The following is a 223,173-nucleotide window of genomic DNA, read 5'->3' as shown; positions in this document are numbered from 1 at the left end:
CGCCCCCTTGGGCGCCACGCAAAAGGCCTTGGCCAAAGCGGGCTGGAATGCGGGCGATGTCGATCTGTGGGAAATCAACGAAGCCTTTGCCGTGGTGCCCATGGCGCTGATGACAGAGTTGGATCTGTCGCACGACAAGGTCAACGTCAACGGCGGTGCCTGCGCATTGGGCCACCCCATTGGTGCCAGTGGTGCGCGCATCATGGTGACGCTCATGTACGCACTGCAGGCGCGCGGCCTGAAGAAAGGCCTGGCCACGTTGTGCATCGGCGGTGGCGAAGCGACAGCCGTTGCGCTGGAACTGCTGTAAGTGATGGGTCTTGAATAAATTGATAGCTGCTCGCGCTTGATGGATGGGCGCTAGAGGCCAAAAACACTCAATATCAATGACGACACTCCTTGTCATGGGCGCATCGCGGGGCATCGGCCTCGAACTGGTGCGCCAGTACGCCGCCGAAGGCTGCCGCGTGATTGCCACCGTGCGTGACGACGCCGGGCGCGCGCGCGTGCAGGCGCTGGGCGCCGAGGCGTTGACCGTCGATGTTGCCAACCCTGCCAGCGTCAGCGGCCTGGCCTGGCAGCTCGACGGCGAGAAGCTTGACCTGGCGTTCTACGTGGCCGGCGTGATGCGCCGCCCCGGCGCCCACACACCACCCACGCAGCAGGACTTTGATGCGGTCATGCACACCAATGTGCTCGGCGCCATGCAGGCCATCCCGCAGGTGGCTCCGCTGGTGGAGGCTGCGGGCGGCGTGTTCGCTTTCCTGTCGTCGTCGATGTCGCAGATTGGCAGCGTGGGCGAGAGCAGCGCCTGGCTGTACCGCACCAGCAAGGCTGCGCTCAACATGGCCGTAGCCGCAGCGCAGCACGACTACCCCGGCGCCGCGCTGGTCACCATCGACCCTGGCTGGGTACAAACCGACATGGGCGGCGAGACAGCGCCCCTCACGGTCGAGACCAGCGTGCGCGGCATGCGCCAGACGCTGTCCCACCTCACGGCGGCCGACAAGGGCCAGCTGTTGCACCACGACGGGCGCCGCGCTGCGCATTGGTAAATATTTCTAAATCCCCAAACTGGAGACCCGCCCGATGTTGCTGACCCAAGACCAGGAAATGATCCGTGACGCGGTGCGCGATTTTGCACAAGAGCAGATCGCACCCCACGCCGCGCGTTGGGACAAGGAACACCATTTCCCCAAAGATGTGCACCAGGGACTGGCGGCGCTCGGTGCCTATGGCATCTGCGTGCCCGAAGAGTTTGGCGGCGCGCAGCTCGATTACCTCACACTCGCTCTGGTGCTCGAAGAAATCGCGGCGGGCGACGGCGGCACCAGCACCGCCATCAGTGTCACCAACTGCCCCGTCAACGCCATTCTCATGCGCTACGGCAACGCCCAGCAAAAGCGCGATTGGCTCACGCCGCTGGCGCAGGGCCAGATGCTGGGGGCGTTCTGCCTGACCGAGCCGCATGTGGGCTCAGACGCTTCGGCCCTGCGCACCACGGCGGTGAAGGACGGCGACGAATACGTCATCAACGGCGTCAAGCAATTCATCACCAGCGGCAAGAACGGCCATGTGGCCATCGTCATCGCCGTGACCGACAAGGGCGCGGGTAAAAAAGGCATGAGCGCCTTCCTCGTGCCCACCAGCAACCCCGGCTATGTGGTGGCGCGGATTGAAGACAAGCTCGGCCAGCATTCCAGCGACACGGCGCAGATCAACTTCGACCACTGCCGCGTCCCGGCGGAGAACCTGATCGGCGCCGAGGGCGAGGGCTACAAGATCGCACTGGGTGCCCTGGAGGGCGGACGCATCGGCATCGCCGCGCAAAGCGTGGGCATGGCGCGCAGTGCGTTCGACGCGGCGCTGGCGTATTCCAAGGAGCGGGAGAGTTTTGGCACGGCCATTTTCAATCACCAGGCCGTGGGTTTTCGCCTGGCCGACTGCGCCACGCAGATCGAGGCCGCGCGCCAGCTCATCTGGCATGCCGCCGCGCTGCGCGATGCAGGTAAGCCCTGCCTGAAGGAAGCTGCCATGGCCAAGCTCTTTGCCAGCGAGATGGCCGAGCGCGTGTGCAGCGCCGCCATCCAGTCGCTGGGCGGCTACGGCGTGGTGAGCGACTTCCCGGTCGAACGCATCTACCGCGACGTGCGTGTGTGCCAGATCTACGAAGGCACGAGCGACGTGCAGAAAATCATCATCCAGCGCGCGCTGGCCTGAAGATTGCTCCTGTATTTGTAGCTTCTTGCGCTTGATGGATAAGCGCTAGAGGCAAAAAATATCCGAATTTTTCCGGTATTCTACGAGGCCGCCTGACGCCCAGGTGACTCTGTTGGGCCCCTTGTGCGGGTCGCGCCCGTTGCGCGCGGGGGCGGGGTGTTCTTACGATCGGCGCTTGTTTATCGCTGTACAGGAGCACCGCATGCCTTTCGCGCACGTCAATGGCCAGAAGTTGTATTACGAAGACACGGGCGGAGACGGCCCGGTCATCGTTTTCTCCCACGGGCTGCTCATGGACAGCAGCATGTTTGCACCGCAAGTGCAGGCCTTGCGCGGCCAGTGGCGCTGCATCACTTGGGACGAGCGTGGCCATGGCCAGACGGCCAATCCGGCACACTGCGACCCCTTTACCTACTACGACTCGGCCAACGACCTGGCGGCGCTGCTGGCGCACCTGAGCGTGCACAAAGCCGTGCTGGCCGGCATGTCGCAGGGTGGCTATCTGTCGCTGCGCTGCGCGCTCACGCACCCCGAACTGGTGCGTGCGCTGGTGCTGATCGACACGCAGGCGCTGCAGGAAGATCCGCAAAAAATGGCAGGCCATGAGGTGCTGGTAAAGGCCTGGCTGGAGGGTGGGCTGTCTGACGAGATTGCGGCGGTGGTGGCGCACACCATCCTGGGCGACGGCTGGGCCGACGCGCCGCTGTGGCAAGCCAAGTGGAAGCAGGTGACCGTGCCCAACCTGCTGCAGTGCTTTACCACCCTGGGCAGCCGCGACGACATCAGCGAGCGCATCCGCGCCATTACCGTACCCGCGCTGGTGGTGCATGGCGCGCTCGACCATGCGATTGATCTGCAAAGAGCCCAGGCCATGGCCGACGCCTTGCCCCACGCGCAGATGGTGGTGGTGCCGGACGGCGGGCACGCCAGCAACCTCACACACCCCGAGCCCGTGAATGCCGCCTTGAAGGCGTTTTTGGGCCGCTTGTAAACACCGCTGCAGGTCGTCGTCGGCTGGGTCCATGCCCGCGCCGGTCGGCCTGCGCCCGGTTTATGACAGGCCGGGCGAAAGGGATGTGGGCCGCAGCACCACCGTGATTTGCCCGTTGACCTCGATCGTGGCGCGGGCCACCTCGTGCGCGTGCAGGCAGCCGCCCGCGCGCAAGGCGGCCGCCAGGTCGCTGGGGGAAATCCGTTCGCTCTGCATCAGTACTTCGTCCACCTTGCCGTCTTGCACCAGCACCCGCGGGCGTCCGTCAATCAGGCGTTCGAGCCGGCGAAAACGGTAAGTGAGGTGCGACAGCGCGACATGGCAACTGATCAGCGTGCTGGCCGAGATCAGCCCGCCGATCAGTGAGTCGTCTCCGGCATTCATCGAGTTCTGCACGGCGTTGGACAAAATCAGCAGCAGCACCAGATCGAACGGTGCGTACTGCCCGGTCTGCCGTTTGCCCGTCAGGCGCAGGAAAACCAGTAGAAACAGGTACACCACCACACCGCGCAGTACAAATTCCCACCATGGCACGCTCAGATTCCACATGAAGCATCTCCTTGCGGACCGGTGCCGCAGGGGCAGTTTAGAGCGTCAACACGCGCCAAAGCGACATCTGCAAGAATCGGGCAAGCCCCCCTGCAGCCCCATCGAAAGGATTTCTCCATGTTGCGCCGTACTTTCCACCAGGCTACTGCCAGCATTCTGTGCCTGGCCGCCCTGCGCCAGGCGCACGCACTGACGCTGGGCGACCTCTCCAGTGCCGACGCCAGCAGCGGGTTGAAGGCCGCGCTGGGCCAGGGCGCCAGTGCTGCCGTGGCCCTGCTGGGGCGCAGCGATGGCTTCTTGGGCAACCCTCTGGTGCGCATCCCGCTGCCGGGCGCCCTGGAAGATGCCGCCAAGCTGTTGCGCAAATTGGGCCAGGGCAAGCGTATTGATGAGTTGGTGACCACCATCAACCGGGCTGCCGAGGCGGCCGTGCCCATGGGCAAGGATTTGCTGGTGAGCGCCGTGCAGGACATGTCGGTGACCGATGCGCGCAAAATTCTCACCGGCGGAGACACCTCGGTCACCGAGTTTTTTGCGGAAAAAACGCGCCTGCCCCTTGGCGAGCGCTTTCTGCCTGTGGTCACGCAGGCCACCGAGCAGGTGGGCCTGACCCAGAAGTACAACGCCTTTGCCAGCAAGGCTTCCAGCTTTGGCTTGATGAGCAAGGAAGACGCCAATCTGTCCCAGTACGTCACAGGCAAGACGCTCGATGGCCTGTACCGGATGATTGGCGAGGAAGAAAAAAAGATTCGCCAGAACCCCCTGGGCAACGGCAGTGCCATCGTGCAGAAGGTGTTTGGCGCGCTGCGCTGATCGCGATGCCACCCGCATTGCCCAAAAAACCAGGGGTCTGCCCCTGTGGCCATCTGTCGTCACGGCATGTGCCGCTGGCCTTTGACGACTGCTGCGGGCGCTATATCGACCACTTTGAGACCTGCCCTGCGCCCGATGCCGAGTTGCTCATGCGTTCGCGCTACAGCGCCTTTGTGCGGGAGCGGGCCGACTACTTGCAGGCCACCTGGCATGCGCCCGAGCGCCCGGCGGTGCTGGACTTTGATCCCGGCGCACGCTGGCTGGGACTGGAAGTGCGCGCCCACCGTAGCACCGGGCCAGACCAGGCCGAGGTCGAATTCGTCGCCCGCTACCGTGTGGCGGGTAGCGCCGTGCGCCTGCATGAACGCAGCCGCTTTGTGCGCGAGGCCGGGCGCTGGTACTACGTGGATGGCTATCAATTTTGAAGAAAAACACCCTCCAGCGCTTTATGGATAAGCGCTAACAGCTATGAAATTTGAAGCAATCTTGTTCGACTGCGACGGCGTTCTGGTCGACAGCGAACCCATCACCAACGGCGTGCTGTGCGCCATGCTGGGCGAGGCGGGCTGGGCGCTCTCCAGTGAAGAGTGCATGCGCCTCTTCATTGGCAAAACCGTGCGCAGCGAGGCGGCCCGCATCGAGGCCCACACCGGCCAACCGCTCACCGATGCCTGGATGGCTGATTTTTACGCACGCCGCAATGCGCGGCTTGATGCCGAATTGTTGGCCATTGATGGCGCCGTGGCCGCCGTGCAGGCGGTGCACGCCGCATTGGGTGGGCGCATTGCCTGTGCCTCGGGGGCCGACCGGTTCAAGGTGGAAATGCAGCTGCAGAAGGTGGGCCTGGCGCCGTACTTTGCCGGGCGTATTTTCAGCGGCCACGAAATGCCGGCCACCAAGCCCGCACCCGACGTCTACCTGGCGGCCGCCGCCGCCCTGGGGGTGCCGCCTGCGCGCTGCCTGGTGGTGGAAGACACAGTGACCGGCGTGACCGCCGGAGTGGCCGCGGGCGCTACCGTGGTGGGCTACAGCCCGTCGCCCGTGGGGCATGGCACGCCCGAGGCCTTACGCGCCGCTGGGGCGGTGCAGGTCATGGCGCACATGAATGAGTTGCCGGGGCTGCTGGTCACAGGCTGAATGCCGCCGTCCAGGCGTGGTCGGGTTTCCAGTGCTGCACCCAGTGCGGCAGTTCGCTGGCGGGCATGGGGCGCGCAATGCCGTAGCCTTGTGCGCGTTCACAGCCCAGGGGCAGCAGCAGCGTGCCGTGGGCAATGGTCTCCACGCCTTCGGCTATCACTTCGCGGTGAAAGGCGTGGGCCAGGCCGATCACGCCCTGGACGATGGCCAGGTCGTCGGGGTCGGTCTGCATGTCGCGCACAAAACTCTGGTCGATCTTGATGACCTCGGCGCCCAGGCGTTTGAGGTAGGTGAGTGACGAGTAGCCTGTGCCAAAGTCGTCCAGCGCAAAGCGCACGCCCATCGCTTGGCAGCGGTGCATGATGGCGGACACTTCTGCGATGTCTTCCAGTGCGCTGGTCTCCAGGATTTCCAGTTCCAGGAGGCTGGGTGGTACCTGGGGCTGCTCGGCCAGCAAGGCTGCCAGGCGATGGCTGAAGCCTTCTTTTTGCAGATGCTGGGCGTCAATGTTCACGCTGACCGGCAGGCTCAGCCCCTGCGCCTGCCAGTCGGCCATCTGGCGCAGGGCTGTGGCAATCACCCAGTCGCCCACATCCTGGGTGATGGCGTGGTCTTGCATCGCCGGCAGAAAAGCGGCCGGTAGCAGCAGACCGCGTTCCGGGTGGCTCCAGCGGATCAGGGCCTCGGCCCCGATCACCTGGCCGGTGCGCATGTTGACTTTGGGCTGGTAGTGCAGCACGAATTCTTGCTCGGCCAACGCCCGGCGCAGGCGCGCGATTTCCTCGCGCTGCGTCTTCACGGCCGTGTCCTGCTCCACATCGAACAGGTGGTAACGGTTCTTGCCAGCCTGCTTGGCCTGGTACATGGCCTGGTCGGCATGGCGGATGAGAAGGTCTGGCGCCACGCCGTCGGCGGGAAACAGGGTGATGCCAATGCTGGCCGAAACCTGGAAGAGCTGGTCGCCCAGGCGCACCGGGTCGGCGGCGGCGCGCAGCATGCGCTCCAGCACGGGTTCGCAGTCACGCACGTGTTCCAGGTCGGAGAGCACAGCCACAAATTCGTCGCCACCCATGCGCGAAAGGGTGTCGCCTTCGCGCAAGGACGATTGCAGGCGCTGCGCCAGCGCGACGAGCAGATCATCGCCGCGCTCGTGGCCATGCAGGTCGTTGACGGCCTTGAAACCGTCCAGGTCGATGAAGGCCACGGCCAGCGAATGCCCCTTGCGCTGGCAACGTGCCATGGTTTGCTGCAGGCGGTCGGCCAGCAGCACCCGGTTGGGCAGGCCGGTCAGCGCGTCGTAGTGCGCAATGCGTTCGAGCTTGCGCTCGTTTTCCTTGATGGAGGTGATGTCGGTGAAGAGCGCCACATAGTGCGTTGTTGCACCCAGCGGGTTGCGTACGGCGCTGATGGTGATGATTTCGGCAAACAGTTCGCCGTTTTTCCGGCGGTTCCACACCTCGCCCGTCCAGTGCCCGTGTTCCGTCAGGCTTTGCCACATGGAGGCATAAAACTCGGGCCCCTGGCGGCCCGACTGCAGCATGCGCGGGTTGTTGCCAATGGCTTCTTCTCGGGAGTAGCCGGTGATGCGTGTGAACGTGTCGTTCACATCAATGATGGTGCCGCGCGTGTCGGTGATGGTGATGCCCTCGCGGGCGTGGGTGAACACGCTGGCGGCCAGTTGCAGGCGTTCATGCGCCTGTCGCTGCTCGGTGATGTCGTGGAACGAGCCCATCATCGCGATGCCCCGTCCCTGGGCGTCGCGCTCTGTGACGCGGCCACGCCACAGGCCCCAAAGCCAGTGGCCATCGTGGTGCCGAACGCGCTGTGCCACTTCAAACTGCTCCGTCTCACCTTTGAGGCAGGCGGCCAGGGGTGGGCCGAGGGCTGCCAGGTCTTCAGGGTGCGTGCGGCCGCGCCATTCTTCGATGGACATCGGCCGTTGCTCGGAGTCTTGGTCACCAAAAATCTGGACCAGTGTGTCGTCGCCCTGGACCATGCCGGTGCGCAAATCCCAGGTCCACAGGCCCATGCGTGCGATGTGCATGGCCAGGTCGAGCCGGTCCTTGGCTGCCTGGAGTTGCTGGCGCTGGGCTTGCAGCTGGGTTTCCGCTTGCAGCCGGTCGGCCACCATGGTGTTGAAGTCGCGGGCCAGGTCCGCCAGCTCGGTCGGGCCCTGGGGCTGTGCATAGGCTTGCCGGTCGCCCCGGCTGAAGGCGCGCGCCGCCTCGGCCAGGCTGCGCACCGGTTGCTCGATGCGGCGTGCCAGTGCGATGGCCAGCAGGCTCAGTGCCAGGACGATGAGCGCGCCCGCCGCAGCGGTGGTGATGGCCCGCTGGCGAACCTCGGCCGTGATAGTGGCGCTGGGCAGTCCGAAGTACGCCACCCAGCCCGTTTGCGGGATTTTCGTGGTGGCATAAAAGCGCACGGTGCCTTCCAGGCCCGGGCCTTCGAAAACGCCGTTCTTGGAGGCCGAGATGCGGCGCGCCATTTCCCAGTCGGGCTGCGTGCCAATGGCGGCCTCAGGGTCCTGGTTGCGCCAGAGCAAAACACCTTGGGCATCAAAGATGCCATAGCGGCTGTCTGCGGGCAGGTTCGGGGTCCAGAGGGCCATGTCCAGCGCCCGCAGTTCCATGGGCAAGTGCACCGCCCCGTCCACCACGCCCTGGGCATCGCGCACGGGCATGCTCAAAATCGAAACCCAGTGGCCGCTCACCGGGCTGGGGTGGGGTGGGCCGATGTGAAAGTTCTGTGTGCTCGTCAGGGTCTGGAGCCAGCCAGGATCGTCCGCAAGCGGCACCGGGCTGTGCGGTGTCGGTACGGCCGAGCAGACCAACCGGCCCTGCCGGTCGGTGAGCAGCAGGTTGGGAAAGTCCGGTGTCAGCGCATGCAGTTCGGCCAGGACGGAGTTGCACTGCGCAGCGTCCAGGCCGCGAATCCGGGGGCTGGAGGCCATGCTCAACAGGGTTGTGCGGGCATGTTCGATCTTGCGGCCCACATCGGCGGCAACGATGGCGGACAAGGATCGCTGTGCATTCAGCGCCTGGCTACGGGCCTCGGTCGTGTCACGGTAGGCGCCATAGCCCAGCAGCGCGGCCAGGGGCACCGTCAGTGCCAGAAGCGGCAGCAGCAAATGGGTGCGGAGCGGGGCTTGCATGGGGGTATGCGCGGAAAAGGTCGCGGGTGTTGCGCAGCGCAGGAGCCTGGTTCAACACGGGAGAGGTCGTAACGCAATTCCTTTGGCTCGGGGTCATAGGTTGCGCACCGCTCCCCTGGCAAACTTCTGGCGGGCCGTTACAGCATTCAGCGTAGGACGCGGCTGCGCAGGTGGGTACGGGCCATGCCGTAGATTCCAAGGGGGTTATGCGTATTCGTTCCAAAGTGTAAAGGGGAACGTCTTGGCGCGTGGGGCGGCAAAAAAGGCCGTTGCAAATCTGCACGCCGTGGTGGGGGGGGCAGGCCGCCGGGCCGGGCTCCACCGGCATCACGCCGGCATGCTGTTGTGCTGGCGCCATTCGGCCGGGGTGTGCCCGGTCCAGAGCCTGAAGGCCCGGATAAAGCTCTTCTCGTTCTGGAAGCCTGCGGCCTGCGCGACCTGTTTGATCGGGCGCTGTGTGCGCAGCAGCAACTCGGTGGCGCGCTGGCGCCGTACTTCGTTTTTCAGTGCCTGGAGCGAGGCGCCTTCCTCCTTCAACTGGCGGTGCAGGGTGCGCGCAGACAGGTGGAGCAGTGCTGACAGGCTTTCGGCGTTGTGTGCCTCCAGTGGCTGGTTGGCCAAGGCCTGGCGTACGCGCTGCACCAGCAGGCGGTCGCGCCGGTACTGCAGCACGGTCAGCGGCAGTGCGCGCTGCAGCATCACGCGCAAGGCGGCCTCGTCGCGCTGCAAGGGCAGCGCCAGGTAGCGCGCATCGAACATGAAGGCGGCGGGCCCCGTGTCAAAGCGCACCGGGCCCGGGAAAAGTACGCCATAGGCGCCATGGTGCGCAGGCCGTGCCAGCGGAAACTGCGAGCCTTGCAGCGGAATGCGCGAATCGATCAGCCAGCAGGCCAGCCCATGGGCGTTGCGCAGCACCGATACCAGGCAAAACTCGTGCAGTGGCTGAAGGTCGCGGTGCGTGACGAGCGATAGCGTGGCCGTGTCCCCCATGCTGTCCAGGCGCAGGGTGATGTCATCCTGCAGCAGCCCATGGTGCCTGCACCAGCGCTGCAGCGCCACGCCCAATGTGGGCGAGCTGATGGAGGCGCGCGCCAGCATGCCGTAACTGCCCCAGGGCAGGCGGCGGCTGAACCACCCCAGGGCTTCGTCGTCCAGCGCCTGCATGGCCAGGCCCGAGAGGCGCTCGAACTGCCAGGCGGTGACGCGGGCCTCGGGGTTTTCCACTTCCTGTGGCGTAATTTGTGCCTGCTGGAGCAAAGCTTCGGCCTCCACGCCGGCGCGCTGGCAGGCCAGCACAATGGCTTGCACAAAGGCCATTGGCGTAGCGGCAGGTCCCGAGGGCAGTGCGGGTTGGGCCAGGGCAAGAGGGCGGGAGGGGGGGGGCAGGTTCACGCCAGAGAGTTTGCCGCAAATGTGGCGTGATTTGCAACCACGCTGGCAACCCCTCTGCCAGTGGGCAGCGTATTCTCGGGGTAGACCTTCGTGGCACGCATGACGCTGTAGCGTCCGGCCCCACCTTCCCCGCACTCCGGAAAGACCCTCCATGCCCGTTTTGCAGACCCAACTGAACGCCCGTTCGTCCGATTTTCTGACCAACGCCGCCGCCATGCGCACGCTGGTCGAAGACCTGAACGCCCACATTGCCCGCACCTTCGAGGGCGGCGGCGAGGCCGCACGCGCCAAGCATGTGGCGCGCGGCAAGCTGCTGCCGCGCGAGCGCGTGCAGATGCTGCTCGACCCGGGCACGCCCTTCCTGGAGCTGGCGCCGCTGGCCGCGCTGAACATGTACAACAACGACGCCCCCGGCGCGGGCATCATCGCAGGCATCGGGCGTGTGAGCGGTGTCGATTGCATGATCGTCTGCAACGACGCCACCGTGAAAGGCGGCACCTACTACCCCCTCACCGTCAAGAAGCACCTGCGCGCCCAGGAAGTGGCGCAGCAGAACCATCTGCCCTGTATTTACCTGGTGGACTCGGGCGGCGCGAACCTGCCCAACCAGGATGAGGTGTTTCCCGACCGCGATCACTTCGGCCGCATCTTCTTCAACCAGGCGAACATGAGCGCGCAGGGCATCGCGCAGATCGCCGTGGTCATGGGCAGTTGCACGGCGGGCGGCGCCTACGTGCCCGCGATGAGCGACGAATCCATCATCGTGAAGAACCAGGGCACCATCTTCCTGGGCGGCCCGCCGCTGGTCAAAGCCGCCACGGGCGAGGTTGTGACAGCCGAAGACCTGGGCGGTGGCGACGTGCATACGCGCCTGTCCGGTGTGGCCGACCATCTGGCGCAAAACGACATGCATGCCCTCAAGCTGGCACGCATGGCGATCAAGAATTTGAATAAAAACAAGGCTCCAGCGCCCGCAGACAGTGCGCCAATAGCTCCTCAATTTGCAGCAGAAGAGCTGTATGGCGTGATCCCGGTGGATACGCGCAAGCCTTTTGATGTGCGCGAAATCATCGCCCGCATCGTCGATGGCAGCGAGTTCGACGAGTTCAAGGCGCGCTACGGCACCACGCTGGTGACCGGCTTTGCACGCATCGAAGGCATGCAGGTGGGCATCATCGCCAACAACGGCATCCTGTTTTCTGAAAGCGCGCTCAAGGCCACGCACTTCATCGAGTTGTGCTGCCAGCGCAAGATTCCGCTGGTGTTCCTGCAGAACATCACCGGCTTCATGGTGGGCCGCAAGTACGAGAACGAAGGCATCGCGCGCAACGGCGCCAAGATGGTCACGGCCGTGGCCACGGCGAGTGTTCCGAAGTTCACCATCATCATCGGCGGCAGCTTTGGCGCGGGCAATTACGGCATGTGCGGCCGCGCCTACTCGCCCCGCTTTCTCTGGATGTGGCCGAACGCACGCATCAGCGTGATGGGGGGTGACCAGGCCGCTGGCGTGCTCGCCACCGTCAAGCGCGACGGCATCGAGCTGAAAGGCGGCCAGTGGAGCATGGAGGAAGAAGAAGCCTTCAAGGCCCCCATCCGCCGCCAGTACGAAGACCAGGGCCACCCCTACTACGCCACCGCCCGCCTGTGGGACGACGGCGTGATCGACCCGGCCGACACCCGCCGCGTGCTGGCGCTGGGCCTGGCGGCCACGCGCAATGCGCCGATCGAAGACACCAAGTTCGGCCTGTTCCGCATGTAACCCCCACAGGGAGCTGCCATGGACGCTGTTGCCCATTTCACCCAGCTTGCACGCTACAACGTGTGGGCCACGGCGCGCCTGCTCGATGCCGTGCGGGCGCTGCCGGAAGAGGCCTATCGGCGCGATGTGGGCCTGTTCTTCAAAAGCATCCACGGAACGCTCAACCACCTGCTGGTGGGCGAGCACCACCTGTGGTTCGTGCGCTTTGCCGACGGCATCTCGCCCAAGGTGGCGCTGGACGCCGAGCTGGAGAGCGACCGTGCGCAGTTGGATGCCCGGCTGCGCGAGGGCGCGGCCCGCTGGACGCCGCTGATAGCCTCGTTCAAGCCGGACCGCTGGAGCGGCACGCTCGACTACACCACCATGCGCGGCACAGCGGCATCGCTACCGTTTGCGGCCACGCTGGCGCATGTGTTCAACCACGGCACGCACCACCGGGGCCAGATCACCGCCGCATTGACTGCGCTGGGCCAGCCTTGCCCCGAGCTGGACCTTGTCTACTTCCTGCAAAACCCGTCCAAGCCATGAGCAGCCAAAACCTTTCCATCACCCAGACCGGCACCGTGGCGCGCATCACGCTCACGCAGCCCGAGATTCGCAACGCGTTCAGTGATGAGGTCATCGCCGAAATCACCGCCGCCTTCACCGAGGTAGGCAGCCGCGCTGATGTGCGCGCTGTGGTTCTGGCGGCTGAAGGCCCGGCCTTCTGCGCCGGTGCCAACCTGAACTGGATGCGCCGCATGGCCGACTACACGCGCGATGAAAACATCCAGGATGCGGGCAAGCTGGCCGAGATGCTGCGCGTGATCTACGAATGCCCCAAGCCAACAATAGCCCGCGTGCAGGGCGACGTGTACGCGGGCGGCATGGGCCTGGTGGCCGCGTGCGACATGGCCGTGGCGGTGGACACGGCGGGTTTCTGCCTCAGCGAAGTGAAGCTGGGCCTGATTCCGGCCACCATCAGCCCGTATGTGATCCGTGCCATGGGCGCACGCGCCGCGCACCGCTATTTCCTCACTGCCGAGCGCTTTGGTGCGGCCGAAGCCTTGCGCATCGGCTTTGTGCATGAGGTGGTGACTGTCGACCAGCTCGACGCCAAGGTCGATGAGTTGCTCAAGCAGCTGACCAGCGCCAGCCCCAACGCCGTGCGCGCGTGCAAGAAGCTGGTGATGGAGGTGGCCGAGCGCGAGATCAACGCCAGCCTGATTGCTGCCACGGTGCAGGGCATTGCCGATATTCGCGCCAGCAACGAAGGCAAGGAGGGCGTGCAGTCCTTCCTGCAAAAGCGCAAACCCGCGTGGGTGGCATGAGACACCCCCCTGTGGCGCTGCGCGCCTTCCCCCCTCTCTCGCCTCGCTGCGCGACGCGGGAGGGGGGACGCCGCCAACGCGGCGGGGCGGCCCTTGCGCGGCGGCCGCTGGCCTCGGCAGTGCGTGGTGGCATGGCCACGAACGATGCGCAGCCCAGTGGATGACGACCATGGACCAACTCTGGCTCGCCATCGTCCAGTGGCTCCACACCGTGGGGCTGCATGTGGACGCGGGCGCGGCGCGCAGCGTGGCCGAGGGTGCGGCGCGTGCCACGGCGCAGCTGGACATGCCGGGCCTGCTGGCGCTGGCAGCCGCGCTGGGCTGGGCCAGTGGTTTCCGGCTTTATGCCGTGGTGTTTCTGGTGGGCGGCATGGGTGCGGCGGGCTGGCTGGTCTTGCCGTCCGGGCTGCATGTATTGCAGCACCCGGCGGTGCTGATCGTCAGCGGGTTCATGCTGCTGGTCGAATTCTTCGCCGACAAGGTGCCATGGCTCGACAGTGCCTGGGATGTCCTGCACGCCGTCATCCGCGTGCCCGCTGGGGCCCTGCTGGCCGCTGGCGTGTTCGGTGCCGACAACGCCACCATGGCCGTGGCCGCCGGCCTGCTCGGCGGCTCGCTCTCGGCCACGGCGCTGGCGACCAAGATGACCACGCGCGCAGCGGTCAACACCTCGCCCGAGCCGTTTTCCAACTGGGGGCTGTCCTTCCTGGAAGACGGCCTGGTGGTGGCCGTGGTCTGGCTCGCCACGCAGTACCCGCTGTGGTTTGGCGTGGCGCTGGTGCTCATGCTCATCGTGTCGGCACTGTTGCTGGTGCTGCTGTTTTCGTTTCTGCGTGCGGTGATCGGCCGCGTGTCCCGTTTCTTTTCTGGTTCTCCTGGAGTGGCCTAAATGTTTACCAAAATCCTGATTGCTAACCGCGGCGAAAACGGCTGCGTAGCGGCCGTTTCAACAAATTGCTTGGCACGCGCAGCGTGCGCAGGCGATTTCAACGCGGAGAACTGCCATGTTTAAAAAGATCCTGATCGCAAACCGCGGTGAAATCGCCTGCCGAGTGGCCGCTACAGCACGCCGCATGGGCGTCAAGACCGTTGCCGTCTATTCCGACGCCGACGCCAATGCCAAGCATGTCGCCGTGTGCGACGAGGCCGTGCACATCGGCGGCAGCGCCCCCAAGGACAGCTACCTGTGCTGGGAACGCATCCTGGAGGCGGCCAAGGCCACGGGCGCACAGGCCATCCACCCCGGTTACGGGTTCCTCTCCGAGAACGAAGAGTTCGCGCAGGCCTGCCAGGACGCGGGCCTGGTCTTCATCGGCCCGCCGCCCTCGGCCATCAAGGACATGGGCCTCAAGGCCGAATCCAAGCAGCTCATGGAAAAGGCCGGTGTGCCCCTGGTGCCCGGCTACCACGGCGCCGACCAGGACCCCGCTTTGCTGCAGCGTGAGGCCGACCGTATTGGCTACCCGGTGCTCATCAAGGCCAGCGCGGGCGGCGGCGGCAAAGGAATGCGCGCCGTGGACAAGTCAGAAGACTTTGCCGCAGCCCTCGCCAGCTGCAAGCGCGAAGCCATCAACAGCTTTGGCGACGATGCCGTGCTGATTGAAAAATACGTGCAGCGCCCACGCCATATCGAAATCCAGGTGTTTGGCGATACGCTGGGCAACTATGTGTACCTGTTCGAGCGTGATTGCTCGGTGCAGCGCCGCCACCAGAAGGTGCTGGAAGAAGCCCCGGCGCCCGGCATGACGTCCGAGCTGCGCGCGCGCATGGGTGAGGCCGCAGTGGCGGCAGCACGTGCGGTGAACTACGTGGGCGCAGGCACGGTGGAATTCATCGTCGAGCAGCCCGGTGGCTACGAGCACCCCGAGCAGATGAAGTTCTTCTTCATGGAAATGAACACCCGCCTGCAGGTCGAGCACCCTGTCACCGAAGCCATCACCGGCCAGGACCTGGTGGAGTGGCAACTGCGCGTGGCTTCGGGCGAGCCGCTGCCGTGCCTGCAAGACCAGCTCAAGATCACCGGCCACGCCATCGAGGCGCGCATCTGCGCGGAGAACCCCGACAACAACTTCCTGCCCGCCACGGGCACGCTCCATGTCTATGGCTTGCCCGACTGCGTGACCTTCGAGCGCGGCGCAGTGCGTGTCGATTCCGGCGTGCGGCGCGGCGACGCCATCAGCCCGTTCTACGACTCCATGGTGGCCAAGCTCATCGTGCATGGCGACACGCGCGAACAGGCGCTGGCGCGGCTCGACGAGGCGCTGGCGCAGACCCATATCGTGGGCCTGGCCACCAACGTGCAGTTTTTGCGCCGTGTGGCGCGCACCGATTCGTTTGCCAAGGCCCAGCTTGATACTGGCCTGATTCCGCGCGAAGAGGCGGTGCTGTTCCATCAGGAACCCATTGGTCTGGCGCTGGCGGTGGCCTCAGCGGTGGCGCAAACGCTGCTGACCGAAGCGGCCCAGTCGGGCGCCGACCCCTTCAGCCGCCGCGATGGCTGGCGCTCGCACGGCCTGGTGCAGCGCCGCTTTGCGTTTGACTTCCATGGCGAACCTGCCCAGGCGCTACTGACCTACCAGCACGATGGCGCGCTGCATCTGGCCGTGGGCGAGGGTGCGGACCAGGTGGCGGGGTCATTGGCGTTTAAGGCGCAGGGCGCCGAGTGCATCGACCTGCAGTTTGCCGACCAACGCCGTACCGTCAGCGTCTACGCCCAGGGCGAGACGGAGCACATCTTTGCGGCGCACGGGGCGACCGAAATCATCGAAATTGACCTGCTCGCCCATGCCGGAGAAACCCAGCAGGAGGGCGGCCGCCTGACCGCGCCCATGCCGGGCAAGGTGGTGTCGTTTGCCGTGCAGGCGGGCGACAAGGTCACCAAGGGCCAGGCCCTGGCCGTGATGGAGGCCATGAAAATGGAGCACACCATCGCCGCACCGCAGGATGGTGTCGTGGCCGAGCTGCTCTACGCCCCGGGCGACCAGGTGACAGAAGGGTCCGAGCTGCTCAAGCTGGCCGCCGCATAAATGCACGGTGGCAGCGGGCGCGGTAGGCTCTTGGCATGAACATTACCTTCTGCTGTACCGGGATTGCGCCGCAGCCCTGGTTGCAGGGCCTGCAGGCCGCGCTGCCGGGCGCGGCCATCAGCCTCTGGCAGCCCGGTGCGCCCTGCGCCGATTACGCAGTGGTCTGGGCGCCGCCCCAGCCGTTTCTGGACGAACAACGGGGCCTCAAGGCCTTGTTCAATATCGGTGCGGGAGTGGACGCGCTGCTCAAGCTGCGTTTGCCGCCGAACGCCCTGGTGGTGCGGCTGGACGATGCGGGCATGGCCGTGCAGATGGCCGAGTACGTCTGTCATGCCGTCATTCGCCATTTTCGTGAATTCGATGCCTACGAAGCTGCCATGCACGCGGGCCAATGGGCCTTTCGCAAGCCGCGCCTGCGCCAGGATTTCCCCATCGGCGTGATGGGCCTGGGCGTGCTGGGCGAGCGGGTGGCCAAAGCGCTCGCACACTTCGATTTTCCGGTCAACGGCTGGAGCCGAAGCCCCAGGGCCATCGACGGCGTGCGCACCTTTGGTGGCGCCGCAGGCATGAACGATTTTCTGTCCGCCAGCCGCGTGCTGGTGAACCTGCTGCCGCTCACGCCCGAGACGGAAAACATCCTGAACCAGGGCACCCTGTCGCGTCTGCAGGCCGGTGGCTATGTCATCAACGTGGCGCGCGGCGCGCACCTGGTGGACGACGACTTGCTGGCGCTGCTGGACAGCGGCCATCTCGCTGGCGCCACGCTGGATGTGTTCCGCACCGAGCCGCTGCCTGCTCACCACCCGTTCTGGGGCCACCCCCGCATCACGCTGACGCCGCACACCTCGGCACGCACCCTGCGCGGCGAGAGCATCGCGCAGATTGTGGGCAAGATCGGCGCGTTGGAGCGTGGTGAATCCATTGGCGGTATCGTGGACCCTGTGCGTGGCTATTGAGCCGCCTGATTTTTTATCTTGAGAGTCTTGTGATGAATATTCCCTCCCGCGTCAAACTCATCGATGTCGGTCCGCGCGACGGCCTGCAGAACGAGAAATCCCCCGTACCGGCCGAAGTCAAGATCGAGCTGGTGCACCGCCTGCAAGCAGCCGGCCTGCAAGAGATCGAGGTCACCAGCTACGTCTCGCCCAAGTGGGTGCCGCAGATGGCCGACAACCACGCGGTCATGCAGGGCGTGCAGCGCCAGAGCGGCGTGCGCTACTCGGTGCTCACGCCCAATCTCCAAGGTTTTGAAGCCGCGCTGCGGGACCAGCCCGACGAAATCGTCGTCTTCGGCTCGGCCAGCGAGGCCTTCAGCCAGAAAAACATCAACTGCAGCATTGCCGAGAGCATCGAGCGCTTTGCGCCGGTGGTTGAGGCCGCGCTGGCCGCAGGCATTGCAGTGCGCGGCGCCATGAGCTGCACTGTGGGTTGCCCGTACGAAGGCGACATTGCCCCCGAGCGCGTGGCGTATCTGGCGGGGCTGCTCAAAGGCATTGGTGTTCAGCGCGTGGATGTGGCCGACACCATTGGTGTGGGCACGCCGCGCAAGGTGCAGCGCGCCATCGAGGCGGCGCTGGCGCACTTTGCCATCGATGAGGTATCGGGCCACTTCCACGACACCTACGGCCAGGCGCTGTCGAACACGCTGGCGGCGCTGGAGCTGGGCGTCTGGAACTTCCAGTCCTCCGTGGCGGGCCTGGGCGGCTGTCCCTATGCCAAGGGCGCCACGGGCAATGTGGCCACCGAGGACGTGGTGTACATGCTGCATGGCATGGGCATTGAGACGGGTATTGATCTGGACAAGCTCATCGACGCCGGGGCTTACATCAGCGGCTTTTTGGGCCGTAAACCCCACTCGCGTGCGGCAACGGCGCTGCTGAACAAGCGCGCAGGTTGACCGGCATGTGTGGATCTGAATTGAAAAACCTGCCCGAAGGCGTGCAGCGCGTTGCGATGGCGCTGCAGGCGGCAGGGCACCCACATGCGCCCCGCATGCTGGACGATGCCTGCCGCACGGCGCAGCAGGCGGCCGATGTGTTGGGCATCCTGGTGGGCCAGGTGGCCAAGAGCATCATCTTTCGCCGCAAGAGTGACGATGCGGCGGTGCTGGTGATCGCTTCGGGCGACCGGCGCGTGGACGAGAAAAAGGTCGAGGCCCAGGTGGGCAAGATCGGCCGGGCCGATGCCGAATTTGTAAAAACGCGCACGGGGTTCTCGATCGGTGGTGTTTCACCCGTCGCGCACGCCACGCCGCCTGTCACGCTGATCGACCGGGACCTGTTGCGCTTTGATGTGGTGTGGGCGGCAGCCGGGCACCCGCATGGCGTGTTCCCGCTGTACCCCGGCGATCTGCAGCGGCTGACGGGCGCGCCAGTGATGGATGTGGTGCAGGAGCCGGTCAGATCATGAATGCTACAGAAGCAATAGCTGCTCGCGCTCGCCTGTTGGGCGCTGCAGGCTATTTTGATCAAAATTCTGATGAGGTGGTGCCTTCGCCTTGCATCTCGGTGTGCCGCATGGCGCCAGATGGGGGCCTCTGTGAAGGGTGCTTTCGCACGGTGGCAGAAATCCGCGCATGGTCGCTGGCGGATGGCGACCAGCGCATGGCGATCTGGGCGCGGCTTGCGCAGCGCGCAGGGATGCCTTTCCCTCCGTGCAATGACGCAATCCCCTGAGGCGCCAGCGCAGCGGGGCGGCCCTTGCGCGGTGGCCGCTGGCCTGGGCCGTGCCGGTTTCATACGCAGTGCGCGGGAAGCCAACGCCATGAAAAATTGACACGAGGAGTGACCCATGAAGCACATCGTTTTCCACCTGGACTTTGTCTCGCCCTACGCCTGGCTCGCCTTTGAGCGCCTGCCCGATGTCCTGGAAGGCCTGAGCTACAGCGTCGAATACCGCCCGGTGCTGCTCGGCGCCTTGCTGCAGAAACATGGCAATCCTGGGCCTGCAGGCATTGCCCCCAAGCGCGACTGGACCTACCGCCACGCGATGTGGCTGGGCCATTCGCTGGGGGTGGATACGCACATGCCCGCGCGCCATCCGTTCAACCCGCTCCCCCTGCTGCGCCAGGCGCTGGCCTGCAGCCGGGACGGCAGCATCAACCGCTTTGTGGCGGGTACGGTGCTGCGCCATGTCTGGCAGGGCGGGCACGATGCGCTGGATGCGCAGCGCCTGACGCAGCTCGCCGCCGAGCTGGCGCCCCAGTTGCAGCCCGACGATAGCGACGGCGCACGGGCCAAGGCGCTGCTGCGCAGCAATACCGATGCCGCCGCTGCGTGCGGTGTGTTCGGCGTGCCCGCGTTGGAGGTCGATGGCAAAGTCTTCTGGGGCTACGACAGTCTGCCCATGCTGCGCGCCTACCTGGAGGGTGACACCTGGTTCGACACCCACTGGGACGCGGCTGCAAGCGTGGCGCAAGGCCTGCCGGGTTGAATGGCAGGGCCGCAGTGCTCTGTGGCGCCGCCCGTGACTGCCTGCCATGCCCAATGCTTTTCACTTTTCAGCCTCGCCCTTTGACTGCCTGACCGCGGACGAGCAGCGCCTGGTGCGCGCCAGCGTGGACATTGCCTATTTCCCTGAAGGTGCCGTGGTGCTGGAGGTGGGGGCGGTGCCCACCCATCTGTTCATCCTCATCAAGGGCTATGTCACGCAGACCGAGGGGGACGAAGTGCTGGCCACCTATGGCCCCGACGACAGCTTTGACGGGCGCGGCCTGGTTGCAGGGCGCGCCAGCAGTCGTTTCGTGGCCACCGGGGAGGTGGTCGCCTACCAGCTTGCGCGCGAGGCGGTCAACGAGCTGATCGCGCGCAACACCACCTTTGGCGCGCTGCTTTTTTCCGATATCGGGCACAAGCTCAGCGTGCTCGCACAGCGGCCAGACCAGCACCAGCGCCAGTCGCTCACCCTGGCCCGCGTGGACGAAGCCTATTTGCGCCCGGCGCATACGGTGGGCGCAGACTGCGACATCGTCACGGTGGTACAGCTGTTTCAGGCGCAGCGCACCACCAGCGTGCTGGTCACCGGGCTGGCGGGCGGGCTGGGCATTTTCACCAACACCACGCTGCAGCGCGCCATTCTGGATGGGCGTCCGCTGACCGAACTGGCCGTGGGCGAACTCGCCAGCAGCCCGGTGGTTACCGTGCGCGCGTCCGACACGCTGGGTGACGCCATGGCGCTGTTGCTGCGTGTGCGCGTACACCGCCTCGTGGTGCTGGGCGAGGGCGCGCAGGTGCTGGGCATTCTGGAGGCGCTGGACCTGTTCAGTTTCCTGGCCAACCACTCGCACCTGATCACGGTGCAGATCGAGCAAGCCCCGGATCTGGAAACCCTGGCCCAGGCGGCCGGGCAGATCACGCGGCTGATCGGGGCGCTGTACCGCAGCGGGACGCGCATCGGCCTCATGGCCAAACTGGTGCAGCAGCTCAATGCCCGCCTGTTCGAACGTGCCTGGGCCATGGTCGCACCAGCCGAACTGGTGGTCCACAGCTGCCTGCTGGTGATGGGCAGCGAGGGCCGTGGTGAGCAATTGCTCAAGACCGACCAGGACAACGGTCTCCTGCTGCGCGACGGTTACAGCCCGCCGCCCGATCTGCAGGCGATCTGCCAGCGCTATTCCGATGTACTGGCGCGCTTTGGCTACCCCGAATGTCCTGGGCACATCATGCTCAACAACCCCGCCTGGCGCGGCACGGCCAGCGAATTCACACAGCGCGCCCGCCAGTGGCTGCTGCTGCCCGAGGCCGACAGTCTGATGAACCTGGCCATCTTTCTGGACGCGCATGCCGTGGCCGGTGACGGCACTTTGCTGGATCAGGTGCGCCGCGGCCTGATGGCGGTGGCCACGGACAACGACGCCCTGGTCGCGCGTTTTGCGTCTGCCGTGGAGCAGTTTGGCGGTGCCGCTGGCTGGTGGACCCGCCTTCTGGGCCTGGGCCACGAGGCCCGCCAGATCAACTTGAAGAAGGCGGGCATCTTCCCCATCGTGCATGGCGTGCGCAGCCTGGCATTGGTGCGGCAGGTGGCCGCCACCGGAACCGCCGAGCGGGTGGCCGCCCTCGTGGCCGATGGAACGCTGGACGCCGCGCTGGGTCAGGAGCTGATGCAGAGCCTGCACTTCCTGATGGGGCTGCGCCTGCAGGCGGGGCTGGCTGAAATCGACACCCACCGCACTGTCACAGGCAACGTAGACCCGCAGCTTCTGAGCAGCCTGGAGCGTGATCTGCTCAAGGATGCGCTAGCCGTGGTCAAGCGCTTCAAGGCGTTGCTGCACCAGCGTTTGCGGCTGGACTTGCTGTGATTCCATTTCTAAACCATCCGTGTCGTTGTTGCTTCGCCTTGCCGTGCCACAGCACTGATCGTAGGCTTCGCGCCTAGGAGTCTGTCGGGCTTGGAGCGTCGAAAGCGAGAATCGGCCCCAGCGAGGACAGTTTTTGCCGGATTTGCAGCCCCATAGCCCGGCTATGGGGTAAAAAGACGGTGAAAAATGGACCGCTGCGGTCGATTCGCAGCCGACGATTGCCAAGTCCGACAGACTCCTAGACACGAATGATTTAGAAACAGAATGAGCTGGCTGGCGCAGCCAGAAGGGTCGCGAGCGGCGCAGGCTTTGATGTCGGAAAAATTTGCTTCAAGAGCTTATTGGGTAAGCGCTAATAGCTATAAAAATAAGAGCAAAAAAACCGGGTGCAAGGCCCGGTCGTGGTGGGCGCAGCGGCCAGGCCGCCACGCCAAGGGCTTGCGCCCCATCGTCTGTCAGTGGCCCGATGCGCCGGAGGCGCCCAGGCCGGTTTCCGAGCGCACTTGCTGTGCCGGGAAGGCGGCGCGTTCGCGCGCTGCGTTGGCGCTCTTGTCGGTGATCGAGAAGAGCCAGATGCCGACGAAACCGATGGTCATCGAGAACAGCGCGGGCGAGGTGTACGGGAACCAGGCCGAACCGGCGGGGTTCCCCAGCGTGCCTTCCCACACCGAGGGCGAGACGATGGTCAGGCCCACCGACGAGATCAGGCCAAGGAAGCCGCCAATCACCGCGCCGCGCGTGGTGCAGTTCTTCCACAGCACCGAGAGGAACAGCACAGGAAAGTTGGCCGAAGCCGCGACGGCGAACGCCAGCGACACCATGAAGGCGATGTTCTGCTTTTCAAAGGCAATGCCCAGAACCACCGCCACCACACCCAGGCACAGGGTGGTGATACGCGAAACCTTCAACTCCGAGGCGCTGTCGGCCTTGCCCTTTTTGATCAGCGTGGCGTAGATGTCGTGCGACACGGCCGAGGCGCCCGAAAGCGTCAGGCCTGCCACCACGGCCAGGATGGTGGCAAACGCCACGGCAGAGATAAAACCGTAGAACACGTTGCCGCCGACCGACTTGGCCACCAGCACTGCCGCCATGTTGGCCGTACCCGCGCCGCCGTGGATGACACCCTTGACGACGTCTGCCATCTCGGGGTTGGTCAGCACCATGGTGATGGCGCCAAAGCCGATGATGAAGATCAGCACGTAGAAGTAACCAATCCAGGTCGTGGCCCACAGCACCGACTTGCGCGCCTGCTTGGCATCGGGCACGGTGAAGAAGCGCATCAGGATGTGCGGCAAACCTGCCGTGCCGAACATCAGCGCCATGCCGAACGAGATGGCCGAGATGGGGTCCTTGATGAAGCCCCCTGGGCCCATGATGGACAGACCCGCCTTGGCCGCTTCTTCCGGCGTCTTGCCGGTGTTGGCGGCAATGGCCGTGCGTACTTTGACGCCATCGGCAAACAAGGCCTCGGGGCTGAAGCCGTAGTGGGACAGCACCATGAAGGCCATGAAGGTCACGCCCGCCAGCAGCAGGCAGGCCTTGATGATCTGCACCCAGGTGGTGGCGGTCATGCCGCCGAACAGCACGTAGACCATCATCAGTGCGCCGACGATGACCACCGCCATCCAGTATTCCAAGCCAAACAGCAGCTTGATGAGCTGGCCCGCGCCGACCATTTGTGCGATCAGGTAAAAGGCCACAACCACCAGCGTGCCTGACGCCGCAAACGCGCGGATGGGGCCCTGCTGGAAGCGGTAACCCGCCACGTCGGCAAAGGTGAACTTGCCCAGGTTGCGCAGGCGCTCGGCCATCAGGAAGGTGATGATGGGCCAGCCCACCAGGAAGCCGATGGAATAGATCAGCCCGTCATAGCCCGAGGCCATGACCGCTGCGGAAATGCCCAGGAACGAAGCGGCCGACATGTAGTCGCCCGCAATGGCCAGGCCGTTCTGGAATCCGGTGATGCCGCCGCCCGCCGTGTAGAAGTCGGACGCTGACTTGGTTTTTGCAGCGGCCCACTTGGTGATCCAGAGCGTGCCGGCGACAAAGGCGCCAAACATGCCGATGGCTGTCCAGTTGGTGGCCTGTTTGGCCGCTTGGCCCAGGTCGGCCCCGGCGGCATGTGCGGCACCCGTGGCCAGCAAGGCCAGCAGCACCAGCAAGCTGGCCCGGTGTGTGTGAAGGGTGTTCATTTGCTTGCGTCTTTCAGGATGTCTTTGGTCAGAGCATCAAATTCGCCGTTGGCACGGCGCACATAGATCCCGGTGATCACGATGGTGAAAACGATCACGCCCATGCCAATGGGAATGCCCAGCGAGGTCACACCCGCCCCGATGGGTTGCGCAAGAAACTGTTTGTCAAATGCGATCAGCGCGATGTAGCCGTAGTACACGAGCAGCATCAGCAGTGTGAGAAAAATGCCCAAGCGGTTGCGTTTGGTGCGCAACTCCAGGTACTTGGGGTGGTTTTGGACTTTGGTGACCACAGGATCGTTCATGGTTGTCTTTCTGAGGGAATCGATGCGGAGCTGCTGAAAAATCAGAAGACGCGCTGCGCACCGGTTCTGATTCTGCAAACGGTGCTGACCAAGTGCTTACGCGGTGCCGCACATGCCCGCCTGGAGAGCCTTTGCAGGCCATTGGCTGATCGGTTTTTGCGCGCCTTCCATGACCGATCCAGGGCTCGAATTTCCGCATGGAGAAACTGCAATAACGGGTTACTACCTAGCTTGTAAGTACCGCGGCAGTTTGCTGTCAAGTTCTGCAAGAACCGTGTAAGTGCGGCGTTAGCACTGGAGTCGATAGTGCGTGCATAAAAATATTTTTCACTTGCCAGTGATTACAAAAAATTGCAGGAGACAAGAGCATGGCAAGTACGCATCAGGGGCCTGAACCGATGACACGCGATGAGGCACGCGTCATCTTCGCCTCGTCGCTGGGCACCGTGTTCGAGTGGTACGACTTCTACCTCTACGGCGCGCTGGCCACCATCCTGGCCCGCCAGTACTTCAGCGCACTCGATAGCGGGTCTGCTTTTCTGTTTGCGTTGCTGGCGTTTGCGGCGGGGTTCGTTGTGCGGCCTTTTGGCGCCCTGCTGTTTGGCCGCCTGGGCGATTTGATCGGGCGTAAATACACCTTTCTGGTCACGATCCTCATCATGGGTCTGGCCACCTTCGCCGTGGGGCTGCTGCCTTCCTACGACAGCATTGGTGTGGCGGCGCCGGTGGTGCTGATCGGGCTGCGCCTGCTGCAGGGCCTGGCACTGGGGGGTGAATACGGCGGCGCCGCCGTGTACGTGGCCGAGCACGCACCGCAGGGCCGTCGAGGCACCTACACCGCCTGGATACAGACCACCGCCACGCTGGGCCTGCTGATGGCTTTGCTGGTGGTGATGGGCACGCGCACGGTGTTGGGCGAGCACGATTTTTCGGACTGGGGCTGGCGCATTCCGTTCCTGGTCTCCATCGTGCTGTTGGGCATTTCGGTATGGATTCGGCTGGCGCTGGCTGAAACACCGGCCTTCCAGCGCATGAAGGCGCGCGGGCGCGGTTCGCGCGCACCGGTAGCCGAATCGTTTGGCCAGTGGAAGAACCTGAAGCTGGCCTTGCTGGCGCTGGGTGGGCTGACGGCGGGGCAGGCGGTGGTCTGGTACACGGGGCAGTTTTATGCGCTGTTCTTCCTGACCCAGCAGCTGCAGGTAGATGCCACTGCTGCGCAGCTCATGCTGGCGGTGGCGCTGCTGCTGGGTACACCGTTCTTCATCGTGTTTGGCGCGCTGTCAGACCGCGTGGGCCGCAAGCCCGTCATTCTGCTGGGCTGCGCTTTGGCTGCGGCCACGTATTTCCCTGTTTTCCAGGCGCTGTCGGTGGCGGCCAACCCGGCGCTGGCCGCCGCCCAGGAGCGCAGCCAGGTCGTGGTGGTGGCCGACCCGGCCGACTGCTCCTTCCAGTTCAACCCCACCGGCGCTGCGCGTTTCACCAGCCCGTGCGACAGGGCCAAGCAGGTGCTGGCGACGCATTCGGTGCACTATGCGAACGAGGCGCAGTCGGTCGATGGCAGCGCCCTGGTACGGATTGGCCCCATGGAAATCGTCCTGCAATCCAGCGCGGGCCAGAGCGCTGCCGAAACGCGCAAGCGCGACAGGGCCTTCCACGAGGCCGTGGCCGCTGCCCTGGCCGCGCAGGGCTACCCTCGCCAGGCCGACCCCGAGGCCATGAATCGGCCCATGGTGGTGGCCCTTCTTTTCTACCTGATGCTGCTGGTGACCATGGTCTACGGTCCCATTGCCGCGGCGCTGGCCGAGATGTTCCCCACACGCATCCGCTACACCTCGATGAGCCTGCCGTACCACATCGGCAACGGCTGGTTTGGCGGGCTGCTGCCGCCCATGGCGTTTGCCATCGTGGCGCAGACGGGAGACATTTACAGCGGGCTGTGGTACCCGGTGCTGATCGCCGGGGCCACGGTGGTGATCGGTGCGCTCGGCCTGCGTGAAACGCGCGGGATAGACATGTATGCCGACGATTGACGGCGACCCAGGCCATCAGCGGCGGAAGTGTCCGTCCGGTCCAATGATCGACAGGTCGGAAAAATCCAGGCCCGAATGGTCGTCTGCGGTGTAGCTCAGCGAGAGGCCGCCCAGGTCGAACTTGCGGAACGACTCCAGCGCATCGTGCAGGCGGGCGCGTGTGGGGTTGGGGCCGGCGCGGCGCAGCGCTTCAACCAGTACCTTGGCGTTGGTAAAGCCTTCCAGCATGGCGGGCGTGAGGTCGATCTTGGCCTCACGCGCCAGTGTGGCGGCCTCCCGCACCAGCGGGTAGGTGACGGAGCGCTCTGAGGGGAACACCTGCGTCACCACCACGCCGCGTGAGTGCTCGCCCAGGGCCTTGACGAAGCCGCCCGAGGCGTTGTTCGACAGCGTGACGATCTGTCCCGTCACACCTGCGGCGCGCAGCGCCTTGATGCCGTCCACTACCGCCGACCCGGTGCCGATGAAAATCACCGCCTGCGGGTTCTGCTGGGCGACCTGGGGCGCCATGGCGCTGAAGTCGGGCTTGGCGCGGTCAAACTTCTCGACAAACAGGGCCTTCTGCTGGTTCTCCTGAAAGCCGGCCAATGCACCGGCCAGGGCGTCGGCGCCAAAGGTGTCGTCCACGTGGACGACGCCAATGCGCTGCACCCCCAGCGTGGCCAGGTGGCCAATGGCCTTTTTCACCTCGCGTTGGTAGGGGGCGCGTACGTTGAAGATGTATTTCTGCACCGGCCGGTGCAGCACCATGGCCCCGGTGGAGGGACCGATCAGCGGTACCCCCGATTCGTCCAGCAGCCCGATGATCCCCTGGGTGTGCGGTGTGCCGCGCGTCATGAACAGTGCCAGCACATTCTTGTCCGTGATCAGCGTGCGCGCATTGGCCAGCGTGAGCTTGGGGTCGAACTGGTCGTCGAGCGTCAGGATTTCGACCTTCTGCCCACCCACCCCGCCTTTTGCATTGACGTGGTTGATATAGAGCGCCGCACCCCCCATGGATTCCTTCACGGTAGCGGCGGCCGAACCGGTCACGCCCACGGTCTGTCCAATCAGCAACTGGGCATGGCTGGTGGTGCACAGGCCCAGCACCAGAAGGGCGCCTGCCCACAATGTTGACCAGGGTTTCATGGCAAATCCTCGCGTGTGAAGAGTAAGCCCCGAGTCTAAGCCGGTGCCCGGCAGAACCTGACCGCACTTTGCATGGGTAATCCAGATACGGCAGCAGGACTGTTGCTTGCTCCCTAGAATGTTTGGCCTCACCCCCGAAAGACCGCTCCATGACCCAGGGACAGATCCGCATCCGCGGCGCGCGACAGCACAACCTCAAGGATCTGGATCTGGATATCCGGACCGGCGAACTCACGGTGGTTACCGGCCCCAGTGGCTCGGGCAAGTCCAGCCTGGTGTTCGACACCTTGTACGCCGAGGGCCAGCGCCGCTATGTGGAAACCTTCAGCGCCTATGCGCGGCAGTTTCTCGACCGCATGGACAAGCCCGCCGTGGACAAGGTGGAAGGCGTGCCTCCGGCCATCGCCATCGACCAGACCAACCCGGTGCGCAGTTCGCGCTCTACCGTGGGCACGATGACGGAGCTGAACGACCACCTCAAGCTGTTGTTTGCGCGGGCCGCCCAGCTGTTTGACCGCCAGACCGCCCAGCCCGTACGGCACGACTCTCCCGAGACCATCTACGCCGAGCTCCAGAGGCGCGCGCAAGCGGACGATCCCCGCCTAGTGGTGACGTTTCCGGTTGAACTTCCCGCCAACACCAGCGCCGAGCAACTGGCGCAGTGGTTGTCGGCCAGTGGCTTTACCAAAATCCAGGCAGAGCGTGACGTCGAGGGTGTGACGAGCGAAGCGTCGGGCCGCCCCAAGCAAGCGAGCGCCCCCTCGGGGGGCAGTGAACCCCACGCAGTGGGGAGCGTGGGGGCCGTCAAGATTCTCGACGTCGTGGCGGACCGCTTTCGTATCGGCACGGTGGAGAGTGCGCGCGCCATTGAGGCGATTGAAGTCGCCCTCAAGCGCGGCAGTGGGCGCATGAACGTGTACCGGCTCAGGGATGAAGACGCCCCCGAGGTGTGGAAATTCTCCACCGGCCTGCACTGCCCCGACAGCGATCTGCGCTACAGCGAACCGCTGCCGTCCATGTTCTCTTTCAATTCAGCGGCAGGGGCCTGCGACACCTGCCGGGGTTTTGGCCGCGTGATCGGGGTGGACTACGGCCTAGTCATTCCGGACGAGAAGAAGACGCTGCGCACGGGCGCGATCAAGGCCATCCAGACGCCGGCATGGAAAGAATGCCAGGATGACCTGATGCGCCATGCAGAAACCGCGGGCATCCCGCGCGATACCTCGTGGCACCGGCTGACCCCCGAGCAAAAGCACTGGGTGATCGAAGGCTCGCCCCACTGGAACGGCAAGTGGAACCAGCAGTGGTACGGTATCAAGCGTTTCTTTGAGTACCTGGAGACCAAGGCCTACAAGATGCACATCCGTGTGCTGCTGTCCAAGTACCGCAGCTACACGCCGTGCCCGGTGTGCGCAGGCGCGCGCCTCAAGACCGATAGCCTGCTCTGGCGCATCGGCAGCAAAGAGAACGCCGACACCGTGCTCGACCCCGCGAAACGCTTCATGCCCCAGGGCGTGCAGTGGACACGCGCGCAGCTCGAAGCCCTGCCAGGCCTGTGCCTGCACGACCTGATGCTGCTGCCCATCGACCGTTTGCGCCAGTTCTTCGAGCGTATGGCCGCGAGTGCGGACATGTTGAATGCTCCTGAAAAAATAGCTGGTGACGCTCTTTCTATGAGCGTTGCAGGCCATTTTGATAGAAAAGATACCGCCGCCACGGGAGAGGTCCAGGCGCTCAAGCTCCTGCACGGGGAAATCGGCACGCGCCTGAAATACCTCAGCGATGTGGGTATCGGCTACCTCACGCTGGACCGGCAAAGCCGCACGCTCTCGGGCGGCGAGGTGCAGCGCATCAACCTCACCACGGCGCTGGGCACTTCGCTGGTCAACACCTTGTTTGTGCTGGACGAGCCTAGCATCGGCCTGCACCCGCGCGACATGCACCGCATCACCCAGGCCATGCTGCGCCTGCGCGATGCGGGCAACACCCTGGTGGTGGTCGAGCACGACCCGGCCGTCATGCTGGCGGCCGACCGCGTGCTCGACTTTGGCCCCGGCCCCGGCGAGCGCGGCGGGTATATCGTGTTCGATGGCACGCCCGACGCGCTGCGCAGCGCCGACACCCTTACCGGCCAGTACCTGGGCGGGCGCAAACACGTGGGCCAGCCCTTTGCGCGCCGCGTGACGGATTCCACGCCACGCCTGATCCTCGAAGGCGCGCGCGAGCACAACCTGCAGAACGTGTCGGTCGAATTCCCGCTGCAGCGCCTCGTCACCGTGACGGGTGTCAGCGGCTCGGGCAAGTCCAGCCTGATCCAGGACGTGCTGGCCCCGGCGCTCATGCGCCACTTTGGCAAGGCCACCGACACCCCGGGCGCACACGACCGCCTGCTGGGCGCCGACCACCTGAGCGACGTGGTGTTTGTCGACCAGTCGCCCATTGGCAAGACGGCGCGCTCCAACCCCGTCAGCTACGTGGGCGCGTGGGATGCCGTGCGGGAATTGTTCGCCTTGGCGCCGCTGGCCCGCCAGCGCGGCTACACCCAGACCAAGTTCAGCTTCAACAACGGCGACGGGCGTTGCCCCACCTGCGGCGGCTCGGGCTTCGAGCATGTGGAGATGCAGTTCCTCAGCGACGTCTACCTGCGCTGCCTCGACTGCGACGGCAAGCGCTACCGCCCCGAGATCCTTGAAGTGACCATCGAGCGCGGCGTGCGCCGTCTGAACGTGGCCGATGTGCTCGACCTCACGGTGAGCGAGGCCATCGCCCTGTTTGCGGGTGACCGCGATGTGCTGCGTGCGCTGCAGCCGATTGCCGAAGTGGGGCTGGAATACGTCAAGCTGGGCCAGCCCGTGCCCACGTTGTCGGGCGGCGAGGCCCAGCGCCTCAAGCTGGCCGGTTTTCTGGCCGAGGCGGCGCGCTCGCAGGCCAAGTCGCGCCAGATGCTGGCGCGCAAGGGCACGCTGTTTTTATTCGACGAGCCCACCACCGGCCTGCACTTTGACGACATCGCCAAACTGATGCGCGCCTTTGGGCGGCTGCTCGATGCCGGGCATTCGCTCATCGTCATCGAGCACAACCTGGACGTGATTGGCGCCAGTGACTGGCTGATCGACCTGGGCCCCGAGGGCGGTGAAGCCGGGGGCTGGGTGGTGGCCCAGGGGTCGCCCGCCGATGTGCGCGAGCACCCCCACTCGCACACGGGCGCAGCCCTGCGCGATTACGCCCAGGCCATTGGCGCGGCAGGTGCCCCGGGCCATGCGGTGCACGAGAAAACGTCGCTGCTATTGAAAGAAGAGCTGGCGGCGCGCTCCCTGAAAGCGCGAAAGGCCAAAAACAGCATAGAAATCATCAACGCCCGCGAACACAACCTGCGCTCTTTGAGCGTGGAGATCCCGCGCGGCCAATTCAACGTCATCACCGGCGTCAGCGGTTCGGGCAAGTCCACGCTGGCGTTCGACATTCTGTTCAACGAAGGCCAGCGCCGCTACCTCGAATCCCTCAACGCCTATGCGCGCTCCATCGTGCAACCCGCAGGGCGGCCCGAGGTGGATGCCGTCTACGGCATTCCGCCCACGGTGGCCATCGAGCAGCGCCTGAGCCGGGGCGGGCGCAAGAGCACCGTGGGCACCACCACCGAGGTCTGGCACTACCTGCGGCTGCTCTACGTCAAGCTGGGGGTGCAGCACTGCACGCGCGATGGTGCGGCGGTGCAGCCGCAAACGCCCGACGGCATTGCCGCGCAGTTGCTGAAGAACTTCCGGGGCCAGCACATCGGCCTGCTCGCACCCCTGGTGGTGGCGCGCAAGGGCGTCTACACCGAGCTGGCCGACTGGGCGCGCCCGCGCGGCCACACCCACCTGCGGGTGGATGGCGAGTTTCTGCCCACCAGCGGTTTCCCGCGCCTGGACCGTTTCAAGGAGCACTCCATCGAGCTGCCCGTGATGAGCCTGGACGTCTCGCCCGCCAACGAGCCGCTGCTGCGCACGGCGCTGGCGCAGGCGCTCACGCACGGCAAGGGCGTGGTGCAGGTGCTCTCGCACCTGAACAGCCTGCGCGAAGCCATGGCGGCGGGCAGCTCTACCGCAGGCATCGGGCGTGTGCAGACGTTCTCGGCCAAACGCGCCTGCCCGGTGTGCAGTACCAGTTATGCCGAGCTGGACCCGCGCCTGTTCTCCTACAACAGCAAGCACGGCTGGTGCCCCGACTGCGTGGGCACGGGCGTCAAACTGACCAAGGAGCAGCGCAAGGTGTTCGACGACTCGGTGCTGGCCGACGACCAGAAAGGCCGTGAGCAAACCTTTGCCGAACCCGAGGTGGACGACGTGCAGGATGCCGCCTGCCCCACCTGCGAAGGCACGCGCCTCAATGCCACGGCACGCGCCGTGCGTTTTGGCGCCGATGCGGCCACGGGCCACCCGGGCTGGGCCATCACGGATATTGCACGCCTGTCGGTCAGCGACATCCGTGCCTGGGTGCAGCAGCTGGCGCTGAGCGGGCGCGAGGCGGACATCGCACGCGACCTCATCCCCGAGATCAAGGGCCGCCTCGAATTTCTGGAAGAAGTGGGCCTGGGCTACCTCACCCTCGACCGGGGCGCGCCCACGCTCAGCGGTGGCGAGGCCCAGCGCATCCGCCTGGCCGCGCAGCTGGGCAGCAACCTGCAAGGCGTGTGCTACGTGCTCGACGAGCCCACGATTGGCCTGCATGCGCGCGACAACCAGATTTTGCTGCGTGCCCTGCACCAGCTCAGCAGCAAGGGCAACACCCTGGTGGTGGTGGAGCACGACGAAGACACCATCCGCGCGGCCGACCATGTGATCGACATCGGCCCCGGCGCCGGCAAGCGCGGTGGCACGCTGGTGGCGCAAGGCACGGTGCAGGACGTGACCGCTGCCGAGCATTCACAAACGGGCCGCTACCTGCTGCACGCCATGCGCCATCCGCTGCAATTGCGCCGTAGCATGGAAGTGAATGCTCCTAAATTAATAGCTAACAGCGCTTTGCCAGAAAGCGCTGGAGGCCAAAAAGACCTTCAGTCCATCGGGCCCGCCCACTGGCTGGTTGTGCAGGGCGCGTACCTGCACAACCTGCACCAGGTGACGGCCCGCGTGCCGCTGCAGCGCCTGGTGGCGGTGACGGGCGTCAGCGGCTCGGGCAAATCCACGCTGGCGCGCGACGTGCTGCTGGCCAACGTGCAGGCCTGGGTGCAGCAGCGCAGTACCAAGGCCGGGCGCGATGCCATGGATGCGGGCAAGGCTCCTGCGCTGGTGGGTTGCTTGGGTTTATCGGGCTTCGAAACCATCGACCGCGTGCTCGAAGTGGACCAGACGCCGATTGGCAAAACGCCGCGCAGCTGCCCCGCCACCTATATCGGCTTCTGGGACACGGTGCGCAAGCTGTTCGCCGAAACCCTGGAGGCCAAGGCGCGCGGCTATGCCGCAGGGCGCTTCTCCTTCAACACCGGCACGGGCCGCTGCGCCACCTGTGAGGGCCAGGGCATCCGCACCATCGCCATGAGCTTTCTGCCCGACGTGAAAGTGCCCTGCGAAGCCTGCCACGGCGCGCGCTTCAACCCCGAGACCCTGGCCGTCACCTGGCGCGGCAAGAGCATTGGCGACGTGCTGCAGATGGAGGTGGACGAGGCCGTCGCGTTCTTCGCCAGCATGCCCGCCATAGCGCACCCGCTGCAACTGCTCAAGGACGTGGGCCTGGGCTACCTCACGCTGGGCCAGCCCAGCCCCACACTGAGCGGCGGCGAGGCGCAGCGTATCAAGCTCGTGACCGAACTCACCAAGGTGCGCGACGAAATAGGGCGGCGCGGCCAGAAGGCGCCACACACCTTCTATGTGCTGGATGAACCCACCGTGGGCCTGCACATGGCCGACGTGGACAAGCTCATCCGCGTGCTGCACCGGCTGGTCGATGGCGGGCACAGCGTGGTGGTGATCGAGCACGACCTTGATGTCATCGCCGAGGCCGACTGGGTCATCGACCTGGGCCCCGAAGGCGGGCGAGAAGGAGGACGCATCGTGGCCGCGACCACCCCCGAAGCCTTGGTGAGCCTGGGAACGCATACCGGCGTGGCGCTGGCTCCGGTGCTGGCGCGCTGAGCGGGCTGCTCCATCGCGTTTTTTTTATGGGTGGCCGAGCAACGTCAACTTTTTGGCGGAGTGATGTGCTTTTGGGGTGTCAAAAATAATAGCTGCTGACGCTTGACCAATAAGTGTTAGAGGCCTATTTTTCTTGAAATTTCTCGCCCCCAAAAAGCGAGGGCTTTTCAGTCCGCCTGTGGTGCAAAGCGCCGCTGAAAATCGGCGATCAGCCCATTGAGGACAAAGGGATCGGTGCAGCTGTGGTGCATCCGCACCGCCAGCGGAATCAGCGTGCGCCCACCTTCGGCGTAACGCTGGCCAAAATAGAAACTGCTCTGCCCCAGCGACTGGTCAGCCCGCCAATGCAGCGTCAGGCCGGAAAACCGCAAATGGGGCAAATTACCCATGAAATGCGCGAGGCAATAAGTTTCACTGGCGCAGGGCGGCAAGCCTGCGGGCGAGCGCGCCAGGGCGAGCATGTTGTGGTAGTTCTCCAGGAACGTCGGCAAATCCTGCTGGTAGGCGTTTTCCAGAACCAGATCTCGAAACCGTGCGTCGCCGCCCACGGCCACGGGGATGAAAATCGGCGGATTGTGCAAGACATACCAGTCGCCATTGACGCGGCGCAGGTTGAACGAGGGGTGTTGCGCCAGGGTCTGTGCGAGATGCCAGACCAAAAAGGCAAAAAAAGACGCCTGCTCGCTGTCCTGCGATAGCCCCTGGTACTGTGCAAAAGCGTTGCTGACATCCAGCTGCAAGGTCAGATCGATATGCGGGTTTTGCAGCACCGGTTCGCTGAAAAACGGCAGCGACCAGCCCAGCCATCCTGGCAATGAAGCGGGATCAATGGGTTGCGGAAGATACGACTCTGGGATGGGGGGCATGGTGGCAAGGCGTGCTGCGTAAGAAACGGGTTCTCACTGTATTGCCAACCTGCTGGCCCATGGCCCTGCCTACAGTACTGCGAACAGCTTTTCGCGCAACTCGGGCAGGCGTTTCTTGCCCGTGTTGTTGGTCTCCAGGGCGTGCGCCCAGGCAGGGTACACCTTGCGCAGCGCTTCGCTGCTCTGGCAGGCGAAGATGGCTTCGAGCAGCGAGATGCGGTTGTGGTGCCCAAAAATGTTGTTGACCGTGTTGGTCATGAAGTTGCGCGCCATGTCCAGATCTTTGGTGCTGCGGGTTTCTGCGGCCGGTAGGCGGTTCAACTCGTCTTCGAATGGATCATGGGGGTGGCCTGCTGCGGCCGGCGCGGATGCAGATGCGGGTGCTGCTGCCCTACCTACGGCGGCAATGCACTCGCGTGTCAACAACTCGGTAAGGTGCACCTCGATGTCGTTGCCCGGCACAAAAGCCGCCAGGTCCTTGCCGCTGCGGTGCCCGTCCACCAGCACCAGCACACGCCTCGCCAGCGGCGTCAAACCCATCGCGCGCGCTTGAATTTCTTGTTGGCCTTCGGCGGTCTTGGCGTAGATACGGGAGAGCAGGGAAGCAGATAAATCGGGCATGGGGTTCGCAGACGCTTTCTTTCAGCTGGGGGCGCCAGATGTCACATAGTGTTTCTGCATCGCTTGATCTTGCTATTGGGGATTTCACTGAGGCGCCTCGTAATGCGCACAGCACCCAAAACTAGTGTTTTCCCTTGAGTTGCCACATCCCTGACTTGTTTGGGTGATTTCATCAGTTCACTGTAAGGAAGCGTGAACACAGTCGCTAACGCAAACCGACGGCACTGCCTGCGGGATGCGCGGGGGCAGTGCTTTTTTGCGCTGTGGATCTGTTCTCAAAAAAGAGGGGGTTTCATGAAGGAAGACAAAAGTAGTCACGCCTACTGGAAAGCCACGCTAAGCTTGCTAACCAGGATTCTGATCATCTGGTTTGTGGTGTCGTTTGGCGCGGGGATTCTGTTTGCCGATCTGCTCAATAGCATCAAGTTGGGCGGTTATCCATTGGGGTTCTGGTTTGCACAACAGGGCTCTATCTACATCTTCATTGCGCTGATTTTCTATTACGCCAAGAAGATGGGCGACATTGACCGCCAGTTCGACGTACACGAAGACTGAGGACTGAAATATGGAACTCCAAACCACCATTTATATTTTCGTCGGGTTGAGCTTTGCGCTCTACCTCGGCATCGCCGTATGGGCGCGTGCCGGATCGACGAGCGAGTTCTATGCAGCTGGCGGCAGCGTGCACCCCGTCACCAACGGTATGGCGACGGCCGCCGACTGGATGAGTGCTGCTTCGTTCATCTCCATGGCCGGCCTGATCTCCAACATGGGCTACGGCGGCGCGCTGTTCCTCATGGGCTGGACGGGCGGTTACGTGCTGCTGGCCATGCTGCTGGCACCTTACCTGCGCAAGTTCGGCAAGTTCACGGTACCCCAGTTCATTGGTGATCGCTTTTACTCCAAGGGCGCCAGCACCATTGCTGTGATGTGCCTGCTGGTCGCCTCGCTGACCTACATCATTGGCCAGATGACAGGCGTTGGCATTGCATTTGCGCGATTCTTGGGCGTGTCCAGCGATACCGGCATTTACGTGGGCATGGCCATTGTGTTTGCCTACGCCGTGTTTGGCGGCATGAAGGGCATCACCTACACCCAGGTGGCGCAATACATCGTGCTGATCCTGGCCTATACCGTGCCTGCCGTGTTCATCTCGTTGCAGCTCACGGGCAACCCCATTCCCCAGCTGGGCTTGGGTTCCAACCTGGTGGACCATAACGTGTCTTTGCTGGCCACGCTCGACAAGGTCGTGACCGATCTGGGCTTTGGCAAGTACACGACGCAACTGCCCGGCAGCATGCTGAACATGTTCATGTACACACTGTCGCTGATGATTGGTACCGCTGGTTTGCCGCACGTCATCATGCGATTCTTTACCGTTCCTTCGGTGAAGGATGCACGTAGCTCGGCCGGTTGGGCGCTGATCTTCATTGCCATTCTGTACACCACGGCTCCTGCTGTGGCGGCCATGGCCAAGACCAACCTGATCCGCACGATCACGCCCGGCGTGGTGATGAACGATGCCGATCCGTTTGGCCCCGAAGCCAGCATCAAGTACGAAGCCCGTCCTGACTGGATGAAGCGCTGGGAGAAGACCGGTCTGCTGAAGTTTGCTGACAAAAACGGTGACGGCCGCATCCAGTACTACAACGACAAGACCAAGAACGCCGCCGTGCTCGACAAGGCTGCAGCTGCAGGCTGGAAAGGCAACGAATTGACCGTGAACGACGACATCATTGTGTTGGCCAATCCGGAAATCGCGCTGCTGCCTAACTGGGTGATCGCTTTGGTAGCTGCGGGTGGTTTGGCTGCGGCGCTGTCGACGGCTGCAGGTCTGCTGATGGCCATTTCCTCGGCCGTGTCGCATGACCTGATCAAGGGCGTGTTCAACCCCAGCATCAGCGAGAAGAACGAGCTGCTGGCGGGTAAGGTGTCCATGGCCGTAGCCATTGTGGTGGCTGGCTATCTGGGCCTGAATCCGCCCGGCTTTGCGGCCGGTACCGTGGCCCTGGCCTTTGGTATTGCAGCCAGCTCGCTGTTCCCCGCCATCATGATGGGTATTTTCAGCAAGAAGATGAACAAGGAAGGCGCCATGGCCGGCATGCTGGCGGGCCTGTTCTTCACCTTGTTCTATGTGTTCGCACACAAGGGCGTGTTCTTCATCAAGGGCACGGAATACCTCGGCCTGATTGGTGGCGCCAACAGCTTCTTCGGTATCACGCCAGAAGCCATTGGTGCGGTTGGTGCCGGGGTGAACTTCCTGGTTGCCTTCCTGGTGGACAAGGTGACGGCACCGCCACCAGCGCATATCCAGGCCATGGTGGAGGCCGTGCGCATTCCCCGCGGCTCCAAGACGGTGTCGGGTGCGCACTAAGGCCTAGGCTGCGTGCAAGACCAGACTGCCGCCGCGCCTGCGCAGCGGCAGTCACAATAGGGGGCCCTGTCGGCTGTGCTGGCAGGGCTTTTTTTCTGAATACCGGGGTGGCACTGCAAGGCAGAGTGTCACCGCATCTGGGAGCCCTGCATGGTTTTTGATGTCAATGTCGCCTTGACGTGGATTCTGTATCTGGCGCTGTTCCCCATGGCGTATTTCTGGTTGCGCCGGGCCTGGCGCATCGTGGTGCGGCGTGATTTTTCCGAAGTGGCGCTCAAGCGTGGCGAATCACCGCCCAATCCCGAAAAATATGCGCCCTATGTCGTGGCAATCAACCTCGTTGCAGGGGGGGTGGCGTCCGTGGTGATCGTGACCGTGGCCATGGGCCTGTTTGACTACAACACCTGGTCTGCCATGGCCGGCAGCACCATCTGGTGCAAGTTTTTTCTGGATTTCGCCCTGTCACGCCAGGCGCACAACACCTTTTCCAAGGGTAAAGCCAAGGCTGAATCCAAGGTGCAACCCAAGGCTTGAATCCCGACCGCGCTGCCCGGTGCGTAAGACCTTGGTAAGTGCGGGGCGCACAATGGCAGCAGGAGGCGCTTAGACCTTCTTGCCAGGAGACCGTCGTGCTCAAAGGACTCGGCTCCCAACGCCTGGTTGCCCTGTTCACCGGCGGCTGGTTGCTTTTCAATTTTCCGCTGCTGGGCCTGTGGGACCGCGATGTGGTTCTGTGGGGAGTGCCGCTTTTCCCGCTGGCCCTGCTTGTGCTGTGGGCCGGCATCATTGCAGCGCTGGCCTGGTTGATGGAGCGCCCACAGGACCGCTTCGACGAGCGGCCTGAGGAGCGCGCGGGCATACCCCCGCCGCCAGAAGACCAGGGCTAGCCATGCTTTCGCCCTTTCTGGTTATCACGGCGTCCTTTGCCTACCTGTTGCTGTTGTTTGCAGTGGCCTACTGGGCCGATCGCCGTGCGCAGCAAGGCCGTTCTGTCATTGCCAATCCCTGGGTTTATGCGCTTTCGCTGGCGGTGTATTGCACGGCCTGGACCTACTTTGGCAGTGTGGGGCGCGCAGCGTCTGGGGGGGTCTGGTTTTTGCCGATCTACCTGGGTCCTACGCTGGTCATGGTGCTGGGCTGGATTGTGCTGCGCAAGATGGTGCGTATCGCCAAAACGTACCGCATCACGTCCATCGCCGACTTTATTGCCAGCCGCTATGGCAAAAGCCCGTTGTTGGCGGGTCTGGTGACCCTGATTGCCGTGGTGGGCATCGTGCCGTACATCGCCTTGCAGCTCAAGGCCGTTTCGGCCGGGTACACCTTGCTCACGGCCACCGACGGCGCCACGGCGATGCTGCCCTTGCACTGGAGCCAGGACAGTGCCTTCTATGTGGCGCTGGTGTTGGCCGGTTTTGCCATGGTGTTTGGTGCGCGGCACCTCGATACCACGGAGCGGCACGAGGGCATGGTGGCGGCCATTGCCTTTGAGTCGGTGGTCAAGCTGGTGGCGTTCCTGTCGGTGGGTTTTTTTGTGGTTTACAGCCTGTTCGATGGCCTGGAAGACCTGTTCGCCCGCGCGCAGGCGATTCCGGAACTGCAGCAACTGCTGCGCCTGGAGCAAGGTGGGCAGTTTGCCTGGGCGCAGTGGTTCGGTCTGACGGTGCTGTCGATGTTCTCGGTGGTGTTTCTGCCCAGACAGTTCCAGGTCATGGTGGTGGAGAACGTGCGCGAGACCCACCTGCGCCGCGCCGTCTGGGTGTTTCCGCTGTATCTGCTGCTGATCAATCTGTTTGTGCTGCCCATTGCCTTGGGCGGTCTGTTGTACTTTGGCCCGGGCCAGGCCAATGCGGAGAACTTTGTGCTGTCGCTGCCCCTGGCCGCCGGACAGAATGCGCTGGCGCTGTTCGCTTTTGTGGGGGGGCTTTCTGCCGCTACCGGCATGGTCATTGTGGAGACCGTGGCCGTGTCCATCATGGTCAGCAATGAACTGGTGCTGCCCTTGCTGCTGCGCTGGCGGCACCTGCGCAGCAGCGAAGGACAAGACCTGTCGCGCGTGCTTTTGGGGATACGGCGGGCATCCATTCTGGGTGTGCTGGTGCTGGGCTATGTTTACTTTCATCTGGCAGGTGAAGCCTATGCGCTGGTGAGTATCGGGCTCATCAGTTTTGCCGCCGTGGCGCAGTTTGCGCCGGTGGTGCTGGGCGGCATGTACTGGAAGGGCGGCACACGGCAGGGCGCCCTGGCAGGCCTGTTGGCGGGTTTTTTGATGTGGGCCTATACCCTGATGCTGCCCTCGATTGCGAAGTCCGGTTGGCTCGATACCGGTTTCATTGCGCAGGGCCCTTGGGGGCTGGCGTGGCTGCGGCCTGAACAGTTGTTGGGCCTGCAGGGGTTTGACGGCCTGACACACTCGCTGTTCTGGAGCATGCTGGTCAATGGTGTGGTCTATGTGGGTGTCTCGCTGTGGCGCGTGCCTTCAGGCCGTGAAGCCAGTCAGGCCTTGTTGTTCGTCGATGTGTTCCAGCGCACAGCGGCCTCCAGCCCCGTGTTCTGGCGCGGGCGGGCCAATACGCAAGATCTGCTGCGCCTGTGCGAGCGTTTTCTGGGGGGAGCCAAGGCGCGGCCGCTTTTCGAGGCCTATGCGCTGCGCATGGGCGCAGGCTCGGTGCAAGCCCTGCGGCCCGACGCACGCCTGGTGCAGTTTGTTGAAACCCAGTTGGCCGGCGCCGTGGGCAGTGCATCGGCCCGCGCGCTGGTGGCTTCGGTGGCCGAGGAGGAAACCCTCTCACCCAGCGATGTACTGCGCATCCTGGATGAAGCTTCCCAGATACGCGCCTACTCGCGTGCGCTGGAGGGCAAGTCGCGCTCACTGGAACGTGCCACCGAAGATCTGCGCGCTGCCAATGAGCAGCTGCAAAGCCTGGACCGGCTCAAGGACGATTTCATGTCCTCGGTCACGCACGAATTGCGCACGCCTCTGACGTCCATCCGTGCATTGGCCGAGTTGATGCAGGACGACGTTGATATGTCGGCCACCCAGCGCCAGCAGTTTGTGGGCATCATCGTGGCCGAGACAGAGCGCCTGACGCGCCTGGTCAACCAGGTGCTGGACATGGCCAAAATCGAATCGGGCCATGCGGAATGGCATGTAGCCCAGGTCGATATGCGCGCTCTCGTGGAGCGTGCAGTGGCCACCACGGCCGAGGTGTTCCGGGAGCGCTCTGCCCATGTCCAGCTAGAGCTGGCAGATCAGGCGCCTTCACTCCATGCGGATCCCGACCGCATTCTCCAGGTGCTGCTCAATCTTCTCTCGAATGCCGCAAAGTTTGTGCCGCCCATCGACGGGCAGGTGCAGGTACGGCTGGTGCACGATGACCAGGGCGTTACCGTGTGCGTGCAGGACAATGGTCCGGGGGTGGAGCCAGGCCATGAGGCCATGATTTTTGACCGTTTTCACCAGACCGATATCGGTGTCCAGGTGGCGCACGGAACAGGCCTGGGCCTGCCGATCAGTCGCCACATTGCAGAACATTTTGGCGGCCGGTTATGGCTGGAGCCCACAGGCCTTGCAGGTGCGTGCTTCTGCTTCTGGCTGCCCCTGGACGCCCCCACCTGCGGAGACAAAAAACCATGACATACAAGATACTGATTGCCGACGATGAGCCCAACATCGTGATCTCGCTGGAATATTTGCTGCAGCGCGAAGGCTACACCGTGGTGGTGGCCCGGGATGGGCAGGAAGCGCTCGACACCATCGTGCGGGAGCGGCCCGCGCTGGTGCTGCTCGATGTGATGATGCCGCACAAGTCGGGTTTTGAGGTGTGCCAGGCCGTGCGTGCCGACGAGAGTCTGCAGGCCACCAAGATATTGATGCTGACGGCCAAGGGCCGCGAGACCGATCTTGCCAAGGGGCTGGCCCTGGGTGCCAATGCCTACATGACCAAACCCTTCTCTACCCGCGAACTGGTTCAGAAGGTGGCCGAGCTGTTGGGGGATGCGCCGGCATGAGAAAAGTAGACCCCCGCCTGGTGTGGGCCATCGTGGCTTCTGGCTTGGTCATGGCCCTGTGGTTGGTGTTGATGTCGGTCATCGTCTGGTCTACGCTGTCGCCGGACGAGCGTATGGCCGTGGGCGACGTGCTGGCGCAGCGCACCGCCCTGGTGGCGGTGGGCTGGCTGATCGGGCTGGGCCTGGTGGCGGGCGTTTTGCGTGTTTTGCACCGCCGCTACGTGGGGGCTCCTTACCAACTTCTGGAAGAGACCCGGGTGGTGCTGGCCGCTACGACGCCCCAGAAGCTCAAGCCCCGGGGCACGGCAGAAATGCAGGCCTTGGCCAGCGCCGTGAATGAGCTGGCCGCACAGCGCGACCAATTGCGCGGCGACATGACCGAACAGGTGGCGCAGGCGAGTGTGCGTGTGCAGCAGGAAAAAGACCGCCTGGCCGCCTTGATGGCCGAGTTGAACCAGAGCGTGGTGGTGTGCAACCGCGATGGGCGCATCCTGCTCTACAACCAGCGCGCACGCCAGCAGTTTCGCGCCCTGTCACAAGAGCCCGGCCTGGCCGATGGCACGGAACTGGTGGGTATTGGCCGCTCCATCTACGCCGTATTTGACCGGCAGTTGCTGGCCCATGCACTGGAGCGCATCCACCAAAGCATGGTGCGGGGCGTGGCCAGCCCGTCGGCCCAGTTTGTCACCACCACGCAGGGCGGGCAATTGCTGCGCGTGCAGGTGGCGCCGGTGCGTTCCGGCGGCAGCGATGCTGGGGCAGGCGACGCGGCGCAGGCCGTCGTCAGCGGCTTTGTGCTGATGCTCAACAACGTCACCGCCAGCGTCGAGGAAGAAGCCGCACGCGACCAACTGCTGCACGGGCTGACCGAAGGCAGCCGCGCTTCGCTGGCCAACATCCAGGCCGCCGTGGACATGCTGGGCTACTCCGATCTGGAGCCCGCCATGCGTGAGCGCTTTCTGGGCGTGGTGCGTGACGAGGTGGGCGCTATGGGGCGACGCATCACCGACCTGGCGCAGCGCGCCACGCAGCGGCTCAAGACCCGCTGGCCCATGGAGGACATGCTGGGCGCCGACCTGGCCGCTGCTGCCCAGCGCCAGATTGCAGCCCACTGCACTTGCCCCGTCACCCTGGATGCGGTGGATACCAGCCTGTGGCTCAAGGTGGACAGCTATACCCTGCTGCAGGCCTTGACCTACCTGGCCCACCGGCTGGTGGATGAATTCGAGGTGCGCTTTCTGCAGCTGCGGCTGCAGGCGGCAGGTGCACACGCCCAGCTCGATCTGGTCTGGAGCGGCCAGGCCATGAGCAATGAGACCGTGATGAGCTGGGAAATGGACTCGATGTACTTCGGCAACGAACGCAGTCCGCTCACCGTGCGCGATGTGATCGAGCGGCACGGCGGCGAGATGTGGTTCGAGCGCGAGCGGGTGCGCCACCAGGCCTTTTTCCGTTTCATGCTGCCCCTGGCCAGCGTGCAAGGCGTGGTCGATGCGGAGTTGGGCGAGAGCGATTGCAGCCGTCCAGAGTACTACGACTTCGACCTGTTCCAGATGGCTGAACAGGGCAGTGCGCTGGACGACCGGCCCCTGTCCGAGCTGGCCTACACCGTGTTCGACACGGAAACCACGGGGCTCAACCCCTCCGAGGGCGACGCCATCATCCAGATCGGGGCTGCGCGTATCGTCAATGGCAAGCTGCTGCGGCAAGAGTGCTTCGAGCAACTGGTCAACCCCGGGCGTGGTATCCCTGCGGCGTCCATTCCCATTCATGGCATTACCGAAGACATGGTCGTGGGCAAGCCGCGCATTGGCGAGGTGTTGCCGGTGTTCCATGCGTTCGCGCAGGACACTGTGCTGGTGGCGCACAACGCGGCCTTTGACATGCGTTTTCTGCAGTTGCAAGAAGAGGCCACGGGCATTGCTTTTCACCAGCCGGTGCTGGACACGCTGCTGCTATCGGCAGTGGTGCATCCGCACCAGGATTCCCACCGCCTGGAAGCCATCGCCGAGCGATTCAATGTGACCGTGCTGGGGCGCCACACGGCGCTGGGCGATGCGCTGGTGACGGCAGAGATCTGGTTGCGACTGATTCCGCTGCTGCAGGCGCAGGGCATACATACCCTGCGACAGGCGCGTGAGGCGGCGCAGAAGACGTATTACGCGCGGTTGAAATATTGAGTGTTTTTCGGCTATAGCGCTTATAGGTTAAGCGCAGGTAGCTATTGTTTTGATAGTTTTCGAGGTGCTTTTTTGGAGGGCGGAGGCCGGGATTCGCCCCGGCGGGCGACCTCCTTTCTTGTGCGCGACAAGAAAGGAGGCAAAGAAACGCGCCCCACAGCCTGCGGCCCCTGCGGGGCACACCTGCGGCGGGGTGCTTGCGGGGTACGCCGCATAACTCACTACGCTGCTGCGCAGCTGCGTTCAGACAAATGCGGCGAGTCAGATCACGAAGCGGGCGTGTCCTGCGACACACCCGCCACCCCGCAAGCACCCCGCCGCAGGCGCAGCCAGAAGGGGGTTGGAAGCCTGACACGGGCCGTCGCTGCGCTCGGCCTGGCATGCGCAGCGCATAGCGCCTGCGGCCCCTTGGTGCCGAGCGCAGCGATGGCCCGTAGGGATGTTGGACTCCCACCCCTTTTGTATGCGCCTGCGGCGCGCAGGGGATGGCGGATCAGGGCTCGCGATTGTTTGAGCGCCGCAGGCGCGAGTTCGAGCGAGACCCCGCCATCACCGAGGTTCTATGTTTTTCGTCAAGCGGTTTTTGGCATCAACCGTGTCGGATCAAAGATCTCGCTCCCCTTCCAGACAGCAGGGTCGCCTTCTCTTTGGTGACTTTCTCTTGGCGAAGCAAGAGAAAGTTACTACGCCGCCGGGCGCACACCCCGGCCTCCGCCCGCTGCAAAGGCATGCCAGTAACTATTAAAACAATAGCTGCTAACGCTTGCCCCATAAGCGCTAGATCCCAAAAATACTCAATACCTCCCCGTCTGATACCGCTGCCCCAGCACCCCCTGCAGCGTTTGCACTACCGAGAAGGCTTCCTTGAGGTGGCTGCGCTCGAAGTTGGACAGCTCCTCCAGCGCCAGAAAATTGTCGGGCTCCTGCCCCTGGGTGATCTGCCGTGCCTGGTGGTCGATGCGCAGCTTGGATAGAAACTCCAGCGCATCGCGCAGGTCGCGTGCGCTCTGCGGGCTGACTTCGCCGGCCTGGGCCACCTGCTCCAGGCGGTCGTGGGTGTTCACCGCGGCCACGCCACCGGCCAGTGCATAGACGCGCGCCAGGTCCACGATGGGCACGATGCCGCTGTGTTTGAGATCGATGGTGCCGGCATTCTCGCCACCGCGGATGCGCGAGATGGTGCCAAACAGCCCCAGTGGCGGGCGGTGCTTGAGTGCGTTGCCGACCATGTGCGCCAGAAACAGGCTTTTGCCCCGGGTGCGGTGCAGCACCTCCTGGCGCAAGGAGTCGAGCAGCTCCGTCTTTCCGTGGATGGCACGCAGGTCAAAGAACACGCAGGTCAGCATCAGCGCCATGGGCTCGGGGGTGTCCACCCACTGCTGGAAATACTGCGCCCAGCGCGCGCGCGGCTGGCGCCATTTGTCGGTCATGGCCATTATTTCGCCGGGGCAGTGGATGTAGCCGCATTCGGCCAGCCCGTCGCAGACAAAGCGTGAAAAGGCGCGAAAGTACTCGCCGTGCGCTGCCTCATCATAGCGGTCGTCCAGCACCAGGCAGTTGTCCTGGTCGGATTTGGCGGTTTGCTCGCTGCGCGCCTGTGAACCGGCCGCTACCCACACATAGTCCACGGGGGCTGGCCCCAACTGGGCTTGTGCCAGATGGATCAGGCGCGTAGTGATGGCGTCGGTGATGGTGGTGATGATGTGGCCCGTGCTGTAGGCGCTGGCATCGGCGGCGGCCAAGTGCTGTTGCAGGGGGCGTATCTTGGTGCTGGTGCGCGCGAGTCCTTCGACGCTCGTCTGCTTGTACACGTCGCCCGCAAGATAGACCGGTGAAGTGCTGTGCTGCTCGGCCAGATCAGTGGCTGTGATCATGCCGACGATGCGTGTGCCGTCCATCACGGGCATGTGGTGGATATTGTGCCGTGCCATCAGCAGCAGGGCCTCGAATGCCGGGCTTGGTGCCTGCATGGTCAAGGGGGCCAGCGTGGCGATGTCGGAGACCGGGCGATCAATGTCCAGGCCCTGTGCCACCACGCGGTTGCGCAGGTCACGATCGGTCACCAGGCCGAAAAGGTGGCCTTGTTGTACCAGCAGCACGGACGAGACCCGCAGTTCGCACATCTGCTGCGCTGCTGCGCGAATGGAGGTTTCCGGCGCGAGGGTGATGGGCTCACGTTTGATGAGCGCGCGCACCGAGGTGGCCAGCAGGTTCAGGTGTACGCCCGCGTCGGGCGACGGCACAGCACTGGCTTGCCCTGCGACAGGCAGAGAGGGGAAAAAATAGGCCAATGCACCGTGCTCGCGGCACAGGGCGGCCACGGTTTCTGCGTCCAGCCACGCAATGCGGCAATCGGATGCAGCGGTGGCCTGCCAGGTAGACAGGTGTTGTTCCGGTGTGGCGCCAAAGCCAAACATGTCGCCCGGCTGCAGGTGCACAGCGATGTCCAGATCGGGATCGTGCAGATCCACCATGCCGTCCAGGATGAGCCCGGTGCGGTTGTGCAGTTGGCCCTGCGGCCGCAGGGACGTGCCTACGTTGGCTTCTGTCTGCTCCCACTGGGGCGCCAGCGTGGCCAGCACGGCCGGTTCAAGCTGGCTCCAGATGCGGTGCCGGGCCAGTGCCTGCAGGACGGTGGCCGGGGCGGAAGACGATTCTGGGTTCATGGCAATGCAGCACCAGTGGGGATGGATGCACCCATTGTTGCAGCAGTGGGCAGGCTCCACCCATGGGGTTGATCCTGCCCTGTGCCTAACCGGGAATGACCGTGACGGCAGGCAGTGTGTGGGGGTCGATGGCCTCTTGTAGCGTGCCCCCCGTGTGGATGGGTTCTGCCGGGCGCTGCAGCAGTTCCCGCACGAAGTTGGGTTGTGCCAGCAGCGCATGGTGCATAGCACCGTTGTAAAGCTGCAAATCCTTCAGTCCATGCGCGGCGATGCGGGCATCCACTTCGGCTGCGCTCAGCGCGGCAGGATCCGTGTCGCAGGAGGCCATTGCCATGCACCACAGCGTGCCGTACAGAGGCACATATTGAAGATAGGGCTGCACGATGGGAAAGGCCGTGCGCAGCGACGCAGCGATGCGCGCCATCGACTCTGGGAGATGGATGGGCGAGCCCAGGTGCAGTGACAGCACACCGCCCGGATTCAGGGCACGACGGCAGGCGGCATAGAACTCGACGGTGTAGAGATCGAGTGCCGGGCCGATCGGGTCGGTCAGGTCAAGCACGATCTGATCAAAGCGTTCGGTGCACGATTCGATCAACGCGCGCGCATCACCCAGGCGGACTTCCAAGCGCGGGTCATCCAGTGCACCATGGTGGATATTGCCCAGCCATTCGCGAGCCATGTGCACGACATCTGCGTCCAGTTCGGCGAGCAGGACGCGCTCCATGCTCGGGTACTTGAGCAATTCCTCGGCAGCGCCACCATCGCCACCGCCCACCACCAGCGCGCTGCGCGGCGCGCCATGGGCGATGGCCGGCAAATGCACCATGGGCTCGTGGTAGAAAAATTCGTCGCGCTCGGAGGTCATGAAGCAGCCGTCGATGCGCATCACGCGACCAAACAGCGCGTTGTCGAACACCTCGATGTGTTGCCAGGGGGACTGCTTTTGCGCCACCCGGGTGCTCTCGCGCAGGTAGAAACCGAAATCGGGCGTCAGGCGCTCGGCCATGTAGCGGAGTTCGGGCATGTCAGCGTTCCTTTCTGCCGTGCACGTCGTATACAGCCCATGCAAACGGCGCGGCCCCAGGCGAGGGACGCCGAGCAAGGGCCGCTCCGCAGCAAGGGCGTCGTCCCCCTGGAGGGGGAAGGCGCCGAAGGCGGCTCAGCGGGTGTTCCATTTCAGGCGCGCTCGACACGGTGCAGATGGGGGTCGGCCGGGTTGAAGGCCGCCTGGATGTCGTTGAACAGTTTTTGCGCCTTGGGGCGGTTGTCGGTGGAGTAGTTGCAGACGTAGACATCGACGGTCACGTAGCCCGATTCGGGCCAGGTGTGGATCGACAGGTGCGATTCGGCCAGCACCACCACGCCGGTCACGCCGCCGCCCTCGCCAAAGCTGTGGAACAGACTGCCCACCGAAGTCAGGTCTGCTGCTGCAACGCGGGCTTTGCAAAAATCTTCCAGATACTCTGCATCGTGCATCAGGCGGCTGTCACACAGGCAGCCATAGAGGTCGCCGATCAGGTGCAGGCCCGTGGCATTGCGTGCTTTGGGTGATGCGACGACAGGGGCGAGCGTGGGTGGCACGGGGCATAGCGTTTTCATGGGTGCGGTTTCTCCCTTTTTGCGAGGTGGGCAAAAATCGGCAGACCATGGAATGCAAGCCACGTCTGCCGCCCGGTGTGTTGCAGGCGGTGGGCACGTGGGGGAATGGGAGAAGCGTCGCCGGCCATCTTGCCGCGCCCTCGTTCCGTTGTACGTGTATGACGCCAATGCAACGCTGACAGCAATCCGCCCGGCCGGGCGAGCGGTTTTTCTGAACCCTAAATTATAGCCTTATCGGTGTGGTGTGCTTTGGGTGATGCCAAGGTCGGCCAAAACGTTGTGCCGCGCTCCGTGTTTGCACGGGTAAAAAAAGGGTCTACAGGCCCATAGGGCAATCCCTTATATGATCGTACGCCTTTGGCGCCTGCGTTTTCGCCCATGTCCCTCACCTCCCCACACTGTCCCGATCCCTTGGTCGAGCTGCGCAATGTCCATTTTGCTTATGGCGCGCAGCCGGTTTTGCGTGGGCTGTCGCTGGCGGTGCCGCGGGGCAAGGTCACGGCCATCATGGGCGCTTCGGGCGGAGGCAAGACGACGGTGTTGCGCCTGATTGGCGGTCAGCAGCGCGCCCAGCAGGGCGAGGTGCTGTTCGACGGCAAGGATGTCGGGCGCATGGATAGGGCGCAGCTTTATGCCGCACGGCGGCGCATGGGCATGCTGTTCCAGTTTGGCGCGCTGTTTACTGACATGAGTGTGTTCGAGAACGTCGCTTTTCCACTGCGTGAGCACACCGATCTGTCCGAAGCGCTGGTGCGCGACATTGTGCTCATGAAGCTGCACGCTGTGGGCCTGCGCGGAGCACGCGATCTCATGCCCGCCCAGATCTCTGGTGGCATGGCGCGTCGCGTGGCGTTGGCGCGGGCCATCGCGCTGGACCCGGAGCTGGTGATGTACGACGAGCCTTTTGCCGGGCTGGATCCGATCTCGCTGGGCACGGCGGCGCAACTCATCCGCCAGCTCAATGACGCCATGGGGCTCACCACTGTGCTTGTCTCGCATGACCTGGAAGCCACTTTCAAGCTGGCCGATCATGTGGTCATCCTGGGGCCGGGCGTCATTGCGGCGCAGGGCACTCCCGATGAGGTGCGCCACAGTAGCGACCCTTTGGTGCACCAGTTTGTCAATGCGCTGCCCGTGGGGCCCGTGCCCTTCCATTACCCGGGGCCCGATGTGGCGCAGGATTTCGGCCCGTTGGACGGGGGGGCGACATGAGCTGGTACCGCCCCTCCGATCTGGGTTTTGCCGTGCGCTGCAAGCTGGCTGATATCGGCCTGGGCGCGCGCCTGTTCGGGCGATTGTTGAAATTGTTTTCGGCGGTGTGGCAACGCCCGGGCCTGGTGCGCGACCAGGTGCATTTCTTGGGCAATTATTCACTGGCCATCATCACTGTGTCGGGCCTCTTTGTCGGGTTCGTGCTGGCCCTGCAGGGTTATTACACCTTGCAGGACTTTGGTTCGACCGAAGCGCTCGGGCAACTGGTGGCGCTGAGCTTGCTACGGGAACTCGGGCCGGTGATCACTGCGCTGCTGTTTGCCGGGCGTGCCGGTACCTCGCTCACCGCGGAGATCGGCCTGATGCGCGCGGGCGAGCAGCTCAGCGCCATGGAGATGATGGCGGTCGACCCCGAGCGCCGCATTCTCGCGCCGCGCTTCTGGGCTGGCATTGTGGCCATGCCGGTGCTGGCGGCGGTGTTCAGTGCCGTGGGCGTGGTCGGTGGCTGGGTGGTGGCGGTCGGCATGATCGGCATTGACAGCGGCTCTTTCTGGAGCCAGATGCAGGGTGGCGTGGATGTTTTTAGTGACGTGGGCAATGGCGTCGTCAAGAGCGTCGTGTTTGGTTTCACGGTGACCTTTGTGGCGCTGCTGCAGGGTTACACGGCCCGGCCCACGCCTGAAGGCGTGTCGCGGGCGACCACGCGGACCGTGGTGGTGGCGTCGCTGGCGGTGTTGGGTCTGGATTTCATCCTCACGGCCCTGATGTTCAGTATCTGAAGGAAAAGGGAAGAACGATGCAGCAGTCCAAGAACGATGTCTGGGTCGGCCTGTTCGTCATGCTCGGCGTGGTGGCGCTGGTTTTTCTGGCATTGCAGTCGGCCAACCTGCTGACGCTGAACTTCCAGACGGGCTACCGCGTGACGGCGCGTTTTGACAATATCGGGGGTCTCAAGCCCCAGGCGGCTGTGCGCAGCGCGGGCGTGGTGGTAGGGCGTGTGGAATCGATCACGTTTGATGACAAGACTTACCAGGCCCGCGTCACCCTGCAATTGCAGGATCGCTATGCTTTCCCGAAAGACAGCTCGCTCAAGATTCTCACCAGTGGTTTGCTCGGTGAGCAGTACATTGGTATCGAGGCAGGAGCCGACGAGCACAATCTGGCGGCAGGAGATGCGGTGTCCGCAACGCAATCTGCCATCGTGCTGGAAAATCTCATCAGCCAGTTTCTTTTTAACAAGGCCGCCGAAGGCGTGCCCGCAGCAGACAGCAGCAAATGACCACCGCGATGACCAAGGGCGCGCAGCGTCCTGAAAAAAAACATGCCACGGGCGCCAGCCGGGCCGCCGCCCTGGTCCTGGGCGCTCTGTTGCTGGCGGGCTGCGCCAGCGGCCCTCAGGCCCATCCGGACGACCCGCTGGAACCCTACAACCGCAGCATGACGCGCTTCAACGATGCGGTGGATGCGGCTGTCCTCAAACCAGTGGCCACGGCCTACCAGCAGGCCACGCCTGCGCCGGTGCGCACCGGAGTCAGCAACTTCTTCTCCAATCTGGGTGATGCGTGGTCGTTTGTGAACAATACGCTGCAGTTGCGGGCCGAGGGCGCGTTGTCCAGTTTCTTCCGTGTGGGCATCAACACCCTCATGGGTCTGGGCGGCGTGCTGGACGTGGCCAGCGAGATGGGGCTGGAACGGCACAAGCAGGACTTTGGGTTGACATTGGGGCGCTGGGGCATGCCGCCCGGTCCGTATCTGGTGCTGCCCATCTTGGGGCCATCCACCGTGCGCGACACACTGGCGTTGCCTGTGGATATGCGGGGCAACCCCGTGCGCCAGGTCGATCCCGTGTCGGCCCGCAACAGCCTGTATGCCCTGCGTGTGGTGGATACCCGCGCAAACCTGCTGCGCGCCGGCGAGGTGCTGGATGGTGCTGCACTGGACAAATACAGCTTTACGCGCGACGTGTTCCTGCAAGTGCGCAGCCAGCGTGCTGCTGAAGCCGCTGGACGTGATGCTGCGCCCGGCAGTGATGATGGCCGACTGCCCCCCGAGCCGCAAGAGTGAATCCGGGCACGTGTTGAAGTGAGGAAAGAATGATCAAACGACGTTATTTGGGGCGCTTGGCAGCCAGTCTGGTTGCCGTGTGGGCTTTGGCCGGGGCCGGCGTGGTGCACGCCGCCGACGAGGCGCCCGATGTGATGGTGCAGCGGCTGTCTACCGAAGTGCTGGATGCGCTGCGTGCCGACAAATCCATCAAGGCGGGCGAGCTCGACAAAGTCATTGCGCTGGTGGACAAAACCATCATGCCGAACGTGAACTTCCGCCGTATGACCGCAGCCGCTGTCGGCCCAGGCTGGCGCAAAGCCAGCCCCGAGCAGCAAAAGCGCTTGCAGGACGAGTTCAAGACCCTGTTGGTGCGCACCTACGCCGGGGCGTTGGCGCAGGTGAGCGACCAGACCATCCACGTCAAGCCGCTGCGGGCCAGCCCGCAGGACAAGGACGTGCTGGTGCGCACCGAGGTGCGGGGCCGGGGGGATCCGGTGCAACTCGATTATTGGCTGGAGAAAACCCCCGGCGAGGGCACGGGCTGGAAAATCTACAACCTCAATGTGCTGGGAGCCTGGTTGGTGGAAACCTACCGTAGCCAGTTTGCCCGGGAGATCAATGCGAAGGGCATCGACGGCCTGATCGACGTCCTGACCGCGCGCAACCAAAGCAACGCCAAGGGCTGAAGGCATGGACACGGTGCTGGCCTTGCCGGTTGAACTGACGCACCGCCAAGCCAGCGGCGTGCTCGAGCCGCTGCTGCAGGGGTTGCGTGCGGGCCCGGCATTGCACTGGGTCATCGATGCCGGTGCGCTGCGGGTGTTCGACAGTTCGGCGCTGGCCGTGTTGCTCGAATGCCGCCGCGAGGCGCTGGCGTGCCACAAAACCCTGGCCATCAAGGATTTGCCCCCGGCACTGGCGGGAATGGCTGCGTTGTACGGCGTGGAGTCTTTGCTCCCCGCGCAGGCCGCTGGGGCGTGATGCCCCCATGGCCCGTGGCGGTGCATGGCAGCCTTGGACAGCCCCTTAGGGCCAAGGCCGTAAAATCGCTGTCTCACATGCCTGCAGTCTCCTTCCAATCCGTCTCCAAGACCTATTCCACGCCCCGGGGCTCTTTTCATGCGCTCAGCGGCGTGAGCCTGGACATCGAGGAAGGCGAGTTTTTCGGCCTGCTGGGTCCCAACGGTGCGGGTAAAACCACCCTGATCAGCATTTTGGCGGGCCTGGTGCGTGCCAGCACTGGCCGCGTGCTGGTGCAAGGCAGCGATGTTCAGCAGGACTATGCCCAGGCCCGGCGCAAGCTGGGCGTAGTGCCGCAGGAATTGGTGTTTGACCCCTTTTTTAGTGTGCGCGAGGCGCTGCGCTTTCAGTCGGGCTATTTCGGCGTGCGCCACAACGACGACTGGATCGATGAACTGCTCGCCAACCTGGGTCTGACCGACAAGGCCCAGGCCAATATGCGCCAGCTCTCGGGCGGCATGAAGCGCCGTGTGCTGGTGGCCCAGGCGCTGGTGCACAAGCCGCCCATCATCGTGTTGGACGAGCCCACGGCCGGGGTCGATGTGGAATTGCGCCAGACGCTCTGGCACTTCATTGCCAAGCTGAACAAGCAAGGCCATACCGTCTTGCTGACCACGCACTACCTGGAAGAAGCCGAGGCCTTGTGCGGGCGCATTGCCATGCTCAAGAACGGGCGCGTGGTGGCGCTCGACCGTACCAGCGAACTGCTCAAGGCGGCCTCGGGCAATGTGCTGGTCTTCAAAACCGACAGCGCTTTGCCTGACGCGCTGGCCGCACAGGCCCGTGTGACGGGGCGGGTGGTGCAATTGGCGGCCAACGATGCGCAGGACATTGAGCACTATCTGGCCACGCTGCGTGAGGCCGGTGTCGAGGTGCAGGACATCGAGATCCGCCGTTCCGACCTGGAGGATGTGTTTCTCAACGTCATGGCCGCCGCAGCGGCCGCCGAGGAAGTTGCTGGCGCATCCCTGCAGCCACTGGAGCACGCATGACCGGTTGGCAGATGCTTTTCTACAAGGAGGTGCTGCGCTTTTGGAAGGTCAGCTTCCAGACGGTCGGCGCCCCCGTGCTGACCGCCGTGCTCTACCTGCTGATCTTTGGCCACGTGCTGCAAGACCATGTGAAGGTGTACGACCGCATCGACTACGTCTCCTTCCTGGTGCCCGGCCTGGTGATGATGAGCGTGTTGCAAAACGCCTTTGCCAACAGCTCATCCAGCCTGGTGCAGAGCAAGATCATGGGCAGCCTGGTGTTCCAGCTGCTCACGCCCATGTCGCACCGCGCGTGGTTTGTGGCCTATGTGGGTTCGTCCATGCTGCGCGGTCTGGTGGTGGGGCTGGGGGTTTTTCTGGTGACGCTGGTTTTTGCACTGCCCGAGCTGGCGGCGCCGCTGTGGATCATTGTGTTTGCCTTGCTGGGGGCGGCGCTGCTGGCCACGCTGGGCATCATTGCCGGGCTTTGGGCCGACAAGTTCGACCAGATGGCGGCCTTCCAGAACTTCATCATCGTGCCCATGACGTTTCTCTCGGGCGTTTTCTATTCCATCAGCTCACTGCCACCGTTCTGGCAGGCAGTGAGCCACCTGAACCCGTTTTTCTACATGATCGATGGTTTCAGGTACGGCTTTTTTGGCCAGAGCGATGCCTCGCCCTGGCTCAGCCTGGGCATCGTCGGCACGGCCTGGCTGTGCGTGAGTGCCCTGGCCCTGCAGTTGCTGCGCACCGGGTACAAGATTCGCTCATGACCCGTGTGCTGTACTCCATGGGCGGCCCGGTGCCGCTGTTTTTTGCCTGCAGGCCGATAGGGCGCAGGCTGTTTTTCCTGGGAACCTGACATGACCGCCGACGAGATCCGCAACCTCATCAGCACGGGCCTGGCCTGTGAATACATCACGCTCGAAGGCGATGGGCGCCACTGGTATGCCACCATTGTTTCGCCTGAATTCGAAGGCAAACGCGCCATTGCGCGCCACCAGTGCGTGTACGCCACGCTGGGCGGCAAGATGCAGACCGACGAAGTGCATGCCCTGTCCATGAAAACCTTCACCCCCGCCGAATGGGCGGCCCAGGCAGAGCGTTGAGCGACTTGTGTGCTATTGAAAATATAGCTTGCAGCGCTTGATAGGTAGGCTCTAGGGCCTGTTTTTACTCATATTTTGAATTGCTGACCATGGACAAGCTCCTCATCCGCGGTGGCCGCCCCTTGCAGGGCGAGGTGCCGGTCTCGGGCGCCAAGAATGCGGCCCTGCCCGAGCTGTGTGCCGCGCTGCTAACGGCCGGGCCGGTGGTGCTGCGCAACGTGCCTCGGCTGCAGGATGTGAACACCATGCTCAAGCTCATCCGCAACATGGGCGTGGTAGCCGAGCGCGGCGACGATGGCAGCGTGCGCATTGATGCCAGTGGCCTGAATACGCCCGAAGCGCCGTACGAGCTGGTCAAGACCATGCGCGCCTCGGTGCTGGCCCTCGGCCCGCTGCTGGCGCGCTTTGGCGAGGCCACGGTATCGCTGCCGGGCGGCTGCGCCATTGGCTCGCGCCCGGTGGACCAGCACATCAAAGGCCTTACCGCCATGGGCGCCGATATTGTGGTCGAACACGGCTACATGATTGCCCGCCTGCCCGAGGGCCGCACGCGCCTGCAGGGCGCACGCATCACCACCGACATGGTCACCGTGACCGGCACCGAGAACTTCCTCATGGCCGCCAGTCTGGCCGAGGGCGAGACGGTGCTGGAAAACGCCGCACAGGAGCCTGAGATCTCCGATCTGGCCGAAATGCTGATCGCCATGGGCGCGCAGATCGAAGGCCATGGCACCAGCCGCATCCGCATCCAGGGCGTCGAACAGTTGCACGGCTGCGAGCATGCGGTGGTGGCCGACCGCATCGAGGCCGGTACCTTTCTGTGCGCTGTGGCGGCCACCGGGGGTGACGCCTTTTTGCGCCATGCCCGTGCGGACCACCTTGATGCCGTGATCGAAAAGTTGCGCGAAGCTGGTGCCACCGTTGAGGCCGCGCAGGGCGGCATCCATGTGCGCAGCCCAGGTGCTGCGGCCTTGCGTGCGCAGGGTTTTCGCACCACCGAATACCCAGGCTTTCCCACCGACATGCAAGCCCAGTTCATGGCGCTGAACTGCGTGGCACAGGGCACGGCCACGGTCACCGAAACTATTTTTGAAAACCGCTTCATGCATGTGAACGAGCTGGTGCGGCTGGGTGCGCGCATCCAGGTCGATGGTCGCTTGGCGGTGTCCGAGGGCGTGCCCCGCCTCTCGGGCGCAACGGTCATGGCCACCGACCTGCGGGCCTCGGCCAGTCTGGTGATCGCCGGGCTGGTGGCCGAGGGCGAGACCGTGGTGGACCGCATCTACCACCTCGACCGCGGCTACGACTGCATGGAAGCCAAACTGCGCGGCCTGGGCGCAGACATTGAAAGAATCTGATGATTACGCTTGCTCTCTCCAAAGGCCGCATCTTCGACGAGATCATGCCGCTGCTGGCCGCTGCTGGTATCGAGGTGCTGGAAGACCCTGAAAAATCGCGCAAGCTGATTCTGGCGACCAACCAGCCTGATGTGCGCGTGGTGCTGGTGCGTGCCTCGGACGTGCCTACCTATGTGCAGTATGGCGGCGCCGACATGGGCGTGTGTGGCAAGGACACGCTGATCGAGCACAGCGCCGAATGGGGCGGTGCCGCGCGCTCGGGCCTGTTTTTGCCGCTGGACCTGCGCATTGCGCGCTGCCGCGTGAGTGTGGCCGTGCGTTCCGACTTCGACTACGAAAACGCCGTGCGCCAGGGCGCCCGCCTGCGGGTGGCTAGCAAGTACACCGCCATCGCCCGCGATTTTTTTGCCACCAAGGGCGTGCATGTGGACATGATCAAGCTCTACGGCAGCATGGAACTGGCGCCCCTCACTGGCCTGGCCGATGCCATCGTCGATCTGGTGTCCACCGGCAACACCCTCAAGGCCAACCACCTGGTGGAGGTCGAGCGCATCATGGACATCAGCTCGCACCTGGTGGTCAACCAGGCGGCGCTCAAGCTCAAGCAGGCACCGCTGCGCCGCATCATTGATGCGTTTGCCTCCGCCATTCGTCCTGAACCTTGAACCCTGAGAACCGCTTGAGCAAGGGCGTTCAGTAAATTATTCGCCACCCCCAGCTGGGCCGACTGATCTCCCTACGACAATGCGCTTGCCTCAGGCAAATTCGTGTCTGAATGCAACAGTGAATTCAAAAACTTCAGGGATCGTATGTTCAAGAAAATTGCTTTGATCGGTGTATTGGCTGTGACCGGTGTTGCCGGTGCTGCAGATGCAGACTTCACGCTTGTCAACCGCACGGGTTATGCACTCAATGAAGTTTATATCTCGCCCACGAAAATGGACAAGTGGGGCAAAGACCGTTTGGGCGACAACCAGTTGCTCAATAGCCAGGCGCGCAAGTTCAAGTTCGGTGATACCAAGCATTGCGTACAGGACATCAAAGTCGTGTTCACGGACGACGAATCTGAGGTCGAATGGGAGGGCTTCAATCTGTGTGAGCTGGACAAGATCACGCTGCGTTACAACCGCAAGACAGGCGACGTATCGGCCGATACCGAATAATCCTCCGCCTTTAATTTTCGATAGAGAGCCATGAAAGCCACACCCGTTCGTTTGCGCACCGAGAGTGCCGATTTTGAAAATGCTTTTCAGAGCCGGTTGCATTGGTCGGCCGACCAGGATGCCGCCATCGAGCAGCGGGTGGCCGACATCCTGGCCGACGTGCGCAAGCGTGGCGATGCCGCCGTGCTCGAATACACCGCCCGGTTCGACGCGCTGCAAGCCCCCACGCTGCAGGCGCTGGAGCTGACGCAGGCCGAACTCAAGGCCGCTTTTGACGCCATTCCCACCGCCCAGCGCGATGCTCTGCGGGCCGCCGCCGCACGGGTGCGCAGCTACCACGAGGCCCAAAAGAAGGCCTGCGGCGAGAGCTGGAGTTACCGCGATGCGGACGGCAGCCTGCTGGGCCAGAAAGTGACGCCGCTGGACCGCGTGGGCATCTACGTGCCCGGCGGCAAAGCGGCTTACCCGAGCAGCGTACTGATGAACGCCATTCCGGCGCACGTTGCCGGTGTGGGCGAAATCATCATGGTCGTGCCCACACCCAAAGGCGAGAAAAACCCGCTGGTGCTGGCCGCCGCGTACGTGGCCGGCGTCACGCGCGCCTTCACCATCGGCGGTGCGCAGGCCGTGGCCGCGCTGGCCTACGGCACGCAGACCGTGCCCAAGGTAGACAAAATCACCGGCCCTGGTAACGCCTACGTGGCCAGCGCCAAGAAGCATGTGTTTGGCACCGTGGGCATCGACATGATCGCGGGCCCCAGCGAAATCCTCGTGCTGGCCGACGGCAGCACGCCCGCCGACTGGGTGGCCATGGACCTTTTCAGCCAGGCCGAACACGATGAGCTGGCGCAGAGCATCCTGCTGTGCCCGGATGCGGCCTACATCGACGCCGTGCAGCGCGAAATCGACCGCCTGCTGCCCACCATGCCGCGCGCCGAGATCATTGCCAAGAGCCTGACCGGCCGGGGGGCGCTGATCCATACGCGCAGCATGGAAGAGGCGTGCGACATTTCCAACCGCATCGCGCCCGAGCACCTCGAAATCTCCAGCCACGAACCGCACCGCTGGGAGCCGCTGCTCAAGCACGCGGGCGCCATCTTCCTGGGGGCCTATACCAGCGAGAGCCTGGGCGACTACTGCGCCGGCCCCAACCATGTGCTGCCCACCAGCGGTACGGCGCGTTTTTCCTCGCCGCTGGGTGTGTACGACTTCCAAAAGCGCAGCAGCCTCATCGAAGTGAGCAAGGCCGGTGCGCAAGTGCTGGGCCCGATCGCTGCCACCCTGGCCTATGGCGAGGGCCTGCAGGCGCATGCGCAGGCCGCGGAGATGCGGTTGAGCCGGGACCCGTCATAGATTCATGTGCATCGTGAGTTTTCACGAAAATTGCCACGAGGGCATGCACAGCATGCGCAATGTGCTTCTCTTTTGATAGTGCACATGCTGGATGCCCTGGTCTTTGTGCGCCGCATCTGGGCTGGGCTGTGCCTGCTGGCATGCACAGCCCTTGCGACCCAGGCCGCCTCGGCCATGCCTTGTGACGGCGCGCAGCGCATCCGTTTGCGCGTGCCCGTGGAACTGAGCGCACAGGAGCGCGCCCAATTGCGCGCTTTGCCGCCCCTGCGCATCTTTGCCGTGAACGCTCCGCCGATGGCGCAGTATGAAAAAGACCGAGATACCTACACCGGTATCAGCCCGGATGTGTTGTGCTTCATGGCGCAGCAGACCGGTTTGCGTTACGAATTCATCACCCGCCAGGAACTGACGGTTGCCGAGAAAATCCGGCAGGTGCAGGAGGGTCGTGCCGATGTGTTCGTCCCCCTGAGCCACCAGCCTGAGCGCGCGCGCAAGGGCATTTTCACGAAGTCTTATTACGCAAGCCAATATGCCGCCATCGCCCGCAAGGGGCGGCGTCTGTCTGTGGGCGCCAGCACCGATCTGGCGCAGTACCGCGTGGGCTTCATCGGTGGTGTGGCGCTCGAACCCATTTTGCGGGACATCGTGCCTGCATCCCAGTTGCACAGCTTTGATACATCGGTGGTCGGCAAGGGCCTTTTTCAGGCACTGCGCAGTGACGCGATCGATGTGGCCGTTTTCAACACTGATTTCTTTTCGCAAGAGCGTTACCGGCATGATCTCTTTGATCTGGAAATCATCCAGACCCTGAGTGAATTCCCGCGCGCCTACAGTTTCTATTTCAGTCGTACACCAGAGCATGAACGCGTCGTTGCGGTGTTGGACCGCTATCTGGCGGTCATGGACATTTCTGCATCCCTGGAGGCGCACGAAGTGGGCGAGCGCCTGTTGATGGAGCGCTATGTGGCGCAGCGCAGCCAGCGCACTTTGCTGCTGGCGGCCAGCCTTGCTGCGGTATTGCTGGCCCTGGCGTCGTATGTAGCGCTGCGCAAGCACCGCAACCTGTCCCTGCGCTTGGCCGCCAGCCATGCACAAATTTTGGCGCAGCAACAGGCACTGCAGGCCGCCAATGAGGAGCTGGAGCGATTGAGCCAGACCGATGGCCTCACCCGCTTGGCCAACCGGCGCCACTTTGACCTGGTGCTGGCACGCGAACATGCAAACCATCGGCGCACAGGAGCTCCCTTGAGCTTGCTGCTGATCGACGTGGACCACTTCAAGCGCGTGAACGACCACTTCGGCCATGCCGTGGGCGACGACTACTTGCGTGCCGTCGCCCGCACGCTCGAACGCGGTGTCGCCCGTGCCACAGATCTGGTGGCACGCTATGGCGGAGAGGAGTTCGCCTGCCTGCTGCCCGACACTGACCCTGAAAACGCCCGTGCGGTGGCTGAGCGCATTCGTGCCGGCGTGGCGGAACTTGATCTGCCCAACCCCCAAGCCGATATTCCATACCTGACGGTGAGTATTGGCCTTGCCAGCCTGCAAGGCGGTGAATACGGTGCGCCGGACTTGTTGGCCAGTGCCGACGCCCAGCTTTACGCCGCCAAACAGGCGGGGCGCAATAACGTGCGTTCGACGGTACTCTCTTCTACGCCCGTGACGCTGTAGACACGAATTTCGCGATACACGAAATTCGTGTGACACGAATTTCGTGTAGAATAATTATTATGAAGAATCTCACCATCACCGTCGATGACAACGTGCTGGAATGGGCGCGCATCGAAGCTGCGCGACGCGGCAGCAGTGTTTCGCGCATGGTGGGAGATTTTTTGGGCGAAATGCAGCGCCGCGAGGACGCTTATGAGCGTGCCTACCTTGCCTGGCGCACCGACGAGCGTACTTGGCGCTCGACGGGTGACGACGCACAGGTCACCGCTATGTCCCCCGAGGCGCCACGCAGCGTCAGCTTGGCCCGCAGCAACGCAGCCACGGTGCCGAACCAGCCATCGCCAGCGTTGGCCACCGACGCGCTGGTGTTTGTAGATACCTCGGTGCTGGTCGCAGCCGAAGACACCTCAGCGGGCGTTCTCTATACGCAGGTGCTGAACAGGCTTGACCACCTCTGGCGCGAGCGCACTGGCCGTGTCAGCACGCAAGGTCTGACTGAATTCTATGAATCTGTCACAGGCCGCGCCCAGCATCCCCTGCCACAGGGCGATGCGCGGGCGGCCATCCGCCGCTACAACAGCTGGACACCCTGGCAGAACGACGCCGCCACGCTGGAGACTGCGTGGGCGCTGCAGGCACGCCACACCCTGGCCTGGGGTGACTGCCTGGCGCTGGCGGCTGCGCAGCACAGCGGCTGCGCAGCATTGCTGTCGCTGCACTTGCCCGAAGGTGAGCAGTACGGCGGCGTGCAGGTAGCCCACCCGTGCAGCGTGCACTTTGCCGCAGCTTGATGCTTGGCCGCATTTTGGACATTCGCCTTTGTTTTGACGGAGTGACCGACTGATGACATCCGACACATCCCTTTCCCCGGCGTTGCAGCGCATCCGTCCCGATGTGCGCGCCATGCACGCCTATGTGGTGCAAAGCTCTGATGGTCTGCTGAAGATGGACGCCATGGAAAACCCCTTCGGCCTGCCTGCTCCATTGCAGGCCGCGCTGGGCCAGCGCCTGGGCGCATTGCCGCTCAACCGTTACCCCGGCGACGGCGTGGCACGACTGCAGCACGCGCTGGCGCGCCATGTAGGCATGCCTGCCGACTGCTCTCTGGTGCTGGGCAATGGCTCGGACGAACTTATCACCCTGCTGGCGCTGGCCTGCGCCCAGCCGGGCGCCAAAGTGCTGGCCCCGGTGCCGGGCTTTGTTATGTACGCCATGAGCGCGCAGTTGCAGGGGCTGGGTTTTGTCGGCGTGCCGCTTACGCCTGATTTTGAGCTAGACGAAGCGGCCATGCTGGCTGCCATTGCCGAGCACCGCCCGGCCATCACCTACATCGCCTACCCCAACAACCCCACGGCCACGCTGTGGGACGAGGCGGTGGTGCAGCGCATCGTGGATGCCGTGGGCGCATGCGGCGGTATCGTCGCCATGGACGAGGCCTACCAGCCTTTCGCCAGCCGCACTTGGCTCGATCGCATCCGCGCAGAACCTGCGCGCAACGGCCATGTGCTGTTGATGCGCACGCTCAGCAAGTTTGGCCTGGCCGGTGTGCGCCTGGGTTACCTGATCGGCCCGGCGGTGCTGGTGGGCGAGATCGACAAGGTGCGCCCCCCTTACAACGTGAGCGTGCTCAACTGCGAGGCAGCGCTGTTTGCGCTGGAACACGCCGAAGTTTTTGCTGAACAGGCGCGCGAACTGCGCGCGCAGCGCGAAGTGTTGCTGGCCGCCTTGCGCAGCATGCCCAGCATTCTGAAATGCTGGGACAGCGAAGCCAACATGGTGCTGGTGCGCGTCCAGGACGCCGCCCGCACCTTTACTGCCATGCGCGAGCGCAAGGTCCTCGTCAAGAACGTTTCTACAATGCATCCCATGCTGGCAAATTGCCTGCGCCTGACAGTCGGCTCTGCCGACGACAATGCGCGCATGTTGCAAGCACTCCAGGCCTCACTATGACCTCTTCCGCACTCGTACCCTCCGCCACCACCGACCGCACGGCCGAAGTCAGCCGCAATACCGCCGAGACGCGCATCACCGTGCGCCTGAATCTCGACGGCACGGGCCAGTCCAGCCTGCACACCGGTATTGGTTTTTTTGACCACATGCTCGAGCAGATCGCACGCCATGGCCTGATCGACCTGGAAGTGCACGCCGAGGGCGATTTGCACATCGACGGCCACCACACGGTCGAAGACGTGGGTATCACCATTGGCCAGGCGTTCGCGCGTGCCGTGGGCGATAAAAAGGGCATCCGCCGCTATGGCCATGCCTATGTGCCGCTGGACGAAGCGCTCTCGCGCGTGGTCATCGACCTCTCGGGGCGCCCCGGCCTGGCGCTGAACATTCCGTTCACCAGCGGCATGATCGGCGCGTTTGACACCCAGCTCACGCACGAGTTTTTCCAGGGCTTCGTCAACCACGCGGGCGCCACGCTGCACATTGACAACCTGCGCGGCGTGAACGCACACCACCAGTGCGAAACCGCCTTCAAGGCCTTTGCGCGGGCCTTGCGCGCCGCCGTCGAGCGCGATCCGCGCAGTGCCGGCACTATTCCATCGACCAAAGGGTCGCTCTGAAAACTTTGGATAAAATAAGGCTCAACCGCTTATCTGGTGTGCGCTAGCAGCTATGAATTCAGTAGTAAAAATGGTGGCGGTCGTGGACTATGGCATGGGCAACCTGCGCTCGGTGTCGCAGGCCGTGCAGGCCGCCGCCGAGGGCAGTGGCTGGCAGGTGGTCGTCACCTCGCGCCCCGAGGAAGTGCGCGCTGCCCAGCGCCTCGTGCTGCCAGGGCAAGGCGCCATGCCCGATTGCATGCGCGAGCTGCACGAATCGGGGTTGCGCGATTCGGTACTGGAGGCCGCCGCTACCAAGCCATTGTTTGGCGTGTGTGTGGGCATGCAGATGCTGCTGGACCACAGTGCCGAGGGTGACACGCCGGGCTTGGGCTTGATCCACGGTGAGGTGCTCAAATTTGACCTGGCAGGCCGCATCCAGCCCGATGGCAGCCGCTACAAGGTGCCGCAGATGGGCTGGAACCAGGTGCGCCAGCTGGCCCATGGCGGTGCAGTCCACCCGGTCTGGGCTGGGGTGCCTGACAACAGCTACTTCTACTTTGTGCACAGCTTTTATGCCCGGCCACTGGAGGCGATCCACTGTGCGGGCGAGGCCGACTACGGTGGCGCCTTTGCCGCAGCGATCGCACGCGATAATATTTTCGCCACGCAATTCCACCCGGAAAAAAGCGCTGAGCATGGCTTGCAGCTGTACCGCAATTTCCTGCACTGGAATCCGTGATCGCTTGCATTCATCGCCCGCTGCCGTTACAAGTTCGTTTCCCCGTCCTTTATCTCCGTTTGGGCTGAACCTGTCGAAGCCCCATTTTTCCCGAACCCACCATGCTTCTCATCCCCGCCATTGACCTCAAAGACGGCCACTGCGTTCGCCTCAAGCAAGGCGATATGGACCAATCCACCACCTTTGGCGAAGACCCCGCCGCCATGGCCCGCAAATGGGTGGATGCGGGTGCGCGCCGCCTGCATCTGGTGGACCTCAATGGTGCGTTCGCGGGAAAACCCAAAAATTACACCGCCATCAAGGCCATCCTGCGCGAAGTGGGAAACGACATTCCGGTGCAGTTGGGCGGCGGAATCCGTGACCTGGACACCATCGAAAAATACATCGACGGGGGGCTGCGCTACGTCATCATCGGCACCGCGGCGGTGAAAAACCCTGGCTTCCTCAAGGACGCATGCACGGCCTTTGGCGGCCACATCATCGTCGGCCTCGACGCCAAGGACGGCAAGGTCGCCACCGACGGCTGGAGCAAGCTCACCGGCCACGAAGTGGTGGACATGGCCAAGAAGTTCGAGGACTGGGGCGTTGAATCCATCATCTACACCGACATTGGGCGCGACGGCATGCTCTCGGGCATCAACATCGAGGCGACGGTGAAGCTGGCCCAGGCGCTCACCATCCCGGTCATTGCATCAGGCGGGCTCAGCAATATGTGCGACATCGAGCAACTTTGCGCCGTCGAGAGCGAAGGTGTCGAGGGCGTGATCTGCGGGCGCGCCATCTATTCGGGTGATCTCGACTTTGCTGCAGCCCAGGCGCGCGCCGACGAATTGCGCGGCTAGGCCGATTGGCTTCCAAAGGGCGCAGATTGCGCCCGCTTCAACACCGGGGCAGGCTCGCGCCGGTGTTCACGGCGTCCACGGTCTGCACCAGGGCTTCCCAGTACACCGGCAACGCCGCCCAAGGGTTGCCCACGCCCGTCGTGTAGTTGAACTCGCGCTCGGTGGCATACACCAGTCCTGCGTTGTTGCGGGCCGAGGCGGCGGCCTGTACGGCCGTCTGCATGGCGGAGCAGCTTGCGGTGTTGTGGATAAGCATGGCCTGCGCCTTGTTGGCGTAGGTGTAAAGCCAGGCGTTTTGCGTGCGCGGGTCGTACTTTTGGTACTCGGCTGCCGTGCCCTCGAAGCTGACCAGGGTGTCGGCCACACCCGCAAACTCGGCCGCAGGGACCATGCCCGGATTGCCCACCACGCGCAGGTTCGGGTCGATGGCCTTGATATAGCGGTAGATCTCTCGGTAAAAGTCGAGCTTTGAGGCCTCACTCGCCATTTCATCGAGAAAGAAGCCGCTGATACGCTCCCGCCCATAGAACTGCAGGTACTTGTCGATGTTCGCCTTGATGTCGGTGGTCGAGCGGCTGCCTTTGCCATAGCGGGTGTAGACATAACCCAGTACCGTGCCGCCTGCATCGACAAACTGCGTGGTCGCGCGGGAGAAATTGGCGTCGGCGCTGTTGAAGATGCCGTTGTTGGGGTTCATGATCGCCGTGATGGCCACCGAGGGATGGGCAGCGGCGCTGGCGGCCAGCGCATTCCAGGCAGAGCCTGTGGAGGGGTAGAAATAGGCCGGCACCAGTATTTCCATGCGCGCGGGCTGGGGGCGCTGAAAGATGGTTTGTGTGGCCGATCCGCTCTGGCCTGCCTCGGTGACCGTTGCGCTGATCTGCTGCCGTCCGGTCGCACTGCTGGTCAGCGTGCTCGAAGCAGCCCCCGCGCGGCTGGTGGGTGCGGCGGGGGTGAATACGCCCGAAGGCACCGAGAAGCGCACCACCGTGCCATCGGCCACCGCAGTGCCATTGACCGTGGCGCTGGCACGCACCGCAATCGGCGTGCCGACCGTAAACACATTGTCGGTTGTGCTGGGCGTCGTGATCTGCACGGCAATGACGGAAGGCGGGGCCTCGCCCGAATCGCCGCCACCACAGGAGGCCAGGAGTGCGGTCAAGGGCAGGGCGCACAGGCGCAAAAGGGTGTGGGCTTGGTGCATGGTGTGTGATGGCGGTGGTGTCTTTGGCGGGATTGTGCCCGGCTTCATCGCCAGTGCGGTCTGGTGCAGCGGGTTTACTGCAGCATGAAGGTTCGGTATTCCAGCTGGTTGAGACTGCGGGTGAGCAGGGCCAGGCCCGTGGACAGTGTGACCAGGGTGGCCAGTGCAAAGCCATAACCGTAGAGTGCAGCGCCAAAGGCCAGCGTCAGGCCGGTCAGCACCACGTTGAGCACCACGAATTGAATGCACAGCAGCAGCACGGTGCGGCGCTGATCCAGATAGAAGAAAACATTCAGGATGGCCATCAGCCCCACCTGGAGCCCTGCGCCAATGACCTGGACATGGAGCAGTGGCAAATACAGCCGCGAAATACCCAAGCCGTCAAGAACGGCGGGCCCCGCCACGAAGGTGATGAGCACCGCCAGCGTCTGGATTTTGGCAATTTCACTCAGACCTTGCTGGATCGAGTAGACCATTTCATCGCGCATGGACTCGATGTATTCAAGCGAACCGCCGCTGCGCACGGCGTCGTAGAACTTGTCGTAGAACTCGACAAAATCGGTTTCTATGCGCACCAGGAAAACCGCCATGCCCGGAATGATGGACAGGTAGGACAGGAACACCGGCATGTCGTAGATCAGCGACGCCCGCAGCCCGCCAATGATGGCCTGCGACGTGGGCGGGAAGTACCAGAACATGAACTTGTCCGCCCAAATGCCCAGGTTGTAGAGCAGGCCAATCGCCATGAGCGATGGGTAGAGCATGCTGCGCCGGGCGAAATCAAAGGCCACGAGGCGGCCCGTGGGGTTGAATTCCCGCACCACCAGCAGCCACATGCCAGCGAGCAGCACGTAATTGCCCAGCACAAAGCCACCGAGCAGGCCTTCTAGCCCATAGGGACGCAGCAGCAGGGCGCTGGCCACAATCAGCAGATAGGACAGACCGAACAGCGTGACGATGACCTTGTAGCGTTTCATGCCCGACAGCAAGATGGTGAGCACCCAGACCCCGCACATCAGCGTGAAACCGGCCAGCATGAGCAAGCGGTACAGCAAACCCTGGCCGGGTAGCACCACGAACAGTGCCAGGCTGCCCAGGACGCCAGCCACCAGCAGCACGACCAGCAGCAGACCGTGCAGGTTGGGCAGCACCAGGTCTTTCTGTTTTTCAAACAGGCGGTCGGAGATAAAGCGTGTGAACGCCAGCTGCACCAGCCCGGTCAGAATCAGGCTGCTGGCAACCAGATAGGTCACCGAGGTCTGAAACTGCGTCACCAGGAACGAGGGCACCACCATGCCAACGCTCAAGATACCGATCAGCAGAATGCCCACGATGGAGAACACCCAGGGCCCGGAGCCGATCACGCCCGCATAGGCGTAGGCCTGCACCAGGCTGAGCAGTGTGTTCTTGCGCAGCATGTGGCGCAACTCAAAGCCAATGCCCGCCATCAGTGCGCTCCCCGGGCCCGAAGAAAGGCCTTTTCATAGACCGCGCGGTAGCGGTCGAACATCATCGTGTCGGTGTAGTAGCGCTCGACGCGCGCGATCGCCGCATTGCTGGCGGCTTGCCATGCCGCAGGGTCGCTTAAAAGTGACAGCGCAGCGTCTGCCAGCTGCTGTGGATCGGCAATGGGAACGATCTTGCCCGATGGGCCGAGGGCCTGGTCCGCCGCATCCAGTCCCTCCACCAGCTGTCGGCACGAGCCGACATCGGTGGATACTGCGGGTACCCCGGCGGCGTAGCCCTCCAGCAGCACCAGCGGAAGCGCCTCGCTGATGGACGAAAGCACCACCAAGCCAATGCGTGGCATCAGGTCTTCGACCTTCTGGAAGCCCAGGAAACGGATGTTTTTTTCCAACCCCAGGCTGCGCACCAGGCTCTGGCATTCCTCCGCATAGGCGGGGTCTTCGTCGGCGGGGCCGGCAATCCAGCCTTCGGCGCCGGGCAGCTCGTTGGCCACACGCCGCATGGCGCGCACAAAGGTTTTAATGTCCTTGATGGGTACCACACGCCCGATCAGGCACAGCACCGGTGGCGGCGTGGCTGGGCGCTGCGCACGCAGCGGTGCAAAGCGTGCCAGCTCGATGCCATTGGGGATGTTGAAGGTGCGCTCGGGGGCAGCGCCATCGGCCACCTGGCGCAAACGATTGGCTTCGTAGAGAGCAATGATGGGGTTGGCCGAGGCATAGCAGTAGCGGCCTATCCATTCAAAAAAGTGGATCCACATCTGGCGGAAGTACGACAGCTCGGTCGGGTCGCGCTGGAAGATGTTGCGGTTGTCGCGGATCCACTCGCTCTTGAATAGGTCGATCTTGCGCTCCTTGGTGTAGATGCCATGCTCTGAAAGCACCAGTGGCGTACCCCGCGTCTGCTCCAGCAGACCGCCGAGAAAGCCCGCGTAACCTGTGGACGCGCAGTGCACTACGCGCACGGGAATCAATGCAGTTGCCACGCGCGCCAGCAGCCACAGGGGCTGGAACATGATGCGTACGGTCCAGAAAAAATCGACAAACGAAGGGTCGCTGCAGTGGTCCCGGTAGACGTTGCAGATGATCTCCCAGGCACGCTGGCTGTAGAGAAAATCTTCCATTTGCAGCCTGCCGCCCGGTCGCATCTGTAGTGCCACCTGGCGGAATACCTCCATGGTCTGGGGGCTGTCGGGCCCCTGGTGCAGGGCGTCGATCAACTGGTCGATCAGGGCGAATGCTTCGCGGTCGCCGCTGCGCTTGGCGGGCTGGTGGTGCGCGTTCAGGTTGGCGTACAGGTAGTGCTCTTCGAAGTGCACTACGTTGTCGGGGAGCTGGTATTTGAATTCCTGGTAGTCCTCTCGGCGGCTGCCCAGAAATACGATGGCAAAACGGATTTCGGGATAGGCGCGGATGATCTGGTTGATCCAGCTGGAGACCCCCCCGCTCACGTAGGGAAACGTGCCTTCCAGCACCAGTGCCACGTCGGCGCTTTCGGCCTTGCGTGTGTTCATCGTCCGCTCCAGTAGTCCACCACCGGGTGCAGACGCGGCAGGGCGCTCCACTGCCCCAGTTCCTGCATCAGCGCACGGGCCTGCGCAAAATCCTTGCGGTCAAAGCACAGCTCGGCCTGGTAAGGCAGCACGCGGGTGGCAGGCAGGCCCAGTTCACGCGCTTGCGCATAGGCCTGCGCGGCTTCGTCGGGGCGCTTTTGTTCGTGCAACAGGCGGCCGCGCCGCAAGCACAGCTGCGCGTTGTCCGCTTGCTCGTTCAGCACCCAGTCACAGTAGCGCAACGACTCCTGGATCGCATGCTTGCGCAGGTCGCCCTGGACGAGGTCCTGGTAAATCAACTCCCAGTACAGGTCAGACAAGCGCTGTGCGGATTCCAGGGTGCGGGTACCAAACTTTCCACTCTCCGCCTGCGCGGTGCGCAGCGTACCCATCTCGGCATCAATGTTGCTGTTGATGCGCTTTTCCAGTGTGTCCAACATGCCGTAGGCGAGCAGACGCAGGTCTTCGCTGGGGTCACTCAGCACCGTGCGCAGCAGCGGTGAGGCCGTGCGTCCTGAAACATATTGCAAAGCCACCATGGCGCGCAGGCGCGCTTGGAGGGGTGCATGGGTGTTGCCCAAGAAAGAACGCAGGCCTGCATGGCGAAAGTGGCCCTGGCGGCGCTGGTGCTGGTCGAATTCCGGCATCTGCAGCGATTCGAAATCCACATGCGTTGCGGGGGCGCGGTACAGCCGCAACACCAGCGCCGCCGCCAGCACGCCGAGAAAGCCCGCAATGGGAACGGCATAGCTGCAGACCATCATCAGCAAGACAATGCCCAGCCGGGGACGGGCTTGCCGGGTGGAGAGCAACGGAAACAGAAACAGCGACAGCATCACGCAGGCCAGTGCATGCACCAGCAGATAGCTGGCCAATGCACTGTCCGTGTGCCCGCCCAGCAGCAGCGGGCCGCTCCAGGCGCCCAACTCCAGCAGTATTGCGGCGATGCCGAGCTTGAGGTTAACCATGGGCCAGGCCGTGGATGCGTTGCAGCACCGCCAGAGGGTTGTCGGCGGTCAGCGGCAGCACATGCGGGAACACCCCGGCTGCCGCCAGCGGCTGGGCGCCTTTTTGCTGCGACCAGGTTTCCAGGCGTTGGATATAGCCCTCGGCCGTGGCGGTATCGCCCAGCGGCATCAGCACAGCCAGAATCTGGCGCTCAGGAGTGGCAATCAGCCAGCATTCGTCCAGCTCGCGCTTGAGGCGCTGGATTTGCTGCGGCAGGTCGCGTCCAATGGCGCGTGGCAGAAATTCCAGCGCCACGATGATGCTGGGCACCTTGGTGTTGGCGCGGATGTGCGAGAGCCGCTGGGCCTCGAAGGCAAACGGGGCCGGGCAATCGGGCAGTTCCTGCAGGATGGGGCGCGCCAGGGCCTGCATGGACAGCCCGTCGGTGTAGTACCCCAAGAGCAGGTTGATGGTCTGCAGGTTTTCTGCCTGCAGCGAGAAAAAGGGCATCTCCTCCACCAGCAGCAGACCGTACAACTCACCGCCCAGATCCAGCAGCGGAGCAGCCACCAGGTAGCGGCTTTGCTGCTGCGCTGACAATGCCTGGTTGATATGGCACAGCTTGCGGGTTTCGATGGCCTGCTGTACCAAGGGGTCGTTCTCCAGCACCTGCCGGGGCGTGCCCAGGTTGGCCAGTGGCGTGGTGCCCAGCGCGTCGTCCACCACGGGGCACAGTGCAGCGGTTTCCAGCTGGCAGTACTGGGCGAGTAGCCGCAGCAATGTCTCGGGTCCCTGTGCATTGCTGCCCACGTCCTGCAGCGTGGACAGGGCATCGCGCATGGACATGGGACGGCCAATGAGCTCCTGTTCCAGGCGATCGTGCGACAGGCGCAGCAAGTAGTACTGGCGCACCAGGTGCTCCAGGCGCTGGTCCAAATACAGTTGCAAGGTTTCTGCGCGCCTGGTGCGCGCCTGCCACAGGCTGGAAAACTCGCCCACCAGCATGACCAGGATCAGCCCGCCAAGAAAGAACAACTGCGGAAAAGTGTCGTAGTGGCCCACGTTGAAGGCCAGCCAACCCACCAATAGCACGCCGGCGCCGCCCAGCCCTGCCAGGGGACCATACCGCAGGGCCAAAATGACCGGAGCCAGCCAGGACCAGGGGAAGTCCGCCGTACTCCAGAGGGGGTCCAGCGGGTTCCATGCAAAACCGAGCGTGAGCGCGATCAAGGGCAGCAGCAGCGTCTCGCCCAGCATGGCCCAGGGCCGGATCTCGGTGGCGGCCAGCTTTCCCAGCAGGGTGGTGGGCCAATGCGCCGGTCTGTGCGTCAGGGGTGCGGACGATTCGGAGCCTGCCAGCTGGCGGCGCGGTGTGGGGCTTTCGGAGGGACGGGTCATGGGCAGAGAAAACAGGCGTCAGCGGGCGCCGGCCAAGCCTGACTGCAGCAGGTCGCGGATCAGCTTTTGCGCGACCGCCGAGAGGGCTTCACGGCTCCAGCCACTTTTACCGCCGGTGCCACTCCACAGAATGTCACCGGAAGCCACGTCGATGATTTGCAGCGTCACGCCGACAGCGGGCTCACCGTCCACACCGACCTTGTAGCGCCACTCATCCACCGCACCGGTCAGCGCATAGCGCGCCTGGCGCTCGCGGGCCCATTCCAGGGCTTCCTGCTGGCGCTTGCCGTCACCGGCATCGAACAAGGCTTCCTGTTGTGGGCCGGTTTCGTAGCGCTGCACCTTGCCCACGCCTTGGGCGTGCAGAAGGGCCAACGCAATGGCTTCGGCGCGGTTGCCTGCCAGCGGGGTTTCGGTGTGGTTGGCAAAGGGCAGTACCACCCAGTGGGCCTGGCGTTCCAGCGCAGGGGCAGCACCTCGGTCCAGGGTGGAGCAGGCGCAGAGCAGCAGCAGGGCTGCGCCCATGAACAGAGTGTGCAGGCGTCGCAGGGTGGTGGTGTGGTGGTGCATGGGGTACCTCATGAAGCTTAAAAATGAAGACGGTAGGTCAATTGCAGGTCGCGGGTTGTGCCCTGGTTCTGGATGCCCGATTTGGACTGGCCCCAGCTCAGGCTTAGGTGGTCGGCCCCCCACACGTTGCCCGCCATGCCCAGGCGCACGCCATAGCCCGGGCCCAACCGGCTGTGCCAGGTGCGACTGATGCTGGCGAAGGGACGCAGTGCGCGTGTGTAGTCCTGGGCGTAGCGCGTGTTGGTGGACAGTTCGATGCCGTAAAAGCGGAAGTTGCCGGGCAAGAAGAAATCCGGTCCCAGCCCATTGGTGCCCGGCGGCAGAAAGCCCTGTACGCCAAAAAGGGCCGGATCCATGTCCACCAGGTCTCTGCGCCGGTACGCATGGGTGGACCAGAAGGCACTCCATTCGAGCGACGGCGCATCCTGTCGGTAGGTGTGGGTGTACTGGAGGGTGCTGTGCCGGCCGTTGCCCACCTCCATTCCTGTCTGGAGTTCGTAGCGCTCACCAGTGTGCGTGAGCGAGAACTGGTCCTGGCGCGTGGCCTGGTAGCGCAGGCTGGCGGCTGCACGGCTTTTCATGCCGGCCACGCGCAGTGCCAGGCTTTCTTCGCTGGGCAGGCGTACACCGATCTCCGTGTGCAGGCTCAGACGGTTGTCCAGGCGCTGCTCATGGGTGATTTGTACAGGTGTCGTGTTCAGAAAACCTTGTCGGCGCGCGACGTGCAGCACTGTCTCGCCGTCCAGGTGCCGCCAGTGCAGGCGCGTCTCCAGTAGTTTTTCGCCGGGCGGGAGGCGTATGACGAGGGGGTCGGTGGACTGGCGGCGGATGCTGGCAAAGTTCAGGTCGAGTGCCAGTCGGGGGCTTAGCGCGAGGTGCAGAACGGCTTCGGTGCGCTGCTCGTCCATGCCGCCCAGCTGCGCCGCCGTCACCCGGGTGCCCGCATGGTCGCTGAAGGCCAGCAGGTTTTCCGTCAGTTGCAGGTGCAGGGGTGCATCGTCGTGCTGGTCATTCTGGGCTTCGAAAGCAGCCGTTTGGGCCAGGCGCACGTCCTGGGCCGCAGCCGCGGCGTTGATGCGGTCGTAGCGCGGCAGGCGCTCGTCGAAGGTCTCCAGCAGTTGCCCGCTGGCAGCCCTGTCGTTTTCGGCCAGGGCGACGGTGATCTCGGCCCACAGCGGGCGGTGGGCGCGCAGGCTGTGGCTGCGCGCGTATTGGTGCCATAAAAAACCGCGCTCGGCGGTGTATTCGCCAGCGTCCTGCAGCCAGCCAATGGCTGTTTCGGCGGCGGCGTTGGAGAAATTGCCGCGGGCATCACGGTCCAGCCGCAGCAATTCACGCAGCACATCGATGGCGGCGTCGCCAGGGCGCTGCGTCAGCATCAGGCGTGTGCGGGCAATGCGCCGTGTCTGGTCCAGGCCTGCATCGGTCAACCACAGTTGGCGCGCCTGCGCACGTGTCAGGCGCGTGCCGCCTTGGCCCGTGCGCGCAGCCTGCCATTCGCGTGAAAGCAGATGGCGCCGCAGGCGCCAGGCGCGGTCGGTCTGCTGGTTCTGGTCCAGCGCGTCGGCATAGTTCATGAGCCACAGAAAATCGTTCTCATGGGCTTTGAAGCGGGGCGTCAGGTAGCGGTCGAGTGCCGTCTGCGGCAGTGACAGTGCCTGGTAGGCCGATGCCAGCGCGTCGTGCACTTCTTCGGATCGGCTCCATTGCTGTTCGTGCATGGCCAGCAGTGCGCGCAGCGACACCGTGTCATTGCCATCGATGAACAGCCACAGCAGGGCTTGCTGCATGTCGGTGGATTGGGGGCTCGCGCGCAGGCCTGCTTCATACAGGCGGCGCGCTTGGGCCGCGCGGCCCTGGTTCTGGTGCCAGGTGCCGGTCAGGCGCAGAAATTCTGGGCTTTTCCATAGAACGGCCAGCGTCTCCCGGTTGGCCTGCGAACCTGGTTCCAGGGGTTTGAGCAGGCTGGCAAAAGCATCCCACTGGCCGCGACCGGAATAGAGCGTCAGCGCTTGCAGCAGGTGGCGTGGCTGGTGGAAGCGTTCCCAGGCAAGGGCCGCGACCTGCGCCGCTTCCAGGGGGTAGTCCAGCAGCAGCATGCGGATCAGTCCGTCAAAGTCTCCCACGTCGATGTCTGGGGTCTCCAGCAGCTTGCGGTAGGCGGCGATGGCCAGCGGAGCGCGCTGCCGACTTTCGGCCAACTGCCCGGTCATGCGCCAGAAATCGGTCGCTGTCTGCGGTGAGGGGGGCTGGTGCTGCTGCGCGGCCTCCAGCCACGCCAGGCCCTCGTCAGGCCGGTCATGGGCGAGCGCCAGCACAGCCGCGCGCATGGCCCGCTCGGGGGTGGCCTGGCCAGGTTCCTTCAGCAGGCGGCGCCAGCTTTGCAGCGCAATGTCGGGTTGCCCGGCCCGCTCGGCCAGTTGCGCCAGAATTTCCAGGGTGGCAGGGGTGTGGGCGTGCTGCTGCAGGTAGTCCAGCGCGGGTTGCGGCTCGCCCAGGCGCTCGTAGGTTTGCACCAGGGCCTGGAGGAGTGGCAGGTCGTCCGGCTGGCTGCGCAATTGGTTGCGCAGCGCCTGCACCAGCGCCGCATCGTCGAACTGGCCCGGGGCCAGGCGCAGCACAGCCTGCCAGGCCTCTTTTTTCTGGGTCTGGCGGGCAACGACCAGCCAGTTTTCCAGCGCCACGTCCAGGCGCAACGTCCATTCCGAAACCTGGGCCAGTCGTTCGCGCCAGACCAGGTTGCTGGGACTCTGTTGCACGGCGGCTTGGGCGATGGCCCAGGCATCTTCCAGCTTGCGGTTTTCCAGGAAAACCTGGTAGCCCAGGGAGTAGGTCTTGTCGTCGAAGGGCAGGCCGGGTGTGGGGGGCGCCGCACGCGCGCCATTGCCTGCCATGCGCACCAAGACGGGGGCTGTGTGGGGGTGATCGCCGACCTCTGTCCTGGCAGATGCCAGCCAATGTGCTCCGTCGTCATAGCTATTCGAGACTGCGGCGGTAGGCTGGCGGCTTGCGCGCCATGCCGCCGGGTGCAGTCCGGCGAAAGGGCTTGCGCCGACTGCAGTCTGAGCGGCGGCCCATGCCGTGGGGTCTTGCCATTGGCGCAGCAGCGCCATGCGCAAGAGGCGGCGAACGTAGCGATCGGCCACCTCCGGCTTGCCTGCTGCGCGGGCCAGTTCGGTCAGGAAAAACAGAATGTCCCGGTCGTCGATCAGCGCGCCCACTTCGCGTTCGGCCAGTTCCAGCGCGGCCAAGGGCTGGTTGCCCGACTGCAGTGCACGCACGGCGGCCAGGTACAGCCGTTTGCTCTCCTTGGGCTCTGCTGCGGCTTGGCGCGCCAGCATGTAGAGCGCGGCGCTGCTGGCGTAGTCCGATGTGGCCAGTGCTTCGCGCGCTGCGCGCTCATAGAACTGGGCGGCTTCGCGGGGGCTGGTTTGCGCGGTGGCCAGCGTACTGTTGATTGCAATGCCCAACGCCGGTTCGTTGAACTGTGCAGCCAAGGCGGCCAGGCGACGCTGCCGGTCTTCAGGCCAGGTTTCGCGCGCCAGGGCATGGAGCTGTTCGCGCAGCGCTTGTCGCAGGGTGTCGCGGCGGGCGCTGTCCTTTTCCGGGGTGCGTTGGAACTCGGTGTACGTCAGCTCCCACAGCACCCACAGTGCGTCGCGGTGGATGTCCGGATGGCTGGAATCGAGTGCCGGTTGCAGTGTGGCCCGTGCATCCGCGGCCTTTCCATGCACCATCTGGCGCTGTGCCAACAACAGGCGCAGGCGGGGATTTTCCGGGTCGCTGCGCAGCAGGTTATTCAGGTAGGAGAGCGAGAGATCCGATTCGGTGGTTTCGGACAGGCGCCGCTCCAGATCCTGGCGCGGATACAGCAACCACAGGGCGACGCACACCATTGCCGCCATCAGAGCGATCAGCCAGCCGGGCGCCAGGACGGGGCGCTCAGCGTGCAGGGCAGAGGAGCTGGATTTGAGCACGGGCATCTTGGAGCCGGAAAGACTGCACCCCCGGCTGGGCCGAGGGCCCTGCCGGGAGGGGAGAAAGAGCGCGCTGGTTGGCGCGGACCTGGCAACGGCTGGCCGCTGCCAGCGCAAATTCGAGCGGCGCATGCGCCTGCAACTCCAGTTCCAGGCGTTGCCCCTGGTCCGACCAGGCCCAGTGGCCCAGGCGGCCGTTGGCTTCGAACAGGTAAGGTGCGCGCGGTGCTTCTGGCGTGCTGGCGGCCTGCGTTTGAAGCCAGGCGCGGGGGCCGGTGAGGGAGACATACAGCCCCTCTGTGCCCGGGCGGTAACCGGCCACGCCGGTACTGGCCTGCAGGTCGGGCGTGCCCAGGGCGGCAGGCAGGCGCAGCGTGCGCAGGTTGCCGTTGCCGCGCACGCGCCAGCCCGTGCCTTCGCGGGCGATGGCAACGCTATCGAAATCCTGCACCTTGGCGATGAATTCCGAGGTGAAGACCGGGTGCAGCGGGTGCGCCAGCGCCCAGCCGTACACCTTGTGCAGCGCCTTCAAGCCGGCCTGCTTGCTGGCGGAATAGACGTGGTAATAAATGCCCACGGGCTTGATGCGCCGGGGCTTGTCTGTCATTTCAAAGGTCTCTATGGCGCGCTCGTATCCATAAAAAGGCCCAAGCCACAGGTTGGTATAGATGTTTTCGTTGGTGATGGGGGCATACACCTGCAGGAAACCGTTCTTGCGAATGCCCAAAGCGCCCACGGCGGTGAGTGACGGGTTGGCGCGCGTGATGGAGGTATCACCCCCATTGATGTTGAGCAGCCCCGCGCGCTCGGTGATCTCCAAGGCCTCGGCGTTGGGCGCAGTGTCGCCCGTCCACTGCAGAATTTTGACTGGCTTGCCCGTGGGGGCCAGCCGTTCGCGGATGTAGGCGGTGGAGCCGACGATTTCGCGACTCAAATCCATGGTGTAACCGGGGATATTGAGGTTGTAGGCAGCCTCTGCGTTGTCTTTGAACAGACCGTGCAGCGTGCTGTGATCCCACAGAAAAGGGTGGGAATAGGTGTGATTGCCAATCTCGACATGCGGCAGCTTGAACATCTGCCGTGCAATGCCCTCCAGGCGCGGACTCAGGTCGGGGTGCAGACCATGGGGGGCGATTTCTGCCTCGATGACCGACATGGTTTGGGGAATGCGGTACCGCTCCAGCACATCCTTGAGCAGGATCTGTGCTGCCGGTGGGCTGCCGGGCAGTTCAGCCAGTGAGGCAAAGCCGTCGCCATCGACATGGGCCAGTAGCAGACGGCGGCCGTTCTCCGTAGTGGTGTCGGGTACGGGTATGGGGGACAGGCGCAAGGCCTGGATCAGGAAGGCAAACGGATCCACCACCCAGCGAGAAAAGTCGGTGCCGGGGAGTTCGATCAAGGCATAGGGGTCCAGGATGAACCCGCCCCAGGGCGTGAGCGCCCCGCCCACGAAAGCACGCTGGCGCTCATCGCGAAACTCTACCAACGCTTGGGCCTGTGTGGCCATGGCTTCGGTCAACTGCACGGGCTCGTAGCTGCGCGTAACCAGCGGCATGGCGGTCTCAAAAGCCAGCATCGGATGTTGTGATGCCAGACGCAAGGCGCCGGTGGGTTCCAGCGGGCCGGTGCGCAGTCCGAGTTTGCGCGCCCACTGGCGATCGGGAGACTGGCCGATGTCGCCGACGATCGCCAAGGGCATACCCTCGTCCATGCGATCTTGCAACCATTGGCCTACGGCCTTGCGTCGGCCTTCGGGGAGATAGCCAGCGAACCAGGTTGCTATCCCTGCATACCGGTCGCGCAAGATGTTGTCGGGCAAGGGCTGGAGTGCGTCCGCATACTCTGCGATGTAACCCATGTGGTTGATCGGCATCTGCAGGTAGCGGTGGGCGTTGGAATAGTTCAGCGACGGCGATTCTGCGCTGTTGTAAACGATGAGAATGCGCCGCGGCACCGCTTCAATGCTGCCGATGCCCATGGTCTCCAGCGCGCTGTCGGTCACCCAGGGAATGAAGCCCTCGGCCTGGATGCGGGCCGCCGTGGCGCGGGTGAGGGTGCGATCCTGGGGGGAGACATAGTCGATGACGAGCACCGGCAGGCGCTCCTGGTCCCGGATGGCGCGCAGCTGGTCCAGCAGCCAGGCCCGGTTGGCTTCGCTCACTTCTTCGTAACGTTGGGTGCTGGCGTTCCAGCCCTGGTACAGCGATTCAGCTGCCACCATCTGGATCTTGTCGCGTACCTGCGGCACGATCTCAAAACCCCGGTTGAGCACCAGCTTGATGCCGGGAAAGCGCTGGTGCAGGGTTTCGATGACGCGCACCAGCCCCCGCTGCTGGGCCTTCTCGTCAAAGCGGGTGGCCAGGCGGTAGGAGTCGAGCGTGTCCAGGAAGAAACCCCGGTAACCGCGCTCCCATAAAGGCGCAATCACGCGGCGGGCAAAAAAATCAGCCCACTCGGGGGGCGTCTGGTCGATGACGTCTGATTTCCAGTGGCCGTTGCGCGCCAGCTTCCATTGCGCTGGAATATCCGCGTAATAGGGGCGCGACGCCTGTACCTCTGCGACCGATACGTAGGCGTACAGGTCCGTGCCGGGCAACCGTGGCGGGGTTTTTTCGTGGTCGGGCTCGACCACCAGCATGTCGAATGCCCGAAAGTCCGTCAGCGGCGTGCTGTGGCCGTAGTACAGCGCCACCGCCGGCGTTGCCCGGGATGCCAGCGGCCACAGACACGCCGCAAGGCACAGCGCGCACCAGAGGGCAAGTTTTGAGGCAGTGGTCATCCGTCGCGCGAACATGGCGTTGTGAAATCAATGGGAACAGAAAAATTCGGACCACCAACGCTGCTGCAAGGAGAGGGCAGCGAAACGGGGATTCCCAAACGCAGCGCGACATAGAGCGTGGATGGTGCCAGCATGCGTGGCAGTATCAAAATGTCACAGTGGATTTTAGGAAAGAGTTGATAGCTACACTATTAAATCGTATTTAAATTAGTAGTCAAAAATTATGAAAAAAATACCCGTTCCCGCACCCGTATTGCAGTCGCTGCGCCAAGGAGCCCGCCCATGATTCTGGTGACTGGGGGCGCTGGCTATATCGGATCGCACACCTGCGTGGCACTGGCTGCGGCCGCAGAGAAGTATCTGGTGCTCGACAACTTCAGCAACAGCCGCCCATCGGTGCTGGAGCGCGTCGAACGCATCACTGGGATCGCTCCTCAGTATGTCGAAGGGGATGTGCGCGATGGCGCGCTGCTGGAGAAAGTGTTCGCCCAGCACCCCGTGACGGCGGTGGTGCACTTCGCGGGGCTCAAGGCCGTGGGTGAGTCGGTGCGTGAGCCACTGCGCTATTACGACAACAACGTGGCAGGCACGTTGACACTGCTGCGTGCCATGCAGGCCGCGCAGGTGCGCAGCCTGGTGTTTTCGTCATCGGCCACGGTGTATGGCGAACCGGCCAGCCTGCCGATCCGTGAAGACTTTCCGCTCTCGGCTACCAATCCCTATGGCTGGAGCAAGCTCATGATGGAGCAAATGCTGGCCGATGTGGACGCTGCCCAGCCCGGTCAATGGCGCATCGCGCGGCTGCGCTACTTCAACCCCGTGGGCGCACATGAGAGCGGCCTGATCGGCGAAGACCCGCAGGACGTGCCCAACAACCTGCTGCCCTACGTGGCGCAAGTGGCCGCTGGGCAGCGCGCGTGCTTGAGCGTCTATGGCAATGACTACCCCACCCCCGACGGCACCGGTGTGCGTGATTACATCCACGTCTGCGACCTGGCAGACGGCCATGTGGCCGCGCTGCGCTACCTGCGCCAGCACCCGGGCCTGCTGACGGTGAACCTGGGAACGGGCCGGCCCGTGTCGGTGCTGGAGATGGTGCGCGGCTTCGAGCAGGCCAGCGGCCGCCCGGTGCCCTACCAGGTGGTGGCGCGCCGCCCTGGGGATGTGGCTGCATGTTGGGCCGACCCCTCGCTGGCCGAGCGCCTGCTGGGCTGGAAAGCGCGCCTTGGCACAGAGCGCATGTGCCAGGACGCCTGGCGATGGCAGGACGGTGTGGCGCGCAGCCTGCAGATGTCTTGATGCTATCTTAATAATAGCTTGTGGCGCTTGATGGTATTGAGTTTCAATATGAAAATAATTTGAAAATCAATATCAACAAGCGCAAGCAGCTCACTTATTCATAGTGCTCCGTGCGCATTGCGCGGGCCATGGTATCTTGCGGGCCTTGTCTTCAACACCCGGATTTCCAGCGCCATGCTTGCCAAACGCATCATTCCCTGCCTTGACGTGACCGGTGGCCGCGTCGTCAAGGGCGTCAACTTTGTCGAACTGCGCGATGCCGGCGACCCGGTGGAGATCGCCGCGCGCTACAACGCCCAGGGGGCGGATGAGCTGACCTTTCTCGACATCACCGCCACCAGCGACGGGCGCGACCTGATCCTGCACATCATCGAGGCCGTGGCCAGCCAGGTCTTCATCCCGCTGACCGTGGGCGGGGGCGTGCGCACCGTGGACGATGTGCGCCGCCTGCTCAACGCCGGGGCCGACAAGACCAGCTTCAACTCGGCCGCCATTGCCAACCCCGAGGTCATCAACGCGGCATCGAGCAAATACGGCGCGCAGTGCATCGTGGTGGCCATCGACGCCAAGCGCCGCAGCGTTGAGGAGCAGGCCCGCCTGGGCCTTGATGGCCAGCCCGTGGGCGCTGGTTGGGATGTGTTCAGCCACGGTGGGCGCAAGAACACTGGGCTGGACGCCGTGCAGTGGGCCATGGAGATGGCGCGGCGCGGCGCGGGCGAGATTTTGCTCACCAGCATGGACCGCGACGGCACCAAGGCCGGCTTTGACCTGGCGCTGACACGCGCCGTGAGCGACGCGGTGGATGTGCCCGTGATCGCCTCGGGCGGCGTGGGCGACCTGGACCACCTGGCCGACGGCATCCAGATCGGCGGCGCCGACGCGGTGCTGGCCGCCAGCATTTTCCACTACGGCGAGTACACGGTGGAGCAGGCCAAGCGGCATATGCGGGAGCGGGGGATTCCGGTGCGATTGTGATGTGTCTCTGTTGCCTCTGTTTTCTTGTTTGAGGTCGGAGGCCGGGACTCGCCCCGGCGGGCGACCTCCTTTCTTGTGCGCGACAAGAAAGGAGGCAAAGAAACGCGCCCCACAGCCTGCGGCCCCTGCGGGGCACACCTGCGCCGGGGTGCTTGCGGGGTGCGCCGCATAACTCACTACGCTGCTGCGCAGCTGCGTTCAGACAAATGCGGCGAGTCAGATCACGAAGCGGGTGTGTCCTGCGGCACACCCGCCACCCCGCAAGCACCCCGCCGCAGGCGTAGCCAGAAGGGGGTTGGAAGCCCCAAACGGGCCATTGCTGCGCTCGGCCTGACTTGCGCGGCGCGTAGCGCCGCTACCCTCTCGGGGCCGAGCGCAGCAATGGCCCGGGTGGATGCCCGATCCCAGGGTTCCCTTCAGGAGACCCCGCTGGACGCAGGTTGCCCGTAGCGAAGCGCAGGGACGCAGCCTGCAGGGGCGCCCTTTCTTTGGTGACTTTTTTCGGCGACGCGAAAGAAAGTTACTCGCACGCCGGGCGACTCCCGGCCTCCGCCCGCTGCAAAGGCATGTCGGTAGCTATAAAAACAATAGCTATTAGCGCTTAATCTATAAGCGTCAGAGCCCAAAAACACTAAAAGCTCAATCCCGCGTGACCCGCAACACTTCCTCGCGGCTGGTGATGCCTTCGCGGATCAGGCGTTCGCCATCGTCTCGCATCAACTGCATGCCATCGGCCTGGGCGGCTGCGCGGATATCGGCCTCGGAGGCCTTGTTGTGGATCTGGGCGCGGATGGCGTCGGTGGTCGTCAGCAACTCGAAAACGCCCGTGCGCCCCGCATAGCCGGTGAGTCCGCAGACCTCGCAGCCTGCGCCCTGGCAGGCCTTGCAGGTCTTGCGCACCAGGCGCTGCGCCAGCACCCCCAGCAGCGAGCTTGACAGCAGGAACGGCTCCACGCCCATGTCGGTCAGGCGCGTGACGGCGCTGGCGGCGTCGTTGGTGTGCAGGGTGGCCAGTACCAGGTGGCCGGTCAGGCTGGCCTGGATGGCGATTTGCGCGGTCTCGAAGTCGCGGATTTCGCCGATCATGATCACATCCGGGTCCTGGCGCAGGATGGCGCGCAGGGCCTTGGCAAAGGTGAGGTCGATCTTGCTGTTGACCTGCGTCTGGCCCACGCCGGGCAGCTCGTACTCGATCGGGTCTTCCACCGTCATGATGTTGTTGCGCATCGCATCCAGCCGGGTGAGCGCGGCGTACAGCGTGGTGGTCTTGCCCGAGCCCGTGGGGCCGGTGACGAGCACGATGCCGTGGGGCTGGCCGATCAGGCCCGTAAAGCGCCGCAGTGTGTCGCCCTGCATGCCCACAGCCTCCAGGCTCAGCTTGGCTTCGCTCTTGTCCAGCAGGCGCAGCACGGCCCGCTCGCCGTGGGCGCTGGGCAGGGTAGAGACGCGCACGTCGATCGCGCGTGTACCCAGGCGCAGGCTGATGCGGCCGTCCTGCGGCAGGCGTTTTTCTGAAATGTCGAGGTCCGCCATGATCTTCAGGCGGCTGATCAGGGCGGCGTGCAGCGCACGGTTGGGCTGCACCACCTCGCGCAGCGTGCCATCAACGCGAAAACGCACGCTCGAATGCCGCTCGTAGGGCTCGATGTGGATGTCGCTCGCGCCGTCGCGTGCGGCCTGCGTGAGCAGGGCGTTGAGCATGCGGATGATGGGGGCATCGTCAGCGGCTTCCAGCAGGTCTTCCACGGCGGGAAGCTCCTGCATCATGCGCGAGAGGTCGGCGTCAGACTCGACCTCGCTCACTACCGTGGCCGCGCTCGATTCGCCCTGCGCATAGGCCGCACTGATGCGCTGGGCGAGCGCGTGCGCATCGAGCGGCTGCAATTGCCGCACGGCGTGCTTGCGCAGCACCTCGCTGAGAGCGGCCGCGTCCGGCGTGGGGCCATGCCAGAGCACGAGCTGCTGGCCGTCGTCCTCCAGCAGCAACTGGGCGCTGCGGGCGAAGGCGTAGGGCAGGGGGTGGCGCATCGGCAGGGTCTCAGTTGGCGTTGGCAGGGAAGACCTGCGCATCGGGCGCCGCTGGGCGCAGGGCGGGTAGCACGGGCGCACCGGAGATGGAGTTCATCACCGCACTGGGGGTGGGCTGCACCACCTGCTGCAGTGCGCGGATGGATTCGTAGCGGTCGAGCATCAGTGCATCGCTGGTGGCCGCATCACGTACCACCACGGGGCGCAGGAACACCATCAGGTTGGTCTTCTTGCGCGAGCGGTTCTCGCTGCGGAACAGGGCGCCCAGCAGCGGAATGTCGCCCATCACCGGCACCTTGTCCTCGGCCTGCGAATAGCTGTCTTCCAGCAGGCCGCCGAGCACGATGATGCTGCCGTCTTCCACCAGTACATTCGACTCGATGGCGCGCTTGCTGGTGGTGGGGCCGTTCACGTCGCTAAGGGTGTTGCCGTCGATCTTGGAGACCTCCTGGTAGATCGCCAGTTTGACGGTGCCGTTCTCGTTGATCTGCGGGCGCACGCGCAGCATCAGGCCGACGTCCTTGCGTTCCACGGTGGTGAAGGGGTTGACCGCGCCGCTGTTGCCGCCTGTGTTCGCATACGAACCGGTGACAAAGGGGACGTTGTTGCCAATGATGATGCGTGCCTCTTCGTTGTCCAGCGTCATCAGGTTGGGGGTGGAAAGCACGTTGGCGTCGCCGCTGTTTTGCAGGAAGTTGGCCAGCGCGCCCAGGTAGTACTGACCGGCTATGCGCGGGGCCAGTGCCAGGTTCAGCCCGCCCCCCAGTTTGCCCACAGCGCTGCCCACGGCCGTGGCGTTGCCCGAGGCCAGCGCTGTGGTCAGGCCCAGGATGTTGGCGCCGGCAGCGCCTGAATTGGTGCCGATGACCCCTACGGTGCCATCGCCTTGCTTGCCCATCACGCTTTGCCACTGGATGCCGAACTCGGTCAGCTTGTTGGCGTTGACCTCGACGATCAGGCTCTCGACCAGCACCTGCGCACGGCGGCCATCGAGCTTGTCGATGACCGTGCGCAGCTGGCGGTATTGCGGCTCGGGTGCGGTGATGATGAGCGAGTTGGTGGTGGGGTCGGCCTGGATCTGCCCGCCGGTGGAGGGCTGGTTGCTGCTGGTGCTGGAGGACGATGCCCCCGCGCCCAGGCCACTGCCTGCGGCCGCGCTGGAACTGCCGCTGGTGGTGCCGCTGCCCATGGCGCTCAGACCGCCCGTGGACGTGCTGCTGGCGGGTGCCACGCTGCTGCCTGCGCTGGCCTGTGCATTGCCCGTGCCGGCCGATAGGGCGGCGCGCAGCGTGGCCGCGAGCTTGGTGGCGTCGGCGTTCTTCAGGTACACCACATGGATGTTGCCGCTGGCGGCGCTGCTGCCGGGTGCGGGCGGCTGGTCGAGTTTTTCTACCAGGGCCCGCACTTGCACCAGGCGGGCCGGGTTGGCGGCGCGCAGGATGAGGGCGTTGCTGTGCGGCTCGGCCAGCAGTGTGGTCTTGAAGGAGGTGTCGGCCTGCCCCGGTGCGGCGGCGGCGGTGGGCGTGGCGCCCGCATCGATCAGGCGCGCCACCAGCGGCGCCAGGTCGGTGGCAATGGCGTGCTTGAGCGGGATGATCTCCACATCGCTGGCATTGGAGACATCCATGGCCGCGATGATTTTGCCCAGGCGCTGCAGGTTGTCGGCATAGTCGGTGATGACCAGCGCATTCGTTCCCGGATTGGCGTTGATGGTGTTGTTCGGGCTGATGAGCGGGCGCAGCACCGGCACCAGGTTGCTGGCGCTTTCGTAGTTGAGCCGGAAAATCTGCGTGACGATCTGCCCGCCCGCAGGGCCTGCGCTGCCCGCCTTGGCCACGCTCACACTGCCACCCTGCAGCTTGGCGTCGGCCTCAGGCACGACCTTGTACAGCCCGGCCGCCTCGACCACCGTAAAGCCTTGCAGGCGCAGCGCTGCCAAAAATTGCTGGAAGGCGGCAGCCGGGAGCACGGCGCGTTCGGTCACCAGGTTGATCTGTCCGCGCACACGCGGGTCCACCACCACATTGCGCCCGGTGATGGTGGCCATGGTGCGTGCCACGGCTTCGATCTCGGCGTTGGCAAAGTTCAGCGTCACGGGCTCGCCGGGGCGCACGCTGGCGGTGCTGGTGTCCAGCGCCGTTTGAGCATAAATTGTGCCGCTGGCGCTTGCCAGCAAAGCGCTTGCAGCTATTGTTGTAATAGCAAAATGCAGGCGGTGCTTGGTCAGGGGTGTCATACGGTATCCAGGGTTAACCGAGCGTAATGAGGGAGCGTGCGCCGTTGCGCCGCCCGATGATGTTGAGCAGGTTGGACAGTGCGCCTTCGCGTTCCGGCACGGCGCTGGCCTCGCCCGTGAAGCGCAGGCGCTGGCCCACCCATTGCCCGCTGCCCGAGAGCTGCAAGGCGCCCTGCAGGGTCTGCAGGCCCAGCGTGGGCGTTGCCCCGCCTTGTAGCGTGAGGCGGTAGCTGCCCATGGGGCGCAGCGTGGACAGGCGGGACGACATGGACAGCGCGTCGAGTTGCGCCTGCCCCTCCAGCACCATCCGCCCGGCGGCCCAGTCCACTTGCAGGCCCCGGGTTTCCAGCGCGAGCTGGCCTTGGGGCTGCAGCGTGTTCCAGGGCGTTCCCAGACCCGCCAGCATGGCCGCAGGCCAATGGCTCTGGCCATCGGCCACCGTGATGCGCGCGCCATTCCAGCCGGCCTGGGCCTGTAGCTGCAAGGGCGCAGGGGTGCAGCAGGCGGCGTCGATGTGCGCACGCAGGCCGCCCCAGGCAGGGCGCAGGCGCCAGCTGATCCGGCCGGGCAAGGTGGCTTGGTCCTGGCTGGCGTGGCCGCCGGTCAGCACCAGTTGGCCCGAACCCGTCCAGACGGTGCCGCGCACCCCGGCCAGCAACACGCGCTGGCCGCTGGCCTGGGCGATGCCGTCGGCAAGCCACTGCGCCGGCGCAAACACCGCCAGCGTGGGCAGTGCGCCCACCAGAATGCCGCCCAGCGCCCATGCCCAGGGCGAGCGTGTGGCACTACCGGTGGGGCGTGCGGGGCGGCGGAGGGTAGGCATCGCGACAGGCAAGGAGTGATCAGGGGGAATCAGCGTGGCGGCAGGGCCAGCACGATGCTGCCATCCCAGCGCACGGGCGGTGTGCCAGTGTTGGCCGTTGTGGCGGTGCGCGATTCTGGCGCCGGGCTGCGCACCAGGCGAACTTCCTGGGGAACGGCCCGTGCATTGCTGCGTGCCTGGGCCAACCAGCCCGCCAGTGCGTCGGCCGGTGTGCCTTTGAGGGTGAGGGTGGCGCGGTCGCCACTTTGCACCAGGCGCGCACTGGCGCCCAAGGCGGCAGACACGGAGGCCTGCAGCGCGCGCTGTGCGTCGTCGGCGTTGGCGCGGGGCTGGGCTTGCAGTTGCAAGGCCTCGGCCTGCAGGGCCTGCATCTGCTGGAGCTGTTTGTCCAGGCTGGCGTGGCGGGCCGGGGCGCTGCGCAAGGTGTGCAGCGCGGGGGCCAGTGCCAGCCACCACAGCAGCGCCACGGCCACCACGGCGCTGGCGGCCAGCAGCAGGCTTTGTTCGCGCGGGGCCAGGGCCTGCCAGCGGGCATGCAGGGCGCTGGCGGATGGGGAGGATGGGGTCATGCTGCGGCTCATGGCGTGGTGTCGGGGCGTACCAGCAGGCTGTCGCCGTCGGCGCGCAGGCTGTAGCCGCTGGCGCGTGCGGTGTTCGCGGCGTCGGTCAGCTCTTGTGGCGTGAGTGTGGTGCCGCGCAGGCGCAGTTCACCGGCGCTGTAGTCGATGGCTGTGGGCTGCTGTGCGGGGGGCAGGGCCAGGGCGGCGGCAGACAGCAGCGGCTCCAGGTCGCGGGCCGAGGTGCTGCCCGCCGCCTGGCGCAGCAGGGCCAGTTCGCGCTCCATTTGTACCGGGGCATCGACCACGACCTTGACCTGCGGGAAGGTCTGCGTCAGCGCATTGCGCACGCCTGCCTGCTTGGCGGCCAGTGATTTTTGCTCCTGCCAGGCCCAAGCGTTAAGGCCCGCCAGGTGCGCCACGGCCAGCAGCGCGGCGCCCCAGCGTGCGGCGCGCCATTGCGGTGCCCGCAGCAGGGCGCCAGCCAGGCCGCCCGCCTTGCGCAGTGCGCGGGTGCGGCCGCTGCTGGCCAGGTCAAACTGGGCCAGGTCCCAGGGGGTGCGCGCAGCGCGCAATGCGTTGTCGCTGTCGGTATACAACTGCACCGGGCGGCCCAGCACCTGCTCGGCCAGTGTGGCCACGGCGGGGGCGGCCAGCACGGGGGGCGGCTCTTGCGTGGTGTCGGTGCCGACCAGGGCCATGGCGGCGCTCGAGAGCGGCAGGACGGTCACGCCCAGGGCCGTGCCGTGGCCCGTCAGGGCCAGCCAGGCGTCCTCGGGGGTGCCCAGTGCGTACAGCTCGCACTGGCCGCTGGCGGTGGGGCCAGGAGTGAATTCGGGCACGACGCGCGCCACGGGGCGGCCTGCGGCTTCCAGCTCTTGCAGCGCGCTGCGCAGCCAGGCGCGGTCGCAAATGGCCACCCAGGCGGGGGCGCCGGGCTTGGCGCCGGGCTCCAGGGCAAAGTGCAGTTGCGCGGGGTCATCGAGCAGGCGTTCTTCCAGCAGGCCGTCGAGCACAGCGCGCAGGCGCGGGGCCTGCAGGCCAATGCCGGGCGGCAGGGACACGCGCTGCCAGGACAGGGCCTGCGCAGGCACCACGGCCACGACCTCGCTGGCGCGGCCCATGGCGGGCAGCAGGCTGGCGCGTGCATTGGCGTGGCGGCTGGCGCTGTGGCCGTCAGGACTCAGCGTGTAGCGGTATTCGGTGGCGGTGCCGGAGCGCGCCAGGGGCAGGGTAAGGATGAGGGTGCTCATGGGCGGTTTTCGCGGGCCATTGTAGGGTTCGAGCGCAGGGCTGCGCCGCGTTCGCGCCAGACGGTCGTGACCTCCAGGCCCAGGCGGCGCACCATGGAACGTTCCTGCACCGTCACGTCGTCCAGGCGCAAGCGGCCATGCACCTCGAAATACGAGGACGACACCGCATGGTCGTTGCTGCTGACCCGGGTGACTTGCCCCAGCAGGGCGTTCACGTCCTCCAGCGTTTTGAAATGCTGCATCTCCCGTACGGCCACGATTTTGTTGGCGCCCGCCATGTCCAGGCCCTCGATGCTGGCAAGCAGCACCTCGACCCCGGCGGTGTTCAGGTTCACCTGTCTGCGCTCGGGCAGCAGCGCGGCATGCGGGGCCAGCACGGCCACCGTGGCGGGCGAGACTCCCAGCCAGGTCAGCTGGCCCAGGGTTTGCGGCATCAGGGGCGCCTGGCTGCCGCTTTCGGCGGGTGCCTGGGCGGCGCGCAGCCCTTGCACCAGGGTGGCCAGCTCGGACGCGGGCAGGCCCAACTGGTTGAACAGACGGCCAAACTGGGCCAGTGCCGATTCATTCACCGTACCGCCCTGGACCAGGTTGGTCAGGTTCAGGCGTGACTGCAGGTCGATGATCTGGCCGGACAGAAAAGCGTCCCGGGTGTCGGTGCTGGCGTCGGTTTGCTGGGCCACGTTGCGGTCGGCGGCCAAAAAGGTGGACAGGCGGGCTTCTTCCAGCGGCACCGCCCAGGGTTCGGCCAGGTGGTCGGCGCCCCCGGCGCGGCCATCCTCGATGAGGATCAGGCGCGACCAGTCGAGCGCGCCCAGCAAAATCCAGGCCGATTGCACGCGCGCGCGTTCGGCGGTCTCCACCTCGATGGAGCGCCACTGCTGCCACAGGGCAGCGGCGGCAAAGGTGGCGACCAGCGTCACGGTCAGCATGGCTGCCAGCAGGGCCGCGCCGCGTTGTCTGGTGCTCATGTCTTGCCGCCTCCCTTGAGGGGGCTGACCCAGTCGCGTGTGATCTGCCCGGCCAGCCCCTGGCCGGGGGGCAGGTCGAGCTGCAGGCGCACGCCATCGGGAATCAGCACACTGGCCGTGGCGGCATCGGCGGCCGGTGGGCCGCTGCTGGACATGGGGTTGGTCCAGGCGTCGCTGCGGAAATAGAAAACTTTCCAGTCGGCCAGCGGCAGCAGGGCGACTTCGGCGCGCCGGTCGGCTTCGCCCGGGTTACGCGCCCACTGGGCGGCCTGTTGCCAGGCCTGCTCCCAGGCGCCGCGCGTGCGCAGCGGCGGCGACTGCCAGCGCAACCACTGGCTGGTGCCGCCCACGTCGCGGCGGGCCCAGGCCACCACCAGGGCGCCCTCGTCGGGCATCGCAGTGCTGCGCCGGGTGATGCGCAGCACCTGGCCGTCCCAGTCGAGCGGCGTGGTGTGCGGCAAGGGCAGCAGCGCGTCCAGGTCGGTGCCCCACTGCGTGAGCGCGGCCTGCAACACCAGCAACTGGTCGCTGCGCTGGCGGGTTTGTTCTTGTGCGCGCACCATGCCATCTATGCCGCGCCAGCTGAGCAGGGCCATCAGCGCCAGGATGGCCAGGGCCACCAGCAATTCGACCAGCGTGAACCCCCGTGCCGGGCGGGATGGATGGACGGGTGGGAATGCCATGGTCAGCGGCGCCCGACGATGGTAGACAGGCGCAGCACCGGGTACGTGCCATCGAGCACCTGCGCATCCACGCGCCGGAAGCTCGGGTTGGGGGTGGGGCGCACGACGAGGCTCACATCAAAACGGCGCCCGGCCTGCTCGCAGGACTGCAGGTCGTCGCCAATGGCGGGCATTTGCCGCGACAGGCGTATTTTGACGAGTTCGTTCTCGGCGCACAGGTGTGCCAGCAGTACATCGGACTGGCGCTGCGCGTTGCGCGTAAGGGCCGAGGTGGCCTGTGTGCCGGCCGTGAGCGCAATGGCCACGATGCCCAGCGCCACCAGCACCTCCACCAGCGTGAATCCGCCTTGCTGGCTGCCGGATGTCATTGCGGCGGCTCCACGGCAAAGGGGCGCAGGCCATCGGTGCCCACGCGCAAGGTGTGTTCGGGGTGGTCCTGCCGAGACAGCACCACCTGCTGGCGCCCGATCAGCGGCTCAGGCCCCAGGGCCAGATGGGACGGGCCTCGCACCAGCGTGGCAGGGTCAAGCCACTGGCTGGGCAGTTTTTCGGGCGGAAGTCCTTCAAAACGGAAGCCGCCCGGGGCCGTGCGCCAGTACACCGGCATGCCGCTGGCGCGGGACTGGGCGCGCCCGGCCTCCAGCAGCACGGCCAGCCGTTCGGCCTCGCGTTCGAGTTGCGTTTGCCCGCTGTCGCGCATCGCCAGCCCGACACCGGCCGTGCCCAGCGCCATGATGCTGACAACCACCAGCAGTTCAAGAAGAGTGAACCCCCTCTGGGCTGCTGCGCGGCTTCCCCCAAGAGTGCCAATGCCAATGCCGGTGGCCTGGCCAAGCCCGTTCCAATGCACCCCTGGCCTGGGGTGCGTTGGCTTAGGGCGGTTACTGCCAGCTGCCAATGTCGGCATCCTTGCCTTCGCCACCCGACTGGCCGTCGGCCCCGAACGACATCACATCAATCTCGCCTTTCACGCCGGGGCTCAGGTACTGGTAGGGGCGGCCCCAGGGGTCGTTGGGCAGCTTCTCGAGGTAGGGCTTCCAGTTCAGCGGCTGTGGGCCGGTCGTGGGCTTGGCAATCAACGCCTGCAGGCCCTGCTCAGAGGTGGGGTAGCGCTGGTTGTCCAGGCGGTAGAGCTTGAGCGCCTGCATGAGGTTGGTCACATCGGTGCGCGCGGCCGTGGTGCGGGCGTCGTCGGCGCGATCGAGCACGTTGGGCACGATCAGCGCGGCCAGCACGCCGATGATGACCAGCACCACCATCAGCTCAATCAGGGTGAAGCCCCGGGCCAGGCGTTGGCGTGCGTGGCAGGCGGAAAAAACGGGGTGGATCATGTTCATAGGCAATCGGTTGGGTGCAACGGGCCATCCCGTGCAGCGAGTGAATGATAATCGTGTGATGGTGACCAATTCACACAGTCTCTGGGGCGTGCGCCTGACCACCCTGGCCATATGGGCCCTGGCGGCCGCCAGCGCGGCCTATTGGGGCCTGCGCCTGTCGGCCGGTGCCCCTGGTTTGGCTGCGCCTGCCGTGCCATTGGCCGCAGCAGCGCCCGACGTGCAGGCCATGGCCCGATTGCTGGGAGCCGTGGCGGCCCCCGCGCCTGTGGCCGCCGCATCCAGCCGCTTTACGCTGGTGGGCGTGCTGGCAGGGCGCAACAGTGGCGGCGGCGCTGCGCTGATCGCCGTGGACGGCAAACCGGCAAAGCCCTACCGCGTGGGCGCCGCGATCGATACGGGCCTGGTTCTGCAGTCGCTGGGGCCACGCCAGGCACATTTGGGCGCCTCGGCCGCAGGTCCGGCCTCGCTCACGCTGGAAATGCCGCTGCGCAAATAGCGCGCTCGCCCCTCGGGGGTGTTTCCATGGCAGCACAGCTGGGTGCGTGCCACTCAGTAACTCCGCCCGCCCTTGTACATCGCATGCTGGCGCCGCTGCAAGGTGGCCACTTCGCCCAGGCGCGCCATGGCCGCGCCTGCGTGCGCGTGCGTGATGGCCATGCCTAGTGCGTCGGCGGCGTCGGTTCCGGGCAGGCCGGGCAGTTGGAGCAGGCGGCGCACCATTTCCTGCACCTGGCTTTTGGCGGCGCGGCCGTGGCCGACCACGGCTTTCTTCATCTGCAGTGCGGTGTATTCGGCCACGGGCAGGTCGCGTGCCACCAGGGCTGTAATGCAGGCGCCGCGCGCCTGGCCCAGCAACAGGGTGGATTGGGGGTTGACGTTGACGAACACGATCTCCACCGTGGCCACGTCGGGCTCGTAGCGGGCTGCTACTTCGCCAATGCCGTCGAACAGCACTTTCAGACGAGCGGGCAGGTCGCCCAGCGCGAGTTGGGTGGTGCGGATGGTGCCGCTGGCGACATAGCTGAGCTTGTGGCCGTCCACGTCCACCACGCCAAAACCGGTGGTCTGCAGGCCGGGGTCGATGCCAAGGATTCTCATGTACTATTGAAATGATAGCTGTTTGCGCTTGATTTATAAGCGTTAGAGGCAGTTTTTGCTTATAAACCGAAATACCAGCGTACTGAATGGAAAAACACCGGTGCAGCAAAGCACAGTGCGTCCACGCGGTCGAGCAGGCCACCAGCGCCCGTGACGGACTGGCCCTGCATGCCCCAGTTGGTGATGCCGCGATCGCGCTTGAGGGCCTTCATCACCAGGTGCCCCAGGCTGCCCGCCACGCAGGCCAGCAGGGCCATGCCCAGCGCCTGCCCCGGCTTGAAGGGTGTGATGAACGACAGCAGACCGCCCAACACCCCACCCACGCCCACACCGGCCAGCCAGCTGGCCCACTGAAAGCTCTGGCTGACCTGCGGTGCCACGGGCCGGTGGGGCAGGCGGCGGCCCACCAGGTGCTGCACCACCATGCAGGTCTGCACGACCAGCACCAGGAAGAAGACCAGGAAAGCACCCTTGCCCTCGTATTGCGGAAAGTCCAGCAGCAGCAGCGCCGGCACATGGCTCATGCCATAGACGCAGACCATGATGCCCCACTGCAGCTTGGCGCTGCGCTCCAGAAAGCGCTCGGGGTCGTTGGCCAGCGCGCTCACCACGGGCAGTGCCAGGAACACATAAACCGGGATGAACACCGTGAACAGATCGAAGGACCGTGATCCCACAATGATGAACTGCAGCGGCAGCACGACGAAAAAGGCCAGCACCAGGCTGCGGTGATCGCCGCGCCTTGTGGGTGAGAGCGTGATGAACTCGCGCAGTGTCAGGAACGAAACCAGGGCGAACAGCACCGTGGCCATGGTGTCGCCCAGTGCCCAGCTCACCCAGAAAACCGTGGCCATGGCCCAGGAGGTCTGCAGCAGAGCGCGCAGCTGCCGCGCTGCCACCTTGTGTGCCTGGCCTTCGGGGCCGTCGTGGTGCGCTTCGCGCAGGCCGCGCAGAATGGCCCAGAGCGTGATGAGCGTGAGCACGCCAAAGACCACCAGAAACAGCGCTCCGATCTGCTCGGTCGTGGAGAGGCTGCGCAGGAAGTTGTTCATTTACACCTCCCGCAACGCCATCACAGCGTGGCGTGCCCGGTCCAGGAAGGGGCGGCGCGCTTCGCCATCGGCCAGCGCGACGGGCGCGCCAAAGGTCACCGAGCACAGAATGGGCACCGGTACCACCTCGCCCTTGGGGATGACGCGCTGCACGTTGTTGATCCACGCGGGCACCAGCACCACCTGCGGAAACATCTGGGCCAGCCGGAACAGGCCCGATTTGAAGGGTTGCGGGTCGTCGCCATGGCCGCGCGTGCCTTCGGGGAAAATGATGATCGAGTCGCCACTCTCGAGCGCCCGCACCAGCGGCGCCAGCGGGTCGTTATCGGGCAGGGCGGCGCGCAGCGCCTCGGGGCTGGGCGCGGGTTCGGGCGTTGGCGGGGCAGGGTCTGGCCCACCCGCCGTGCCGTCGGCGGTGTCGTGGGCAGGTGCTGCAGGGGCAGGCGGTGGGGTGGCGGCCTGGCGCTCGACGTAGATGGCGTTGAACACAGCGGTGGTGATCCATTGCCGGAACGGTGTTTTGGTCCAGTAATCCCGCGCGGCAATCGGCCGGGTGATGCTGCGCAGCTCTTCGGGCAGGGCGGCCCAGATCAGCACCAGGTCGGCGTGGCTCTGGTGGTTGGCGAAGTAGATGCGCTGCTCCGCCTTGGGCGGGCAGCCATACCAGCGCGCCTGCGACCCGGTGAGCAGACGCACCAGGCCCAGCAGGAAGAAACCCATCAACTTGGCAAGCATGGGCCATGATACGGTGCTGTAGAGGGGGTAAGACGGGGCGAGAGCCGGTGTACGGAGTTTTTGCGCATTCCCCAAGTGCACAGAGTAAGCTATAAGCGTTGTAGCAACATTGCGTTTGTGGAAAAGCGGCCGAGAGTTTTTGCCGTCAAGAATTCCAGGCAGCGGTCCACGCTGCAGCAATGCAATCACAGCCATGGCACCTGCTTGAAGGGAGGCGATCGACTATGGATTTTGTCGGTATGGCGCTGAGCGAGTCTGATGGCAGCATCCTGCTTCACGTGCAGCCTGCACAAGGGCGGGGCGATATCGATGCTGCGGCGCTGCACGATTGGCTGGTGCGCGAGGGTTATGGCGACTGCCTGCTGCACCACGAGGCGTTGGAGCGTGCCGCCCAGGACGCCAAGAGCGCGCCTGCTCCCTTCTCGCTACCCGTTGCAAAGCGCTGTAACGCCCTCGTGCGCATCCATGTTGCCACGGATGCCATGTCTGCCAGTCTGGATATAACACCCGCACAAGGCGGGGTGTCGGCCACGGTCCAGGACGTGCACCAGGGCCTCATTCTTGCAGGGGTAGTGGCTGAAGTCGACGCGCAGGCCATCGCCCAGGCGGTCGCCGCCGGAGCCTGCGAAGCCGTGGTCGTGGCGCGCGGTGTGCCGGCGCAGGATGGGCACGATGCGGAGTTTGAGGAGCTGATTCCTGCGGCGCCCGACCGAACGCCCAGGGTGGATGAGAACGGTTTCATTGACTACCGCGAGCATGGGGAAATCGTCATGGTGCATACCGGCGCCTTGCTGATGCGCCGCCGACCGGCCACGCTGGGTGTTGCGGGCGTTACCGTGCGCGGCGAGCCCCTGTTGGCCCAACCCGGACTGGACGAGCCCTTCGCTGCGCAGCTGACGGGTGCCAAGGTGTCCGACGAAGACCCCAACCTGCTCCAGGCCAGCCAGACCGGCCACCCCGTTCGGGTGCGCGGCGGCGTGATGATCGAGCCTGTCCTGCGTCTTGCAGAGGTCAATATGGAGACTGGCAACATCCATTACGACGGAACGGTGCAGGTCGATGGCGACATCGGCCAAGGCATGCAAGTGCACGCAAGCGGTGATGTCATTGTCGGCGGCATGGTGGACGGCGGTATTGTCCAGGCCGGTGGTGCCATCAAGGTCACGGGCGGCGTCATTGCCCACGCCAGGCTGCGCGCCGCAGGCGCCATCAGCGCGCGCTTTGCCGAGGCTGCGCAGTTGTATGCCGGCACCTCCATCGACATTGGCGACACCGTAATGGAGTGTGAACTGCAATCGCTCAACCAGATCATGATTGGTGCCAGTGCACCGCAACGCGGGCGGCTGATCGGTGGCCGCGCCACCGCCATGATGCTGATCCAGGTGCCGTTGCTGGGTTCATCCAGCGCAGGTGTGACCAGGCTGGTGCTTGGCGCCAACCCTGAACTCGAAGCCCGCTACCTTGCCTTGCAGCAGCAGATGGAAAAAGAATTGGCGGCGCAGGACAGCTTGCTCAAATTGATCGCCCATCTGACTGCCGCAGGCGACCCTAAGGACATGCTCGGGCGCGCACAGGCTTCGTTGAAAAATGCGCAGAACGTGCATGCCCAGTCCCAGTTGGCGGTGGAAGACCTCGAGCAGCAACTGGCAAAGACACGCCATGCGGCGGTCAACGTTGGTATGGCAGTGGCTGGCGCCGTGGACATCGCCTTTGGTCGCGTGCAGGCGCGCCTGCGCCGTGAGTACCGGACGGGCAGCTTTCGGCTCGATAGCGAGGGCGTTGTCGTATTTACCGACCGCAGTGGCTACGCAGTGCCTGCGGTGTAGCGGTGGCGTATCCTTGCCCGGACAGATGGTGCTGTGGACGTATGGCGAGTGCAGACCGCAAGCAATGCGCCAGGTGCGATCCTGGTGAAGGCCCATGGATGGTGTGCAACAGGCCCATGGAGCGTGCGTGAGTCAGCAGGCTGCAGTCCATCAGGCATTCCATCGACGTTGCCTTCCAAAAGAACTTTGAAGCCTATGGATGGGGTGTAAATGGCTACCAGTGAGATAGCAAAAAGCCCGTAGGTGTTGTTGCCTACGGGCTTTTTGCGTATGAGGCGGGCGCCTCAGGACAGGGCCGAGCCCTGCCCGGTGGGCATTACATGCCCATGCCGCCCATGCCGCCCATGCCACCCATATCAGGCATGCCGCCGCCAGCGCCGGCTTCATCCTTCGGCGATTCGGCGACCATGCACTCGGTCGTCAGCATCAGCGAGGAGACAGAAGCAGCGTTCTGCAGCGCAGTGCGCGTGACCTTGGTGGGGTCCAGAATGCCCATTTCGATCATGTCGCCATAGGTGTCGTTGGCGGCGTTGAAGCCGTAGTTGCCCTTGCCACCCAGAATGGCGTTGACCACCACCGATGGCTCGCCACCGGCGTTGGCCACGATTTCGCGCAGGGGCGCTTCGATGGCCTTGAGCACCAGCTTGATACCGGCGTCCTGGTCAGCGTTGTCACCCTTGATCTCGCCAGCCGCTTGGCGTGCGCGCAGCAGGGCCACGCCACCGCCGGCCACGATGCCTTCTTCCACGGCAGCGCGGGTTGCGTGCAGGGCGTCTTCCACGCGCGCCTTCTTTTCCTTCATCTCGACTTCGGTGGCAGCGCCGACCTTGATCACGGCCACACCGCCGGCCAGCTTGGCCACGCGCTCTTGCAGCTTTTCGCGGTCGTAGTCGGAGGTGGCTTCTTCGATCTGCACACGCACTTGCTTGACGCGCGCTTCGATGTCAGCGGCCTGGCCTTCACCGTCGATGATGATGGTGTTTTCCTTGCCCACTTCAATGCGCTTGGCCGAACCCAGGTCGGCCAGGGTCACTTTTTCCAGCGTCAGGCCGACTTCTTCAGCGATGACCTTGCCGCCCGTCAGGATGGCGATGTCTTCCAGCATGGCCTTGCGGCGGTCGCCAAAGCCAGGGGCCTTGACAGCGACGACCTTCAGGATGCCGCGGATAGTGTTGACCACCAGCGTGGCCAGGGCTTCGCCTTCGATATCTTCTGCAATGATCAACAGAGGACGGCCGGCCTTGGCGACTTGCTCCAGCGTGGGCAGCAGGTCGCGGATGTTGCTGATCTTCTTGTCGAACAGCAGCACGAAGGGGTTGTCCAGAATCGCGGATTGCTTGTCGGGGTTGTTGATGAAGTAGGGCGAGAGGTAGCCGCGGTCGAACTGCATGCCTTCGACGACTTCGAGTTCGGATTCCAGCGATTTGCCGTCTTCGACGGTGATCACGCCTTCTTTGCCGACCTTGTCCATCGCATCGGCAATGATCTTGCCAATGGTTTCGTCCGAGTTGGCCGAAATGGAGCCGACCTGGGCGATTTCCTTGGAGGTGGTGGTGGCCTTGGAGGCTTTCTTCAGCTCAGCGACCAGGGCTGTGACAGCCTTGTCGATGCCGCGCTTCAGATCCATCGGGTTCATGCCGGCGGCCACGTACTTCATGCCTTCGCGCACGATGGCCTGGGCCAGCACGGTGGCGGTGGTGGTGCCGTCACCAGCGATGTCGGAGGTCTTGGAAGCGACTTCCTTGACCATCTGCGCGCCCATGTTCTGCAGCTTGTCCTTGAGCTCGATCTCCTTGGCGACGGACACACCGTCCTTGGTCACGGTGGGGGCGCCGAACGAGCGCTCGAGCACCACGTTGCGGCCTTTAGGGCCCAGGGTGGTCTTGACGGCGTTGGCCAGAATGTTTACACCTTCGACCATGCGTGCGCGGGCTTCGCCGCCGAAAACTACGTCTTTTGCTGCCATTTTGGAGCTCCTGAATATGGGTTAAATACGGTTCCAGCGCCCGTCTGTCAAGCGCTGTAAGCTATCAATAAAGTAGCTTGCGAATTACTTCTCAACGACGGCAAAAAGGTCGTCTTCCTTCATGACCAGCAGCTCGTCGCCATCGACCTTGACGGTCTGGCCGCTGTACTTGCCAAACAGAACGCGGTCACCGACCTTGACGCTCATGGCGATGCGCTCGCCGTCTTCGTCGTGCTTGCCCGGGCCCACGGCCAGCACTTCACCCTGGTCGGGCTTCTCGGCGGCGTTGTCGGGGATGAAGATGCCGGAGGCGGTCTTGGTTTCGCTTTCGATGCGCTTGACGATCACACGGTCGTTCAGGGGGCGAAGTTTCATTGCATATCTCCTGGATTCAAAAAACACTTGCGATGCAAAGCGCCTGATAGGCAGGCGCTCAGTAATTTCAGCTCGATATGGGGTGCTGCTAGCACTCACGTCGGGCGAGTGCTAATGATAAGGGCATTTGGCGGCGTTTCAAGAGGAGGGCCTTTGCCACCATGGCAAAAGCCACCATTTCTGGTGGCCGATGCGGTGGCGCGGCGCACCAGGGTACGGGGCCCAAGCGGGGGGAAGTCGCGTCTAGCTTTGAGCCTCGGCAGGCGCCAGCAGGCCCAGAAAGCTGTCGAGGATATGAAAATGGTCCTCGAAGTATTCGTCTTCCAGCCCCGCAAGTGCGTCGATGGCCACCCATTCGGCCTGTGCGGCGTCGTCATCGGCAAGCACGTGCGGTGGTGGTCGATCGCCCAGGTCGAAGTAGTGCGCATGGGTGATGGTGCGCCCGCGTTGGCTGCGCGCCGGATGGTCGAAAACGCGTACCGCCTGGAACGCCTGCGCCAGCGCATCCGGTGGCAGGTCGCAATGGGTTTCCTCCGCCAGTTCGCGCAGGCAGCTTTGCCACAGGGTTTCGTTGGATTCAATAAACCCACCGGGCAGTGCCAGCAGGCCGCGCCCTGGTGCATGGGCGCGCCGGATCAGCAGCACCTGGTTGCGGCAGCGCAGCAGTGCATCGACGGTGACAAAAACAGGCGGATAGGGCGCTGCAGACCACGCTTGGCGGGCCGCCTGCAGTGCGTGCCACTCGCCCTGCAGTGCGCTGTAGGCGGGGTGCAGGGCAAATTGGCGCAGAAAATCGAGACTGGAATCGGGCAACTCGTCCTGTATCTGGGCCAAGGCTGCTTGGGCGTGGCCCGGTGCGGCCGAAAAATAGGCGGCGCGCAAGGGCGTGGCATCGGTGTCGGTCTGCCGAGCCAGGGCGCGCAACTCCCAATGGGGAAAGCTGCGCAAATAACCGCTGGTGGCATCCTTGAAGTGCCCGATCAGGCAGATTTTGGTCCGCTCCGGCGATGATTCGCCCTGCTGCACAAGGCAATCGTGCACGCTCGCCTGCACTGCGTGCGCCCACCGGGCTTCGTCGAAGTAGTCGCGTATCGGAAGCATGTGCACCCGTGCCTGGTCGGACTCGGGTAGCGCACCGTGCAGCAAGGCGGCACGTTCTTGCCAGGTGAAAGGGTTGCGCGGCGAACGCGCGGCATGGGCAGAGCCCAGCACGACAATGACCTGGCGCGCTGCGGCAAGTGCATCGCGCAGCAGTGCCAGGTGGCCGTTGTGTACGGGCTGGAAGCGCCCAATGAGGATGGCGGTGTCGTACATGCTTTGAAAAAATGAACTGCTGGCGCTGGTGTATGCAGCGCAGGTGTTGATTTTCAGTCAAATGGGTCGAACACGCCTACCAGGAAGCCACGGCGTGTGGTGGGCATACGGCCCGATAGACCACAGGGGATAAATCTGGCGCAAACGCACACTTTGTGCCGGGCTTGTCGCTGTGGGCCAGATCAGCGCGCACGGCGCAGTCAAAACAAATAAAAGAGATCCATGTCTTTGTGGCTTAAATTCAATCTGGTGCTGCCGGGGGTGCCGCCATGGTCATGGCCGTGCGGGCGCAACCGCGTGGTGCAGGCGCAGGAGACCGTCTGAATCAGCGCCCAGTCCTGCTCAGGCAGGGCTGGGCTTTTTTCGTTTACCTCAGCGCCTTGCGGGCAGCCCCAACGCCCAGCACTGCCAGGATGACGAACAGCACGGCAATTGCCAGGAAGATGAAGAACAGGATCTTGGCAATACCGGCCGCGCCGGCTGCGATGCCGGTAAAACCGAGCGCGCCGGCGATCAGCGAGACGATGGCGAAGATGATGGCGTACTTGAGCATGTCGTTCCCCTTGAAGGACCCCGCGCGCTGGATGGCGCGGCTTGTCTGCAAAGGTAGCGGGGCGACCCGTCGTACGCCGTAGGAAGGGGGGCGAAGCGTTTGTAGGACGAACCGGGCATGTAGGCCCGGTCCATCCTGGTGCCGTAGTTGACGTCCCGCGACACTGCGCTTGGGTGCGGCGCGCCCTACAGCCCGGCTGCTCGCAGCGCTGGGGCTTTGTGGCTTCAGCCCGGCCCTGCGGGCCTTCACTTCGCTGCGCGAAATGAGCCTGCGCCGCAAGGCTGCCGAACCCGCTGCGCGGGTTGCCGGGCTTACAGCCCAGCCGCTGCACGCAGCGCGGCAGCCTTGTCCGTTCTCTCCCAGGTGAACTCGGGTTCGTCGCGGCCGAAGTGGCCGTAAGCGGCGGTCTTTTCGTAGATGGGGCGCAGCAGATCCAGCATCTGGATGATGCCCTTGGGGCGCAGGTCGAACTGCGCGGCCACCAGCTTGGCGATCTCGGAGTCGGGGATCACGCCCGTGCCCTCGGTGTAGACCGTGATGTTCATCGGGTGTGCCACGCCGATGGCGTAGGCCACCTGGATCTGGCACTGGCGCGCCAGCCCAGCGGCCACGACGTTCTTGGCCACGTAGCGTGCGGCGTAGGCTGCGCTGCGGTCTACCTTGGTCGGGTCTTTGCCGCTGAAGGCGCCGCCGCCGTGCGGGCAGGCACCACCGTAGGTATCGACAATGATCTTGCGGCCCGTGAGGCCGCAGTCACCCTGCGGACCACCGACGACGAAACGGCCTGTGGGATTGATCAGGTACTTGGTGTCCTGCAGCCACTCTTTGGGCAGCACGGGCTTGATGATTTCCTCGATCACGGCCTCGATGAAGCTGGCCTTCATCTTCGTTTGCGTCTCGCTCTGGTCGGGGCTGTGCTGCGTCGAGAGCACCACGGTGTCGATGCTGTGGGGCTTGCCGTCCACATAGCGCATGGTCACTTGGCTTTTGGCATCGGGGCGCAGGAAGGGCAGGCGTCCGTCCTTGCGCACCTGGGCCTGGCGCTCCATCAAGCGATGGGCGTAATAGATGGGTGCGGGCATCAGGTCTGGCGTTTCGTCGCAGGCGTAGCCAAACATCAGGCCCTGGTCACCGGCACCGGTGTTGAGGTGGTCGTCTGACGCATGGTCCACGCCCTGGGCGATATCGTTGCTCTGCTTGTCGTAGGCGACGAGCACGGCGCACCCTTTGTAATCGATGCCGTAGTCGGTGTTGTCGTAGCCGATACGTTTGATGGTGTCGCGCGCCACCTGGATGTAGTCCACATGCGCGTTGGTGGTGATCTCGCCGGCCAGCACGACCAGGCCCGTGTTGGTCAAGGTTTCGGCTGCAACGCGGGAGAGAGGGTCCTGTGTGAAGATCGCGTCAAGGATCGCATCGGAGATCTGGTCCGCCACCTTGTCAGGGTGGCCTTCCGAGACAGATTCGGATGTGAAAAGAAAGTCGTTCGCCATTTGAATAAACTCCTGTGTTCCGGCATCGTTGGGCGTTGCCCGAAGCCTTGGGAGCTCTGGCGAACGCTTTAGCAGATTTATTTAGTGTCGCCCTGCAAGTTGCTCATTTAACTCAGCGACCCCGTCATTTTAATGCCTTTTGTATTCCGGTTTTTTTCCTTGCTGCCTTTGTGGCTGCTGCACGCCCTGGGTGCGCTCATGGGGTGGACGGCGTTTCTGGCCTCGGCCACGTACCGGCGGCGGTTTCTGCACAACGCCGCGCTGGCAGGCTACGGCTTCACGCAAGTGCGCGCTGCGGTAGCCCATGCCGGGCGCATGGCGGCCGAGTTGCCACGGCTGTGGCTGGGGGCCGCGCCGCCTTGTCGCATCGTGGGCGCCGAGCATCTGCTGCAAGCCCATGCGGCAGGGCGGGGCATTGTGTTTCTCACCCCACACTTGGGGTGTTTTGAGATGTCGGCCCAGGCCGTGGCCCAGCGCTGGGGCGCTGCGCACGGCCCCATCACCGTGCTGTACCGCCCGGCGCGCCAGCCTTGGCTGGCCCGGGTGATGGAGACCGCGCGCAACCGCCCGGGCATGCAGGCCGTACCCACCACGTTGGCGGGTGTGCGCCAGATGATCAAGGCGCTGCGCCGGGGTGAGGCCGTGGGTCTGCTGCCCGACCAGGTGCCGCCCGAGGGGCAGGGCCTGTGGGCGCCATTCTTTGGGCGTGACGCCTATACCATGACCCTGGCCGTGCGCCTGGCCCAGCAGACCGGGGCCACCGTGCTGCTGGCGCGCTGCGAGCGCCAGCCCTGGGGGCGGGGTTTTTTGCTGGTGATCGAGCCGCTGCCTGCGGTGCTCGATGATTCTCTGGAGGCCGCTGTGCTGCAAATCAACCGCGCCATGGAGCACATCATTCGCCAGTGCCCGGACCAGTACCTGTGGGGCTATGCCCGCTACAAGCAGCCGCGCGCCGAGGCATCCGCCGGAGGTGCTGCATGAGCGGCCGCCTTGGGGTGTGGTTCATGGGCATGCTGGCGTATCTGCCGCTGCCGGTATTGCGCGCCATCGGCTGGCTGATCGGGCAGGTGCTGTACGTGCTGGCGGCGCCGCGCCGCCGTGTGGCACTGCGCAATCTGGAATTGTGCTTTCCGCAGGCCACGCTGGCGCAGCGCAAGGCCTGGGCGCGCGAGACTTTCGTGGTGTTTTGCCAGACCTGGCTGGACCGCAGCTGGCTGTGGTCTGCGCCGCGCGATGTGGTGCTGCAGCGCGTGAAGCTGCAGGGCGCTGTGCACGAGCTGGAAGGCGATGCGCCCACCATCATCTTTGCGCCGCATTTCTACGGCATGGATGCGGGGGGGCTGGCCTTGCCCCTGCGCACCCAGCGCGCGTTCACGTCCATTTTCTCGACGCACCCCAATCCCGCGGTGGATGCTTGGTTCATGGCGGGGCGCCAGCGCTTTGGAGATGTGCGCATGCTCAACCGCGCCGACGGGGTGAAGCCCATCATTTCCAGCCTGCGCAAAGGCGGGCTGCTGTATCTGTTGTCTGACATGGATTTTGGTCCGGGCGAGTCGATCTTCGTGCCGTTCTACGGCGTGCCCACGGCCACGGTGCCTTCGCTGTCACGCTTTGCCCGGCTGGGCCGCGCCAAGGTACTGGGCATGTACACGCGCCTGACGCCCACGGGCTATGTGGCCGAGCTGTCTCCCGCCTGGGAGCATTTCCCCACCGACGATGCAGAGGCCGACACAGCGCGCATGAACCGTGAGTTGCAGGGTTACATCGACACCATGCCGGGCCAGTACTACTGGGTACACAAGCGTTTCAAGACCCGGCCCGAGGGTGAGCCAGGTGTTTACTGAGTGCCTCTGAGACGCCTGTGGCCAGGGTTTGGAAGGGTGGATTTATGCCCAATTGGCTCGCAGCCCTTATGCAGAGAGCGCAAGCAGCTATTCTTTTGATTGCAAAAAATCCGCGAGCCTTTGGCGCACCAGTTCGGGCTGTTCATGCACCAGCCAGTGCGAGGCTCCGGCGATCTGTTGGAGTTGCAATTGCGGCACCCAGCCTGGCAGGCCGTCCAGCAGGCCGGGCAGCAGCGCCGGGTCGTCCATGCCCCAGAGCACCAGCGTAGGCATCGCCACTGTCAGCATGGACGCAGGCATGCTGACAGTGGCGGCCCCGGCGTCGCCCTCGCGGGGCGGGCGCAGCGGGCTGGCGCGGTAATAGTTGCAGGCGCCCGTCAATCCTTGCTGCCACAGTGCACGGTACTGCGCCCGCACGGCGTCGGTCAGCCAGGCGGGCGCGCGGCCGTCGGGGGCATTGAAGAAAGCGAACAGGCGACGGAAGTCGTCCTCGGCCAATAACGCCTCGGCATCGGGGCGGCACAGGAAATGCATGTACTGGCTGGCCGCCTGCTGGGCGGGGCTGTGCTGCAACTCGCGCAAAAAGGCGCCGGGGTGCGGTGAATTCACAATGGCCAGGCGGCGCAGGCGTTGCGGCCACTGGTTGGCCAGGTTCCAGGCGACGGCGCCGCCCCAGTCGTGCGCCACCAGGCATTCAAGGGGCGCTCCGTCGGCGCATTCCACCGCGATCAGCGCTGCCAGGTCCTGCACCAGGTATTTGGCGCGGTAGGCCTCGGCTTCTGGTGGGCTGCTGGAGCGCCCAAAGCCCCGCATGTAAGGCGCTATGCAGCGGTAGCCGCCGTGGGCAGGTTGCGAAAAGTGCGCCAGCAGGTCGTCCCAGATGAAGGCGCCTTCTGGAAAGCCATGCAGAAACATGAGCACCGGGCGGCCCCGCTCACCGCTCACATGGCAGTGCAGGGTCGTGCCGTGGGGCAGGGGAATGTCGATACGGGTGATCATTTTGCTATTTAAAAGAGAGCTTTCTGCGCTTTATTTATAAGCGCTAGAGGCCATTTTTACTGAAAATGAAACCGCTGCCGCCCTGCACCGGGTGTCAGCCTTGGGGCGCTGCCGGGGTGACTGGCTCGGCGGCTCCATCCGGGTGGGCCCACTGCCACAGGAGTTGTGCGGTCTCGTCCACGCCCTGTTTCTTGAGCGCAGAGAACATCTTCACCTCGCCCCCGCCGGCCTGCAGTCGCCCAATCGACAGCGCCTTGGTCTGCTCGGCGCGGGTCAGCTTGTCGGCCTTGGTGAGCAGTACCAGAAACTTCAGGCCTTCCTCGACGCGCGGGCGCACGACTTCGAGCAGAGCCTCGTCCAGTTCGGTCAGGCCCAGGCGCGGATCGCACAGCAGCACGATGCCCGTCAGGCTGGTGCGGCTGACCAGGTAGTTCACCATCACCTGCTGCCAACGCTTCTTGTCGGTGCGCGACACCGCTGCATAGCCGTAGCCGGGCAGGTCGGCCAGTACTGCGTCGGTGATGCCCTGGCGGCCCAGTGAAAACAGATTGATGTGCTGCGTGCGCCCCGGTTTCTTGGAGGCAAAGGCCAACTGCTTTTGCTGAGCCAGGGTGTTAATGCACGAGGACTTTCCCGCGTTGGAGCGCCCGACGAAGGCGATCTCCGGCACATCCACGGGCGGCAACTGGTGCAGTTGCGCGGCGGTGGTGAGGAAGCGCGCCGTGTGCATCCAGCCCATGGCGGTCCGGGCATCGGGTGCGGGCGAAACAGGGCCAGCAGTTGGCGCAGGAACAGAGAGTGTCATGGATCAATTGGATGCGGTGGAGCCTCATTGTAGAATCGCGTGGTTTAGCGCCACCACAACGAAGTCCCTCGATATGAAGTTGCTCGCCTCCTTGCTCATGGCTGCCGTGCTGGCAGCTCCCGCTCTTCCTGCTTTTGCTGCGGACGCCGCCCCGGTACCCGCCAAGCCCGACCTTGCGAAGGGCGAAGCCAGTTATTCCACCGTTTGCGTGGCTTGCCACGCGGCCGACGGCAATTCGAGCATTGCTGAAAATCCCAAGCTGGCGCAACAGCACCCCGCCTATTTGGTCAAGCAGCTGGAAGAATTCAAATCGGGCAAGCGCGCCAGCGCCATCATGCAAGGCTTTGCCTCCATGCTGTCGGACGAGGACATGAAGAACGTGGCTGCCTGGCTGGCTTCCAAGCCCGCTGCCGAGAATGCTGCCAAGGACAAAAACCTGGTGGTGATGGGCGAGCGCATCTACCGCGGCGGTATCCCAGATCGCCAGATCGCCGCCTGCGCTGCCTGCCACAGCCCCAATGGCGCTGGTATTCCCGCGCAGTACCCCCGTCTTTCGGGCCAGCACGCGGTCTACACCGAGGCCCAGCTCAAGGCTTTCCGTGACGGCGTGCGCAACAACAATATCCACATGACCGGTGTGGCCGCCAAGCTGAACGACCGCGAAATCGCTGCAGTATCGGACTACATCGCCGGGCTGCGTTGATCGCTGCGCGCTGTCCGGGGCGGTTTTGCCGCCACTGTACGGAACCAATCGCGCACGACTAACCCCAATGCGGGCGGGCCCATCTTTGGATGGCCCGCCCTTTTTCTTTCTGCGCTGCATACTCTCCACCCATGTCTGACACCACCCACGGCGTGCGCATCCGCACGGGCTCGCACGCGATGCGCGCCGGTATCGAGCTGTTGTCCTCGATGCGCTTCGCCATTGCGCTGCTGACGATCATTTGTATCGCCTCGGTGATTGGCACGGTGCTCAAGCAGCACGAACCTGCTATCAACTACGTCAACCAGTTTGGCCCCTTCTGGGCGGAGCTGTTTGCGGCCGTGCAGCTCAACACGGTATACAGCGCCTGGTGGTTTTTGCTGATCTTGGCGTTTCTGGTCACCAGCACCTCGCTGTGCATTGCGCGCAATACCCCGAAAATCATTGCCGATCTCAAGACCTACAAAGAGAACATCCGCGAGCAAAATCTGCGCGCTTTCCATCACAAGGCCGAGGCCGCTCTGGAACAAAGCACCGAAACCGAAGCCCGGCGCATTGGCCAGATGCTGGTGGGCGGCGGTTGGAAGGTGCGTTTGCAGCAGCGTGACACCGCTGCAGGCCCGGGTACGGGCTGGATGGTGGCCGCCAAGGCTGGCGCAGCCAACAAAATTGGCTACATCGCGGCGCACAGTGCCATCGTGCTGGTGTGTCTGGGCGGCTTGCTCGATGGCGATCTGATCGTGCGTGCGCAGATGTGGGTGGGCGGCAAAACGCCGTTTGCCGGTGGCGGCATGATTGCCGACGTACGCCCTGAGCACCGTTTGAGTGAACGCAACCCCACGTTCCGCGGCAATCTGGTGGTCAGCGAAGGTGCGCAGGCGAGCACAGCCATCCTCAGCCAGTCTGATGGTGTGCTGCTGCAGGAGCTGCCTTTCGCGGTGGAGCTTAAAAAATTCATCGTCGAGTACTACTCCACGGGAATGCCCAAGCTGTTTGCCAGTGAGGTCATCATCCACGACAAGGCCACGGGCGAGACCGTTCCGGCGCGCATTGAGGTCAACCATCCGGCCAGCTACAAGGGGGTCGAGATTTACCAGTCGAGCTTTGACGACGGCGGATCTACGGTGTCTTTGCACGCGCTGCCGTTGGCAGCGAATGCGGCGGCGTTCGATGTGCAGGGCACCATTGGCACCAGCTCCCGCCTGGCCCAAGGCGTGGGGGGGGAGCCGATGTCGCTGGAATTCACCTCGCTGCGCACCATCAACGTAGAAAATTTTGGCAATAACGAAGACGCTACCGGCACCGACGTTCGCAAGGTGGATTTGCGCCACTCCATCGACGCCCGCATGGGCGCGGCCAACAAGACCGAGAGCAAAACGGATTTGCGCAATGTCGGCCCCAGCATCGGTTACAAGCTGCGCGATGCGGCAGGCCAGGCGCGCGAGTTCCACAACTACATGCTGCCTGTGGACATGGGCGACGGCTCGCCTGCGGTTTTCTTGTTCGGCGTGCGCGAAAAACCATCCGATCCTTTCCGTTACTTGCGCCTGCCGGTCGATGCGCAGGGCGGGATCAACGGTTTCATGCGCCTGCATGCGGCGCTGTCCAGTCCCGCCGACCGTGCGGAGGCTGTGCGCCGCTATGTGGCCCAGGCCGTCGATCCGGGCCGTAAAGAGCTGTCGGCACAACTGGCCGAATCGACTTCGCGGGCGCTGACGCTTTTTGCCGGGCGCACGGATGAAGCGGGCAAACGCCATGGCGGGTTGGCGGCTATCTCCGAGTTTATGGAAGCCAATGTTCCCGAGGCAGAACGCTCGCGTGCTGGCGAGGTGCTGATCCGGATTTTGAATGGCGCGTTATACGAACTGGCGCAGATCACCCAAGAGCGCGCCGGGCTTGCGCCGCTTCAACCGGGTAACCAGACACTGGGGTTCATGACACAGTCGGTGATGGCGCTGAGCGATGTCCAGTTCTATCCGGCGCCTGTGCTGTTCGAACTCAAGGATTTCAAACAGGTGCAGGCCAGTGTCTTCCAGGTAGCGCGTGCGCCGGGTAAAAACGTGGTGTATCTGGGCTGCGCCTTGCTGATTCTGGGGGTGTTTTCCATGCTCTATATTCGTGAGCGCCGTGTCTGGGTCTGGCTGGCCCCCCGCGATGGGCGTACCCATGCCACCATGGCACTTTCGACCAATCGCAAGACAATGGATGGCGACCGCGAGTTTGCCCAACTGACCGAAAAACTCATTGGGGCGGCACCTTCGAGCCGCCATGGAGGCTCCACATGAATACTGCTAGCACCATCACGGTGACCCTCAATGAGGGCTTCTTCTCCCGCCGAAACTGGCTGGACTGGCTCTTTGCTGCCATTGTGGTGGTGGGGGGGCTGTATGCGTTGCAGCGTTACGGCGCCTACATGGACATCTATGAAAAAGGCATTTTGCTTGCCGCCATCCCCAGCCTGGTGTGGCTGGGCTGGTTCTGGCGGCCCCTGCGCTCCTTGATGCTGGCGGTGGCTGCACTCTCGTTGATGGCCATCGGTCTGTACCAGATCGATGGTGCAGGCAGCCTGGGGCGCGCCGAAACAGTGTTCGGCCTCAAGTATTTTCTGTCCAGCCAGTCGGCCATCCTGTGGATGAGCATGCTGTTCTTCATGGCAACGCTGTTCTACTGGATCGGCATGTTCTCGCGCGGCGAGGGCGATGTGATGTCTCTCATCGGCTCACGCCTCGTTTGGGTCGCCGTGGGCATGGCCTTGATCGGCACCATGGTGCGCTGGTATGAAAGCTACTTGCTTGGCCCTGACATCGGCCATATTCCGGTGAGCAACCTCTATGAGGTGTTTGTCATGTTCTGCTGGATGACCGCGCTGTTCTACCTGTACTACGAAGAGCAGTACGGCACGCGCGCCCTGGGCGGTTTTGTCATGCTGGTGGTTAGCGCAGCGGTGGGTTTTCTGTTGTGGTACACGGTGGTGCGCGACGCGCATGAAATCCAGCCTCTGGTACCTGCTCTCAAAAGCTGGTGGATGAAGCTGCATGTACCCGCCAACTTCATTGGTTACGGTACCTTTGCGTTGTCGGCCATGGTGGCTTTTGCCTACCTGATCAAGCAGCAGGCGACCGAGACGCGCTGGTACAAGCTGGCACCGCTATGGCTGCTGGGCGTGGTGCTGTGCTTTGAGCCCCTGGTCTTCCGCCAGGGCTCCACCGCCGCGGGCAGCAGCTACTGGATGGTGTATTTCGGCGTATCCGCGCTCATCGTTGCCAGCATTTTGCTGGGCCGTAAGCGTATTGGTGAGCGCCTGCCCTCGTTCGAGGTGCTCGATGACCTGATGTACAAGTCCATCGCGGTGGGTTTTGCGTTTTTCACCATTGCCACCGTGCTGGGCGCACTCTGGGCCGCCGAGGCCTGGGGCGGCTACTGGAGCTGGGACCCCAAGGAAACCTGGGCGTTGATCGTCTGGCTCAATTACGCTGCCTGGCTGCACATGCGCCTGATGAAGGGTTTGCGCGGTACGGTGTCCGCCTGGTGGGCGCTGGTGGGCTTGGTGGTCACCACCTTTGCCTTCCTCGGGGTCAACATGTTCCTGAGCGGTCTGCACAGCTACGGCACACTGTAGTAGATGGGTAAGCGGGGCCCGGTCGGCGGGTTTTTGGTGAGCGTTGTAATCTGAACAATGAATGGAACGAATTGGTTTTCATTTCGCTCTATCTGTCACAGCAACCAAAAACCCCACTGGAGCAATTCGATGGCCCATTTTTCCCGCGATACGGGATTCCAGCACCCTGTCGCTTCTGAAATTACCCCCCGTGGGGTGTACGAAGAGCGCCGCCAGCTGCTGCGCCAATGTGCTGCGGGCCTGGCAGGTGCCACGTTGGCCGCCTGGGCGGGTCGCGAGGCGCTGGCCCAGGTGCAGGCACCAGGCAAGTTGACCGCATTGCCCGGCATCAAGTCGGCCGTGGCAGGTGCAGTCACGATGGAAAAACCCACCAGCTACCAGGACGCTAGCAGCTACAACAATTTCTACGAGTTCGGGACCGACAAGGCCGACCCGGCCCGCAACGCCCATACGCTGAAAACGACGCCCTGGACGATAGAGATCGAAGGGCTGGTGAAGAAACCCGGTCGCTACGGTCTCGAAGACTTGCTCAAGCTCAGTGCCATGGAAGAGCGCATCTACCGCATGCGCTGCGTGGAAGGTTGGTCAATGGTGATTCCTTGGGTAGGTTATTCGCTGGCCGACCTGATTCGGCGTGTCGAGCCCCTGGGAAGTGCCAAATATGTGGAGTTTCTGACGCTGGCCGACAAGGCCACCATGCCCGGTGTGGGTTCGCGCGTGCTGGACTGGCCTTATACCGAGGGCCTGCGGCTGGACGAAGCCATGCACCCGCTGACCCTGCTGACTTTTGGCATGTACGGCGAGGTGCTACCGAAACAAAATGGTGCGCCGGTGCGCATTGTGGTGCCGTGGAAATATGGCTTCAAGAGCGCCAAGAGCATTGTCAAGATTCGCTTCACCGACAAAGAGCCTCCCACTGCCTGGAACAAGGCCGCCATCCAGGAGTACGGGTTTTATTCCAACGTGAATCCCCAGGTGGACCACCCGCGCTGGAGCCAAGCCACTGAGCGCCGTATTGGCGAAGATGGTCTTTTCGCCCGCAAGCGCAAGACTCTGATGTTCAATGGATACGAGGCACAAGTGGGGCAGCTGTATGCCGGCATGGACCTCAAAAAGTTCTATTGACGACCTGCCGTTCTGAGCAGACGGTGCTGCTGCGTGCCGCTATTTCCATGAAAAAATTGTTGATGCACCCCGCTGCCAAACCCCTGGTCTTTGGGCTGGCGCTGCTGCCCCTGGCCTGGCTGGTCTTTGCCGCCGCCACGGACGCGCTGGGTGCCAACCCGGCCGAGGCCTTGATTCGCGCGCTGGGCGATTGGACGTTACGCATGCTGTGCCTGGTGCTGGCGGTAACGCCTTTGCGGGTGATGACCGCAACGCCTGCGCTGGCGCGTTTTCGCCGCATGCTGGGTCTATTTGTCTTTTTTTACGCGGCAATGCACCTGTTGGCGTATGCCTGGTTTGACATGGGTCTGGACGGTGCCGAGATTGTGCGCGATGTCATCAAGCGTCCCTTCATCCTCGTCGGCATGTTGGCGGGGGTGTTGTTGACGCTGCTAGCGGCAACCTCGTTCAACCGTGCTATCCGATGGCTCGGCGGCGCCCGTTGGCGGGCGCTGCACCGCGCGGTGTACGCCGTGGCGGGGCTGGCGATTCTGCATTTCTACTGGATGCGGGCCGGCAAGAACAACTTTGCCGAGGTCTGGTTGTACGGCGCCATTCTGGCTGTTCTGCTGGGCTGGCGGCTCTGGCGCCGCGTATGCCAGCGCGAAAAATCCACGCGCATTGGCGGAGCCGTTGCAGCGGATTGATGCTATTTAAAATATAGCTGTTAACGCTTGATGGTAAAGCGTTAGAGCCTTATTTTAGTAGTATTTCATTGCGGAAGGTGTCGGCCGCGGTCTCACGCTGCCGGATCAGTTGGGCCTGGTCGCCGTCCACCAGCACCTCGGCCGCACGCCCCCGGGTGTTGTAGTTGCTGGACATGGACATGCAGTACGCCCCTGCCGACAGCACAGCCAGCCGATCACCCGCCTGCACGGCCAGGCTGCGGTCGCGGCCGATCCAGTCGCCGCTCTCGCAGACCGGCCCCACTACGTCGTAGATCTGCTCGGCATCGCTGGAAGCTTGTACCGGTACGATGGCGTGGAAAGCCTGGTACATGGCCGGGCGGGGCAGATCGTTCATGGCGGCATCAACGATGCAGAAGTTCTTTTCTTCGCCAGGTTTGAGGTACAGCACTTCGGTGACGCATATACCTGCATTGCCGACCAGCGAGCGACCGGGTTCGATCATGAACTGGCGGTCACCAAAGCCGCGCGCGTCGATTCGGGAGAACAACTGCTGCCACAGCGCATCGGCAGCAGGAGGTGTGTCGCCGTTGTAGTTGATCCCCAGTCCGCCGCCAAAATCAATGTGGTGGATGGGAATGCCTGCCGCCTCGATCTGCTCCACCAGATCGAGCATGCGCTCGGTGGCATCGAGGTAAGGTGTGACTTCTGTGATCTGCGAGCCGATATGGAAATCAATGCCCACCACGCGCAGGCCCGGCAGGGCCGCCGCGCGCTGGTACGTGGCGAGGGTGCGTTCATGGGCCACGCCAAATTTGTTGCCCTTGAGGCCGGTGGAAATATAGGGGTGCGTTTTGGGATCGACATTCGGATTCACGCGGATGCTGACCGGTGCCGTCGTGCCCGCCGCCACGGCCACTTCGCTCAGCACTTCCAGCTCGGCTTCGCTCTCCACGTTGAAGCACAGAATACCGGCCTGCAGGGCCTGCCGCATCTCGTGCCGCGTTTTGCCCACGCCAGAGAAAATCACCTTGCCGGGGTCTCCGCCTGCAGCGATGACCCGTTCCAGTTCACCGCCCGAGACGATGTCGAATCCGCAGCCCTGGCGAGCAAAAAACTGCAGCAGCGCCAACGAAGAGTTGGCCTTCATCGCATAGCAAATATGCAGCTTGCGTCCGGCAAAGCCGCGCTGGTAGGCCGATAGTGCATCACGCATCGAAGCGGTTGAATAGATGAACAGCGGTGTGCCGTACTGCGCAGCAAGCTCGCTGGCGCGCAGCCCCTCGACGCACAGTGCGTTGTCACGGTAGGCAATATGGGGAGCGCCGGGCAGGGCCTTGGAAGTCATGGTGTGGCAGTCGAAGCAGGGGTGGAAGGGTGTGGTGCAGCGGGGTCGGCAGAGCTGGGTGCCAGTGTTTGCGGCAGGGTGGCGCGCTGGCGTGCTGCTGCGTCGGTCGGCAGAAACAGCGGACCACGCTGACCACAGGCACTCAGGCTTGCCACGCTGGCAGCAAGGATTAAGGCACTGACTAGAATTTGTATCGCTCTCAACATATTGAAATTGTAATGACCGACCTTGAATTCATGGACTGTGCCGAGCTTTTATTGCAGGCGGTAGAGCAATGCTGCGACCGGATCAACGATGAGACGGACGCCGATATCGACAACCAGCGCTCTGGCGGCATGATCACTCTGATGTTCAGCAACCGCAGCCAAATCATCATCAATCTGCAAAGGCCCTTGCACGAAGTCTGGATGGCCGCGCAGTCCGGGGGCTACCACTACCGTTTTGACGGCAGCGCATGGCGGGACACCAAGGGAGGCAATGAGTTCTTTGCCCAGCTGCGCAGCGATGCTGCGGCGCAATCAGGGTTGCAACTGGACTTCAGAGGGTAATGCGCCAGGCGCATTCAGGCGCACTACGTTCTCCTGATATTGGATTCAATTGCGAAACAGGTCGAGGATGCGACTGCGCTCCTCCGGAGCAGGGCCCTCGGGTCGCGGTGCCGCACTGGCGCTTTCCATTCCTAGGCTGGAAACGCCCGCGTTGCGCGCATATTCCTCATAAAACCACTCCCCACCGACGTTAACGACGCCAGCCGGCACTGTGGGCTCCATCACAGGAACGCCCTTGAGCGCTTTTTCCATGAAGCTGATCCATACCGGTAGACTGAGTCCGCCGCCGGTTTCACGGCTGCCCAGGTTGCGGGGTGTGTCGTAACCAATCCAGGTGACGGCGGCGATCGTGGGCTGGAACCCTGCAAACCAGGCATCCCAGGAATCGTTGGTTGTGCCGGTTTTGCCATACAAATCGGGCCGCTTGAGCGTGGCCTGCGCGCGGGCCGCAGTACCGGAGCGGGCCACTTCCTGTAGCAGGCTGTCCATGATGAAAGCATTGCGCGGTTCAATCGCGCGAACTTGGTCTTGCGTCGCGGGTGGCTCGATCTCCGAGAGAACCCTGCCTTTGTGATCGGTGACGCGTGAGATCAGCCAGGGATTGACGCGATATCCGCCATTGGCAAAAACCGAGTAACCCACGACAAGCTGCATCGGGGTGACCGAGCCCGCTCCCAGTGCCATCGTGAGATAGGCGGGATGCTTTTCGACATCAAAGCCAAATTTTGTGATCCATTCTTGGGCATTGCGGGCCCCTACGGCCTGGAGCACGCGGATCGAGACCATGTTTTTCGACCGGGCCAGTGCAGACCGCATGGTCATGGGACCTTCAAACTTGCCGTCATAGTTCTTTGGCTCCCAAGGCTTTCCGCCAGTGACCCCGGCATCAAAAAAGAGAGGGCCGTCGTTGATGACGGTGGCCGGCGTAAAGCCCTTTTCCAACGCAGCCGAATAGATAAAAGGCTTGAAGCTCGAGCCAGGTTGGCGCCATGCCTGGGTGACATGGTTGAATTTGTTTTTGTCAAAATCAAAGCCGCCCACCAACGCCTTGAGTGCGCCTGTGCGGGGATCGATGGCGACAAAAGCGCCTTCGACTTCGGGTAATTGTGTGGCTTCCCAGGTGTCCTTGGGAGTTTTGACCACCCGAATGACAGCGCCACGGCGTATCTTGATGTTGGGTGGTGCTTTGTCGCTCAACCCGGATTGCACGGGTTTGAGGCCCTCCCCCGTGATTTCGATGGTGTCGCCGTTGGGGCGCATGGCAACAATTTTGCGTGCTCCAGCTTCCAGCACCATGGCCGACAGGACGTCGCCGTTGTCTGGATGGTCGGCCAGAATGTCGTCGATGGTTTCTTCCAGCTCTTGCGGGGTGCTGGGAAGCGTGACGAATTTTTCGGGGCCGCGGTAGTGCTGTCGGCGCTCGTAGTTCATGATGCCTTGGCGCAAGGCACGATAGGCGACCTCCTGTTCACCCGCGTTCAGGGTGGTATAGACGTTGAGGCCGCGCGTGTAGGCCTCATTACCATATTGCGCAAAAATCAGCTGGCGCGCCATTTCAGCCACAAACTCGGCATGGACACGGGTGCTGTCCGAGCCCGTGCGGATCTTGACGTGCTCGGTGCGCGCGGCGGATGCCTCTTCAGGGGTGATGAAGCGGTTTTCCTCCATGCGGTCGATGATGTGGAGCTGTCGTGCCCGGGCCCGCTTCGGATTACTGATGGGGTTGTAGGCTGATGGGGCTTTGGGCAACCCGGCCAGCATGGCTGCTTCTGCAATTGTTACAGCTTTGAGTGGCTTGCCAAAATAGGTTTCTGATGCAGCCGCAAAGCCGTAGGCCCGATTTCCCAGAAAAATCTGATTCATATAAATCTCAAGAATCTGATCCTTGGTCAGGAAATGCTCTAATTTAAAAGTTAGTAATATTTCGTAAATTTTTCGAGTAAATGTTTTTTCCGAAGAAAGATACACGTTGCGCGCCACCTGCATGGTGATGGTGGATGCGCCCTGGCTTTTCATCTTTCCCAGATTGGCCAAGCCTGCGCGCAGCATGCCTTTGTAATCTACGCCGCCATGCTGAAAGAAGCGCGTGTCTTCAATGGCAAGAACGGCGTCCTTCATCACCTTGGGGATTTCGCCGATGGGCGTCAGGTTGCGCCGCTCTTCACCAAACTCACCCAGCAAGGCGCCTTCTGCGGAGTAGACCCTCAAAGGGAGCTTCGGCCGGTAGTCTGCCAGGTCGGAGATGTCGGGTAGATTGGGGTAGGCCATGGCCAGCGCCACGGCAATCACAAAGGCAAGGGACAGTGCGCCAGCGGCTGCCAGGCCCAGCATCCAGAGCGTCAAGCGGATCATCCATCGGAGCCATACCGGTCGCTTTGAGGATGTTGAAGGAGTCGCAGTGTTTGCGGATTTTATCGTGGCGGGGGGCGGCATATCGCTCCGGATTGAAATGACAGGCCATTATAAAAATGCGCTGTGGCATTTTTTGGGGGATGACAAAAAGCAGTCCCCAAATGGGTGTGCACTGGGCGTGCTGATGGGCCCCGAGGGGTTGTAGTGTGGCGTCAAACGTCTGCTTTTGACAACGGTTCAAATGTGCAACGGCCGGAAAACTCTTTGCTGGAGAAGTATCTTACTGATAGCATTCATGTGAAATGTTAAGTTATGTTGTGTCTGATTGACAATTTTTAGGGGGCCATCTTGATCTCTGCGGGATCTCTGTTCAGTCGCCAGTCCGCGCCACTGCTGGGCATCGACATCAGCTCCTCCAGCGTCAAGCTGGTGGAGTTAGGGCGTGACAAGGCGGGTGGCCTGGTCCTGGAACGGTGCGCCATCGAGCCACTGGAGCGTGGTTGGATTACGGATGGCAACATCGAGAAATTCGATGAAGTCGCCGAAGCCCTGCGCAGGGTGGTGAAGAAAAGCGGCACACGCACGAAAAATGTGGCGCTGGCCTTGCCGCCTTCTGCCGTGATTACCAAAAAAATCACATTGCCCGCAGGCATGTCCGACCAAGAGTTGGAGGTGCAGGTGGAATCCGAAGCCAACCAGTACATCCCCTTTTCCCTGGATGAGGTGAGTCTGGATTTCTGTGTGATTGGCCCCAGCAAGAACGCGCCTGGAGACGTTGAGGTCCTGATCGCTGCATCACGCCGCGAAAAAGTACAGGATCGACAGGGCTTGGCTGAAGCGGCTGGGCTCAAAGCTGCAATCATCGATATTGAATCCCATGCGTCACGTCTGGCGGCGAGCCGACTGATGGAGGCCTTCCCCAACAAGGGTGTGGACACGATGGTGGCCTTGTTCGAAGTCGGGGCGCTGACGACCAGCATGCAGGTCATTCGCAACGACGAAGTCCTGTACGACCGAGACCAGGCTTTTGGTGGTGCGCAGTTGTCCCAGCTCATCGTGCGGCAGTACGGTTTTTCAGCGGAAGAGGCAGAAAGCAAAAAACGCAGTGGAGATTTGCCTGACGATTACTCGTCAGCAGTGTTGCGCCCCTTTGTGGAGAGCCTGTCCCAGGAAATTGGCCGTGCATTGCAGTTTTTCTTCACAAGTACTCCCCACAACCGGGTAGATCACATCATGCTTGCCGGTGGATCGGCTCCCTTGCCAGGGCTGACTGATGCGGTTACGCAACACACGGGGTTCCCGTGCAGCATCGTCAATCCCTTTGATGGCATGGAAATCGGAAGTTCAGTCCGCATGAAAAAAATGGTACGTGAGGCGCCTTCCTACCTCACCTCATGCGGACTTGCGATGCGGAGGTTCCTGCAGTGATTCTTATCAACCTGCTCCCCCATCGGGAGGCTGCACGCAAGCGCCGTCGGGAAAATTTCCAAGCGACGATGCTGGCATCGGCCTTGATCGGTCTCGTGATTGCCGGGGCCATTTATTGGTGGTTCCAGATGCAAATCGAGGAACAACAAGGTAAAAACCAGTTTCTTCAAAGTGAAATCAAGCTTCTGGAAGGCCAGATTAAGGAAATCGCGACCATTGAAGAAGAAATTGCCGCGCTTCGTGCTCGCCAAAAGGCGGTAGAAGATCTGCAATCTGATCGCAACCTGCCTGTGCACTTGCTCAGCGAGTTGGTTCAGCAACTGCCCGATGGCGTGTACATCACGGCACTCAAGCAGACGAACCAGTCGGTGGCGTTGCAAGGGATGGCGCAGTCAAACGAGCGTGTCTCTGAGATGCTGCGCAATCTTTCCAACAATACGCCTTGGCTTTCCAAGCCAGAGCTCGTGGAAATTGTGGCCGCCAATGTGGCATTGACGCCGCGCGACCAGCGCCGCGTATCCGCCTTTAATCTGCGCTTTCAGTTAATGCGTTCCAGTGAGGCGCAAAAGGCCATGGAAGCCGCGAGTGTGGCGGGGAAATAAGCTATGGCAAAGAAACAAGCTTCTAATATCGATATGGCGCAGTTGCAGGAGCAATTGGCGCGCCAGTTCAAGAATCTGGATACCAAAGATCCCTCGCTCTGGCCACCTTTGCCGCGCTATTTGCTGTGCTTTTTCTTGGCGGTAGGCGTAGCAGTCGCATTATGGTTCGTCAAACTCACAGACTATGAGGTGGAACTGGAGAGTGAGCGTGCGACTGAGCAGACATTGCGGCAGGACTACCAAAAGAAGCTGCAGAAAGCGGTCAGTCTTGATCTCTTGAAGAAGCAGCGTGAGCAGGTGCAGCAGTACGTGATCCAACTGGAAAAACAACTGCCCAGCAAAGCTGAAATGGCAGCACTGCTGTCTGATATCAACCAGGCTGGTCTGGGGCGCAGCTTACAGTTTGAGCTGTTTCGGCCCGGGCAGATCGTGGTGCGGGAGTATTACGCTGAATTGCCGATTGCCGTGCGAGTCACTGGCAAATACCACGATATGGGGGCATTTGCAGCCGATATTGCCAATTTGTCGCGCATTGTGACCTTGAATGATATTTCTATTGGCGTATCGGTAAAGGACAAGTTGAGTGGGAACCTGACCATGGATGCGACAGCGCGCACTTTCCGTTATCTTGATCCGGAAGAAGTGCAGGCACAACGGGATGGAAAAAAAGCAGGAGCGAAAAAATGAAATTCCTGCCGATTGCATTCATCGCGCTGTGTGTGAGTTCGTTATTGGGTTGTAGTTCATCAGGTGAAGATGAGCTTCGTCAATGGATGTCCGACGAACGGGCGCAGGCGAAGCCGCGCGTCACGCCGATCGCAGAACCCAAGCAATTCAATCCACAGCCCTATACCGCCGATGCGGGAATGGAGCCGTTCAATTCGCTTAAATTGACCCAGGCTTTGCGGCGCGAATCTTCGCAGGTGGCATCGAATGCAGCGCTGATCGCGCCTGAAATGGCACGCCGAAAAGAACCGCTGGAAGCCTTTCCGCTCGATGTCATGGCCATGGTGGGCAGTTTGAACAAGACGAGCAAGCCGACGGCTTTGTTGAAGGTGGACAATCTTTTGTACCAAGTGCAGGTGGGCAACTATCTTGGACAGAACTATGGGCGGATCACTGCCATTACGGAAACGGCCATCCAGATTCGCGAAATTGTGCAGGACGCTACGGGTGACTGGATAGAGCGCGCCACATCGCTGGAACTGCAGGAGGAGGCGAAGAAATGAAGCAAAAGACCATGAAAATTATTAATCGTGCAGCAGTTGTGGCCGTTGCCACATGTCTGGCGTCATTCGCCTGGGCTGAGGGGGCTATCGAATCTGTTACAGGCAGCATGCAGGCGGGTGCCGAAGTCGTCCGGATTGAGATGTCCGAGCCGTTAGGTGCCGTTCCCACCGGTTTTACTACGCAGTCGCCGGCACGGATCGCGCTCGATTTTCCCGGTGCCAGTAACGCCATGGGCCGTTCCATGGTGGAGGTCAACCAGGGTAATTTGAAGTCGGTCAATGTGGTGCAGGCAGGAGGGCGGTCGCGTGTGGTGCTCAACCTCAAGCAGGCGACTTCTTATCGGGCCGAACTCCAGGGCAAAGCGCTGCTGATTCAGCTGGACCCGGTTGCGTCGGGTGCCAGTCAGCCAAAACCGTCCACTGTCTTTGCGGAAGCTGGTACCAACGATATCCTTCCTATCAAGGATGTCGATTTTCGCCGTGGTCCAGATGGTTCTGGCCGAATTGTCATAGGCTTGGCCAGCAGCCAGGTGGGGGTCGATTTGCGACAGGTAGGCAAAGGATTGACGGTTGATTTCACCCGTTCTTCGCTACCAGAAGGTTTGCGCCGCCGCCTGGATGTTGCTGATTTCGGGACTCCAGTGCAGATGGTGACGACCACTGAACAAGGCGACCATGTCCGCATGGTCATTGAGCCTGTTGGTGACTGGGAGCACAGTGCGTACCAGAGCGATAACCAATTTGTGATCGAAGTCCGTCAGAAGAAGGTGGATCTCAACAAGTTGAGCCAAGGGCCTGGCTATAGCAATGAAAAACTTTCATTAAATTTTCAGAGTATCGAGCTTCGCTCTCTTTTGGCTGTTTTTGCAGACTTTACCAATATCAATATCGTCACCTCCGATACCGTGACGGGTGCCATGACGCTGCGTCTGCAGGATGTGCCGTGGGATCAGGCACTGCAAATCATCATGGAGGCCAAGGGGCTGGGGATGCGTAAGACGGGCAATGTGCTCTGGATTGCGCCCAAGGACGAGATTGATGATCGTACAAAGAAGGATTTCGAAGCGGCGGCTGCCATTCAGAAATTAGAGCCTTTGCGTACGCAGGCGTTCCAGATGAACTATGCCAAAGCGGTAGATATGGTTGTTCAGCTAACTACCAGTGCAGGTGGAGCGACCAGTGGTGGCACCTCTAACCGATTCTTGTCCGAACGAGGCAGTGCCATCGCCGAGCCGCGTACCAATCAACTGTTTGTGACCGACACTGCAACCAAGCTTGAAGAGGTGCGCCAACTACTCGCCAAACTGGATGTGGCGGTTCGGCAGGTCATGATTGAGGCGCGCATCGTGGAGGCGTCTGATACCTTCGGCCGGTCCCTCGGGGTTCGGTTGGGCGCAACTGATTTGCGGGCCAACCGTGGTGGTGATGGCGGATACAACCTCGGTGGAGGAAACCGAGTGGCAGTCGGCACGAGTTACAGCAATGCTGTCGCGTCGACCAGCGCAGGTGGAGCGGTGAATACTTTGGGTAATTTTGTCAACCTGCCTGCACAAGCCCAAGGTGGATACGATCCGACGAGTTTTGCTATTTCGATCTTCAACTCGGCTGCGAACCGCTTCCTGAATCTGGAAATTTCTGCCATGGAGGCAGATGGAAAAGGCAAGATTGTGTCCAGCCCCCGGGTTGTCACTGCCGATCAGACCAAGGCATCTATTGAGCAAGGTACTGAGTTTCCATACCCTGTCACTGCACCCAATGGTGGCACGATCATCGCATTCAAGAAGGCCGTTTTGAAACTGGAAGTTTTGCCTCAGATTACCCCAGAGGGAAATATCATCTTGGATCTGGATGTAAATAAAGACAGTCCAGGTGAGGTTTTGAATAACGTTCGTGCAATCAATACGAAAAGAATTAAGACGCAGGTGTTGGTTGAAAATGGTGGTACCGTTGTGATTGGTGGAATTTTTGAATTGTTCGAAGATGAAACTGAAGCGAAAGTTCCTTTCTTGGGCGATATTCCAGGTGTAGGAAATCTCTTTAAAACGCGCACAAAACAGGCAAACAAGCAAGAAATGCTGATCTTCATCACCCCCAAGGTGATCACAGATAAATCAGCTTCTCGATAAATTGATATAGAAGAGGACAGAAAATGCAAAAGATTTTCAAATTTATAGCGACGGCATCGGTTGCCGTGCTGACGGCCTGCGGGGGCGGTGGCGGTAGCCCCGGGGACAGCAGTTTGCCTTATTCGATTTCAGTGAAGGCGGCCAAAACTCAATTGCCTCTGAATATTGCGAATGAAAGAGCTGGTATTGGAGCGTATTCGCCCTTCACGACCACGCTCTACGTCGAGGCACGTGAAGGCAGTGCTCCAATTCCCGGAGGGAAGGAAATTTTTGGCTGCAATGTCGCTGGTGGCCTGGAGTCTGGTGCTTTGTATTATCTTGATGGTAAAGATGAGCACATGGTTGAAGTCGACGATGGAATGGGCGGAAAAATTAAAGTCCCAGGCGCTTATCGCAACATCGTGCTTGATTCCAACTCGGGCGGAAATTCGTTCCATTTCCATGCAGGAGATAAGGCAGGGACTGCCCGCATTGTCTGCACGGTCACTAACCCAGCAGATAAGCTGGTTTCCAGCGCGAGTGTCGATATTGTGGTGGGTGCGGCAACCGGCAAGCCAGCCAGCGTGACTGGAACAGCCCAGGCTCCTGGCTATCTGGGTACGAGTACCAATACATTTAACCTGCCTAAAAGCGTCGCCATAAGTGCAAAGGTGATGGATGATGCGAATCAACCGGCTCCTGATCCAGTTGCTGCCAATCTGCAGGTCAGCATTCGCCCATTCGGCGCATCTGCGGGATCGCGCCTGTTGCAGGGAGGCCAGTCGGGAAGCACGATTCAGGTCAAGACCATTGGGGGCGAGGGACTGTTCGCGATCTCCAGCGGGCCAAGCGCAGGCGTCATTCTGCTGGAACTGACTTCGGATCGTTTCGACAACGACGTAAGCAACGGTATCCAGGATCCCGTGATGCAACTCATGGCCATCGGTGTGCACAAGGCCATCAGAACGGTTCCGCTGGCGATTACGGACACAGAAATAACGGTCACCAATGGCATGGCGTTCTCGTATGCATTGACCGCACAGGGCGGCGTGCCACCCTACATGTGGACAAGCAGCGGGTTGCCCACGGGCCTCAATTTGAGCGCTGACGGCGTGATCACCGGCACACCCACTGCACCGAAGGGGACTTACAACGTGGTGGTGACCGTGACCGATTACACCGATGTCCCGTTGACCAAGAACGTGAAGATCAAGGTAGAAGGTGATCTTGCTATTGACGGCTGCGATAGCGACGTCAGCAAGCCCTGCGCCTTGCCTGGAGGAAAATTGGGCGAACAATATTCACACACCCTCTCGTTCTCGATTGGCGACCCAGCGATTCCGGTAGTATGGACGGTCACGGGGAACTTGCCTCCCGGACTGGCACTGGCTGCCGACGGTACTATCTCAGGCACGCCGACCGCTAAGGGCACCTTCACTTTCATCGTCACCGCCACGCGGGGCAGTCTGGTCGTGAGGCGCCAAGTCACCATCGTTGTCGGTTGATTTGGTCTTCACAGATCATAGGCACTCTGTCCGGGCAGCACAGGGTATTGAGAAATACAATTCCTGTCTGTCCTGAGTCTTGAGAAAAAGCCCCTTGGATGCATCCAAGGGGCTTTTTTTTGGTACCGTTGTTTTGTGACCCGCACCCATATTTATCACCATCGATGCAAGAAACCGAGAATAAATACGAAATGCCTGAATCTCTTTCAGACCGAGGGACGCGCAAGCTGGAAATCGATCTGGGGGATCGCAGCTATGAAATCCAGATCGCTGCGTCTTGCCTTTCAACGCTGTACCAGCATTCGGCGCTACCCCGCGCACCGTGTGCACTGGTTGTCACCAACACGACCGTGTGGCCATTGCATGGTGCGGCGCTCGTACAGTCCCTCAAGCAGTGTTACTCCGTTGTCCATGTCGTTCAACTCCCCGACGGTGAAGAACACAAAACCTGGCAAACCCTGAACTTGATCTTTGACGCACTACTGGAGAACGGTTGCGATCGCAAAACAGTGCTCTTTGCGCTGGGCGGAGGTGTTGTGGGTGACATGACTGGATTTGCTGCAGCGTGCTACATGCGCGGCGTGCCCTTTGTCCAGGTACCTACAACTTTGCTGGCGCAGGTGGATTCCTCTGTGGGAGGGAAGACGGCCATTAACCACCCGCTGGGCAAGAACATGATTGGTGCTTTCTACCAACCTCTACTGGTGGTTTGCGATCTCTCCACCCTCGACACGTTGCCGCAGCGCGAACTGTCCGCCGGGTTGGCTGAAGTCATCAAATATGGGCCGATTGCCGACATGGCTTTCATGGAGTGGCTCGAATCGTCCATGGATGCCTTGCTGGCCCGTGACCGTGATGCGCTTGCGCATGCGGTGCGCCGCAGCTGCGAGATCAAGGCCTGGGTCGTGGGGCAGGATGAGCGGGAGGCGGGTCTACGGGCGATTTTGAATTTTGGCCACACTTTTGGCCATGCCATTGAAGCCGGCATGGGATACGGAGCATGGCTGCATGGTGAGGGTGTTGGGGCCGGCATGGTGATGGCCATTGAGCTGTCCCATCGGCTGGGTTTGGTGGATGCCGCCTACGTGCAGCGGTTGCGCGCATTGGTGCAACGGGCTGGTCTGCCGCTGCGCGGCCCGGTCCTGGATGCCGCCGACAATGCGGGGCGTTACCTGGAGCTCATGCGGGTCGATAAAAAGGCCGAAGCCGGGGAAATTCGTTTTGTGTTGATCGAAGGCCCAGGGCGCGCCGTAGTACGCGCAGCGCCCGATGCGCTGGTGCGCGAAGTCATCGATGCCTGCTGTCTTTGATGCACAATCAAATTGATAGCTGGTGGCGCTTATAGAATAAGCGTCAGGTGCCAATTTGACTACATTTTCTTCATTGCAAGTTTATGCGTGCGATCCAGCCCGTACGCGGGGACGGCGCTACGCTGAAGTGCCTGCTCTCACGCGCACCGAATACCAACGCGACCGGGACCGTATCGTGCACTCGACGGCTTTCCGCCGCTTGGTTTACAAGACGCAGGTCTTCCTGAACCATGAAGGGGATCTGTTCCGTACGCGGTTAACACATTCGCTGGAGGTGGCGCAGCTTGGGCGGTCCATAGCGCGATCGTTGGGCATCAATGAAGATCTGGTGGAAGCCATCTCGCTGGCACACGACCTGGGGCATACGCCGTTTGGGCATGCCGGGCAGGATGCGCTCAATGCCTGCATGGCCGACTACGGGGGGTTTGAGCACAACCTGCAGAGTCTGCGTGTTGTCGATTTGCTGGAGCGGCGCTATCCACAGTTTGATGGGCTCAATCTCAGCTTTGAAACGCGAGAGGGCATTCTCAAGCATTGCTCGCGCGCGAATGCCCAAGCGCTGGAGACGGCAGAGCCCGGCGGAGTGGGGCAGCGGTTCCTGGTACGCCAGCAGCCCAGCCTTGAAGCGCAGCTGTGCAACCTGGCAGACGAAATTGCCTACAACGCCCATGATATCGATGATGGTGTGCGCTCCGGTTTGTTGACGATGGAGCAACTGCGTGACGTCCCCTTGTTTGACCGATACCGCGCTGAGGCCTTGTCCGAATACCCTGGGTTAGATGCACCCTCGGGCCAACGGCGCTTGCTCTACGACGCCATCCGGCGCATGCTCAGTGCCCAGGTCTACGATGTGATCAACACCACACAAGCCGCATTGGCGCAGTCCGTCCCCTCCAGTGTCGAGGTGGTGCGCACCATGCCTACGATCGTGGGTTTTGGCGACAGCATGCGGGTGCTGTCGCAAGAACTCAAAAGCTTTCTGCTCAGCCGTCTTTACCGCCATGAACAGGTGGTTCAGACCATGGGCAACGCCAGCCAGATTGTTCGCGACCTCTTCAGGACTTACATGGCGTCCCCGCCGGAGATGAAACCGTCTTTTGCTGAGTGGGCTAACGGTGCAGCAGAGCCTTCTGTCCGAGCGCGGGTGGTGGCCGACTTTATCGCCGGCATGACCGACCGCTATGCGGCCCGGGAGCACGAGCGCTTGACAGGACAGCGTTTGCTCGATTGAGCGCGCCTGCGCGGCGTACCGCCTGGAGCCATCGGCAGAGTCTGCTATCGTGCTCCAACGCTCGCTTACCTTTCCTGTCCCCGCAACGCCATGACTGCATCACCCCACATGTTTTCAGAGTCTCCTTTGCCCGATGCGGCGATCGTGTGGCAGGACACCGTGCGCTGGTTGGAGCGCGCTGTGATCGGCCTGAACCTGTGTCCCTTTGCCAAGGGTGTGCATGGCAAAGGGCAGATCCATTATGTTGTCAGTAGCGCCACGGAGGGGGCGCAGTTGCTACAAGAGCTTGGCGATGAACTGAAGGCCCTTGCCGAGATTTCACCCGAAGAGCGCGACACCACGCTACTCATAGCGCCAGCCTGCTTTCCTGATTTTCTCGACTTCAACGATTTTCTGGAGTTGGCCGACCAACTGCTGAACGCACTGGACCTGGAGGGCATCTTGCAGATTGCATCGTTCCATCCCGCGTTCCAGTTTGGAGGCACAACCGTGGACGACGTGACCAACTGCACCAATCGAGCACCTTACCCCACCTTGCACCTGCTGCGCGAAGACAGCATCGACCGGGCTGTGGCGGCGTTTCCAGAGGCCGAAACCATCTACGAGCGCAACATGAAGGTGCTGGAGGAAATGGGCGCAGAGGGCTGGCAGGCGCTGGATGTAGGGGCGCGCTGCCCCGTGGCACACGCCGAATTGCCACAGAAAGGCAATACATGAAGCCGCTGCGTGGAAAAGACCGTGCTCCCGTCTCAGTCGCTGCCGTGGAGATCCCAGAACTGCGCCCTGGCCAGTCGGTGGAACTGCTCAAAGAGCTGCATATCCTCACGCGCGATGGCCGCCTGAACCAGGATTCACGCCGCAAGCTCAAGCAGGTCTCGCACCTTTTCCAGTTCATCGAACCGTTGCTGGAAGAGTTCAGCGCCCAGGGCCATGCCCCCCTGCTTGCCGACCATGGGGCCGGCAAGTCTTACCTGGGCTTCATTCTGTACGACCTGTACTTCAAGGCGCTGGGGCGCGGCCACATCTACGGCATCGAAACCCGCGCCGATCTGGTGGAAAAATCCCGCGCCTTGGCCGACCGGCTGGGTTTTGGTCGCATGTCTTTTCTGAATCTGTCGGTGGCCGAATCGACCGACGCGACCGAGTTGCCCGATCGCATCGACATCGTGACCGCGCTCCACGCCTGTGACACAGCGACCGACGACGCCATTGCATTTGGACTTCAAAAGAGGGCCCGTGCCATGGTCATCGTGCCGTGTTGCCAGGCCGAAGTGGCCTCATTTTTGCGCAAGGACAAGGCCTTGCAATTGGGCCGTACGCCGTTGGCTGAATTGTGGCGCCATCCATTGCACACCCGGGAGCTGGGGAGCCAGATCACCAATGTGCTGCGCTGCCTGTACCTGGAGGCCAGCGGCTACCAGGTCACGGTGACAGAACTGGTGGGCTGGGAGCACAGCATGAAGAACGAACTCATCATCGCAAAATACAACGGGCAGAAAAAACGCAGTGCTGCCGAGCGCTTGCGGTCCATCTTGCGAGAGTTCGGACTGGAACAGGCGATGGGAGCGCGCTTCGGACTGGAGCCGCTGCTGGAGGTTCCCGCAGGTGATCTGCCTACCGGAGCGTCATCAGGTTCTTGACTTTGCGCACACCCGGTGTGCGCTGGGCAATCGCCTGGGCTCGCGCTCGCTCTTGGGTGTTGCGCGCTTCGCCCAGCAATTCGGCTTCGCCCTCCTTTACGTTCACAGTCACCGTCTGGCGTAAAGCGATTTGCTTATCGGCCAGGATCATGTGCCGCACGCGCGCTGCGGTGTCTGCATCCATGGCAGCGATGCGGTTGCGCTGATGGTTTGTATAAGCGTAATTCCCGTTGCTGGTACAAGCCGCCAAACTCGCAACGGAAAGAAAGATAGCCAAACTGGTGGTTCGTCGTGCGTTCATGGTGCTGCCTCTCAGAGTTACATGGATTGGATCACACACTTTGAAGCGCTTCGCAGAATAAAATTGGGGTCAGACTCTGAAATAGCGCTGGTTTCAGGCCCACTCCATGCTGTTGCGCCGTCCTTGGTCGTCCTTGTCTTCTACCTACCCTGCTGAGTGATTTCGTTTATGGCCCGTCTTCCTCGCCTGACCCTCCCTGGCTACCCCCACCACATCATCCAGCGCGGCAACAACCGCCAGGTGATTTTTGTCGATGCGCAGGATTTCGAAGCCATGCTGCGGCTGCTGGCAGAGAGTGCAAAAAAGTTCGGTGTCGCGGTGCACGCCTATGTGCTCATGGACAACCATTTCCACCTTCTTGCCACGCCAGCCACTGCGGAGGCGCTGCCTTTGATGATGCAGGCGGTGGGCCGCAGTTATGTGCGCTACTTCAATCAACGCCATGGCCGCAGCGGCACCCTGTGGGAAGGGCGCTACCGCTCTACGTTGATCGAGACAGAGCGCTACCTCCTGGCCTGCATGGTCTACATCGACCTGAACCCGGTGCGCGCCGGCAGGGTGCTGCAGCCGACCGATTGGCGCTGGTCCAGCCATGCGCACCACCTGGGTTTGCGCCCCGATAGCCTGGTCACGCCGCATGCGCTGTACTGGGCGCTGGGCAATACACCGTTTGCGCGTGAAGCGGCCTACGCTGAACTCGTACAGGCCGGCATCAGCGCGGGCCAGCAAGCGCAGTTGACCGATGCAGCGTTGCGTGGCTGGGCATTGGGCGAGCCGGATTTTGTGGGCGAGATACAAAAAAAATCGACCCGCCGCGTGACGAAATCGAAACCAGGGCGGCCACCCACGGGAAAAAAACAATGAAGAAAAACTGAATTAAAGCCCGCGCACAAAGCGTTATAAGCTATTGTTTTTGATAAGTCCCCAATTTAGTATTTTTGAATAATTGAACTGATTAATTAGAATCTGACCCCATTTATTCTTCTTGCGTGCAGATGCTGCAATGCACTAATCTTCACTTCCCTGCGCAATGAATGAGGAAAGTGCCATGACCACGGCCGCCGAGATAGAGCATCTGAAGCAACACGGTTTGTATTCGACCGCCAACGAGCACGACGCCTGCGGCCTCGGCTTTGTGGCGCACATCAAGGGCGTCAAGCGGCACGACATCGTGACGCAGGCGCTCAAGATCCTGGAAAACATCGATCACCGCGGCGCCGTAGGCGCCGACAAGCTCATGGGCGATGGGGCAGGCATCCTGATCCAGATCCCGGATGCCCTGTACCGTGAAGAGATGGCCGCGCAGGGCGTGGCACTGCCCCCCGCTGGCGAATACGGCGTGGGCATGATCTTCTTGCCCAAGGAGCACGCCAGCCGCCTGGCCTGCCAGCAGGAGATGGAGCGCGCCATCAAGGCCGAAGGCCAGGTGCTGCTCGGCTGGCGCGATGTGCCGGTCAACCGCGACATGCCCATGTCACCCACCGTGCGCGCCAAGGAGCCCATCCTGCGCCAGGTGTTCATCGGCCGGGGCAGCGACGTGATCGTGCAGGACGCGCTCGAGCGCAAGCTCTACGTGATCCGCAAGACGGCCAGTGCTGCCATCCAGGCGCTCAAGCTCAAGCACAGCAAAGAGTATTACGTGCCCAGCATGAGCAGCCGCACCGTGGTCTACAAGGGCCTGCTGCTGGCCGACCAGGTGGGTGTGTATTTCAAGGACCTGGAAGATGAGCGCTGTGTGTCGGCCATTGGCCTGGTGCACCAGCGCTTTTCCACCAACACCTTCCCCGAGTGGCCGCTGGCCCACCCCTACCGCTATGTGGCGCATAACGGCGAGATCAACACCGTCAAAGGCAACTACAACTGGATGAAGGCGCGCGAAGGCGTCATGTCGTCCCCCGTGCTGGCGGCCGACCTGCAAAAGCTCTATCCGATCAGCTTTGCCGACCAGTCCGACACGGCCACCTTCGACAACTGCCTTGAATTGCTGACCATGGCCGGCTACCCCATCAGCCAGGCCGTGATGATGATGATTCCCGAACCCTGGGAGCAGCACACCACCATGGACGAACGCCGCCGCGCTTTCTATGAATACCATGCCGCTATGTTGGAGCCCTGGGACGGGCCTGCTTCCATCGTCTTCACCGACGGTCGCCAGATCGGCGCCACGCTCGACCGCAATGGCCTGCGTCCCTCGCGTTACTGTGTCACCGATGATGATCTGGTGATCCTGGCGTCCGAGTCGGGCGTGCTGCCCGTGCCCGAAAACCGCATCGTGCGCAAATGGCGCCTGCAGCCGGGCAAGATGCTGCTCATCGACCTGGAACAGGGCCGCATGATCGACGACCAGGAGTTGAAGGCCAACATCGTCAACACCAAGCCCTACAAGCAGTGGATCGAGAACCTGCGCATCAAGCTCGACAACATTGACGCGGGTCCCCAGGTGGCGACCACTCAGGCAGCCGAACTGCCGCTGCTCGACCGCCAACAGGCCTTTGGCTATACGCAAGAAGACATCAAGTTCCTGATGGCGCCCATGGCCCGCAATGGCGAGGAAGGCATTGGCTCCATGGGCAACGACAGCCCACTGGCCGTGCTCTCGGGCCGCAACAAGCCGCTCTACAACTATTTCAAACAGCTTTTTGCCCAGGTGACCAACCCGCCGATCGACCCGATCCGCGAGGCCATCGTGATGTCGCTCAACAGCTTCATCGGCCCCAAGCCCAACCTGCTGGACATCAACCAGGTGAACCCGCCCATGCGGCTGGAAGTGAGCCAGCCGGTGCTCAACTTTGCCGACATCGCCAAGCTGCGCGATATCGCAAAACACACCCAGGGCAAGTTCCGCAGCGCCACCATCGACATCACCTACCCGCTGTCCTGGGGCCGCGAAGGTGTCGAGGCCAAGCTCGCCTCGCTGTGCGCGCAGGCGGTCGATGAAATCCGTGGCGGTGCCAATATTCTCATCATCAGCGACCGCGGAGTAGGTGCCACGCAGGTGGCCATTCCTGCGCTGCTGGCGCTCTCCAGCATCCACCAGCACCTGGTGCGCGAAGGGCTGCGCACTACGGCGGGCCTGGTGGTCGAAACGGGTACTGCGCGCGAGGTGCACCACTTTGCCGTGCTCGCCGGCTACGGCGCCGAGGCCGTGCACCCCTATCTGGCCATGGAAACCCTGGCCGATATGCACAAGGACCTGGGCGGCGATCTGTCCGCCGACAAGGCCATCACCAACTACGTCAAAGCCGTCGGCAAAGGGCTGTCCAAAATCATGTCCAAAATGGGCGTGAGCACTTACATGAGCTACTGCGGCGCCCAGCTGTTCGAGGCCATCGGCCTGAGCAGCGACACCGTCGGCAAGTACTTCACCGGCACCGCCAGCCGGGTCGAAGGCATTGGCGTGTTTGAAATCGCCGAAGAAGCGATCCGCATGCACAAGGACGCCTTTGGCGGTGACCCGGTGCTGGCCCACATGCTCGATACCGGCGGGGAGTACGCCTGGCGCACACGCGGTGAGGAGCACATGTGGACGCCCGACACCATCGCCAAGCTGCAACATGCCACGCGCGCCAACAACTGGAGCACCTACAAGGAATACGCCCAGCTGGTCAACGACCAAAGCAAGCGCCACATGACCCTGCGTGGCCTGTTCGAGTTCCAGTTCGATCCCGCCAAGGCTGTCCCGCTGGACGAGGTCGAACCCGCCAAGGACATCGTCAAGCGCTTTGCCACGGGCGCCATGTCGCTGGGCTCGATTTCTACCGAAGCCCATGCCACCCTGGCCGTGGCCATGAACCGCATCGGCGGCAAGAGCAATACGGGCGAGGGCGGTGAAGATGCCGCGCGCTACCGCAATGAACTCAAGGGCATCCCGATCAAGCAGGGCGACAGCCTCAAGAGCGTGATCGGTCCCGAGAACGTCGAGGTCGACCTGCCTTTGCTGGACGGTGACTCGCTGCGCAGCCGCATCAAGCAAGTCGCCTCGGGGCGTTTTGGCGTCACGGCCGAATACCTCAGCAGCGCCGACCAGATCCAGATCAAGATGGCCCAGGGCGCCAAGCCGGGCGAGGGCGGCCAGCTGCCCGGCGGCAAGGTGTCCAACTACATCGGCAAGCTGCGCCACAGCGTGCCTGGCGTGGGCTTGATCTCGCCCCCGCCGCACCATGACATTTATTCCATTGAAGACTTGGCGCAGCTCATCCACGACCTGAAAAACGTCGCGCCGCACGCCAGCATCAGCGTCAAGCTGGTGTCCGAAGTGGGTGTGGGCACCATTGCGGCGGGCGTGGCCAAGTGCAAGAGCGACCACGTCGTGATCGCCGGCCACGATGGCGGCACGGGCGCATCGCCCTGGTCGTCCATCAAGCACGCCGGCGGTCCGTGGGAAATCGGCCTGGCCGAAACCCAGCAGACCCTGGTGCTCAACCGCCTGCGCGGGCGCATCCGTGTGCAGGCCGACGGGCAGATGAAAACCGGCCGCGATGTGGCGATTGGTGCGCTGCTCGGTGCCGACGAGTTCGGCTTTGCCACGGCGCCGCTGGTGGTCGAGGGCTGCATCATGATGCGCAAATGCCACCTCAACACCTGCCCCGTGGGCGTGGCCACGCAAGACCCGGTGCTGCGCGCCAAGTTCTCGGGCAAGCCTGAGCATGTCGTCAACTACTTCTTCTTCGTGGCCGAAGAAGTGCGCCAAATCATGGCGCAACTGGGCGTGCGCAAGTTTGACGACCTGATTGGCCGCACCGACCTGCTCGATATGCGCAAGGGCCTGGAGCACTGGAAGGCCCGTGGCCTCGATTTCGGCCGCCTGTTCGCCCAACCCATCGTGCCCGCCGACGTACCGCGCTTCCATGTTCAAGTCCAAGACCACGACATTGAGCACACGCTGGACCGCAAGCTCATCGAGCGCAGCCAGCCCGCCATCGAAAAGGGCGAGCGTGTGCAGTTCATCGAAGTGGTGCGCAACGTGAATCGCTCGGTCGGCGCCATGCTCTCGGGTGCAGTCACCCGCCTGCACCCTGAGGGCTTGCCCGACGACAACATCCGCATCCAGCTCGAAGGCACGGGCGGCCAGTCGTTTGGCGCTTTCTTGTGCCGTGGCATCACGCTGTACCTGATTGGCGACGCCAACGACTACACGGGCAAGGGCCTGTCGGGCGGCCGCGTGATCGTGCGCCCGAGCATCGACTTTCGGGGCGATGCTGCGCGCAACACCATCGTGGGCAACACCGTCATGTACGGCGCCACCAGCGGCGAGGCCTATTTCAGCGGCGTGGCCGGCGAGCGCTTTGCTGTGCGCCTGTCGGGAGCCACTGCGGTGGTGGAAGGCACGGGCGACCATGGCTGCGAATACATGACCGGCGGCACCGTGGTGGTGCTGGGCCAGACCGGCCGCAACTTCGCGGCGGGCATGAGCGGCGGCGTGGCCTATGTGTACGACGAGGACGGCCAGTTCGACACCCGTTGCAACCTGTCTATGGTCACGCTCGAACGCATCCTGCCCAGTGACGAGCAAATGGCCACCACGCCGCGTGCCACCTGGCACCGCGACCAGACCGACGAAGCCCAGCTCAAGAAAATGCTGGAAGACCACAACCGCTGGACCGGCAGCAAGCGTGCGCGCGAACTGCTCGACCACTGGGCCGCATCGCGCAGCAAATTCGTCAAGGTGTTCCCCACCGAATACAAGCGCGCCCTGTCTGAAATATATGAAAGAAAAGTGCTTGAAGAGTCCGCTACACCAGCGGTAGAAGCTACAGAAACAGTAGCAAAAGTGGCCCCTTGAGGCCGCTCGCTGCCAGCACATCATTCACAAGGACACAGACATGGGAAAGACCACAGGCTTCATGGAATACGGGCGCATCGAAGAGGGCTACAAAGGTGTGCCCGAGCGCCTCAAGAACTACCGCGAATTTGTCATTGGCTTGGACGACGCCCAGGCCCGCGTGCAGGCTGCGCGCTGCATGGACTGCGGCACGCCGTTCTGCAGCAATGGCTGCCCGGTGAACAACATCATTCCGGACTTCAACGACCTGGTGTACCAGGCCGACTGGAAGAGCGCGTTCGCCGTACTCAATTCGACCAACAACTTCCCCGAGTTCACCGGCCGCATCTGCCCCGCACCCTGTGAGGCGGCCTGCGTGCTCAACGTGAACGACGATGCCGTGGGCATCAAGAGCATCGAGCACGCCATCATCGACCGCGCCTGGGAGCATGGCTGGGTGCAGCCGCAGGTGCCCAAGCACAAGACGGGCCGCAAAGTGGCCGTGGTGGGCTCTGGTCCTGCCGGCATGGCCGCGGCCCAGCAGCTGGCGCGCGCCGGGCATGACGTCACGCTGTTTGAGAAGAACGACCGCGTGGGTGGCCTGCTGCGCTATGGCATTCCCGACTTCAAGATGGAGAAGACGCACATCGACCGGCGCGTCCAGCAGATGCAGGCCGAGGGCGTCACGGTGCGCACGGGCGTTTTTGTGGGCGCCGCCAAGGATGGCCTGGGCAAAGGCTCCAAGGTGACCAACTGGGCCAAGGAGACCATCAGCCCCGAGCAGTTGAAGCAAGACTTTGACGCCGTGCTGCTGACCGGCGGCGCAGAGCAAAGCCGCGACCTGCCCGTGCCGGGCCGCGACCTCGACGGCATCCACTTCGCCATGGAGTTTTTGCCGCAGCAGAACAAGGTCAACGCGGGCGACAAGCTCAAGGGCCAGATCCGAGCCGATGGCAAACACGTCATCGTGATCGGCGGCGGCGACACCGGCAGCGACTGCGTGGGCACCAGCAACCGCCACGGTGCGGCCAGCGTGACCCAGTTCGAAGTCATGCCCATGCCTCCTGAGGTAGAGAACCGCCCACTCACCTGGCCCTACTGGCCGCTCAAGCTGCGCACCAGCTCCAGCCACCAGGAAGGCTGCGTGCGTGAATTCGCCATCTCCACCAAGGAGTTCACGGGCGAAAAGGGCAAGGTCAAGGGATTGACCACCGTGCAGGTCGAGTTCAAGGATGGCAAGCTGGTCGAAATTGCGGGCACAGAAAAGCATTACCAGGCCGACCTGGTGCTGCTGGCCATGGGCTTTGTCAGCCCTGTGGCGCCCGTGCTCGATGCGTTCGGCATTGAGAAGGATGCCCGTGGCAATGCGCGCGCCAGCACCGACGAAGGCGGCTACGCCACCAACGTGCCCGGAGTATTTGCTGCGGGAGACATCCGCCGGGGCCAATCGCTGGTGGTGTGGGCGATCCGGGAAGGCCGACAAGCGGCGCGCTCGGTAGACCAGTTCTTGATGGGATCGAGCGAATTGCCGCGTTGAAACGTTCCGGGTTCGGCCTTCCCGGTCGCCCAGGGCGGGAAGGAATGAACGCGCACTGCGCGCGCGGCGCGAAGGCCGACAAGCGGCGCGCTCGGTAGACCAGTTCTTGATGGGATCAAGCGAACTGCCGCGTTGAAACGTTCCGGGTTCGGCCTTCCCGGTCGCCCAGGGCGGGAAGGAATGAACGCGCACTGCGCGCGCGGCGCGAAGGCCGTCAAGCGGCGCGCTCGGTGGACCAGTTTCTGATGGGATCGAGCGAACTGCCGCGCTGATGCCCCTCGGGAGGAGGGCTTCGCACATCGTGCCAGCCCCCGCTGCTATGCTGCGGCGCCATGTTCCACCGCCTGCTGCGCCTGATCTCTATTGACCGACCCACGGGTCTCCGTCCTCGGTGGGAGCTGGTGGCGCCCTGGCGCTGTGCGTGGTGGGTGGGTCTGGCGCTGGGGCCCTCCCTGGCCTGGGCCCTGCCCACGTTTGACGAAGTGCGCCAGGATTTCCAGTCGTCTGAAACCGTACTGCTGTCGCGCGAGGGTGAGGTGCTGCAGCGTGTGCGCACCGATGCCCAGGTGCGGCGCGGGGCGTGGGTGCCGCTGGCCGATGTGTCGCCCGCGCTGCGCACCGCCATGGTGCTGTCGGAAGACAAGCGCTTTTATGCGCACAGCGGTGTGGACTGGCGCGCCGCCACAGCCGCCGCCTGGGGTAATTTGTGGAACCAGCGCACGCGCGGCGCCAGCACCCTGACCATGCAACTGGCGGGCCTGCTTGACAGCCCCGACATGGCCGACCTGCGCCAGCGGCCCGGCGGGCGCAGCGTGGTGCAAAAGCTCGGCCAGACCGTGGCCGCGCAGGTGCTGGACCGGCGCTGGCGCAAAGACCAGATTTTGGAGGCCTACCTCAACCTCGTGCCGTTTCGGGGCGAGCTGGTGGGTATTGATGCACTCAGCCGCACCCTGTTTGGCAAAGCCGCGCACGGGCTGGACGACCGCGAGGCCGCCGTGGCCGCCGCGCTGGTGCGCGGCCCCAATGCCGCGCCGGCCGTCGTCACCCAACGCGCCTGCGGTATGCTGCGCGACATGCAGGGCAAGGCGCCAGGGCCGCGGGTCGATTGCGATGCGCTTGACCTGTTTGTCAGCGCCGCCCTGCAGCGGCGCGGCTGGGCCGCCAGCGAAGGCGTGGCGCCGCATTTTGCGCGGCGGGCGCTGGCGCAGGCAGAGGGCGGGGCGGCGCCGCCAGCGCGCATCACCACCACGCTGCGCGCGCCCTTGCAGCGCTTTGCCGTGCAAACGCTGGAACAGCACCTGCGCGAGTTGCAGGGCCGCCAGGTGGAAGACGGCGCCATTGTGGTGCTCGACAACGCCACGGGCGAGGTGCTGGCCTGGGTGGGTTCGTCGGGCCTGCTCAGCCAGGCCGCCGAGGTCGATGGCGTGCTGGCGCTGCGCCAGCCGGGCTCCACCCTCAAGCCTTTTTTGTATGCACAGGCGATTGATCAGCGGCGGCTGACCGCCGCCTCGCTCATCGAGGACTCTTCTGCCCACATTGCCACGGCGGGGGGGCTCTACATTCCGCAAAACTACGACCGCCAGTTCAAGGGCTGGGTGTCGGTGCGCACGGCGCTGGCGTCCTCGCTCAATGTGCCGGCGGTGCGCACCCTGGTCATGGTCTCGCCCGATGCGTTCTTTCGGCAACTGGTGGCGCTGGGCCTGCCGCTGCGCGAGAGCGGGGGCTATTTTGGCTACAGCCTTGCCCTGGGCAGCAGCGAGGTGCCCCTGCTGCACCTGGCCAACGCCTACCGCGCCCTGGCCAATGGGGGGCGCTACAGTCCGGTGGCTCCGCCGGTGCTGCCCGTGCGCAAGGTGGTACCCGCCTTGCGGCCGGTGCTGGGCGCCCAGGCGGCGTTCATCGTGGGCGACATCCTGTCCGACGGCAACGCCCGGGCGCGCACCTTCGGCACCGACAGCGTGCTGGCCACGCGCTTCTGGAGCGCCGTCAAAACCGGCACCAGCAAGGACATGCGCGACAACTGGGCCGTGGGCTGGTCTGCACGCTACACCGTGGGCGTGTGGGTGGGCAACGCCAGCGGCGCGGCCATGCACGATGTGAGCGGCAGCAGCGGCGCGGCCCCGGTCTGGGCGGCCGTGATGGCCTACCTGCACGCGCACACGCCCAGCCGCGCGCCCGCACCGCCGCGCACCCTGGTGCGCACCGCCGTGCGCTTTGGGCCCGCCCCTGGCAGCCCCCTGCCGCTGGAGGCGGCGCGCAGCGAATGGTTCGTACCGGGCACGCAGCAAGGCATTTTTGCTATGGATATCGTAGCTGGTGGCGCTTTATCTACGGTCGTTAAAGGCCAAAAACACTTAAAAAACAGGGGGCAGCCCGCAACCACTGCAGGCGGGGCGGCCCCTCTTTCTGCGGTGCACATTGCCACACCGGTGTCGGGCACCATCATCGCGCTCGACCCCGATATTCCCCCGCTGCGCCAGCGCCTGCAGTTCGAGGCGGGCGGCCCTGCGGCGGGCATGCCGCTGCGCTGGCGCATGGATGGCAAGCCCGTAGGCCGGGGCGTGCAATGGGCCTGGCTGCCGTGGCCGGGCCGCCATGTGGTGCAGCTGACCGATGCGCGGGGCACGGTGCTCGATGAGGTGCGCATCGAGGTGCGTGGCGCGGGGGTCGCAAGGCGCTGACGCCGCCCGCACGCCTGTTCATTGGTAATCAAATGTTTGCTTGCACCTACAATGCACAAGCAGCCCTCCATGAAGTCCATGCGCCATTTTTTTTCCCAACGCCTGATCTGGCTGGCACTGTTGCTGAGCATGGGCATTGGCGCCATGGTGGCGCGCACGATCTGGACGATGCGGTCGGATGAATGGGATTTTGCCGCGCGCACCAACAGCAATCTGGTGACAGCGCTGGAGCAATCCATTGGCTGGACGCTGCGCGTGATGGACCAATCATTGCTGGATGTGACATCCAAGCTGGAGCAGCCCGGCATCATGGAGCTGCCGCACGAACTGCGCCACCAGTTGCTGTTTGACCGTCCGTTGCGTGTTGTAGGCCTGATGGATGTCTATGTCATCGACAGCCGGGGGGACATCATCATGGATTCAAGCTCGTTGCAGGCCCGAAAGGCCAACTACGCCGACCGTGATTACTTTCTGACACTCATGGCGGGCACAAAGAAGGGCCTTGTCATCGGCCGTCCCGTCATGGGCCGCGTCACGCAATCCTGGATGCTGCCAATGGCGCGGTCCTACCGGGGGGACGACGGGCAGGTGGCCGGGGTGGTGGTCAGCTCCATCAGTCTGAGCTATTTCAACGAGCTCTTTTCCTCTTTGAACCTGGGGCCCAGCAGCGGCGTCAACCTCATTCTCGACAACGGCATCATCGTGAGCCGCTACCCCTATGGCGATGCCGACGTAGGAAAGTCCTTGGCGGGCACGGAGAATATGCGCCGTATTCTGGCGGGCCGTACGGGCAGTTTTATGGGAGTGGCAAGCCTTGACAAGGTTGAGCGCTTTTATAGTTTCCAGCATGTGGGGCCGTACCCCCTGGTGGTCAATGTCGCCCAGTCGACCCAGGCCATGCTGGCCCACTGGCGGACGAATGCCCTGCAGTTGGCTGTGTTTGCCCTGGTGCTCATGGCCAGTTGCGTGGGCTTGGCCATTCTGTTTACCCGCGAACTGGCCCAGCGCCAGCAAGTGGCCGGCCGCCTGCAGCAGGCCGAGCATTACCTGCACACCATTCTGGACAACCTGCCTTCCATGGTCAGCTACTGGGACGTCGATCAACGCAACCGCTTTGTCAACAAAACCAGCAGCGCCCTGTATGGCCGCACGCCCGAGGAACTGCGTGGCCTCACGGCCCGGGAAGTGCTGGGAGAGAAGGACTATGCCTTCGTGAGACCTTATGTAGAGCAGGCATTGCAAGGCCATCCGCAGTTGTTTGAACGGACCGTTACCGACGCCTCGGGACAGTTGCGGCACACCGTCATTTCCCATACCCCCGACCGCGATGGCGACCACGGCCCGGTGCGTGGCATTTTTGTGCAGATGACCGACATCACCGAGCGCAAACGCATGGAAGACGAACTGTTCCAGGAAAAGGAACTGATGCGCCTGACGCTGCACTCCATTGGCGATGCCGTGATCTGCACCGATGCCCAGGGCCTTGTCACCTACCTCAACCCGGTGGCGCGGCGCATGACGGGTTGGCAGGCCTTTGATGCCGCCGGGCGCGATGTGGACGAGGTCGCCCCCTTGTACCTGTCCAACGGCCAGCAAACCCAGCCCAGCCCCTTGCGTGTGGCGCTGGCCACACAAGCCGCCTGCGGTCCCACGCGCGGCGTGGTGCTGCGCCGCAAGGATGGCCAGCGCTTTGAGGTGGAAGAGTCGGCCAGCCCCATCATCGACCGCCAACGCCAGCTGACCGGTGCGGTGATGGTGCTGCACGACGTGACTGAAACCATGGCCATGGCCGAGCGCATGGCACGTCTGGCGCAGTACGACCCCCTGACCGATCTGCCCAACCGTGTGCTGTTGCAGGACCGCGCCCAGCACGCCCTGGCCGTGGCCCGCCGCGACGGCAAGGGTCTGGCGGTGATGTACCTGGACCTGGACGGCTTCAAGCAGGTCAACGACACCCTGGGCCACGACGCTGGCGACCAGTTGCTGGTGGAGTTTGCCTGCCGCCTGACGGCCGCCATGCGCCAGTCCGATACCGTGTGCCGCCAGGGGGGCGATGAATTTGTGGTGCTGCTGCCTGCCCTGGCCACCCCGGCGCAGATCCGCACGGTAGTGCGCAAGGTGCTGGCGGTTGCGCAGCAACCGTTTGTGTTGCAGGGGCAAGAGCTGCACATCGGCGTGAGCGGGGGCCTGGCCCTGTTTCCCCAGCATGGCGACAGCTACGATGTGCTGGCGCGCCACGCCGACACCGCCATGTACGCCGCCAAGCGCGCGGGGCGCATGCAGGTGCGCTGCTACGCGGGGCAGGGCGCCGAGCCCGAGTATGTGGACCCGGACGATGTGCAGGACAGCGTGCCATCAGACCTTTGATTGCTATTGAAAATAGAGCTGTTAGCGCTTGATGGATAAGCGTTAGAGGCTATTTTTATCCTGTGTTTTGCCATCCACTCCAGGGGCGCAGCCGAGCCGGTTTTGAATTTGTTGCATGGCCACGCAAATTATTTTGATGGCCGCAGCCGGGCGCTGTGGCTAACATCCCGGCACACTTTCCCCCGAAACCCTCCGAGGAGCGCCGCGTGTCCGACCTGTCCACCATCACCTGCATCGAAGACCTGCACCGCGTCTACCAGCGCCGCGTGCCACGCATGTTCTATGACTACTGCGACTCGGGCTCGTGGACAGAAAGCACCTACCGCGCCAACGAAGACGACTTCCAAAAAATCAAGCTGCGCCAGCGCGTGGCCGTGAACATGACGGGCCGCACCACGCGCACCACCATGGTGGGCCAGGACGTGGCCATGCCCGTGGCGCTCGCGCCCACGGGCCTGACCGGCATGCAGCATGCCGACGGCGAAATCTTGGCCGCGCGTGCGGCGCGTGATTTTGGCGTGCCCTTCACACTCTCGACCATGAGCATCTGCTCCATCGAAGACGTGGCCGAGCATGCCGGCCCGGGTTTCTGGTTCCAGCTGTATGTGATGCGCGACCGCGATTACATCGAGCGCCTGATCGACCGCGCCAAGGCCGCCGGCTGCTCGGCGCTGCAGCTCACGCTCGATCTGCAAATCCTCGGCCAGCGCCACAAAGACATCAAGAACGGCCTGTCGTCGCCCCCCAAGCCCACGTTGTCCAACCTCATCAACCTGGCGACCAAGCCGCGCTGGTGCCTGGGCATGCTGGGCACCAAACGCCGCAGCTTCGGCAACATCGTCGGCCATGCCAAGGGCGTGGGCGACATGTCTTCGCTGGCGTCGTGGACGGCCGAGCAGTTTGACCCCGAGCTGAACTGGGGCGATGTGGAGTGGATCAAAAAGCGCTGGGGCGGCAAGCTGATCATCAAGGGCATCATGGACGCCGAAGACGCCCGCCTGGCTGCCAACAGTGGGGCTGATGCGCTGATCGTCAGCAACCACGGCGGGCGCCAGCTCGACGGCGCACCCTCGTCGATTACTGCGCTGCCTTCCATCGCGCAGGCGGTGGGCAAGGACATCGAGGTGTGGATGGACGGCGGCATCCGCAGCGGCCAGGACGTGCTCAAGGCCCGCGCCCTGGGTGCGCAGGGCACCCTGATCGGCCGTGCCTTCCTCTATGGCCTGGGGGCTTACGGGGAGCTGGGCGTGACGCGGGCGCTGGAGATCATCCGCAAGGAACTCGACCTCACCATGGCGTTTTGCGGCCGCACCGACATCAACACCGTGGACGAGAGCATCCTGCTGCCGGGCACCTACCCGCGGTAGCCTCGGCCTGGCCTGCCATCGGGGCCATCTGCACCCGGCAGGGTGCGCCAGGGGCTGCATCGCCCTTCATCAGCAGCCTTGGCATTCCTTCGACACAATGCAGGGAGCGTTCGGCCCCGCGCTGGCAGATCCGCCTGTGCAGGGCATCCCCCCCAACGCATGCGTGCCGCAAATAACAAGGAAACCCCCGATGAACCGCACACCTCTTTTTCTGCTGGCGGCCCTGGCCCTGGCCAGTCCGCTGGCGCAGGCCGACACCGGCAAACTGCTGCTCACGGGTGGCGTCAGCAGCATCACGGGCACGGCCGGGGGCGGCATCACGCCCTGGGCCGTGATCGGCAGCAACGCCACCGAGGGCGAGTGGGGCGCCAGCGCCTTCACCACCCGTGCCGTCACGCAGGACTACGCGCTGACCAGCTATGGCGCGGCGCTGGCCTGGAACGAGCGCGTCGAGCTGTCGGTGGCGCGGCAGGACTTTAATGCCGGGGCGGCCGTGGCCCTCAACAGCATTGCCCCGTTTGGCGTGCAGCCCGGCCAGCACATCCGCATGGACGTGCTCGGTGTCAAGCTGCGCGTGGCGGGCGACGCCGTGCTCGACGCAGACACCTGGATGCCCCAGATTGCCGTGGGCCTGGAGCACAAGCGCGTGCGGCCGGGCTCGCTGCAGTCGGTGTTTGATTTTGTGGGGGCCGACACGCAATCCACGGATTTTTACGTCAGCGCCACCAAGCTGGTGCTGGACAAAGGCCTGTTGCTGAATGCCACGCTGCGCTCCACGCGCGCCAACCAGAATGGCCTGCTGGGTTTTGGGGCGGGGGCGCCAGGGCGCAACAGCCGCAGCCTGCAACCCGAGTTTTCGGTGGCCTGGCTGCTGCGGCGCGACCTGGCCATTGGGGCCGAAGTGCGCTTCAAGCCCGACAACCTGCAGGCCACGGGCCGCGCGGCCGGTTTGGGTTCCGCACTGCGCGAAGACGCCTGGAAAGACATTTTCATCGCCTGGGCGCCCACCAAGAACCTCTCGCTCACCCTCGCCTGGGCAGACTTGGGCCGTGTGGTGCCGGGTATCACCAACGGACGCCGCCAGAGCGGTGCCTACCTCTCAGCCCAGGTCGCTTTCTGAACCCGCTGCAGAACATTGCCATGAAAAACACCACTGCCCTGTCTTGCGCCCTGTTGCTGGCGAGTGCCAGCCTGACGGGCGTGCACGCCCAAACCCCTGCTGCGGCGTCCCCGTCGATTGCCGCTGCGCCCCTGGCCCCAGCCCCAGCCGGTCTGTATGCCGCGCTGGGCGAGAAGGCCGGCATCGTGCGCCTGGTCGATGATTTTGTCGAACGTCTGGTGCGCCACCCACGCATTGGCAGCCAGTTCAAAGACACCAAGCCCGCTGCGCTCAAGGAAAGCCTGGTGAACCAGTTCTGCCAACTCAGTGGCGGGCCCTGCGTGTACGACGGCCCCGAGATGGGCGAACTGCATGCCGATATGGACATCAACAAGGGAGACTTCAACGCCCTGGTCGAAACCCTGCAACGTGCCATGGATGCCCAAGGCATTGCCTTCACCCAGCAAAACCGCCTGCTGGCGCTGCTGGCGCCCATGCACCGCGACATCATCACGGTGCACTGACATGCTGCGCAAAACTCTGTTTTTGATAGCTGCTTGCGCAATGGTAGCAAGCGTTACCGCCGGAAATGTGCAAGTCCAGGTGCTGGACAAAGAAGGCCGCCCGGTGCCTGATGCCGTGGTGGTGGTCTATCCCAGCACCCCGGCAGCACCGGTGGCCAGCAATGCCACCATCGGGCAGCAGCGCATGCGTTTCGTTCCCCTGGTCACCGTGGTGGCCCCTGGGAGCCGGGTACGTTTCACCAACCTCGATCGCTGGGACCACCATATCCGGGGAACGGCGGCGGTGAACAATGTCCCTGGCGCGCCTTTAGGCACGAACTTCGAGATGCGCCTGGCCGGTGCCACAGCCGACGCCACGGGTGGTGAGGCCGATGTGGTCGTACAGGAGCCAGGCGCCGTGCTGCTGGGCTGCCACTTGCATGGTTCGATGCGCGGCCATTTGTTCGTCACCGATTCGGCCTATACCCTCAAGACCGATGCCGACGGGATTGCCCGCTTCGACCAGATTCCCGAAGGAGCTGCGCAACTGCGCGTCTGGCATCCTGAGCAACTGGTGGACTTGCCGCGCCGTGCGCTGCAGATCGGCGCTGCACCGGTGCTTGAAAGCGTGCCGCTGAGCGTGGTGCCCCGGCGGCGCCGGTCCTGACCGCGCGGGGCAAGCACCACGCACATTGGCCGACAATGGCAGGGTGCCCCTTCCCGCTGTATCGCCCTCTTCTGAAAACCCCGGGCAGCCTCTGCGCCGCATCGCCCACCTCGACATGGATGCATTTTTTGCATCTGTCGAGTTGCTGCGCTATCCGCAACTCAAGGGCTTGCCGGTGGTGATCGGCGGCGGGCGGCGCGCGGTCGACGAGTTGCTGCTGCAAAGCCCGGACGGCGCCGGTCTGCGCGAGCCGCATTTCATCCCGGTGGCTGATTTCCCGCGACTCAAAGACTATGTGGGCCGGGGCGTCATCACCACAGCGACCTATGCGGCGCGCCAGTTTGGCGTGGGCTCGGCCATGGGCATGATGAAAGCCGCCCGGCTGTGCCCGCAGGCCATCGTGCTGCCGGTGGATTTTGACGAAATACGCAAATATTCGCGGCTTTTCAAGAGCACTATCACCGAGATCGCCCCCGTCATGCAGGACCGGGGGGTGGACGAGGTGTACATCGACTTTACCGATGTGCCCGGTGGCCAGCGCGAAGGCGGGCGCGTTCTGGCCCGCCTCATCCAGAAGGGCATTTTTGAACGCACCGGGCTGACCTGCTCCATCGGCGTGGCGCCCAACCGCCTGCTGGCCAAGATGGCCAGCGAGTTCAACAAGCCCAACGGCATTTCCATCGTTTACGAGACCGACCTGCAGACGCTGATCTGGCCGCTCAACGTGCGCAAGGTCAACGGCATTGGCCCCAAGGCGGGTGCAAAGCTGGCGGCACTGGGCGTGCAGACCATTGGCGATCTGGCCGCGCAGAACCCGCAGTGGTTGATTGCGCAGTTTGGCAAATCTACCGGGGCGTGGCTGCACCGCGCGGCCTGGGGCCAGGACGACAGCCCCGTGGTGACCGAGAGTGAGCCCGTGAGCATGAGCCGCGAGACGACCTTCGAGCGCGACCTGCACGCCGTACGCGACCGCGCTGAGCTGGGGCGCATCTTCACCGACCTGTGCCAGCGCGTGGCGGCCGATCTGCAGCGCAAGGGGTATGCAGGAAAAACCATTGGCATCAAGCTACGCTACGACGACTTTCGCAGCGTGACCCGCGACCAGACTATTGCCGAACCCACGCAGGACGCCGTCACCATTCGCCGCACGGCGGGTTTGTGCCTCAAGCGTGTACCGCTGGAGCGGCGCTTGCGGCTGCTGGGCGTGCGGGTGGGAGGGCTGGTGCGACTGGACGAGGAAGTTGCCACAAACCCTGCAGAGGTCTCCACGTCGCCGGGCCCCAGGACGGCAGATTTGTTCTAGGTCAAGAAAATGTGTTGCATGACGCCAGTCAAGTGGTACTGATAACGCAATATTCTGCGGAATATGTGACCATCTGTTTCCTCTGCTTGCAGATAAAAAGAGCGTAGCAATACACGGTGCGGGTGCGTTGGAGGGGTGCCTCCGGAGTGGCTGGTGCTGGTGTCTTTCATTTTTTCACGAGTCTTGAATCTATGCGCGTCAACCTGCCCGTCACCTCCCACGAATACGACTACCCAGGCGAAGAGCTTCTGATGTCGACGACTGACGCCAAGGGTGTGATGACGCACTGCAATGCCGCCTTTGCGCGTGTCAGCGGTTACTCCATGGAGGAGTTGATGGGCCAGCCGCACAGCCTGATCCGCCACCCCGACATGCCGCCCGAGGCCTACAAGGATCTGTGGGCCACCATCGGCCGGGGCCGCAACTGGACCGGCATCGTGAAGAACCGGCGCAAGAACGGCGACTTCTACTGGGTGCGCGCCAATGTCACCCCCATGATGGTGGCCGGCAAGCCGCGCAGCTACATGTCGGTGCGTGTCAAGCCCACGCGCGACGAGGTGCGCGCCGCCGAGGCCTTGTACGCCCAGATCCGCGAGGAACGGGAGCGCGGGGCCAGCAGTTTCTGGCTGCATGCCGGGCGCGTGCGCCGTCCCGGCTTGCGCAACCAACTGGGAAAGCTGCAGCGTTTCGGCCTCACGCAGCGCCTCGTTGCGCTGCTGCTTCCCATTCTGGTGGCCGCGCTCGCGCCGGGCCTGTTGGGTTGGGCGGGCCCCGAGGTGATGATCGGCCAGGCCGTGGTGCTGCTGGCGCTGTCCGCGTTCATGCTGTGGCGGTTTCAGTGCATTGTTGCCGCGCCGCTGGCCGACGCCGAGCAGTTGATGACCGAGATCGCCGGGTGTGATCTGGCCCAGCCACAAAGCCCCGTGGAAGGCAACAGCCCCGTGGAGCGGCTGCTGGAGCGCCTGCAGCGCATCCACCTCAATTTGCGCGCCGTGGTGGGCGATGCGCGCCAGGAAATCAGGGCCTTCGGCTCCATTTCGTCTGGCATTGCGCAGGGCGCGCAAGACCTGTCCGAGCGCACCGAATCGCAGGCCAGCAGCCTGGAGGAAACAGCGGCCTCGATGGAAGAATTGTCCAGCACGGTGCGCCAATCGGCGGAAACCACGCAGCAGGTGCAAAAAGAAAGTGAGCGCAGTGCCGAGCTGGCGCGCAGTGGCGGCGAAGCCGTAGCCCAGGTGGGTACGGTGGTGCAGGCCATTGCGCAGTCGTCGGGCAAGATGGGCCAGATCATTTCTACCATCGAGGGCATCGCCTTCCAGACCAACATTCTCGCGCTCAATGCCGCCGTCGAAGCTGCACGTGCTGGCGAGCAGGGCCGGGGTTTCGCCGTGGTGGCCAGCGAAGTGCGGGCGCTGGCGCAGCGCAGCGCCACCGCGGCCGGTGAAATCCGTGGGCTGATTGGCGAATCCAGCGCGCACATCGAGCGGGGCGCCGGGCAGATGCAGTCGGCCGGCAAAACCATTGCCAAGGTGGTGCAGTCGGTGGCCTATGTCAATACCCTGATGGGCCAGATCAGCATTGCCACGCGCGAGCAGGCCCAGGGTATTGCGCAGGTGAACGAGGCCGTGATCGAGCTGGACCGTGTCACGCAGCAAAACGCTGCGCTGGTCGAAGAATCCGCCGCTTCGGCCCGCGCCATGAGCGACAACGCCGGTGTGCTGGGCCGCACGCTCGACGTGTTCAAGGTGTAGCTGGCGGTTGGACTATTGCCGCGCCGTGCGCACGTTGGGCGGCGGCGCCATGGGATGGCTGGTGCGCCAGGGGTTGATGTCCAGCCCGCCCCGGCGGGTGTAGCGCGCATACACCTCCAGCTTGATGGGTTTGCAGCGCGTCCAGAGGTCCATGAAGATGCGCTCCACGCATTGTTCGTGGAACTCGTTGTGGTTGCGAAAGCTCACGATGTACTGCAGCAGCCCTTCCTGCTCGATTTGCGGGCCGGTGTAGGCAATGCGCACGCTGCCCCAGTCGGGCTGGCCGGTGACCAGGCAGTTGCTCTTGAGCAGGTGGCTGACCAGCACCTCGCTCACGGGCGCCTCGTCGAAAGCGGCGCGCAGCAGTTGCGGTGCCGGCTGGTAGTGCTTGCATTCCAGGTCGAGGCGGTCCAGGTTCAGGCCATCGAGTTCGTGGACCGGCTCACGGTCAAACAATTCGGGCAGCAGGACCCGCACGCCCAGGCTGGCCGACTGCGGTGCGCCGCGCCACGCGGCCTCGGTGAGGTCGGCGCGCAGGCGTGCCTGCACGGCCTCAACGCCGGAAAAGCGGGTGTTGTTGAAACTGTTGAGGTACAGCTTGAACGATTTGCTCTCGATGATGTTCGGCGTTTCGCAGGGCACGGTAATGTGTGCCAGCGCCACCTGGGGCTTGCCGCGTTCGTTGAGCCATGACAGCTCAAACGCGGTCCACAGGTCGGCACCCATGAAAGGCGGGTTGCCCGTGATACCGATCTCGGCCCGCTTGCCTGCGCGCGGCAGGGGGAACAGCAGCGAGGCGTCGTACTGGTCGATATAGGCGGACGCCTTGCCCAGGGGAGATTGGTCTGCAGAGGACATGTGTACTATCAAAAAAATAGCTAGTAGCGCTTTACTGGTAAGCGTTTGAGCCGTATTTTAGTCAAATTTTCTTTCGCGCAGCCATTGCGTGGCCACCCATTTTTCACCTGTGACCACAGGCGCGCCACCATGCAAGGTGCGGCTGCTGGGGTGGGGCTGGTCGTAGCGGAAGAATACGGCATGGCCGCGCAGCGGGGCCACCTCCAGGCCAAGGTCGGGGAAGGTGGTGGCGCCGCCCTCGTCGGGCGTGTTCAGGTAGATCAACAGCGTGGCCAGGCGCTGGCCGCCGCGCTGCAACAGGGTGCTGGTGCCGGGTTCGGCCGGATCGAAGTAGTCGTAATGCGGCCGGTACTCGGCGCCCGGGCCGTAGCGCAGCACTTGCAGGCCTTCGCAGTTCCCGGCGGGCCAGCCCAGCAGGCGCGACAGGCGCTCCTCGATGTGCTGCACCAGCGGGGTTTCGGCCCGCTGGAAGAACATGCCGTCGCTGGTGCGGTGGGCGTTGCGCTCTTCGCCGCCGGTGTGCTGCTGCACCGTGAGCGAGCGCGCCATGTGGGGGCGCGCGGCGTCGATCAGGGCGGTGCATTCGCTCGCGCTGAGCAGGTTTGCCAGCACCACCAACGGCGGTTTGTCGATCGCCAGCAAGCGCTGCACGCTGTGCCCGTTCAGGTCGATGCGATGCGGGCCGCTGTGCAGCCCTTGGCCTGGCAGGGGGCGGGTTTCGGGAAAGGACAATGAGGTCGGCGTAACAGCTGGGACCATAGCGCTTTCTAACCCCACTCAGACCCGTCGGCGGAACACCAGACGATCGGGGCTGGACGCGCCGATGTCATGGGCGTAGCCCTCGGCGGCAAAGTCTTCGAGCTGGCGGGGGGTGGCGGCGCGCTGCGTAATGGCATGGCGTGCCATCAGGCCGCGCGCACGCTTGGCGTGGAAGCTGATGATTTTCCAGGTGCCGTTTTTCCAGTCCTCGAACACGCATTCGACCACCCGGGCGCGCAGCTGCTTGCGGTCCACCGACTTGAAATATTCTTGTGATGCCAGGTTGAGCACCACGGGTGCCTCTTCGTCCTGCTGGCAGGCGTTGAGATACAGGGCAATGCGCGGCCCCCAGAATTGGTAGAGCGTCTGGCCTGCCGGGGTGGCCAGTCGTGTGCCCATTTCCAGCCGGTAGGGCTGCATCCAGTCGAGCGGACGCAGCACGCCATACAGGCCACTGAGAATGGCCAGGTGCTGCTGCGCCCAGGCCAGGTCTTCAGCGGCCAGCGTGCGCGCATCCAAACCTTCGTACACATCGCCATTGAAGGCCAGCAGCGCCTGGCGCGCATTGCGGGCGCTGAACCGGCTCGACCAGGCTTGGTAGCGCGCCACGTTCAGCGCGGCCAGCGGGTCGCTGATCTTCATCAACGAGGCAATGTCTTGTGGGGATTTCTGTCGCAGTATCTCGATGAGCTGCTGGGATTGCGCAACGAACTGCGGCCGCGTGTGCGGCAGGTCGGCGGGGACGGGGGTGTCATAGTCGAGCGATTTGGCGGGGGACAGCAAAATCATCATGGCGTGCGGGTCTCCAAAAAGCCACTGGCCCCAAGCGGGGCCAGTGGTCCATCAATCGGCACAGTCGCTGGTGGGCGTCCGTGCCGGTCCTCAGGCGCTTGGCGGCTGATCGAACGGCAGCTGCATGTCGCGCAGGTCGCGGCGGGTTTCCACCAGCACCAGCGGGCCGTCGTCTAGCACCACGGCCGGTGGACGCACGCGGGGCACGTGGATGGGGCGTGGTTCGGCGGCAATGGCGGCCTGGATGGCGGCGACCTTGTCAGCGTCCGACTGCACCCACTGCAGGCCGGAGCCCTGGGCCACTTGCTGCATTTCATCGATCGGCAGCACGAAGGGCGCGACGACCGGCAGGGCGCCATTGCTGGCGGCCACTGGTGCTGCAGCCGGTGCTGCGACCGGTGCCGCAGGAGGAGCCACGGGTGCTGGCACGGGTGCTGCCATCGCGGGGGCTGGTGCTGGCATGGCCGGTGCAGGTGCTGCCACCGCAGGGGCTGCGGCCACTGGTGCCGGTGCCTGGGTTGGTGCTGGCTCAGCGGCCTGGGGTGCTGTGGCTGCGGGTGCAAAGTAACTGCGGCGGCTGTTGTCCGAGGGAGCTGCTTGAACCGGCTGGCCGGGCAACTCGAAGTCCATCATGCCTTCCGCTGCGGGTGCTGGCGGCGCTTCCTGTCCATCGCGGCGCGGCTCGCCACGTTCGCCACGCTGACGGTCACGGCCATAACGGTCGCGCGAGCGGCGGGTGCGGGTCTCGCCAGTGTCGGCCTGCGCCGCTGCGGAGGGCATGTCATTGCCTGTCAGGTCCAGGTCGGGCAGCAGTGCCAGTGGAGCGGTATCGGCAAAATCCGCCGGTGCGTTGCTGGGCTGGCTTTCCTGGGCGCGGGGCTGGCGTTCACGGCCTTCACTGCGGGGCTGGCGCTCGCGGCCTTCACCACGGGGCTGGCGCTCGCGGCCACCATTGCCGTTGCGGGGCGCGCGATCACCGCGTGCCTCGTTGCGGTTTTCGCTGTCTGCCGCGTCCGGGCCTTGGGGGGCTGTCTGCGTTGGAGCGTCGGCTGCGGGGCGTGCTTCGGCACCGTCGCGGCGGCCACGGCCACCTTCGCGGTTGCCGTCGCGGGGCGGACGACCACCACCCTCGGTGGAGCGTGCTTCCGATGGGCGCTCGCTGCGTTCACCGCGGCGGCCACGGCCGTCGGCAGCGCCATCACGGCCACTGGCTTCGCGGTTGCCATCGCGGCCATTCACGTCGCGGTTGCCATCACGGCTGCCGTTGCGTTCGCCACGGCGGCCTCGGCTATCACCGCCACGTCCATCACGGCGCGGCTCGCGGGCTGGGGTTTCTGCAGCGGGTGCTGGGGTCGGTGCGGGGGCTGCGGCAGGGGGGTCGCCCATACCGAACAAGCCCTTGAGCCAGGCAAAGAAGCCCTGCTCCTGGGGGGCCACCGGGGCACGTGCCGGAGCCGGCTGGGGTGCAGCAGCGGCTTGCCGCTGGGGAGCGCGCGGAGCGCGGGCCTCGGCCTGTGCTTCGGTGCGGGGCGCGGCCTGTGGTGCCGGGGCGTCGGGCAGCACGCCCTTGATCACCGGGGTTTGCTTGTTGGTCGGCTCCTGCGAGCGGCGTGTCACGGCGGTGGGGTCTTCCACTTCTTCGGCGAGCGTGTAGCTGGCCTGCACATGGTCCAGGCGTGGGTCGTCGTGCTTGAGGCGTTCGAGCTTGTAGTTGGGTGTTTCCAGTGCCTTGTTGGGTACCATCAGCACGGCCACGCGCTGCTTGAGCTCGATCTTGGCGATCTCGGTGCGCTTTTCGTTCAGCAGGAACGAAGCCACTTCCACCGGCACCTGGCAGTGCACGGCGGCGGTGTTGTCCTTCATCGATTCTTCTTGAATGATGCGCAGGATCTGCAGCGCCGACGATTCGGTGTCGCGGATATGGCCCGAGCCACCGCAGCGCGGGCAGGGGATGGAGGAACCTTCGCTCAATGCGGGCTTGAGGCGCTGGCGGCTCATTTCCATGAGGCCGAACTTGCTGATGGTGCCGAACTGCACGCGGGCGCGGTCCTGGCGCAGGGCGTCGCGCAGGCGGCTCTCCACCTCGCGGCGGTTCTTGCTCTCCTCCATGTCGATGAAGTCGATCACGATCAGGCCGCCCAGGTCGCGCAGGCGCATCTGGCGGGCCACTTCGTCGGCGGCTTCCAGGTTGGTGCGGGTGGCGGTTTCCTCGATGTCGCCGCCCTTGATGGCGCGGGCCGAGTTTACGTCCACGCTGACCAGCGCTTCGGTGTGGTCGATGACGATGGCGCCGCCCGAGGGCAGTTGCACGGTGCGGGCGTATGCCGACTCGATCTGGTGCTCGATCTGGAAGCGCGAGAACAGGGCGGCGTCGTCGCGGTAGCGCTTGACGCGGGCGGCATGCTCGGGCATGACGTGCGCCATGAACTGCTGCGCCTGTTCGTAGATGTCGTCGGTATCTATGAGGATGTCACCGATGTCGTTGTTGAAGTAGTCGCGGATGGCGCGGATGACGAGGCTCGATTCCTGGTAAATCAGGAAAGCGCCTTTGCCGCCCTGGGCAGCGCCGTCGATGGCGTTCCACAATTTCAGCAGGTAGTTCAGGTCCCACTGCAGCTCGGGCGCGCTGCGGCCGATACCGGCGGTGCGCGCAATGATGGACATGCCGTTGGGGTATTCGAGCTGGTCCATCGCCTCCTTGAGTTCGGCGCGGTCCTCACCCTCGATGCGGCGGCTTACGCCACCGCCACGCGGGTTGTTGGGCATCAGCACCACATAGCGGCCGGCCAGGCTCACGAAGGTGGTGAGGGCGGCGCCCTTGTTGCCACGTTCTTCTTTTTCCACCTGGACCAGCAGTTCCTGGCCTTCCTTGATGACGTCGTTGATGCGTGCCTGGTTGGGCGAGACGCCGGCGGCGAAATACTGGCGGGCAATTTCCTTGAACGGCAAGAAACCGTGGCGGTCTTCACCGTAGTCGACAAAGCAGGCCTCCAGCGAAGGCTCGACGCGCGTGACAACGGCCTTGTAGATGTTGCCCTTGCGCTGCTCGCGCCCTTCGATTTCGATTTCGTAGTCGAGGAGTTTTTGTCCATCGACGATGGCCAGGCGCCGTTCTTCAGGCTGCGTGGCGTTGATCAGCATCCGCTTCATGATGCATTTCCTTTTGTGTGTGCCGGGCGCCGACGGTCTGGCAGCAAACATGCTGCGCGGGCTGTCGGCGCGCGTGATTCCATACTGACAACAGGCCCTCAAGGGGCCAACAATGCCTGGACTGACGCTTTGGAACGAAGGGAATTGCCGGGAATGCTGCAACGCCCCGCACAGCTGCTAGCTCTGCGGGGGCGGCAAGGGCGCGTGGATGGGGGCGAGCCTGGAATAGTGCAGGTTTGCTATAAATTGAATAGCTAGTTGCGCAGGCAGGGTGGGCTCTGGGGTGTAATTTTTTGCCCACAGCAGCGGCAGACGCCACCGCCAGAGGGACAAAAATCGCATGACCAGTACCAACATGTTCGCTTCGATCCTCTGGCACGCTGGGCCCGGGTGGGGCAGCCTGCCAGACAGGGGATTCCGTATCAGTGTTCCAATGTGTCAGCCTCCCGTGCGGTGCACCGGCCATGTCAGGCAACTGGCCTGTCATCTGCATGTGCAACGCCCGCTGGCATCGACCTGCCTGCGCGGGGTGAGCGGCCGTGTGGACTAAACTCCAGACGAATCAACTACTTACAAAACACTGCGCAGGTGAAACACATTATAGAGGCCAAACCGGCTTCGCACCGTCCCAAGGCGCCAGAGCCCCTGCCCGCGCGCATGGCACCCGCCGTTCGCATGCTGGACGTGGACGCTGACTCCGCGGGCCAGCGGCTGGATAATTTTTTGATGCGCCACCTCAAGGGCGTGCCCAAGACGCATGTCTACCGCATCATTCGCAGCGGCGAGGTGCGCATCAACAAGGGGCGCGCCACGGCCGATACGCGTGTGCAGGCAGGAGACCAGGTGCGCCTGCCGCCCGTGCGCGTGTCTGAAAAAATGGCCGAGAAGGCTGAACGCCCCGCGCCAGCGCGGGAGTTTCCTTTGTTGCTCGAAGATGAGCACCTCATCGCCCTCGACAAACCCGCCGGCACAGCGGTGCACGGTGGCAGCGGCGTGAGTTTTGGTGTGATCGAACAAATGCGCCAGGCGCGGCCCCAGGCCAAGTTTCTGGAGCTGGTGCACCGGCTCGACCGCGAAACCTCGGGCATCCTGCTGGTGGCCAAGAAACGCAGCGCACTCACGCACCTGCAGGACCAGTTCCGCGAGCGGGAGACCGGTAAGACCTACCTGGCGCTGGTGATCGGCACGTGGCCCGCGAACAAGAAGGTGATCGATACGCCGCTGCACAAATACCTGCAGCCCGATGGCGAGCGGCGTGTGCGCACCACCACGGTGGATGATCCCGATGGCATGCGTTCCATCACGCTGGTGAAGCTGCGCACCAGCCTGCCCGCACGGCCTGACCAGGATTTGCCCACGTTTTCGCTGCTGGAGGTCACCATCAAGACCGGGCGCACCCACCAGATTCGCGTGCACCTGGCCAGCCAGGGCCATCCGATTGCCGGGGACGAGAAATATGGCGACTTCGATCTCAACCGCCGTTTGCCCCGCCACGGCCTCAAGCGCATGTTTCTGCATGCCTGGAGGCTGCAGTTCACCCACCCTGCCAGCGGCGAGCGCATCGAACTGCTGGCGCCCCTGCCACCCGACCTGGCCTGTTTTGTTCCCTCTATCCCATGAGCCCTATTGCCCGTCCGCGCCGTTTTGACCTGATCGCCTTCGATTGGGATGGCACCTTGTTCGACTCCACCGCCATCATCGTGCGCAGCATCCAGTCTGCCGTGCGCGATGTCGGGGGCACCGTACCCAGCGACAGTGACGCCGCCTATGTGATTGGCATGGCATTGAACCAGGCCCTGGCCCATGCCGCACCCGATGTGCCGCCCGAAAAATACGGCGATCTCAATCTGCGCTACCGCTACCACTACGCCCGCCACCAGGACGACCTGAGCCTGTTCCATGGCGTGTTGCCTTTGCTGGGTGCGCTGCGCGAACGCGGGCACCTGCTGACCGTCGCCACGGGCAAGAGCCGCCGCGGCCTGGACGAGGCCTTGCACAGCGTGCAGCTTCGCGGGGTGTTCGATGGCTCTCGCACGGCCGACGAAACGGCGGGCAAGCCCCATCCGCTGATGCTGCATGAACTGATGGGTGAGTTCGACGTGGCGCCCGAGCGCGTGCTCATGATTGGCGACACCACGCACGACTTGCAGATGGCGCGCAACGCCGGGTGTGCCAGCCTGGGCGTGAGCTACGGCGCGCATGCGCCCGACGCCTTTGGCGCGCTGGGCCCCCTGTACATCGCACAATCGGTGGCCGACCTGCACGACTGGTTGGCCCGTGAGGGCTGATTTCGACAGTTGACAATGCCATGATGCCGAACATTTCCGACACCATTCCCCTGTGCCCCAGTGCCGATCTGCAGGACGGCGGCATGGCCGTGTCCTTCGATGTGGTGTACGCAGGCGAAACCTGCCGCGCCTTTGCTGTCCGATTCCAGGGGGCTGTTCATGCCTACCTGAACCGCTGCGCACATGTGCCCATGGAAATGGACTACCAGGAAAACCGGTTTTTCGACGACAGTGGTCGCTGGCTGTTGTGCGCCACCCATGGCGCAACCTACGCCCCCGACACGGGCACCTGCGTTGCAGGTCCCTGTCGCGGTGGGCTGGTGAAGATCGCCCTCACCGAAAGCGATGGCATGGTGCACTGGCATACTGCGAGCCACATCCAGCCCATCAAGTTCTGATATGACCGAGTCCCACCAGCTTCCTCCGAATGGATCTGAGCAAAAAAACGCTGCAACGCCCGATCTGTGGGCGCAGGCAGCTACTGATACAGGAGCAAAAAATGCAGACGCTCAGGCGCCGGGCTGGGAGCGCTCCGTCTTGGAGAAGCTCGCTTTTGCCGCGCTGAACGAGCAGCGAGCGGCGCGGCGCTGGCGTATTTTTTGGCGCTTGTGCTGGCTGGCATTCTTTGGAGCCCTCGCGTGGGCGCTGATGTCGAGCAATATGGCGACCTCGTCGAGCAAGAGCGCGCCGCACACGGCGGTGGTCGATATCAAGGGCGAAATCGCCTCTGGCGCCGACGCCAGCGCCGAATATGTGGTCGCCGCCCTGCGCAGCGCCTTCGAAGACGACGGCTCCAAGGCGGTGGTGCTGCTCATCAATTCGCCCGGCGGAAGCCCCGTGCAGGCGGGCATGATCAACGACGAAATCGTGCGTCTCAAGGCCAAGCATGGCAAGCCCGTGTATGCCGTGGTCGAGGAGACCTGTGCCTCGGCCGCCTATTACATTGCTGCCGCGGCCGACGACATCTATGTGGACAAGGCCAGCATTGTGGGCAGCATCGGCGTGCTCATGGACGGCTTCGGGTTCACCGGCACCATGGAGAAACTGGGTGTGGAGCGCCGTCTGCTGACGGCGGGCGAAAACAAGGGTTTTCTCGACCCCTTCAGTCCGCAAACCGAAAAACAGCGCGCCTATGCGCTGGCCATGCTCGACCAGATCCACCAGCAATTCATCGCCGTAGTGAAGGCAGGCCGGGGCGACCGGCTCAAGAGCACGCCCGACACCTTCAGCGGCCTGTTCTGGACGGGCCAGCAGGCCATCGAGTTGGGCCTGGCAGACCAGCTGGGCAACCTTGACTATGTGGCGCGTGAGATCGTCAAGGCCGAGGACATCATCGACTACACGCGCCATGAAAACGTGGCCGAACGCTTGGCCAAGCGTTTTGGTGCAGCCATCGGCGCCGGGGCCGTGCAGGCCGCCCGTTCGTTCATGCCGCAGTTGCGCTGAAGTCCAGAGACGCATGGCCGGGCAGGCCCGGTAAATCACCGACAATGCAGCCATGAACTGGCTCAACGAAGTGAAATGGGACGCACAGGGGCTGGTCCCCGTGATTGCGCAGGAAAAAGGCACGGGCGACGTGCTCATGTTTGCCTGGATGAACCGCGAGGCGCTGCAAAAAACCGCAGAGCTGGGCCGGGCTGTGTATTTCAGTCGGTCGCGCGGCAAGCTGTGGTTCAAGGGCGAGGAGTCCGGCCACGTGCAGACCGTGCACGAAATTCGCGTCGACTGCGACCAGGATGTGGTGCTATTGCAGGTGACGCAGCAGGGCCACGAGCCTGGCATCGCCTGCCACACCGGGCGGCACAGCTGTTTTTTCCGTGTTTTGCAGGGCGACGCCTGGCAGAGCGTCGATCCGGTCTTGAAAGACCCGCAATCCATCTACAAATAAGTGCCATGTCCTCTTCTGATACCTCGACTCCCTTTACCGAAGGCGCACTGGCACGCCTGGCCAGCGTTATCGAGAGCCGCAAGCCAGTCCATGGCGGAGATCCTGAAAAAAGCTACGTGTCCCGCCTGCTGCACAAGGGGCCGGACGCCTTCCTGAAAAAAATCGGCGAGGAAGCCACCGAGGTGGTGATGGCCGCCAAGGATGTAGACCATGGAGCCGACCCCGCAAAAATCGTCTACGAGGTGGCTGACCTGTGGTTTCACACCATGATCGCGCTGGCGCACTATGGGCTGAGTCCTGCCGACGTGGTGGCCGAACTGGAGCGCCGAGAGGGCACCAGCGGTATCGAGGAAAAAGCCTTGCGCAAGGCCGTTGCGCGTGCCGCGCAGGAGGCTCCCCATGAGTGACATCATTGACGTGCAGGCCAGTGACGAACGTGCCGAGGGTCTCAAGGCCTGGGGCTGGGTCAGTTATGTGCTGCACCTGATCGTGGCGGTGGGAGCGGTCATTCCAGGGGCCCAACCGGGGGCGGCACTGCTCATCATTGCGCTGGTCATCGATCTTGTCAAAAAAGGCGATGCCCAGGGCACCTGGCAGGCCAGCCATTTTTCGTGGCGCATCCGTACCGTGCTGTGGGCGGGGGTGCTGTATTTGGTGACATCGCCACTGTGGCTGTTGTTCATCTTTCCGGGCTGGATTGCCTGGGGCTTGATCTCGATCTGGTTCCTGTACCGCATTGTGCGCGGCATGGTTGCCATGAACAAAGACCAGGCGCTGGATGCCTAAGCCGCGCAAACCGCAGCAGCGGTTGAACCTGGCGCTGCAGGGTGGGGGCTCGCACGGTGCACTGACCTGGGGCGTGCTCGATGCCCTGCTGGAAGACGGCGGGCTTGATTTTGAAGGCATCAGCGGCACCAGCGCAGGCGCCATGAATGCTGTGGCCATGGCGCATGGCTTTGCGCATGCCGCCCAGGAGTTTTCTGACCCACAGGAAGCGCGCCAGGCAGGGGCCGCGCTGGCGCGGGCCACGCTGGCGCGCTTGTGGGAAGGTGTGGGAGCCATGGGCAGCCTGGTGTGGGGCGTGCCCCAGGCGCAGGCGTTGCCGGGCCTGTCGATGATGACCCCGTGGCTCGCTCCGGCGCAGGCCAATCCGTTCGACTTCAATCCTCTGCGCCGCCTGCTGGAGCGCGAAATCGATTTCGAACGGTTGTCCCAGCCCCGCAAGGATGGGTTGCAGGTTTTTGTCTGTGCCACCAACGTGCGCACCGGGCGCGGCGAGATTTTTTCGGGAGCACGGCTCTCGGCCGATGCGGTGATGGCATCGGCTTGCCTGCCCATGGTTTTCAAGGCGGTCGAGATCGAGGGGGAGCTTTACTGGGACGGTGGTTACTCTGGCAATCCCGCCCTGCACCCTTTGATCTACCAAACCGAGAGCAGCGACATCTTGCTGGTGCAGATCAACCCGATCGAGCACCTGGGCATACCCGACACCGTGCCCGAGATCATGGACCGCATGAACGAGGTCACCTTTAACGCCAGCCTGCTGGCCGAGTTGCGCGCTATTGAATTTGTGAGCCGCCTGCTGGCCCAGGGCAAGCTTGACCCCCAGCGCTACAAGGATGTGCGCATGCACCGCATCGATGGTGGCGCCTTGCTGGCAGATAAGGGATCGGCCAGCAAGGCGCGCGCCGACCTGGGCTTCTTGCGCCAGTTGTTCGAATTGGGCCGCACCGCGGGCCAACAGTGGCTGGCCGCGCACCGGCAAGACCTTGGGGTGCGCGCAAGCCTTAACCTCGCGCACAATGCATGACCTTTTGAATCGCCAGCCCCTTTTTTTTGACCATGCACGACCCGAACTGCCTCTTCTGCAAAATCATCGCGGGCCAGATTCCGTCCCGCAAGGTGTACGAGGACGAGGAAATTTTTGCTTTCCACGACATCCATCCTTGGGCTCCCGTGCATTTTTTGATGGTGCCCCGGATGCACATTCCCTCCATGGCACAGGTGCAGCCGGAACACGCAGGCCTGCTGGGCCGCATGATGGCGCTGGCGCCCCGCCTCGCCCTGGAGCAGGGCTGCAGGCCTTACCCGGACGGGGGATTCCGCACCGTGGTCAACACCGGTATGGAAGGTGGACAGGAAGTGCACCACCTGCACATGCATGTCTTGGGCGGCCCGCGCCCTTGGCTTAAAGGCTAGACAGGTGATTGCAAGGGTAATGGGAACCGCGTTGTCACGCGACCCGTCTAAAATGAACCGCATTCGTTAGGAGATATTTCATGGGCACTTTTTCCATATGGCACTGGCTGATCGTGCTGCTGATCGTCGTCATGGTGTTTGGCACCAAGAAGCTCAAGAACATGGGCTCGGATCTCGGTGGCGCCGTCAAGGGTTTCAAGGATGGCATGAAGGACGGCGGTGCGGCGGCTGATGATGCGGCTACCAAGTCTCCCGCCGGGCAGGTGGGCAACCAGGCCAGCGCCGACAAGACTACCATCGACGTTGAAGCCAAGCAAAAGAGCTGAGACCGGACGCGGCAGACTCCATGATTGACATCGGCCTCTCCAAAATGGCGCTGATCGGCGTGGTGGCGCTCGTCGTCATCGGGCCGGAGAAGTTGCCGCGCGTGGCGCGCACCGTGGGCACTTTGCTGGGCAAAGCGCAGCGCTACGTGGCCGACGTCAAATCGGAGGTCAACCGTTCCATGGAGCTCGATGAGCTCAAGAAGATGAAGGAAACGGTAGAAAACGCAGCCCGCGACGTCGAACAATCGGTTCACACCGCCGCCAGCGATTTCGAAAAGGACTGGGCCGAAGCGACGGGCGAGACCAGTGCCGCCCTGGAGGGCAGCGCCACCGTGGTGCCCGCCTACCACCACCCGGGAAAAAACTGGCGTCTCAAGCGCGGCGCCATGCCGCAGTGGTACAAGGCGCGCGCGGGTGTCCGTACCAAGGCCCTGTCGGGCGCGGCGCGCGTGGCGCGCTACCGGCCACAGAAATTCCATTGACGCCGCGCCACGGGGCGCTGCAAGGCCGGACGTGAAGTCCGCACTATTCCCACATGTCCGAAACACCATCCCAAGAAGACGAGCTGGCAGGTACCGAGCAGCCGTTTGTGCAGCACCTGATGGAGCTGCGCGATCGCCTGGTCAAAGCCATGCTGGCTGTGGGCGTTGTGGCCGCCGTGCTGTTTTTCTACCCTGGGCCCGGCGCCCTCTATGACCTGCTGGCCGCGCCGCTGGTCGCACATTTGCCCAAAGGCGCCACGCTGATCGCCACCTCGGTGATCTCACCGTTCATGGTGCCACTCAAGATTTTGCTGATGTCGGCCTTTCTGGTCGCGTTGCCCGTGGTGCTCTGGCAGGCCTGGGGCTTTGTAGCGCCCGGCCTGTATACGCATGAAAAACGCCTGGTGTTGCCCCTGGTGGTGTCCAGCACGCTGCTATTTTTTATCGGCGTAGCGTTCTGTTATTTCTTTGTTTTTGGGCAAGTGTTCAGCTTCATCCAAAGCTTTGCTCCCAAAAGCATCACGGCTGCGCCCGATATCGAGGCTTATTTGAGCTTCGTGATGACCATGTTCATCGCCTTTGGTCTGGCGTTCGAAGTGCCCATTGTCGTGATCGTGCTGGCACGTATGGGTCTGGTGAGCGTGGAGAAGCTCAAGGCTTTTCGCGGCTATTTCATCGTGCTGGCCTTCATCATCGCTGCGGTCGTCACGCCGCCCGATGTGGTGTCGCAGCTGGCGCTGGCCATTCCCATGATCTTGCTTTACGAAATGGGCATCTGGGCCGCGCAGATCTTCATCCGGCACACCCAGGCGCCCGAAGAAGCCGAAGAAAAGGCCTCCTAGGAGCGCGTGAGGTCACCGCGGTTGTGCGCGCTGCTGGCGTGGCCGCACGCCGGGGACCAGGTCCAGCTCCAGCACCTTGTCGCCGCGCTGCACCTGAAAAACGGCTTTCTCGCCGGGCCGCAAGGCTGCCACACCAGAAAGCAGGCCGGGCACGCTACTGATCGGTTTGCCTGCCACTTGCAGGATCACGTCGCCGGGCCGTATGCCCCCCGCGCCGGCCGGGCCGTCCTGCAGCACGCCGGTGATGATGACGCCCTCGGTGGCCTTAATGCCAAAGGTCTCTGCCAGTTCAGGCGAGAGTTCGCTAGGCTCTACCCCAATCCAGCCGCGCGTGACTTGGCCGTCACGCACGATGCCGTCGAGCACCATTTTGGCGGTGGATACCGGAATGGCGAACCCGATACCCAGGCTGCCACCAGAACGCGAATAAATGGCGGTGTTGATGCCCAGCAGGTTGCCATACACGTCCACGAGCGCCCCGCCCGAATTGCCCGGATTGATGGCCGCGTCGGTCTGGATGAAATTCTCGAAGGTGTTGATGCCCAGCTGGCTGCGCCCCAGTGCGCTCACGATACCGCTGGTCACCGTTTGCCCCACGCCGAACGGGTTGCCGATGGCGAGCACCTGATCGCCTACGGCGAGCTGGTCGGAGTTGCCCAGAACGATGACGGGCAGCTTGTCCAGTTCGATTTTCAGGATGGCCAGATCCGTCTCCGGGTCGGTGCCGATGGTGCGTGCGCGTGCGCGGCGGCTGTCAGAGAGGGTCACGTCGATCTCGTCCGCGCCTTCAACCACATGGTTGTTGGTCAGGATGTAGCCGTCCTGGCTGATGATGACACCGCTGCCCAGGCCCGCCTGGGCCTGGCGGCCCTGCTCGCCAAAGAAGAACTGGAACCAGGGGTCGTCACTGCGCGGGTCACGCACCGCAGCCTTGCTGGTGTTGATGCTCACCACGGCGGGCGAGGCCTTGCGTGCTGCGGCGCTCAGGCTGCCAGGAGCCGGAATGTCGGGGTTGCCGGGGGGGGCTTCGATCAGGGAAATACCTGCGCCCGAGCGGGTGGCGCCGCGGCGAATCCAGTCGGGCTGGAGCGTTGCCACGACAAAATAGGCCGCGACCAACACCGTCACGGTTTGCGAAAACAGCAGCCAGATGCGTTTCATGGAGGTCAGTGAAAAGTAGGTGCGCTATTGTCGCGCAAGCGCCTGCGCTCGTCCCGCAGGACAATAGCCGCATGAGCATTTCCCGAGACACCCTGCGCCAAGCGCTGGACGCGCTGCTGCAACCCGAGCGCTTCAAGGACTATGGCCCCAACGGCCTGCAGGTCGAAGGCAAGAGCGAGATCGCCCGCATCGTTAGCGGCGTCACTGCCAGCCGTGCGCTGATCGACGCCGCCATTGCGCAGCAGGCCGACGCCCTTTTTGTGCACCATGGCCTGTTCTGGCGCGGCCAGGATGGGCGCGTCACGGGCTGGATGAAGCAGCGCCTGCAACGGCTGCTGGCCCACGACATTAACCTGTTTGCCTACCACCTGCCGCTCGATGCACATCCTGAGCTGGGCAACAACGCACAGCTAGGGCAGCACATGGGCTGGATGAGCGACGCACGATTTGGCGAGCAAGAGCTTGGCTGCCTGGCTCCCGTCCGCTACGCCAGCCCGCAGGCCCTGGCACAGCACGTGGGTCAGGTTTTGGGCCGCAGCGCCACGCTGGTTGCGCCAACGGAAGACCGCCCGGTGGCGCGCGTTGCCTGGTGTTCTGGTGGCGCACAAAGCTATTTTGAAGCGGCGATTGCCGCCGGTGCCGATGCCTTTGTGACCGGGGAGATTTCGGAGCCACAGGCCCATTTGGCGCGCGAAACGGGGGTGGCCTACATTGCCGCTGGCCACCATGCCACTGAGCGTTACGGCGCACCGGCCGTAGCCGCCCGCATGGCAGCGCAATGGGGGCTGGAGCATGTGTTCATCGATATTGACAATCCGGCGTGAACCATCGAAGCATTCGGTGTTCATATATTTATTTGCTATTAAAATTATAGCTAATAGCGCTTATTGGTAAAGCGTTAGAGCCTATTTTCATTCAAATTTCTTCATGCAAGCACTCGCCATCACCCAGGGAGATTCGGCCGGTATCGGCCCAGAGATCATTGCCAAAGCCTTCCGCGATGCGCCGCAGCACATGCAGGGGTGTTTTGTGGTGGGCGAGCTGGACACCTTGCGCCGCGCCGCGCAGTGCATCGCCGTGCCGGGGCGGCCCAGCCTGCCCGTGGCACTGATAGCGAGCCCGGAAGAAGCGCTGGCCACGCCGCCACGTTGCATGCCGGTGCTGGTGCTGCCAGGGCTGCCGGGGCCTGCGCCTTTTGGTGTCCTGTCGGCTGACGCGGGCCGCGCAGCCGCGCAATGCGTGGTCTGGGCAGCGCGTGCCGCGTTGCGGGGCGAAGTGGCAGGTTTGGTGACGGCGCCGCTGCACAAGGAGTCGCTCCATGCGGCGGGCGTGCACTTTCCGGGCCACACCGAACTGCTGCAGGCAGAGGCGGCCACCCATCGGGGGGTTGCGCTGGCCGATATGCCTGTGCGCATGATGCTGGCCAGTGACGAATTGCGCACTGTGCTTGTCAGTATCCACATGTCCATGCGTGCGGCACTGGATGCGGTCACTTTCGAGAATATTCTGCAAACATTGCATATCACCCACGAAGCCCTCTCGCGCAGTCTGCACCGCCCTCCCCGCATCGCCGTGGCGGGGCTGAATCCGCATGCGGGGGAGGGGGGGCTGTTCGGGCGGGAGGAAATCGAAGTCATTGCACCGGCCATTGAAGCGGCCCGCGCCCAGGGGCTGGATGTGACCGGACCGCTGGCGCCGGACACCGTGTTTATGCGGGCACGCCATACACAGGCCCAGCCTGGTGAGTTTGATGTGGTGCTGGCCATGTACCACGACCAGGGGCTGATTCCGGTGAAGTACCTGGGGGTGGATAAAGGCGTGAACGTCACCCTCGGACTGCCGCTGGTGCGCACCAGCCCTGACCATGGCACGGCCTTCGATATTGCCGGGCAGGGCGTGGCGGACGCCTCCAGTCTGATAGAGGCTGTGCGTATGGCGCGCAGCCTCGGTCCAGCGACGTAGCCCGAATCAGCGCTTCAGGCTGTCACGAATTTCACGCAGCAGCACGATGTCTTCGGCTGGAGCAGCGGGAGCGGCCGGCGCTTCTGCCGGGGCTTCGCGCTTGAGGCGGTTGATCTGCTTGATCATCATGAAAATGATGAACGCCAGGATGAAGAAGTTGACTGCCACGGTAATGAAGCTGCCATAGGCAAATATCGGCACGCCCGTCTTCTTCACCGCTTCGAGCGTCATGGCCGTGCCCTCGGGCACCGTGCCCAGCGCGATGAACATGTTCGAGAAATCGAGCTTGCCGAATACCAGCCCGACCACCGGCATGATGAGGTCAGCGACGACCGAGTCCACGATCTTGCCAAAGGCGCCCCCGATGATCACGCCGACTGCGAGGTCAATGACGTTGCCCTTGACGGCAAATTCGCGAAATTCCTGAGCCATACCCATATAAATCTCCTGAAAATTGAACAATGCGCAGAGTATCTGCCAATCGGGCGCAGAGCGTGGCCGAACGCCTTCAAGCCGATCAAATGCGCTTCTACCCCTGAAATGTCAAAAGCCGAACTTTTCACTCCGCTACAATTTGAGGCTGTCTTTCCAATCTAGCGATGTAAATCGAGGACCCCCATGAGTGACACTCCAATCGACTCCAGCAAACGGACGTGGCTGATCGCGACCGGCTGCGCGGGCGCTGTGGGCGGCGTGGCAACCGCCGTGCCTTTCGTGAGTACTTTCCAGCCATCCGAAAAGGCCAAGGCCGCCGGCGCTGCAGTCGAGGTGGATATTTCCGAGCTCAAGCCCGGTGAGCGCGTCACCGTCGAGTGGCGCGGCAAGCCCGTCTGGATCATCAAGCGCACCCCCGAGCAATTGGCCGAGTTGCCCAAGCTGGACTCCCAACTGGCCGACCCCGATTCCAAGCGCAAGCCCGACGAGTTCACGCCAGCGTACGCACGCAATGGCCACCGCTCCATCAAGCCCGAAATCCTCGTGGCCGTGGGTATCTGCCCGCACCTGGGCTGCTCGCCCACCGAAAAATTTGCCATGGGCGCCCAGCCCTCACTGCCCGACGACTGGAAGGGCGGTTTTCTGTGCCCCTGCCATGGTTCCACCTTCGACATGGCTGGCCGTGTTTACAAGAACAAGCCGTCGCCGGACAACCTTGAGGTGCCACCGCACATGTACATGTCCGATACGCGCCTGCTCATCGGCGACGACAAGAAAGCCTAAGGAAAGACACCATGGCTGAATTCAAGGAAATTTCTCCCAACGCATCGGCGGGCGCCAAGCTCACCAACTGGTTTGAAAACCGGTTTCCGACGGCATTTGACGCCTACCGCGTCCACATGTCGGAGTACTACGCTCCGAAGAACTTCAACTTCTGGTACATCTTCGGTTCGCTGGCCCTGTTGGTGCTGGTGATCCAGATCGTGACCGGCATTTTCCTGGTGATGCACTACAAGCCCGATGCCGCTCTGGCATTCGCTTCGGTCGAGTACATCATGCGCGACGTGCCATGGGGCTGGCTGATCCGCTACATGCACTCCACGGGTGCATCGGCGTTCTTCATCGTCGTCTATCTGCACATGTTCCGCGGCCTGCTGTACGGCAGTTACCGCAAACCCCGCGAGTTGGTCTGGATTTTCGGCTGCGCCATTTTCCTCGCGCTCATGGCCGAGGCCTTCATGGGCTACCTGCTGCCCTGGGGTCAGATGTCGTACTGGGGCGCCCAGGTCATTGTGAACCTGTTCTCTGCCATCCCGTTTATCGGCCCCGACCTGGCCCTGCTGATCCGTGGCGACTTCGTGGTGGGTGATGCCACTCTCAACCGCTTCTTCAGCTTCCACGTCATTGCCGTGCCCCTGGTGTTGCTGGGTTTGGTAGTGGCCCACTTGCTGGCCCTGCACGACGTCGGTTCCAACAACCCTGACGGCATCGAAATCAAGGGCCCCAAGGCGCCCAAGGATGCCAAGGGCCATCCGCTGGACGGCATTCCTTTCCATCCCTACTACACGGTGCACGACATCCTGGGTGTTTGCCTGTTCTTGATGGCTTTCACGGCAGTGATCTTCTTTGCGCCTGAGGCTGGTGGCTATTTCCTCGAGTACAACAACTTCATTCCGGCTGACCCATTGGTCACGCCAGCGCACATCGCACCGGTCTGGTACTTCACGCCGTTCTACTCGATGCTGCGTGCCATCACCACCGAAATGATGTACGCCCTGATCGCCTGTGTGGTGCTGGGCGCTCTGTTCGGTGTGGCCAAGGGCCGCATGCCTGCCATCTTCAAGGGTGCCATCCTGGTGGTCGCAGCGGTGGCCGTGGCGCTGATGCTCTCGATTGATGCCAAGTTCTGGGGCGTGGTGGTGATGGGTGGTGCCGTGATCATCCTGTTCTTCCTGCCTTGGCTCGATTGCAGCCCGGTCAAGTCGATCCGCTACCGTCCAAGCTGGCACAAATACGTGTATGCCGTGTTTGTCGTCAATTTCGTGATCCTGGCTTACCTGGGTGTGCAGGCGCCGTCGGCCATTGGCGAGCGCGTGTCACAGGTCGGAACACTGTTCTATTTTGGCTTTTTCCTGTTGATGCCCTGGTGGAGTCGCCTGGGCGAACCCAAGCCAGTGCCTGACCGTGTCACGTTTGCAGCGCATTGAGTCGGAGCCGGACATTATGAAAAAAATTCTTCTTTCGTTTATCGCCGCGCTCGGCTTGGTGGCTGGCGCAGCGCACGCTGCCGGCGGCGGCATGGCTTGGGACAAGGCGCCCAGCAAGAGCAACGACCTTGCTGCATTGCAAAACGGCGCCAAACTGTTCGTCAACTACTGCGTGGGTTGTCACTCGGCAGCCTTCATGCGTTACAACCGCCTCAAGGACATCGGCCTGACCGAGCAGCAGATCAAGGACAACCTGCTGTTCACCACCGACAAGATCGGTGAGACCATGAAAGCCAACATTGATCCCAAGCAGGCCAAGGCCTGGTTTGGCGCCAATCCACCCGACCTGACTGTGATCGCACGCTCGCGTGCGGGCGCTGGCGGTTCGGGTTCGGACTACCTGTACACCTTCTTGCGCACTTTCTACCCCGACGACACCAAGGCCACCGGCTGGAATAATCTGTTGTTCCCTAACGTGGGCATGCCGCACGCGCTGTGGCAACTGCAGGGCGAGCGCCGTCCGGTGTTTGAGGAAGTGCAAAGCCACGGCCAGACCACCCACGTGTTCAAGAGCTGGGAGCAGGTTGCTCCAGGTCAGATGAGCGCGCAGGAATACGACCAGGCCGTTGGCGATCTGGTAGGTTACCTGCAGTGGATGGGTGAGCCCGCCCAGAACACCCGGGTGCGCATTGGGGTGTGGGTGCTGATCTTCCTGGCCGTTACCACGGTTTTCGCCTGGAAACTCAACGCGGCTTTCTGGAAAGACGTCAAGTAAAGTTCACCTTGTCATGCCGCGCCCTCGGGCGCGGCCCTGTTTTTCTAGAGTGGGCGCTTCGTGCGTTCCACTCTTTTGGTTTTTAGGAGTCTCTTGCCATGATGGTGCTTTATTCAGGTACGACCTGCCCCTTCTCCCACCGCTGCCGGTTTGTTTTGTTTGAGAAAGGCATGGACTTCGAAATCCGCGACGTCGATCTCTACAACAAGCCCGAAGACATCAATGTCATGAACCCGTACGGCCAGGTTCCGATCCTGGTCGAGCGCGACCTGATCCTGTACGAGTCGAACATCATCAACGAGTACATCGACGAGCGTTTTCCGCACCCGCAACTGATGCCCGGTGACCCGGTCGACCGCGCCCGTGTGCGTCTGTTCCTGCTCAATTTCGAGAAGGAGCTGTTTGTTCACGTGAACACGCTCGAATCGCGTGCCAGCAAGGGCAACGAGAAGGCGCTGGAAAAGGCGCGTTCGCATATCCGTGATCGCCTCACCCAGCTGGCCCCGGTGTTTTTGAAGAACAAATACATGCTGGGCGACAACTTCTCTATGCTTGACGTTGCCATTGCGCCCTTGCTCTGGCGCCTGGACTACTACGGCATCGACCTCAGCAAGAACGCTGCGCCGCTGCTCAAGTATGCTGAACGCATCTTCTCGCGTCCCGCCTACATCGAGGCGCTTACGCCCTCGGAAAAGGTCATGCGCAAATAAGGCGCAGTACGTTACCCTTCCTTTACGCACGCAGGCCCATGAACGCACCGGAATCCACCACCACGCGCCCCTACCTCATTCGGGCATTGCACGAATGGTGCACCGACAACGGGTTTACGCCCTATGTCGCTGTGCGGGTGGATGATTCTGTGCAGGTGCCGCGTGAGTATGTGAACGACGGTGAAATCGTGCTGAACGTCGGCTTTGATGCCACCAGCAGCCTGCAACTGGGCAACGATTACATCGAATTCAAGGCACGTTTTGGTGGGAAATCTCGCGACATCCTCGTTCCCGTGGGGCGTGTGGTTGCCATCTATGCCCGTGAAAACGGCCAAGGTATGGCATTTCCGCCACCTGTGGATCTTCTCCCCGAAGGCACAGTCCTGGATCGAGCAGAAGTGGAACAGGCCTTGCCAGAGTCAGCCGCGGCAGATGCTGTGCGGGTGGTGCAACTCGTCTCCACCGATCCTGCGCCGGAAGACGGTGACAAACCACGGCCCCCCACCACCCCAGGGGCTGCGCGTCCGGCCTTGAAACGAGTCAAGTAATACCCCTTGAACCGCAGCCGGGGGGCTGCTTCGATATTAGAATACGCGCTTCGCCGATTTAGCTCAGTGGTAGAGCAACCGCCTTGTAAGCGGTAGGTCGTCAGTTCAATCCCGACAATCGGCACCATCATTTTTTCAAGCGCTCTGAAAAACCCGCACTTCCATTGATCTGGAGATGCGGGTTTTTTTATTGTGGCTGCAGAGGTCGTCGGAGTCGCGTCAAATTCACCAGGAAGATCCCGGTATCTGCAACCAATGAAGTTGCGGGGGGCTAGAAACGAAAAACGAGCCGGGAGGGCTCGTTTTTTTATGATGTGGCGGAGACTGTGAGATTCGAACTCACGGACGGTTGCCCGTCGGCAGTTTTCAAGACTGCTGGTTTAAACCACTCACCCAAGTCTCCGTGATGGCAGCCGCGTATTTTAGCCGCCCCAGCGGCGTTCTTCGGGCGAGTTGGTGTTGTTTTATCTGTAGCGTACTTGACCGCGGTAAGGGCACCCATCTATTCTGGTTGCTTCGGCGGCAGATGGGACAGGCACTGGCGGGACTCTGTCTTGCCTCGGCAACTTTGCTGGCCTTTGGCACACTGGAGCACTATCCATGCACAACGAATCCATTGATGAAACCATGCAGCGTTTGCAGGCGATCGTCGTGCGCGAAACAGGGGTAGGGCTTGGGGCGGCGGCGCTGGCTGAAGTGCAAGGCTTTCTGACGGCGGGTGACAGGCTGCGCGCCGACTGGGTGAAGACCGGCGATGCCACGCTGCAGGCGCAGCCGCGCGAGGTCACCTTGCTGCTGGCAGACCTGCGCGGCTTTACAGAAATGTCTGCGCTGCAACCTGCGGCAGAGGTGATTGCCGCGCTCAACCGCTGCCTGGTGCGGCTGAGCGAAGTGGTGTTGCGCCACCAGGGCACCATCGAGCAGTTCCTGGGTGATTCCATGCGCGTCGTTTTTGGCGCACCCATCGCCCATGAGGATGACGTGGAACGCGCCCTGGTGTGCGCGGTCGAAATGCAGCTGGCCATGCGGGATCTGAATCTGGTGCATCTGCGCGAGCGCTTGCCACAGGTTTATCTGGGGATTGGCGTCAATACCGGTATGGTGATGGCCGGGCGCTTTGGCTCGGATTTGTTCTCGCAATACACGGTGATGGGGGAAGAGGTCGACCTGGCTTCGCGCATCGAGGCCTTCAGCCTGCGCGGGCAGGTGCTGATCAGTGAATCGACCTACCAGCGGTGCTGGAATCGGGTGTCTGCCACGGCGCCCATGCAGGTCTACGTGAAAGGGCGGCTGCAGCCTGTCAGCCTGCGGGAGCTGGTGGCTATTCCGTCGCGCAAGCTGAAGGTGCCGCGCCAGGAGTTTCGGCGCAGCCACCGCGCGGGCACCCGCGTGCCCTGCTTGTGCCAGCTGGTGCAGGGCGATGATGTGCAACCCCGCATCATTCACGCCATGATTCTGGACATGAGCTACCACGGCCTGATGCTGGAGTTGCCCGAACGGATCGAGCCTGGCAATGTGCTGCAGCTGGAGTTTGATCTGACGCTGGTGCAGTACCGTGCCGTGGGCGTGTTTGCCCGGGTAGTAAAAATCAAGGCGGAAAAAGGCCACTGGGTGGCGGGCCTGGAGTTCACCGAGATCAGCGAAGAATGCCGCCCCAAGGTGCAGATGTTTGTGCAGTTGTTGGTGGCTTCACGTTAGGCGATGGGTGGTCTCACCAAGCTTGGTCCCCTCGACAGGAATCGAAACATAGCATTCATGCGGCTTTTAGGCGCATGTGCGTGATTTGTGCGGATTTCCTGTGCACATAGGCCCTAACTTCGCTTCGCAGCCATAGCCGATTGCGCGGCGTCGATGTGGGCGCTTCGTCCGGGAATCCCGGTAACCGAACCAGTACGTCGCGAGTGTGGCGCACAGAGCAGCGATGCATCTGCGCTATATCGTCAAGCGTCATGAGATCGTTCATTCCGTCCCCCCATTAAAAAAGCCCCTTGATCGGGGCTGTGTGTCGTCAAAGTCTGGTACCGGCTCGCGCCGGTCCCTGCGGGTGCGGGCGCGGCGGCTCATGGGGTGCTCCTTGAGTGGATCAGTGCACAGCGTCGCCACTGGCTCCCAGTTGTCAGTTGTCATGGCTTCTTGTCCTTTCCAAAATCTCCCGTTCAATGATCTCAGTGTGTCGCGATACCTCATCGCTGAGATAGTCCGGGAACGGCACCTTGGATGCCAGCATTGCGCTTTCCATCGCAGAGAGCAGGCGCATGAGGCTCAGAAGTTCGGTTGTGCTCATGGTTTCTTGCCTTCCTGCTTCGTAACTTTTTTGTCATGCGTCTTGCACCAGCCCACATCAACAGGGGTGCCCTTTACAACGCACCAGCCGGTCAACTTTGCTTTGGCGTTTGCCTTACGTTGGGCTGTTGAGTAATGGATGCAGCCTTTGCAGTGTTTATTCATGGGTCTTGCCCTCCTGTGCTGCCCTGTACATCTTCATGGCCTTTACGATAGTGGGCCATCCGATGGCATCTTTATAGACGTGCCACGCAAGCAACAAGGCGCAAGCCGAAAGCGCGAGGATTGCGACTATCGCTCCAAGACACCAGATTACGGCGTGTGTGTAAAACATAGCGGAGTCCATCACTTGCCCTCCTGTGCTGCTGCTGCGTGCGCCCGCTTCGTGAGTCCCCGCCAGTGGTCAACCATCATCGGGATCGGGACGATGAACCCGGTGCCGTCCCACTCAAGTCGCCACAAAAACGCTGGCACTCTGCTAGAAATCCGCACCACACATTCATACGTACCGAGCCGCGCTGGTTGAACGTGCCGTGGAAACCAGGGAGTTACTCCTTTTGGCATCACTTCCCCTCCTGTGCTGCGCGGGCAGCGTCTATTCGCTTTAGTTGTTCGCGCAGACCGTTGACCGTGCACGCCTCGTCGCCAACGGGCGTGCCTCCGCTCAGTCCTAACCCCTCTCCCGCTGAACGAAGGTGTCTGGCGATTAGCCGCGCATGTGGGGATTGATGGCCGCACCACGTATCTAGGTCTTTAACCGCGTAAACGTAGCGATTGCATTTGTCCATGTGTTCTCGCCATAGCTCTTGCTGTTGGTATTTGCCAACAGATCGACCGATCAGATAAGCGGCCCCCACGAACAGAGCAAGCAAGCCAAGTGCTGTGAAATCTTGTGCGTCCATCACTTGTCCTCCTGTGCTGCGTGGGCAGCGTCTATTGCTTCACGCAGGCTTGCTCGCTTGCGGTATGGCAGCCCGTAGCTGGGGCGCGTGTACCAAGATTTTCCCAAGTGGAATACGCACCTGTTCCCGTCGGCGTCCAACCAGTCCAGTCTCATGGTGTCCAGCGCATCCCCCTGCGCTGTGGGCGTTGTGCTGGCGGCCTCGATGGCGGCGCGCAACTCTGCAACGAGCGCAGCAGCGATGTGCGCCTGCGGGATGCCGCGCGTCTTGTTCTCGAAGGCATCCAGCACCACATCCAGTGCGCAACCCTGCGCTACGGGCGAGGGCTGGGGTGCCCCCGCTGGCCGTGCCTTGAGCGACTCGATCTCCAGCCGTGCGGCTTCGTAGCCGGTGCGCAGTGCATCGTTCTCTGCGTGCAGGCGGCGCAGTTCGGATGCGGCTTCATCTCGTAGTGATCCTTGCGCCCCGGTTTTCTCAAGCAATGCAGCAATTCGCAGCGGCTCGGGTTGTCGTTTGTCTGTCATGTTGCTGCCTTTCTCGCTATTTTTATGATAGCTGTAAGCGCTTTACTGGTAAGCGTTGCAGCCTGCTTTGATTGGGTGCCGGGTGATGTTATTCCGCAGGTTTTGCGGGATACATTGCGTTAAACCACTTGCACCGCGCCAGCGGGGGCGCCTGCAATCAGCAGCATTTCATCGGTGCCGTCGCCGTCGCGCAGCGGCTTCAGGTCGCGGTCATCCCACATCACCTCCAGTCGCAGGCCATCGCGGCAGGTCCAAAAGTGCGGCGGGTCAACCTGCCACGCAAGCTCGCCCATGGCGATGCGCAGCGCCACCACGCGCACGATGCGACCGAGGCATTCGGGGTCCGTGTCGGCCCGCACAATAACGGCGAGGTCGCCAACTCTGCATTGCATTTCGCTCTCCAAAACGTGGTTTAACTCTGCGTTCGACCGGACCCGCTGGCCCGGTCAACTTCGGCGTTGTGCGTCATGCGCGCTATCGACAGCAGCAGGTCGCGGAACTGCGGGGGGGTGCCGTTGCGTAGCGCGGTCTTGTCCTTGCCGCCGATCATCGCCACCACCCCAATCCGCCGCGCCTTGGCATAGCCGTAGCGCTCGATCATCCAGTCCGGCAGCCGCTGCTTGCCACGGCTCCAGTCCAGTTCGGGCAGCTCGGGTGCGTTGGCTAGCAGCCATGTCGGCTTGCGGCTCGCGTGCCCGTAGTGCCCCTGCTCCACGTAGCAGGTCATGCAGCCGTAGTTGTCGGCTTGCACCCAACCTTCTCCGCGCTTTGGCTTTCGAAGGCCAAAGTAATCCCAGGCCAACGAATCGGCCGGATGCTCCAGCACGCCACCATAGTTGCGCACTGCCGTGAGCGCAGCAGCGAAGCAGCCGCCGTCTTCGCCAAGCCGGTATTGGTGCGGCTTGCGGGTGCTGCCGTGCCAGAACTTGCCCCAGCGCTGGCACGGCGAATGGCACACCACCGGGTGCGGCCCGCGGTACTTGCGCGCGTCGCGCGCCTCGTCCCACGGGTCCACGCCTGGCACGCCAACGTACACGCCATTCGGCTCAACGTAGAGGGCCGCCACCGTCGCGCATGCCACCGGCCGCACAACTGGGCGGTCAACCGGACAACGCACGGCGGCCAGCTCGGGTGCGTCTGCGAATAGGTCAGCGCCGTGCATTGCCGGTTACCTCTGCGTTATCCAGCGAGTTAGGGTCTTTGCGCGCAAACCACGACCCCGGTGTATGGGCGGCTATCACGACTCACCCCCCTTCACCTGATCCTCTGCAATCGCTTTCAACGCGCCCGTGATCCGGCCTGCCAGCCCGTTCAAGCGTGCGTCGCTGTCGTCGTCGCCGGGTATTTGCATCAGCGCATCAATCACCGGCAGGCAATCGCGCAGCAGCGAGCACAGCACCATGCGCTGGCCCCTGAGCTTTGCCATTTCGGCGTCTCTGCTGTAAGCGGGCACGTAGCGGCGCCCGACTTTGCGAAAGAGGGTTTCTGTTTCGGTTGTGGTCATGGGATGGCCTTGAAGAAAAGGACTGAATGACTCAAGAACTGAGGGGGAATCAAGCGGACGGCAACAGCCGAGCCCTCAAAGCTCTTGTGGTTGTTGCCCTGGAAGCCGAGATCGAAGTGGCAACTCCAGGCGTAGGAGGCGTCTTCTTCATCTTCCTGGCACGACCAGTGCCAGCCTGGCTGCAGGTGCGGCTCGCAGTTGGCGAACAGCAGTGCCTGCTCTTGCCGGTCGGGCAGTTCGCCGCCCACGCTGGTGGCCCATGCCTTGGCGGCGTCCCAGTTCAGGCGGGATTCGGGGAGGTGGGGCAGCAGCACCAGGTGGTGTTTGACGCGGCCTTCGGCGTCGAGCACGGGGCCTGCGTAGCGCTCTCCGGGGTGTAGCTCGATGGTGATGGCGGGGATCTGGAGGGGGGTGGTTTCGGTGGTGGTCATGCTGTCCTCCATTCGCCGCGCAGGGCCAGCAGCCCAAAGACGAACAAAAAGACACCAATACCGAACGCGACGTTTTCTGAGACTGTCTGAGCCAAATAGATGGCCGACATAAGAAAGTGTTTTTCGCTGGCTCTCATGCTGCTGTCCTCATGTTCTTCATCACGCTTCGCCGCACCACGTCCAGAGCTTCATACATCTGCAATGGGCTGCTGGCGTCGGTGATTGCTTCGTGTGCGTCCAATGCGTCAACGATGGCCGTGCGCTCTGCTGGCAGCACTTCCCACTTCGCCCACTTGTCATGGCGCTTTCTGACGGCTGTCATGGCCTCTTGCCCGGCTTCGAGCAGGTCAGCCAAGGCGCGGTCGATTTCCAGCGCCCGAACCTTCGCAAGATTCAGCGCCATAGCAACGCGGTCGAAGTCGTCGTTATCAGCCGTGCCGTTTCCGAGTCGCTCAAACGCTGCGCGGGTCTTGATGTGCTGCTCTGTGGTGTCGCCGGGGTCAAATGGCCGGGCACGGTCGAGTAGGCGCAGGGAGGCCAGCGGGTCAGGTGCCCAGCGGCGGCGGGCGTAGGCGCTTGTCTTTCTCATGGGCTACCCCTGCAGCCGGTGGCGCACGACACCTGGTGTGCTTCTGTCTATTGCACTGGAAGTCTCAATTGATGGCGCTTGCTCAATAGCCGCTATTGCCTGTGGTGCTTTCAGTCCGTCAATGAAATTGCTGACGTCTTGTTTTGACACTTTGAGGTATTCGACTTCTACCCGTGCCGAGTCCACCAGCACACCGGCAACCTGTGCCACGGCTCTGGCGCGGTCTGGCTCCATGGGGAATTCCCGGCTGCGAAGGCTGGAGAGCGTCTGCAGCAGGTGTTCTTGCAGGGTGGTCATGTGTGGGGTGCTCATGCTTGTTTTTCCTTGTGTTCTTTATTGATTCGGTTGACTTGCCGGGTAATAGCGCCCTTGAGCTGGGCGAGCCTGCCAAGGTCGTGGTCTTTGGAATACAGGCTGTTGCGCATGGCGTTCTGCGCACGGCTGATGCAAATGATCTTGTCCACGGTGATTTCTTCCAGAACAACTGTGGCGAGCCGTGAGTCTTTGAAAATCACGATGTGCTTGGGCGGGACGGGGCCGTGGTGCTGCTCCCACACCAGGCGAGTGACGGGTATCCAGCGCACATGGTTTGGGCCGGGGTTCTCGCTCATCTTTCGCTCAAGCCGGGCAATGCCTTTGCTGGTATTGATGCGGTAGCTGCCCACTGGCACCCATGTGTGCGGTTTCTGGCCGGGTTGGAACTGCGTTTTGCGGCAGTTGTCGTGCAGCCCTGTGGAGCCTTTCACGCCTTCGTTCCATGTCTTGTGTCCGGGCTTGAAGCGGGTAGCCAACATGCGCGGGTCAGTGTTTGCAGCCTGTATGCGGCCACTGGAGAAGCTGGCTTTGAAGGCATCGGACTTGCCAATTTCCAGCAGCACGGCTTTGCGATGGACTGAGCCGACGCTTCTGCCGATGCACTGCGCCACTTCATCGGCCTTGAAGTCGGGGTACAACCAGCGCAGCATGAATAGCTGCTCTGGCCTCCAGTGGCGCGGGTCTGTCATGCTGCTCTCTTGAGCGCCTTGGGTTCTGGTGCAAGCAGCCACACGCGGCCCATGCCGTCTTCGCCGTAGCGCAGGGCGCTGCGCACGCTGCCGGGTTTCTTGTGCGTTTCAAGCCACTTCTTGAGGGCCGTAGCAATCTTGGGCGCAGCCCCTGGTGGGCACTTGAGACACTGGCCGTATTGCAGAGCGGCGAACTTGGCAGAGTATTTGCCCTCTGGCATGGCCCGCCCCTGTGGTAGCGGGTCGGTGCAGATTTCGAGGTCGTCGGGGTTGATCATGGTGATGGCGCGTGGCGCTGGCTTTTCACCAGTCCATGGGTTCTTGAGCTTGGCGAATTTGGTTTGTGTCATGGCATTAAAAAAGCCCGCTGGTGCGGGCTGGGGTGTGGGGTGGCAGGGGGGGGTTATAACGGTGGGATGTCGTCGTAGCCGTCCTGCTGCGGGGCCTGGCGTTGCGGCTGTCGCTGTTGCGGCGCCTGCTGGCCTTCACGCGGCTTCGGGTCATTCAGGTAAGCCCACCCATCCCATCCGATGGGCACCGCCTCCAACTTGAGCATCAGCCCGTTCTTTGTCTCAATCACAGAGCCCAGCGTCTGATAGCGGCTCTTTTCTGCTCCGTTGCTGTCGGTGTATTTGCCTGTGATTGCGGTCACTTCGTACTTTCGTGCCATATTGGCCTTTCAAAAAACCCACGGCCTCGCACCGTGGGGGTTGGGGTTAAGCTGCCTGCAGCTCGGGGGATTTGTGGATCTGGTCGAACTCGGCGATCACTTCTTGAAAGTAGGCCTGCGCGGCCTTCACCTTGCGTTCGATCAACGCCTCTTTCTCCACGTCACGGCGAATCACCCAGCCCGTAAGCCTCATGTGCTCCGGGATGTGCGAGACGATGTGCATCTGCAGCGGTTCGTAGCCGATCAAGCGCTCCGGGGTGTCCACCAGGGCATAGGCAACTTCCCACTCGTCGGCGCACCACAGCTTGATGTAGCCCCTGCACTGCCACTCATAGAGTTTGTCTTCACAGTCCTTCACCCAGCCGGGGAAAGTCTTGGCTGACCAAGAGGCTTTAAGGTCATAGCCCTTGCGCACGCTTTGGTCGAACAGGTCGCACTCGCCAGTAATGAAGCCGTCGCTCTTGCGCTCGGCGTTCTTCGACAGAGAGAGCCCGCGAACGCGATTGAGCAGGGCGATGGCCTCGCCTTCGACCTCGATTCCCTTCTCCGTTTCCTTGCTGGAAAACTCGAAGTCAATGCCGAAAATCTCCTGCTGGGCAAGCTCGCGGATGTAGGTTTTCGCTCCTACTGAAAGCTCGCCTTCTGCCTTGGTCTTTGGCTCGGTCATGATTTTTCCCAGCGAACTGCACCGGATCAGGATTTCACGCATGTGCTGCTCCTTGTTGCTTGAGTGCCGCGCCGCGCGTCTGCACGGCCCTGGCGAAGGTGGCGTAGCCGTCCTTGTCGCGGGAGGCTTGGAAGACCTTGACACCGTCCTGCATTGTCTTTCGCAGGGCGGCTTCGTCGGCGGCGGCTGTGGCCCGCGCGCACCAATCATCACGCACAAGCTGCATCTGCGCATCGCGCTCGTCGTCAACCAGGTGGCGCACCAGTTCGGCGTCCAGGTCTTCCAAGTCCTGGCTGAACATGTCCGATGCCGCTGTGACGTTCAGCACCATCGCAATCTTGGCCCGCTTGCACGCCATCTTGAGAACGGTATTGGCAAGGTCTGCCGACTCGGTGCGCACCTGCTGCACCGTGTAGTGCCCGCCTTGCTTGCGCCCGAACTTCAGGCGGCGGTTAGTTTCTGGCGTGGCCTCGAATTCCTCCACGCACACCGCCTTGCGCCAGCGGTACTTTTCTTCATCGCTGGAACACTCGCCCAGCCCGGAGCCCAGCGTCGCGCCGGAGGTCTGATGCTCTCCCACGCAGTTCACCCGGTAGCGGATTGCACCGTCCCGCGACAGGTCTGTGACCTCGTAGCGGTCGGCGATGCGGAAGGTCATGCAAAGCACTTCGGCGCCGGACTTCAGTAGCGTAGGCTTGTCGCCCGCGCCGGGGATAGCCCCGTAGTGCACATTGGGCTTCATCACGGCCTGCATGACCTGTTGCACGGTCTTGGCATGCGCGACGACTTCAGCAGTGGGGTTCGCGCTTCGTGCGGGAACCATGCTGGCTGTATCAACTTCAACGACAGCGTTCATGGTGGTGGTTCTCAGTAGGTGATGGAAACGGCCGGAATGGCCTGGCGATAGATGCGGAAGGTTGCCCAGGCGATGGCGATGCGGGTTTTCATTTCGCTGCTACTTCTGCGTCTTCAATGTGGAACGTCCAGCCTTCGCTTTGCGGCACTGATCCGGGCCGGAAAAGGGAGATAAAAACCGTTGTGCTGCAGTCCTCAATCGGGGCGCTGTAGCCGTTCGAGAACCTGACAACCACCTGCTTTCCATCTGCCAGGGCGCGCAGGCATTCCGCGTTTGGGTGGCGTTCTTTCATTGCCCCACCTCCTTTGCCGCCTGCGCAATGGCGTCGGCAAGGTTCGCTTGGTCTGCCGCCCATGTAGGCGCCTCGTCTGCGCAGCCGGTAAGAAGGATCGCGGCCAAAATGGCCAGAGCCCAGCCCCATCTGAACATCCACATCAACGCCCGTTCATGCAGCGGGCGCCGGTAGCAGAAAATCGCCTGGGCGTCCTGCGCAGACATTCCGAAGGCTTCGCGCGTTGTGCGCGGAAATTTTCGTGTCGTTGGGTTTTCCATGTTTTTTCTCCTGGCAAGGCTTCGCCCAGACTGCCGTTTGCAGCCGTTGCGGTTTGTGGATGGAATCAGGGTGCAGCGCTTATCTAGAAAGCGCTAGAAGCTATCTATTTGATAGCTCCCGCCATTCGCGTGTCGCGCTCATTGCCCACGCCTCTGCGAGGTCGTCAACAACATCTCGCGCGGCGGGGTCGTTGATCTGTGCAAGCATGCAGAGCGCCCGGTCGATTAGGTCGGGTTTCTCGTCTTGCAGCACATAAAGCGCCTCTGCCGTGTCACGCTTTGCCATTTTTTTCGGTGTATCAAGCGGGTGTTTTGGCCCCCATTGCAAGCCTTCTATAAATGCTTCTTTCAGACGCTGGAAGACCCGCATTTCCTCTGCCTCTTCGGCCTCGGCAATGTCGGCGCATGCGTTTTCGTAGCGCTCTGCATCGGCGCATGGATTTGCTGTGCAGTACATAAATCCTCCAAAAAAGCCCCGCATTGCAGGGCTGTGTGTTGCGCGGGGGTTGTCGCTATTTTTATGATAGCTGTCAGCGCTTTACTGGTAAGCGTTGCAGCCTGCTTTGATTGGGTGCAGGGTGATGTTATTCCGCAGGTTTTGCGGGATAAATTGCGTTAGTCATTACTTCTCGCTTTCAAGCGGCTCATGCACACCACAAGCCGCTTGAGCGCCGCACCGCACGGCGTCCTCAATCACCCCTTGCAACTCGTAGTAGTAGCTACCTCCGCGAGACACAACACCAGTGCAGTCATTCCACTTGTCCAGGATGTTCAGCGCCCTGCGTTCTGCATCCTTCAGTTCTCCAGCAGTCATGTCTAACTCTCCGTTGCAGGGGAAGCGGAACATGCCGCCGTGCCTTGGTTTAAAGTGGGTGCGCCGCTCGCCTGAACTACGGCGTTATCTGGCATTGCAGGGCTGTGTGTGTTTATCTGCTGCCAGATAAAGTTGGATAGTGATAGCCAGCGCGTACCGAGGCAGAGGCGCTGGGAGACCCCAACACTTTCCACATCGCCGCCCATCAAAGCACTCCAGGCCCCTGGTGTAGGGGCGGGTGGGGTTACGTGTTGGTCAGTTTGGTTTGCAGTGCGTAGCCCATCAAAGGCCAAAGCTCAGCTTTTGAGTTATCAAAGGCAACCTTTTTGCCAATGTCTTCGTCGTCGTTCTCTGGCGATACGCTGGCAGATGGCTTGCCGACAACGGCGAATCCGCTTGTGGTTGTGATCACCGCCCAGCGCAGCACTTTCCGGCCCGCCGATATGTGCTTTACATATTCGACAGTCGCAATATTTGCATCTACATCGGCAGGCGTAACGCGCGCCGCTGTCAGGCCCTTGGCTTGAATTTCCTGCTCTATGCCGTCTGAAGTCATAAGGTGTTCCTTTGTTGAAAAACAGAGAGCACTGCCTATCAATGCGCTCTGGTTTCGGCCCTGTCTCCAAGGCCATGCCGGTTACTCGGTCCGGCTCCACTGAGGGAAGGTCTAGGCCCAAGCTATGACGCTCTGAGGCTCGACGGGTGGTTTGAAGGCTTCATTGATTGCGTTAAGGGTTCGCCACGCCCAAGTACCCCGCGCCTGATTGGCTTCTTTTGTCCGGGTAACTCGCCTATCGACAACCGCGTTTTCTGCTCTTGGCCGCCGCCTCATCAGGTATCGGTGTACCTGCCCTGATTTGCTCCCCGTAGGGCATCGCCTCAGTTCCGACCGTATCGTGGGCCGTTCACCTGTGCCGTTGTTTGCGGCATGGGTGAAGTATGGCTGAACCGTACACACAAGGTCAAGTTAAACCGGACATTTCTTATAGAATTTGTTGTCATGTAGCGTCGTGTCAAACCGTACAAGACGGCATAAAGAAGCGACAGACCACAAAAAACCGCCTCGGCGGGCGGTTTGGCTTGTTGTGGGCTCTTAGTTACACGTTGTGTTCACTGTGTCAAAGAAGCGGGTGCTTCGACAGTTTATGGCGGGGCGTGGTCTTGCCATCTGCAGCAACAGCAAGCCGCTAGATATCTCACGATTGTCCTGCTCCCGTTTGGCGATCTCTTCCTGGCGCCGCATGGATTCGGCCTGTTGCTGGCGCTCGAAATCTAAGCGCAGCGCGGCCTTGCGACGATCTTCTTCTTGGGCTGCAATGAGCGCTTTTGCAGCTTCCTCCTTTTCGGACTGGGCGGCATGCTGCGCCCTAACCATCGCTGCGAGTTCTGCCAATTTATGCTCAAAATGTCGAGCATTTTCTTCTGTGGCTTCAATAGTCGCGCCCCACGCGAGATCACCAGAAAACGTTTTTGCCAAGATAGAACGATAGTTTGCTTCGAATTCTTCTATCGTCTGTTTTGCCAATGGATGGTAAGCAGTGCGGGCTTGCTGGTCTTGCTTCTGACAACTCTGCAATTCAGCCACCAAAAACTCAAGCGCCTGTCGCTCCTTGGCGTTCGCTTTTGCTCTTGATGTCCGCAGTGACAGCGGTATTGTGGTTTGTCCAACCCCAAGCCGTGTAGCTGCTGGCGCGGCTCTTGAGTCCATCCACATGGCTGTGTAGCACTCGCCAATGCGGAACGGCCTCTCTTCCTGTTCCGCGTACACGCCAAAAGGCAGCGCTGCGAGAATCAATATGGCCATGGCTTTCATACTTTGCCTTTCTTGGTGACGGCTGGTTGTTGCGGCGCCGGAGGAAAGTGCTTTTCTACGTGCCCATCAGATACAGCGGGGCCAAGCATCATGGAGAGCAACTGTTTGCGTTGTTCTTCTGTCAGCGCTTGCACGACGCTCGCGGCCTTGATCAACTCCGCGTCCTTCTTTATGTCGCCAAAGATCAGGTAATCGGCACTGATATTCAGTTTTAGGCATATCAAACGCAACTGATCGGCTTTGGGGTAGTGCCGCTCTGCCTCCCAGTCTGCCACGGATTGCTTGGACGCATCTTTCCCTGGTTTGTCACCAGCTCCACGGCCCAATTCGGACCCGCTGAGCCTGGCAGCTTGGCGAGCTTCTTTTAGCCTGACACCGAATCCAAAGCTGGCGTTTTTATCCATCTTTTGAGCATAAAGACTTGGTTCATCATGCGAAACTATTCGTACGGTTGAACTTGACTGATGGTGTCTGGTTGAACCATACTCGGGGAATGGACAACCCAGAACTGAACGCATTTCTTGAGCCTCGGGGAAAGCAAGCTGCTGTTGCCGCGTCATTGGGGGTCTCCAAGCAGACCGTGAATGACTGGAAGCGCCAAGGCTTCATTCCCGCCAAACACGCCGCCGCTTTTGAAGCTTTGTCGGGCATTGACCGTAAGCGGCTGTGCCCGACCTTCACATGGGCGCCACCCCGCAAAGCCAAGCCCACCGCTACGGCCTGAGCCATGAACTGCCATCTGTGTTTCGTTTTGCATGCACAGATGGTCTTTTTTTTGGCCAAAACGGTCACCCCTTTTTGCCCCTAACAGTTACGGAGCCTTCCATGAAGCTGTTCTACGACGACGAATACGACGCGATCGCCACCGCGATTGGCAACAGCGGCAAGCCCTTCAAATTGGTTGCCGCACACATGTTCCCCGACATGAAGCCAGAGAGCGCCTATGCCCGTCTCAAGGACTGCTGCAACCCAACCGGCACGCAGAAACTGTCGTTCGGCCAGGTCATGCGCCTCATGTCTTATTGCGAGTGCTACGACCCGCTCTATCACGCTTGCGACGAAACATTGCACGCCCGCCCCGACCGCAAAGCTCCCGAGGATGAGGCGGTAAAGCTGGTCGAAGTGATGAACAGCGCCGCCCAAACGATGGAGCGCGCCATGCGGGCCATGGAACACCTCAAGGCCCGTGGCGGCATCCGGGCGGTCGCATGACATTCCCCACCATTCGCCCCAAGGCTACCCCAGCCCCTTGCGCTGGCATCAAGCGCCCAGCAATGGCCCTCAAGCGCTACCCCGGCTTTGTGCTGGAGAACCAAGAGACAGGACGGGCCAGCACCGAGCGCCGCAAGGCTATCAGCAAGGCGGCTGTATGAACGATACCGAACTCGCCCAACTGATCGACAAGCGCCGCGATCTGGCTGCACAGCTTGCAGGCGTGGACCTGCAGATTGCTATGGCCGTTGGAGACCGCGACGGCGCGCGCAAGCACTTGGAAGAAATGAAGGCTCAGACCCTGGCCCGCCAAGGTGCCAAGTTCGCAGCCTGGGAAGCGAGTCACTGATGGCAAATCCATGGTTTCGCGTGTATTCCGAGTTTGCAACGGACCCGAAGGTCCAGAGCATGAGCGAAGCAATGCAGCGCCGCCTGATGATGTTGATGTGCCTCCGTTGCAGCGACGTTCTTGCAACGTTGCAAGAAGATGAGATTCAGTTCGCCATGCACATTTCGGCGGACGAATTGACCGAAACGAAAGCGCTTTTCGTCCGAAAAGGGTTCACCGATTCGGAATGGAATCTGCTGAATTGGGATAAACGCCAGTTCAATTCTGATAGCAGCACAGAGCGCAGCCGTAAGAGCCGGGAGGCTAAAAAGGCAACTTCCGAAATCGTTGAAACGTTGCGCAACGTTGCAGCAACGCCCCCAGATACAGATACAGATACAGATAAAGAAGCTAACGCTTCTGTCGGCAGTGCCGACAAGTCGCCGCGGTGCGACACGCAATCCGTGGTCGACCTGTACCACGAAATCCTCCCCGAGCTTCCATCCGTCCGATTGATGAACGACAGCCGCCGCAAATGCGTGTCGGCTTTCTGGCGGTTCGTGTTGACCTCGAAAAAGTCTGACGGCACGCCGCGGGCAACCGATGCGGGCCAGGCGATGGAATGGATCCGCGGCTACTTCACCCGGGCCCGGGACAACGATTTCCTGATGGGCCGCGGGCACAAAGCCGCGGGGCATGAGGGTTGGCAGTGCGATTTCGATTTCCTGCTGACGGAAAAAGGGAAGAAGCACGTAATAGAAAGGACTGCTACCCATGCGTGAACAAGCAACGTTGGAGCGAGTGCGTGAACGCCTTGCTTACGACCCGGACTCAGGATTGCTCACATGGGCATCCCGCCCCAGCAGAAAAATCTGCATTGGGCAACAAGCGGGACGCATAGGCACCAACGGGTACGTGGTGATCCGACTTGATGGTCTCAACTACCACGCCCACCGATTGGCTTGGCTGCTTCACCACGGTGTATGGCCTGCGATGGAGATTGACCACATCAATGGCGAGCGCGCTGACAACCGCATAGCTAATTTGCGTGATGTTGACAGGTCAACAAACATGAGCAACCGCAAGGGGGCAGACCGCGATGCGAGGACGGGGGTTCTGGGTGTTTACAAGCATCGTCAGCGCTTCGTCGCTCAGCGCCGTATTCATGGCGTTCATCGCTACTTAGGGACGTTCGATACAGCGGCAGCGGCCGGTGAAGCCTACAAAGCTGCGCTGCAAAAGGAGCACGCATGAAATCCGATTCGCCAGAGATTCTGGCAACCCCCGGGCACTTCTGTAACGAGCACATCGAGGCCGCGGCGCTGTCCATCTTGATCAACTTCCCCGCGGCGTTTGACGATGTGTCGGACCGGCTGCGCCCCGAGCACTTCGCGGTTGAAGCGCACCGGGTCATCTATGCCGAGCTGTGTCGCCAGATGGCCGCTGGCAACGGATGCGACGTGATGAGCATCGTTGACGCGCTGATCGGGGTGCTGGAGGTGTCTGACGTGCTGCAGGTGGCTAGCTGCAACAACCATAGCGCCCGCGGCATATCGCGCCATGTGCAAACCCTGGTCGACGCCTTCAAAGCCCGCCAGCTGCACGGCCTGAGCTACAAGATGGCCGAACTGGCCTATGAAACGGGGCCGGTGCAAGAGCGCATCGACCGGGCCCAGGCCGAATTGGCAAAGCTGGATGACGTAGAGCAATCGGACGACTGGATCGACGCGCACACCGCGGCGATCAAGCATCTTGACCTGCTGGACCAGCGCCAAGAGGGGAAGTTGAAGGGCATGCCTACCGGACTGCACGACTTCGACGAAATGCTCGACGGTGGATTGAGCCGCGGCAACCTGGTCGTGATAGGGGCCCGCCCAGCCATGGGCAAGACAGCTCTAGCCATGACGATTGGGCTCTACATGGCTCAGGCGCAGTCCGTTGGATTCCTGTCCATGGAAATGCCGCACAGCGACGTGCGTGACCGGCAAGCCGCCATCCTGAGCAGGGCATCCATCGGGATGATCAAGCGCCCACAAAAAGGACTGGAGTACGACCGCATCGTCGACGGGGTGGAGAAGGCCAAGACCCTGCGCTGGTTCGTGTCGGACAAGTCCGGGCTGAACATCATGCAGGTGCGCAGCCGGGCCCGGGCCCTCAAGCGCCGCCATGGGCTGGACATTCTGGTGGTTGACTACATCGGCCTAATGAGCGGCATGGACAGCAAGCAGCCGCGCGCCTACCAAATCGAGGAGATCAGCCGCGGGCTTAAGGGCCTGGCCAAAGACCTTGATATCACCGTTATCTGCCTTGCCCAGGTAAACCGCGGCGGAGTGGAGCGGGTAGGGCAGGTGCCCGGCCTGCAAGACCTGCGCGACTCCGGCGCAATCGAGCAGGACGCCGATGTGGTGGCTTTCATTCATCGCCCAATCGAGGCCCAGCCAGAGCTTGGCGAGAACTTTCGCAATTACGCATTGCTTCGTGTCGCAAAGAACCGCCAAGGACGGACAGGGGATGTGAATCTGTTCTATCACGGCCAGTTCACATCGTTCGAATCGTGGGCGGGCCCACCGCCGCAAAAGGGCGTCGGGGCCCAGTCGAAAGGCTTTGAATGAAATTCGATTCCAAGCGCATCGCGCATGAGATGGAGCTGGCCAGCATCCGCGAGCCCATCGCCAGGGCTATCCAGTCCGAGGCAACCCGCCGCCCTTCCTTGCGCCAGTTTTACCGCTTGGTCGGCGCTCAGATTCAAGAGGCCGGGTCCGCGGAGTGGGGAATTGATCCCTATGAGGTCGATTGGATCAGCGTTTTCACGCCTATCGAACGGGCGCTGTGGCACGACATTCGCGCCGCCGACCTGGTGATGTATCCGCAGTACCCCGTCGACGGCTACTTTGTCGACTTCGCCAACCCAGTCGCCAAAGTCTGCATCGAATGCGACGGCTCGCAGTGGCACAGGAACACCGAGGTCGACGCAGTGCGCCAGCGCGCCATCGAGGCGAAGGGCTGGACCATGTACCGAATCATTGGCCGCGACTGCAAAACAGACTCAGATCCCGAAACCGGGGACCGCGGCGCCGCGCGCGAGTTCATCGACCGAATCGCCAGGGCCCACCCGGTTAGCCGTGGTGGCGCACATGAATGACATGCCAATCCTGCATCCACTGGTCGCCAAAAAAATCGGGGCAAATGGCGAAGCACGGTTTTGCAATCTGCGCCATCGGCCCGGTATGGAAGTACCTGCCTCCGCAGCACACATGCCAGAAGCACAAGCCAGCAGAGGAATCTGTCGTATCGGCTCGCGTGGCGTGGCTGTCATCAGCCGCACCGCGCAAGAGTGGGGGGTGATGTGATGCGAGTAGAAACGATTGGCAACGCCACGCTTTACCTGGGCGATTGCATGGAAGTCCTGCCGACGTTGGGCAAGGTGGACGCCGTCATCACAGACCCGCCTTACGGGATGAGCTGGGACACCAACAGCAAACGATTCAGCGGTAATGACGGCGCGCGCAAGCGGGGGCGAGGCCGTGAGGACTGGGGGGCAATTCTTCAGGACGCGCAACCATTCGATCCTTCGCCTTGGCTGGCGTTTCCAAAGGTGATCGTATGGGGGGCTAATCATTACGCCCAACGGCTACCGGTCGGCACCACGCTGGTCTGGTTGAAGAAAGACGATCACTTGTTTGGCACTTTTCTTTCGGATGCCGAAGTGGGTTGGCAGAAGGGAGGCCACGGGGTCTACGCTTTTCGCCGATCGTTTTCACCACCATCTCGCATTGCAGAGAACGATGGAATGCAGGCGGCGCACCCTACTCAGAAACCTATCGCCTTGATGGCGTGGTGTATCGAGCGACTGGGCACTCCATCGCCCATTCTTGACCCATATATGGGGTCGGGTACGACAGGGATTGCGGCCATGCAGCACGGCTGCCGCTTTATCGGCATCGAGCGCGAACCCAAGTATTTCGACATTGCCGTTCGGCGCATCGAGCAAGCCCACGCCCAGGGCCAGCTATTCGAGCCCACACAAGCCGCCCCTGTGCAGCTTGGACTGGAGGTCGCATGAAACCCCACATCAAGCGAATCTACGGTGTCTGGCACTGCGGCATCAAGGGCATCCCAAACCGTTATCTGGGGATTGGGTTCACGCCTTGTGCTGCTTATCGGGACTGGGTCTCGCATGGCTGAACGCATAACCCTCAGCCTGTGGGAGCCCGTGCAAGCCCACAAAGCGATCATGACCGCTTGGCACCACGCCAAGGGCTGGCTGATGGCCGGAGACACCCGCCTGACGCTGGAAATCCGCCCCGAGAAGCGCAGCGATGCGCAGAACCGCCTATTGCACGCTTGTCTGGGCGAGATCAGCAAGCAAGTGGAATGGGCCGGTGCAAAGCGTGACGTGGACACATGGAAGCGCCTGCTTACGGCTGCATGGCTGCGTGCCCGTGGCGAGCCAATCGAAATGCTGCCCGCCGTGGATGGGCATGGGGTGGACATAGTTTTCCGACGCACCAGCCAACTGACAAAGGCCGAATGCGCGGAGCTGTCCGAGTTCGTTATGGCCTGGGCTGCTGAGCAAGGGGTGAAGTTCAAAGCACAGGAAGGGTGGGACGATTGATGAACGAGATCCTTGAAGTCTGGAGACCCACAGCCCGATCCGGAGGCGCCTATGAGGTGAGCAGCCTGGGTCGCGTCCGCAGCATGGATCGCGAGGTTCGACACCCTTCGGGTGGTATTGCGATAAAGCGTGGCATGGTGCTAAAGCCGGTTGCTGATAGTTATGGCTATCTGAAGTGCAAGGTGACCGAAGACGGCAAGCTGGTCGCTCGGAAGATTCATAGGCTTGTGGCGCAAGCGTTCCTTCCCCCTAGTGACTTGCCACAAGTTAACCATCTTGACTTCAATAGAGCCAACAACGCCGCCACCAACCTTGAGTGGGTCAACAACCACGACAACATGCGCCACGCCGTTGCTGCTGGACGCCATTCTGTGGCGAAGAATCCACGTAAAGCCAAGAAATTAACTCTAGAGAGGGTTGCGCAAATACGGGCCGCGAGAGCAGCTGGTCGGCTTCAGAGCGATATAGCGGCTGAGTTCGGTGTTCACCAGTCAATGGTCAGCAACATAGTCAATGGCAAGAAGTGGTCGCAAGGGGCGCCGGCATGACAGCTTTCCGTCGCACCACATGCCCCCACTGCCGCGCCAGGCTGGAGCCAGGCCAGCGCATCCATGCCGAGTGCATCGCACCATGGGCCGATGCCCAGGCAGAGAAAGCCCAGCGTGCCCAGGCAAAGAAGGCCCGCGCTGCTGCCAAGGTGGAGCGGGCCAGCATCCGGGCGCGCAAGGAGGCTATCAAGACGCTGGCAGACCTCAAGCGCGAAGCCCAGACCGCCCTGAACCGCTGGATTGTGCAAATCCGCGATGCCGACAAGCCATGCATATCCTGCGGGCGCCATCACCAAGGGCAATGGCACGCAGGGCACTACCTGAGCCGTGGAGCCGCGCCGCAGCATGCGCTGAACCCGATGAACGTCTGGAAGCAATGCGCCCCCTGTAACACCTACCTGCACGGCAACTTGATCCCGTACCGCGTGCGGTTGATCGAGTTGATCGGCCTGGAGGCTGTCGAAGCCATGGAGAACGACAACGCTCCGCGCAAATGGACGCGAGAGGGGTTGATAGAGGTGCGAGACACCTACCGGGCAAAGCTCAAAGAACTGAAAGGGAGAACATGCTGATGCGCGTCACTGAAACCGTCGATTACAGCCACGTCCAAGACCGCCACCAGGCCATCCATGCGAGGCTGGAGAACTGGCGCCGCTGGGTGATCGTGCGCCCGCATGGCTGGCAGACTGCTCCCATGTTCCGCATGTACCAGAGCAAGGCCAGGCAGTGGCATGCGCCCGTGATTCAGACGCCCGTTGATACGCTTGATGCGGTGCTGGTGGAAAAGGCGGTAGCTGCACTGCCAGAGAAGAACCGGGCCGCAGTGCGCTGGAGCTATGTTCACTGCGGCAACCCGGTAGCGATGGCCCGCACGCTGGCAGTGAGTAAGCAGGGATTGGCTGATCTTGTGGATGCGGGCAGGACGATGCTGCAAAACAGGCTCTGCAAATAAATGTTGCACACCACCGAAATCTATGGCATAGTCGCCGCCATTAGTCAGCATTGGCATTAGGACTTGCCCGATTTGCGTCGGGTAGCGCGCCTCTAGGATTTGTCAGTCAATCGAAGCCGCTCAGGAGCAATCCGGGCGGCTTTTTTGTTTTCGCGGGCCTGCTGAACAAACTTCTCGGACTCGTTCCTAAAGCAGCAGCGCCCGCTCCCTATCGACCCCGCATCATCGCGTAAACCGAAGGCGAGCGCGGCGGGTAAACCGCGCTGTATCTCCTGGGGCACGCGCAGTCCTTATCGGCTACGGCAGCGAACGGCAACGCCCAGCAGGGTCAGACCAAGCCCTGTAGTCCGATGGGCGCTTATCAACTAACAACCATGACGACAGCAACAGAAACCATTGATGCGCTAGGTGTCGATGCACTGTGCGACCGTCTTTGTGCAGGCGAGTCGCAGACAGCGATTGCGGAGAGCTTGGGGGTTGGGATCGCAACACTGAGCCGGTGGATTGCAGCCGACCCGGAACGTTCCGCGCGCGTGCGCGAAGCCCGGATTGCTGCGGCGCGCACCTTTGACGAAATGGCAGAAGCGGAACTGCGCGCTGCGGCTGACCCATTCGGCCTAGCGAAAGCAAGGGAGCTTGCCAGCCATTACCGCTGGAAGGCTTCCAAGTCGAACCCGCGCGAGTACGGCGACAAGCTGGAGATTGACCAGAAAACCACCCTGACAGACCTCACGGAAGAACAGATCAATGCAAGGCTTGCCCGACTCATTAACGCGAGCGGAGAAGCTGGAGCTATTGGCACTGCTGGAGGAAAAGAAGCGCCGTAAGGAGGGCAACCAGTTGCAGGCGTATCACGCATACGCCAAGCAAGCTGAGTTTCACGCCAAAGGTGCGAGCTTTCGTGAGCGACTCTTGATGGCTGGCAACCAGCTTGGAAAGACCTGGAGCGCAGGATTTGAGACGGCAATGCACCTGACGGGCCGCTACCCGGACTGGTGGAAGGGCCGTGTCTTCGAGAAGCAGGTGATGGCCTGGGCCGCTGGGGTAACTGGTGAAGTGACGCGGGACACGGCGCAGCGGGTTTTGCTGGGCCGCTTCAATTCGATTGGCACTGGCGCAATCCCTAGGGACGCGATCAAGTCCAAGACGATGAAGCGCGGCGTTGCGGATGCTGTGGATACCGTTGTAGTGACATTCGGCGGTGGCGGTGATGTGCAGGCCGGGGAGAGCCTGATCGGGTTCAAGAGCTACGACCAGGGCCGCGAGAAGTTCCAGGGCGAAACGCTGGATGTGGTTTGGCTGGATGAAGAGCCGGACGAGGACATTTACACCGAGGCGCTGACCCGAACGAATGCGACGGGAGGCATGGTTTACATGACCTTCACGCCATTGAAGGGGATGACGGGCACGGTGAAGCGTTTCTTGCTTGATAAGCCTGCCGGGTCAAGCGTCACGACTATGACCATTGACGACGCGGAACACTACACACCTGCACAGCGGGCGTCAATCATTGCGAGCTACCCAGCACATGAGCGCGAGGCCCGAACAAAAGGCATCCCGACATTAGGAAGTGGGCGCATCTTCCCGGTTGCCGACGAGACGATCAGCGTGGCGCCGTTCGAGATACCGCTCCACTGGCCGCAAATATGCGGCATCGACTTTGGCTGGGATCACCCCAGCGCTGCAACCCGGCTTGCTTGGGATCGTGATAGCGATGTGATCTACGTTGTTGCAGGCCACCGACAGAAAGAGCAGACGCCCTTGCTGTTTGCATCGACTGTGAAGCCTTGGGGTGATTGGCTCCCTTGGGCCTGGCCGCATGACGGGCTACAGCACGATAAGGGCTCAGGCGAAGCCTTGGCAGAGCAGTACAAGAAACAAGGGCTTGCAATGCTGGAAGACAAGGCCACACACCCCCCGCCCGATGGGGAGCCAGAGGGCAGCGGGGGTAATGGTGTCGAGGCCGGGCTGGTCGACATGCTGGACCGCATGCAAACCGGACGCTGGAAGGTGTTCAGCAACTTGACCGAGTACTTTGAAGAGTTTCGCATGTACCACCGCAAAGACGGAAAGGTGGTCAAGCTGGACGACGATTTGATTTCCGCGTCGCGCTACGCCTACATGATGCGGCGCTTTGCCATCACAAAACCCAAGCTTGCAGCCCCAATTGTTTACAGGAAAAGAGTTCTCGCATGAACGAAACCCACACCTACCCGGACGGATCGCAGCGCGTCGGAATGCCGCCATTCCCGAAGCATTCCCCACTGGAAGAGGCCGCTGGAAAGATTGCGCCCGCAGAAGTTGAAAGCGTGGCGCAAGACGTGCAAGACGAGCCACAACCCGCAAAACGTGGCCGCAAACCCAAGGCTGAGGCTACAGAGTAATGGCAAAGATGGACGATAGCGACCTGCTCAAGCACCTGCAGGCGAACGAGGAAGATTCGGCGGAGTACATCGACCTCATCGGCGCGACTCGTCTAAAGGCCATGCGGGAGTATTACCGCGAGCCGTACCCTGGCGACGAGGAATTGGACGGATGGAGCACGATTGTCACGTCCGAGGTGTCAGATGCTGTAGAGGCCATGCTACCCGGCCTGGTGGACACATTCACTAGCTCAGACGAGGCGGTGGTGTTCGAGCCCACAAAGCCCGAAGACGTAGAAGGCGCAGCGCAGGCGACGGACGCCTGCAATTACGTCTTCTACAAGCAGAACAACGGGTTTCTTGTCTTGTACACGGCCATCAAGGACGCACTGATTGCGCAGAACTGCGCCGTAGAGTGGCGCCTGGTGTCGGAAACAGTGCGCGATGTGCAAGAAGTTCAAGGCGCGCCGCTGGAAGCGCTGGCGATGCTGGAGAGCCAAGGCTTCGAGATAGAGGCTGCAACGCCTGTCCAACAGCCTCCTATGGCTGACGCAATGGGGATGCCCATCGAAGCGCCACCATTGTTCAATGCCCGCGTGTCGAAGAAGGTGGAAAAGAAGCGCATTCGCATCGAAGCCTTCCCGCCCGAGCAGCTGCACATTAAACGCGGCTGGACGACCCCGTTGCTAGACGAGTGCCCGTATGTGGCCCGCGCGATGGAGGTCACGCTTTCTGATCTGCGGCAGATGGGCTTCAAGAACGTCACCGCCGAGGACTTGCGCGCATCGGACGACCCGTCTCCGGTGGGCAGCGATGAAGACTACCGCCGCAGCCGCGCAGGCGAAAGCACGCGCGCAGAAGACGACACGGTAGATATCGAAGATGAAAGCCTGGCAACAGGATGGCTGCGCATTGAGTATGTGCTGGTGGACTATGACGGCGACGGCATTGCAGAGCGTCGGCTGATTCACCGGCTGGAATCGAAGATTCTGAGCAACGAGGAAACCGACCACGTTCAGATCGCCACAGCGTCGCCGATCATCAACCCGCACCGCTGGGACGGGATGAGCGTTGCTGAGATTGCTTCTGATGGCCAACTACTCAAGACCGATCTAACGCGCGGCATGGTCAACGCCAGCAACCTGGCAGTGAACCCGCGAAAGACGGTGCTTACCGACGCGCAGGGGGCGCCGTACGCGAACATTGATGACCTGATGGATTTCCGCATCGGTGGCCTTGTGCGCCAATCGCGGCCAGATTCCATCGGCATGGAGCCGACGCCGTTCAACGCGGCCAACACGCTACCGGTGCTGGGTTACGTCGATTCGATGCTGGAAAAGCGCATCGGCTATTCAAGCAACCAGGCGGGCATGGATGGCGACAGCCTCAAGCCTGGGCGGACTGCTACTGAGGTTTCGATTCAGTCGAACGCCTCGCAGCAGCGCGTCAAGCTGATCGCCCGCATCTTCGCTGAGGTGCTGGTAACGCCGATCTTCCGGGGCATCTTGAAGCTGCTCACCTCTGGCGAGATGGAGCCGCTGGCGTTCCGGCTGCGCGGTAAGTTCGTGCAATACGACCCGAACGAATGGCGCGACGGCTACGACATGACCATTAATGTCGGCCTTGGCACGGGCGACAAGGCGCAGCAGATATCGTTTTTTAACGGCTTGCTGGAGCGGCAAATGGGCCTAGCCCAAAGCCCGTTTGGCTCGCTGATGATTACACCAGACAACATCTACAACACGCTGGCAAAGCTGGTGGAGTTGGGCGGACAGAAGAACGTGGGCGACTTCATCGGCGATCCACAAGGAAAGTCACTGCCACCGCCAGGGCCTAACCCGCAGCTACAGATTGAGCAAATGAAGCTGCAGGCCAGCCAGGCAGGCGAACAAGCCAAGATGCAGGTGCAGGCGCAGACGAAGCAAATGGAAATGCAGTACCAGATGCAGGCCGATGAGATGCAGCGCCAGTTGCAAGCGCAGCTAGAGATGATCCGCCAGCAAGCCCAGCAGCAGACCGACGCCAACCGCCAGGGCATGGAAGCGCAAATGCACAGCATGAAGTTGGAGCAAGAGGCGCAGCTAGCAGCACTGAAAGAGCAGTACGCCGAACGCGAGCGCGAGCGGCAAATGGGATTTCAGCGCTGGAAGGCAGAACTCGACGCATCGGTGCGCATCGAGACGGCCAACATTTCCAGTAAAAACAAACTCAGCAACCCCGCCACCATGGCAGCGACGGCAGAGATTGGCCGTGAGGTGCAGCCATGAACGACGACCAGATCGTAAAAGCAGGCTCTGACGCTGCGCAGGTGCTCGATAACCCGGCTTTTCAGTCTGCACTTGAGCAGTTGCACGACCTGGCGCACAAGGCATTCAAGGCCACGGAAATTCGAGACGCGGAAGGCCTGAAGCTGGCACGCCAGTTTGCCGCAGTGACGGACGATTTCGAGCAGATATTGCGCCGCATGGTGAAGGGCGGCGAATTCGCTAGCCTGAACCTGAACAAGCACAGAAACGAAAGCACAGCGCGAAGGATGCTGCGCACGGTTATCCGGTAGTCACCTACCTTTTGGGCCTCCGTTGTGAAACGTGCCCGTAGCTGCCCTTGGTGACAAAGGGGGTGGTTTTGATTGATTGGAACACCCAATGGACGGACAAGCCGACACGGCCCCGGTTACAGCGGATGAAGTGGCTAGCTTCCTTCTCGACAACCCCGGCGCAGACGGGACCGAGGCACAAGAGGAAGTAACGCCAAACGCTGATGCACCTGAAGGCGACGAGCCCGAAGACAACGCAGACGCGGAAACCGACGACGAGAGCCCGGATGAAGACGGCGACGACGCCGAAGACAAGCCCGATCCGACAAGCTCTCGCAAATTCAAAGTCACCATCAAGGGCGATGACGGTGCGGACCTCGAACAAGAGGTTGACGAAAAAGAACTCATTGCAGGCTACACGCGGCATTCCGACTACACGCGGAAGACGCAGCAGCTTGCACAGCGAGAAGAGCAGGCCGTGGAGATTGTGCGCGCGAAGGTGACGGAAGCGCAGAACCACTACGTCCAGCAAGCGCAGATGGCACAAGCGCTTGTGCGACAGCTCGCCGGTTTGAAGTCACCCGAGGAAATGCAGCAACTGGCGTACCAAGACCCTGCGGCTTATGTCGCAGAGCAGGCGCGCGCGCAGCAGGTTCAGCACGTCATTGGCGGGCTACAAAACCGCTGGCAGCAGGAGCAATTCCAGCAACAGCAACAGCAACAGCAGAACCTCCAAAAGAGCTTCTCTCAGTGCTGGGGTGTGTTGGGTCAGCAGGGCATCGACAAGCCCAAGCTGCAGCACATCTTTGAAACCGTCGCCAAGGACTACGGCATAGGGCAGGAGCGTTTCGCAACGCTGAACGACCCGGCTGTGGTGATGGTTATGCGGGACGCTGTGGCGTATCGGGAGCTTCAAAAGAAAACCGCTGACGTGAAGAAAAAGGCGGCAACTGCGCCGCGCCTTCCACAGCAGCAAAGCGTGCCCCGCAACGAAACGCGTGAAAAGCGCGTGACTGAGCGGCTTCGTACCGGCAGGGGGTCGCGTGACGACCTTGCCGCATTCATCGCACAAAACAACCTGTAAGAGGCCCAAAAATGGCAGCAGCAGCAAGCACCTATACCCGCTACACGGCGGCCACCAACGTCCGCGAAGACCTCGCAGACTTCATCTCTCGCCAGGACCCGGAAACGACCCCCATTGTCTCCAGTGCTGGCCGCGCCAAAGCCACGCAGACACTGCACGAGTGGAGTCGTGACGCCTTGCGCGCGCCCAATGCGGACAATGCCGCTATTGACGGCGACGACGCGACCGTATCGACCAAGACACCTCCGAACCGCATCGGCAACTATTGCCAGATTTTCCAGGACACGGTGGCCATCTCTGGCCGCGCCGAAGTCGTGGACAAGGCCGGGAAAAAGTCGGAGATGGCCTACCAAAAGGCCAAGATGTACAAGGAGCTGCAGCGCGACATTGAAAAAATGGTTGTGTCCAACAACGTCGCAGTGCTGGGGTCCGGTTCCGTCGCAGCCAAAGCGACCGGCCTCGGCCCGCTGATCTACACCAACACCAGCCACGGCGTTGGTGGTTCGACGGTGGCGCATACCTCCGGCGTGGCTACGGTTGCGCCAACCCCTGGCACGGCCCGTGCGCTGACTGATGTTCTCTATAAAGCGGCGGTGCAGGCGACCTACATCTCTGCTGGAAAGGTGCCAAAGTCGGTGTATTTCTCGCCAGCGCACAAGGCCGTTGCGTCCGCCTTCACAGGCATCGCCTCCAATCGTTTTGAAGTGAAGGGCACGAACCAGGGCGCCATCATCGGTGGCGCTGATGTGTTCGTGTCTGACTTCGGCGCGCTCACGCACGTTCCGCACTACATGATGGCTGGCAGCACGAACGTGTATGGCCTGGACCTGTCCGAAATCAAAATCGCCTACTTGCGGCCCTTCCAGAGCACCAAGCTGGGCCGCTCGGGAGACTTCGAGCGCGAACAGATCTTGGTCGATGCCACGCTGCGTCTGGAGGCGGAAAAAGCCTGCTTCAAAATTAGCGATCTCAGCGGAGGCTGATAGCTAGATGACGCACCCCGGATGATGATCGCGTTTAGCCGCCACGTAGGCTGCGTGCGCCTCTTCCGGGGTGTTGAAATAGCCCAGACTGTGTTGTCTTCCACCGTAAACGATACGGGCCGTATATTTCCTCGCAGTCTTCTTAGACCGGTCAAGCACCACGCCTAACAGGCCAGAGCTGTTGTGCGACTTTGCAGCCTTCAGGTTTTGAATGTTTGTCGAGCGATCGACATCACGCAAATTCGCAATGCGATTGTCCTGTTTGTTGCTGTTGATATGGTCTATATCGCCCTCCGGCCAAACGCCGTAGTGATAGAGCCAAGCTAGCCTGTGAGCCTTGTATCTGGCGGTTTGTATGCGTATTGCCAAATACCCTCGGCCTTCAGCAGAGCCAGCGATATCGCCAGCTTTGGCACGCCGCCCGGTAGGGCGCAACCAAACAAAGACACCCGTGTCCGAGTTGTAATTGAGCACTTCGCGCAAACGCGCGACTGATATATTGGCAGCAGCCATGAAGCGGTCCTTTCGCTGATTGGTTAGAGCCCGTCCGGTGTTAGCAGCACTGCGCGGACTCGCCTATTTTACAAAGGCCACCCCTTGCCCGGGTGGCTTTTTTTATGCCCAAACGGGTGGGGGCCTTCATGAGCTTCGGAAATTTTCAAATTGATGAGGGCGTGAACCCAGATACCGGAGTTCGCACCATCTACCGTTTTGAAGGCGACCAGGTGGTGGTAGAAAAGAAGTACGACGCCGCGCCTTATCTTGAGCGCGCCGCAGAGATGCGTGCTCGAAACGAGGGCAAGAAATGGGGCGAGGGCCGAGAGGTCGGTGTGATTCCGCCCTGGGCACTGCGCGAGATTGAACCCATCAAAGACGACAAAGAGCGCGAGAAGGCGATGCGTACCTTTTTTCGCGATAACCCCGCATTCCTGGCGTATGACGCCTTTATCAAATGAACTGGGGTGAACTCAAGGCGGCGGTTTCGGCGTATGCCCATCGCACCGACCTGGCGCCGATGTTCGCTACGTTTCTGGCGAATGCAGAGCAGCGCATTTACTTCGGTGAACTGAACTCGCCAAAGCTGCGCATAGCCGCCATGCGGGCATTTGAAACGATGGCTACTGGCGCGCAGCCAGTGGGCTATCTGGAGTCCATCAAGGTCACACCAAGCGGAAGGCCTGAGCTTGATTTGTCGTATCGGCCTTTGGCAGCAATGCCAAACGAATTCCAGTCCTACTCCTGGGACGGCCAAACGCTGGCGCTCTCGCGCGACCAGGGGTTCCCGGTGGACCTTACTTTCTACAAGCGCATGGATTCGCCTGTCCTGGACACGGATACGAATTGGCTGATGACAAATGCGCCAAACGTCTATCTTTCCTCGCTGCTAGTCGAGTACGCGCGCTGGGCACGCGATGACGCGCTGGGGGTTCGTGTGGCATCCGATTATTCGAGCGCCGTCAACTCACTGCAAAGCCAAGACACAGCCGCCCGCATCAGCGGTTCCACGCTACGAATGAAGAGGCGCACATGACAGTTGAAACCGCAAGCTATATCAGCCAACTCTCGTCGACAAGCCCGGCTTCTGGCGATCCGAAATCAGAAGGCGACGATCAAATCCGTCTGATTAAAACGGTACTAAAAACCCAGTTCCCGAACTTCGGCACTGCGGCGATGACTGCCACGACAACCGAACTCAATTACTCGGTCGGTGTCACCAGTGCGATTCAGGCGCAGCTCAACACACTCACAAACGACAAGGCCGCGAAGGCAGGCGACACGTACACAGGCGCGCACGATTTCACAGGCGGCACGATTGCAGTGCCCATGCAGACCACAGGCGACGCCACAGCCAATGCAGCCAGCACGGCGTTTGTCGCTGCGGCTGCTTTTGCTTCTGCTCTCCCGAGTCAGACAGGAAACAACGGCAAGTTTGTCACTACCGACGGCTCTAACGCATCATGGGCGGCTGCTGTCAGTCCTGCTGTCAGTCTTGGTGATGTTGATCTGAACACCGCAACCACATCGGGGTTTTACTACTTCGGCACGCCCACAAATGGCCCGGCTGGCGTTACTGCATCGTCGGTATATGTGTCCCGATCCGGTGATGTAGCGGCGCAGATTGTGGTTCAGGCGTCTGCTGGCTTGATGTTTTCTCGGGGCGTGACTGGCCTCAACACATCTCCGGTATGGTCGAATTGGAAGCGCGTCGCCATGCACTCCGACAAAGTGACTGCGCTTGCTGGCGGTGACATGGATTGCAGTGTTGGCAACTACTTCACGGAAACAGTTGCGGGCACGCGCACCTTTGCTTTCACCAACATCCCTGCAGGCGCATACAATTGCGTCCTGGAAATCAACCACACGTCCGGGGCAATTACCATGCCAGCAGGCACGGTGTGGGCAGGCGCCACCCCTACATTCACGACCGGCAAGCGGCATCTTGTGTTCTTCCAGCGGGCGCAGGCTGGCACCGCTGGCTGGTTTGCATCGGCCCTCATAGGGTACAGCGCATGATTCGCGGAATGATGTTTGCTGTAGGGGCTCTCGTGCCTGGACAGCAGGCGTGGACCACGGCAGGAACGTACAGTTTCACCGTTCCAGACAACTGCACCGAGATCGCATCGGTAGGCATCGGCAGCGGAGGAAGCGGTGCTACCGGATCGAGCGGCGACAGCAATACATCGGGCGGCGGCGGTGGCGGTGCGCTCACGTACCACAACGCCATCGCAGTCACACCCGGAGAGACGCTGACCGTCGTGATCGGAGTGCCAGGCTATGCCGTCGTGTTTACAAACGGCGATGGCGTGGCGGGTGCGGCTTGCACGATCAAGCGTGGCGCCACGACGCTACTGGAAGCGCGCGGCGGTTCTGGCGGCAGCAATACAGGCACGGGTGGCCCTGGAGGTGTCGCTACGACTCCATCCGGTGGCGTGTCGTATGCCGGTGGGCTTGGTGGCGGCGCGTCGTCTGGATTTTTCACATCCGGTGGGTCCAGCGGCAGGTACGCGGCAGCGGGTGTCACGGGCGGGCCTGCGGCAAGCGGCATCCCTCCAGCCAACGGCGCCGACCTGTTTGGCAACAGCACCGGCAGCACTGTCGGCCACGGCGGTGCAGGCGTCAAAGGCCCGAACAGCAGCGCAGGCGTCGTTGGCGGCGTCCGAATCATGTGGGGGCCTGGTCGGTCATTCCCCAGTAACGCGGCAGACGTCTAATGGCAATTGTCAAAATCTCGGATGCAGGCAAGGGCTTGAATGCAGACCTGACGCCAGAAGAGCTGCAGATGGGCGTTTGGAGCGATGCGCAAAACATGCGCTTTGCCAACGGCTACGCGCAGCGGTTTAACGGCCTTGCGCCCATCTTTGCGGCGCCGGTAGTCGAACCGTACTACCTGACTGCTTTTCAAAAGCCTAATAAGCGGCTGTGGATTCACGCCGGGACAGAACGCGTGTTCTCGGACGACGAAGCAGTGCGGACGGAAATCACCCGCCTGGCAGAGATTGCAATCAGCACGCTGACGCATGTCACCACGACCGCCACGCTCAAGACGACAGCAGCGCATGGCCTCACGACCGGCGACAGCGTGACGATCTACGGGGCCTACCCGCTGGCCTACAACGGCACCTTCACGATTACCGTGACTGCGCCCGACACCTTCACTTTTACGCTACTGAGCGACCCGGGGGCCAATGCGTCGGTGGTGGGCCATTTGACAGGCCCATCGGCAGCGACAGCCAATTTCACCGGCACGCGGGACGACCGCTGGACGGGGGGTGTACTGGCGGGGATTCAGGTGCTGAACAACGGCGTCGATGTGCCGCAGTATTGGACGGGCGACGCGAACAGGCTGCGCACGCTGCCGGGGTGGAATGCCAACTGGACGGCAGCGGCAGTAGTTCCGTGGAAAAACTACCTGATCGCGCTCGACATTACAAAATCAGGCGTGCGCAATCCGCACATGATTAAGTGGAGCGTGGCGGCGGTTCCGGGATCTTTGCCGGATTCGTGGGACGAAACTAACGTTACCCGAGATGCCGGTGAAATTCAGGCGTCCGACACCGCTGATTTGCTGGTGGATGCTTTGCCAATGGGTGATGTGCTCATCATCTACAAAGAGCGGTCCATGTACGCACTCAGGTTCATCGGCGCGCCCTACATTTTCCAGGTGCAGCGGATTCCAGGGGATTCCGGGATGCTGTTCAGGGGCTGCGCGGTATCGACACCGCTAGGCCATGTGGTGCTGACCGCGGGCGATGTGGTGCTGAACAACGGGCAGGGCGTCGAGTCGATTGCAGACGGCCAGATTCGAGATTACATATTTCGGAACCTCGATTCGACAAATTACAAAAAAGCATTTGTCACCTCGAACCCGCAGAAAAATGAAGTTCTGATCTGCTTCCCGTTCGTCGGATCGACCAACTGCGACAAAGCGGCGGTGTGGAACTGGAAAGAGAAAACCTGGGGGCTGCGCGACCTTGACGGTGTGACCTACGGCGCCACTGGGCAGATTGCAGCTACCGCCTTCACGACATGGGGAGGCGATTCTGAGTCGTGGGAACTGGACACATCGACATGGAACGAAGACCCCTATTCACCAAATCAGGCTCGATTGCTTCTGTCGCAAACCAATCGAATCGCGGGCTTTGATATTTCCGCTGGTGACGATGGTGTGACAAACCTCACTGGAAGCCTTACGCGCACTGGTGTGTCCCTCGACAACGCACAGGCGTTAAAGCTTGTGCGAGGGGTGTATCCGCGCGTTGATGCGCCTGCCGGGGCTGTGATGACGATTGAGGTAGGGGCGTCGATGGCCCCAAATGCCGCGCCTGTCTGGAGTGCGCCTGCATCGTTTGTAGTTGGGCAAGACACCAAGGCGGACACCTTTGCAAACGGGCGGTTCCTTGCGTTTCGCTTTACTTGCTCTGCGCCGTGGCGGATGCGGCCTTTTGATATTGACGTCGATTACGCGGGGCTTTACTGATGTACATCCCAGCTTTTGGCGCAGACGCCGAATTCCACCAGGTGGCGAAAGCGCTGGCGCAGCCGCAACCGTACTTGTTGCTTGCGACAAGCTACGCAGCGCCGGATAAGTTGGCAGATGGAATGGTGGTTTTGGCAGATGGCACGCACTGGAACCCCGGTTCTGGCGCGGGGTTTTACGGCTACCGAAACGGTGGCTGGCAACATTTGGGCTAAAAATTATGAGCAGTTACTACGACAAATATGTAAACGCGCAATACTCGTCGGACTACAAAACACCCGACTGGTTCAGGCTGAATTTCGGCACAGGGATCGACAACACAACCGATCTTGATGCGTTTTTCGCCTCTCACCCGAACGAGGCGGCGGACTTTGATCGAATCACGAGCGGGCAAACCTCGCAGATGGCGACCGGGGGCACGAGTTTTTTGCGCACGCCATCGTCTGCCATGTCTCCCGAGGCTGCTGCTCACTTCGCAGCAAACCCGTACGAACAGTTGGCATACGAAGGGTTTGGGCAAGACCCCACTCTCTCGTACATGAATTACACGTATGGGCCTCAGTCCATTGGGATGACGAACCCAAAAGACAGCAAAACGCAATACCTGCGGGACAACCGATGGACTCCGAACGGCATTACCTCCGGCAATAACGTAAGAGCGCAGGGCTTCCAGTTGGGCGACGGCACATTTGGCGGTGGCATGGGGGGTGCTGGTGGTGTGAGTGGGGCCAACACGTACAGCACCAGGCCTTTGCAGGTGGACGCCAACGGGAATCCAATTGCTGGCGGCAGCTCTGGGGGCTCTGGGGGCTCTGGGGGCTCTGGGGGCTCTGGGGGCTCTGGGGGCTCTGGCAGTTCTGGCGGATCTGGCGGCGGTTCCATGTCCACAACGTTCGGCATGAACCCCTATCTGCAGCAGATGGGCGAACAGATGGCCGGGACGATGACCAACAACTGGCAGCGCCAAGTGCAGCCACAGATTGCTTCGCAGGCCATGGCGACCGGGGGATATGGCGGCTCGCGCCAGGGCGTGGCAGAGGCAAACTCGGCAAACGATCTGAACAACGGTATCGGGTCTGCTCTAGCCAGCCTGTACGGCAACGGCTACAACACCGGATTGCAGTACGACCTGGGCCTGAAAAACAACCAGCTCGGCTATGCCAACCTGGACCGCAACATCTACAACGATAACAACAATTGGCAGTTGCAGGGTGCCAATTTCGGCCTTGGCATTTACGACCGACTGCAGCAGGGCGACCAAATCGGCCTGAATGCTGGGACGAACATGCAGAACACGCCGATGAACTATTGGAGCCAGTTCAGCAATGGCGCCAATTCAATCGGCAATGGCTACGGCACGTCTACAGGGTCGCAGAACATGCCAGGTAACCCGCTGATGGGCGCCATTGGCGGCGCGCAGTTGGGGAGGAGCCAGTTTGCGAATTGGTGGGGGTCTGGAAATGGAGGTGCGTCCAATAACAATTTTTGGTCACCTGGGTTCAATGGAAGCATGGGTGATTGATGGGCGCGATTCAAGAAACGACACGCGAAAAAGTCAACCGCCTGGAGGATGCGCTTCGCAGCGTTCCGCAGGTTGATTGCCCAATTCGCCACCATTTTGCGCCTGGCATCTACGCGCGCGAAATCACGATACCCAAGGGCACGGTATTGACGGGGGCTGTCCACAAGCAAGAAAGCCTTGTAGTGCTCTCCGCTGGACGCTTGCGTCTTGTCACAGACGATGGAACAGTCGAAATATCCGCGCCATACACGCTGACATGCAAGGCGGGTGCAAAAAACGCGGCGCTGGCGCTTGAGGATTCCGTGTGGACAAATTTCTTCGCTACTGAAGAAACTGACCAAGACAAGCTCGTAGAACTACTCACGGAATCGAAGGCGTCCGACCTTCTTGGCGGGGACACCAATCAACAACTCGCAGCCAACAAGGCCGCAGAAATTACAGAGGCATAAGCATGGCATTCGGACTATCAGCAGGCGCGGTTTCCTTGATTGGCGGCGGATTGGGTCTTTTGGCAGGCGGAGATAGCGAACAATCACAAACTGCCACCAAAGAGCCTTGGAAAGACGCTGCCCCCTGGCTGCGCGAGAACCTGCGCACCGGCCAGGGATTGCAGGGCTACTACCAGCAAAACCCATTCAACCAGCAGCAGCAGGCAAGTTACCAGAACACCTTTGGCGACATTGATGCATTCCGCAACCAGATGGCGCCCGGGTTGATGGGATTTGCAAACAAACTGATGGGCAGCAGCTACCAGCGCGGCGGATCGACCGCAGGGGCAAACGGCGCGGTGGGCGGCGGTGGAATGGGCGGGCTTTTGAGCAGCGGACAGGCTGCCCAAGGCGGCGACATTAAAGCGTTGATCGCACAACTGATCGGCGAGCAGGGCGGCACCTCACAGGGCGGAATGCCCATGCAGCAAGGCATTTTTCGTGTACCGCAAGGTCAGAGCTACGGTCAGATCGACTGGAACGCGCAGAACCCATTCCGCAATGGCGCTATCGAGGCCACATCAACCCCCACAGCAGACAGTCAGACGGTTGAGGAAATGGTGGCCGCAGAGATCGAACGACAGCGCATAGAGCAGCAGAACAACTCAAACCGCTTCGCGTGAGGTGAACATGGCCGGACTACTTGACTCGATTTTCAACACCCCGGAGGGGCGCATGGGCTTGGGGCTGCTGGCATTGGGGCAAATGCCAAAGTCGCAGGGCATGGCGGGTCTGATGGGATTGATGGCATCCCAGGACGCCGCAGCAAATAACAAATTAGACAGAGCATGGCAGGATGAAGCCAGGGGACGCCAGCGCAAGGAATGGAGCCAGGCCGACGCGGCGGCAGAAGCTGCAGCACGTCAAAAAGCCGCTGAGCAGCAATACTTTTTTGGCGGCGCCGGGGCTGTGGGCGGCACATCGGCGCCCGCAGTGCAAGGCGCTGGCGCAATCCCCGCTGGCGGCGCTGATGTTGGCGCACAAGGCGGAAAAATTGACGAGTGGGCGCGACAGCTCGGGATACCTCGGGACGCCATCATTGCCGACTACATAAAAAATGGCGGCAAGGGAATTGCTGACATGCTTTACAAGCGCGGCACGCCGGACATGCAAGTGACGAACGGCTACGCCTACGACAAAAACAAGCTCGTCTCTGGTTTCATGCCCAGCCTGTCCACGTCGCAGGACGGCAAGACAAGCATGGTACGCATTGGTCAAGATGGCTTGCCGGTTGTGTCTTCGCCGCAGGGGGCGCTGGACACGTACAACAGCTATCAGGGCGCGCAGGCGGCGTTCAAGCCAATCAAGGTTTACAACCCGGCCACGGGGCGCGAAGAGTTCACGAACGAGCGCGCTGTGGTGCAGCAGCCGCAGCATTCTGGCGGCGGGTATGCAGGCGGGTCTGCTGGCGCGGCTGCGCCTGAACAACTGCGCATCATTCAAGCAGAGCTGACCCGCCTCCCACCTAATCACCCAGATCGCCCAGCGCTCATGCGCGAGATTCAGCGGATCGGCGGCGGGCAAGCTGCCCCGTCCGGGAACTATGCGGCGGGGCCTAGCGCGTTGGAGGCCGCGGAAAATGAAGCGGCACGGGTCAGGCTGGTTGATCAAGCCAAGGCAGACGTGGTGCCAACGCAGCAGCGCGAAAGCAAATCCGCTGCGGCCAGCGACATGCTTGGCGTGATTGACATGTTGGACAAACATCCTGGGCGCGAGACGGCAACCGGCGCGTCTGGCGTGATTGACCCTCGCAACTACATTCCAGGCACGGACGCCAAGGATTTCAGCGTAGCCCTCGACCAACTCAAGGGAAAGACATTCCTACAGGCTTTTGAATCGCTCAAGGGGGGTGGGCAGATTACGGAAGTTGAAGGGAAGAAGGCCACAGAAGCCATTGGCCGCTTGAACACGGCACAAAGCGACAAGGCATTTCAGCAAGCGTTGAGTGACTTGCGCGGCGTGGTCGAAGGCTCCATGAAGCGCGCGACCGGTGAAGGTGGCGCCACCGGGGGATTGGGCGACAAGCCCAAAGGCAATGTCTTTGACTCCCTGCCTACTGCCAACGCATCCAACAAAGGCCAGCGCATGCGCGACACCACGACCGGGAAGATTCTGCGATCCAACGGCATGCAGTGGAAGGAAGAATAAATGGCCTATGAACTGTTGGATGAATCGACGAAGGGTCGCTATGAAATGCTGCCAGACGATGCGGCGCCAGTGGGCAAAGGCCCAAAGCAATCTGGCTTTGTGAAGGGCCTGCGAGACCCTATCGACGGTGGCGCGCAGCTTCTGACAAACCTGCTGCCCAGTGGCGTGGTGAACGCAGGCAACCGCCTGAACAACTGGCTTGCAGACACCACCGGCCTAGTCGGGCGCTTGCCAGAGGGCGGGGTCGATCAACAGGTGCGGGAAAGCGAAAAAGCCTACCAGGCGCAGCGCGGGCCGGATGCCGGAATTGATTGGAGCCGAATTGGTGGCAACGTGCTAAATCCTGCCAATCTCGCGCTGGCATCCAAGCTGCCAGCAGCAGCGTCAACGCTCGGGCGCATTGGCGTCGGTGCTTTGGGCGGTGCATCGTCTGCAGCACTGAACCCCGTCACGCAAGATGGAGGATTCGCAGGCAACAAGATGCAGCAGATTGGTATAGGCGCGGCGGGTGGTGCGCTGGTGCCTGCGCTGACGGCGGGGCTTGGCCGCGTCATCAGCCCTGCGGCATCGCGTAAACCGGAACTTCAACTGCTGCAGCGTGAGGGCGTGCGCCCAACTGTTGGGCAGGCGCTGGGGGGCCGCTGGAATGCCGCAGAAGAAAAGCTACAGAGCCTTCCCATAATGGGTGACATGATTTCAAAAGCGCGAAACAACGCACGCGATGATTTCAACCGGGCAGCGCTGAACCGCGTTACCGCACCAATCGGCAAAAAGGCCACGGAAACCGGACAGGCAGGCGTACAGCAGGCCGGGGATCTGGTGGGAGACGCCTACACGCAGGCAAAAAACCAGCTTGGGAATTTCCGGCTAGACCGCCAAGGCGTGGGCGAACTGCAGAAAATTCGCCAAATGGCGGACATGCTCCCCGATGAAACCGCACGCGGGCAGTTTCAAAAGCTATGGGGCACGCTGGCGAACGACATTTCACCCAACGGCACGATCAAGGCTGACGCGTTCAAACGCATTGATTCAAAACTGGCAAAAGAGGCGTCTCGATTCTCTGGCGCCCCGGATGCCTACCAGCAGCAACTGGGGGACGCCCTGGCCGAAGTGAGGGCTACGCTTTCTCAAAACGCCCTGCGCGCCAATCCGCAGGCAGCGAAAATGATGAAGGCGGCAGATACCGCTTATGCCAATCTGGTGCGTGTGGAAGGCGCGTCCAAGAACGCGATGCAGACAGGGGGGTTTTTCACGCCAGGGCAACTAGGATCGGCTGTGCGTCAAGCGGATCAAAGTGTCCGCGACAGGGCCACAGCCAGGGGCACGGCACTTATGCAGGATTTGGCAGGCGCCGGGCAATCCGTACTCGGAAACAAGGTGCCAAACAGCGCTACGGCAGATCGCTTGATGCTTGGTGCTGGGGGCCTCGGCCTTGGTGCGCTCAATCCGGCTATCCCTGCTGGGTTGTTGGCAGGGGCGGGGATTTACACATCACCGATGCAAGGCCTGCTTCGCGGCGCGATGACAGCGCGCCCACAAGCTGCCCAGGCGGTACGCAACTCGCTGCTCAAAGCAGCGCCCGGTTTCGTTCCTGCGGGCGCTCAAATAGGCCTTGGCCTTCTGGATTATTAGCCAATACATCCAGACACCCAGCCCAGATGCAGCAGCGCGAAGCATTTGATCGTCATTCACCAGCCCGCTCCTAGCGGGTTTTTTTCGCCCGCAAAAAACAATGATACGCCATGAGAAATGAAGCCGTTGATATAACCATCGCCGCCGCTGGAAGTAAAACCACCTATATCGGCGCGGGGGTGACGGGCTTAGGGTGGTTCCTCTCAAACGAGTTCTTCGGGCTTGTCGGCGTGCTGATCGGGGTCATTGGCCTCTCAGTCAACATCTACTTCAAGCTCCACGCCAATCGGCGGGCCAAAGTCGAGCATCAGGCCCGCATGGCACTATTGCGCAGGGGCATGCACTCTGATACTGGTATTGGTGGCCTGGAGATGGACGAATGACCTCCCCCCAGGTGCCCGGCAAAGTGTGGGCCTCTGCGGGCGCGGCCGTCCTTGCCATCGTGGCAGGCGTGTTTGCGGTGGAGGGGGGCTACGTCAACAACCAGGCAGACCCCGGCGGCGAAACAAACCACGGCGTCACCGTGGCAGTGGCGCGCGAGCACGGCTACCAAGGCCCCATGCGTGAACTGCCCAAGGCAACCGCGCAGCGTATCTACACGCAGGACTACATTGAGCGCCCTGGCTTTCACAGCGTGATCCTTCTATCCCCGGCCCTGGGTGAGAAGCTGGTGGACGCCGGGGTGAATGCCGGGCCTGGACGATCGGCGCGCTGGCTCCAGCAGGCGCTCAACCAACTGAGCCGTGGGGGAGCCGACTTCCCACTTGTGACGGTGGATGGAAACATTGGCTTCCAGACCCTGGCCGCGTACCAGGCGCTGGAGCGAAAGCGCGGGCGCGTGAAGGCTTGTGAGCTGACGTTGAAGCTGATGGACGTGCAGCAGGGCGCGCACTACATGCGCCAGAACAAGCCCATGTTCATCGTGGGCTGGGCAGACAACCGCCTGGGCAATGTGCCGCTGGCACGCTGTGGCGAGTCCGTGGCGAAAGGGCCGACGCCATGAATCCGATCATCCTGGCCATGTGGCTCAACTGGTGGAGGTGGTGGGAATGATCCCCCTCTACACACACGCGATCGCCGCAGCCGTGGCCGGTGCGCTCGCTTTCGGCGGGGCTTGGCAGGTTCAGGGCTGGAGGTATGGCAAGCAGATTTCAGACACCGCAGCCCAGCACGCCACAGCCCTTGCCAGCGCGAATCAAAAAGCGTTGGACGACACAATCAAAATGCAAAGGACGAAAGATGACGCCATCAAAGCTGCCCAAGATCGGGCAAAACGTGAAGCTGCCAATGCTGCTGCTGCTCGCACTGAGCGTGACGGCCTGCGCGCACAACTCGCCGCAACCACAGTGCAGTTGCCCAGCGCTTCCTGTGCCTCCGTCCGTGAGTACGCCGCAACCGTCAACGGACTATTCGATCAGTGCGCAGGCGCTTTTGAAGACATGGCGGGAAAAGCTGCGGGCCACGCCGCTGACAGCCGATTGATGCTTGAGGCGTGGCCTGCGAACGGCAGTATGACGCGGCTAGAGACGCGCTGAGATAGCCTCGGCGGTTTCGCGATAGTAAACCCGCAGCAACAGGGATACATCGCGGTGCCTCGATATGCGGGCAAGGGTCAATACATCGACACGGCGCGCCAACAGCGTCAATGCCGTGGCCCGCGTGTCGTGAAATGTCAAATCACCCAGCAGCAATTGCCGGGTGAGTCTGGAAAATAGCGTGCTGGCCTCATTCGCCCCGACCGTGAATGCAGTGGGCAGCAGCTTGACAGCGCGGCGCGTAAGCGGCACCTCGACATAGCCGCCTGTTTTCGTGCGTGGCAGCATGTAAACCCGGCGCCTTGCGTCATAGGTGCCCGTCAGCACTTCGCCAAGACGCATTCCGGTATGCAGAGCGATGTGAAACGCCTTCACCACTTCGCCCATCTTCTTATCGCGGTCAGAGCGCAGCACGCGCTTGATTTGCCGCCATCCCCACACCTGACGGCGCGCCTCCGTCTGCTCAGGCATGTGCACCCCTCGGAATGGGTGCGACTCAATCCACTCCCATTCATTCATGGCGACGGTGAACAGGTTGCGCAGCAGGTTCGCTTCGCGCTGCACCGTGGCCCCGACGACGGTTTTCAGCCGTTCGTCTCGCCACTTGCCAATCTCTGCCCGCGTGATTGAAGCCAGTGGCGTGTTCTCGCCAAAGTGCGCCATGAAGTAATCGAATCGGCGCGCTTCCCACTCTGGCTTTTTCTTGCGCACGCTTACCGTCCGCAGGTACTCTCCCACAGCGTCCCCAAGCGTCTTTCCGCCTGAGCCTTTAAGCCGGTCTAGCTCTGCCTCTTTTGCAAGCGCCCACGCCTGGGCCTCGCGTTTTGTCGCGCACAGGTGGGATGCCCGGATGCCATGACGCTGCACTTCTGCGCGCCACTTGTCGCGGTACTTGCGGATTGATGCCATGCTGTGCGTATTCTTGTGCGGGCCGCGTGCGGGGAGATTGCGACTTTCGTGCGTGTGACTGTAGCACTTGCCCTCTGTGGGCCGTTAGCTATTTCCCTTTAATTCCCTTCACTGGTCCCCTCGACAGGAATCGAACCTGTATCTGACGCTTAGGAGGCATCCGTTCTATCCATTGAACTACGAGGAGCAAGCAGGCGTGAATTGTACGCGGAGATATGCTTCTGTATTGATAGCTGGTGCCGCTTGCTGGTAGAGCGCTAGAGGCTAATTTCACTCAAAAATGCAGCTGGGCTGGTTGCGGCTCAGTCGTAGCGCATGGTGTAGATCAGGTCGGCAGCGCTTTTCTCGCCGGTTTGCCCGCGCAGTGTGAGGTGGCGGGTGAGGTCGTAGAAGATGTAGAGCGTGCCCAGCGTGCCTGACAGGCTGCGCTCGTACGTCACGTACAGGTCCTTGGACAGGCGCTTGCCAAACGTGAGAGCCGCGCCAGTGGCGTCTTCGCCAGCACCTGGGCCTTTGAAGCCGATTTCGTCCAGGCCCAGGCGGCGTGCCGCGTTGGCTGCGGTGTTGTCGGTGCCGCCCCGGCCGAGCAATGCCAGTGCGGCCTGCTGCAGCACGGCGGCCTCGGCGCCACCGCCGGCGGCGCTGCGGCCCAGCACCACCCACGAGAGCTTTTCGGCGTCGGGCAGCTCCGGGTCGGAGTAGAGCTTGACACGCGGTGCCAGCGCGCTGCCGGTGACCTGCACCCCCGCACGCACGCTGATGTGTGGGCGCAGCGCCAGGATGTCGAGCGAAGGGTTGTTGTATGGCCCGTTGAAGCGGATGAGGCCGGTTTCCACATCCAGCATCTGGCCCCAGGCGCGGTAGCGGCCCTGCTCGGTTTGCACCTCGCCGGTGATGCGCGGGGGTGAGCCCGGCGTGGTGCTGCTCCGAATCTCGACCTCGCCGGCCAACCGGGTGGTGATGCCGTGGCCGCTCAGGGCAAAGTCGTTGCCCAGGTTCAGGGTGACGGCGATGCTGGGTGGCTTGGCGGTCTGGGCCTGGGCGCCTGCTGTAGCGGCCTCTTGCGCCTGGGTGCGGTCTTTGGCGGCGGAGCGGACCACCACGTCGCTGCCCAGGCCGGGCGCCGATTCGTCGGGCAGGATGATGGTGGCACGGTTGGCGGTCAACTGGCCGTGCAGGCTGATCTGGCCCTGCTGCAATTGGGCCCGCAAGGGGCCTGACACGCTGAGCTGGCGGTCGGCGCGCACCTGCACCTGCAGGGCCTTGGCCTCCGCTTGGAAGTCCATGGTGATACCCGAAAAGCCATCGGTGGCGGCGCTCCACTGGATATGGCCCGTGCCGGTGAGCAAGCCGCCATCGTCGGGCGCAGCCGTGCGGTTGCCGCTGAGCCCGGCGATGCGTGCACGGCTGCCGCGCCCGCCTTTCAGTTGGAACTCGGTAATGTCGATCCGGTCACCCTCCAGCGTGGCGCGCAGCCGCCCGTCCTGCAGGTCTACCCCGTCAACAATGGAGCGCACGGCCAGGGCATCGGCGCCCAGTGTTCCTGTCCAGCGGGGTGCGCTGCGGGTGCCTGCCAGGGTGGCGCTGGCGTCCAGGGTGCCGCGCACGCGCCAGCCGGGTGGGGCCAGGGCCGACCACACGCCCACATCGGGCAGGCGCGCCCGCAACTGGCCCTGCAGCGGCGCGTCGGCTGGCCAGAGGCTGGCGGCATTGCCTTGCAGTGCCAGCTGGGTGCTTACGCTGGCATCGATTTCACCAGCACGCTCGCTGGCCCAGACGAGGCGCGCACGCAGGGTGTTTCCTTCGGCCTGCAGCGCCAGTTCGGCCTGGCGTACGCCAGCGGGCGTGCCCGCCGTCGCGGCGGTGCTGCTGGCAGTGCCCTGCACGGTGGTGGCGATACCTGCATCGCCCGCCAGGATGCGCAAGTCGCCGCTGCTGCGGCGCAGGCTGGCGCTGGCGCGCAGGGTGTCGCCCATGTCCACATTCCATTCGCCGTCGAGCAACAGGCTGGTGGCCAGCCCCAGGCGAGCGAGCAAAGGCTGGGCCGGGCTGCCCTGCACGGCAGGGGCGCCGTCGTTCAGGCCCAGGGCATCCAGCCAGGCCATGGGCAGGCCTTGCAGAGAGCCCTGGGTTTGCAGCCGCAAAGGCGTACCGGTGCCACGGCCCCAGCGCATGGGCTGCCAGCGCAGCGCGACGCTGCCCGGCAAGGGGCCGGTCAGGTGGGCCTGGCCTGCCGATGTTTGCAGCTGGAGTGTGCCGCTCTGCGCCTCGGTGCGGGCTGAAAGGCCCAGGGGGGCGTCCAGTTGCAAAGCCCAAGGGCCAGGGCGCTGGGTGTCCTGTGCTTGCAGCGCCAGTGTGGCGATCTGCGCCTGCCAGAGTCCGGCGGAGGCCTGCCCGCCCGCAACGCGGGTTTGCAGGCGCAGGCGCTGCTGCCCAGTGGAGCCTGTGCGGGCTTCGGCGTTCAGGTCGAGTGTGGCTTGTGCCCAATTGCCAGCAATGCTGGCCTGCACTCCTCGCAGTTGCACCGCGGTGGGTCTGCCGCCTTCGCCAGTGGCGGATGGGATCGACAGGTCAAGCCGGGGGCTGCTCAGGCTGGCTTGCAGCGTGGCGTCGCTTTTTCCAGGGAGGGGCTGCATCAGCCCGCGCCAGCCACCGTTCCAGCGCGCGGTCAGCTGGGCTGCACCCTGGGCCGAGGCGCTTTGCAATGTGCGTTGTAACGCGGCGCCGATCAAGGGCAGGTCGGCCAGCCAGCGTTGGGTCAGTGCGACGTCGGCCCATTGCACCTGCAGATCTCCCTTGCCACTTTGCGCTGCCAGCTGCCCGCTGGCGCGTGCCGTGGCCCCTGGCACAGCCAACACCAGCTGGCCCTGGGCGGACTGTGCGCTGGGGTGGATCAGGAGGTCGGTCGCCTCCACGCGCGCTTGCAGTGCGTCGATGAGCAGACGATCGATCTGCAGTGTGTCCGTGGAGGTGCCGTTGTCTGTCGTTGCGGAAGATGCTGCCTGCCATTGGCCCTTGCCGGTGAGACGGCGAATACGCAGCGGGGCAGGGTGGCCGGGCGCGGCTTTTTCTGTGGTCGAGGAGGCTGCGGTTCCGATGTCTGCGCTGAAATGCACGGCGCTGCCCTGTGTCCGGGCGCTGATCTGGCCCGACAGGGGCGCTGCCGCCAGCGCAGTGTGCAGGGCGTCGGGATGGAGCTGGCGCAGTTGCGCAGTGCCCTCCAGCGCGCCCGTGGCGGGTGTGTAGTGGCCTTGCAGTGCGACGCTGCCCTTGCCTGCGCTGGCGCTGGCGCCGGGCAGCGTCCAGCGGGTGCCGTCGTAGGTGGCGTTGGCCTGCAGTGCTGTCAGCGGCAGGCGCGAAGCGTCCCAGGGGCCGGGCAGGGTGTTCTGCAACTGCACGCCGATGGCCCAGTCTGCAGGGGCCTCGGCCGTGCCGGGTGTGGGGCCCGCCTGCACGGTGCCCTGCAACTGCGTGGTGGGGGCTTGTGGCCACAGAGCCGCCAGATTGAGGGCGCGCAGCGTGGCCGTTACCGACTGCAGGGGCTGTGTCGCCCAGGGGGCAGCGGCCGCTTGCACATCGGCTTGCATGGGGGTGCCGGGCGCGTCTGCCGCATCGCCTTCGGGGCGCAACTGTGCCTGTAGCTGTAGTTGGGCCGCCGATGTGGCCAGGGTGCCCTTCAGCGTGGCGTGGGCAGCGATTTGCAGGGGTGCACTGCTGCCAGGCGCTTGTGTGTGTACGCTGCCGTCGAGCGTGACCTCCAGCGCCATGGGCGTTTGCGCATCAAGGGTTGCGCGTGCGCGGTAGCGGCCCTGCGCCAGCTTCACGCTCTGGACGTTCAGGCGGTGCTGCCGACCGTCAAACCGGTAGTCACCGGCCAAATCTCGCGCCTGGACCGCGGGTGCGCCCGCCCAGTCCAGTTGATCGACCCGGAAAGACAGGCCGATATGCAGGGGCAACTCCAGCGCCGTGGGCGGTGTGGGTGGTTCCTGGGTCTGGGGGGCGCCTTGCGGTGTGATTTGAACCTGCGCGGCATGTAATTCGCCCAATTCCAATCGGCCCTGCAGCAGCGGTGCCAGCTGCCATCCCAGTTGGATGTCTTTGGCCTGGATGACCAGGCTGGGGCTGCTCCAGCGCAACTCGCCAATATGGCCCCCGCTGCGCAGCGAGCCGGTGACACCGCGTGCTTCCAGCTGCTGGTGTGCGGGCAAAAACTGTGCTGCGCGGCGCAGGGTGGACGCCAGTGAGGCATCCCCGCTCGCCCACCACCAGGCGCCAGCGCCCAGGCCCAGTACCAGCGCGACCGCAGCCACCAGCAGCCAGCCCAGTGTGCGCACGGTGCTGCGCCGTGCCCCGGTGCGCAGGTGTGCTGAACCTCCGGGGCTGAAGTCCGGCCCTGCAGCGGGTGGGGGGGACGTGTGGCGGCCCATCAGAAGCTGAACCCCAGGCGCAGATGCAGCCGCACTTCCTTGGCCTGCACGCCATAGGCCAGGTCGGCCTGCAGCGGCCCCACCGGGCTGCGCCAACGCACCCCGGCGCCTACGCCGACGCGGGCGTGCAGGTCGCTGGCGCGGTCCGCCACGGCGCCCGCATCGATGAAGAGGGTGCTTTCCCAGTCGGTCATTTCACCGCCGTAGACGATGGGGCGCTGCCATTCGACACTGCCCGCCGCCATGTAGCGGCCGCCGTAAAGCTGGCCGCTATCGGTGCGCGCGCCAATGCTGCGGTAGCCATATCCGCGCACCGTGGTATCGCCACCGGTCAGGAACAGTTGCGTGACTGGCAACTGGGCGCCGTCGCGCGCCAGCACGGCGCCCCCCTCGGCGCGCAGTGCCACGCGGGCGTTGCGGCCCTTGCCGTCGGCTGCCTCTACCCGCCCTGCCGGCAGGAAGGTTTGCCAGCGCACCAAGGTGCGCACAAAGGGGTCTCGCTCGGGCCGCAGCGTGGTGCCTATGCCCAGTTCCACGCCTATGCCGTGGCCTCGGGTGGGCGCGGTCAGGCTGTTGAAGTAGCGGCCTGTCCAGCCGTAGTTCACGCTCAGTGCCGTGCTGGAGGGGGGGGCGCTGGTGCCCTGGTTGTTGGCATAGTCGTATTGCAGGAAATAGTTGCGGTCGATGCGTTGGGTGATTTTGCTGCGGCCCGTGCGCAGGCGGCCGCTGTTCACAGTGAAGTCGCCCGTTGCTTCGCGCAGCACCTGGCCCTTGGCAAACCAGCGCCAGCCGTTGTTGTCGGGCAAGTCGGTCCATTCGGTATCCAGCAGCTTGGTTTCGCGGTCCAGCAACAGCTTGCTCACGGCGCGCCAGCCCAGGCCGGGCACCCGGTTGTGGGTGTGCTCCATCGACAGGCGGGCGCCGCTGTCGGTCGAAAAGCCGGGGCCGAACACCAGTTTTTGCATTTTGGCTTCGCGCACATGGGCCACCACGGGGGCGGCCTGCGGGTCGTCGCCCTCGGTGTCCAGCGTCAAAAACACGGCGTCGTAGTACCCGCTACTGGCCAGGTTGAGCTGGGCGTCGAGCAGTGCTGCCTCATCGTAGATGGCTCCCGTGGGCAGGCGGGCCAGGCGCCGTGCGCCGTCGGGGTCATAACGCTCGCTGCCCTCTACCTTCAGTGGGCCGAAGCGGTAAGCCGGGCCGGGGGCGTAGGTGACGCTCAGGCGGGCCTCATGGGTGTCGGTATCCACCTCGGCGCGGCTGTTGGCAATGTGGGCGGTGGGGTAGCGGCGCACCTGCAATTGGCGTAGGCCGTCGTTCTTGGCTGCATCCCACGCAGACTGGGTGAATGGCTGCCCAGGGGGCAGCGACCAGCCGCGCTGCACGCGCTGCTGCTGGCGCGTGCGGGCGTCGGGATCACCATTGGGCGTTTCGGCAAAGGCGATGTCTGCACTGGCAATATGCGTTTGGGGGCCGGGCTCCACGGTGATGGTGACCGTGCGCAGCCCTTGTGGCTCGTCGGGGGGGGGCGCTTCCAGTGCCAGCGCGATGGTGGGCGCAAAGTAGCCCAGGGTGCCCAGCAGCTCCCGCGCATTGGCGTCCGCCGCGCCCAGCAGGCGCTGCAATTCGCCGTCCTGCAGGTCGGGCAGGTGGCGAAAGCGCTGCAGTTCGAGGTGGCGCTCCAGTGTTTCGCGCACGGTTTTGGGGGCGTGCACCTGTACCTCGAACGAGGGCGCACCCGAGGTGGCGATGACCGGGGCCGGCGCGTTGTCGGCGGCGGCTTCGTCGCTGGCGCGCGGCAGCAGGCTGCAGCCGGGCAGGCACAGGGCCAGCAAAAGCAGCAACGCCGACCAGGGGGTCGGCGTTGCTGTGGCGACGGTCGGGCGCGGAACGCAGTGTGGCACAGCAAATAGAGGACTGAATGGAAAAAAGTGGAGGCTGGGTGGCGGGGTTTCTCCGACCGCCCATCTTTGCCACTATGCCCTGAAAACCAGCGTGCCCGTGTCAGACAGCATCGCACGCTGCATGGGGCGCCGTGGCCTATTTGGACAGCAGCCGCATCGTCTCTTCCAGGCCCTTGAGCGACAAGGGATACATGCGGTTGCTCACCAACTGCTGGATGATGCTGATGCTCTGGCGGTACTGCCACACGCCCTGGGGCTCAGGGTTGATCCACGCAAACTTGGGGAAAGCGTGCGTGAGGCGCTGGATCCACTCGGCGCCGGGTTCTTCGTTGTTGTATTCGACGCTGCCGCCGGGCTGCAAAATTTCATAGGGGCTCATGGTCGCGTCGCCCACAAAGATGAGTTTGTAGTCCTTGTTGTACTTGCGGATGATGTCCCAGGTGGGGAATTTTTCGGCAAAGCGGCGGCGGTTGTTCTTCCACATGAAGTCGTACACGCAGTTGTGGAAGTAATAGAACTCCAGGTGCTTGAACTCCGTCTTCACGGCGCTGAACAGTTCTTCCACCCGCTGGATGTGTTCGTCCATCGTGCCGCCCACGTCCATGAGCAGCAGCACCTTCACGTTGTTGTGGCGCTCGGGCACCATCTTGATGTCCAGATACCCGGCGTTGGCCGCCGTGCTGCGGATGGTGTCGGGCAGGTCGAGTTCGAGCTCATGCCCTTCGCGCGCAAATTTGCGCAGGCGGCGCAGCGCCACCTTGATGTTGCGTGTGCCCAGCTCCTGCTGGTCGTCGTAGTCGCGGTAGGCGCGCTGCTCCCATACCTTCACAGCGCTCTTGTTCTTGCTTGCTCCGCCAATGCGGATGCCTTGCGGGTTGTAGCCGCCGTGGCCAAAGGGGCTGGTGCCGCCGGTGCCGATCCACTTGTTGCCGCCCTCGTGGCGTTCTTTTTGTTCTTCGAGGCGCTTTTTCAGCGTCTCCATGAGTTCGTCCCAGCCCATCTTTTCGATGGCGGCCTTCTGCTCGGGCGTGAGCTCGTTCTCCAGGATCTTGCGCAGCCAGTCGGCGGGAATTTCCTTGGTGAAATCGGCCACCATTTCCACGCCCTTGAAGTAGGCGCCAAAGGCCCGGTCGAACTTGTCGTAGTGCTTCTCGTCCTTGACCAGCGTGAGGCGGGCGATGTTGTAGAAGTCGTCCAGGCTCCAGGCGTCGTCCGATTTGGGGCCCACCACACCGGCCTGCAATGCTTCGAGCAGGGTGAGGTATTCCTTGACCGAAACCGGCAGCTTGACCGAGCGCAGGGTGTAGAAAAAATCAATCAGCATGGTTTTGCATGTTTTTGGTCTCTAGCGCTTATGCAGCCTGCGCATGAAGCTCTAAAAGATATAGCAATTGTGCCCGGGCTTCGGGCCATTCACCGGCACGCATGCTGTACATGACCGTGTCGCGGATCGTGCCGTCGCGTCGCAGTGCATGGCCACGGATGACGCCGTCTTTCCGGGCGCCCAGGCGCTCGATGGCGCGCTGCGAGGCGAAGTTGTAGTTGTCCGTGCGCCAGCCCACGACGTTGCAGCCAAGCTGGTCAAAGGCGTGGCCCATCATCAGCAGTTTGCAGGTGGTGTTGACGTGGCTGCGCTGCACGCTTTTGCGGTACCAGGTGTAGCCAATTTCCACCCTTTTGACGGTGGGCAGGATGTCATGGAAGCTGGTGCTGCCCAGCACCTCACCCGTTGCGTCATCGCACACGGCAAAGGCAAAGCGATTGCCGTCTGCACGCATTTGCAGCGCTGTTTCGATGTAGGCGCGCGTGTCCTGCGGCTCGGGCACCGAGGTGATGCGCAGCTTCCACAGTGCGCCGTCGGCTGCTGCGGCGCGCAGGCCCTCTTCGTGCTCCAGGACCAGGGGCTCGAGGCGCACGCCGTTTTGGCACATCACGAGGGGCTCTATAAAACGCATGGACAGGCTCCCGGACTCAACGGTTCCTCTGGTTCATGAAAACGAGCTTTTCGAACAGGCTTACGTCCTGCTCGTTCTTGAGCAGCGCGCCCACCAGCGGCGGCACCGACACCTTGTTGTCCGCGCTTTGCAGGGCGGTGAGCGGAATGTCTTCGGCCACCAGCAGCTTGAGCCAGTCGAGCAGCTCGCTGGTCGAGGGCTTCTTCTTCAGGCCCGGCAGATTGCGCACGTCGTAGAAGGTTTTCATCGCCACGCCCAGCAATTCGCTCTTGAGCGTGGGGAAGTGCACGTTCACGATCTGCCGCATCGTGTCCGCCTCGGGGAACTTGATGAAGTGGAAGAAGCAGCGGCGCAAAAACGCGTCGGGCAGCTCTTTCTCGTTGTTCGAGGTGATGAACACCAGTGGTCGGTGCTTGGCCTTGATGAGTTCGCGCGTCTCGTAGCAGTAAAACTCCATGCGGTCGATCTCGCGCAGCAGATCGTTCGGGAATTCGATGTCGGCCTTGTCGATCTCGTCGATCAGCAGGGCCACCGGCTGGTCTGCCGTGAAGGCCTGCCACAGCACGCCCTGGATGATGTAGTTGCGGATATCTTTCACGCGCTGGGCGTTCTCGCCATCATTGAGCTGGCTGTCGCGCAGACGGCTCACGGCGTCGTATTCGTACAGACCTTGCTGCGCTTTGGTGGTGGACTTGATGTGCCATTGCAGCAGCGGCATGCCCAGGGACTGGGCCACTTCTTCGGCCAGCATGGTCTTGCCGGTGCCAGGTTCTCCCTTGATGAGCAGGGGGCGCTGCAGCGTGATGGCGGCGTTGACGGCCAGCATCAGGTCCTGGGTCGCGACGTAGTTTTCTGAGCCTTGAAATTTCATGGAATAGATTGCGGGAACGTTGACAAATGGGCTTGACAGCTGCTGGCTATAATCGCCAACAAAATCTGAGCCCCCTGAGCTTCACTCTTTCAAGATTGTGCGCGCAAAATGAACAAGACGTTGACCACGCTATTTGCCCTTGCTGTCGCCTGCGGGACGGCACTTTCCCATGCCCAAGAAGTACAGGGCGACGTCAAGGCGGGAGAGCAAAAAATAGCCATGTGCATCGGCTGCCACGGCATCGTAGGCTATCAGTCGAGCTTTCCCGAGGTGTACAAGGTGCCCAAGATTTCGGGCCAGAGTGCGGGCTACATTGCCTCGGCTCTGCACGCCTACCAAAAGGGTGACCGCAAGCACCCCACCATGCGCGGCATCGCCGTCTCGCTGACGGACCAGGATATTGCTGATCTGTCCGTTTACTACGCACAGCATGCCAAGACGACCGTCGAACTGCCGGCCAAGCCAGCACGCGAACCCCATGCACAAGTGACGGCCCTGTTACAGAAGGGTGCCTGCGTGTCCTGCCACGGCGACAACTTTGCCAAGCCCATTGACCCGTCGTACCCCAAGATCGCAGGTCAGCACGCGGACTACCTGTTTGTCGCACTCAAGTCCTACAAAACTGAAAATAATCCGCACGTAGGTCGCAACAACGGTGTGATGGCTGGCATCGCGGGCCAGTTCAGCAATGCAGAGCTGAAGGCGCTGGCGGGCTATATCGGCAAGGTCGATGGCGACCTGCAGGTGGTGCCGCAGCCGCGCTTTCGCTGACCGCTCAAAACGCTCTCCTTCGCAAAACCCGCCTTTGGCGGGTTTTGTTTTTTGGGAGCGGATGCCGCTGCGGCGAACATAGAATCGACGCACCCGATGGCCGCACTGGTGTGTTCATGGGAGTGCTGAGCGGGAGCATGGAGCTTGTGCCAGCGGCGGTTTTTCGCTTGAGTTGGCCTGCTGGCCCCGTACCCATGCATTTTCCACATCACCTTTTCGTGGCTTTGGCGCTGGTCGCTGCCGCTCCCCTGGCCTGGGCGCACATGTACAAGTGCACCGATGCGCAAGGGCGCTCCATTTATTCGGATCGCGCCTGTGCGCTGGGTCCCAAACCGGTGCCCCCGCCCGCGCCGGTCGAAGCAGCCCCGCCCAAGAAGCCGGGTGCAGCGGTGGTCAAGCCTTTTATTGACGGCAAACTCACGGTAGCCGCTGTCGACCGGGTGGTGAGGCAGGCGGCAGACATGGCGGAACGGTCCGACTACCGTGGCCAATGTGCGTTGGCCGGGCCGGAGCTGACGTTCAAGATGACCGACCACAGCACAGCACCGGCCTCGGTGCACTCGGGTGGACGGCGCGAAATCTGTGCAGTACAGCGCGAATCGGCCCAGGCCGTGGATGCCATGCAGTTGAGGGCTTCGGTGCGCTTGGGAAAATTGGCCATCAGTCTCAATCCCGACAGCACCCGGGCCACGGTGAAGTATGAAAGCGCAACGACCCTGACCCACCAGGGCGAAGTATTGATGGTGCTCAAGTGCACGCGTGAAGAGGTCCTGGGCGTCTACGACGGCGAGATTCTGTATGCGCAGGCCCAGGCCGTTTGCAGGCCGTGAACAGATCTTTCCCAAGCGCCCGATAGCGCGCGCCGCCCGATACTGGCACGGTGCGGGGGGGTATGCTTGCCCTGAGGGAGTGGGTCGCCTAAAATGACCCTATGACTTTCCTGGTTTTCGCCCTTCGCACGCCCGCCGTGCTGCCTGCATCGGCAGCCCTGACGGCCTGTGTGCTGCAAAGGATGGGTGATGCGAAACCAGCCGTGCGGGCCGCAGATTCCTGGGCCCGGCGGTAAGCACCCCCCACCTTCTTCAGCGTCATCCAGACCGCCGGGTTTTTTTGCCATTGGTGCGCGCCCGTGCGTTGCGCATGCCATGGCCGCATGCCTTGTGCCTTTGCCTGACCGCCTGCACAAGATGCACGATGACGCAGCCGCCGGCGCCGCCCGCCGTTTATCGACTGCCGACCAGGAGACTGCCCGTGCCCATCCACACCATTCTGGCCCTCACCGATTTTTCTAACCAGGCTGAGCGCGCCCTCGACCGTGCCGCCCTTCTGGCTGCCGCCCACCAGGCCCGGTTGCGCATTGTGTATGCGTCCGACACCCCTCCGCTGCAGCTTGCCGATCCCTATGCCCGTCTGGAGCAGCGTGCGCGTCAACTGGCCCGGCGCCACAGCGTGCAGGTGACTGCTGTCAGTGGCTCGGGCCAGCGCATGGCCGATGCCATGGCCGAGGCCGACCGTGCCGACCTGCTGGTGGTGCACCACACCATGCACCGCGGGCCGTTCTGGCGCCGTTCTGCCTTGTCGCGGCTGTTGCAGCGCAGCCCCTGCCCGGTATTGGTCGTGCGCCAGTCCGCCCAGGCAGACTATGAGCAGGTGCTGGTAGCGGTGGACTTTTCCGCCACCTCCCGGCCCCAGGTGCGCTACGCCAGCGGTTTTGCGCCCGGGGCGGCCCTGGAAATTTTCCATGCCATCGACACCGGAACGGAAGCCTGGATGCGCCGTGTTCAGGCCGATACGTCAACGGTGCAGGCCTACCGGCGCGAAGTGCAAGCGCAGGCGCAAGACCAGATGTTCCAGCTCTCGGACTCGTTTGACACCCGCAGAAACCGTGTTGGTACGCTGATTGGCCGAGGATGCCTGGCGCGCCATCTGGAAGTGCAGCAGGAATGCGTGGCCGCTGATCTGATCGTGGTGGGCCAGCCGCGCCGTACGGCCTGGTTTGATGTGCTGCGTGGCAGCGTGGCGCGCAAGCTCTTGGGGCTGGGCTTGGGCTGCGACCTGTTGCTGCTGCCGCATGACTCCCCCAACGTGGCACGGTCGGCAGTGCGCCAGCGTGGGCTGGCGCCAAGGCTGCAGGCCTGAGTCGGGGTGGGGCCGCCGCGTCCGGTCAGTCCTGCGTGGCCCGACGCTGCACGCTGGCGATATAGGCATCGCCATCGGGCGGGCGGCCCGAGCGCTGGCTTTCCCATAGCATCTGGCCCAGGCATTCCATGGTGGCGTGGTGCGCGTCGTGCAGCGAGTCGAGCCGCCGGGCCAGCAGCTCTACCGCCTGGCGGATGCCGCGCGGCTGGTCGATGCTGCACTGCTCGCTGATCGACAGGTGCATGGACAGGTGCAGGAAAGGGTTGGTGCGGTCCGGGGTTTCGTCGTAGTTGCGTGCCAGGGCTGCGTCTACGTCCTGCAGATCGGCGTGGAACTCGGGGTGCTCAGCGATCCACAGGCTGGCCAGTGTCTCGATGGCCTCCATGGGCTGCTGGGTACTCGCCTTGGCATGCGCGGCACAAAAAAAGCGGCGGACATCCGCCTGGGATGGATTGAACATAAGGCCGATTGTCCCGCATGCAGCAGGAGGGCACCTGCGGCATGGATACAGTGGGCACCCCCAACACAGGAGACTCTTGCATGACCCACGCATTCATTTGCGACGCCGTGCGCACACCGTTTGGCCGTTATGGTGGCGCGCTCTCTGGTGTGCGCACCGATGACCTTGGCGCCATCCCCCTCAAGGCCTTGATGGCACGCAACCCCCGCGTGGACTGGGCCGCCATCACCGATGTGCTGCTGGGCTGCGCCAACCAGGCGGGTGAAGACAACCGCAACGTGGCCCGCATGGCCAGCTTGCTGGCGGGTCTGCCGCTGCAGGTGCCGGGCGCCACCATCAACCGCCTGTGCGGCTCCGGGCTTGATGCGGTCGGCACCGCGGCGCGCGCGATCAAGGCGGGCGAGGCCGATTTGATGATTGCGGGTGGCGTGGAGAGCATGAGCCGTGCCCCTTTCGTCATGCCCAAGATGGACGCAGCCTTCGCGCGCAACAACGCCGTCTACGACACCACCATTGGCTGGCGCTTTATCAACCCGCTGATGAAGGAAAAATTTGGTGTGGATTCCATGCCCGAGACGGCCGAACATGTGGCCCATGAGCACGGCATCGAGCGCGCGGCCCAGGACCGCATGGCCCTTGCCAGCCAGTGCAAGGCGGTAGCGGCCCAGCAGGCCGGCCACTTCGCCCGCGAAATCACTCCGGTCACCCTTGCGCAGAAAAAGGGCGATGCCGTCACCTTCAGCCAGGACGAGCATCCCCGCGAAACCAGTCTGGAGGCCCTGGCCCGCCTGCGGGGCATCGTGCGACCTGACGGCACCGTCACGGCGGGCAATGCCAGTGGCGTGAACGACGGCGCCTGCGCCTTGCTGCTGGCCAGCGAAGGCGCTGCCCGGCACCATGGTTTGACACCGCGTGCGCGCATTGTTGGCATGGCGGTGGCTGGCGTGGCGCCGCGCACCATGGGCATCGGCCCCGCTCCCGCTACGCAGAAGCTGCTGGCGCAGACCGGCATGGCCCTGGAACAGATCGATGTGATTGAACTCAACGAAGCCTTTGCTGCGCAAGGCCTGGCTGTGCTGCGCTTGCTGGGCCTGCAGGACGATGACGAGCGCGTCAACGCCTGGGGCGGTGCCATTGCGCTGGGCCACCCGCTGGGGGCCAGCGGTGCGCGCCTGGCGACCACGGCGGTCAACCGCCTGCATGCCACGGGCGGGCGCTACGCGCTGTGCACCATGTGTATCGGGGTGGGGCAGGGGATTGCGCTGCTGCTGGAACGGGTGTGACCGCTTGCCCATCCACCGCGCACACTGGTGCTTGGGTGGGTTAATACTCTCAAAACAATAGCTGCTTGCGCTTGCCTATCAAGCGTTAGAAGCCATTTTTGCTTGAAGTATTGAGAGGAGACTCATCTGCTGGGGTCATCGCCTCCGCATCTTTCCCATAGCCCGGGTACCCCCTGCCTGCCGCATGGCGCAGGTTGCGCTCCTCCCGCTCCTTGGCCAACTGCTCGGCCAGCTGGCTGCGGCCTTCGCGGGCCACCGCGATCATGCGGGCCTGGTCCTTGTGGTGCGGGTACATGCGGTCGGCCAGTGCAATGTTGTGCTGGCGAAAGCGCACCAGCAGAGCGTCGGCCTCGGCGGCTTCCAGGCCCATATGCCCGAGCACGCTGCGCGCGCTCAGCAGGCTGGATTCGAACACCTCGCGTTGCACCTGCTCGACGCCCAGGTCGCGCAGTTCGTTCCAGTGCGTGAGGTCGCGGGCGCGCGCCACGATCTTCAGGTGCGGGAAATGCTCCCGCGCGAGTGCCGCAATCTTGAGCGATGCGCTCGGTGCATCGACCGCCAGCACCAGCACGCGCGCCTGGGCAGCGCCCGCCATGCGCAGCAGGTCCAGGCGCGTGGCGTCGCCATAAAAAACGCGGTAGCCAAAGGTGCGCGCCACTTCCAGAATATCGACACTGTGGTCCAGCACCGTGGCGGGAATGCCTTGGGCCAGCAGCACGCGCGCCACGATTTGCCCGTAGCGGCCAAACCCGGCAATCAGCACCGGCGCCGTTTGCGGCTCGGAGATCTCGCCTTCGGGAGGCGCGCGCAGCGTGGCGGCAAAGCGCGGCAGCACGAAGCGATCGATCAGCAGCAGGAGCAGCGGCGTGCACAGCATCGACAGTGCGACGGCGCCGATCAGCAGCGAGGCCATCTCGCCCGGCAGCGCACCTGCACCCGCTGCGGCCTGGAACACCACAAAGGCAAATTCCCCGCCCTGCGCCAGCAGCAGCGTGAACACCGGGCGCTCCTGGTACGGAATTTTCACGGCCCGCGCCAGTGCATAAATCACCACGCTCTTGATCGCCACAAAGCCGGTGAGCAGCAAGGCCACCACGAGCGGCGCGCGCAGCATGGCGCCAAAGTCGATGCTCATGCCCACGGCAATGAAGAACAGGCCCAGCAGCAGGCCTTTGAAAGGCTCGATATCGGTTTCCAGCTCGCGCCGGAACTCGCTCTCGGCCAGCAGCACACCGGCCAAAAAAGCCCCCAGCGCCATCGACAGGCCGACCAGCACCATCAGGTAGGCAATGCCGACCACCAGCAGCAGCGCTGCTGCGGTAAAGATCTCGGGGGTGCGGCTGCGCGCAATCCAGCGCAGCAACGGGCGCAGCAGCAAGCGACCACCGAGGATGATGGCGGCGATCACGCCGACGATCTTGAGGGCTTCGAATGCCGCGGCGCCCGGTGTGTGGGCCGCCCCCGTTGCACTGGCCGTGCCCAGCACCGCCACGAGCGCCAGGATGGGGATGGCGGCAATGTCCTGGTACAGCAAGATGGAAAACGCTGATTCGCCACTGCTGGTACGCAGCAGGTTGCGTTCGCCCAGCGACTGCAGCGCAATGGCGGTGGACGACAGCGCCAGCCCCAGGCTGCCCACCAGCGCCACGCGCCAGGGCAGGCCGGCGAGCAGCGCCGCCGCGCACAGCAGCAGCGTGCAGCCCAGTACCTGCGCGGTACCGAGCCCAAAAATCGGCCTGCGCATGCTCCACAGGCGCGCAGGCTGCAACTCCAGCCCAACGAGGAACAGCATTAACACCACGCCAAACTCGGCAAAGTGCAGGATGTCTTGCACATTGTTCACCAGAGCGAACCCCCAGGGCCCGATGGCAATGCCGGCGGCAAGGTAGCCAATGATGGCGCCCAGCCCCAGCGCGCGCGCCACCGGCACGGTCAGCACAGCGGCGGCCAGGTAGAGAAAGGCGTAGTTCAGCCAGGCGGGCGCGTGGGACATGGGTTTCGCTACAGACAAAGAACGGGCATGGGTGATTTTGGCACCAGCAGAGCGCGCGCGCCGCTCGGGCCAGCGTGTCGATAAGATACCGACCCGATCCACGCTTTTCTGCGATTGATTCCATGGACTTGCATACTTGGCTGGCCTTTGTGGCGGCAACCTGCGTGATTGCCATTTCTCCCGGCTCGGGGGCGGTACTGGCCATGAGCCACGGGCTGTCGTATGGCGTGCGGCGTACCAGCGTCACCATTCTGGGCCTGCAGCTGGGCTTGCTCTTGCTGCTGCTGGTGGCCGGTGCGGGCGTGGGCTCGCTGCTGCTGGCGTCGGAGACGGCGTTCAACACCGTCAAGGTGCTCGGCGCGTGCTACCTCATCTACGTCGGCTGGAGCCAGTGGCGGGCAGGCACGGGTGATGCGCTGCAGGGCGGCGTGACGGCCCCTGCGGGAACCTGGCAGCGGCGCTTTGCCACCGGGTTTCTGACCAATGCCACCAACCCCAAGGGCATTGTGTTCATGGTGGCCGTGCTGCCACAGTTTATGACGGATGCGCGCCCGTTGTGGATGCAGCTGCTCGTCATGGCCGTGACTTCGCTGGTGATCGACCTGACGGTGATGCACGGCTACGCACTGGGAGCCAGCAGCCTGCGCCGCATGATGCAAAGCCCGCGTGCCATGCGCAACCAGAACCGTGTATTCGGCGGCGTACTGATGGCAGTCGGTGCCGGCCTGTTTTTTGTGAAGCGGGGCGGGGCGCATGCCTGATTTGCTATTGATAATATAGCTGCTAGCGCTTGATGAATAAGCGTTAGAAGTATATTTTGCTCAATTTTTTAGGAATAAGGAGACCGTCATGCCCGTGGTCGTGGTCGCCAATCCAAAGGGCGGTGTGGGCAAGTCCACGCTGGCAACCCATGTGGC

General features: G+C 62.8%; 220 protein-coding genes, 3 tRNA genes and 1 pseudogene (2 of these 224 cut by a window edge). 141 read left to right on the top strand and 83 right to left on the bottom strand.

Annotated features, from left to right (window positions below; genetic code table 11):
* The 4 genes from C8D04_RS10905 to C8D04_RS10890 form a co-directional block, all read left to right on the top strand.
* A protein-coding gene (locus C8D04_RS10905; protein ID WP_116004871.1) for an acetyl-CoA C-acyltransferase crosses the window boundary here: on the top strand, positions 1 to 310 show its final stretch. It extends 884 nt beyond the left edge of the window; the window shows 310 of its 1,194 coding nt (coding positions 885-1,194); its start codon lies beyond the left edge, outside the window; its stop codon occupies positions 308 to 310.
* A 76-nt stretch (positions 311 to 386) separates the two neighbouring features.
* Positions 387 to 1,055: an SDR family oxidoreductase gene (locus C8D04_RS10900; protein ID WP_116004870.1), complete on the top strand. Its 669-nt coding sequence runs from the start codon at positions 387 to 389 to the stop codon at positions 1,053 to 1,055.
* Positions 1,056 to 1,089: 34 nt separating this feature from the next.
* Positions 1,090 to 2,220: an acyl-CoA dehydrogenase family protein gene (locus tag C8D04_RS10895; RefSeq protein WP_116004869.1), complete on the top strand. Its 1,131-nt coding sequence runs from the start codon at positions 1,090 to 1,092 to the stop codon at positions 2,218 to 2,220.
* A gap of 202 nt (positions 2,221 to 2,422) precedes the next feature.
* Complete coding sequence (locus C8D04_RS10890) at positions 2,423 to 3,211, top strand: alpha/beta hydrolase (RefSeq protein ID WP_116004868.1); 789 nt, start codon at positions 2,423 to 2,425, stop codon at positions 3,209 to 3,211.
* A 60-nt stretch (positions 3,212 to 3,271) separates the two neighbouring features.
* Here C8D04_RS10890 and C8D04_RS10885 read toward each other — a convergent pair whose 3' ends face one another.
* Positions 3,272 to 3,760: a YetF domain-containing protein gene (locus C8D04_RS10885; RefSeq protein ID WP_116004867.1), complete on the bottom strand. Its 489-nt coding sequence runs from the start codon at positions 3,758 to 3,760 to the stop codon at positions 3,272 to 3,274.
* Between the two features lie 117 nt (positions 3,761 to 3,877).
* Between C8D04_RS10885 and C8D04_RS10880 the strand changes: the two genes are divergently transcribed.
* Genes C8D04_RS10880 through C8D04_RS10870 form a run of 3 tightly spaced genes read left to right on the top strand, consistent with a single transcriptional unit; the run spans position 3,878 to position 5,710 of the window.
* Entirely contained in the window at positions 3,878 to 4,573 is a 696-nt protein-coding gene (locus tag C8D04_RS10880; RefSeq protein WP_116004866.1) for a DUF4197 domain-containing protein, read from the top strand.
* A gap of 5 nt (positions 4,574 to 4,578) precedes the next feature.
* The gene (locus tag C8D04_RS10875) at positions 4,579 to 4,998 is read left to right on the top strand and encodes a YchJ family metal-binding protein (RefSeq protein WP_116004865.1); all 420 of its coding nucleotides are present in this window, start codon (positions 4,579 to 4,581) and stop codon (positions 4,996 to 4,998) included.
* A 43-nt stretch (positions 4,999 to 5,041) separates the two neighbouring features.
* Positions 5,042 to 5,710 carry an HAD family phosphatase gene (locus tag C8D04_RS10870; RefSeq protein WP_116004864.1) on the top strand — a complete coding sequence of 223 codons (669 nt, stop codon included), beginning with the start codon at positions 5,042 to 5,044 and terminating at the stop codon, positions 5,708 to 5,710.
* On the opposite strand, the gene C8D04_RS10865 is transcribed toward C8D04_RS10870, so the two are convergent.
* Both C8D04_RS10865 and C8D04_RS10860 read right to left on the bottom strand, forming a co-directional pair.
* A complete protein-coding gene (locus C8D04_RS10865) occupies positions 5,700 to 8,864 on the bottom strand; it encodes an EAL domain-containing protein (RefSeq protein WP_116004863.1) in 3,165 nt (1,054 codons plus the stop codon). The two genes, C8D04_RS10870 and C8D04_RS10865, sit on opposite strands and share 11 nt — an antisense overlap.
* A gap of 327 nt (positions 8,865 to 9,191) precedes the next feature.
* The gene (locus C8D04_RS10860; protein ID WP_116004862.1) at positions 9,192 to 10,181 is read right to left on the bottom strand and encodes an AraC family transcriptional regulator; all 990 of its coding nucleotides are present in this window, start codon (positions 10,179 to 10,181) and stop codon (positions 9,192 to 9,194) included.
* A 226-nt stretch (positions 10,182 to 10,407) separates the two neighbouring features.
* Here C8D04_RS10860 and C8D04_RS10855 point away from each other — a divergent pair, with 226 nt between their 5' ends.
* From C8D04_RS10855 to C8D04_RS10800, 11 genes are all read left to right on the top strand, one after another.
* The gene (locus tag C8D04_RS10855) at positions 10,408 to 12,015 is read left to right on the top strand and encodes a carboxyl transferase domain-containing protein (protein ID WP_116004861.1); all 1,608 of its coding nucleotides are present in this window, start codon (positions 10,408 to 10,410) and stop codon (positions 12,013 to 12,015) included.
* 18 nt (positions 12,016 to 12,033) lie between these two features.
* Positions 12,034 to 12,543 (top strand): DinB family protein, encoded by a 510-nt coding sequence (locus C8D04_RS10850; protein WP_116004860.1) that lies wholly within the window; start codon positions 12,034 to 12,036, stop codon positions 12,541 to 12,543.
* Positions 12,540 to 13,325 carry an enoyl-CoA hydratase/isomerase family protein gene (locus C8D04_RS10845; protein WP_116004859.1) on the top strand — a complete coding sequence of 262 codons (786 nt, stop codon included), beginning with the start codon at positions 12,540 to 12,542 and terminating at the stop codon, positions 13,323 to 13,325. The genes C8D04_RS10850 and C8D04_RS10845 overlap by 4 nt, the downstream gene beginning before the upstream one ends.
* 169 nt (positions 13,326 to 13,494) lie before the next feature.
* Positions 13,495 to 14,214: a DUF4126 domain-containing protein gene (locus tag C8D04_RS10835; protein WP_116006140.1), complete on the top strand. Its 720-nt coding sequence runs from the start codon at positions 13,495 to 13,497 to the stop codon at positions 14,212 to 14,214.
* A gap of 115 nt (positions 14,215 to 14,329) precedes the next feature.
* On the top strand, positions 14,330 to 16,351 hold the full coding sequence (locus C8D04_RS10830; RefSeq protein ID WP_116004858.1) for an acetyl/propionyl/methylcrotonyl-CoA carboxylase subunit alpha: 2,022 nt from the start codon (positions 14,330 to 14,332) through the stop codon (positions 16,349 to 16,351).
* Between the two features lie 35 nt (positions 16,352 to 16,386).
* The gene (locus C8D04_RS10825) at positions 16,387 to 17,307 is read left to right on the top strand and encodes a glyoxylate/hydroxypyruvate reductase A (RefSeq protein WP_116004857.1); all 921 of its coding nucleotides are present in this window, start codon (positions 16,387 to 16,389) and stop codon (positions 17,305 to 17,307) included.
* A gap of 32 nt (positions 17,308 to 17,339) precedes the next feature.
* Positions 17,340 to 18,248, top strand: a complete 909-nt coding sequence (locus C8D04_RS10820) for a hydroxymethylglutaryl-CoA lyase (protein ID WP_116004856.1) — start codon at positions 17,340 to 17,342, stop codon at positions 18,246 to 18,248.
* A 5-nt stretch (positions 18,249 to 18,253) separates the two neighbouring features.
* Positions 18,254 to 18,760, top strand: a complete 507-nt coding sequence (locus C8D04_RS10815) for a YbaK/EbsC family protein (RefSeq protein ID WP_116004855.1) — start codon at positions 18,254 to 18,256, stop codon at positions 18,758 to 18,760.
* On the top strand, positions 18,757 to 19,026 hold the full coding sequence (locus C8D04_RS10810; RefSeq protein WP_116004854.1) for a DUF1289 domain-containing protein: 270 nt from the start codon (positions 18,757 to 18,759) through the stop codon (positions 19,024 to 19,026). Before C8D04_RS10815 ends, C8D04_RS10810 begins: the two co-directional genes overlap by 4 nt.
* A gap of 115 nt (positions 19,027 to 19,141) precedes the next feature.
* The gene (locus C8D04_RS10805; RefSeq protein ID WP_116004853.1) at positions 19,142 to 19,783 is read left to right on the top strand and encodes a 2-hydroxychromene-2-carboxylate isomerase; all 642 of its coding nucleotides are present in this window, start codon (positions 19,142 to 19,144) and stop codon (positions 19,781 to 19,783) included.
* Between the two features lie 46 nt (positions 19,784 to 19,829).
* On the top strand, positions 19,830 to 21,647 hold the full coding sequence (locus C8D04_RS10800; RefSeq protein ID WP_116004852.1) for a DUF294 nucleotidyltransferase-like domain-containing protein: 1,818 nt from the start codon (positions 19,830 to 19,832) through the stop codon (positions 21,645 to 21,647).
* Positions 21,648 to 22,102: 455 nt separating this feature from the next.
* Here C8D04_RS10800 and C8D04_RS10795 read toward each other — a convergent pair whose 3' ends face one another.
* Both C8D04_RS10795 and C8D04_RS10790 read right to left on the bottom strand, forming a co-directional pair.
* Entirely contained in the window at positions 22,103 to 23,839 is a 1,737-nt protein-coding gene (locus tag C8D04_RS10795; protein WP_116004851.1) for a cation acetate symporter, read from the bottom strand.
* Complete coding sequence (locus C8D04_RS10790; RefSeq protein ID WP_116004850.1) at positions 23,836 to 24,144, bottom strand: DUF485 domain-containing protein; 309 nt, start codon at positions 24,142 to 24,144, stop codon at positions 23,836 to 23,838. Before C8D04_RS10790 ends, C8D04_RS10795 begins: the two co-directional genes overlap by 4 nt.
* A 368-nt stretch (positions 24,145 to 24,512) precedes the next feature.
* On the opposite strand from C8D04_RS10790, the gene C8D04_RS10785 reads away from it, so the two are divergent.
* Positions 24,513 to 26,174: an MFS transporter gene (locus C8D04_RS10785; protein ID WP_116004849.1), complete on the top strand. Its 1,662-nt coding sequence runs from the start codon at positions 24,513 to 24,515 to the stop codon at positions 26,172 to 26,174.
* Positions 26,175 to 26,189: 15 nt separating this feature from the next.
* On the opposite strand, the gene C8D04_RS10780 is transcribed toward C8D04_RS10785, so the two are convergent.
* Entirely contained in the window at positions 26,190 to 27,302 is a 1,113-nt protein-coding gene (locus tag C8D04_RS10780) for an ABC transporter substrate-binding protein (RefSeq protein ID WP_116004848.1), read from the bottom strand.
* 149 nt (positions 27,303 to 27,451) lie between these two features.
* Between C8D04_RS10780 and uvrA the strand changes: the two genes are divergently transcribed.
* Complete coding sequence (uvrA, locus tag C8D04_RS10775) at positions 27,452 to 33,415, top strand: excinuclease ABC subunit UvrA (protein ID WP_116004847.1); 5,964 nt, start codon at positions 27,452 to 27,454, stop codon at positions 33,413 to 33,415.
* 167 nt (positions 33,416 to 33,582) lie between these two features.
* Here the strand turns inward: uvrA and C8D04_RS10770 are convergent, their stop codons facing one another.
* Together C8D04_RS10770 and C8D04_RS10765 are read right to left on the bottom strand one after the other, a co-directional pair.
* Positions 33,583 to 34,281, bottom strand: coding sequence for a CatA-like O-acetyltransferase (locus C8D04_RS10770; RefSeq protein WP_116004846.1), 699 nt, complete (start codon positions 34,279 to 34,281; stop codon positions 33,583 to 33,585).
* 69 nt (positions 34,282 to 34,350) lie between these two features.
* On the bottom strand, positions 34,351 to 34,902 hold the full coding sequence (locus C8D04_RS10765; protein WP_116004845.1) for a hypothetical protein: 552 nt from the start codon (positions 34,900 to 34,902) through the stop codon (positions 34,351 to 34,353).
* A gap of 294 nt (positions 34,903 to 35,196) precedes the next feature.
* Between C8D04_RS10765 and C8D04_RS10760 the strand changes: the two genes are divergently transcribed.
* The 7 genes from C8D04_RS10760 (at position 35,197) to C8D04_RS10730 (ending at position 43,464) form a co-directional block, all read left to right on the top strand.
* Positions 35,197 to 35,457 (top strand): DUF4212 domain-containing protein, encoded by a 261-nt coding sequence (locus C8D04_RS10760; protein WP_116004844.1) that lies wholly within the window; start codon positions 35,197 to 35,199, stop codon positions 35,455 to 35,457.
* 10 nt (positions 35,458 to 35,467) lie between these two features.
* Complete coding sequence (locus C8D04_RS10755) at positions 35,468 to 37,276, top strand: sodium:solute symporter family protein (protein ID WP_116004843.1); 1,809 nt, start codon at positions 35,468 to 35,470, stop codon at positions 37,274 to 37,276.
* A 150-nt stretch (positions 37,277 to 37,426) separates the two neighbouring features.
* Positions 37,427 to 37,810 carry a hypothetical protein gene (locus C8D04_RS10750; protein ID WP_116004842.1) on the top strand — a complete coding sequence of 128 codons (384 nt, stop codon included), beginning with the start codon at positions 37,427 to 37,429 and terminating at the stop codon, positions 37,808 to 37,810.
* A gap of 95 nt (positions 37,811 to 37,905) precedes the next feature.
* Entirely contained in the window at positions 37,906 to 38,163 is a 258-nt protein-coding gene (locus C8D04_RS10745) for a hypothetical protein (RefSeq protein ID WP_199562995.1), read from the top strand.
* 2 nt (positions 38,164 to 38,165) lie between these two features.
* Positions 38,166 to 40,910, top strand: a complete 2,745-nt coding sequence (locus tag C8D04_RS10740; RefSeq protein ID WP_116004841.1) for a sensor histidine kinase — start codon at positions 38,166 to 38,168, stop codon at positions 40,908 to 40,910.
* Positions 40,907 to 41,284, top strand: coding sequence for a response regulator (locus tag C8D04_RS10735; RefSeq protein WP_116004840.1), 378 nt, complete (start codon positions 40,907 to 40,909; stop codon positions 41,282 to 41,284). The genes C8D04_RS10740 and C8D04_RS10735 overlap by 4 nt, the downstream gene beginning before the upstream one ends.
* Positions 41,281 to 43,464 carry an exonuclease domain-containing protein gene (locus C8D04_RS10730; RefSeq protein ID WP_116004839.1) on the top strand — a complete coding sequence of 728 codons (2,184 nt, stop codon included), beginning with the start codon at positions 41,281 to 41,283 and terminating at the stop codon, positions 43,462 to 43,464. Before C8D04_RS10735 ends, C8D04_RS10730 begins: the two co-directional genes overlap by 4 nt.
* Before the next feature lie 794 nt (positions 43,465 to 44,258).
* Here C8D04_RS10730 and C8D04_RS10725 read toward each other — a convergent pair.
* The 3 genes from C8D04_RS10725 to speD form a co-directional block, all read right to left on the bottom strand.
* Positions 44,259 to 46,130: a putative nucleotidyltransferase substrate binding domain-containing protein gene (locus tag C8D04_RS10725; protein WP_116004838.1), complete on the bottom strand. Its 1,872-nt coding sequence runs from the start codon at positions 46,128 to 46,130 to the stop codon at positions 44,259 to 44,261.
* Between the two features lie 85 nt (positions 46,131 to 46,215).
* On the bottom strand, positions 46,216 to 47,157 hold the full coding sequence (speE, locus tag C8D04_RS10720; RefSeq protein ID WP_116004837.1) for a polyamine aminopropyltransferase: 942 nt from the start codon (positions 47,155 to 47,157) through the stop codon (positions 46,216 to 46,218).
* A 152-nt stretch (positions 47,158 to 47,309) separates the two neighbouring features.
* Positions 47,310 to 47,732 carry an adenosylmethionine decarboxylase gene (gene speD, locus C8D04_RS10715; protein WP_116004836.1) on the bottom strand — a complete coding sequence of 141 codons (423 nt, stop codon included), beginning with the start codon at positions 47,730 to 47,732 and terminating at the stop codon, positions 47,310 to 47,312.
* 378 nt (positions 47,733 to 48,110) lie between these two features.
* On the opposite strand from speD, the gene C8D04_RS10710 reads away from it, so the two are divergent.
* The 19 genes from C8D04_RS10710 to hisA all read left to right on the top strand — a co-directional run bounded on the left by C8D04_RS10710 (position 48,111) and on the right by hisA (position 63,768).
* Complete coding sequence (locus C8D04_RS10710) at positions 48,111 to 48,944, top strand: ABC transporter ATP-binding protein (protein WP_116004835.1); 834 nt, start codon at positions 48,111 to 48,113, stop codon at positions 48,942 to 48,944.
* Positions 48,941 to 49,723, top strand: a complete 783-nt coding sequence (gene mlaE, locus C8D04_RS10705; protein WP_116004834.1) for a lipid asymmetry maintenance ABC transporter permease subunit MlaE — start codon at positions 48,941 to 48,943, stop codon at positions 49,721 to 49,723. Before C8D04_RS10710 ends, mlaE begins: the two co-directional genes overlap by 4 nt.
* Before the next feature lie 17 nt (positions 49,724 to 49,740).
* Positions 49,741 to 50,223: an outer membrane lipid asymmetry maintenance protein MlaD gene (gene mlaD, locus C8D04_RS10700; RefSeq protein WP_116004833.1), complete on the top strand. Its 483-nt coding sequence runs from the start codon at positions 49,741 to 49,743 to the stop codon at positions 50,221 to 50,223.
* Positions 50,224 to 50,231: 8 nt separating this feature from the next.
* Positions 50,232 to 51,008 (top strand): VacJ family lipoprotein, encoded by a 777-nt coding sequence (locus tag C8D04_RS10695; RefSeq protein WP_233521250.1) that lies wholly within the window; start codon positions 50,232 to 50,234, stop codon positions 51,006 to 51,008.
* Between the two features lie 29 nt (positions 51,009 to 51,037).
* A complete protein-coding gene (locus tag C8D04_RS10690) occupies positions 51,038 to 51,676 on the top strand; it encodes an ABC transporter substrate-binding protein (protein WP_116004831.1) in 639 nt (212 codons plus the stop codon).
* A gap of 13 nt (positions 51,677 to 51,689) precedes the next feature.
* Positions 51,690 to 51,971 carry an STAS domain-containing protein gene (locus C8D04_RS10685; RefSeq protein ID WP_116006139.1) on the top strand — a complete coding sequence of 94 codons (282 nt, stop codon included), beginning with the start codon at positions 51,690 to 51,692 and terminating at the stop codon, positions 51,969 to 51,971.
* Between the two features lie 77 nt (positions 51,972 to 52,048).
* Positions 52,049 to 53,002 carry an ABC transporter ATP-binding protein gene (locus C8D04_RS10680; protein WP_116004830.1) on the top strand — a complete coding sequence of 318 codons (954 nt, stop codon included), beginning with the start codon at positions 52,049 to 52,051 and terminating at the stop codon, positions 53,000 to 53,002.
* Entirely contained in the window at positions 52,999 to 53,754 is a 756-nt protein-coding gene (locus C8D04_RS10675; protein ID WP_116004829.1) for an ABC transporter permease, read from the top strand. The genes C8D04_RS10680 and C8D04_RS10675 overlap by 4 nt, the downstream gene beginning before the upstream one ends.
* 90 nt (positions 53,755 to 53,844) lie before the next feature.
* Entirely contained in the window at positions 53,845 to 54,090 is a 246-nt protein-coding gene (locus tag C8D04_RS10670; RefSeq protein ID WP_116004828.1) for a BolA family protein, read from the top strand.
* An 89-nt stretch (positions 54,091 to 54,179) separates the two neighbouring features.
* On the top strand, positions 54,180 to 55,448 hold the full coding sequence (gene murA, locus C8D04_RS10665) for a UDP-N-acetylglucosamine 1-carboxyvinyltransferase (protein ID WP_116004827.1): 1,269 nt from the start codon (positions 54,180 to 54,182) through the stop codon (positions 55,446 to 55,448).
* Positions 55,448 to 56,113: an ATP phosphoribosyltransferase gene (gene hisG / locus C8D04_RS10660; protein WP_116004826.1), complete on the top strand. Its 666-nt coding sequence runs from the start codon at positions 55,448 to 55,450 to the stop codon at positions 56,111 to 56,113. Before murA ends, hisG begins: the two co-directional genes overlap by 1 nt.
* A 144-nt stretch (positions 56,114 to 56,257) precedes the next feature.
* Positions 56,258 to 56,611: a hypothetical protein gene (locus C8D04_RS10655; protein ID WP_116004825.1), complete on the top strand. Its 354-nt coding sequence runs from the start codon at positions 56,258 to 56,260 to the stop codon at positions 56,609 to 56,611.
* A gap of 30 nt (positions 56,612 to 56,641) precedes the next feature.
* Positions 56,642 to 57,964 (top strand): histidinol dehydrogenase, encoded by a 1,323-nt coding sequence (gene hisD, locus C8D04_RS10650; protein WP_116004824.1) that lies wholly within the window; start codon positions 56,642 to 56,644, stop codon positions 57,962 to 57,964.
* A gap of 84 nt (positions 57,965 to 58,048) precedes the next feature.
* Positions 58,049 to 59,635, top strand: coding sequence for a GGDEF domain-containing protein (locus C8D04_RS10645; RefSeq protein ID WP_116004823.1), 1,587 nt, complete (start codon positions 58,049 to 58,051; stop codon positions 59,633 to 59,635).
* A gap of 59 nt (positions 59,636 to 59,694) precedes the next feature.
* Positions 59,695 to 60,426: a PIN domain-containing protein gene (locus tag C8D04_RS10640; RefSeq protein ID WP_116004822.1), complete on the top strand. Its 732-nt coding sequence runs from the start codon at positions 59,695 to 59,697 to the stop codon at positions 60,424 to 60,426.
* A 52-nt stretch (positions 60,427 to 60,478) separates the two neighbouring features.
* Positions 60,479 to 61,585, top strand: a complete 1,107-nt coding sequence (locus tag C8D04_RS10635) for an aminotransferase class I/II-fold pyridoxal phosphate-dependent enzyme (protein ID WP_116004821.1) — start codon at positions 60,479 to 60,481, stop codon at positions 61,583 to 61,585.
* Entirely contained in the window at positions 61,582 to 62,205 is a 624-nt protein-coding gene (gene hisB / locus C8D04_RS10630; protein WP_116004820.1) for an imidazoleglycerol-phosphate dehydratase HisB, read from the top strand. Before C8D04_RS10635 ends, hisB begins: the two co-directional genes overlap by 4 nt.
* 52 nt (positions 62,206 to 62,257) lie before the next feature.
* The gene (hisH, locus tag C8D04_RS10625) at positions 62,258 to 62,926 is read left to right on the top strand and encodes an imidazole glycerol phosphate synthase subunit HisH (RefSeq protein WP_116004819.1); all 669 of its coding nucleotides are present in this window, start codon (positions 62,258 to 62,260) and stop codon (positions 62,924 to 62,926) included.
* A 101-nt stretch (positions 62,927 to 63,027) separates the two neighbouring features.
* On the top strand, positions 63,028 to 63,768 hold the full coding sequence (gene hisA / locus C8D04_RS10620) for a 1-(5-phosphoribosyl)-5-[(5-phosphoribosylamino)methylideneamino]imidazole-4-carboxamide isomerase (protein WP_116004818.1): 741 nt from the start codon (positions 63,028 to 63,030) through the stop codon (positions 63,766 to 63,768).
* Between the two features lie 37 nt (positions 63,769 to 63,805).
* Here hisA and C8D04_RS10615 read toward each other — a convergent pair whose 3' ends face one another.
* From C8D04_RS10615 to C8D04_RS10580, 8 genes are all read right to left on the bottom strand, one after another.
* On the bottom strand, positions 63,806 to 64,972 hold the full coding sequence (locus tag C8D04_RS10615; protein ID WP_116004817.1) for a spherulation-specific family 4 protein: 1,167 nt from the start codon (positions 64,970 to 64,972) through the stop codon (positions 63,806 to 63,808).
* Positions 64,973 to 65,046: 74 nt separating this feature from the next.
* Positions 65,047 to 66,420 (bottom strand): exopolysaccharide Pel transporter PelG, encoded by a 1,374-nt coding sequence (gene pelG / locus C8D04_RS10610; RefSeq protein WP_116004816.1) that lies wholly within the window; start codon positions 66,418 to 66,420, stop codon positions 65,047 to 65,049.
* Positions 66,420 to 67,952, bottom strand: coding sequence for a GT4 family glycosyltransferase PelF (pelF, locus tag C8D04_RS10605; RefSeq protein ID WP_116004815.1), 1,533 nt, complete (start codon positions 67,950 to 67,952; stop codon positions 66,420 to 66,422). Before pelF ends, pelG begins: the two co-directional genes overlap by 1 nt.
* Positions 67,949 to 68,959 carry a hypothetical protein gene (locus C8D04_RS10600; protein ID WP_116004814.1) on the bottom strand — a complete coding sequence of 337 codons (1,011 nt, stop codon included), beginning with the start codon at positions 68,957 to 68,959 and terminating at the stop codon, positions 67,949 to 67,951. The genes pelF and C8D04_RS10600 overlap by 4 nt, the downstream gene beginning before the upstream one ends.
* Positions 68,952 to 70,337: a PelD GGDEF domain-containing protein gene (locus C8D04_RS10595; RefSeq protein ID WP_116004813.1), complete on the bottom strand. Its 1,386-nt coding sequence runs from the start codon at positions 70,335 to 70,337 to the stop codon at positions 68,952 to 68,954. The genes C8D04_RS10600 and C8D04_RS10595 overlap by 8 nt, the downstream gene beginning before the upstream one ends.
* Before the next feature lie 18 nt (positions 70,338 to 70,355).
* A complete protein-coding gene (locus C8D04_RS10590; RefSeq protein ID WP_116004812.1) occupies positions 70,356 to 70,907 on the bottom strand; it encodes a penicillin-binding protein activator LpoB in 552 nt (183 codons plus the stop codon).
* A gap of 17 nt (positions 70,908 to 70,924) precedes the next feature.
* Entirely contained in the window at positions 70,925 to 74,890 is a 3,966-nt protein-coding gene (locus C8D04_RS10585) for a tetratricopeptide repeat protein (protein WP_199562994.1), read from the bottom strand.
* Positions 74,850 to 77,678 carry a bifunctional glycoside hydrolase 114/ polysaccharide deacetylase family protein gene (locus C8D04_RS10580; RefSeq protein ID WP_116004811.1) on the bottom strand — a complete coding sequence of 943 codons (2,829 nt, stop codon included), beginning with the start codon at positions 77,676 to 77,678 and terminating at the stop codon, positions 74,850 to 74,852. Before C8D04_RS10580 ends, C8D04_RS10585 begins: the two co-directional genes overlap by 41 nt.
* Before the next feature lie 267 nt (positions 77,679 to 77,945).
* Here C8D04_RS10580 and galE point away from each other — a divergent pair, with 267 nt between their 5' ends.
* Together galE and hisF are read left to right on the top strand one after the other, a co-directional pair.
* Complete coding sequence (gene galE / locus C8D04_RS10575; protein ID WP_116004810.1) at positions 77,946 to 78,962, top strand: UDP-glucose 4-epimerase GalE; 1,017 nt, start codon at positions 77,946 to 77,948, stop codon at positions 78,960 to 78,962.
* Between the two features lie 174 nt (positions 78,963 to 79,136).
* Positions 79,137 to 79,937 carry an imidazole glycerol phosphate synthase subunit HisF gene (hisF, locus tag C8D04_RS10570; protein ID WP_116004809.1) on the top strand — a complete coding sequence of 267 codons (801 nt, stop codon included), beginning with the start codon at positions 79,137 to 79,139 and terminating at the stop codon, positions 79,935 to 79,937.
* A gap of 639 nt (positions 79,938 to 80,576) precedes the next feature.
* Here the strand turns inward: hisF and gspE are convergent.
* The 10 genes from gspE to gspG form a co-directional block, all read right to left on the bottom strand.
* A complete protein-coding gene (gspE, locus tag C8D04_RS10565; protein ID WP_116004808.1) occupies positions 80,577 to 81,965 on the bottom strand; it encodes a type II secretion system ATPase GspE in 1,389 nt (462 codons plus the stop codon).
* Between the two features lie 10 nt (positions 81,966 to 81,975).
* Positions 81,976 to 84,201 carry a type II secretion system secretin GspD gene (gene gspD, locus C8D04_RS10560; RefSeq protein WP_116004807.1) on the bottom strand — a complete coding sequence of 742 codons (2,226 nt, stop codon included), beginning with the start codon at positions 84,199 to 84,201 and terminating at the stop codon, positions 81,976 to 81,978.
* A gap of 13 nt (positions 84,202 to 84,214) precedes the next feature.
* The gene (gspN, locus tag C8D04_RS10555) at positions 84,215 to 85,024 is read right to left on the bottom strand and encodes a type II secretion system protein N (protein ID WP_116004806.1); all 810 of its coding nucleotides are present in this window, start codon (positions 85,022 to 85,024) and stop codon (positions 84,215 to 84,217) included.
* Positions 85,025 to 85,053: 29 nt separating this feature from the next.
* The gene (gene gspM / locus C8D04_RS10550) at positions 85,054 to 85,593 is read right to left on the bottom strand and encodes a type II secretion system protein GspM (protein WP_116006137.1); all 540 of its coding nucleotides are present in this window, start codon (positions 85,591 to 85,593) and stop codon (positions 85,054 to 85,056) included.
* Positions 85,594 to 85,601: 8 nt separating this feature from the next.
* Entirely contained in the window at positions 85,602 to 86,834 is a 1,233-nt protein-coding gene (gene gspL, locus C8D04_RS10545) for a type II secretion system protein GspL (protein ID WP_116004805.1), read from the bottom strand.
* On the bottom strand, positions 86,831 to 87,802 hold the full coding sequence (gspK, locus tag C8D04_RS10540; protein WP_116004804.1) for a type II secretion system minor pseudopilin GspK: 972 nt from the start codon (positions 87,800 to 87,802) through the stop codon (positions 86,831 to 86,833). Before gspK ends, gspL begins: the two co-directional genes overlap by 4 nt.
* Positions 87,799 to 88,485 (bottom strand): prepilin-type N-terminal cleavage/methylation domain-containing protein, encoded by a 687-nt coding sequence (locus C8D04_RS10535; RefSeq protein ID WP_116004803.1) that lies wholly within the window; start codon positions 88,483 to 88,485, stop codon positions 87,799 to 87,801. Before C8D04_RS10535 ends, gspK begins: the two co-directional genes overlap by 4 nt.
* 2 nt (positions 88,486 to 88,487) lie before the next feature.
* Positions 88,488 to 88,853: a type II secretion system minor pseudopilin GspI gene (gspI, locus tag C8D04_RS10530; RefSeq protein WP_116004802.1), complete on the bottom strand. Its 366-nt coding sequence runs from the start codon at positions 88,851 to 88,853 to the stop codon at positions 88,488 to 88,490.
* Complete coding sequence (locus C8D04_RS10525) at positions 88,850 to 89,296, bottom strand: prepilin-type N-terminal cleavage/methylation domain-containing protein (RefSeq protein WP_255415526.1); 447 nt, start codon at positions 89,294 to 89,296, stop codon at positions 88,850 to 88,852. Before C8D04_RS10525 ends, gspI begins: the two co-directional genes overlap by 4 nt.
* Positions 89,297 to 89,366: 70 nt before the next feature.
* Positions 89,367 to 89,816, bottom strand: a complete 450-nt coding sequence (gspG, locus tag C8D04_RS10520) for a type II secretion system major pseudopilin GspG (protein ID WP_199563053.1) — start codon at positions 89,814 to 89,816, stop codon at positions 89,367 to 89,369.
* A 64-nt stretch (positions 89,817 to 89,880) separates the two neighbouring features.
* Here gspG and C8D04_RS10515 point away from each other — a divergent pair, with 64 nt between their 5' ends.
* Positions 89,881 to 90,318 carry a type II secretion system protein N gene (locus C8D04_RS10515; RefSeq protein WP_116004799.1) on the top strand — a complete coding sequence of 146 codons (438 nt, stop codon included), beginning with the start codon at positions 89,881 to 89,883 and terminating at the stop codon, positions 90,316 to 90,318.
* 53 nt (positions 90,319 to 90,371) lie between these two features.
* Here C8D04_RS10515 and ruvC read toward each other — a convergent pair whose 3' ends face one another.
* Genes ruvC through C8D04_RS10500 form a run of 3 tightly spaced genes read right to left on the bottom strand, consistent with a single transcriptional unit; the run spans position 90,372 to position 92,707 of the window.
* A complete protein-coding gene (gene ruvC, locus C8D04_RS10510; protein WP_116004798.1) occupies positions 90,372 to 90,920 on the bottom strand; it encodes a crossover junction endodeoxyribonuclease RuvC in 549 nt (182 codons plus the stop codon).
* Between the two features lie 59 nt (positions 90,921 to 90,979).
* A complete protein-coding gene (locus C8D04_RS10505) occupies positions 90,980 to 91,972 on the bottom strand; it encodes a phosphatidate cytidylyltransferase (RefSeq protein ID WP_116004797.1) in 993 nt (330 codons plus the stop codon).
* On the bottom strand, positions 91,973 to 92,707 hold the full coding sequence (locus tag C8D04_RS10500; RefSeq protein WP_116004796.1) for a lysophospholipid acyltransferase family protein: 735 nt from the start codon (positions 92,705 to 92,707) through the stop codon (positions 91,973 to 91,975).
* A gap of 224 nt (positions 92,708 to 92,931) precedes the next feature.
* Between C8D04_RS10500 and C8D04_RS10495 the strand changes: the two genes are divergently transcribed.
* The gene (locus C8D04_RS10495; protein WP_158550305.1) at positions 92,932 to 94,533 is read left to right on the top strand and encodes a FapA family protein; all 1,602 of its coding nucleotides are present in this window, start codon (positions 92,932 to 92,934) and stop codon (positions 94,531 to 94,533) included.
* A gap of 316 nt (positions 94,534 to 94,849) precedes the next feature.
* Here C8D04_RS10495 and groL read toward each other — a convergent pair whose 3' ends face one another.
* The 5 genes from groL to metK all read right to left on the bottom strand — a co-directional run bounded on the left by groL (position 94,850) and on the right by metK (position 100,234).
* Complete coding sequence (gene groL / locus C8D04_RS10490) at positions 94,850 to 96,499, bottom strand: chaperonin GroEL (RefSeq protein ID WP_116004794.1); 1,650 nt, start codon at positions 96,497 to 96,499, stop codon at positions 94,850 to 94,852.
* Between the two features lie 84 nt (positions 96,500 to 96,583).
* On the bottom strand, positions 96,584 to 96,874 hold the full coding sequence (groES, locus tag C8D04_RS10485; RefSeq protein WP_116004793.1) for a co-chaperone GroES: 291 nt from the start codon (positions 96,872 to 96,874) through the stop codon (positions 96,584 to 96,586).
* A gap of 243 nt (positions 96,875 to 97,117) precedes the next feature.
* Positions 97,118 to 98,188 (bottom strand): NUDIX domain-containing protein, encoded by a 1,071-nt coding sequence (locus C8D04_RS10480; protein WP_116004792.1) that lies wholly within the window; start codon positions 98,186 to 98,188, stop codon positions 97,118 to 97,120.
* Positions 98,189 to 98,555: 367 nt separating this feature from the next.
* On the bottom strand, positions 98,556 to 98,741 hold the full coding sequence (locus tag C8D04_RS10475; protein WP_116006136.1) for a DUF1328 domain-containing protein: 186 nt from the start codon (positions 98,739 to 98,741) through the stop codon (positions 98,556 to 98,558).
* Between the two features lie 311 nt (positions 98,742 to 99,052).
* Positions 99,053 to 100,234, bottom strand: a complete 1,182-nt coding sequence (gene metK, locus C8D04_RS10470) for a methionine adenosyltransferase (protein WP_116004791.1) — start codon at positions 100,232 to 100,234, stop codon at positions 99,053 to 99,055.
* Between the two features lie 132 nt (positions 100,235 to 100,366).
* Here metK and C8D04_RS10465 point away from each other — a divergent pair, with 132 nt between their 5' ends.
* Positions 100,367 to 101,215, top strand: coding sequence for a lysophospholipid acyltransferase family protein (locus C8D04_RS10465; protein WP_116004790.1), 849 nt, complete (start codon positions 100,367 to 100,369; stop codon positions 101,213 to 101,215).
* Positions 101,212 to 102,078 (top strand): lipid A biosynthesis acyltransferase, encoded by an 867-nt coding sequence (locus C8D04_RS10460; RefSeq protein ID WP_116004789.1) that lies wholly within the window; start codon positions 101,212 to 101,214, stop codon positions 102,076 to 102,078. The genes C8D04_RS10465 and C8D04_RS10460 overlap by 4 nt, the downstream gene beginning before the upstream one ends.
* Before the next feature lie 87 nt (positions 102,079 to 102,165).
* Here the strand turns inward: C8D04_RS10460 and C8D04_RS10455 are convergent, their stop codons facing one another.
* Entirely contained in the window at positions 102,166 to 103,077 is a 912-nt protein-coding gene (locus tag C8D04_RS10455; RefSeq protein ID WP_116004788.1) for an alpha/beta hydrolase, read from the bottom strand.
* Positions 103,078 to 103,171: 94 nt separating this feature from the next.
* Positions 103,172 to 103,882 (bottom strand): ribosome biogenesis GTP-binding protein YihA/YsxC, encoded by a 711-nt coding sequence (yihA, locus tag C8D04_RS10450; RefSeq protein ID WP_116004787.1) that lies wholly within the window; start codon positions 103,880 to 103,882, stop codon positions 103,172 to 103,174.
* A gap of 73 nt (positions 103,883 to 103,955) precedes the next feature.
* Here yihA and C8D04_RS10445 point away from each other — a divergent pair, with 73 nt between their 5' ends.
* The 5 genes from C8D04_RS10445 to C8D04_RS10425 all read left to right on the top strand — a co-directional run bounded on the left by C8D04_RS10445 (position 103,956) and on the right by C8D04_RS10425 (position 110,015).
* Entirely contained in the window at positions 103,956 to 104,585 is a 630-nt protein-coding gene (locus C8D04_RS10445) for a c-type cytochrome (protein WP_116004786.1), read from the top strand.
* A 131-nt stretch (positions 104,586 to 104,716) separates the two neighbouring features.
* A complete protein-coding gene (locus tag C8D04_RS10440; protein WP_116004785.1) occupies positions 104,717 to 106,870 on the top strand; it encodes a cytochrome c biogenesis protein ResB in 2,154 nt (717 codons plus the stop codon).
* Positions 106,867 to 108,204 (top strand): c-type cytochrome biogenesis protein CcsB, encoded by a 1,338-nt coding sequence (gene ccsB / locus C8D04_RS10435; RefSeq protein ID WP_116004784.1) that lies wholly within the window; start codon positions 106,867 to 106,869, stop codon positions 108,202 to 108,204. The genes C8D04_RS10440 and ccsB overlap by 4 nt, the downstream gene beginning before the upstream one ends.
* A 129-nt stretch (positions 108,205 to 108,333) precedes the next feature.
* Complete coding sequence (gene msrP / locus C8D04_RS10430) at positions 108,334 to 109,329, top strand: protein-methionine-sulfoxide reductase catalytic subunit MsrP (protein ID WP_116004783.1); 996 nt, start codon at positions 108,334 to 108,336, stop codon at positions 109,327 to 109,329.
* Positions 109,330 to 109,376: 47 nt separating this feature from the next.
* Entirely contained in the window at positions 109,377 to 110,015 is a 639-nt protein-coding gene (locus tag C8D04_RS10425) for a protein-methionine-sulfoxide reductase heme-binding subunit MsrQ (RefSeq protein WP_116006135.1), read from the top strand.
* A 49-nt stretch (positions 110,016 to 110,064) separates the two neighbouring features.
* Here the strand turns inward: C8D04_RS10425 and lysA are convergent, their stop codons facing one another.
* Both lysA and C8D04_RS10415 read right to left on the bottom strand, forming a co-directional pair.
* On the bottom strand, positions 110,065 to 111,342 hold the full coding sequence (lysA, locus tag C8D04_RS10420; protein ID WP_116004782.1) for a diaminopimelate decarboxylase: 1,278 nt from the start codon (positions 111,340 to 111,342) through the stop codon (positions 110,065 to 110,067).
* Positions 111,339 to 111,548, bottom strand: coding sequence for a lipoprotein (locus C8D04_RS10415; protein WP_116004781.1), 210 nt, complete (start codon positions 111,546 to 111,548; stop codon positions 111,339 to 111,341). The genes lysA and C8D04_RS10415 overlap by 4 nt, the downstream gene beginning before the upstream one ends.
* A 12-nt stretch (positions 111,549 to 111,560) precedes the next feature.
* On the opposite strand from C8D04_RS10415, the gene cyaY reads away from it, so the two are divergent.
* The gene (cyaY, locus tag C8D04_RS10410; protein ID WP_116004780.1) at positions 111,561 to 111,890 is read left to right on the top strand and encodes an iron donor protein CyaY; all 330 of its coding nucleotides are present in this window, start codon (positions 111,561 to 111,563) and stop codon (positions 111,888 to 111,890) included.
* A 45-nt stretch (positions 111,891 to 111,935) separates the two neighbouring features.
* Here the strand turns inward: cyaY and C8D04_RS10405 are convergent, their stop codons facing one another.
* Positions 111,936 to 114,242, bottom strand: coding sequence for a penicillin-binding protein 1A (locus C8D04_RS10405; RefSeq protein ID WP_233521155.1), 2,307 nt, complete (start codon positions 114,240 to 114,242; stop codon positions 111,936 to 111,938).
* On the opposite strand from C8D04_RS10405, the gene C8D04_RS18980 reads away from it, so the two are divergent.
* The 11 genes from C8D04_RS18980 to C8D04_RS10355 all read left to right on the top strand — a co-directional run bounded on the left by C8D04_RS18980 (position 114,157) and on the right by C8D04_RS10355 (position 125,292).
* Entirely contained in the window at positions 114,157 to 114,447 is a 291-nt protein-coding gene (locus C8D04_RS18980; RefSeq protein WP_233521271.1) for a hypothetical protein, read from the top strand. The two genes, C8D04_RS10405 and C8D04_RS18980, sit on opposite strands and share 86 nt — an antisense overlap.
* 143 nt (positions 114,448 to 114,590) lie before the next feature.
* Complete coding sequence (locus C8D04_RS10400) at positions 114,591 to 115,670, top strand: pilus assembly protein PilM (RefSeq protein WP_116004778.1); 1,080 nt, start codon at positions 114,591 to 114,593, stop codon at positions 115,668 to 115,670.
* Entirely contained in the window at positions 115,667 to 116,272 is a 606-nt protein-coding gene (locus C8D04_RS10395) for a PilN domain-containing protein (RefSeq protein WP_116004777.1), read from the top strand. Before C8D04_RS10400 ends, C8D04_RS10395 begins: the two co-directional genes overlap by 4 nt.
* 3 nt (positions 116,273 to 116,275) lie before the next feature.
* Entirely contained in the window at positions 116,276 to 116,959 is a 684-nt protein-coding gene (locus C8D04_RS10390) for a type 4a pilus biogenesis protein PilO (protein WP_116004776.1), read from the top strand.
* The gene (locus tag C8D04_RS10385) at positions 116,956 to 117,501 is read left to right on the top strand and encodes a pilus assembly protein PilP (RefSeq protein ID WP_116004775.1); all 546 of its coding nucleotides are present in this window, start codon (positions 116,956 to 116,958) and stop codon (positions 117,499 to 117,501) included. The genes C8D04_RS10390 and C8D04_RS10385 overlap by 4 nt, the downstream gene beginning before the upstream one ends.
* Positions 117,498 to 119,627: a type IV pilus secretin PilQ gene (locus C8D04_RS10380; protein ID WP_116004774.1), complete on the top strand. Its 2,130-nt coding sequence runs from the start codon at positions 117,498 to 117,500 to the stop codon at positions 119,625 to 119,627. Before C8D04_RS10385 ends, C8D04_RS10380 begins: the two co-directional genes overlap by 4 nt.
* Positions 119,628 to 119,650: 23 nt before the next feature.
* Positions 119,651 to 121,111, top strand: a complete 1,461-nt coding sequence (locus C8D04_RS10375) for an Ig domain-containing protein (protein ID WP_116004773.1) — start codon at positions 119,651 to 119,653, stop codon at positions 121,109 to 121,111.
* A 191-nt stretch (positions 121,112 to 121,302) separates the two neighbouring features.
* Positions 121,303 to 122,421 carry a 3-dehydroquinate synthase gene (gene aroB, locus C8D04_RS10370; RefSeq protein ID WP_116006134.1) on the top strand — a complete coding sequence of 373 codons (1,119 nt, stop codon included), beginning with the start codon at positions 121,303 to 121,305 and terminating at the stop codon, positions 122,419 to 122,421.
* A gap of 73 nt (positions 122,422 to 122,494) precedes the next feature.
* Positions 122,495 to 123,652 carry a deoxyguanosinetriphosphate triphosphohydrolase gene (locus C8D04_RS10365; RefSeq protein WP_116004772.1) on the top strand — a complete coding sequence of 386 codons (1,158 nt, stop codon included), beginning with the start codon at positions 122,495 to 122,497 and terminating at the stop codon, positions 123,650 to 123,652.
* A 108-nt stretch (positions 123,653 to 123,760) separates the two neighbouring features.
* The gene (locus C8D04_RS10360; protein ID WP_199563052.1) at positions 123,761 to 124,369 is read left to right on the top strand and encodes a DUF1415 domain-containing protein; all 609 of its coding nucleotides are present in this window, start codon (positions 123,761 to 123,763) and stop codon (positions 124,367 to 124,369) included.
* On the top strand, positions 124,366 to 125,292 hold the full coding sequence (locus C8D04_RS10355; RefSeq protein WP_116004770.1) for an SAM-dependent methyltransferase: 927 nt from the start codon (positions 124,366 to 124,368) through the stop codon (positions 125,290 to 125,292). Before C8D04_RS10360 ends, C8D04_RS10355 begins: the two co-directional genes overlap by 4 nt.
* Here the strand turns inward: C8D04_RS10355 and C8D04_RS18695 are convergent.
* Entirely contained in the window at positions 125,267 to 125,476 is a 210-nt protein-coding gene (locus C8D04_RS18695) for a BON domain-containing protein (RefSeq protein WP_158550304.1), read from the bottom strand. The two genes, C8D04_RS10355 and C8D04_RS18695, sit on opposite strands and share 26 nt — an antisense overlap.
* A gap of 285 nt (positions 125,477 to 125,761) precedes the next feature.
* Here C8D04_RS18695 and C8D04_RS10345 point away from each other — a divergent pair, with 285 nt between their 5' ends.
* The 11 genes from C8D04_RS10345 to C8D04_RS10295 all read left to right on the top strand — a co-directional run bounded on the left by C8D04_RS10345 (position 125,762) and on the right by C8D04_RS10295 (position 144,629).
* Positions 125,762 to 126,457: a transposase gene (locus tag C8D04_RS10345; protein ID WP_116004768.1), complete on the top strand. Its 696-nt coding sequence runs from the start codon at positions 125,762 to 125,764 to the stop codon at positions 126,455 to 126,457.
* 184 nt (positions 126,458 to 126,641) lie between these two features.
* Complete coding sequence (locus tag C8D04_RS10340) at positions 126,642 to 131,375, top strand: glutamate synthase-related protein (protein ID WP_116006133.1); 4,734 nt, start codon at positions 126,642 to 126,644, stop codon at positions 131,373 to 131,375.
* 40 nt (positions 131,376 to 131,415) lie between these two features.
* Positions 131,416 to 132,891 carry a glutamate synthase subunit beta gene (locus C8D04_RS10335; protein WP_116004767.1) on the top strand — a complete coding sequence of 492 codons (1,476 nt, stop codon included), beginning with the start codon at positions 131,416 to 131,418 and terminating at the stop codon, positions 132,889 to 132,891.
* Between the two features lie 332 nt (positions 132,892 to 133,223).
* A complete protein-coding gene (gene pbpC / locus C8D04_RS10330; RefSeq protein ID WP_116004766.1) occupies positions 133,224 to 135,572 on the top strand; it encodes a penicillin-binding protein 1C in 2,349 nt (782 codons plus the stop codon).
* Positions 135,573 to 135,641: 69 nt separating this feature from the next.
* A complete protein-coding gene (locus tag C8D04_RS10325; protein ID WP_116006132.1) occupies positions 135,642 to 137,939 on the top strand; it encodes a diguanylate cyclase in 2,298 nt (765 codons plus the stop codon).
* 206 nt (positions 137,940 to 138,145) lie between these two features.
* Positions 138,146 to 139,306: an alpha-hydroxy acid oxidase gene (locus tag C8D04_RS10320; RefSeq protein ID WP_116004765.1), complete on the top strand. Its 1,161-nt coding sequence runs from the start codon at positions 138,146 to 138,148 to the stop codon at positions 139,304 to 139,306.
* A gap of 190 nt (positions 139,307 to 139,496) precedes the next feature.
* Positions 139,497 to 140,426 (top strand): DUF3034 family protein, encoded by a 930-nt coding sequence (locus tag C8D04_RS10315; protein ID WP_116004764.1) that lies wholly within the window; start codon positions 139,497 to 139,499, stop codon positions 140,424 to 140,426.
* Between the two features lie 20 nt (positions 140,427 to 140,446).
* The gene (locus tag C8D04_RS10310) at positions 140,447 to 140,929 is read left to right on the top strand and encodes a group 1 truncated hemoglobin (RefSeq protein ID WP_116004763.1); all 483 of its coding nucleotides are present in this window, start codon (positions 140,447 to 140,449) and stop codon (positions 140,927 to 140,929) included.
* 40 nt (positions 140,930 to 140,969) lie between these two features.
* Positions 140,970 to 141,575 carry a plastocyanin gene (locus C8D04_RS10305; RefSeq protein ID WP_243405759.1) on the top strand — a complete coding sequence of 202 codons (606 nt, stop codon included), beginning with the start codon at positions 140,970 to 140,972 and terminating at the stop codon, positions 141,573 to 141,575.
* Positions 141,576 to 141,690: 115 nt separating this feature from the next.
* On the top strand, positions 141,691 to 142,878 hold the full coding sequence (locus C8D04_RS10300; protein ID WP_116004762.1) for a DNA polymerase IV: 1,188 nt from the start codon (positions 141,691 to 141,693) through the stop codon (positions 142,876 to 142,878).
* Between the two features lie 191 nt (positions 142,879 to 143,069).
* Positions 143,070 to 144,629: a PAS domain-containing methyl-accepting chemotaxis protein gene (locus C8D04_RS10295; protein WP_116004761.1), complete on the top strand. Its 1,560-nt coding sequence runs from the start codon at positions 143,070 to 143,072 to the stop codon at positions 144,627 to 144,629.
* Positions 144,630 to 144,641: 12 nt separating this feature from the next.
* Here C8D04_RS10295 and queF read toward each other — a convergent pair whose 3' ends face one another.
* The 4 genes and pseudogenes from queF to C8D04_RS10275 form a co-directional block, all read right to left on the bottom strand.
* Entirely contained in the window at positions 144,642 to 145,487 is an 846-nt protein-coding gene (gene queF / locus C8D04_RS10290) for an NADPH-dependent 7-cyano-7-deazaguanine reductase QueF (protein WP_116004760.1), read from the bottom strand.
* A gap of 57 nt (positions 145,488 to 145,544) precedes the next feature.
* A pseudogene (locus C8D04_RS10285) lies at positions 145,545 to 146,138 on the bottom strand (2OG-Fe(II) oxygenase); the annotation flags it as partial.
* Positions 146,139 to 146,264: 126 nt separating this feature from the next.
* Positions 146,265 to 147,038: a peroxide stress protein YaaA gene (gene yaaA, locus C8D04_RS10280; RefSeq protein WP_116004758.1), complete on the bottom strand. Its 774-nt coding sequence runs from the start codon at positions 147,036 to 147,038 to the stop codon at positions 146,265 to 146,267.
* Between the two features lie 90 nt (positions 147,039 to 147,128).
* Positions 147,129 to 150,188, bottom strand: coding sequence for an Rne/Rng family ribonuclease (locus C8D04_RS10275; protein ID WP_116004757.1), 3,060 nt, complete (start codon positions 150,186 to 150,188; stop codon positions 147,129 to 147,131).
* A gap of 657 nt (positions 150,189 to 150,845) precedes the next feature.
* On the opposite strand from C8D04_RS10275, the gene C8D04_RS10270 reads away from it, so the two are divergent.
* From C8D04_RS10270 to tatC, 12 genes are all read left to right on the top strand, one after another.
* Complete coding sequence (locus tag C8D04_RS10270) at positions 150,846 to 151,808, top strand: RluA family pseudouridine synthase (RefSeq protein ID WP_347708419.1); 963 nt, start codon at positions 150,846 to 150,848, stop codon at positions 151,806 to 151,808.
* Complete coding sequence (locus tag C8D04_RS10265; protein ID WP_116004755.1) at positions 151,805 to 152,476, top strand: HAD-IA family hydrolase; 672 nt, start codon at positions 151,805 to 151,807, stop codon at positions 152,474 to 152,476. Before C8D04_RS10270 ends, C8D04_RS10265 begins: the two co-directional genes overlap by 4 nt.
* Positions 152,477 to 152,499: 23 nt before the next feature.
* Positions 152,500 to 152,874 (top strand): Rieske 2Fe-2S domain-containing protein, encoded by a 375-nt coding sequence (locus C8D04_RS10260; RefSeq protein WP_199563050.1) that lies wholly within the window; start codon positions 152,500 to 152,502, stop codon positions 152,872 to 152,874.
* A gap of 1 nt (position 152,875) precedes the next feature.
* Positions 152,876 to 153,922 carry a S49 family peptidase gene (locus tag C8D04_RS10255; RefSeq protein ID WP_116004754.1) on the top strand — a complete coding sequence of 349 codons (1,047 nt, stop codon included), beginning with the start codon at positions 152,876 to 152,878 and terminating at the stop codon, positions 153,920 to 153,922.
* A 52-nt stretch (positions 153,923 to 153,974) separates the two neighbouring features.
* Complete coding sequence (gene hisI, locus C8D04_RS10250; protein WP_116004753.1) at positions 153,975 to 154,364, top strand: phosphoribosyl-AMP cyclohydrolase; 390 nt, start codon at positions 153,975 to 153,977, stop codon at positions 154,362 to 154,364.
* Positions 154,365 to 154,369: 5 nt separating this feature from the next.
* The gene (locus C8D04_RS10245) at positions 154,370 to 154,771 is read left to right on the top strand and encodes a phosphoribosyl-ATP diphosphatase (protein ID WP_116004752.1); all 402 of its coding nucleotides are present in this window, start codon (positions 154,370 to 154,372) and stop codon (positions 154,769 to 154,771) included.
* Positions 154,764 to 155,150, top strand: coding sequence for a hypothetical protein (locus C8D04_RS10240; RefSeq protein ID WP_116004751.1), 387 nt, complete (start codon positions 154,764 to 154,766; stop codon positions 155,148 to 155,150). The genes C8D04_RS10245 and C8D04_RS10240 overlap by 8 nt, the downstream gene beginning before the upstream one ends.
* A complete protein-coding gene (locus tag C8D04_RS10235; protein ID WP_116004750.1) occupies positions 155,143 to 156,174 on the top strand; it encodes a patatin-like phospholipase family protein in 1,032 nt (343 codons plus the stop codon). Before C8D04_RS10240 ends, C8D04_RS10235 begins: the two co-directional genes overlap by 8 nt.
* Before the next feature lie 32 nt (positions 156,175 to 156,206).
* Positions 156,207 to 156,563, top strand: a complete 357-nt coding sequence (locus C8D04_RS10230) for a histidine triad nucleotide-binding protein (protein ID WP_116004749.1) — start codon at positions 156,207 to 156,209, stop codon at positions 156,561 to 156,563.
* Positions 156,564 to 156,643: 80 nt separating this feature from the next.
* On the top strand, positions 156,644 to 156,889 hold the full coding sequence (gene tatA, locus C8D04_RS10225) for a Sec-independent protein translocase subunit TatA (protein WP_116004748.1): 246 nt from the start codon (positions 156,644 to 156,646) through the stop codon (positions 156,887 to 156,889).
* A 20-nt stretch (positions 156,890 to 156,909) separates the two neighbouring features.
* Complete coding sequence (gene tatB / locus C8D04_RS10220) at positions 156,910 to 157,371, top strand: Sec-independent protein translocase protein TatB (RefSeq protein WP_116004747.1); 462 nt, start codon at positions 156,910 to 156,912, stop codon at positions 157,369 to 157,371.
* Positions 157,372 to 157,424: 53 nt separating this feature from the next.
* The gene (gene tatC / locus C8D04_RS10215; protein ID WP_116004746.1) at positions 157,425 to 158,213 is read left to right on the top strand and encodes a twin-arginine translocase subunit TatC; all 789 of its coding nucleotides are present in this window, start codon (positions 157,425 to 157,427) and stop codon (positions 158,211 to 158,213) included.
* A 12-nt stretch (positions 158,214 to 158,225) separates the two neighbouring features.
* Here tatC and C8D04_RS10210 read toward each other — a convergent pair whose 3' ends face one another.
* Positions 158,226 to 159,374 carry a trypsin-like peptidase domain-containing protein gene (locus C8D04_RS10210; RefSeq protein ID WP_116004745.1) on the bottom strand — a complete coding sequence of 383 codons (1,149 nt, stop codon included), beginning with the start codon at positions 159,372 to 159,374 and terminating at the stop codon, positions 158,226 to 158,228.
* 71 nt (positions 159,375 to 159,445) lie between these two features.
* On the opposite strand from C8D04_RS10210, the gene C8D04_RS10205 reads away from it, so the two are divergent.
* Together C8D04_RS10205 and pdxA are read left to right on the top strand one after the other, a co-directional pair.
* Positions 159,446 to 160,198, top strand: coding sequence for a Nif3-like dinuclear metal center hexameric protein (locus C8D04_RS10205; RefSeq protein ID WP_116004744.1), 753 nt, complete (start codon positions 159,446 to 159,448; stop codon positions 160,196 to 160,198).
* A 103-nt stretch (positions 160,199 to 160,301) separates the two neighbouring features.
* Positions 160,302 to 161,336 (top strand): 4-hydroxythreonine-4-phosphate dehydrogenase PdxA, encoded by a 1,035-nt coding sequence (pdxA, locus tag C8D04_RS10200; protein ID WP_116004743.1) that lies wholly within the window; start codon positions 160,302 to 160,304, stop codon positions 161,334 to 161,336.
* A 6-nt stretch (positions 161,337 to 161,342) separates the two neighbouring features.
* On the opposite strand, the gene mscL is transcribed toward pdxA, so the two are convergent.
* On the bottom strand, positions 161,343 to 161,774 hold the full coding sequence (gene mscL / locus C8D04_RS10195; RefSeq protein WP_116004742.1) for a large conductance mechanosensitive channel protein MscL: 432 nt from the start codon (positions 161,772 to 161,774) through the stop codon (positions 161,343 to 161,345).
* Between the two features lie 180 nt (positions 161,775 to 161,954).
* Here mscL and petA point away from each other — a divergent pair, with 180 nt between their 5' ends.
* The 6 genes from petA to C8D04_RS10165 all read left to right on the top strand — a co-directional run bounded on the left by petA (position 161,955) and on the right by C8D04_RS10165 (position 166,138).
* Positions 161,955 to 162,554: a ubiquinol-cytochrome c reductase iron-sulfur subunit gene (petA, locus tag C8D04_RS10190; RefSeq protein ID WP_116004741.1), complete on the top strand. Its 600-nt coding sequence runs from the start codon at positions 161,955 to 161,957 to the stop codon at positions 162,552 to 162,554.
* An 11-nt stretch (positions 162,555 to 162,565) separates the two neighbouring features.
* On the top strand, positions 162,566 to 163,978 hold the full coding sequence (locus C8D04_RS10185; protein ID WP_116004740.1) for a cytochrome bc complex cytochrome b subunit: 1,413 nt from the start codon (positions 162,566 to 162,568) through the stop codon (positions 163,976 to 163,978).
* A gap of 16 nt (positions 163,979 to 163,994) precedes the next feature.
* Positions 163,995 to 164,753, top strand: coding sequence for a cytochrome c1 (locus C8D04_RS10180; protein WP_116004739.1), 759 nt, complete (start codon positions 163,995 to 163,997; stop codon positions 164,751 to 164,753).
* A 98-nt stretch (positions 164,754 to 164,851) separates the two neighbouring features.
* Entirely contained in the window at positions 164,852 to 165,463 is a 612-nt protein-coding gene (locus tag C8D04_RS10175; RefSeq protein WP_116004738.1) for a glutathione S-transferase N-terminal domain-containing protein, read from the top strand.
* Between the two features lie 38 nt (positions 165,464 to 165,501).
* A complete protein-coding gene (locus C8D04_RS10170; RefSeq protein ID WP_116004737.1) occupies positions 165,502 to 166,011 on the top strand; it encodes a ClpXP protease specificity-enhancing factor in 510 nt (169 codons plus the stop codon).
* Between the two features lie 52 nt (positions 166,012 to 166,063).
* A tRNA-Thr gene (locus C8D04_RS10165) sits at positions 166,064 to 166,138 on the top strand.
* A gap of 188 nt (positions 166,139 to 166,326) precedes the next feature.
* Here C8D04_RS10165 and C8D04_RS10160 read toward each other — a convergent pair.
* Positions 166,327 to 166,414, bottom strand: a tRNA-Ser gene (locus tag C8D04_RS10160).
* A 197-nt stretch (positions 166,415 to 166,611) separates the two neighbouring features.
* Here C8D04_RS10160 and C8D04_RS10155 point away from each other — a divergent pair.
* Positions 166,612 to 167,709: an adenylate/guanylate cyclase domain-containing protein gene (locus C8D04_RS10155; RefSeq protein WP_116004736.1), complete on the top strand. Its 1,098-nt coding sequence runs from the start codon at positions 166,612 to 166,614 to the stop codon at positions 167,707 to 167,709.
* Between the two features lie 418 nt (positions 167,710 to 168,127).
* Here C8D04_RS10155 and C8D04_RS18690 read toward each other — a convergent pair whose 3' ends face one another.
* The 23 genes from C8D04_RS18690 to C8D04_RS10055 all read right to left on the bottom strand — a co-directional run bounded on the left by C8D04_RS18690 (position 168,128) and on the right by C8D04_RS10055 (position 179,024).
* A complete protein-coding gene (locus C8D04_RS18690) occupies positions 168,128 to 168,295 on the bottom strand; it encodes a hypothetical protein (protein ID WP_158550303.1) in 168 nt (55 codons plus the stop codon).
* Positions 168,292 to 168,459, bottom strand: coding sequence for a hypothetical protein (locus C8D04_RS18685; protein ID WP_158550302.1), 168 nt, complete (start codon positions 168,457 to 168,459; stop codon positions 168,292 to 168,294). Before C8D04_RS18685 ends, C8D04_RS18690 begins: the two co-directional genes overlap by 4 nt.
* A gap of 398 nt (positions 168,460 to 168,857) precedes the next feature.
* Complete coding sequence (locus C8D04_RS18590) at positions 168,858 to 169,196, bottom strand: hypothetical protein (RefSeq protein ID WP_133243631.1); 339 nt, start codon at positions 169,194 to 169,196, stop codon at positions 168,858 to 168,860.
* Positions 169,196 to 169,720 (bottom strand): hypothetical protein, encoded by a 525-nt coding sequence (locus tag C8D04_RS10145; RefSeq protein ID WP_133243630.1) that lies wholly within the window; start codon positions 169,718 to 169,720, stop codon positions 169,196 to 169,198. The genes C8D04_RS18590 and C8D04_RS10145 overlap by 1 nt, the downstream gene beginning before the upstream one ends.
* A gap of 119 nt (positions 169,721 to 169,839) precedes the next feature.
* Positions 169,840 to 170,112 carry a hypothetical protein gene (locus C8D04_RS10140; protein ID WP_116004734.1) on the bottom strand — a complete coding sequence of 91 codons (273 nt, stop codon included), beginning with the start codon at positions 170,110 to 170,112 and terminating at the stop codon, positions 169,840 to 169,842.
* Between the two features lie 20 nt (positions 170,113 to 170,132).
* The gene (locus tag C8D04_RS10135) at positions 170,133 to 170,735 is read right to left on the bottom strand and encodes a hypothetical protein (RefSeq protein ID WP_233521153.1); all 603 of its coding nucleotides are present in this window, start codon (positions 170,733 to 170,735) and stop codon (positions 170,133 to 170,135) included.
* A gap of 222 nt (positions 170,736 to 170,957) precedes the next feature.
* Positions 170,958 to 171,224 (bottom strand): hypothetical protein, encoded by a 267-nt coding sequence (locus C8D04_RS10130; RefSeq protein ID WP_116004733.1) that lies wholly within the window; start codon positions 171,222 to 171,224, stop codon positions 170,958 to 170,960.
* Positions 171,221 to 171,655: a DUF1566 domain-containing protein gene (locus C8D04_RS10125; RefSeq protein WP_133243629.1), complete on the bottom strand. Its 435-nt coding sequence runs from the start codon at positions 171,653 to 171,655 to the stop codon at positions 171,221 to 171,223. The genes C8D04_RS10130 and C8D04_RS10125 overlap by 4 nt, the downstream gene beginning before the upstream one ends.
* Positions 171,652 to 171,792, bottom strand: a complete 141-nt coding sequence (locus C8D04_RS18680; protein ID WP_158550301.1) for a hypothetical protein — start codon at positions 171,790 to 171,792, stop codon at positions 171,652 to 171,654. Before C8D04_RS18680 ends, C8D04_RS10125 begins: the two co-directional genes overlap by 4 nt.
* On the bottom strand, positions 171,789 to 172,244 hold the full coding sequence (locus C8D04_RS10120; RefSeq protein WP_116004731.1) for a hypothetical protein: 456 nt from the start codon (positions 172,242 to 172,244) through the stop codon (positions 171,789 to 171,791). Before C8D04_RS10120 ends, C8D04_RS18680 begins: the two co-directional genes overlap by 4 nt.
* Positions 172,245 to 172,247: 3 nt before the next feature.
* Positions 172,248 to 172,556, bottom strand: a complete 309-nt coding sequence (locus C8D04_RS10115) for a hypothetical protein (RefSeq protein WP_116004730.1) — start codon at positions 172,554 to 172,556, stop codon at positions 172,248 to 172,250.
* Complete coding sequence (locus tag C8D04_RS10110; protein ID WP_116004729.1) at positions 172,553 to 173,248, bottom strand: HNH endonuclease; 696 nt, start codon at positions 173,246 to 173,248, stop codon at positions 172,553 to 172,555. The genes C8D04_RS10115 and C8D04_RS10110 overlap by 4 nt, the downstream gene beginning before the upstream one ends.
* Complete coding sequence (locus C8D04_RS10105) at positions 173,245 to 173,598, bottom strand: hypothetical protein (RefSeq protein ID WP_116004728.1); 354 nt, start codon at positions 173,596 to 173,598, stop codon at positions 173,245 to 173,247. The genes C8D04_RS10110 and C8D04_RS10105 overlap by 4 nt, the downstream gene beginning before the upstream one ends.
* Positions 173,599 to 173,651: 53 nt before the next feature.
* The gene (locus C8D04_RS10100) at positions 173,652 to 173,918 is read right to left on the bottom strand and encodes a hypothetical protein (protein ID WP_116004727.1); all 267 of its coding nucleotides are present in this window, start codon (positions 173,916 to 173,918) and stop codon (positions 173,652 to 173,654) included.
* 46 nt (positions 173,919 to 173,964) lie between these two features.
* A complete protein-coding gene (locus C8D04_RS10095) occupies positions 173,965 to 174,627 on the bottom strand; it encodes a hypothetical protein (RefSeq protein ID WP_116004726.1) in 663 nt (220 codons plus the stop codon).
* The gene (locus C8D04_RS10090) at positions 174,620 to 175,441 is read right to left on the bottom strand and encodes a hypothetical protein (RefSeq protein ID WP_116004725.1); all 822 of its coding nucleotides are present in this window, start codon (positions 175,439 to 175,441) and stop codon (positions 174,620 to 174,622) included. The genes C8D04_RS10095 and C8D04_RS10090 overlap by 8 nt, the downstream gene beginning before the upstream one ends.
* 88 nt (positions 175,442 to 175,529) lie before the next feature.
* Positions 175,530 to 175,733: a hypothetical protein gene (locus C8D04_RS10085; RefSeq protein ID WP_116701314.1), complete on the bottom strand. Its 204-nt coding sequence runs from the start codon at positions 175,731 to 175,733 to the stop codon at positions 175,530 to 175,532.
* Entirely contained in the window at positions 175,730 to 175,993 is a 264-nt protein-coding gene (locus tag C8D04_RS10080) for a hypothetical protein (protein ID WP_133243628.1), read from the bottom strand. The genes C8D04_RS10085 and C8D04_RS10080 overlap by 4 nt, the downstream gene beginning before the upstream one ends.
* Positions 175,994 to 176,093: 100 nt before the next feature.
* A complete protein-coding gene (locus C8D04_RS10075; protein WP_116004723.1) occupies positions 176,094 to 176,450 on the bottom strand; it encodes a hypothetical protein in 357 nt (118 codons plus the stop codon).
* A 165-nt stretch (positions 176,451 to 176,615) separates the two neighbouring features.
* Positions 176,616 to 176,807, bottom strand: a complete 192-nt coding sequence (locus C8D04_RS10070) for a hypothetical protein (protein WP_133243627.1) — start codon at positions 176,805 to 176,807, stop codon at positions 176,616 to 176,618.
* Between the two features lie 244 nt (positions 176,808 to 177,051).
* On the bottom strand, positions 177,052 to 177,363 hold the full coding sequence (locus tag C8D04_RS10065) for a Gp49 family protein (RefSeq protein ID WP_116004721.1): 312 nt from the start codon (positions 177,361 to 177,363) through the stop codon (positions 177,052 to 177,054).
* Positions 177,364 to 177,900: 537 nt separating this feature from the next.
* Positions 177,901 to 178,620 carry a hypothetical protein gene (locus C8D04_RS10060; RefSeq protein ID WP_133243626.1) on the bottom strand — a complete coding sequence of 240 codons (720 nt, stop codon included), beginning with the start codon at positions 178,618 to 178,620 and terminating at the stop codon, positions 177,901 to 177,903.
* Complete coding sequence (locus tag C8D04_RS10055) at positions 178,617 to 179,024, bottom strand: helix-turn-helix transcriptional regulator (protein WP_116004719.1); 408 nt, start codon at positions 179,022 to 179,024, stop codon at positions 178,617 to 178,619. The genes C8D04_RS10060 and C8D04_RS10055 overlap by 4 nt, the downstream gene beginning before the upstream one ends.
* Positions 179,025 to 179,113: 89 nt before the next feature.
* On the opposite strand from C8D04_RS10055, the gene C8D04_RS10050 reads away from it, so the two are divergent.
* The 20 genes from C8D04_RS10050 (at position 179,114) to C8D04_RS09965 (ending at position 193,241) form a co-directional block, all read left to right on the top strand.
* Positions 179,114 to 179,344, top strand: a complete 231-nt coding sequence (locus C8D04_RS10050; protein WP_116004718.1) for a YdaS family helix-turn-helix protein — start codon at positions 179,114 to 179,116, stop codon at positions 179,342 to 179,344.
* 101 nt (positions 179,345 to 179,445) lie between these two features.
* Positions 179,446 to 179,832 (top strand): hypothetical protein, encoded by a 387-nt coding sequence (locus C8D04_RS10045; protein WP_116004717.1) that lies wholly within the window; start codon positions 179,446 to 179,448, stop codon positions 179,830 to 179,832.
* On the top strand, positions 179,829 to 179,993 hold the full coding sequence (locus C8D04_RS18675) for a hypothetical protein (protein ID WP_158550300.1): 165 nt from the start codon (positions 179,829 to 179,831) through the stop codon (positions 179,991 to 179,993). The genes C8D04_RS10045 and C8D04_RS18675 overlap by 4 nt, the downstream gene beginning before the upstream one ends.
* Positions 179,990 to 180,181 (top strand): neutral zinc metalloprotease, encoded by a 192-nt coding sequence (locus tag C8D04_RS10040; RefSeq protein ID WP_116004716.1) that lies wholly within the window; start codon positions 179,990 to 179,992, stop codon positions 180,179 to 180,181. Before C8D04_RS18675 ends, C8D04_RS10040 begins: the two co-directional genes overlap by 4 nt.
* A complete protein-coding gene (locus C8D04_RS10035; protein ID WP_116004715.1) occupies positions 180,181 to 180,942 on the top strand; it encodes a hypothetical protein in 762 nt (253 codons plus the stop codon). Before C8D04_RS10040 ends, C8D04_RS10035 begins: the two co-directional genes overlap by 1 nt.
* Positions 180,935 to 181,414 (top strand): HNH endonuclease signature motif containing protein, encoded by a 480-nt coding sequence (locus tag C8D04_RS10030; RefSeq protein ID WP_116004714.1) that lies wholly within the window; start codon positions 180,935 to 180,937, stop codon positions 181,412 to 181,414. The genes C8D04_RS10035 and C8D04_RS10030 overlap by 8 nt, the downstream gene beginning before the upstream one ends.
* Entirely contained in the window at positions 181,411 to 182,772 is a 1,362-nt protein-coding gene (locus C8D04_RS10025; RefSeq protein WP_116004713.1) for a DnaB-like helicase C-terminal domain-containing protein, read from the top strand. The genes C8D04_RS10030 and C8D04_RS10025 overlap by 4 nt, the downstream gene beginning before the upstream one ends.
* Positions 182,769 to 183,302 carry a DUF559 domain-containing protein gene (locus C8D04_RS10020; protein ID WP_116004712.1) on the top strand — a complete coding sequence of 178 codons (534 nt, stop codon included), beginning with the start codon at positions 182,769 to 182,771 and terminating at the stop codon, positions 183,300 to 183,302. Before C8D04_RS10025 ends, C8D04_RS10020 begins: the two co-directional genes overlap by 4 nt.
* Before the next feature lie 255 nt (positions 183,303 to 183,557).
* The gene (locus C8D04_RS19120) at positions 183,558 to 184,223 is read left to right on the top strand and encodes a DNA methyltransferase (protein WP_279338424.1); all 666 of its coding nucleotides are present in this window, start codon (positions 183,558 to 183,560) and stop codon (positions 184,221 to 184,223) included.
* 114 nt (positions 184,224 to 184,337) lie between these two features.
* On the top strand, positions 184,338 to 184,775 hold the full coding sequence (locus C8D04_RS10010) for a recombination protein NinB (protein WP_116004711.1): 438 nt from the start codon (positions 184,338 to 184,340) through the stop codon (positions 184,773 to 184,775).
* A complete protein-coding gene (locus tag C8D04_RS10005) occupies positions 184,775 to 185,323 on the top strand; it encodes an NUMOD4 domain-containing protein (protein ID WP_116004710.1) in 549 nt (182 codons plus the stop codon). Before C8D04_RS10010 ends, C8D04_RS10005 begins: the two co-directional genes overlap by 1 nt.
* A complete protein-coding gene (locus C8D04_RS10000) occupies positions 185,320 to 185,895 on the top strand; it encodes a recombination protein NinG (protein WP_116004709.1) in 576 nt (191 codons plus the stop codon). The genes C8D04_RS10005 and C8D04_RS10000 overlap by 4 nt, the downstream gene beginning before the upstream one ends.
* Positions 185,889 to 186,275, top strand: a complete 387-nt coding sequence (locus C8D04_RS09995) for a hypothetical protein (RefSeq protein WP_116701313.1) — start codon at positions 185,889 to 185,891, stop codon at positions 186,273 to 186,275. The genes C8D04_RS10000 and C8D04_RS09995 overlap by 7 nt, the downstream gene beginning before the upstream one ends.
* 374 nt (positions 186,276 to 186,649) lie before the next feature.
* Positions 186,650 to 187,102, top strand: coding sequence for a hypothetical protein (locus C8D04_RS18580; protein ID WP_133243624.1), 453 nt, complete (start codon positions 186,650 to 186,652; stop codon positions 187,100 to 187,102).
* Entirely contained in the window at positions 187,023 to 188,471 is a 1,449-nt protein-coding gene (locus C8D04_RS09990; protein WP_116004707.1) for a terminase family protein, read from the top strand. Before C8D04_RS18580 ends, C8D04_RS09990 begins: the two co-directional genes overlap by 80 nt.
* Complete coding sequence (locus C8D04_RS09985; protein ID WP_116004706.1) at positions 188,468 to 188,659, top strand: hypothetical protein; 192 nt, start codon at positions 188,468 to 188,470, stop codon at positions 188,657 to 188,659. The genes C8D04_RS09990 and C8D04_RS09985 overlap by 4 nt, the downstream gene beginning before the upstream one ends.
* Complete coding sequence (locus C8D04_RS09980; RefSeq protein WP_116701312.1) at positions 188,659 to 190,905, top strand: hypothetical protein; 2,247 nt, start codon at positions 188,659 to 188,661, stop codon at positions 190,903 to 190,905. Before C8D04_RS09985 ends, C8D04_RS09980 begins: the two co-directional genes overlap by 1 nt.
* Positions 190,902 to 191,195 carry a hypothetical protein gene (locus tag C8D04_RS09975; protein WP_116004704.1) on the top strand — a complete coding sequence of 98 codons (294 nt, stop codon included), beginning with the start codon at positions 190,902 to 190,904 and terminating at the stop codon, positions 191,193 to 191,195. Before C8D04_RS09980 ends, C8D04_RS09975 begins: the two co-directional genes overlap by 4 nt.
* Positions 191,196 to 191,283: 88 nt before the next feature.
* The gene (locus tag C8D04_RS09970) at positions 191,284 to 192,258 is read left to right on the top strand and encodes a hypothetical protein (RefSeq protein ID WP_116004703.1); all 975 of its coding nucleotides are present in this window, start codon (positions 191,284 to 191,286) and stop codon (positions 192,256 to 192,258) included.
* Positions 192,259 to 192,269: 11 nt separating this feature from the next.
* On the top strand, positions 192,270 to 193,241 hold the full coding sequence (locus C8D04_RS09965) for a DUF5309 family protein (RefSeq protein ID WP_116004702.1): 972 nt from the start codon (positions 192,270 to 192,272) through the stop codon (positions 193,239 to 193,241).
* Positions 193,242 to 193,244: 3 nt separating this feature from the next.
* On the opposite strand, the gene C8D04_RS09960 is transcribed toward C8D04_RS09965, so the two are convergent.
* Positions 193,245 to 193,754 carry an HNH endonuclease signature motif containing protein gene (locus C8D04_RS09960; RefSeq protein WP_116004701.1) on the bottom strand — a complete coding sequence of 170 codons (510 nt, stop codon included), beginning with the start codon at positions 193,752 to 193,754 and terminating at the stop codon, positions 193,245 to 193,247.
* Positions 193,755 to 193,882: 128 nt separating this feature from the next.
* Between C8D04_RS09960 and C8D04_RS09955 the strand changes: the two genes are divergently transcribed.
* The 14 genes from C8D04_RS09955 to C8D04_RS18670 all read left to right on the top strand — a co-directional run bounded on the left by C8D04_RS09955 (position 193,883) and on the right by C8D04_RS18670 (position 205,544).
* On the top strand, positions 193,883 to 194,197 hold the full coding sequence (locus C8D04_RS09955) for a hypothetical protein (RefSeq protein ID WP_147301770.1): 315 nt from the start codon (positions 193,883 to 193,885) through the stop codon (positions 194,195 to 194,197).
* Complete coding sequence (locus C8D04_RS09950) at positions 194,194 to 194,772, top strand: hypothetical protein (RefSeq protein ID WP_116004699.1); 579 nt, start codon at positions 194,194 to 194,196, stop codon at positions 194,770 to 194,772. The genes C8D04_RS09955 and C8D04_RS09950 overlap by 4 nt, the downstream gene beginning before the upstream one ends.
* Entirely contained in the window at positions 194,769 to 195,755 is a 987-nt protein-coding gene (locus C8D04_RS09945) for a pyocin knob domain-containing protein (protein ID WP_133243623.1), read from the top strand. The genes C8D04_RS09950 and C8D04_RS09945 overlap by 4 nt, the downstream gene beginning before the upstream one ends.
* An 8-nt stretch (positions 195,756 to 195,763) precedes the next feature.
* Entirely contained in the window at positions 195,764 to 196,453 is a 690-nt protein-coding gene (locus C8D04_RS18575) for a hypothetical protein (RefSeq protein ID WP_133243622.1), read from the top strand.
* Positions 196,453 to 198,219: a hypothetical protein gene (locus tag C8D04_RS09940; protein ID WP_116004697.1), complete on the top strand. Its 1,767-nt coding sequence runs from the start codon at positions 196,453 to 196,455 to the stop codon at positions 198,217 to 198,219. The genes C8D04_RS18575 and C8D04_RS09940 overlap by 1 nt, the downstream gene beginning before the upstream one ends.
* Positions 198,219 to 198,434 (top strand): hypothetical protein, encoded by a 216-nt coding sequence (locus tag C8D04_RS09935; RefSeq protein ID WP_116004696.1) that lies wholly within the window; start codon positions 198,219 to 198,221, stop codon positions 198,432 to 198,434. The genes C8D04_RS09940 and C8D04_RS09935 overlap by 1 nt, the downstream gene beginning before the upstream one ends.
* A 5-nt stretch (positions 198,435 to 198,439) precedes the next feature.
* Entirely contained in the window at positions 198,440 to 199,741 is a 1,302-nt protein-coding gene (locus C8D04_RS09930; protein ID WP_116004695.1) for a hypothetical protein, read from the top strand.
* Positions 199,741 to 200,190 carry a hypothetical protein gene (locus C8D04_RS09925; protein ID WP_116004694.1) on the top strand — a complete coding sequence of 150 codons (450 nt, stop codon included), beginning with the start codon at positions 199,741 to 199,743 and terminating at the stop codon, positions 200,188 to 200,190. The genes C8D04_RS09930 and C8D04_RS09925 overlap by 1 nt, the downstream gene beginning before the upstream one ends.
* Positions 200,191 to 200,192: 2 nt before the next feature.
* Positions 200,193 to 200,852, top strand: a complete 660-nt coding sequence (locus tag C8D04_RS09920; protein ID WP_133243621.1) for a hypothetical protein — start codon at positions 200,193 to 200,195, stop codon at positions 200,850 to 200,852.
* A 1-nt stretch (position 200,853) separates the two neighbouring features.
* Positions 200,854 to 202,377: a hypothetical protein gene (locus tag C8D04_RS09915; RefSeq protein WP_133243620.1), complete on the top strand. Its 1,524-nt coding sequence runs from the start codon at positions 200,854 to 200,856 to the stop codon at positions 202,375 to 202,377.
* Positions 202,378 to 204,009: a hypothetical protein gene (locus C8D04_RS09910; protein ID WP_116004691.1), complete on the top strand. Its 1,632-nt coding sequence runs from the start codon at positions 202,378 to 202,380 to the stop codon at positions 204,007 to 204,009.
* A 110-nt stretch (positions 204,010 to 204,119) separates the two neighbouring features.
* Positions 204,120 to 204,392 (top strand): holin, encoded by a 273-nt coding sequence (locus tag C8D04_RS09905; RefSeq protein ID WP_116004690.1) that lies wholly within the window; start codon positions 204,120 to 204,122, stop codon positions 204,390 to 204,392.
* Positions 204,389 to 205,012 carry a glycosyl hydrolase 108 family protein gene (locus C8D04_RS09900; RefSeq protein WP_116004689.1) on the top strand — a complete coding sequence of 208 codons (624 nt, stop codon included), beginning with the start codon at positions 204,389 to 204,391 and terminating at the stop codon, positions 205,010 to 205,012. Before C8D04_RS09905 ends, C8D04_RS09900 begins: the two co-directional genes overlap by 4 nt.
* Before the next feature lie 46 nt (positions 205,013 to 205,058).
* On the top strand, positions 205,059 to 205,544 hold the full coding sequence (locus tag C8D04_RS18670) for a hypothetical protein (RefSeq protein ID WP_158550299.1): 486 nt from the start codon (positions 205,059 to 205,061) through the stop codon (positions 205,542 to 205,544).
* Here the strand turns inward: C8D04_RS18670 and C8D04_RS09890 are convergent.
* The 7 genes from C8D04_RS09890 to C8D04_RS09860 form a co-directional block, all read right to left on the bottom strand.
* On the bottom strand, positions 205,530 to 206,453 hold the full coding sequence (locus C8D04_RS09890) for an integrase (RefSeq protein WP_133243619.1): 924 nt from the start codon (positions 206,451 to 206,453) through the stop codon (positions 205,530 to 205,532). The two genes, C8D04_RS18670 and C8D04_RS09890, sit on opposite strands and share 15 nt — an antisense overlap.
* 112 nt (positions 206,454 to 206,565) lie before the next feature.
* Positions 206,566 to 206,640: transfer RNA gene (locus C8D04_RS09885), tRNA-Arg, on the bottom strand.
* 115 nt (positions 206,641 to 206,755) lie between these two features.
* Positions 206,756 to 210,880, bottom strand: a complete 4,125-nt coding sequence (locus C8D04_RS09880; RefSeq protein WP_116004687.1) for a translocation/assembly module TamB domain-containing protein — start codon at positions 210,878 to 210,880, stop codon at positions 206,756 to 206,758.
* Positions 210,880 to 212,724 carry a BamA/TamA family outer membrane protein gene (locus C8D04_RS09875; protein ID WP_199562993.1) on the bottom strand — a complete coding sequence of 615 codons (1,845 nt, stop codon included), beginning with the start codon at positions 212,722 to 212,724 and terminating at the stop codon, positions 210,880 to 210,882. The genes C8D04_RS09880 and C8D04_RS09875 overlap by 1 nt, the downstream gene beginning before the upstream one ends.
* A 196-nt stretch (positions 212,725 to 212,920) precedes the next feature.
* Entirely contained in the window at positions 212,921 to 214,108 is a 1,188-nt protein-coding gene (locus C8D04_RS09870; protein ID WP_116004685.1) for a VWA domain-containing protein, read from the bottom strand.
* 28 nt (positions 214,109 to 214,136) lie between these two features.
* Positions 214,137 to 214,739 (bottom strand): GNAT family protein, encoded by a 603-nt coding sequence (locus C8D04_RS09865; protein WP_116004684.1) that lies wholly within the window; start codon positions 214,737 to 214,739, stop codon positions 214,137 to 214,139.
* Positions 214,740 to 214,755: 16 nt separating this feature from the next.
* Entirely contained in the window at positions 214,756 to 215,610 is an 855-nt protein-coding gene (locus tag C8D04_RS09860) for a MoxR family ATPase (RefSeq protein ID WP_116004683.1), read from the bottom strand.
* A gap of 108 nt (positions 215,611 to 215,718) precedes the next feature.
* Here C8D04_RS09860 and C8D04_RS09855 point away from each other — a divergent pair, with 108 nt between their 5' ends.
* The 3 genes from C8D04_RS09855 (at position 215,719) to C8D04_RS09845 (ending at position 218,520) form a co-directional block, all read left to right on the top strand.
* Positions 215,719 to 216,381 carry a c-type cytochrome gene (locus tag C8D04_RS09855; RefSeq protein WP_116004682.1) on the top strand — a complete coding sequence of 221 codons (663 nt, stop codon included), beginning with the start codon at positions 215,719 to 215,721 and terminating at the stop codon, positions 216,379 to 216,381.
* 194 nt (positions 216,382 to 216,575) lie between these two features.
* Positions 216,576 to 217,211 (top strand): DUF4124 domain-containing protein, encoded by a 636-nt coding sequence (locus tag C8D04_RS09850; protein WP_158550298.1) that lies wholly within the window; start codon positions 216,576 to 216,578, stop codon positions 217,209 to 217,211.
* Between the two features lie 421 nt (positions 217,212 to 217,632).
* Entirely contained in the window at positions 217,633 to 218,520 is an 888-nt protein-coding gene (locus tag C8D04_RS09845; RefSeq protein ID WP_116004680.1) for a universal stress protein, read from the top strand.
* Between the two features lie 25 nt (positions 218,521 to 218,545).
* On the opposite strand, the gene C8D04_RS09840 is transcribed toward C8D04_RS09845, so the two are convergent.
* Positions 218,546 to 218,980 (bottom strand): DUF1841 family protein, encoded by a 435-nt coding sequence (locus C8D04_RS09840; protein ID WP_116004679.1) that lies wholly within the window; start codon positions 218,978 to 218,980, stop codon positions 218,546 to 218,548.
* A gap of 80 nt (positions 218,981 to 219,060) precedes the next feature.
* Here C8D04_RS09840 and pcaF point away from each other — a divergent pair, with 80 nt between their 5' ends.
* The gene (gene pcaF / locus C8D04_RS09835) at positions 219,061 to 220,263 is read left to right on the top strand and encodes a 3-oxoadipyl-CoA thiolase (protein ID WP_116006127.1); all 1,203 of its coding nucleotides are present in this window, start codon (positions 219,061 to 219,063) and stop codon (positions 220,261 to 220,263) included.
* 85 nt (positions 220,264 to 220,348) lie between these two features.
* Here the strand turns inward: pcaF and kefC are convergent, their stop codons facing one another.
* Positions 220,349 to 222,256, bottom strand: a complete 1,908-nt coding sequence (gene kefC, locus C8D04_RS09830) for a glutathione-regulated potassium-efflux system protein KefC (RefSeq protein WP_116004678.1) — start codon at positions 222,254 to 222,256, stop codon at positions 220,349 to 220,351.
* 122 nt (positions 222,257 to 222,378) lie between these two features.
* Here kefC and C8D04_RS09825 point away from each other — a divergent pair, with 122 nt between their 5' ends.
* Together C8D04_RS09825 and C8D04_RS09820 are read left to right on the top strand one after the other, a co-directional pair.
* Positions 222,379 to 223,017, top strand: a complete 639-nt coding sequence (locus tag C8D04_RS09825; protein WP_116004677.1) for a LysE family transporter — start codon at positions 222,379 to 222,381, stop codon at positions 223,015 to 223,017.
* A gap of 88 nt (positions 223,018 to 223,105) precedes the next feature.
* Positions 223,106 to 223,173 carry the start of a ParA family protein gene (locus tag C8D04_RS09820; RefSeq protein ID WP_116004676.1) on the top strand. Its footprint extends 550 nt past the window's final position, so 68 of the gene's 618 nt are visible here — the first part of the coding sequence; its start codon is at positions 223,106 to 223,108; its stop codon lies off the right edge, out of view.

Origin of the sequence: Simplicispira sp. 125 (assembly GCF_003096555.1) — a bacterium.
Taxonomy (GTDB): Bacteria; Pseudomonadota; Gammaproteobacteria; order Burkholderiales; family Burkholderiaceae_C; genus Simplicispira.
Note: the sequence above shows the minus strand (reverse complement) of the source record. Positions and strands in the feature narration are given on the sequence as shown.

Bases quoted from the DNA above. Each gene is read 5' to 3' on its own strand.
- C8D04_RS10515 (WP_116004799.1), top strand. From the start codon at position 89,881: ATGGTGACCAATTCACACAGTCTCTGGGGCGTGCGCCTGACCACCCTG.
- C8D04_RS10035 (WP_116004715.1), top strand. From the start codon at position 180,181: ATGGCAAATCCATGGTTTCGCGTGTATTCCGAGTTTGCAACGGACCCG.
- C8D04_RS10770 (WP_116004846.1), bottom strand. From the start codon at position 34,281: ATGCCCCCCATCCCAGAGTCGTATCTTCCGCAACCCATTGATCCCGCT.
- C8D04_RS10645 (WP_116004823.1), top strand. From the start codon at position 58,049: ATGCTGGATGCCCTGGTCTTTGTGCGCCGCATCTGGGCTGGGCTGTGC.
- C8D04_RS18680 (WP_158550301.1), bottom strand. From the start codon at position 171,792: ATGAGAGCCAGCGAAAAACACTTTCTTATGTCGGCCATCTATTTGGCT.
- C8D04_RS10900 (WP_116004870.1), top strand. From the start codon at position 387: ATGACGACACTCCTTGTCATGGGCGCATCGCGGGGCATCGGCCTCGAA.
- C8D04_RS10375 (WP_116004773.1), top strand. From the start codon at position 119,651: ATGCAAAAGATTTTCAAATTTATAGCGACGGCATCGGTTGCCGTGCTG.
- C8D04_RS10340 (WP_116006133.1), top strand. From the start codon at position 126,642: ATGACCACGGCCGCCGAGATAGAGCATCTGAAGCAACACGGTTTGTAT.
- C8D04_RS10385 (WP_116004775.1), top strand. From the start codon at position 116,956: ATGAAATTCCTGCCGATTGCATTCATCGCGCTGTGTGTGAGTTCGTTA.
- C8D04_RS09920 (WP_133243621.1), top strand. From the start codon at position 200,193: ATGGCATTCGGACTATCAGCAGGCGCGGTTTCCTTGATTGGCGGCGGA.
- C8D04_RS10875 (WP_116004865.1), top strand. From the start codon at position 4,579: ATGCCACCCGCATTGCCCAAAAAACCAGGGGTCTGCCCCTGTGGCCAT.
- C8D04_RS10460 (WP_116004789.1), top strand. From the start codon at position 101,212: ATGAGCGGCCGCCTTGGGGTGTGGTTCATGGGCATGCTGGCGTATCTG.
- C8D04_RS10860 (WP_116004862.1), bottom strand. From the start codon at position 10,181: ATGGCCTTTGTGCAAGCCATTGTGCTGGCCTGCCAGCGCGCCGGCGTG.
- C8D04_RS09965 (WP_116004702.1), top strand. From the start codon at position 192,270: ATGGCAGCAGCAGCAAGCACCTATACCCGCTACACGGCGGCCACCAAC.
- C8D04_RS10600 (WP_116004814.1), bottom strand. From the start codon at position 68,959: ATGGTTAACCTCAAGCTCGGCATCGCCGCAATACTGCTGGAGTTGGGC.
- C8D04_RS10535 (WP_116004803.1), bottom strand. From the start codon at position 88,485: ATGGCATTCCCACCCGTCCATCCATCCCGCCCGGCACGGGGGTTCACG.
- C8D04_RS10085 (WP_116701314.1), bottom strand. From the start codon at position 175,733: ATGAAAGAACGCCACCCAAACGCGGAATGCCTGCGCGCCCTGGCAGAT.
- C8D04_RS10210 (WP_116004745.1), bottom strand. From the start codon at position 159,374: ATGAAACGCATCTGGCTGCTGTTTTCGCAAACCGTGACGGTGTTGGTC.
- C8D04_RS10315 (WP_116004764.1), top strand. From the start codon at position 139,497: ATGAACCGCACACCTCTTTTTCTGCTGGCGGCCCTGGCCCTGGCCAGT.
- C8D04_RS10305 (WP_243405759.1), top strand. From the start codon at position 140,970: ATGGTAGCAAGCGTTACCGCCGGAAATGTGCAAGTCCAGGTGCTGGAC.
- C8D04_RS10480 (WP_116004792.1), bottom strand. From the start codon at position 98,188: ATGTACGACACCGCCATCCTCATTGGGCGCTTCCAGCCCGTACACAAC.
- C8D04_RS10790 (WP_116004850.1), bottom strand. From the start codon at position 24,144: ATGAACGATCCTGTGGTCACCAAAGTCCAAAACCACCCCAAGTACCTG.
- C8D04_RS10635 (WP_116004821.1), top strand. From the start codon at position 60,479: ATGACATCCGACACATCCCTTTCCCCGGCGTTGCAGCGCATCCGTCCC.
- C8D04_RS10755 (WP_116004843.1), top strand. From the start codon at position 35,468: ATGGAACTCCAAACCACCATTTATATTTTCGTCGGGTTGAGCTTTGCG.
- C8D04_RS10670 (WP_116004828.1), top strand. From the start codon at position 53,845: ATGACCGCCGACGAGATCCGCAACCTCATCAGCACGGGCCTGGCCTGT.
- C8D04_RS09865 (WP_116004684.1), bottom strand. From the start codon at position 214,739: ATGCGTTTTATAGAGCCCCTCGTGATGTGCCAAAACGGCGTGCGCCTC.
- yihA (WP_116004787.1), bottom strand. From the start codon at position 103,882: ATGACACTCTCTGTTCCTGCGCCAACTGCTGGCCCTGTTTCGCCCGCA.
- C8D04_RS09840 (WP_116004679.1), bottom strand. From the start codon at position 218,980: ATGTTCAATCCATCCCAGGCGGATGTCCGCCGCTTTTTTTGTGCCGCG.
- gspN (WP_116004806.1), bottom strand. From the start codon at position 85,024: ATGCCTACCCTCCGCCGCCCCGCACGCCCCACCGGTAGTGCCACACGC.
- kefC (WP_116004678.1), bottom strand. From the start codon at position 222,256: ATGTCCCACGCGCCCGCCTGGCTGAACTACGCCTTTCTCTACCTGGCC.
- C8D04_RS10025 (WP_116004713.1), top strand. From the start codon at position 181,411: ATGAAATCCGATTCGCCAGAGATTCTGGCAACCCCCGGGCACTTCTGT.
- C8D04_RS10580 (WP_116004811.1), bottom strand. From the start codon at position 77,678: ATGTTCGCGCGACGGATGACCACTGCCTCAAAACTTGCCCTCTGGTGC.
- C8D04_RS10815 (WP_116004855.1), top strand. From the start codon at position 18,254: ATGTGTGGATCTGAATTGAAAAACCTGCCCGAAGGCGTGCAGCGCGTT.
- C8D04_RS09985 (WP_116004706.1), top strand. From the start codon at position 188,468: ATGAACGAAACCCACACCTACCCGGACGGATCGCAGCGCGTCGGAATG.
- C8D04_RS10415 (WP_116004781.1), bottom strand. From the start codon at position 111,548: ATGTTGAGAGCGATACAAATTCTAGTCAGTGCCTTAATCCTTGCTGCC.
- C8D04_RS10235 (WP_116004750.1), top strand. From the start codon at position 155,143: ATGCCTAAGCCGCGCAAACCGCAGCAGCGGTTGAACCTGGCGCTGCAG.
- C8D04_RS10800 (WP_116004852.1), top strand. From the start codon at position 19,830: ATGCCCAATGCTTTTCACTTTTCAGCCTCGCCCTTTGACTGCCTGACC.
- aroB (WP_116006134.1), top strand. From the start codon at position 121,303: ATGCCTGAATCTCTTTCAGACCGAGGGACGCGCAAGCTGGAAATCGAT.
- uvrA (WP_116004847.1), top strand. From the start codon at position 27,452: ATGACCCAGGGACAGATCCGCATCCGCGGCGCGCGACAGCACAACCTC.
- gspK (WP_116004804.1), bottom strand. From the start codon at position 87,802: ATGAGCACCAGACAACGCGGCGCGGCCCTGCTGGCAGCCATGCTGACC.
- gspI (WP_116004802.1), bottom strand. From the start codon at position 88,853: ATGACATCCGGCAGCCAGCAAGGCGGATTCACGCTGGTGGAGGTGCTG.
- C8D04_RS10380 (WP_116004774.1), top strand. From the start codon at position 117,498: ATGAAGCAAAAGACCATGAAAATTATTAATCGTGCAGCAGTTGTGGCC.
- pelF (WP_116004815.1), bottom strand. From the start codon at position 67,952: ATGAACACACGCAAGGCCGAAAGCGCCGACGTGGCACTGGTGCTGGAA.
- C8D04_RS09870 (WP_116004685.1), bottom strand. From the start codon at position 214,108: ATGCTGATTGATTTTTTCTACACCCTGCGCTCGGTCAAGCTGCCGGTT.
- C8D04_RS10885 (WP_116004867.1), bottom strand. From the start codon at position 3,760: ATGTGGAATCTGAGCGTGCCATGGTGGGAATTTGTACTGCGCGGTGTG.
- C8D04_RS10615 (WP_116004817.1), bottom strand. From the start codon at position 64,972: ATGCACCAAGCCCACACCCTTTTGCGCCTGTGCGCCCTGCCCTTGACC.
- groL (WP_116004794.1), bottom strand. From the start codon at position 96,499: ATGGCAGCAAAAGACGTAGTTTTCGGCGGCGAAGCCCGCGCACGCATG.
- C8D04_RS10475 (WP_116006136.1), bottom strand. From the start codon at position 98,741: ATGCTCAAGTACGCCATCATCTTCGCCATCGTCTCGCTGATCGCCGGC.
- C8D04_RS09850 (WP_158550298.1), top strand. From the start codon at position 216,576: ATGCATTTTCCACATCACCTTTTCGTGGCTTTGGCGCTGGTCGCTGCC.
- C8D04_RS10175 (WP_116004738.1), top strand. From the start codon at position 164,852: ATGATGGTGCTTTATTCAGGTACGACCTGCCCCTTCTCCCACCGCTGC.
- C8D04_RS10360 (WP_199563052.1), top strand. From the start codon at position 123,761: ATGTTTTCAGAGTCTCCTTTGCCCGATGCGGCGATCGTGTGGCAGGAC.
- C8D04_RS10735 (WP_116004840.1), top strand. From the start codon at position 40,907: ATGACATACAAGATACTGATTGCCGACGATGAGCCCAACATCGTGATC.
- C8D04_RS10855 (WP_116004861.1), top strand. From the start codon at position 10,408: ATGCCCGTTTTGCAGACCCAACTGAACGCCCGTTCGTCCGATTTTCTG.
- murA (WP_116004827.1), top strand. From the start codon at position 54,180: ATGGACAAGCTCCTCATCCGCGGTGGCCGCCCCTTGCAGGGCGAGGTG.
- C8D04_RS10300 (WP_116004762.1), top strand. From the start codon at position 141,691: ATGGATGCATTTTTTGCATCTGTCGAGTTGCTGCGCTATCCGCAACTC.
- C8D04_RS10765 (WP_116004845.1), bottom strand. From the start codon at position 34,902: ATGCCCGATTTATCTGCTTCCCTGCTCTCCCGTATCTACGCCAAGACC.
- C8D04_RS10390 (WP_116004776.1), top strand. From the start codon at position 116,276: ATGGCAAAGAAACAAGCTTCTAATATCGATATGGCGCAGTTGCAGGAG.
- C8D04_RS10455 (WP_116004788.1), bottom strand. From the start codon at position 103,077: ATGATCACCCGTATCGACATTCCCCTGCCCCACGGCACGACCCTGCAC.
- C8D04_RS10820 (WP_116004856.1), top strand. From the start codon at position 17,340: ATGAATATTCCCTCCCGCGTCAAACTCATCGATGTCGGTCCGCGCGAC.
- C8D04_RS10585 (WP_199562994.1), bottom strand. From the start codon at position 74,890: ATGCCCGTGCTCAAATCCAGCTCCTCTGCCCTGCACGCTGAGCGCCCC.
- gspG (WP_199563053.1), bottom strand. From the start codon at position 89,816: ATGATCCACCCCGTTTTTTCCGCCTGCCACGCACGCCAACGCCTGGCC.
- groES (WP_116004793.1), bottom strand. From the start codon at position 96,874: ATGAAACTTCGCCCCCTGAACGACCGTGTGATCGTCAAGCGCATCGAA.
- C8D04_RS09995 (WP_116701313.1), top strand. From the start codon at position 185,889: ATGCTGATGCGCGTCACTGAAACCGTCGATTACAGCCACGTCCAAGAC.
- C8D04_RS10730 (WP_116004839.1), top strand. From the start codon at position 41,281: ATGAGAAAAGTAGACCCCCGCCTGGTGTGGGCCATCGTGGCTTCTGGC.
- cyaY (WP_116004780.1), top strand. From the start codon at position 111,561: ATGACCGACCTTGAATTCATGGACTGTGCCGAGCTTTTATTGCAGGCG.
- hisG (WP_116004826.1), top strand. From the start codon at position 55,448: ATGATTACGCTTGCTCTCTCCAAAGGCCGCATCTTCGACGAGATCATG.
- C8D04_RS10505 (WP_116004797.1), bottom strand. From the start codon at position 91,972: ATGAACAACTTCCTGCGCAGCCTCTCCACGACCGAGCAGATCGGAGCG.
- C8D04_RS19120 (WP_279338424.1), top strand. From the start codon at position 183,558: ATGGAAGTCCTGCCGACGTTGGGCAAGGTGGACGCCGTCATCACAGAC.
- pbpC (WP_116004766.1), top strand. From the start codon at position 133,224: ATGTTCCACCGCCTGCTGCGCCTGATCTCTATTGACCGACCCACGGGT.
- C8D04_RS10010 (WP_116004711.1), top strand. From the start codon at position 184,338: ATGGCTGAACGCATAACCCTCAGCCTGTGGGAGCCCGTGCAAGCCCAC.
- C8D04_RS10080 (WP_133243628.1), bottom strand. From the start codon at position 175,993: ATGGAAAACCCAACGACACGAAAATTTCCGCGCACAACGCGCGAAGCC.
- msrP (WP_116004783.1), top strand. From the start codon at position 108,334: ATGGCCCATTTTTCCCGCGATACGGGATTCCAGCACCCTGTCGCTTCT.
- C8D04_RS10205 (WP_116004744.1), top strand. From the start codon at position 159,446: ATGAGCATTTCCCGAGACACCCTGCGCCAAGCGCTGGACGCGCTGCTG.
- C8D04_RS10590 (WP_116004812.1), bottom strand. From the start codon at position 70,907: ATGCACCACCACACCACCACCCTGCGACGCCTGCACACTCTGTTCATG.
- C8D04_RS10870 (WP_116004864.1), top strand. From the start codon at position 5,042: ATGAAATTTGAAGCAATCTTGTTCGACTGCGACGGCGTTCTGGTCGAC.
- C8D04_RS10445 (WP_116004786.1), top strand. From the start codon at position 103,956: ATGAAGTTGCTCGCCTCCTTGCTCATGGCTGCCGTGCTGGCAGCTCCC.
- tatC (WP_116004746.1), top strand. From the start codon at position 157,425: ATGTCCGAAACACCATCCCAAGAAGACGAGCTGGCAGGTACCGAGCAG.
- C8D04_RS10780 (WP_116004848.1), bottom strand. From the start codon at position 27,302: ATGAAACCCTGGTCAACATTGTGGGCAGGCGCCCTTCTGGTGCTGGGC.
- C8D04_RS09910 (WP_116004691.1), top strand. From the start codon at position 202,378: ATGGCCTATGAACTGTTGGATGAATCGACGAAGGGTCGCTATGAAATG.
- hisB (WP_116004820.1), top strand. From the start codon at position 61,582: ATGACCTCTTCCGCACTCGTACCCTCCGCCACCACCGACCGCACGGCC.
- galE (WP_116004810.1), top strand. From the start codon at position 77,946: ATGATTCTGGTGACTGGGGGCGCTGGCTATATCGGATCGCACACCTGC.
- C8D04_RS10760 (WP_116004844.1), top strand. From the start codon at position 35,197: ATGAAGGAAGACAAAAGTAGTCACGCCTACTGGAAAGCCACGCTAAGC.
- C8D04_RS10115 (WP_116004730.1), bottom strand. From the start codon at position 172,556: ATGAGCACCCCACACATGACCACCCTGCAAGAACACCTGCTGCAGACG.
- C8D04_RS18685 (WP_158550302.1), bottom strand. From the start codon at position 168,459: ATGAATAAACACTGCAAAGGCTGCATCCATTACTCAACAGCCCAACGT.
- C8D04_RS10725 (WP_116004838.1), bottom strand. From the start codon at position 46,130: ATGAACCCAGAATCGTCTTCCGCCCCGGCCACCGTCCTGCAGGCACTG.
- C8D04_RS10020 (WP_116004712.1), top strand. From the start codon at position 182,769: ATGAAATTCGATTCCAAGCGCATCGCGCATGAGATGGAGCTGGCCAGC.
- C8D04_RS10690 (WP_116004831.1), top strand. From the start codon at position 51,038: ATGATCAAACGACGTTATTTGGGGCGCTTGGCAGCCAGTCTGGTTGCC.
- C8D04_RS10425 (WP_116006135.1), top strand. From the start codon at position 109,377: ATGAAAAAATTGTTGATGCACCCCGCTGCCAAACCCCTGGTCTTTGGG.
- C8D04_RS09860 (WP_116004683.1), bottom strand. From the start codon at position 215,610: ATGAAATTTCAAGGCTCAGAAAACTACGTCGCGACCCAGGACCTGATG.
- C8D04_RS10785 (WP_116004849.1), top strand. From the start codon at position 24,513: ATGGCAAGTACGCATCAGGGGCCTGAACCGATGACACGCGATGAGGCA.
- yaaA (WP_116004758.1), bottom strand. From the start codon at position 147,038: ATGATGATTTTGCTGTCCCCCGCCAAATCGCTCGACTATGACACCCCC.
- hisD (WP_116004824.1), top strand. From the start codon at position 56,642: ATGAAAGCCACACCCGTTCGTTTGCGCACCGAGAGTGCCGATTTTGAA.
- C8D04_RS09975 (WP_116004704.1), top strand. From the start codon at position 190,902: ATGAACGACGACCAGATCGTAAAAGCAGGCTCTGACGCTGCGCAGGTG.
- C8D04_RS10060 (WP_133243626.1), bottom strand. From the start codon at position 178,620: ATGAAAGCCATGGCCATATTGATTCTCGCAGCGCTGCCTTTTGGCGTG.
- C8D04_RS10075 (WP_116004723.1), bottom strand. From the start codon at position 176,450: ATGTACTGCACAGCAAATCCATGCGCCGATGCAGAGCGCTACGAAAAC.
- gspL (WP_116004805.1), bottom strand. From the start codon at position 86,834: ATGAGCACCCTCATCCTTACCCTGCCCCTGGCGCGCTCCGGCACCGCC.
- C8D04_RS10040 (WP_116004716.1), top strand. From the start codon at position 179,990: ATGAACGATACCGAACTCGCCCAACTGATCGACAAGCGCCGCGATCTG.
- C8D04_RS10005 (WP_116004710.1), top strand. From the start codon at position 184,775: ATGAACGAGATCCTTGAAGTCTGGAGACCCACAGCCCGATCCGGAGGC.
- C8D04_RS10345 (WP_116004768.1), top strand. From the start codon at position 125,762: ATGGCCCGTCTTCCTCGCCTGACCCTCCCTGGCTACCCCCACCACATC.
- C8D04_RS10830 (WP_116004858.1), top strand. From the start codon at position 14,330: ATGTTTAAAAAGATCCTGATCGCAAACCGCGGTGAAATCGCCTGCCGA.
- petA (WP_116004741.1), top strand. From the start codon at position 161,955: ATGAGTGACACTCCAATCGACTCCAGCAAACGGACGTGGCTGATCGCG.
- C8D04_RS10110 (WP_116004729.1), bottom strand. From the start codon at position 173,248: ATGACAGACCCGCGCCACTGGAGGCCAGAGCAGCTATTCATGCTGCGC.
- C8D04_RS10750 (WP_116004842.1), top strand. From the start codon at position 37,427: ATGGTTTTTGATGTCAATGTCGCCTTGACGTGGATTCTGTATCTGGCG.
- C8D04_RS10835 (WP_116006140.1), top strand. From the start codon at position 13,495: ATGGACCAACTCTGGCTCGCCATCGTCCAGTGGCTCCACACCGTGGGG.
- C8D04_RS10310 (WP_116004763.1), top strand. From the start codon at position 140,447: ATGAAAAACACCACTGCCCTGTCTTGCGCCCTGTTGCTGGCGAGTGCC.
- C8D04_RS09930 (WP_116004695.1), top strand. From the start codon at position 198,440: ATGAGCAGTTACTACGACAAATATGTAAACGCGCAATACTCGTCGGAC.
- gspD (WP_116004807.1), bottom strand. From the start codon at position 84,201: ATGACACCCCTGACCAAGCACCGCCTGCATTTTGCTATTACAACAATA.
- C8D04_RS10255 (WP_116004754.1), top strand. From the start codon at position 152,876: ATGACCGAGTCCCACCAGCTTCCTCCGAATGGATCTGAGCAAAAAAAC.
- C8D04_RS10095 (WP_116004726.1), bottom strand. From the start codon at position 174,627: ATGCGTGAAATCCTGATCCGGTGCAGTTCGCTGGGAAAAATCATGACC.
- C8D04_RS10325 (WP_116006132.1), top strand. From the start codon at position 135,642: ATGAAGTCCATGCGCCATTTTTTTTCCCAACGCCTGATCTGGCTGGCA.
- C8D04_RS09935 (WP_116004696.1), top strand. From the start codon at position 198,219: ATGTACATCCCAGCTTTTGGCGCAGACGCCGAATTCCACCAGGTGGCG.
- C8D04_RS09905 (WP_116004690.1), top strand. From the start codon at position 204,120: ATGAGAAATGAAGCCGTTGATATAACCATCGCCGCCGCTGGAAGTAAA.
- C8D04_RS10170 (WP_116004737.1), top strand. From the start codon at position 165,502: ATGAACGCACCGGAATCCACCACCACGCGCCCCTACCTCATTCGGGCA.
- C8D04_RS10825 (WP_116004857.1), top strand. From the start codon at position 16,387: ATGAACATTACCTTCTGCTGTACCGGGATTGCGCCGCAGCCCTGGTTG.
- pcaF (WP_116006127.1), top strand. From the start codon at position 219,061: ATGACCCACGCATTCATTTGCGACGCCGTGCGCACACCGTTTGGCCGT.
- C8D04_RS10495 (WP_158550305.1), top strand. From the start codon at position 92,932: ATGGATTTTGTCGGTATGGCGCTGAGCGAGTCTGATGGCAGCATCCTG.
- hisF (WP_116004809.1), top strand. From the start codon at position 79,137: ATGCTTGCCAAACGCATCATTCCCTGCCTTGACGTGACCGGTGGCCGC.
- C8D04_RS10740 (WP_116004841.1), top strand. From the start codon at position 38,166: ATGCTTTCGCCCTTTCTGGTTATCACGGCGTCCTTTGCCTACCTGTTG.
- C8D04_RS10275 (WP_116004757.1), bottom strand. From the start codon at position 150,188: ATGAAGCGGATGCTGATCAACGCCACGCAGCCTGAAGAACGGCGCCTG.
- C8D04_RS10105 (WP_116004728.1), bottom strand. From the start codon at position 173,598: ATGACACAAACCAAATTCGCCAAGCTCAAGAACCCATGGACTGGTGAA.
- C8D04_RS10270 (WP_347708419.1), top strand. From the start codon at position 150,846: ATGGCACCCGCCGTTCGCATGCTGGACGTGGACGCTGACTCCGCGGGC.
- lysA (WP_116004782.1), bottom strand. From the start codon at position 111,342: ATGACTTCCAAGGCCCTGCCCGGCGCTCCCCATATTGCCTACCGTGAC.
- C8D04_RS09855 (WP_116004682.1), top strand. From the start codon at position 215,719: ATGAACAAGACGTTGACCACGCTATTTGCCCTTGCTGTCGCCTGCGGG.
- C8D04_RS10675 (WP_116004829.1), top strand. From the start codon at position 52,999: ATGACCGGTTGGCAGATGCTTTTCTACAAGGAGGTGCTGCGCTTTTGG.
- C8D04_RS10100 (WP_116004727.1), bottom strand. From the start codon at position 173,918: ATGGCACGAAAGTACGAAGTGACCGCAATCACAGGCAAATACACCGAC.
- C8D04_RS09940 (WP_116004697.1), top strand. From the start codon at position 196,453: ATGGCAATTGTCAAAATCTCGGATGCAGGCAAGGGCTTGAATGCAGAC.
- C8D04_RS10070 (WP_133243627.1), bottom strand. From the start codon at position 176,807: ATGACTGCTGGAGAACTGAAGGATGCAGAACGCAGGGCGCTGAACATC.
- C8D04_RS10045 (WP_116004717.1), top strand. From the start codon at position 179,446: ATGAAGCTGTTCTACGACGACGAATACGACGCGATCGCCACCGCGATT.
- C8D04_RS10640 (WP_116004822.1), top strand. From the start codon at position 59,695: ATGAAGAATCTCACCATCACCGTCGATGACAACGTGCTGGAATGGGCG.
- ccsB (WP_116004784.1), top strand. From the start codon at position 106,867: ATGAATACTGCTAGCACCATCACGGTGACCCTCAATGAGGGCTTCTTC.
- C8D04_RS10890 (WP_116004868.1), top strand. From the start codon at position 2,423: ATGCCTTTCGCGCACGTCAATGGCCAGAAGTTGTATTACGAAGACACG.
- C8D04_RS18580 (WP_133243624.1), top strand. From the start codon at position 186,650: ATGACGACAGCAACAGAAACCATTGATGCGCTAGGTGTCGATGCACTG.
- C8D04_RS10185 (WP_116004740.1), top strand. From the start codon at position 162,566: ATGGCTGAATTCAAGGAAATTTCTCCCAACGCATCGGCGGGCGCCAAG.
- queF (WP_116004760.1), bottom strand. From the start codon at position 145,487: ATGTCCTCTGCAGACCAATCTCCCCTGGGCAAGGCGTCCGCCTATATC.
- mscL (WP_116004742.1), bottom strand. From the start codon at position 161,774: ATGGGTATGGCTCAGGAATTTCGCGAATTTGCCGTCAAGGGCAACGTC.
- C8D04_RS10245 (WP_116004752.1), top strand. From the start codon at position 154,370: ATGTCCTCTTCTGATACCTCGACTCCCTTTACCGAAGGCGCACTGGCA.
- C8D04_RS10145 (WP_133243630.1), bottom strand. From the start codon at position 169,720: ATGACAGACAAACGACAACCCGAGCCGCTGCGAATTGCTGCATTGCTT.
- C8D04_RS10845 (WP_116004859.1), top strand. From the start codon at position 12,540: ATGAGCAGCCAAAACCTTTCCATCACCCAGACCGGCACCGTGGCGCGC.
- C8D04_RS09960 (WP_116004701.1), bottom strand. From the start codon at position 193,754: ATGGCTGCTGCCAATATATCAGTCGCGCGTTTGCGCGAAGTGCTCAAT.
- C8D04_RS09955 (WP_147301770.1), top strand. From the start codon at position 193,883: ATGAGCTTCGGAAATTTTCAAATTGATGAGGGCGTGAACCCAGATACC.
- C8D04_RS09925 (WP_116004694.1), top strand. From the start codon at position 199,741: ATGGGCGCGATTCAAGAAACGACACGCGAAAAAGTCAACCGCCTGGAG.
- C8D04_RS10335 (WP_116004767.1), top strand. From the start codon at position 131,416: ATGGGAAAGACCACAGGCTTCATGGAATACGGGCGCATCGAAGAGGGC.
- mlaE (WP_116004834.1), top strand. From the start codon at position 48,941: ATGAGCTGGTACCGCCCCTCCGATCTGGGTTTTGCCGTGCGCTGCAAG.
- C8D04_RS10030 (WP_116004714.1), top strand. From the start codon at position 180,935: ATGCGTGAACAAGCAACGTTGGAGCGAGTGCGTGAACGCCTTGCTTAC.
- C8D04_RS18675 (WP_158550300.1), top strand. From the start codon at position 179,829: ATGACATTCCCCACCATTCGCCCCAAGGCTACCCCAGCCCCTTGCGCT.
- C8D04_RS09825 (WP_116004677.1), top strand. From the start codon at position 222,379: ATGGACTTGCATACTTGGCTGGCCTTTGTGGCGGCAACCTGCGTGATT.
- speD (WP_116004836.1), bottom strand. From the start codon at position 47,732: ATGAAAACGCTATGCCCCGTGCCACCCACGCTCGCCCCTGTCGTCGCA.
- C8D04_RS10065 (WP_116004721.1), bottom strand. From the start codon at position 177,363: ATGACTTCAGACGGCATAGAGCAGGAAATTCAAGCCAAGGGCCTGACA.
- C8D04_RS10000 (WP_116004709.1), top strand. From the start codon at position 185,320: ATGACAGCTTTCCGTCGCACCACATGCCCCCACTGCCGCGCCAGGCTG.
- C8D04_RS10440 (WP_116004785.1), top strand. From the start codon at position 104,717: ATGTCTGACACCACCCACGGCGTGCGCATCCGCACGGGCTCGCACGCG.
- tatA (WP_116004748.1), top strand. From the start codon at position 156,644: ATGGGCACTTTTTCCATATGGCACTGGCTGATCGTGCTGCTGATCGTC.
- C8D04_RS10140 (WP_116004734.1), bottom strand. From the start codon at position 170,112: ATGCAATGCAGAGTTGGCGACCTCGCCGTTATTGTGCGGGCCGACACG.
- pdxA (WP_116004743.1), top strand. From the start codon at position 160,302: ATGCAAGCACTCGCCATCACCCAGGGAGATTCGGCCGGTATCGGCCCA.
- metK (WP_116004791.1), bottom strand. From the start codon at position 100,234: ATGGCGAACGACTTTCTTTTCACATCCGAATCTGTCTCGGAAGGCCAC.
- speE (WP_116004837.1), bottom strand. From the start codon at position 47,157: ATGCCCGAACTCCGCTACATGGCCGAGCGCCTGACGCCCGATTTCGGT.
- C8D04_RS10895 (WP_116004869.1), top strand. From the start codon at position 1,090: ATGTTGCTGACCCAAGACCAGGAAATGATCCGTGACGCGGTGCGCGAT.
- C8D04_RS10880 (WP_116004866.1), top strand. From the start codon at position 3,878: ATGTTGCGCCGTACTTTCCACCAGGCTACTGCCAGCATTCTGTGCCTG.
- C8D04_RS10655 (WP_116004825.1), top strand. From the start codon at position 56,258: ATGTTCAAGAAAATTGCTTTGATCGGTGTATTGGCTGTGACCGGTGTT.
- C8D04_RS10230 (WP_116004749.1), top strand. From the start codon at position 156,207: ATGCACGACCCGAACTGCCTCTTCTGCAAAATCATCGCGGGCCAGATT.
- hisA (WP_116004818.1), top strand. From the start codon at position 63,028: ATGCTTCTCATCCCCGCCATTGACCTCAAAGACGGCCACTGCGTTCGC.
- C8D04_RS10240 (WP_116004751.1), top strand. From the start codon at position 154,764: ATGAGTGACATCATTGACGTGCAGGCCAGTGACGAACGTGCCGAGGGT.
- C8D04_RS10405 (WP_233521155.1), bottom strand. From the start codon at position 114,242: ATGATCCGCTTGACGCTCTGGATGCTGGGCCTGGCAGCCGCTGGCGCA.
- C8D04_RS10795 (WP_116004851.1), bottom strand. From the start codon at position 23,839: ATGAACACCCTTCACACACACCGGGCCAGCTTGCTGGTGCTGCTGGCC.
- C8D04_RS10810 (WP_116004854.1), top strand. From the start codon at position 18,757: ATGAATGCTACAGAAGCAATAGCTGCTCGCGCTCGCCTGTTGGGCGCT.
- C8D04_RS09970 (WP_116004703.1), top strand. From the start codon at position 191,284: ATGGACGGACAAGCCGACACGGCCCCGGTTACAGCGGATGAAGTGGCT.
- C8D04_RS10050 (WP_116004718.1), top strand. From the start codon at position 179,114: ATGGACAACCCAGAACTGAACGCATTTCTTGAGCCTCGGGGAAAGCAA.
- C8D04_RS10595 (WP_116004813.1), bottom strand. From the start codon at position 70,337: ATGACCCGTCCCTCCGAAAGCCCCACACCGCGCCGCCAGCTGGCAGGC.
- tatB (WP_116004747.1), top strand. From the start codon at position 156,910: ATGATTGACATCGGCCTCTCCAAAATGGCGCTGATCGGCGTGGTGGCG.
- C8D04_RS10260 (WP_199563050.1), top strand. From the start codon at position 152,500: ATGCCGAACATTTCCGACACCATTCCCCTGTGCCCCAGTGCCGATCTG.
- C8D04_RS10180 (WP_116004739.1), top strand. From the start codon at position 163,995: ATGAAAAAAATTCTTCTTTCGTTTATCGCCGCGCTCGGCTTGGTGGCT.
- mlaD (WP_116004833.1), top strand. From the start codon at position 49,741: ATGCAGCAGTCCAAGAACGATGTCTGGGTCGGCCTGTTCGTCATGCTC.
- C8D04_RS10295 (WP_116004761.1), top strand. From the start codon at position 143,070: ATGCGCGTCAACCTGCCCGTCACCTCCCACGAATACGACTACCCAGGC.
- C8D04_RS10710 (WP_116004835.1), top strand. From the start codon at position 48,111: ATGTCCCTCACCTCCCCACACTGTCCCGATCCCTTGGTCGAGCTGCGC.
- C8D04_RS10850 (WP_116004860.1), top strand. From the start codon at position 12,034: ATGGACGCTGTTGCCCATTTCACCCAGCTTGCACGCTACAACGTGTGG.
- pelG (WP_116004816.1), bottom strand. From the start codon at position 66,420: ATGGCGGGCATTGGCTTTGAGTTGCGCCACATGCTGCGCAAGAACACA.
- C8D04_RS10155 (WP_116004736.1), top strand. From the start codon at position 166,612: ATGCACAACGAATCCATTGATGAAACCATGCAGCGTTTGCAGGCGATC.
- C8D04_RS09950 (WP_116004699.1), top strand. From the start codon at position 194,194: ATGAACTGGGGTGAACTCAAGGCGGCGGTTTCGGCGTATGCCCATCGC.
- C8D04_RS10090 (WP_116004725.1), bottom strand. From the start codon at position 175,441: ATGAACGCTGTCGTTGAAGTTGATACAGCCAGCATGGTTCCCGCACGA.
- C8D04_RS09990 (WP_116004707.1), top strand. From the start codon at position 187,023: ATGCAAGGCTTGCCCGACTCATTAACGCGAGCGGAGAAGCTGGAGCTA.
- C8D04_RS18695 (WP_158550304.1), bottom strand. From the start codon at position 125,476: ATGGATGCAGACACCGCAGCGCGCGTGCGGCACATGATCCTGGCCGAT.
- C8D04_RS09880 (WP_116004687.1), bottom strand. From the start codon at position 210,880: ATGGGCCGCCACACGTCCCCCCCACCCGCTGCAGGGCCGGACTTCAGC.
- C8D04_RS10125 (WP_133243629.1), bottom strand. From the start codon at position 171,655: ATGACCACCACCGAAACCACCCCCCTCCAGATCCCCGCCATCACCATC.
- C8D04_RS10265 (WP_116004755.1), top strand. From the start codon at position 151,805: ATGAGCCCTATTGCCCGTCCGCGCCGTTTTGACCTGATCGCCTTCGAT.
- hisH (WP_116004819.1), top strand. From the start codon at position 62,258: ATGAATTCAGTAGTAAAAATGGTGGCGGTCGTGGACTATGGCATGGGC.
- C8D04_RS18590 (WP_133243631.1), bottom strand. From the start codon at position 169,196: ATGGACGCACAAGATTTCACAGCACTTGGCTTGCTTGCTCTGTTCGTG.
- C8D04_RS18575 (WP_133243622.1), top strand. From the start codon at position 195,764: ATGATGTTTGCTGTAGGGGCTCTCGTGCCTGGACAGCAGGCGTGGACC.
- hisI (WP_116004753.1), top strand. From the start codon at position 153,975: ATGAACTGGCTCAACGAAGTGAAATGGGACGCACAGGGGCTGGTCCCC.
- C8D04_RS10055 (WP_116004719.1), bottom strand. From the start codon at position 179,024: ATGGATAAAAACGCCAGCTTTGGATTCGGTGTCAGGCTAAAAGAAGCT.
- C8D04_RS10865 (WP_116004863.1), bottom strand. From the start codon at position 8,864: ATGCAAGCCCCGCTCCGCACCCATTTGCTGCTGCCGCTTCTGGCACTG.
- C8D04_RS10355 (WP_116004770.1), top strand. From the start codon at position 124,366: ATGAAGCCGCTGCGTGGAAAAGACCGTGCTCCCGTCTCAGTCGCTGCC.
- C8D04_RS18690 (WP_158550303.1), bottom strand. From the start codon at position 168,295: ATGAGCACAACCGAACTTCTGAGCCTCATGCGCCTGCTCTCTGCGATG.
- gspM (WP_116006137.1), bottom strand. From the start codon at position 85,593: ATGACCCCATCCTCCCCATCCGCCAGCGCCCTGCATGCCCGCTGGCAG.
- C8D04_RS10805 (WP_116004853.1), top strand. From the start codon at position 19,142: ATGAAGCACATCGTTTTCCACCTGGACTTTGTCTCGCCCTACGCCTGG.
- C8D04_RS18670 (WP_158550299.1), top strand. From the start codon at position 205,059: ATGATCCCCCTCTACACACACGCGATCGCCGCAGCCGTGGCCGGTGCG.
- C8D04_RS10680 (WP_116004830.1), top strand. From the start codon at position 52,049: ATGCCTGCAGTCTCCTTCCAATCCGTCTCCAAGACCTATTCCACGCCC.
- gspE (WP_116004808.1), bottom strand. From the start codon at position 81,965: ATGCGCCACCCCCTGCCCTACGCCTTCGCCCGCAGCGCCCAGTTGCTG.
- C8D04_RS10500 (WP_116004796.1), bottom strand. From the start codon at position 92,707: ATGCTTGCCAAGTTGATGGGTTTCTTCCTGCTGGGCCTGGTGCGTCTG.
- C8D04_RS09980 (WP_116701312.1), top strand. From the start codon at position 188,659: ATGGCAAAGATGGACGATAGCGACCTGCTCAAGCACCTGCAGGCGAAC.
- C8D04_RS10120 (WP_116004731.1), bottom strand. From the start codon at position 172,244: ATGAGAAAGACAAGCGCCTACGCCCGCCGCCGCTGGGCACCTGACCCG.
- C8D04_RS09945 (WP_133243623.1), top strand. From the start codon at position 194,769: ATGACAGTTGAAACCGCAAGCTATATCAGCCAACTCTCGTCGACAAGC.
- C8D04_RS10130 (WP_116004733.1), bottom strand. From the start codon at position 171,224: ATGACCACAACCGAAACAGAAACCCTCTTTCGCAAAGTCGGGCGCCGC.
- ruvC (WP_116004798.1), bottom strand. From the start codon at position 90,920: ATGAGAATCCTTGGCATCGACCCCGGCCTGCAGACCACCGGTTTTGGC.
- C8D04_RS10695 (WP_233521250.1), top strand. From the start codon at position 50,232: ATGACCAAGGGCGCGCAGCGTCCTGAAAAAAAACATGCCACGGGCGCC.
- C8D04_RS09900 (WP_116004689.1), top strand. From the start codon at position 204,389: ATGACCTCCCCCCAGGTGCCCGGCAAAGTGTGGGCCTCTGCGGGCGCG.
- C8D04_RS10465 (WP_116004790.1), top strand. From the start codon at position 100,367: ATGCCTTTTGTATTCCGGTTTTTTTCCTTGCTGCCTTTGTGGCTGCTG.
- C8D04_RS18980 (WP_233521271.1), top strand. From the start codon at position 114,157: ATGGCCAGCGCCACGGCAATCACAAAGGCAAGGGACAGTGCGCCAGCG.
- C8D04_RS09890 (WP_133243619.1), bottom strand. From the start codon at position 206,453: ATGGCATCAATCCGCAAGTACCGCGACAAGTGGCGCGCAGAAGTGCAG.